Annotated in this window: 191 protein-coding genes and 7 pseudogenes (2 of these 198 running past the window's edge); 96 read left to right on the forward strand and 102 right to left on the reverse strand. The window is 53.1% G+C overall.

The genetic code is table 11. The annotated features are described in order from the left end of the window. The 15 genes from GE278_22430 to tssB (GE278_22500) form a co-directional block, all read right to left on the reverse strand. On the reverse strand, nucleotides 1-432 hold the 5' portion of the coding sequence (locus tag GE278_22430; GenBank protein QLK63547.1) for a hypothetical protein. The gene continues 342 nt to the left of window position 1, outside the view; only the first 432 of its 774 coding nucleotides appear in the window; the start codon lies at nucleotides 430-432; its stop codon lies off the left edge, out of view. Nucleotides 433-456: 24 nt separating this feature from the next. Next, a complete protein-coding gene (locus tag GE278_22435; protein ID QLK63548.1) occupies nucleotides 457-1,230 on the reverse strand; it encodes a hypothetical protein in 774 nt (257 codons plus the stop codon). 24 nt (nucleotides 1,231-1,254) lie between these two features. Further along, the gene (locus GE278_22440; protein QLK63549.1) at nucleotides 1,255-2,037 is read right to left on the reverse strand and encodes a hypothetical protein; all 783 of its coding nucleotides are present in this window, start codon (nucleotides 2,035-2,037) and stop codon (nucleotides 1,255-1,257) included. A gap of 24 nt (nucleotides 2,038-2,061) precedes the next feature. Next, the gene (locus GE278_22445) at nucleotides 2,062-2,844 is read right to left on the reverse strand and encodes a hypothetical protein (GenBank protein QLK63550.1); all 783 of its coding nucleotides are present in this window, start codon (nucleotides 2,842-2,844) and stop codon (nucleotides 2,062-2,064) included. A gap of 24 nt (nucleotides 2,845-2,868) precedes the next feature. Beyond that, complete coding sequence (locus tag GE278_22450; protein ID QLK63551.1) at nucleotides 2,869-3,651, reverse strand: hypothetical protein; 783 nt, start codon at nucleotides 3,649-3,651, stop codon at nucleotides 2,869-2,871. Between the two features lie 20 nt (nucleotides 3,652-3,671). Continuing rightward, the gene (locus GE278_22455; GenBank protein QLK63552.1) at nucleotides 3,672-6,734 is read right to left on the reverse strand and encodes a hypothetical protein; all 3,063 of its coding nucleotides are present in this window, start codon (nucleotides 6,732-6,734) and stop codon (nucleotides 3,672-3,674) included. 24 nt (nucleotides 6,735-6,758) lie between these two features. Next, the gene (locus GE278_22460; GenBank protein ID QLK63553.1) at nucleotides 6,759-7,631 is read right to left on the reverse strand and encodes a hypothetical protein; all 873 of its coding nucleotides are present in this window, start codon (nucleotides 7,629-7,631) and stop codon (nucleotides 6,759-6,761) included. Beyond that, complete coding sequence (vgrG, locus tag GE278_22465; GenBank protein QLK63554.1) at nucleotides 7,631-9,964, reverse strand: type VI secretion system tip protein VgrG; 2,334 nt, start codon at nucleotides 9,962-9,964, stop codon at nucleotides 7,631-7,633. Before vgrG ends, GE278_22460 begins: the two co-directional genes overlap by 1 nt. Continuing rightward, complete coding sequence (gene tssH, locus GE278_22470) at nucleotides 9,961-12,612, reverse strand: type VI secretion system ATPase TssH (GenBank protein QLK63555.1); 2,652 nt, start codon at nucleotides 12,610-12,612, stop codon at nucleotides 9,961-9,963. Before tssH (GE278_22470) ends, vgrG begins: the two co-directional genes overlap by 4 nt. A 162-nt stretch (nucleotides 12,613-12,774) precedes the next feature. Then, the gene (hcp, locus tag GE278_22475; GenBank protein QLK63556.1) at nucleotides 12,775-13,266 is read right to left on the reverse strand and encodes a type VI secretion system tube protein Hcp; all 492 of its coding nucleotides are present in this window, start codon (nucleotides 13,264-13,266) and stop codon (nucleotides 12,775-12,777) included. Nucleotides 13,267-13,299: 33 nt separating this feature from the next. Further along, nucleotides 13,300-14,985, reverse strand: a complete 1,686-nt coding sequence (locus GE278_22480; protein ID QLK63557.1) for an OmpA family protein — start codon at nucleotides 14,983-14,985, stop codon at nucleotides 13,300-13,302. After that, entirely contained in the window at nucleotides 14,985-15,671 is a 687-nt protein-coding gene (locus tag GE278_22485) for a DotU family type IV/VI secretion system protein (protein QLK63558.1), read from the reverse strand. Before GE278_22485 ends, GE278_22480 begins: the two co-directional genes overlap by 1 nt. After that, nucleotides 15,668-17,020: a type VI secretion system baseplate subunit TssK gene (gene tssK / locus GE278_22490; protein ID QLK63559.1), complete on the reverse strand. Its 1,353-nt coding sequence runs from the start codon at nucleotides 17,018-17,020 to the stop codon at nucleotides 15,668-15,670. Before tssK (GE278_22490) ends, GE278_22485 begins: the two co-directional genes overlap by 4 nt. Nucleotides 17,021-17,034: 14 nt before the next feature. Beyond that, nucleotides 17,035-18,582 carry a type VI secretion system contractile sheath large subunit gene (gene tssC, locus GE278_22495; protein QLK63560.1) on the reverse strand — a complete coding sequence of 516 codons (1,548 nt, stop codon included), beginning with the start codon at nucleotides 18,580-18,582 and terminating at the stop codon, nucleotides 17,035-17,037. 29 nt (nucleotides 18,583-18,611) lie between these two features. Then, entirely contained in the window at nucleotides 18,612-19,109 is a 498-nt protein-coding gene (gene tssB / locus GE278_22500; GenBank protein QLK63561.1) for a type VI secretion system contractile sheath small subunit, read from the reverse strand. A gap of 871 nt (nucleotides 19,110-19,980) precedes the next feature. On the opposite strand from tssB (GE278_22500), the gene GE278_22505 reads away from it, so the two are divergent. Beyond that, a complete protein-coding gene (locus GE278_22505) occupies nucleotides 19,981-21,528 on the forward strand; it encodes a HAMP domain-containing protein (protein QLK63562.1) in 1,548 nt (515 codons plus the stop codon). 66 nt (nucleotides 21,529-21,594) lie between these two features. Here the strand turns inward: GE278_22505 and GE278_22510 are convergent, their stop codons facing one another. Beyond that, nucleotides 21,595-22,797 carry an NAD(P)/FAD-dependent oxidoreductase gene (locus tag GE278_22510; GenBank protein QLK63563.1) on the reverse strand — a complete coding sequence of 401 codons (1,203 nt, stop codon included), beginning with the start codon at nucleotides 22,795-22,797 and terminating at the stop codon, nucleotides 21,595-21,597. A 233-nt stretch (nucleotides 22,798-23,030) separates the two neighbouring features. On the opposite strand from GE278_22510, the gene GE278_22515 reads away from it, so the two are divergent. From GE278_22515 to ovoA, 3 genes are all read left to right on the forward strand, one after another. Next, complete coding sequence (locus GE278_22515) at nucleotides 23,031-23,540, forward strand: Rrf2 family transcriptional regulator (protein ID QLK63564.1); 510 nt, start codon at nucleotides 23,031-23,033, stop codon at nucleotides 23,538-23,540. Nucleotides 23,541-23,890: 350 nt separating this feature from the next. After that, nucleotides 23,891-25,009 (forward strand): tyrosine-type recombinase/integrase, encoded by a 1,119-nt coding sequence (locus GE278_22520; GenBank protein ID QLK63565.1) that lies wholly within the window; start codon nucleotides 23,891-23,893, stop codon nucleotides 25,007-25,009. A gap of 156 nt (nucleotides 25,010-25,165) precedes the next feature. After that, a complete protein-coding gene (gene ovoA / locus GE278_22525) occupies nucleotides 25,166-27,307 on the forward strand; it encodes a 5-histidylcysteine sulfoxide synthase (GenBank protein QLK63740.1) in 2,142 nt (713 codons plus the stop codon). A gap of 241 nt (nucleotides 27,308-27,548) precedes the next feature. Here the strand turns inward: ovoA and GE278_22530 are convergent, their stop codons facing one another. Beyond that, the gene (locus tag GE278_22530) at nucleotides 27,549-28,442 is read right to left on the reverse strand and encodes a dihydrodipicolinate synthase family protein (protein ID QLK63566.1); all 894 of its coding nucleotides are present in this window, start codon (nucleotides 28,440-28,442) and stop codon (nucleotides 27,549-27,551) included. Between the two features lie 20 nt (nucleotides 28,443-28,462). Beyond that, nucleotides 28,463-28,767 (reverse strand): annotated as a pseudogene (locus GE278_22535) (hypothetical protein). Between the two features lie 37 nt (nucleotides 28,768-28,804). Between GE278_22535 and GE278_22540 the strand changes: the two are divergent. The 8 genes and pseudogenes from GE278_22540 to GE278_22575 all read left to right on the forward strand — a co-directional run bounded on the left by GE278_22540 (nucleotide 28,805) and on the right by GE278_22575 (nucleotide 41,139). Then, nucleotides 28,805-28,876: pseudogene (locus GE278_22540) on the forward strand (N-acetyltransferase). Between the two features lie 499 nt (nucleotides 28,877-29,375). Continuing rightward, on the forward strand, nucleotides 29,376-35,732 hold the full coding sequence (locus tag GE278_22545; GenBank protein ID QLK63567.1) for an autotransporter outer membrane beta-barrel domain-containing protein: 6,357 nt from the start codon (nucleotides 29,376-29,378) through the stop codon (nucleotides 35,730-35,732). 100 nt (nucleotides 35,733-35,832) lie between these two features. Then, entirely contained in the window at nucleotides 35,833-37,431 is a 1,599-nt protein-coding gene (locus GE278_22550; GenBank protein QLK63568.1) for a tannase/feruloyl esterase family alpha/beta hydrolase, read from the forward strand. A gap of 183 nt (nucleotides 37,432-37,614) precedes the next feature. Then, entirely contained in the window at nucleotides 37,615-38,217 is a 603-nt protein-coding gene (locus GE278_22555) for a TetR family transcriptional regulator (GenBank protein ID QLK63569.1), read from the forward strand. Then, nucleotides 38,210-38,545, forward strand: coding sequence for a QacE family quaternary ammonium compound efflux SMR transporter (locus tag GE278_22560; GenBank protein QLK63570.1), 336 nt, complete (start codon nucleotides 38,210-38,212; stop codon nucleotides 38,543-38,545). Before GE278_22555 ends, GE278_22560 begins: the two co-directional genes overlap by 8 nt. 34 nt (nucleotides 38,546-38,579) lie before the next feature. Further along, on the forward strand, nucleotides 38,580-39,443 hold the full coding sequence (locus tag GE278_22565; GenBank protein QLK63571.1) for a helix-turn-helix domain-containing protein: 864 nt from the start codon (nucleotides 38,580-38,582) through the stop codon (nucleotides 39,441-39,443). 278 nt (nucleotides 39,444-39,721) lie between these two features. Next, nucleotides 39,722-40,399, forward strand: a complete 678-nt coding sequence (locus tag GE278_22570) for a type 1 glutamine amidotransferase domain-containing protein (GenBank protein QLK63572.1) — start codon at nucleotides 39,722-39,724, stop codon at nucleotides 40,397-40,399. A gap of 134 nt (nucleotides 40,400-40,533) precedes the next feature. Beyond that, nucleotides 40,534-41,139 carry a TetR family transcriptional regulator gene (locus GE278_22575; protein QLK63573.1) on the forward strand — a complete coding sequence of 202 codons (606 nt, stop codon included), beginning with the start codon at nucleotides 40,534-40,536 and terminating at the stop codon, nucleotides 41,137-41,139. Nucleotides 41,140-41,214: 75 nt separating this feature from the next. Here GE278_22575 and GE278_22580 read toward each other — a convergent pair whose 3' ends face one another. Continuing rightward, nucleotides 41,215-41,994: a (S)-acetoin forming diacetyl reductase gene (locus tag GE278_22580; protein ID QLK63574.1), complete on the reverse strand. Its 780-nt coding sequence runs from the start codon at nucleotides 41,992-41,994 to the stop codon at nucleotides 41,215-41,217. Nucleotides 41,995-42,234: 240 nt separating this feature from the next. Between GE278_22580 and GE278_22585 the strand changes: the two genes are divergently transcribed. From GE278_22585 to GE278_22600, 4 genes are all read left to right on the forward strand, one after another. Further along, nucleotides 42,235-42,648, forward strand: a complete 414-nt coding sequence (locus GE278_22585) for a hypothetical protein (GenBank protein ID QLK63741.1) — start codon at nucleotides 42,235-42,237, stop codon at nucleotides 42,646-42,648. Between the two features lie 139 nt (nucleotides 42,649-42,787). After that, on the forward strand, nucleotides 42,788-42,970 hold the full coding sequence (locus GE278_22590; GenBank protein QLK63575.1) for a hypothetical protein: 183 nt from the start codon (nucleotides 42,788-42,790) through the stop codon (nucleotides 42,968-42,970). A 633-nt stretch (nucleotides 42,971-43,603) separates the two neighbouring features. After that, nucleotides 43,604-44,734, forward strand: coding sequence for a porin OmpC (gene ompC / locus GE278_22595; protein ID QLK63576.1), 1,131 nt, complete (start codon nucleotides 43,604-43,606; stop codon nucleotides 44,732-44,734). 211 nt (nucleotides 44,735-44,945) lie between these two features. Further along, nucleotides 44,946-45,431: an Rrf2 family transcriptional regulator gene (locus GE278_22600; protein ID QLK63577.1), complete on the forward strand. Its 486-nt coding sequence runs from the start codon at nucleotides 44,946-44,948 to the stop codon at nucleotides 45,429-45,431. 87 nt (nucleotides 45,432-45,518) lie between these two features. On the opposite strand, the gene oqxB is transcribed toward GE278_22600, so the two are convergent. Together oqxB and GE278_22610 are read right to left on the reverse strand one after the other, a co-directional pair. After that, nucleotides 45,519-48,671 (reverse strand): multidrug efflux RND transporter permease subunit OqxB, encoded by a 3,153-nt coding sequence (gene oqxB, locus GE278_22605; GenBank protein QLK63578.1) that lies wholly within the window; start codon nucleotides 48,669-48,671, stop codon nucleotides 45,519-45,521. A gap of 16 nt (nucleotides 48,672-48,687) precedes the next feature. Next, nucleotides 48,688-49,890, reverse strand: coding sequence for an efflux RND transporter periplasmic adaptor subunit (locus tag GE278_22610; protein QLK63742.1), 1,203 nt, complete (start codon nucleotides 49,888-49,890; stop codon nucleotides 48,688-48,690). A gap of 375 nt (nucleotides 49,891-50,265) precedes the next feature. On the opposite strand from GE278_22610, the gene GE278_22615 reads away from it, so the two are divergent. From GE278_22615 to umuC, 5 genes are all read left to right on the forward strand, one after another. Then, a complete protein-coding gene (locus GE278_22615) occupies nucleotides 50,266-50,622 on the forward strand; it encodes a helix-turn-helix domain-containing protein (protein QLK63579.1) in 357 nt (118 codons plus the stop codon). A gap of 371 nt (nucleotides 50,623-50,993) precedes the next feature. Next, nucleotides 50,994-51,755, forward strand: coding sequence for a 2-dehydro-3-deoxy-D-gluconate 5-dehydrogenase KduD (kduD, locus tag GE278_22620; GenBank protein QLK63580.1), 762 nt, complete (start codon nucleotides 50,994-50,996; stop codon nucleotides 51,753-51,755). 72 nt (nucleotides 51,756-51,827) lie between these two features. Further along, entirely contained in the window at nucleotides 51,828-52,466 is a 639-nt protein-coding gene (locus tag GE278_22625; protein ID QLK63581.1) for a hypothetical protein, read from the forward strand. A 534-nt stretch (nucleotides 52,467-53,000) separates the two neighbouring features. Next, a complete protein-coding gene (umuD, locus tag GE278_22630) occupies nucleotides 53,001-53,420 on the forward strand; it encodes a translesion error-prone DNA polymerase V autoproteolytic subunit (GenBank protein ID QLK63582.1) in 420 nt (139 codons plus the stop codon). 2 nt (nucleotides 53,421-53,422) lie between these two features. Further along, nucleotides 53,423-54,688 carry a translesion error-prone DNA polymerase V subunit UmuC gene (gene umuC, locus GE278_22635; protein ID QLK63583.1) on the forward strand — a complete coding sequence of 422 codons (1,266 nt, stop codon included), beginning with the start codon at nucleotides 53,423-53,425 and terminating at the stop codon, nucleotides 54,686-54,688. A 381-nt stretch (nucleotides 54,689-55,069) separates the two neighbouring features. Here the strand turns inward: umuC and GE278_22640 are convergent, their stop codons facing one another. Then, nucleotides 55,070-55,822 (reverse strand): hypothetical protein, encoded by a 753-nt coding sequence (locus GE278_22640; protein ID QLK63584.1) that lies wholly within the window; start codon nucleotides 55,820-55,822, stop codon nucleotides 55,070-55,072. Between the two features lie 116 nt (nucleotides 55,823-55,938). Here GE278_22640 and GE278_22645 point away from each other — a divergent pair, with 116 nt between their 5' ends. The 3 genes and pseudogenes from GE278_22645 (at nucleotide 55,939) to GE278_22655 (ending at nucleotide 57,653) form a co-directional block, all read left to right on the forward strand. Continuing rightward, nucleotides 55,939-56,148: a hypothetical protein gene (locus GE278_22645; protein QLK63585.1), complete on the forward strand. Its 210-nt coding sequence runs from the start codon at nucleotides 55,939-55,941 to the stop codon at nucleotides 56,146-56,148. A 273-nt stretch (nucleotides 56,149-56,421) separates the two neighbouring features. Then, nucleotides 56,422-56,589 (forward strand): annotated as a pseudogene (locus GE278_22650) (aldo/keto reductase). Between the two features lie 74 nt (nucleotides 56,590-56,663). Continuing rightward, the gene (locus tag GE278_22655; GenBank protein QLK63586.1) at nucleotides 56,664-57,653 is read left to right on the forward strand and encodes an aldo/keto reductase; all 990 of its coding nucleotides are present in this window, start codon (nucleotides 56,664-56,666) and stop codon (nucleotides 57,651-57,653) included. A gap of 48 nt (nucleotides 57,654-57,701) precedes the next feature. Here GE278_22655 and GE278_22660 read toward each other — a convergent pair whose 3' ends face one another. Then, a complete protein-coding gene (locus GE278_22660) occupies nucleotides 57,702-58,604 on the reverse strand; it encodes a LysR family transcriptional regulator (GenBank protein ID QLK63587.1) in 903 nt (300 codons plus the stop codon). A gap of 11 nt (nucleotides 58,605-58,615) precedes the next feature. Beyond that, nucleotides 58,616-58,891, reverse strand: coding sequence for a hypothetical protein (locus GE278_22665; protein ID QLK63588.1), 276 nt, complete (start codon nucleotides 58,889-58,891; stop codon nucleotides 58,616-58,618). Nucleotides 58,892-59,139: 248 nt separating this feature from the next. On the opposite strand from GE278_22665, the gene GE278_22670 reads away from it, so the two are divergent. Next, nucleotides 59,140-60,381 carry an EAL domain-containing protein gene (locus GE278_22670; GenBank protein ID QLK63589.1) on the forward strand — a complete coding sequence of 414 codons (1,242 nt, stop codon included), beginning with the start codon at nucleotides 59,140-59,142 and terminating at the stop codon, nucleotides 60,379-60,381. A gap of 87 nt (nucleotides 60,382-60,468) precedes the next feature. Here the strand turns inward: GE278_22670 and GE278_22675 are convergent, their stop codons facing one another. From GE278_22675 to GE278_22690, 4 genes are all read right to left on the reverse strand, one after another. Further along, the gene (locus tag GE278_22675) at nucleotides 60,469-60,723 is read right to left on the reverse strand and encodes a biofilm development protein AriR (GenBank protein QLK63590.1); all 255 of its coding nucleotides are present in this window, start codon (nucleotides 60,721-60,723) and stop codon (nucleotides 60,469-60,471) included. A gap of 110 nt (nucleotides 60,724-60,833) precedes the next feature. After that, nucleotides 60,834-61,205, reverse strand: coding sequence for a biofilm development protein AriR (locus GE278_22680; protein ID QLK63591.1), 372 nt, complete (start codon nucleotides 61,203-61,205; stop codon nucleotides 60,834-60,836). After that, nucleotides 61,150-61,443: a hypothetical protein gene (locus GE278_22685; protein ID QLK63592.1), complete on the reverse strand. Its 294-nt coding sequence runs from the start codon at nucleotides 61,441-61,443 to the stop codon at nucleotides 61,150-61,152. The genes GE278_22680 and GE278_22685 overlap by 56 nt, the downstream gene beginning before the upstream one ends. Before the next feature lie 184 nt (nucleotides 61,444-61,627). After that, on the reverse strand, nucleotides 61,628-61,867 hold the full coding sequence (locus GE278_22690; GenBank protein QLK63593.1) for a hypothetical protein: 240 nt from the start codon (nucleotides 61,865-61,867) through the stop codon (nucleotides 61,628-61,630). A 352-nt stretch (nucleotides 61,868-62,219) separates the two neighbouring features. Between GE278_22690 and GE278_22695 the strand changes: the two genes are divergently transcribed. After that, entirely contained in the window at nucleotides 62,220-63,131 is a 912-nt protein-coding gene (locus GE278_22695; protein ID QLK63594.1) for a LysR family transcriptional regulator, read from the forward strand. On the opposite strand, the gene GE278_22700 is transcribed toward GE278_22695, so the two are convergent. After that, on the reverse strand, nucleotides 63,128-64,306 hold the full coding sequence (locus GE278_22700; GenBank protein ID QLK63595.1) for an MFS transporter: 1,179 nt from the start codon (nucleotides 64,304-64,306) through the stop codon (nucleotides 63,128-63,130). The two genes, GE278_22695 and GE278_22700, sit on opposite strands and share 4 nt — an antisense overlap. 437 nt (nucleotides 64,307-64,743) lie before the next feature. Here GE278_22700 and frmR point away from each other — a divergent pair, with 437 nt between their 5' ends. Both frmR and GE278_22710 read left to right on the forward strand, forming a co-directional pair. Continuing rightward, complete coding sequence (gene frmR / locus GE278_22705) at nucleotides 64,744-65,019, forward strand: formaldehyde-responsive transcriptional repressor FrmR (protein QLK63596.1); 276 nt, start codon at nucleotides 64,744-64,746, stop codon at nucleotides 65,017-65,019. Between the two features lie 64 nt (nucleotides 65,020-65,083). Beyond that, nucleotides 65,084-66,193, forward strand: a complete 1,110-nt coding sequence (locus GE278_22710; protein ID QLK63597.1) for an S-(hydroxymethyl)glutathione dehydrogenase/class III alcohol dehydrogenase — start codon at nucleotides 65,084-65,086, stop codon at nucleotides 66,191-66,193. A gap of 143 nt (nucleotides 66,194-66,336) precedes the next feature. Here GE278_22710 and GE278_22715 read toward each other — a convergent pair whose 3' ends face one another. Next, nucleotides 66,337-66,696, reverse strand: a complete 360-nt coding sequence (locus GE278_22715) for a hypothetical protein (protein QLK63598.1) — start codon at nucleotides 66,694-66,696, stop codon at nucleotides 66,337-66,339. Between the two features lie 134 nt (nucleotides 66,697-66,830). On the opposite strand from GE278_22715, the gene GE278_22720 reads away from it, so the two are divergent. Beyond that, nucleotides 66,831-67,076: a DUF1272 domain-containing protein gene (locus GE278_22720; GenBank protein ID QLK63599.1), complete on the forward strand. Its 246-nt coding sequence runs from the start codon at nucleotides 66,831-66,833 to the stop codon at nucleotides 67,074-67,076. 2 nt (nucleotides 67,077-67,078) lie between these two features. On the opposite strand, the gene GE278_22725 is transcribed toward GE278_22720, so the two are convergent. Continuing rightward, a complete protein-coding gene (locus tag GE278_22725; GenBank protein QLK63600.1) occupies nucleotides 67,079-67,732 on the reverse strand; it encodes a DUF1028 domain-containing protein in 654 nt (217 codons plus the stop codon). A 144-nt stretch (nucleotides 67,733-67,876) separates the two neighbouring features. Here GE278_22725 and GE278_22730 point away from each other — a divergent pair, with 144 nt between their 5' ends. Genes GE278_22730 through GE278_22750 form a run of 5 tightly spaced genes read left to right on the forward strand, consistent with a single transcriptional unit; the run spans nucleotide 67,877 to nucleotide 73,770 of the window. Continuing rightward, on the forward strand, nucleotides 67,877-69,451 hold the full coding sequence (locus GE278_22730; GenBank protein QLK63601.1) for an ABC transporter substrate-binding protein: 1,575 nt from the start codon (nucleotides 67,877-67,879) through the stop codon (nucleotides 69,449-69,451). 12 nt (nucleotides 69,452-69,463) lie between these two features. Continuing rightward, entirely contained in the window at nucleotides 69,464-70,411 is a 948-nt protein-coding gene (locus GE278_22735) for an ABC transporter permease subunit (GenBank protein ID QLK63602.1), read from the forward strand. Next, a complete protein-coding gene (locus tag GE278_22740; protein ID QLK63603.1) occupies nucleotides 70,408-72,204 on the forward strand; it encodes an ABC transporter permease subunit in 1,797 nt (598 codons plus the stop codon). The genes GE278_22735 and GE278_22740 overlap by 4 nt, the downstream gene beginning before the upstream one ends. Then, nucleotides 72,201-72,986: an ATP-binding cassette domain-containing protein gene (locus GE278_22745; GenBank protein QLK63604.1), complete on the forward strand. Its 786-nt coding sequence runs from the start codon at nucleotides 72,201-72,203 to the stop codon at nucleotides 72,984-72,986. Before GE278_22740 ends, GE278_22745 begins: the two co-directional genes overlap by 4 nt. 16 nt (nucleotides 72,987-73,002) lie before the next feature. Then, entirely contained in the window at nucleotides 73,003-73,770 is a 768-nt protein-coding gene (locus GE278_22750; GenBank protein ID QLK63605.1) for an FCD domain-containing protein, read from the forward strand. 117 nt (nucleotides 73,771-73,887) lie between these two features. On the opposite strand, the gene GE278_22755 is transcribed toward GE278_22750, so the two are convergent. From GE278_22755 to GE278_22765, 3 genes are all read right to left on the reverse strand, one after another. After that, complete coding sequence (locus tag GE278_22755) at nucleotides 73,888-75,360, reverse strand: aspartate aminotransferase family protein (GenBank protein QLK63606.1); 1,473 nt, start codon at nucleotides 75,358-75,360, stop codon at nucleotides 73,888-73,890. A gap of 18 nt (nucleotides 75,361-75,378) precedes the next feature. After that, nucleotides 75,379-76,764 (reverse strand): diaminobutyrate--2-oxoglutarate transaminase, encoded by a 1,386-nt coding sequence (locus tag GE278_22760; GenBank protein QLK63607.1) that lies wholly within the window; start codon nucleotides 76,762-76,764, stop codon nucleotides 75,379-75,381. Between the two features lie 420 nt (nucleotides 76,765-77,184). Then, the gene (locus GE278_22765; GenBank protein ID QLK63608.1) at nucleotides 77,185-77,439 is read right to left on the reverse strand and encodes a hypothetical protein; all 255 of its coding nucleotides are present in this window, start codon (nucleotides 77,437-77,439) and stop codon (nucleotides 77,185-77,187) included. A gap of 572 nt (nucleotides 77,440-78,011) precedes the next feature. Here GE278_22765 and GE278_22770 point away from each other — a divergent pair. Next, nucleotides 78,012-78,647, forward strand: coding sequence for a hypothetical protein (locus GE278_22770; protein ID QLK63609.1), 636 nt, complete (start codon nucleotides 78,012-78,014; stop codon nucleotides 78,645-78,647). A gap of 81 nt (nucleotides 78,648-78,728) precedes the next feature. Here GE278_22770 and GE278_22775 read toward each other — a convergent pair whose 3' ends face one another. Further along, on the reverse strand, nucleotides 78,729-78,875 hold the full coding sequence (locus GE278_22775; GenBank protein QLK63610.1) for a hypothetical protein: 147 nt from the start codon (nucleotides 78,873-78,875) through the stop codon (nucleotides 78,729-78,731). A 200-nt stretch (nucleotides 78,876-79,075) separates the two neighbouring features. Here GE278_22775 and GE278_22780 point away from each other — a divergent pair. From GE278_22780 to GE278_22810, 7 genes and pseudogenes are all read left to right on the forward strand, one after another. Then, nucleotides 79,076-79,285: pseudogene (locus tag GE278_22780) on the forward strand (two-component sensor histidine kinase). Nucleotides 79,286-79,332: 47 nt separating this feature from the next. Further along, entirely contained in the window at nucleotides 79,333-80,607 is a 1,275-nt protein-coding gene (locus GE278_22785; GenBank protein QLK63611.1) for a hypothetical protein, read from the forward strand. Beyond that, on the forward strand, nucleotides 80,526-80,855 hold the full coding sequence (locus GE278_22790) for an MMPL family transporter (GenBank protein ID QLK63612.1): 330 nt from the start codon (nucleotides 80,526-80,528) through the stop codon (nucleotides 80,853-80,855). The genes GE278_22785 and GE278_22790 overlap by 82 nt, the downstream gene beginning before the upstream one ends. A 227-nt stretch (nucleotides 80,856-81,082) precedes the next feature. After that, complete coding sequence (locus GE278_22795) at nucleotides 81,083-81,928, forward strand: hypothetical protein (protein ID QLK63743.1); 846 nt, start codon at nucleotides 81,083-81,085, stop codon at nucleotides 81,926-81,928. A gap of 4 nt (nucleotides 81,929-81,932) precedes the next feature. Next, nucleotides 81,933-82,409: a DUF1240 domain-containing protein gene (locus GE278_22800; GenBank protein QLK63613.1), complete on the forward strand. Its 477-nt coding sequence runs from the start codon at nucleotides 81,933-81,935 to the stop codon at nucleotides 82,407-82,409. Between the two features lie 42 nt (nucleotides 82,410-82,451). Next, on the forward strand, nucleotides 82,452-82,943 hold the full coding sequence (locus GE278_22805; protein ID QLK63614.1) for a DUF1240 domain-containing protein: 492 nt from the start codon (nucleotides 82,452-82,454) through the stop codon (nucleotides 82,941-82,943). Then, nucleotides 82,936-83,427: a DUF1240 domain-containing protein gene (locus GE278_22810; GenBank protein ID QLK63615.1), complete on the forward strand. Its 492-nt coding sequence runs from the start codon at nucleotides 82,936-82,938 to the stop codon at nucleotides 83,425-83,427. Before GE278_22805 ends, GE278_22810 begins: the two co-directional genes overlap by 8 nt. Before the next feature lie 406 nt (nucleotides 83,428-83,833). Here the strand turns inward: GE278_22810 and GE278_22815 are convergent, their stop codons facing one another. The 8 genes from GE278_22815 to GE278_22850 form a co-directional block, all read right to left on the reverse strand. Next, on the reverse strand, nucleotides 83,834-84,316 hold the full coding sequence (locus GE278_22815) for a DUF1003 domain-containing protein (protein ID QLK63616.1): 483 nt from the start codon (nucleotides 84,314-84,316) through the stop codon (nucleotides 83,834-83,836). Nucleotides 84,317-84,470: 154 nt separating this feature from the next. Next, nucleotides 84,471-85,163 (reverse strand): ABC transporter permease subunit, encoded by a 693-nt coding sequence (locus GE278_22820; GenBank protein ID QLK63617.1) that lies wholly within the window; start codon nucleotides 85,161-85,163, stop codon nucleotides 84,471-84,473. A 20-nt stretch (nucleotides 85,164-85,183) separates the two neighbouring features. Continuing rightward, complete coding sequence (locus GE278_22825; protein ID QLK63618.1) at nucleotides 85,184-85,891, reverse strand: ABC transporter permease subunit; 708 nt, start codon at nucleotides 85,889-85,891, stop codon at nucleotides 85,184-85,186. A 67-nt stretch (nucleotides 85,892-85,958) separates the two neighbouring features. Continuing rightward, a complete protein-coding gene (locus GE278_22830; protein QLK63619.1) occupies nucleotides 85,959-86,786 on the reverse strand; it encodes a transporter substrate-binding domain-containing protein in 828 nt (275 codons plus the stop codon). An 18-nt stretch (nucleotides 86,787-86,804) separates the two neighbouring features. Continuing rightward, complete coding sequence (locus GE278_22835) at nucleotides 86,805-87,542, reverse strand: ATP-binding cassette domain-containing protein (protein ID QLK63620.1); 738 nt, start codon at nucleotides 87,540-87,542, stop codon at nucleotides 86,805-86,807. A gap of 31 nt (nucleotides 87,543-87,573) precedes the next feature. Then, complete coding sequence (locus tag GE278_22840) at nucleotides 87,574-88,140, reverse strand: peroxidase-related enzyme (GenBank protein QLK63621.1); 567 nt, start codon at nucleotides 88,138-88,140, stop codon at nucleotides 87,574-87,576. After that, nucleotides 88,137-88,619 (reverse strand): hypothetical protein, encoded by a 483-nt coding sequence (locus tag GE278_22845; GenBank protein ID QLK63622.1) that lies wholly within the window; start codon nucleotides 88,617-88,619, stop codon nucleotides 88,137-88,139. Before GE278_22845 ends, GE278_22840 begins: the two co-directional genes overlap by 4 nt. Beyond that, nucleotides 88,616-90,079, reverse strand: a complete 1,464-nt coding sequence (locus tag GE278_22850; GenBank protein ID QLK63623.1) for a SidA/IucD/PvdA family monooxygenase — start codon at nucleotides 90,077-90,079, stop codon at nucleotides 88,616-88,618. The genes GE278_22845 and GE278_22850 overlap by 4 nt, the downstream gene beginning before the upstream one ends. 174 nt (nucleotides 90,080-90,253) lie before the next feature. Between GE278_22850 and GE278_22855 the strand changes: the two genes are divergently transcribed. Continuing rightward, nucleotides 90,254-91,216: a LysR family transcriptional regulator gene (locus GE278_22855; GenBank protein ID QLK63624.1), complete on the forward strand. Its 963-nt coding sequence runs from the start codon at nucleotides 90,254-90,256 to the stop codon at nucleotides 91,214-91,216. Between the two features lie 11 nt (nucleotides 91,217-91,227). On the opposite strand, the gene GE278_22860 is transcribed toward GE278_22855, so the two are convergent. Continuing rightward, nucleotides 91,228-92,097, reverse strand: a complete 870-nt coding sequence (locus GE278_22860; protein ID QLK63625.1) for a LysR family transcriptional regulator — start codon at nucleotides 92,095-92,097, stop codon at nucleotides 91,228-91,230. A gap of 112 nt (nucleotides 92,098-92,209) precedes the next feature. Between GE278_22860 and GE278_22865 the strand changes: the two genes are divergently transcribed. Continuing rightward, complete coding sequence (locus tag GE278_22865) at nucleotides 92,210-93,199, forward strand: acyltransferase (GenBank protein QLK63626.1); 990 nt, start codon at nucleotides 92,210-92,212, stop codon at nucleotides 93,197-93,199. A gap of 232 nt (nucleotides 93,200-93,431) precedes the next feature. Here the strand turns inward: GE278_22865 and GE278_22870 are convergent, their stop codons facing one another. Next, a complete protein-coding gene (locus tag GE278_22870) occupies nucleotides 93,432-94,340 on the reverse strand; it encodes a LysR family transcriptional regulator (GenBank protein ID QLK63627.1) in 909 nt (302 codons plus the stop codon). Between the two features lie 156 nt (nucleotides 94,341-94,496). On the opposite strand from GE278_22870, the gene GE278_22875 reads away from it, so the two are divergent. Beyond that, nucleotides 94,497-95,276, forward strand: coding sequence for an SDR family oxidoreductase (locus GE278_22875; protein ID QLK63628.1), 780 nt, complete (start codon nucleotides 94,497-94,499; stop codon nucleotides 95,274-95,276). 323 nt (nucleotides 95,277-95,599) lie between these two features. Here the strand turns inward: GE278_22875 and GE278_22880 are convergent, their stop codons facing one another. The 14 genes from GE278_22880 to GE278_22945 all read right to left on the reverse strand — a co-directional run bounded on the left by GE278_22880 (nucleotide 95,600) and on the right by GE278_22945 (nucleotide 114,652). After that, entirely contained in the window at nucleotides 95,600-96,007 is a 408-nt protein-coding gene (locus GE278_22880; protein QLK63629.1) for an SgcJ/EcaC family oxidoreductase, read from the reverse strand. Nucleotides 96,008-96,083: 76 nt separating this feature from the next. After that, the gene (gene treF, locus GE278_22885) at nucleotides 96,084-97,739 is read right to left on the reverse strand and encodes an alpha,alpha-trehalase TreF (protein QLK63630.1); all 1,656 of its coding nucleotides are present in this window, start codon (nucleotides 97,737-97,739) and stop codon (nucleotides 96,084-96,086) included. A gap of 80 nt (nucleotides 97,740-97,819) precedes the next feature. Beyond that, the gene (gene otsA, locus GE278_22890; GenBank protein QLK63631.1) at nucleotides 97,820-99,226 is read right to left on the reverse strand and encodes an alpha,alpha-trehalose-phosphate synthase; all 1,407 of its coding nucleotides are present in this window, start codon (nucleotides 99,224-99,226) and stop codon (nucleotides 97,820-97,822) included. Further along, nucleotides 99,223-100,044, reverse strand: a complete 822-nt coding sequence (gene otsB / locus GE278_22895) for a trehalose-phosphatase (protein ID QLK63744.1) — start codon at nucleotides 100,042-100,044, stop codon at nucleotides 99,223-99,225. Before otsB ends, otsA begins: the two co-directional genes overlap by 4 nt. 195 nt (nucleotides 100,045-100,239) lie before the next feature. After that, the gene (locus tag GE278_22900; GenBank protein QLK63632.1) at nucleotides 100,240-100,605 is read right to left on the reverse strand and encodes a DUF2493 domain-containing protein; all 366 of its coding nucleotides are present in this window, start codon (nucleotides 100,603-100,605) and stop codon (nucleotides 100,240-100,242) included. A 30-nt stretch (nucleotides 100,606-100,635) separates the two neighbouring features. Further along, nucleotides 100,636-102,282 (reverse strand): Na/Pi cotransporter family protein, encoded by a 1,647-nt coding sequence (locus GE278_22905; protein QLK63745.1) that lies wholly within the window; start codon nucleotides 102,280-102,282, stop codon nucleotides 100,636-100,638. Between the two features lie 131 nt (nucleotides 102,283-102,413). Continuing rightward, on the reverse strand, nucleotides 102,414-105,128 hold the full coding sequence (gene mgtA / locus GE278_22910) for a magnesium-translocating P-type ATPase (GenBank protein ID QLK63633.1): 2,715 nt from the start codon (nucleotides 105,126-105,128) through the stop codon (nucleotides 102,414-102,416). Nucleotides 105,129-105,441: 313 nt separating this feature from the next. Then, nucleotides 105,442-105,687: a hypothetical protein gene (locus GE278_22915; GenBank protein QLK63746.1), complete on the reverse strand. Its 246-nt coding sequence runs from the start codon at nucleotides 105,685-105,687 to the stop codon at nucleotides 105,442-105,444. A 335-nt stretch (nucleotides 105,688-106,022) separates the two neighbouring features. Then, complete coding sequence (locus GE278_22920) at nucleotides 106,023-107,231, reverse strand: cellulase family glycosylhydrolase (GenBank protein ID QLK63747.1); 1,209 nt, start codon at nucleotides 107,229-107,231, stop codon at nucleotides 106,023-106,025. 194 nt (nucleotides 107,232-107,425) lie between these two features. Then, nucleotides 107,426-108,106, reverse strand: coding sequence for a porin (locus tag GE278_22925; GenBank protein ID QLK63634.1), 681 nt, complete (start codon nucleotides 108,104-108,106; stop codon nucleotides 107,426-107,428). Between the two features lie 75 nt (nucleotides 108,107-108,181). Beyond that, nucleotides 108,182-110,350 (reverse strand): right-handed parallel beta-helix repeat-containing protein, encoded by a 2,169-nt coding sequence (locus GE278_22930; protein QLK63635.1) that lies wholly within the window; start codon nucleotides 110,348-110,350, stop codon nucleotides 108,182-108,184. A gap of 90 nt (nucleotides 110,351-110,440) precedes the next feature. Continuing rightward, complete coding sequence (locus tag GE278_22935; protein ID QLK63636.1) at nucleotides 110,441-112,006, reverse strand: MFS transporter; 1,566 nt, start codon at nucleotides 112,004-112,006, stop codon at nucleotides 110,441-110,443. Nucleotides 112,007-112,416: 410 nt separating this feature from the next. After that, complete coding sequence (locus GE278_22940) at nucleotides 112,417-113,400, reverse strand: DUF535 domain-containing protein (protein ID QLK63637.1); 984 nt, start codon at nucleotides 113,398-113,400, stop codon at nucleotides 112,417-112,419. A 169-nt stretch (nucleotides 113,401-113,569) separates the two neighbouring features. Continuing rightward, nucleotides 113,570-114,652: an oxidoreductase gene (locus tag GE278_22945; GenBank protein QLK63638.1), complete on the reverse strand. Its 1,083-nt coding sequence runs from the start codon at nucleotides 114,650-114,652 to the stop codon at nucleotides 113,570-113,572. Nucleotides 114,653-114,873: 221 nt separating this feature from the next. On the opposite strand from GE278_22945, the gene GE278_22950 reads away from it, so the two are divergent. The 6 genes from GE278_22950 (at nucleotide 114,874) to GE278_22975 (ending at nucleotide 124,590) form a co-directional block, all read left to right on the forward strand. Next, nucleotides 114,874-115,938 (forward strand): substrate-binding domain-containing protein, encoded by a 1,065-nt coding sequence (locus GE278_22950; GenBank protein QLK63639.1) that lies wholly within the window; start codon nucleotides 114,874-114,876, stop codon nucleotides 115,936-115,938. Between the two features lie 11 nt (nucleotides 115,939-115,949). Continuing rightward, the gene (locus GE278_22955; protein ID QLK63640.1) at nucleotides 115,950-117,197 is read left to right on the forward strand and encodes a hypothetical protein; all 1,248 of its coding nucleotides are present in this window, start codon (nucleotides 115,950-115,952) and stop codon (nucleotides 117,195-117,197) included. 285 nt (nucleotides 117,198-117,482) lie between these two features. Beyond that, nucleotides 117,483-119,489, forward strand: a complete 2,007-nt coding sequence (tssI, locus tag GE278_22960) for a type VI secretion system tip protein VgrG (protein QLK63641.1) — start codon at nucleotides 117,483-117,485, stop codon at nucleotides 119,487-119,489. Next, on the forward strand, nucleotides 119,486-119,923 hold the full coding sequence (locus tag GE278_22965; protein QLK63642.1) for a DUF1795 domain-containing protein: 438 nt from the start codon (nucleotides 119,486-119,488) through the stop codon (nucleotides 119,921-119,923). Before tssI (GE278_22960) ends, GE278_22965 begins: the two co-directional genes overlap by 4 nt. A gap of 17 nt (nucleotides 119,924-119,940) precedes the next feature. Further along, nucleotides 119,941-124,302 carry a type IV secretion protein Rhs gene (locus GE278_22970; protein ID QLK63643.1) on the forward strand — a complete coding sequence of 1,454 codons (4,362 nt, stop codon included), beginning with the start codon at nucleotides 119,941-119,943 and terminating at the stop codon, nucleotides 124,300-124,302. Beyond that, complete coding sequence (locus GE278_22975; protein QLK63644.1) at nucleotides 124,303-124,590, forward strand: hypothetical protein; 288 nt, start codon at nucleotides 124,303-124,305, stop codon at nucleotides 124,588-124,590. Between the two features lie 55 nt (nucleotides 124,591-124,645). On the opposite strand, the gene GE278_22980 is transcribed toward GE278_22975, so the two are convergent. Together GE278_22980 and GE278_22985 are read right to left on the reverse strand one after the other, a co-directional pair. Continuing rightward, nucleotides 124,646-124,966, reverse strand: a complete 321-nt coding sequence (locus GE278_22980; GenBank protein QLK63748.1) for a type I addiction module toxin, SymE family — start codon at nucleotides 124,964-124,966, stop codon at nucleotides 124,646-124,648. 130 nt (nucleotides 124,967-125,096) lie between these two features. Further along, nucleotides 125,097-126,008 carry an EamA family transporter gene (locus tag GE278_22985; protein QLK63645.1) on the reverse strand — a complete coding sequence of 304 codons (912 nt, stop codon included), beginning with the start codon at nucleotides 126,006-126,008 and terminating at the stop codon, nucleotides 125,097-125,099. A gap of 303 nt (nucleotides 126,009-126,311) precedes the next feature. On the opposite strand from GE278_22985, the gene GE278_22990 reads away from it, so the two are divergent. The 8 genes from GE278_22990 (at nucleotide 126,312) to GE278_23025 (ending at nucleotide 139,772) form a co-directional block, all read left to right on the forward strand. Next, the gene (locus tag GE278_22990) at nucleotides 126,312-127,757 is read left to right on the forward strand and encodes an MFS transporter (GenBank protein QLK63646.1); all 1,446 of its coding nucleotides are present in this window, start codon (nucleotides 126,312-126,314) and stop codon (nucleotides 127,755-127,757) included. Nucleotides 127,758-128,024: 267 nt separating this feature from the next. Next, complete coding sequence (locus tag GE278_22995; GenBank protein QLK63647.1) at nucleotides 128,025-128,432, forward strand: hypothetical protein; 408 nt, start codon at nucleotides 128,025-128,027, stop codon at nucleotides 128,430-128,432. 205 nt (nucleotides 128,433-128,637) lie between these two features. Next, complete coding sequence (locus GE278_23000; GenBank protein QLK63648.1) at nucleotides 128,638-129,999, forward strand: hypothetical protein; 1,362 nt, start codon at nucleotides 128,638-128,640, stop codon at nucleotides 129,997-129,999. Between the two features lie 3 nt (nucleotides 130,000-130,002). Next, nucleotides 130,003-132,975 (forward strand): virulence factor SrfB, encoded by a 2,973-nt coding sequence (locus GE278_23005; protein QLK63649.1) that lies wholly within the window; start codon nucleotides 130,003-130,005, stop codon nucleotides 132,973-132,975. Further along, nucleotides 132,972-135,347 (forward strand): virulence factor, encoded by a 2,376-nt coding sequence (locus tag GE278_23010; protein QLK63650.1) that lies wholly within the window; start codon nucleotides 132,972-132,974, stop codon nucleotides 135,345-135,347. The genes GE278_23005 and GE278_23010 overlap by 4 nt, the downstream gene beginning before the upstream one ends. 274 nt (nucleotides 135,348-135,621) lie before the next feature. Beyond that, nucleotides 135,622-136,671: a class I fructose-bisphosphate aldolase gene (gene fbaB, locus GE278_23015; protein QLK63651.1), complete on the forward strand. Its 1,050-nt coding sequence runs from the start codon at nucleotides 135,622-135,624 to the stop codon at nucleotides 136,669-136,671. Nucleotides 136,672-136,762: 91 nt separating this feature from the next. Continuing rightward, nucleotides 136,763-138,448, forward strand: a complete 1,686-nt coding sequence (locus GE278_23020; GenBank protein QLK63652.1) for an Hsp70 family protein — start codon at nucleotides 136,763-136,765, stop codon at nucleotides 138,446-138,448. A gap of 4 nt (nucleotides 138,449-138,452) precedes the next feature. Beyond that, nucleotides 138,453-139,772: a hypothetical protein gene (locus GE278_23025; protein ID QLK63653.1), complete on the forward strand. Its 1,320-nt coding sequence runs from the start codon at nucleotides 138,453-138,455 to the stop codon at nucleotides 139,770-139,772. A gap of 41 nt (nucleotides 139,773-139,813) precedes the next feature. On the opposite strand, the gene amyA is transcribed toward GE278_23025, so the two are convergent. Beyond that, nucleotides 139,814-141,295: an alpha-amylase gene (gene amyA / locus GE278_23030; protein QLK63654.1), complete on the reverse strand. Its 1,482-nt coding sequence runs from the start codon at nucleotides 141,293-141,295 to the stop codon at nucleotides 139,814-139,816. Nucleotides 141,296-141,417: 122 nt separating this feature from the next. Further along, nucleotides 141,418-142,923, reverse strand: coding sequence for a glycine betaine/L-proline transporter ProP (gene proP / locus GE278_23035; GenBank protein QLK63749.1), 1,506 nt, complete (start codon nucleotides 142,921-142,923; stop codon nucleotides 141,418-141,420). 284 nt (nucleotides 142,924-143,207) lie between these two features. Between proP and GE278_23040 the strand changes: the two genes are divergently transcribed. Then, nucleotides 143,208-144,389, forward strand: a complete 1,182-nt coding sequence (locus GE278_23040) for an oligogalacturonate lyase (GenBank protein QLK63655.1) — start codon at nucleotides 143,208-143,210, stop codon at nucleotides 144,387-144,389. Nucleotides 144,390-144,392: 3 nt separating this feature from the next. Beyond that, entirely contained in the window at nucleotides 144,393-144,713 is a 321-nt protein-coding gene (locus tag GE278_23045; protein ID QLK63656.1) for a cupin domain-containing protein, read from the forward strand. 78 nt (nucleotides 144,714-144,791) lie between these two features. Here GE278_23045 and GE278_23050 read toward each other — a convergent pair whose 3' ends face one another. After that, complete coding sequence (locus tag GE278_23050; GenBank protein QLK63657.1) at nucleotides 144,792-155,174, reverse strand: autotransporter outer membrane beta-barrel domain-containing protein; 10,383 nt, start codon at nucleotides 155,172-155,174, stop codon at nucleotides 144,792-144,794. A gap of 437 nt (nucleotides 155,175-155,611) precedes the next feature. Beyond that, nucleotides 155,612-156,520 carry an SDR family oxidoreductase gene (locus tag GE278_23055; GenBank protein ID QLK63658.1) on the reverse strand — a complete coding sequence of 303 codons (909 nt, stop codon included), beginning with the start codon at nucleotides 156,518-156,520 and terminating at the stop codon, nucleotides 155,612-155,614. 275 nt (nucleotides 156,521-156,795) lie between these two features. On the opposite strand from GE278_23055, the gene GE278_23060 reads away from it, so the two are divergent. Continuing rightward, a complete protein-coding gene (locus tag GE278_23060; protein ID QLK63659.1) occupies nucleotides 156,796-157,113 on the forward strand; it encodes a nickel/cobalt efflux protein RcnB in 318 nt (105 codons plus the stop codon). Nucleotides 157,114-157,186: 73 nt separating this feature from the next. On the opposite strand, the gene GE278_23065 is transcribed toward GE278_23060, so the two are convergent. The 3 genes and pseudogenes from GE278_23065 to GE278_23075 all read right to left on the reverse strand — a co-directional run bounded on the left by GE278_23065 (nucleotide 157,187) and on the right by GE278_23075 (nucleotide 159,266). After that, complete coding sequence (locus GE278_23065; GenBank protein ID QLK63660.1) at nucleotides 157,187-157,957, reverse strand: DUF3750 domain-containing protein; 771 nt, start codon at nucleotides 157,955-157,957, stop codon at nucleotides 157,187-157,189. Nucleotides 157,958-158,099: 142 nt separating this feature from the next. Beyond that, nucleotides 158,100-158,219, reverse strand: a pseudogene (locus GE278_23070) (NADH:flavin oxidoreductase/NADH oxidase). 72 nt (nucleotides 158,220-158,291) lie between these two features. Next, the gene (locus tag GE278_23075) at nucleotides 158,292-159,266 is read right to left on the reverse strand and encodes a hypothetical protein (GenBank protein QLK63750.1); all 975 of its coding nucleotides are present in this window, start codon (nucleotides 159,264-159,266) and stop codon (nucleotides 158,292-158,294) included. Nucleotides 159,267-159,696: 430 nt separating this feature from the next. Between GE278_23075 and GE278_23080 the strand changes: the two genes are divergently transcribed. From GE278_23080 to GE278_23090, 3 genes are all read left to right on the forward strand, one after another. Continuing rightward, a complete protein-coding gene (locus GE278_23080; protein QLK63661.1) occupies nucleotides 159,697-160,374 on the forward strand; it encodes an SDR family oxidoreductase in 678 nt (225 codons plus the stop codon). A 203-nt stretch (nucleotides 160,375-160,577) separates the two neighbouring features. Continuing rightward, nucleotides 160,578-161,813: an MFS transporter gene (locus GE278_23085; GenBank protein ID QLK63662.1), complete on the forward strand. Its 1,236-nt coding sequence runs from the start codon at nucleotides 160,578-160,580 to the stop codon at nucleotides 161,811-161,813. A gap of 286 nt (nucleotides 161,814-162,099) precedes the next feature. Beyond that, nucleotides 162,100-163,848, forward strand: coding sequence for an ATP-binding cassette domain-containing protein (locus GE278_23090; protein ID QLK63663.1), 1,749 nt, complete (start codon nucleotides 162,100-162,102; stop codon nucleotides 163,846-163,848). Nucleotides 163,849-164,631: 783 nt separating this feature from the next. On the opposite strand, the gene GE278_23095 is transcribed toward GE278_23090, so the two are convergent. Next, the gene (locus tag GE278_23095) at nucleotides 164,632-164,958 is read right to left on the reverse strand and encodes a peptidase inhibitor I78 family protein (GenBank protein QLK63664.1); all 327 of its coding nucleotides are present in this window, start codon (nucleotides 164,956-164,958) and stop codon (nucleotides 164,632-164,634) included. A 270-nt stretch (nucleotides 164,959-165,228) separates the two neighbouring features. On the opposite strand from GE278_23095, the gene GE278_23100 reads away from it, so the two are divergent. Beyond that, nucleotides 165,229-166,473 (forward strand): tryptophan permease, encoded by a 1,245-nt coding sequence (locus tag GE278_23100; protein ID QLK63665.1) that lies wholly within the window; start codon nucleotides 165,229-165,231, stop codon nucleotides 166,471-166,473. Between the two features lie 55 nt (nucleotides 166,474-166,528). Here GE278_23100 and GE278_23105 read toward each other — a convergent pair whose 3' ends face one another. From GE278_23105 to GE278_23120, 4 genes are all read right to left on the reverse strand, one after another. After that, the gene (locus GE278_23105) at nucleotides 166,529-167,551 is read right to left on the reverse strand and encodes a LacI family DNA-binding transcriptional regulator (protein QLK63666.1); all 1,023 of its coding nucleotides are present in this window, start codon (nucleotides 167,549-167,551) and stop codon (nucleotides 166,529-166,531) included. A gap of 30 nt (nucleotides 167,552-167,581) precedes the next feature. Further along, nucleotides 167,582-168,991 carry a sucrose-6-phosphate hydrolase gene (locus GE278_23110; protein ID QLK63667.1) on the reverse strand — a complete coding sequence of 470 codons (1,410 nt, stop codon included), beginning with the start codon at nucleotides 168,989-168,991 and terminating at the stop codon, nucleotides 167,582-167,584. Continuing rightward, nucleotides 168,991-170,361: a PTS sucrose transporter subunit IIBC gene (locus tag GE278_23115; protein QLK63668.1), complete on the reverse strand. Its 1,371-nt coding sequence runs from the start codon at nucleotides 170,359-170,361 to the stop codon at nucleotides 168,991-168,993. The genes GE278_23110 and GE278_23115 overlap by 1 nt, the downstream gene beginning before the upstream one ends. A gap of 74 nt (nucleotides 170,362-170,435) precedes the next feature. Next, the gene (locus GE278_23120; GenBank protein ID QLK63669.1) at nucleotides 170,436-172,022 is read right to left on the reverse strand and encodes a porin; all 1,587 of its coding nucleotides are present in this window, start codon (nucleotides 172,020-172,022) and stop codon (nucleotides 170,436-170,438) included. Between the two features lie 252 nt (nucleotides 172,023-172,274). Here GE278_23120 and GE278_23125 point away from each other — a divergent pair, with 252 nt between their 5' ends. Then, on the forward strand, nucleotides 172,275-173,216 hold the full coding sequence (locus GE278_23125) for an aminoimidazole riboside kinase (GenBank protein QLK63670.1): 942 nt from the start codon (nucleotides 172,275-172,277) through the stop codon (nucleotides 173,214-173,216). A gap of 260 nt (nucleotides 173,217-173,476) precedes the next feature. On the opposite strand, the gene GE278_23130 is transcribed toward GE278_23125, so the two are convergent. Both GE278_23130 and GE278_23135 read right to left on the reverse strand, forming a co-directional pair. Then, nucleotides 173,477-174,799 carry a 6-phospho-alpha-glucosidase gene (locus GE278_23130; GenBank protein ID QLK63751.1) on the reverse strand — a complete coding sequence of 441 codons (1,323 nt, stop codon included), beginning with the start codon at nucleotides 174,797-174,799 and terminating at the stop codon, nucleotides 173,477-173,479. After that, nucleotides 174,799-176,457 (reverse strand): PTS alpha-glucoside transporter subunit IICB, encoded by a 1,659-nt coding sequence (locus tag GE278_23135; GenBank protein QLK63671.1) that lies wholly within the window; start codon nucleotides 176,455-176,457, stop codon nucleotides 174,799-174,801. The genes GE278_23130 and GE278_23135 overlap by 1 nt, the downstream gene beginning before the upstream one ends. A 308-nt stretch (nucleotides 176,458-176,765) precedes the next feature. On the opposite strand from GE278_23135, the gene GE278_23140 reads away from it, so the two are divergent. Next, the gene (locus tag GE278_23140; GenBank protein ID QLK63672.1) at nucleotides 176,766-177,470 is read left to right on the forward strand and encodes a UTRA domain-containing protein; all 705 of its coding nucleotides are present in this window, start codon (nucleotides 176,766-176,768) and stop codon (nucleotides 177,468-177,470) included. A 181-nt stretch (nucleotides 177,471-177,651) separates the two neighbouring features. On the opposite strand, the gene GE278_23145 is transcribed toward GE278_23140, so the two are convergent. From GE278_23145 to GE278_23175, 7 genes are all read right to left on the reverse strand, one after another. Further along, nucleotides 177,652-177,813, reverse strand: coding sequence for a hypothetical protein (locus GE278_23145; protein QLK63673.1), 162 nt, complete (start codon nucleotides 177,811-177,813; stop codon nucleotides 177,652-177,654). Between the two features lie 214 nt (nucleotides 177,814-178,027). Next, nucleotides 178,028-178,207, reverse strand: coding sequence for a hypothetical protein (locus GE278_23150; GenBank protein QLK63674.1), 180 nt, complete (start codon nucleotides 178,205-178,207; stop codon nucleotides 178,028-178,030). Nucleotides 178,208-178,359: 152 nt separating this feature from the next. Further along, a complete protein-coding gene (locus tag GE278_23155) occupies nucleotides 178,360-178,947 on the reverse strand; it encodes a flavin reductase (protein ID QLK63675.1) in 588 nt (195 codons plus the stop codon). 56 nt (nucleotides 178,948-179,003) lie between these two features. Further along, entirely contained in the window at nucleotides 179,004-179,858 is an 855-nt protein-coding gene (locus GE278_23160; protein QLK63676.1) for a metal ABC transporter permease, read from the reverse strand. Beyond that, complete coding sequence (locus tag GE278_23165) at nucleotides 179,855-180,712, reverse strand: iron chelate uptake ABC transporter family permease subunit (protein ID QLK63677.1); 858 nt, start codon at nucleotides 180,710-180,712, stop codon at nucleotides 179,855-179,857. The genes GE278_23160 and GE278_23165 overlap by 4 nt, the downstream gene beginning before the upstream one ends. After that, a complete protein-coding gene (locus tag GE278_23170) occupies nucleotides 180,709-181,509 on the reverse strand; it encodes an ATP-binding cassette domain-containing protein (protein ID QLK63678.1) in 801 nt (266 codons plus the stop codon). Before GE278_23170 ends, GE278_23165 begins: the two co-directional genes overlap by 4 nt. After that, on the reverse strand, nucleotides 181,506-182,447 hold the full coding sequence (locus GE278_23175; protein QLK63679.1) for a metal ABC transporter substrate-binding protein: 942 nt from the start codon (nucleotides 182,445-182,447) through the stop codon (nucleotides 181,506-181,508). Before GE278_23175 ends, GE278_23170 begins: the two co-directional genes overlap by 4 nt. Before the next feature lie 188 nt (nucleotides 182,448-182,635). On the opposite strand from GE278_23175, the gene mntR reads away from it, so the two are divergent. Next, on the forward strand, nucleotides 182,636-183,082 hold the full coding sequence (gene mntR, locus GE278_23180; GenBank protein QLK63680.1) for a manganese-binding transcriptional regulator MntR: 447 nt from the start codon (nucleotides 182,636-182,638) through the stop codon (nucleotides 183,080-183,082). 144 nt (nucleotides 183,083-183,226) lie between these two features. Here mntR and GE278_23185 read toward each other — a convergent pair whose 3' ends face one another. The 3 genes from GE278_23185 to GE278_23195 form a co-directional block, all read right to left on the reverse strand. Further along, a complete protein-coding gene (locus GE278_23185; protein QLK63681.1) occupies nucleotides 183,227-183,532 on the reverse strand; it encodes a response regulator in 306 nt (101 codons plus the stop codon). Nucleotides 183,533-183,786: 254 nt separating this feature from the next. After that, nucleotides 183,787-184,041: a hypothetical protein gene (locus GE278_23190; GenBank protein QLK63752.1), complete on the reverse strand. Its 255-nt coding sequence runs from the start codon at nucleotides 184,039-184,041 to the stop codon at nucleotides 183,787-183,789. A 57-nt stretch (nucleotides 184,042-184,098) separates the two neighbouring features. Next, on the reverse strand, nucleotides 184,099-184,776 hold the full coding sequence (locus GE278_23195) for a hypothetical protein (protein ID QLK63682.1): 678 nt from the start codon (nucleotides 184,774-184,776) through the stop codon (nucleotides 184,099-184,101). 414 nt (nucleotides 184,777-185,190) lie between these two features. Here GE278_23195 and GE278_23200 point away from each other — a divergent pair, with 414 nt between their 5' ends. Continuing rightward, nucleotides 185,191-186,156, forward strand: a complete 966-nt coding sequence (locus GE278_23200) for a LysR family transcriptional regulator (GenBank protein ID QLK63683.1) — start codon at nucleotides 185,191-185,193, stop codon at nucleotides 186,154-186,156. Here the strand turns inward: GE278_23200 and GE278_23205 are convergent. The 5 genes from GE278_23205 to GE278_23225 all read right to left on the reverse strand — a co-directional run bounded on the left by GE278_23205 (nucleotide 186,140) and on the right by GE278_23225 (nucleotide 191,558). Then, a complete protein-coding gene (locus GE278_23205) occupies nucleotides 186,140-187,120 on the reverse strand; it encodes a LysR family transcriptional regulator (protein ID QLK63684.1) in 981 nt (326 codons plus the stop codon). The genes GE278_23200 and GE278_23205 overlap by 17 nt on opposite strands. Nucleotides 187,121-187,428: 308 nt before the next feature. Beyond that, a complete protein-coding gene (locus tag GE278_23210; protein QLK63685.1) occupies nucleotides 187,429-188,247 on the reverse strand; it encodes a Cof-type HAD-IIB family hydrolase in 819 nt (272 codons plus the stop codon). A 103-nt stretch (nucleotides 188,248-188,350) separates the two neighbouring features. Next, complete coding sequence (locus GE278_23215; protein QLK63686.1) at nucleotides 188,351-189,523, reverse strand: MFS transporter; 1,173 nt, start codon at nucleotides 189,521-189,523, stop codon at nucleotides 188,351-188,353. A 95-nt stretch (nucleotides 189,524-189,618) separates the two neighbouring features. Further along, nucleotides 189,619-190,617, reverse strand: coding sequence for an ROK family protein (locus GE278_23220; GenBank protein QLK63687.1), 999 nt, complete (start codon nucleotides 190,615-190,617; stop codon nucleotides 189,619-189,621). Between the two features lie 56 nt (nucleotides 190,618-190,673). Next, nucleotides 190,674-191,558 carry a serine hydrolase gene (locus tag GE278_23225; GenBank protein QLK63688.1) on the reverse strand — a complete coding sequence of 295 codons (885 nt, stop codon included), beginning with the start codon at nucleotides 191,556-191,558 and terminating at the stop codon, nucleotides 190,674-190,676. A gap of 176 nt (nucleotides 191,559-191,734) precedes the next feature. Here GE278_23225 and GE278_23230 point away from each other — a divergent pair, with 176 nt between their 5' ends. Then, on the forward strand, nucleotides 191,735-192,241 hold the full coding sequence (locus GE278_23230) for a hypothetical protein (GenBank protein ID QLK63753.1): 507 nt from the start codon (nucleotides 191,735-191,737) through the stop codon (nucleotides 192,239-192,241). A gap of 117 nt (nucleotides 192,242-192,358) precedes the next feature. Here GE278_23230 and GE278_23235 read toward each other — a convergent pair whose 3' ends face one another. Beyond that, on the reverse strand, nucleotides 192,359-192,730 hold the full coding sequence (locus tag GE278_23235; protein ID QLK63689.1) for a DNA damage-inducible SOS regulon protein: 372 nt from the start codon (nucleotides 192,728-192,730) through the stop codon (nucleotides 192,359-192,361). Between the two features lie 116 nt (nucleotides 192,731-192,846). On the opposite strand from GE278_23235, the gene GE278_23240 reads away from it, so the two are divergent. Then, nucleotides 192,847-193,299 carry a GNAT family N-acetyltransferase gene (locus tag GE278_23240; GenBank protein QLK63690.1) on the forward strand — a complete coding sequence of 151 codons (453 nt, stop codon included), beginning with the start codon at nucleotides 192,847-192,849 and terminating at the stop codon, nucleotides 193,297-193,299. 199 nt (nucleotides 193,300-193,498) lie between these two features. On the opposite strand, the gene GE278_23245 is transcribed toward GE278_23240, so the two are convergent. The 5 genes from GE278_23245 to GE278_23265 form a co-directional block, all read right to left on the reverse strand. Further along, the gene (locus GE278_23245) at nucleotides 193,499-195,109 is read right to left on the reverse strand and encodes a nickel ABC transporter ATP-binding protein NikE (protein ID QLK63691.1); all 1,611 of its coding nucleotides are present in this window, start codon (nucleotides 195,107-195,109) and stop codon (nucleotides 193,499-193,501) included. Further along, on the reverse strand, nucleotides 195,106-195,921 hold the full coding sequence (locus GE278_23250; GenBank protein QLK63692.1) for an ABC transporter permease subunit: 816 nt from the start codon (nucleotides 195,919-195,921) through the stop codon (nucleotides 195,106-195,108). Before GE278_23250 ends, GE278_23245 begins: the two co-directional genes overlap by 4 nt. An 18-nt stretch (nucleotides 195,922-195,939) precedes the next feature. Beyond that, a complete protein-coding gene (locus GE278_23255) occupies nucleotides 195,940-196,878 on the reverse strand; it encodes an ABC transporter permease subunit (protein ID QLK63754.1) in 939 nt (312 codons plus the stop codon). Between the two features lie 91 nt (nucleotides 196,879-196,969). After that, nucleotides 196,970-198,514: an ABC transporter substrate-binding protein gene (locus GE278_23260; GenBank protein ID QLK63693.1), complete on the reverse strand. Its 1,545-nt coding sequence runs from the start codon at nucleotides 198,512-198,514 to the stop codon at nucleotides 196,970-196,972. Nucleotides 198,515-198,583: 69 nt separating this feature from the next. Further along, complete coding sequence (locus tag GE278_23265) at nucleotides 198,584-199,486, reverse strand: homocysteine S-methyltransferase (GenBank protein ID QLK63694.1); 903 nt, start codon at nucleotides 199,484-199,486, stop codon at nucleotides 198,584-198,586. 567 nt (nucleotides 199,487-200,053) lie between these two features. Here GE278_23265 and fhuE point away from each other — a divergent pair. Continuing rightward, complete coding sequence (gene fhuE, locus GE278_23270) at nucleotides 200,054-202,192, forward strand: ferric-rhodotorulic acid/ferric-coprogen receptor FhuE (protein ID QLK63695.1); 2,139 nt, start codon at nucleotides 200,054-200,056, stop codon at nucleotides 202,190-202,192. Between the two features lie 63 nt (nucleotides 202,193-202,255). Here fhuE and GE278_23275 read toward each other — a convergent pair. Continuing rightward, nucleotides 202,256-202,386, reverse strand: a pseudogene (locus GE278_23275) (M20 family peptidase). On the opposite strand from GE278_23275, the gene GE278_23280 reads away from it, so the two are divergent. The 20 genes and pseudogenes from GE278_23280 to GE278_23375 all read left to right on the forward strand — a co-directional run bounded on the left by GE278_23280 (nucleotide 202,386) and on the right by GE278_23375 (nucleotide 224,096). Then, the gene (locus GE278_23280; protein QLK63696.1) at nucleotides 202,386-202,598 is read left to right on the forward strand and encodes a hypothetical protein; all 213 of its coding nucleotides are present in this window, start codon (nucleotides 202,386-202,388) and stop codon (nucleotides 202,596-202,598) included. The pseudogene GE278_23275 and the gene GE278_23280 overlap by 1 nt on opposite strands. 601 nt (nucleotides 202,599-203,199) lie before the next feature. Then, nucleotides 203,200-203,688, forward strand: a complete 489-nt coding sequence (gene tssB / locus GE278_23285; protein QLK63697.1) for a type VI secretion system contractile sheath small subunit — start codon at nucleotides 203,200-203,202, stop codon at nucleotides 203,686-203,688. Continuing rightward, nucleotides 203,685-205,166 (forward strand): type VI secretion system contractile sheath large subunit, encoded by a 1,482-nt coding sequence (gene tssC / locus GE278_23290; protein QLK63698.1) that lies wholly within the window; start codon nucleotides 203,685-203,687, stop codon nucleotides 205,164-205,166. Before tssB (GE278_23285) ends, tssC (GE278_23290) begins: the two co-directional genes overlap by 4 nt. 32 nt (nucleotides 205,167-205,198) lie before the next feature. Then, complete coding sequence (locus GE278_23295) at nucleotides 205,199-205,681, forward strand: hypothetical protein (protein QLK63699.1); 483 nt, start codon at nucleotides 205,199-205,201, stop codon at nucleotides 205,679-205,681. 53 nt (nucleotides 205,682-205,734) lie between these two features. Continuing rightward, nucleotides 205,735-206,154 carry a hypothetical protein gene (locus GE278_23300; GenBank protein ID QLK63700.1) on the forward strand — a complete coding sequence of 140 codons (420 nt, stop codon included), beginning with the start codon at nucleotides 205,735-205,737 and terminating at the stop codon, nucleotides 206,152-206,154. Next, complete coding sequence (gene tssF, locus GE278_23305; protein QLK63701.1) at nucleotides 206,147-207,943, forward strand: type VI secretion system baseplate subunit TssF; 1,797 nt, start codon at nucleotides 206,147-206,149, stop codon at nucleotides 207,941-207,943. Before GE278_23300 ends, tssF begins: the two co-directional genes overlap by 8 nt. Then, nucleotides 207,934-208,872, forward strand: a complete 939-nt coding sequence (gene tssG, locus GE278_23310) for a type VI secretion system baseplate subunit TssG (protein ID QLK63702.1) — start codon at nucleotides 207,934-207,936, stop codon at nucleotides 208,870-208,872. Before tssF ends, tssG begins: the two co-directional genes overlap by 10 nt. Nucleotides 208,873-208,938: 66 nt before the next feature. Further along, on the forward strand, nucleotides 208,939-210,900 hold the full coding sequence (gene tssI / locus GE278_23315) for a type VI secretion system tip protein VgrG (GenBank protein QLK63703.1): 1,962 nt from the start codon (nucleotides 208,939-208,941) through the stop codon (nucleotides 210,898-210,900). Nucleotides 210,901-210,923: 23 nt separating this feature from the next. Beyond that, entirely contained in the window at nucleotides 210,924-211,391 is a 468-nt protein-coding gene (locus GE278_23320) for a hypothetical protein (protein QLK63704.1), read from the forward strand. Continuing rightward, nucleotides 211,391-211,690, forward strand: coding sequence for a type VI secretion protein (locus tag GE278_23325; GenBank protein ID QLK63705.1), 300 nt, complete (start codon nucleotides 211,391-211,393; stop codon nucleotides 211,688-211,690). The genes GE278_23320 and GE278_23325 overlap by 1 nt, the downstream gene beginning before the upstream one ends. Nucleotides 211,691-211,713: 23 nt before the next feature. Beyond that, complete coding sequence (gene tssA, locus GE278_23330) at nucleotides 211,714-212,793, forward strand: type VI secretion system protein TssA (GenBank protein QLK63706.1); 1,080 nt, start codon at nucleotides 211,714-211,716, stop codon at nucleotides 212,791-212,793. Nucleotides 212,794-212,816: 23 nt separating this feature from the next. Next, a complete protein-coding gene (locus GE278_23335; GenBank protein ID QLK63755.1) occupies nucleotides 212,817-213,482 on the forward strand; it encodes a type VI secretion system lipoprotein TssJ in 666 nt (221 codons plus the stop codon). 1 nt (nucleotide 213,483) lies between these two features. Then, nucleotides 213,484-214,863: a type VI secretion system baseplate subunit TssK gene (tssK, locus tag GE278_23340; protein ID QLK63707.1), complete on the forward strand. Its 1,380-nt coding sequence runs from the start codon at nucleotides 213,484-213,486 to the stop codon at nucleotides 214,861-214,863. After that, nucleotides 214,860-215,474, forward strand: a complete 615-nt coding sequence (locus GE278_23345) for a DotU family type IV/VI secretion system protein (GenBank protein QLK63708.1) — start codon at nucleotides 214,860-214,862, stop codon at nucleotides 215,472-215,474. The genes tssK (GE278_23340) and GE278_23345 overlap by 4 nt, the downstream gene beginning before the upstream one ends. A gap of 6 nt (nucleotides 215,475-215,480) precedes the next feature. After that, nucleotides 215,481-218,909, forward strand: a complete 3,429-nt coding sequence (locus tag GE278_23350; GenBank protein ID QLK63709.1) for a hypothetical protein — start codon at nucleotides 215,481-215,483, stop codon at nucleotides 218,907-218,909. Between the two features lie 18 nt (nucleotides 218,910-218,927). Further along, nucleotides 218,928-221,462 carry a type VI secretion system ATPase TssH gene (tssH, locus tag GE278_23355; protein ID QLK63710.1) on the forward strand — a complete coding sequence of 845 codons (2,535 nt, stop codon included), beginning with the start codon at nucleotides 218,928-218,930 and terminating at the stop codon, nucleotides 221,460-221,462. Beyond that, nucleotides 221,449-222,561 carry a hypothetical protein gene (locus GE278_23360; GenBank protein ID QLK63711.1) on the forward strand — a complete coding sequence of 371 codons (1,113 nt, stop codon included), beginning with the start codon at nucleotides 221,449-221,451 and terminating at the stop codon, nucleotides 222,559-222,561. The genes tssH (GE278_23355) and GE278_23360 overlap by 14 nt, the downstream gene beginning before the upstream one ends. A 277-nt stretch (nucleotides 222,562-222,838) precedes the next feature. Further along, nucleotides 222,839-222,970 (forward strand): annotated as a pseudogene (locus tag GE278_23365) (LysR family transcriptional regulator). Between the two features lie 223 nt (nucleotides 222,971-223,193). Beyond that, the gene (locus tag GE278_23370; GenBank protein QLK63712.1) at nucleotides 223,194-223,544 is read left to right on the forward strand and encodes a hypothetical protein; all 351 of its coding nucleotides are present in this window, start codon (nucleotides 223,194-223,196) and stop codon (nucleotides 223,542-223,544) included. A 15-nt stretch (nucleotides 223,545-223,559) separates the two neighbouring features. Beyond that, nucleotides 223,560-224,096 (forward strand): glycine zipper family protein, encoded by a 537-nt coding sequence (locus tag GE278_23375; protein ID QLK63713.1) that lies wholly within the window; start codon nucleotides 223,560-223,562, stop codon nucleotides 224,094-224,096. Here the strand turns inward: GE278_23375 and GE278_23380 are convergent. Next, on the reverse strand, nucleotides 224,084-225,010 hold the full coding sequence (locus GE278_23380; GenBank protein ID QLK63714.1) for a LysR family transcriptional regulator: 927 nt from the start codon (nucleotides 225,008-225,010) through the stop codon (nucleotides 224,084-224,086). The genes GE278_23375 and GE278_23380 overlap by 13 nt on opposite strands. 93 nt (nucleotides 225,011-225,103) lie before the next feature. Here GE278_23380 and GE278_23385 point away from each other — a divergent pair, with 93 nt between their 5' ends. Together GE278_23385 and GE278_23390 are read left to right on the forward strand one after the other, a co-directional pair. Then, nucleotides 225,104-225,964 (forward strand): oxidoreductase, encoded by an 861-nt coding sequence (locus tag GE278_23385; protein ID QLK63715.1) that lies wholly within the window; start codon nucleotides 225,104-225,106, stop codon nucleotides 225,962-225,964. Between the two features lie 253 nt (nucleotides 225,965-226,217). Further along, nucleotides 226,218-227,108: a glycerophosphodiester phosphodiesterase gene (locus tag GE278_23390; GenBank protein ID QLK63716.1), complete on the forward strand. Its 891-nt coding sequence runs from the start codon at nucleotides 226,218-226,220 to the stop codon at nucleotides 227,106-227,108. A gap of 43 nt (nucleotides 227,109-227,151) precedes the next feature. On the opposite strand, the gene GE278_23395 is transcribed toward GE278_23390, so the two are convergent. The 3 genes from GE278_23395 to GE278_23405 are packed head-to-tail and all read right to left on the reverse strand — an operon-like array spanning nucleotide 227,152 to nucleotide 229,436. After that, nucleotides 227,152-227,874 (reverse strand): ATP-binding cassette domain-containing protein, encoded by a 723-nt coding sequence (locus GE278_23395; GenBank protein QLK63756.1) that lies wholly within the window; start codon nucleotides 227,872-227,874, stop codon nucleotides 227,152-227,154. Beyond that, nucleotides 227,861-228,625, reverse strand: coding sequence for an ABC transporter permease subunit (locus tag GE278_23400; GenBank protein QLK63717.1), 765 nt, complete (start codon nucleotides 228,623-228,625; stop codon nucleotides 227,861-227,863). Before GE278_23400 ends, GE278_23395 begins: the two co-directional genes overlap by 14 nt. Nucleotides 228,626-228,668: 43 nt before the next feature. Next, entirely contained in the window at nucleotides 228,669-229,436 is a 768-nt protein-coding gene (locus GE278_23405) for a transporter substrate-binding domain-containing protein (GenBank protein QLK63718.1), read from the reverse strand. 208 nt (nucleotides 229,437-229,644) lie between these two features. Here GE278_23405 and GE278_23410 point away from each other — a divergent pair, with 208 nt between their 5' ends. Next, nucleotides 229,645-230,367 carry a hypothetical protein gene (locus tag GE278_23410; protein ID QLK63719.1) on the forward strand — a complete coding sequence of 241 codons (723 nt, stop codon included), beginning with the start codon at nucleotides 229,645-229,647 and terminating at the stop codon, nucleotides 230,365-230,367. A 44-nt stretch (nucleotides 230,368-230,411) separates the two neighbouring features. On the opposite strand, the gene GE278_23415 is transcribed toward GE278_23410, so the two are convergent. Then, nucleotides 230,412-230,686, reverse strand: partial view of a low affinity potassium transporter Kup gene (locus GE278_23415; GenBank protein QLK63720.1) — the final stretch only. Its footprint extends 1,600 nt past the window's final position; 275 of the gene's 1,875 nt are visible here — the last part of the coding sequence; its start codon lies off the right edge, out of view — the gene reads right to left on this strand; the stop codon is at nucleotides 230,412-230,414.

The raw sequence follows: 230,686 nt of genomic DNA on the forward strand, positions 1-230,686 counted from the left end.
CCAAAAGAAAAACTTACGTTTGAACTCGTAAATATAGATTTTTTGTCGTTTCCGGTTAATGCGGAGGGGCTGATCGCGGGGCTGGGCAAAATACATTTTTAGTCCAGAAAGCGCCATGGCAAAGAATAAAAATGCCCCCCCTAATCCTATAGCAGTCATCACATAATCATCGTACCCATGTTGTATGATAAAACCGAAAGCCCCGACGCCAATACCAAGAGTGAACATTAAAATTGCACTCGCAAGCATTCCCCCCCAGGAAACTTCCGTGCTGTAACGGGGGATTTCCAGAAAGGTATCGTTGAGTGTGGTGAGCCAGTGTAGTTGGGGAGGGACCAACTGCGGTTCGTGGTTCTCCGGCATATCTTCCCGCCAGCAGGAGATTGGAGGGTTGAGCTTTGGCTCCGATTCATTAAATGTAAACAGAGGCATGGTTGTGCAATCCTTGTCAGAGTCTTACTTCTGCGTGTCAGGCGCAGTGGTCGATTCCCGTTCCATCTCCGCAGGCCACTGGTCGGCTTTGCGCGGTCGCCAGTCGTCCGGGCGACCCGGGTTTGCAGGCTCTGCGGTGACCTTATCGTGTTGCATATACACACAGAGATAACTCCATATTTGACACAACTGTTCCCGCGAGCTGCGCTCTTTGGCGATAAGAAAGCGGGTCACGACTTTGTTGGTACCGGGCTCGCAGACGGAACCAAAAAGCCGATATCCCGAATCTACTCGCACATTGGAATAGCCAATTTCCCCGTGCACATCTGCCCAGTTGTATGACCGAATGGTGGTTGGCCATTTGAGCCACGGGAAGAACGTATGTTTGTATTCGTAGATATAGATTTTTTGTCTTTTGCGATTCAAACGGAGGGGCTGGTCACGGGGTTGGACAAAATACATTTTCAGGCAAAAAAGCGCCAGTGGAGAAAACGCACATGCACCTGTTAATCCTAAAAAAATCATCACATAGTCATCGTGCCCTACCTGTAGAACAAAACCAAAAATCCCAAAGACAGCAGCAAAAATAGAAATGAAAATTCCGCATACAAGCATCCCCCCCCATACCACTTCCGTGCTATACCGAGGTATTTCCAGAAAAGTATCGTTGAGTGTAGTAAGCCAACGTAGTTGTGGTGGCACCAACTGCGGTTCGTGGTTCTCCGGCATATCTTCCCGCCAGCAGGAGATTGGAGGGTTGAGCTTTGGCTCCGATTCATTAAATGTAAACAGAGGCATGGTTGTGCAATCCTTGTCAGAGTCTTACTTCTGCGTGTCAGGCGCAGTGGTCGATTCCCGTTCCATCTCCGCAGGCCACTGGTCGGCTTTGCGCGGTCGCCAGTCGTCCGGGCGGCCGGGGCTGTCGGGATCTGCAACAACCTTATCGTGTTGCATATACACACAGAGATAACTCCAGATCTGGCACAACTGTTCACGCGAGCTGCGTTCCCTGGAATCCTTAGCGATAAGAAAGCGGGCTATAACGTTGTGGGTTCCCGGTTCACAGACTGAGCCAAATAGCTGATGCCCCATGTCTAACCGCGCACCGGGGTAGCAAATTTCACCATGCACATCTGCCCAGTTGTATGATCGGATAGTGACCGGCCATTTGAGCCAGGGAAAGCGTGAACGGTTGTAGTCGAAGATATAGATTTTTTGTCGTTTCCGGTTCAGGCGGAGAGGTTGATCGCGGGGCTGAACAAAATACATTTTCAGACAAAAAAGAGAAATACCGAATAAAATAAATGCTCCAAGCAATTGTGGTATCAACATCCAATAATCAGTCACTCCATCCTGCAAAATAAAACCAAACCAACCAACACCAATAGCCATTATGGTAGATAAAATACCAGACATAATCATCCCTCCCCAGGCTACCTCAGTGCTGTAACGGGGTATTTCCAGAAAAGTGTCGTTCAGCGTAGTGAGCCAGTGTAGTTGGGGAGGGACCAACTGCGGCTCATGGTTCTCCGGCATATCTTCGCGCCAGCAGGAGATTGGAGGGTTGAGCTTTGGTTCCGATTCATTAAATGTAAACAGAGGCATGGTTGTGCAATCCTTGTCAGAGTCTTACTTCTGCGTGTCAGGCGCAGTGGTTGATTCCCGTTCCATCTCCGCAGGCCACTGGTCAGCTTTGCGCGGCCGCCAGTCGTCCGGGCGGCCAGGGCTGTCGGGATCTGCAACAACCTTATCGTGTTGCATATACACACAGAGATAACTCCATATTTGGCACAACTGTTCACGCGAGCTGCGTTCCCTGGAATCCTTAGCGATAATAAAGCGGGCAATAACGTTGTGGGTTCCCGGTTCACAGACTGAGCCAAATAGCTGATGCCCCATGTCTAACCGTGCGCCGGGGTAGCAAATTTCCCCATGCACATCTGCCCAGTTGTATGATCGGATGGTGACCGGCCATTTCAGCCACGGGAAGAACCTACGTTTATACTCGTAGATATAGATTTTTTGTCTTTTGCGGTTCAGACGGAGAGGTTGATCGCGGGGCTGGACAAAATACATTTTCAATCCAGAAAGCGTCATGGCAAAGAATATAAATGCCCAGCCTAATCCTATAGCAGTCATCACATAATCATCGTACCCCCCTTGTATGATAAAACCAAAAGCCCCGATGCCAATACCAAGAGTGAACATTAAAATTGCACTCGCAAGTATTCCCCCCCAGGAAACCTCCGTGCTATACCGAGGTATTTCCAGAAAGGTGTCGTTTAGTGTAGTGAGCCAGTGCAGTTGTGGTGGCACCAACTGCGGCTCATGGTTCTCCGGCATATCTTCGCGCCAGCAGGAGATTGGAGGGTTGAGCTTTGGTTCCGATTCATTAAATGTAAACAGAGGCATGGTTGTGCAATCCTTGTCAGAGTCTTACTTCTGCGTGTCAGGTGCAGTGGTTGATTCCCGTTCCATCTCCGCAGGCCACTGGTCGGCTTTGCGCGGTCGCCAGTCGTCCGGGCGGCCGGGGCTGTCGGGCTCTGCAACAACCTTATCGTGTTGCATATACACACAGAGATAACTCCATATTTGACACAACTGTTCCCGCGAGCTGCGCTCCCTGGAATCCTTAGCAATAAGAAAGCGGGCAATAACGTTGTGGGTTCCCGGTTCACATACTGAGCCAAATAGCTGATGCCCCATGTCTAACCGTGCGCCGGGGTAGCAAATTTCCCCATGCACGTCGGCCCAGTTATAGGAGCGGATGGTGACCGGCCATTTGAGCCACGGGAAGAATCTACGTTTATACTCGTAGATATAGATTTTTTGTCTTTTGCGGTTCAGCCGGAGAGGTTGATCGCGGGGTTGGACAAAATACATTTTTAGTCCAAAAGACATCATGGCAAAAAAAATAAATGCCCAGCCTAATCCTATAACTATCATCCCGTAACCCTCGTGCCCCGCTTGTATGACAAAACCAGATATCCCAGTACCTATACTGATAATGAACACTAAAATCGCCCACGCAAGCACCCCTACCCAGGAAACTTCAGTGCTATATCTAGGGATTTCCAGAAAGGTATCGTTAAGTGTAGTAAGCCAGTGCAGTTGTGGCGGCACCAACTGCGGCTCATGGTTCTCCGGCATATCTTCCCGCCAGCAGGAAATTGGAGGGTTGAGCTTTGGTTCCGATTCATTAAATGAGGTAAGTAGCATATTAGTGCAATCCTTTGGGGTTAGCTGTTCAGTTGGGTGGTGAGTTGCAGACTGTCATCCTGCTGGTTTTTGTCCGGCCAGTAGGTGACCGTCAGTTCAGCGCAGGTATAGTGTGCAGTATTGAGCGGAAACTCGCCGTCAAGCTGCAGCCCGTGCGGAGTGTTACTTGTTGTCACGCCCCAGGTTGCAGCCAGAGAACTGGCCGCTTTTATGTCGGTAATGGAGGGTATTGTCCCCATCCTCTCCATCGCAGAACCAGGCGGGATTGGCATCTTTTGGTATATCTGCGGTGTCGGTGGCGTGAGCCCGGCCAGTTTCGCAGGCGAGGCGCTGCGTGCCAGCAATAAGCGACTGCCGCCGCCGGTGGCGGTCAGCTCGACCAGCCAGTCGGAACCCGCCGGGTTACAATCCGCCAGCGTCACCCGTGCCGCCACCATGCGGTTACCCAGCAGACGGGTATTGCTCATCAACTCGGTGGCCCAGTCTCCACTCAGTTGTGCCGACATACCGCTGGCGATGATATGCAACTGCGTCATCGCCTCCTGCATATCGGCAAGGCTCTCCTTGTGCCACATAGGTTTTTTAGTGTCCGATTTATGATCGTCACCAAAACAGGTTTGTGATAGCCAGCGCTCCAACGGCGAACGGACAAAAAGATCACCGACGGCGACCAATGTAACGGCCAAAATCCCCAGAGCTATACACCAGCCAACTGGCCCAAATAAGGCAAAATTACCGGCGGCACCAAACCAAGCCCCCATAATTCCAGAAGCCAGTGTTGCGCCAGCCGCTCCTCCGTAGAACATAGCCGCAGTGGTGTCTTCGACTTGCAGTAAATCATAGGCCTTCACCCCCAGCGCAATACCATCGACGATCGCCGCGATGCCACCAATCACGCCAGCGCCTTTTATCAGCAAATCGCCATTCTTGAATACCCCAACGACAGCCGCGCTCTGCCCGACAATTTCAACCGCCGAGGCCATGATAATCAGTGATTTCGATGCCAGAGACATTTCACTCTGCTTATCACCGGGCATGGCGGTTTTCAGGTCATCAAGGGAGCGGTAGGTGGCATAGAGCATAATCCCGGCCAGTATGACCCCCAGCGAACCACTTTGCAGGTCTGTCGATACCGTCACTGGCTGGCGGGCGACTTTGCGCATATCCATTTCACTCAGCGGAATTTCGCCAGTTTTCAGTGAACGGTCAATAATGTCCGGTGACACGCCGGATGTGCCGGTCAGGGAACCTGAGTTATTTAACGGTGCCGTTAATCTGACCAAAATTTTACGCTTAAGGATGGCCGGGTCGGTAATTTCTGACCAATGGCCGATACGGGAAGAGCGGATGACCCGCCCGTTCTCTTCGGCTTTGATATTCCAGGCCGGTTTCCCGTGGGCGTCGAGCTGCCTGCGCATGACATCCTGATATTCCCGTACGGTGAGCACACCGGAAAATACGGTAGTCACCGGCCCGCCATTTGATGCGAAGGCCACGGCCTCAAGCACGCGCACCATTCCGCTTTTCGCCTGCGCAGAAAGAACATTATTCAGTTTGCTACATGCCCCGGTTATGGAGGTGATCAGGCTGGCGATCATTTGCTGATAGGCTTTGCTGTTTATAAATTTACTGATTTCCTGGCTGTTGAGTACAGCCTTCAGGTTGGCGTAGGTCAGGCTGCCGCCGAAGACTTGCGATGGCAAATCGGACACTCCGGGGTTGCTGCGTAACAGCGCTAAATACGGTGGACTTTTGGCATCTTCCAGCCATTCTGCCCACACGGGTTTATTGCTGTCCTTGCCGGTGTTTGCCATATCAAACCCGGCGACACTGCCCTGCAGACAGCGGGTGATGGTTCTCAGCTGTGCCACCCAACTGACGGCGCTGGTCTGCGGAGCGTAATCGTTTTTGAGCAAAGCCAGCCACAGGGAAGCGCGGTAAGCGGCGTTCAGGTCTTGCCAGATAGCAACAATTTTGCGGTTGTAGCCATCAATGGTGGATTGATAAGTACGTTCAAACTCCGCACGCTGAGTTTCACTGTAATAGTCTTCCATGCGGCTCAGGGCTTTACGGACCTTTATAGCAACCTGGGTTTCGCGGGAGGCTGTGTACGAGCCGTTATAGCCGGGAGTCGTAAACGCCTTTATGGACGGGTCATTTGCAATCTGTTCAGTCGTTGATGTCTTAATCTGCAGGATGGCATCAGAAATCATCTTCTGGTGAATATTATCGGTTTTTGCTGTGAATAGGGCCAGCGCCTGCACGCAATCCATCCGCGCACCGTTGAGTTCCTGAACGACGCCCACCTGATCATCAAGCACCAAGGCGGTAACCGGGGCGTTGTACTTTTGCGAAAGCTGAGCAATGCGGTTTCCCAATGCCGTTTGCTTTTCGGGGGCCATGCATGGTGAGAAGCCGTGTGCCCCATTCGGTGCGCCTTCTTTACCCGTGATACTGGGGAATGACTCGGTGGCAAATTCCAGCACGTGACTTTTAAAAGCAGATAGCGAGGGATCCAGTGTCAGGCTGCGGTTCGCGTCCTGTGCTGTGACCACTCCGCCGGCCAGGGTCAGCTGCGTAAAACGGCTAACGGGGCGCTTCCCGCTCTGGTATTCCTCCAGCACGGTTTTACTCCATGGATCACTGCTGAATGCCACGGCCGCTTTTTTGTATTTCGGGTCGATATTGATGAAACTTGCCAGGATCTCGTGGTTTTGCGTCAGGCATGCAGGACTTAGCGACTCGACCTTCTCCTCTTCCGGCATTTCATCGGCATTGAACTGACGCAGGGCACCTTCCGCCGTCACCTGATAACCCAGCCATACGGTGTTATCCAGCAGAACATAGACGTAGCCTTCCCGAAGCGTACGCAGCGCGTATTTAAACTCGCCGCCTGTTAATTCCGTTTCCTGAGTGGGCACAGCAGGGTGCCAGCCGGTACTGACCAGTGATTTAGGCACCGCAGCCACACGAAGAGGGTAAATCGCTACCCCCTGTCGCTGGCAGGCTTTACAACCTGAAGGCGTGCTCGCTGCCTGTTCGCTCGCCGCGGCGTTCTGAGAGGCTTTTGCTTGTAAACTCATGATCAAAATTCCTTTTCTTTTGCACTATGGCTGGATAAGCCTCTGCCATACGGCATTTGGAAGCGATGGGAACAGCTGAGTAAAATGCAGGTTGGGATCACTGGCTACCTGACGTAACAGTGACTGAACATCAGGCTGTTCGATGATATGCAAAGGGAATGTCAGATAGCTCAGAGCAAGGCATAGTTGATCACCCGTGTGGTGAAATTTTGCCGTGGCGGATCTTGCCAAGGCATCAGCAGCCTGTAACGCGGCATCCGGTGGCAGCGTTTCCTGAGTTTTCTGCCACGCATACACTAACCGCCAGATATTGCGTACCTCGTTCTGGGCCCGCTCTGCACCCCACCTTAGTCGCCATTCCTCGCCCCCTGATTTGCCGGAAAGTGCGGTGAGGTGACCACTGCAGGAAATCCGCCACCATTGGCTAACCGGGCTCAGGAGGGAAGAAAGTTCCTCCGCCTCGCCTAATGTCTGTAACAGTTCAAGCCGCAGCGGCTCATAAAACGGGACGATAGCTTCACGTTTGATTTGTTTACACAGCCCCGCTAACTCTGCGGCGAGTGCATCAGGTGCAAGTGGTGAACTTATCCAGCCGCAGATATAGCGCCTTTCACACAGCCGTTCATCACGTGAAAATGCCTCACTTTCGAGCACTATCGCTTCATCACAACCGGCTCCGGGGGAAGCCAGCAGCAGTAAAACAGGGCAGTGCTCAGGAGAGTAAGCCAGGTCAGGGCGAAGAACTCTCCGTAACGCCTCGTTTCCACATATCTCCGTCAGGTGAGTAAGGTGCAGGAATTTCCACGATGCAACACCTTTCAATGGATCGAGCAACAGGTACCGGTATTCAGAGTGCTTCGCGTTTAACAACTCAGAGAGTGACTTGTCTGTTTGCATCAGCGAGCACTCTCTACACATTTCGCTTCTGGCGGAAGTTCAGGTGGTGATACCTGATAACTTTGCGGCCCGACCTCGCTAAAGCTGGCACTTTTCACCTTCACTTCGCCCGGCGTCAGTACAGTGACGCCGGAGCTTTCGATAATCAGCGCTGTCTGGCCGCAGCTTAAGGTGATTTTTTTGCTTGCCTGAATGATGACCTCATCATCTTTACTGATGATTTTCATATCCTTAAGCGACGTTAACGCCATCGCATCCCCCTGAGCCTGAATGTCGACCTTGCCTTTGTTAGCGTATATCTTGATGCCCAGCGTTTTGGCAAAAAGGCTGATGATTTCGCCTGCGGCCACGGTGAATTTCTTAAAGACGCTGAAATCACTGTTTTCTGCCGAGGTCTGAATAAAATTGTTGCCGGTGCTGATCTGAATACTTTGAGGTGAAACCTGTGCAATCCCCGCTGGCGCACTCATCAGCAATGCTGACTGCTGCAGGTCTTTCATCGCGGATTCCATTAATGTTTTTTGCGCGGCTATCTGCGCTAATTCAGCTTTGGCGGTTTGCACCGCATCACTGAGGGATTTCGCCAGCCCCTGAGCCTGTTGCAGCGAATCTATCGCTGCATTCATCTCCAGCACTTTCCCTTGTGCTTTCGCCTGACCGTCAGCACTGATGAAAATCCCTTTTTCCGCGCGGATGGCACCAAAACTGTCGGTGCGCAGCTCAAAACCTTCCCCGCGCTGCTGTTTCCCGGCATCCACCAGATGCCCCAGGTTCAGCTGGCTTTTGCCGCCGTACTCGGTGCTGACCTTGATGTGCTCCTTACCGCGCTCGTCTTCGAGGCGCAGTTTGTTGTTCGACGGCGTGCGCAGGACGTTGCGCTTGTAGTTTTTGATGGTGACGTGGTCGCCGTGCGCCGAATCGTGCAGTACGTGCGCAATGTAAGGGCGGTCCGGGTTGCCGTTCTCAAACGCAATTGCCACTTCGGTCCCGGCCAGCAGCGGCAGATGCATACCGTAAGTGTCACCGGCATACGGGCGCGCCTGGCGGACCCACAGGCTTTCGTAGCCCTGTTCCCAGGCATCGCGGTCGAACAACATGTTGACGCGGTAACGCCCGTCTTTATCGATATGCCCATAAGTGTCGTTGGCGGTGGTGCTGGTGACGCGGGCGGGCAGCGTCCCGGCCATGACCGGTTTGCTGGCCGGAACGGGGCGGAAGCAGTAATCCTCGGAGTACGGGATGGCGTCGAATTTCACCTCAAAGCTTTTGTCGCGGCGCGCCGAGCAACGGGCATGAACGATAATCACGCCTTTGACGAATGCCGGAGGGGCATCGCTGCCGGTCACTTTTAGCTCCATACCCGGTACTAAGGTGGCGGCGTTGGCGATACCGTTAAAGAGCGCCTGATTATTCAGATACTGCTCGTGGCGCAGGCGGGCGTAGAATGCGCCGCTCTCGGTTTGTGACTCGCTGCCTTCGGCACCGGCGGTCAGGTAGTTATCGGCGTAGTGATAGGCTTCGCCGTAGGTGGTGGCATCACCTCGGGTAATATCGGCACTGCCGGACAGGTCTGACGTCGCGGTACGGTAGTTATAGTCACCGGTGCTGACGGATTTTTGCACCACCTGATAGATACTCGACAGTGCCCACGCGGACTCGACCCCGCTGTCGTGCATGCCGGAAGGCGGCACGGCGTTGAGCGTCAGCCCCTGCTGGTAGAACTGCTGGTCGTCGTAAAACTCGACGACGTCGATGTTGAGTTTCGGGTCAGCGGTGAAGCGGAACCAGATACCGACCTCGGCCAGCAGGCGTGAAATAAAGCGCAGATCATCTTCGCCGTACTGCACCACCTGTTCGCGGCGCGGATACTCTTTGGCGAGCGTGAAAACAAAATCCTGTCCGCGCATGTCGTGGCGGTCGCGCAGGATTTTATCCACGATGTCCGGCACGGACATGTCCTGATAAATACGGTTCTGATGGCTGCGTGAAAGCAGGGCGAGGCGCGGTTGCAGACACAGCGCGTAGCGGCTCTCATCTTTAGACGTGGAAAGATGCGTAAACGCGGTGACCACACCCTGGATAACGCGCAGCGGTTGCTGAACGGAGACGCCAAAGGCTTCGGCGACAGGTGCCTGAAGCGTGAGCGAGGCGTCCTGCATCAGCATGGTTTTCGGGTCGATGTTTTTATCGGTGCTGGTGAACTGAATGTCGTACTTAAACGGTGAACTCAGACACTCTTCGCCCTCAAAACTCAGCACATCCAGCGGTGCACTGTTGCCGCGTACGGCGAGCTTGTGGTGGCTGTGGTCGAAAAATACCGAGGGAATACTCATTCCATTTCCCCTGTGAACGCCAGCGTGATCCCTTCTTCTTCATCCCAGCCAAGCGCCAGAGAGGTGGTGCGCTGTTTTACCGACATGCGGCTCAGCAGTTGCTGGCTCAGCACTGGCAAAATTTGCTGATTGAGCAGGCTGTCGATGTTGCGCGCGCCGGTGTCTGGCAGCAGGCAGGCGGCGACCAGCGTGTCGTACAGGCTCTCTTCGACAGTGCAACTCAGGCCGTAATGTTTGTTCAGACGTTTAGCCACCTGTGCCAGCTTCATTTCGACGATGGTGCGCAGGGCGGTGGCATCCAGCGGGCGGTAGACAAGCATCTGGAAGCGAGCCAGCAGCGCGGGCTGGAAGTGGTCGCGCAATATCGGCCGCAGTAGCTCCTGCAAATCGCCATTAGTTGCTTCCGGCTGTTCGTCCAGCAACTGCATCAGGTGATCGCTGCCCAGATTGGCGGTCATCAGGATCACGGTGTTGCGAAAATCAATTTCGCGGCCTTCGCCGTCGCGCATCATCCCGCGGTCAAATACCTGATAGAACAGGTTAATCACGTCGCGATGGGCTTTTTCGACTTCATCCAGTAACACCACGCTGTACGGGCGCTTGCGCACGGCTTCGGTGAGAATGCCGCCCTGACCGTAACCGACGTAGCCCGGAGGCGAACCCTTGAGCTGGGAAACGGTGTGCGCTTCCTGATACTCGGACATGTTGATGGTGATAAGCGACTTCTCGCCGCCGAACAGGGTATCGGCCAGCGACAGTGCGGTCTCGGTTTTGCCGACGCCGCTCGGGCCGACCAGCAGGAACACGCCCAGAGGACCGTTTTCGGAGGTCAGGCCGGTTTTCGCCGCGCGCAGGCGCTGCGCCATATCCACTAACGCCGCGTCCTGCCCGATCACGCGTTTAGCGAGGTGGTGCTCCAGCTGGAGTAAATCTGTCTGCTCGTCTTTCAGCAGGCTGGAGAGCGGCACGCCGGTCCAGTCGGCAATGACGGTAGCGACGGTGCGGGCATCCACATCCAGAGACAGCAGGGGCGCGTTGCCCTGCACGGCACTCAGCTCTTCCTGCAACGCTGCCAGACGCGCCGCGTCGGCAATTTCCTGACGGGCGTCGACTATCTGCGCGGTCAGATGTTTTTCAATTTCATACTGCTTTTCGAGTTTTTGCTGATCGACGGCCAGCTCATCACGACGTTTTTCAATCTGCTGCAGGCGGTCGGTGCCAACGTCCGGCAGCAGCAGGAGATCCTGCTCGATGGCCTGTTGCTCCATCGTCAGCGCCGCCAGTTCGGCATTAATCGCCATCAGTTGCTCCGGCAGGGTGTCGATGCTCATGCGCACGCGGGCACCGGCGGTGTCGAGCAGATCAACGGCTTTGTCCGGCAGCTGGCGGCCGGTGAGGAAGCGGCGTGAGAGGGTCACGGCGGCGGTGATCGCGGTATCGAGAATATGTACGCCGTGATGCTGAGCGTAGCGGCCTTTGAGACCACGCAGCATCAGACTGGCTTTGGCGTCGTCCGGTTCGTCGACTTTGACCATCTGGAAGCGGCGCTCAAGGGCGGCGTCGCGTTCAAAATACTGTTTGTACTCGGACCAGGTAGTCGCGGCGATGGTGCGTAGTTCACCGCGCGCAAGGGCAGGTTTGAGGAGATTGGCGGCGTCGGCGCCACCGGCCTGATTGCCCGCACCGATAATGGTGTGGGCTTCGTCGATAAACAGCAGCACCGGCGTCGGCGACTGCTGTACGGCGTCGATGACATTTTTCAGGCGCTGTTCGAACTCGCCTTTCACACCGGCTCCGGCTTGTAACAGACCGAGATCTAAGGTACGCAGGCTGACCGTTTTCAGGCTATCCGGCACGTTGCCCTCACTGATGCGCAGTGCCAGACCTTCTACCAGTGCGGTTTTCCCCACGCCCGGCTCACCGACCAAAATTGGGTTGTTTTTGCGACGGCGCGAGAGAATGTCGATCATCTGGCGGATTTCGGTGTCACGCCCAAAAATCGGGTCGATCTGCCCGGCCTTGGCTTTGGCCGTAACGTCGAGGGTGAATTTATCCAGCGCGGCCTGCAGGGCTTCGCTCAGGTTGTGGCCAGAAAGGGTGTCGGCGTTGGCTTTAGGTGCCTCGCCGTTGAGGGAAGAGACCGGGATGCTCAGGCTGGCCTGCTGTTGCAGGTCGGGGCGCTCTTCTGACAGGGCATCCAGCACCGGTTTCAGGCGGCGTATGTGTTCTTCGCTCAGACTGAACAGCGGCCACAGACCTTCGCAGCGCAGCAAGCGCGGCTGCGCCAGCAGGGCTTCCAGCAGGTTGACGCTGCGGATAGTCTGGTTATCGTCCTGCAACGAAGCGGCAAGCCACGCGGATTTCATCAGCGTGTGCAGGTCATCGGCCAGTTGCGGGCGGGTGTGCACGGAGCGCGGCAGGTGGTCGAGGTGCGACAACAGGTTTTGCCACAAGGCGTCCATGTCCCACTCGTAGCGGCGGGCGAGCACGGTAATATCGCCTTCACCCAGCTCCAGCAACTTAAGCAACCAGTGCTCGATGGTGATCTCCGCGTGGGCGCGGGTCTGACAGAGGGTAGCGGCGGCTTCCAGCGCTTTAGCACAATAAGGATTAAGGCGACGAAGTAAAACGGCTGACTGTTGTTCCATGCTGAATTCCTTTTTTAAGTACGCTACCGCCCTTAACCTTTTCCTTTGCAGGAAACCCAGGCCCATAAGGTCGATGTCCGGTTCTGTTTTTGTTTACTCAACCGCCAGTCAGGCGGCTCAGGAAACAAAAACAGCAGACGGCGAACCGTCTGCTGTAGGGACTTACGCGGTAGTACGTTCGTTCCAGGAATCGGAATGAATGATGTTGCCGTCTTTGTAGGTCCAGGTGATTTTTTCGTAACGCAGCTCGATAGCTTCGAGGTGGTTATGTTTTTCCATTGCCGGATCTTTGATGTCGTGCATTTTAGGCGCGACTTTTACCAGTTTTACGTTTTCCAGTTTGGTGTTGAAATACTCCACTTCCTGGCCAGCGTCGTTGATGCGATACCATTTGAATTCGGCAGATTTCAGGGTCTGACCGGTGGTCACCGCTTTGTACAGGTACGGGCTGGAAGAATCGATTTCTTTGGTAAACAGGAACGGGGTGTGAATACGAGTACCCGTCAGTTTGCCGGTGTTGTTATCGGTCGGGATGTACAGGTTGTGATCCTGTGCAACCACTTCGATGCTGCCTTCACGATCTTTAACGTCTACAGAACCTTTAATGTCCGCGCCGCCGTCGTCTTTCAGCCACAGATAAACAGGAATTGCCATGGGTAGTTCTCCATTTCTAATGGTAAACATTCATCAATCATTTGATGAACTTGGGTTTGCTGTTGCCTTGCAGGCGTCTGCCTGTGGCACCAGACTGATTTCGACACGACGGTTAGCCGCACGGCCTTCCGGAGTATCGTTTGTTGCGATCGGGCGCGTTGCGCCATAGCCCTGCACCGCGAAACAGGTTGGGGAAACGTCGCTGGTGGACAGCATCCAGTCGCGCAGTGCTTCGGCGCGTTTTTGGGATAAAATCTGGTTCGCTCGCGCATCGCCGGTGATATCGGTATGGCCCGCGACGACAATCAGCCAGCCCGGTTTGGCCTTGATGTCGATCAGCGCATTGACCAGCAGTTTTGTACTGTTGGGTTTGAGCTGATACTTGCCGGTGTCAAAGAGCGACAGGGCATCGAGACGCACGGTATTCGGCGTCTTTTTCTCCACTTGTGGAGGAGGAGGAGGCGGTGGAACATAGGTTTTAATTGCCGCCATCAACGGTAATCTCAGACGTTCGCCCTGATACAGCCCTAGCCCGAGACGAAGCGGTTCGCCGTTGCGGAACCAGTCATCTAGCTGTGCAGCATCCTGACGCAATATCTCCACGGCCTTCGCTTTCGGTGCATAATCCTTCATCGCGATACTGTCGTAATGGCGGATATCGAAAGCGACGCGATGCAACAGTTGTCGGTTATGCCAGGCGCTACAGCAGAGCGCGATGACAACCGCAAGGGTCAGCAATGTAACGGCATGGCGCAGCATCCGGCGACGGGATGTCACACCGCTGCCCGAAGGCAATTCAGGGAAAATAAACTCAGGGAAGAGCAGGTGGCCGGTGTCGGCCTGCGGATGCCAGCCTGCCACCTGCGTCAGCGCAGTCCGGCCAGCCAGCCAGCGTTGCCAGAGGGAACCCGGCACGATGTGGTTCATTTCGGTCACCATGTGCAAGATCACCTGCTGAACGGAAACGGATGCCACATCTTCATTGCTTTCCTGCAATACCGGCATCACCTGCGCTTTCAGCCAGTCACTGTGCTCATTGAACAACGCCGTCTGCTTAAGGCGTTGAGCTTGCTCGGAATGCCCCTCCTGACGCTGCCAGTTCGCCAGCGTTCCGGGCATGGTCACGGTTGACCACAGCGTCACCGACTGAGATTTTTGCTGTGACAGCCAGACAGGCTTTTGCGCAAGGCTGGTGGCTACGGTGCTGTACAGCAGCAAAGGGATGGCGCGGCGGGTGTCACGCCGCAATTGAATAATCTGCCAGCGCAGTTCATGCAGGGAAGAGGTTAATGCGCGTTCATCGCTATGCTGCTGTGGATTAACCAACTGCATGACCGCCAGTTGGTCGTTCCATTCAGTACGTTGCCAGAGGATCTGCCTCGCCAGTTGGCGAAGTGAACCACTGTCATCGACGCGCACCCAGCAGCCCTGTGCGGTCTGATGCACAACGTTGTCGCCGAAGAGAGAGGTCAGATCATCACCACAAACCAGAACCACCGGCAGACGATAATTTTCTGCAGGAAGATCGTCAGATAAAGTGTTTGTCAGCTCAGCGTCTGGCTGACGACCTGCACGCCACAGGCCGATGACGCAAATAATGACAATCAGCAAAAACGCCAGCCCGCGCCCTGCGGGAGATAAAGGCAGAAATACCAGACACAAAATGCCTGCCAGTAATCCGGCCCACAGCCATAAAACCCGTCGTCTGAGTGGACTCATTACACTGACCCCGGTAATAAGGTCGGTAATAACGCTGAAAGCCAGTGATCAAGCCCCCACCAGAGCAGGGTGACGATGCAGGCAGCCAGACCGAGACGCACCGGCCAGTAACGAAGCCAGACACCAATGCGGCTGCGTGACGCCGCCACGGCAAGCACGGGACTTGCTGGAGAAAAGGCCATTGCGGGTACGAGTGAAGAAAGTTGGTCCACCAGTTGCTCACGCTCAGCAATGTTCGCAGAGCTATAGCCCCCCTGGAAACCCAGCATGAGCACCCGATGGAAACAGATCAGCACGGCAACGTCGGGCGCAGGTTCGCGTATGACATTACGCATGTGCTCATAGAGCTGGTTACCGGCTTCCAGCGTATTAAAGAAATGCGCCTGCAGCGGCGAATTGCACCAGACAAAATACGCGTCATCCTGCACGCCGCGCCCTTTGACGGATTCATCCAGCAACGCGCACTGGGCATAAAGGATGTGTTGGATGCTCTGCTCGCTGATCCCAGCATCTTTCAGGTGCTGGCGGACGTGTTCGACATCAGCCACGCATTTTTTCCAGAATGTACGCCCCTCGCCATCCGGATAACTCACGCCCTGACGCAGGCTGATCACCTGTAACCAGGTGTCCTGAAGCAGGGCATCAATATCCACGGGCTGCATGTTTTCTTTCATGGATTGGCTCATGCGCGTAACACCGCAAACAGTTCAAGCTGGATCTCACCCAGCGTACCCGGAACATAGAACACGCAGGCACCCGCTTCCATCATCTGCCTGGCGGCAGGATGGCTAAGGTCGAGGGAGAAATACTGGTTTTCCAGTCGTAACGGGATTGCTGCAGGCACATGGCTTAGAGGCGTCAGCGGTATCCCGCTCAGCGCCACGTTCACCACGTTACCCACGTCATCCGGCGCACCGACTTTGCACAGCTGCGGGAACTGCGTTTGCAACTGAGCAGAAGAGAGAGTTGAGCGGACGGACAGATAGAAATCTACCCCTTCGCGCAGACGCGGATCGTACAGGTTACCGCGCCATTGGTTGATGCGAGAATCATGCACTAGTTCAATCGCGACAACACGGGAAGGCAGGCTGGCTTCCAGCAAGATATTGAGAAGCGCAAACAGCGGCGGAAAAACGGCTGTCAGACGGTCATGCTGATAGGCAGGAATTGTCGTGACGTCGTGCTCGAGCGAAAACGTCAGCAGGTTACCGGCCAGACGCGCCAGTTCCTGATATAAACGTTCCGGGTGCACCTGCGGATAGCGCTGGAAATTCCCCAGCACGGGTTCTGCGCCGTTAAGGGCGTTCAGCAGCCAGAAGAGTGACACGTCAGCAACGGCAAAGTCGGCCATGCGGGCATTGCTTTCGCGGCGCATTCCCATCAGGCGCTGCAATCGCGCCCGCAATTGCACCATCAGCATTTCCAGTTGCTCACCGCACCAGTGGCTGGCTTGCAGGCTCAGCATCGGAGGAATGAAACGAGTATCCAGCGCCCAGTGACCCTGCGCATCTCTCAATAGACGGGCGACAGGGCAGATCTGATAATCGCCGTTTTCCTGTGAATCCAGTCGCAACGTCAGTTCGTGCGTCATGACGGCGACCTGTTTCTTATCGTCGCCGTAATGGTTTTGGATATCCCGCCACGCCTGACGATAGCGCACCGGACGTTCGGCGCGCTCATCAGGTTGCAGACAGTTGCCACCGTTAGCATACAGCTGAGGCATTGCCAACATCACCGTAGTTTCAACTGCGTCAGCGGGAAGGCTGGCGGCAAGCGTCAGCGTGGGTGGGAGTAAATCGGCACAATCGGTATCGATCAAAACGCCATCCTGAAAACGGACATTCAGGCGTTCTGCTTTCAGACGCCCTTGTGCCAGCGCATCCTGCTCGAACGTAGCATGAAGCACGCCCCACGGATGGAGGACGCCCATTTGCGCGATGCATTCGTTTGTCCAGGCCTCCAGAGAGGCCTGTTGTTGAAACTGCTGCGGTGAAATCAGAATTCCGCGTGTCCACAGGGGACGTTCAATCTTCATTGTGCCTCCCGGCTTTACGCTTTCGCTTTAGGCATCTGAGAAACCAATGACAGGTTCACGTCCATGCCTTCGACCTGGAAGTGCGGTACGGCGTACAGTTTCACGCGGAAGAAGCCTGGGTTGTCTTCAATATCTTCTACGGTCACTTTGGCATCGCGCAGCGGGTGAGAAGCCTGCAGGTCGTCGCCCGGATCGGTCATTTCGGTGACCAGCGTGCGTACCCAGGTGTTCAGTTCCAGCTCCAGCAGACGACGGTCTTTAGTCGTACCGATGTTTTCACGCTGAATGAGTTTCAGGTAATGCGCGATACGCGACAGCAGGAAGATGTACGGCAGGCGTGAGTTGATGCGGCTGTTCGCAGTGGCATCTGCGGTGTCGTACAGGGCCGGTTTCTGCGCGGAGTTAGCGGAGAAGAAGCACGAGTAGTCGCGGTTTTTGTAGTAAGAAAGCGGGATGAAACCCAGGTTTGCAAACTCAAATTCGCGGGTTTCCGGGATCATCACCTCGGACGGAATTTTCACCTGATTGCCGGTACCCAGATCGTACAAGTGGATCGGCAGGTCGGTCACTGCGCCGCCAGCCTGCGGGCCACGGATTTGCACGCACCAGCCGTTCTTGATGAAGCTTTTCACCATGTTGGCGGCGAAAGCGAACGCGGCGTTGGTCCACAGGTATTTCTCGTGATCCGGGCCTTTCACTTCTTCGACGTAGTTGAAGCTGCGCACCGGCACGGTATCCGGGCCGTAAGGCAGACGACCGAGCACGCGTGGCATGGTCAGGCCGATGTAGCGGGAATCATCGGAGTCGCGGAAGGATTTCCACTTGATGTACTCGGCACGGTCAAAGTAGTTACCGATGTCTTTGATGGCGGCGACTTCTTCCATGGAGTCTTTCAGGAAGAATTTAGGACCGACGGAACCGACGAACGGCATGTGTGCCGCCGCAGACACTTTGGAAATGTTACGCAGTAATGCGATGTCCTGCGGGCTGGCGTCGAATTCATAGTTGGAAATCACAGAACCGATGGGCTCGCCGCCCGGTGTGTCATATTCCTGAATATAGGTGTGACGGTACAGGCCGCTCTGGATGATTTCAGGGCAATCTTCGAAGTCCTGACGCAGGTCATCTTTGGAGACGTCAAGCAGCTCGATTTTTACGTTCTGACGAAAATCGGTGCGGTCGACCAGGAATTTCAGACCACGCCAGCCAGATTCCACTCGCTGGAAATCCGGGTGGTGCATCACTTCGTCCAGCTGACGGCTGATTTGATCGTCGAGCATCGCGATGTGCCCGTCCAGCAGCGTTTTATCCAGGCGTTCGACTTTCTGGCCTGACTGTTTCAGGCGCTCGAGGAACACCTGAACTGCCGCGGTGACGCGTTCGTCAGTGGTGACATCAGACATTGCCTGATTGTCCTGAAAGATGTTTACGTCACCCAGTGCAGAAACCGGGGTCAGATTGATTTTTTCAAACAAAGACGCATAAACACTTCCTGCGTCGGGACGGTCCAGCACGGTTGTGCGGTTTTCTTGCGTATTTTCTGTGTTCACAGACATGAGCATGATCTCGAGTTGTTCCGATTCAGGAAGGGTTAAACGTTCTGAGGAGCCAGAGCCGCCAGTTCCGCGCGTAAGTCATCACTCAAATGGTCATCTTTCAGGATGGTTTCGAGCTCTTTACGGAAGGTGGCGTTATCTAAAAGGTTGGATTTGAGGTCGCGTAACAAGTTACGCATCGCCAGCATGGCACGCAGTTGCGGGATCTGACGTGCTACCTGCTCAGGCTCAAAATCTTTCATGTCCTTGAAATTGAGTTTGATACTTTCTTCACTACGATCGCCCGCCAGCGTATTTTCCACGGTCAGGTTCAGCGATGGACTGAATTCAGCTAATACGCTGTCAAAGTTATTTTTGTCGATGTTAACTTTTTCGCGTTCTGACAATGCGCGGGTTTCTTTACCGTTGCTGTAGTCGCCCATTACCATTAATTTCAATGGTAATTCGACTTTCTTTTGCGCACCGCCGGTGTGTAAGTCCAGTTTGATATTAACGCGAGCCTTGGGTATTTCTTCCTGGAAACTGTTAGACATGCCTATCCCTTACTGTGGAGTGATAAAAGCTGCCAATGAATCAGTAAATAAATAAAATGTTGGCAACCCTGCCATGCAACTACATCCGTATACGCACCTGAACGTGCGGTTTAAATCAGGGTCACAAGCGAGACAAAATATTTACAGAGACATTTCGCAGTGTGTTTTAAATTTATCTTGAGAGGAAAATTTAAGATAAGTATCTGTGGGTAGCATTTTAAAAACAATAATGACTTTAATGAAAACTAAAAGATGTAACTAACTGTTACGTTTTGATAAACTTTTGAGGGGGCGCTATATGCTGATAAATAAGAATTTTCTTCATTAACCCCTGTAGGGCGCATGAGATAAGGAATCAGGTGGTATAGTGGGGCCTGACCGGCAGATTAAACACATAGGAATATTCGTAACTTGGTGAGGAAGAACCCGCAAATTTATTTTTATGATTTTATGAAAATAATATCCTCGCCTTTTTTTTATCGCAGATTGCATAAGAATTTTCTATGTGAAGCCGTAAGAATATTCGCAGTGTGAATGTTTTTGCAGGCGTAAGCGATATATAACCACATTCATTAATTATTATTGAGAGCTATATACACTGGAAATGGAAAAATTAATGTGTCTGTCAATGATCTCAATATAAGCGATTAATCATGTTTTTTTGCATGTTAAAGTTAAAAATCATCCAATTTATAAGAATTTTCCTGCATGTAAAATACCCATTTAGTTTGTTCATTTTTTCCTCTATTGTATTTAAACAACGCACTACGACCTTCCTGCCGTAAATTTGTGATAACGCGCACATTACTCTAAACTTTTTGCCGAAAATGCCGATAAACAGACTCCTAGTCCGATGCTTAAGAGTCCATCTATGTCGCTTAAAAAGTCTTCTTTGCTTGTTCTTATTGTCCTTTTTGCTCTTTTTTTCGCCAGTATGATGTCAAGCGTCTGGTTGCTTACGCGCAGTAATCATTCGCTTGATGACGTGAATAAAGAAATCCGCGTAGTGCTTTCTATTATTGATCCGATTAATCACAGCCGTACGTCCCGCGTGCGGGTGATGGAATATATGAAGGAGATCGAGAACAGCAATGGCCAGCAGCTGAAACCGGCGCTGGACTCAGTAATGGAAGCAACCGGCAAAGCCGATGCTGCTTTTCAGGCGTATCTGAATGCGCCGAAGTTGCCGGGAGAGGCACCTCTTGCCGAGGCCTATCGCGCAACCTATCAGGATTATCGCCAGAACGGCATACAGCCTCTGGTCGAGGCAGCGCAGGCAGGGGATCAGGCGCAATTCAAAGCGCGCATTCCGGCGGTGGTGAAACTGGATCGTCAGTATGAAATCGTGCTGGATAAAGTGCTGGCGCTGCATGAGAAGTATGCCAAAAACCTCAACAATGAAGCACAAAGCAACTTCAATTTTGGCATCGGGCTGACGGTCGCGTTCTGTCTGCTCTTCCTGGTTGTCATCCTTGCGGTAATGGTCTTTATGAAGCGTTACGTGCTGAACCCGCTGCTGAGTTCGCGCGATCATTGCCGTCAGATCGCCGAAGGTTATCTGGATACGCCGGTACCGGTAAAAGTGAATTCTCGTAGTGAGATCCAGGAGCTGATGCAATCAATGGAGCATATGCGACTGGCACTGACGCAGATTATCAGTCAGGTGCGGGATACCAGCCACACGGTGGCACATGCGTCGCAGGAAATTTCTGCGGGAAATATTGATCTCGCCTCGCGCACGGAACAGCAGGCGGCGGCGCTGACAGAAACCGCTGCCAGCATGGAAGAGCTGGGCGCTACGGTAAAACAGAATACCGAAAACGTCGTTCTTGCCAGCAGCCTGACTCGTGAGGCGGTGAAGAATGCCCGCGCCGGTGAGAAAGTGGCTCAGGAAGTGATTCAGACGATGGGTCGCATTAACAGCAGTTCTAAAAAAATTGAAGATATTACCGGGGTGATCAACAGCATCGCTTTCCAGACCAATATTCTGGCACTGAACGCTGCCGTGGAAGCAGCCCGCGCGGGTGAACAGGGTCGTGGTTTTGCCGTTGTCGCCAGCGAAGTGCGTAATCTGGCGCAGCGCAGCGCGGTGGCCGCTAAAGAAATCGAGACCCTGATTTCCGAATCGGTCGCCAATATAAAGGAAGGGTCGGAGCAAGTTTCGCGTACCGGTGATTCTATTACGGCGATCATTACGTCGGTGACTCAGGTGGATGTACTGATGGAGCACATTTCGACAGCGTCTGATGAGCAAAGCCGTGGGATCAGTCAGATAGAACAGGCAGTCACTGAAATTGACGGTGTGACGCAGCAAAATGCGGCATTAGTTCAGGAATCGGCGGCAGCAGCTGCGTCGCTGGAAGAGCAAGTGCATCATTTGACGAACTCTGTCTCCGCGTTCCGGCTAGCGGCGGCGTAAAGACCGTCAGGTAAGATGAAGAAATGGCGCTCCCAAAAATAGGGGAGCGCCATAAAGGGTACATAATCAGACAAATTTAGCCAGAGGATCTGCCGCCGCGAAGGCAATTTCGCGGTCTGCTTTTGGGGGATAGATCAGTTCATTAGTGATCTCGATTTTGATTTTCTTAGCTTCTTCACGTATCGATTTCACTTTCTGATCCCAGCCTTCAGTAAAGACTGCACCCCAGTTACCCAGATCAAGGCAGGTCACATAATTGACCTGACGATAAGGAATAGGGGGTAAATCAATGACACTCGCCGCCACATTATTCCCCGCAAATTTACCCAACTGAATGGCGTGCTGACAGGTCATCAGAGCCGTATTCCCTGCATCGTCTGTCGCAGCATTGGCCACGTCACCGGTAGCGAAAACATCAGGCACGCCACGAACCTGCAAATTCTCATCGACATACAGACGTCCCTGATTATCACGCGCTGCCGTCAACTGTTGGGTTAACGCGTTGGCCTCTACGCCCCCTGTCCATACCACGGTTGACGATGCAATGTGGCTGCCGTCTTTCAGGGTGACACCGGTTTGGTCGATCGCGACGATATCGGCATTTAGGCGCCACTCGATACCTAGCGCTTCAGAAGCCTCTTCGATTACGTCGCGCAGCGCTTGGCTATATCGGCCACCGACCACAGCACCCCGTTCGACTACGATAACTTTGGTCTGAGTGTCAGCGCCAAAAATAGCCTGCAGACGTGAGGGTAGTTCAGTCGCCAGTTCGATCCCGGTAAAACCGCCGCCGCATACCACGACGGTATTACGTGCTTCACTCGGTGACTGATGCACAAGGGATGCTAAATGTTTTTCAAAGACCTGTGCGGAGCTCAACTGATCAATATCAAACGTGAATTTATCTGCGCCGGTCACCGGCACCTGCCTGGCGTTACTGCCGGTTGCCAGCACCAGACGGTCATAATGAGCGGAAACCTTTGTGCCGTGTGCATCTGCATACCAGACAGTTTTCTCATTTGTATCAATGCTTTCTACATTTCCCGCGATGAATGTTACACCGGTGGCTGCGAATAATGGCCCCAGTGGAGAGACCAGCGAAGCAACGTTGTTTTCATAGAATCTCGGACGTACTCGCAATTCAGGCTGCGGGGCCAGCACGGAAATTTCAACGTCCTGTCGGTTATTCAGATCGGTCAGACGAGCTGCACTGATCGCTGCCCACATACCGGCAAAGCCGCTGCCGAGAATGAGAATTCGTTTTTTCATGTGTTCTACCTTTTCAATTTTCAGACATTACCCTTGCTTGACTGCAACTATACTTGTCGGAGTTAACTGCGACAACTATTTTCGTAGTTAAAATTGTTCCAGGCAAGGTAAATTAAATAACATGCTGATTAACATAGATATAATATGGCTGGTGGTTATCAGGTTAAAACGCTGCCTTTCCGCAACAGGTATTCCCTGTATAATGACTAAGATAAAGATTAACGGAGTTTACTATGGCGTTTTACAGTTCTGGCGTTGAATATGGCATTCACAGTCTTGTATGCATGGTTGATGTTAAAGGTGACGACCGTGAAATGAATGTCCGCGAAATGGCAGATTTGCAGGGCGTTCCCTATGATTATCTGGCTAAAATATTCACCCGGCTTTCGCGCGGCGGACTGGTGGTCAGTAGTGAGGGAAAGGGGGGCGGTTTTCGACTGGCGCGTTCGGCTGCGCTGATCACCATGCTGGATGTCGTTCAGGCCATTGACGGGGAAAAGGGCATTTTCGAATGCAAAGAAATCCGTCAGCGGCTGGCGGTCTTTGAGGAAAAGCCACCCGCGTGGGTGTGTGAAGGCCCATGCGGGATCCGTGCGGTGATGGACAGCGCGCAGCAGCGAATGGAAGAGGAACTTTCGCGGCATACGATTTTAGATCTGGCGCGCAAAACCTTCCGTAAGGCACCGGATACTTTCGCCATTGAAGTTCAGGAGTGGATTACTGAACGACGGAGTATGCAGTAATCATTTTTCGGCCAGTGCTGATGCATTGGCCTGATATGAAAATTTCGAGAAGTAATGATTGCCGTTGTGTCGGCGATTTTTAACCAGCGCCGTCCAGGGAAATCCTTGTTGTAGCGTCGACCACATATCTTTGAATGCCTGAAGCGGCATGTCGGGATGACGAACAATATTATGCGGCTGGCCCAACAGCCGATGTAGATGTCCATAATGCCTGCGCTAAGTCCCTTATTTCTCGCACTTCGTTGTCATTGTGACTCCAGACTTAATAGGTCTGGAGTCACAAATTTTTTGCCTATGATCTTCAGGCTTGTTATAACTGCCGCCCATGACTTTCCTGTGAAACATCGCTGATGAATGACGCTTTACCTGATACTGATACGGATTTCGCCGCTGAAAATGTGGGGCGCCATGTTCTGGCCTATCTTCAGCAGATAAAAGTCACGCCGTTGGCCAAACTCGATGATTTCGATGAAGAGGGTAATGCGACGGTTGGACAGGTGATCAAAGTGTGGATCAGGCTTTCATTAATCCTGACCCGCCGTCGCCCGGAAATTGCCGTTTCGTCGATCATGAAACATGTTTTGCCGGTGATCGGCGACGTTCCGCTAAACAAAATCACCCGACTGCGGCTGAACCGATTGTTCAACGTGCTGCTGGCCGATGGGAAAATTTCCGAGGCGAAAAGGGTATTTGCGTTGTGTAAGCAATTTTTTAGCTGGGCAGAAACTCAGGGCTATCTGCCGCACTCGCCGCTCGGCGCGATGAAACGTAGGGATGTCGGCGGTCGCAATACACCGCCGCGAGAACGGACATTAACTGATGCTGAAATCTGGATTTTCTGGCATGGATTAGATCTGTGGGATATTTCAGAACAATGTCGCTGGGCACTGCGACTCTGTTTACTTACCGCCCGTCGCCCGGATGAAGTCGTGCGGGCGCGAAAAGATGAGTTTCATTTACGGATTAATGTATGGCGGCAGGGGACACGCAACAAATCTGCCCGTGATCATAGTTTGCCGCTGACTCCGCTGATGCGAATTTGCATCGACAAACTTATCGCCGCCAGCCCGAAAGAGACTCCCTGGCTGGTTCCGTCGCCAAAAGATGTTAATAAACCGTTGTCTCGCGGAGCTATAACTCAGGTAATACGCAGAATGTTGCGCGCTGAACGTGGGCTGGGTATCGCGCCTTTTACCACAAGGGATCTTCGCCGGACCGCGCGCTCAAAACTTTCCGCACTGAACGTTTCCAATGATGTTGCACGTAAAATCATGAACCATACGCTGGAAGGGATTGACCGCGTTTATGATACCCATGACTATTTACCGCAGATGAAACAAGCTCTTGACGCATTTTCTGACAATATTCAGGGCATCATTAATGCGCCAGATTACTTATCATTACGGCATAAGTATGAAGGCGAGTTCTTGCAGATTTCTGAAATATCGCTGCTGTATATGGAAAATTAACGGCTTTTAATGTCATAACGTCATTTCTCACTATATCGAAAGAATGTAGAAAAATAATAACCACACCCGGCAAGAATGCGTAGCGACAGGAAAGCGGATCTGAGCTGCTACACTTGTAGATTGATTTGGCAATGCCAGAAGACTGAGGAATAAATGATGCATCCACAACAACCGCACGCTATCGGGCTGCCAGAAGCGACAAAAACACTCCTCCTGAGCACCGGAACGGTGGAGCAAAAACGTCATGAAATCCGTACCTACTTTATTCAAACCTGGGAATTATACGAAAGCCTCTTTGACTGTCTTGCTGATGAAAGGGCGTATTACAACAAAGCAATTTCCCTGCGCCATCCGCTGATATTCTATTTTGGCCACACCGCCACATTCTTTATTAATAAACTGATGGCCGCGGGGCAATTGCCGCAGCGTATCGATTCACAAATTGAATCGATGCTGGCGATTGGCGTGGACGAAATGAGTTGGGACGATCTCGACGATCAAAACTATAACTGGCCGTCCGTGGCGAACTTGCGTGAATACCGTAAAAGAGTGCGCGAGGAAGTATTAGGCATTATTGACACCATGCCGCTGAGTTTGCCGATCGACTGGAACAGTCCGGCGTGGGTGATTCTGATGGGCATCGAACACGAGCGTATCCATCTGGAAACTTCGAGTGTGCTGATCCGCCAGTTGCCGGTGGAATGGGTAAAAACTCAGCCACACTGGCCCGCGTGCAAAGAAGCAAGAACTGACCGTAAAAGCGTGCCTGAGAACCAGATGGTGGCCGTTAAAGGTGACGTTGTCACACTTGGCAAGCGCGATGATACTTATGGCTGGGATAATGAATACGGCACATCCGAGCATAAAATTCATGGGTTTAGCGGCAGCAAGATGCTGGTGAGTAATGCCGAATTTTATACGTTCTTACTTGCCGGAGGGTATCAGGATACTCAATGGTGGGACGACGAGGGGGCTGGCTGGCGTGACTTTACCCAGGCTGAAATGCCGACGTTTTGGGTCGGTTCGGTACGCGAGCCGGATCAGATGAAACTTCGTTTAATGACCGAAGAAGTGCCGATGCCGTGGGACTGGCCAGCGGAAGTGAACCAGCTGGAAGCTGCGGCGTTTTGTCGCTGGAAAGCGGCGCAAACCGGTGAGTCTGTGCAGTTACCGACAGAAGCCGAATGGATGATTTTGCGTCAACAGGTGCCGGGCGATCAGCCTGAATGGGAAAAGGCGCCAGGCAATATCAATCTTGAATACTGGGCGTCTTCGTGTCCGGTGGATTATTTTGCCCAGGGTGATTTTTACGATGTGGTGGGAAACGTATGGCAGTGGTCATCCACGCCAATCGGTGGCTATAACGGTTTCCGCGTTCATCCTTTATATGATGATTTCTCAACGCCGACCTTCGATGGGAAACACTCGATGATCAAAGGCGGCAGCTGGATTTCGACCGGTAACGAAGCGCTGAAATCTGCGCGTTATGCATTCCGCCGTCACTTCTTCCAGCACGCTGGTTTCCGCTATGTGGTGTCCAGTCATCAGGAGACTCAGGCGGTGAATCCGTATGAAACAGACGGACTGGTCGCGCAGTATCTCGATTTTCAGTACGGCCCGCGCCATTTTGAGGTACCCAACTATGCGACGCGGCTGGTTGATATCGCAGTAAAACATGTTTCGGCACGGGGAAGAGCTCTGGATATTGGCTGCGCTACCGGCCGGGCCAGTTTTGAACTGGCCCGACATTTTGATACTGTCGTCGGAATGGATTACTCCGCTCGCTTTATCGACGTAGCGCTGGCGTTAGCGCGTGGTGAAGCCTGTCGATATGTGATCCCAGAAGAGGGCGAACTGGTGGATTATTGTCAGGCCGTGCTGGCTGATGCAAATATCACCCAGGAGCAAACCGGACGCGTTATTTTCGTGCAGGGCGATGCGTGTAACCTTAAACCTCAGGCTGAATTGTACGACCTTGTTCTGGCCGCTAATCTGCTGGATCGTTTACGCGAGCCGGCGTGCTTCCTTAAAGATATAGCGCCAATGATTCGTTCAGGCGGTTTACTGATGCTGTCATCACCTTATACCTGGCAGGAAGAATACACGCCGAAGCAAAACTGGCTCGGTGGATTCCGTGAAAATGGTGAAGCGGTGACTACGCATCGGGCATTGCGACGTTTACTGGCCGCCGAATTTGAAGAAGTACAGGGACCTCAGAACGTGCCGTTCGTCATCAGGGAAACGGCACGTAAATTCCAGCATACTGTCGCAGAACTGACTCTCTGGCGTAAGCGCTAAATTCTGTAGCAACCAATGTAGTCACTAAAGGGGTCCGCCTGGAAAACGGAAAATACCCTACGTTAAGCCTGTTTTTTGAGCAGACATGACGGACGGCTATGAGCGTAAAGCGGACCTTCAATTCTGTCGTAAAACTCTCCATACAGTCAGGTTAAAGTCATACCCCTCACTGAGGAGGAGTGAAAAGTAATGCCGGATCAGTTTTCATAAGGACCAGCAGACTACCTGTCCAATGGAGAGATTATTTCAGTTCCAGTGCGCTTATCACCCTGGCAATATCCGCGATATTATCCGCCGACAGTGGCTGAAGAGGTCGAGGTAAACAATCCGTATCGGTCAGTCCAAGCACGCCAGCGGCAGCGGCAATAACGCGAATACTTCCGCCATGTTTACGAAACAGCGCCCACAACGGTTCCAGTCGTGTTGTCAGTGCCGTGACACGGGCATGATCCTGTGCAGCGGCTGCCTGCGTGATCTGTTTTGCTGTTTCCGGGAACAAACCTCCGCATACGGAGTACCAGACCTCACAGCCTGCATTTAATCCCAACCCGGCATAAGCATCTCCACTGATACCGATTGTCACTCCCGGACGAAGATGTTTGCGTAGCGCATCCACTCGTTCAGTGGCCGTTGCCGAGCTGTCAGGGATACCCGGGATCTTAACCGAACGAACCCCATCCAATGATGACAGCAGACCATGCAGTTCATCCGTAAAGGTAAAATGCGTGGTGCCCGGATTATCATAGACACAAACCGGAACAGACGCGTACCGTGTCACCGTCTCAAAAAGTGCGAAGACCTCTTCATCACGGAGTGACTGATAGCTGACGGCCGGAAGCAACAGGGCATCCGCGCCAGCTGCCTGCGCATCATCTGCCAGATGCAGGATGGCATCGGTACTGACCGCCCCCACACACACCATCACAGGGATATCGCCGGCAAGTTGTTTTGCCAGAGTAGCGATGCGATTGCGGTGCTCCCGGGTCAGATACGCATAGCTTCCGGTTGAACCCAGAATGCCTATCGAATCAACACGGGCCGCCGTAAGGCGGGCCAGAATCTTACTGAACCCTTGCTCGTCGACGCCGCTGGCGGTGATCGGGGTCAACGGGAAAGAAGACAAACCGGTGAACATTGTGTTTCTCCTGAATGAAATTACTGGCATTGCTCTTCGATGAGAGCCACATCAAACCACAGACCGGGCATTATTTTTTCAAGGCTGCCGGTCAGCATCTTTCCGGCTTCGTGAAGCTTCTCCAGCGGCCGGCATCATCACACCAGATAACCTCGCCTTGCAAAGGATATTCAATGGCGGTCTCACCTTCTTTTACGGTATCAAAAGGCTCAGTGCATTTTGCCACAACCAGACGTGGTGCCCCCTGACAGGCAGCTATGTTTTCGCCACCAACCGGAACGGCGTAGTGGAGACTAACGGCATTAAAAAGAGCAACAATGGGATTTTACCTCATCACAAATAATTGCATCAGCAGTTGTTCAGTGAATAATCCGCATTTAAGTTTTACCAAAGATAAATTTACTGTCACAAACGATCCCGCCTTGTTTCAGTTGGTATGGCCGTTTTTTGCAGCTCATTTGTCCTGATAGACGTAATTAATCACCTTCGTTAAGTTTTACTCGGTCACTTTTTTTAAGGGCTTACAAGAATGTTGTAACTAAAAAATTATTTAAATGAAGACAGAAACAGAAGAGATAACTCATCAGGCACATCTTTACTGTGGAATTAAAAACAGATAAAGAACATCACAGATAGGAAAAGCTCTCATTTACAATGATTAATTTCACTTAATTCGTAGAATTTTTTTGCACAACTTTATTGCTTAATCTATACATAAAATTAACTCAAATTGTACATATAGCACGCTATGTACATTATCTCTGAGGATGGCTTTTGATTTTATCTTTCTGATTAACGGGCTTTAATTGGTATCTGTGGAGAGGGAGTTTCCGACAGCCTGGCCTTTATTCCCCCTCAGAGGTATTTATGCATACCCGATTGCCCTTATCTAAAGTAGCCGTTGCAGTCCTTGCCGTCATCGGTTCTCCAACAATGTCCTTATTTTCCAGTCCGCTTTATGCCGTGACCTTGCAAGCTTTTAATCCTGTCGATAATGACCAGTTAAACGGTAATCTTTTGGTGACGGGGGGGGCGGTCACGGAGCTCACGGGGAATCAGCAATTTGCGCCCGGTATTGATGGCTCGGTGAATACCACACTCGGCGCACTGCAAGGCCTCAACCGAATTGTTAACGATCACGGCGTGCTGGGTGCAAATCGTCTGGATATCGGACCTGCGAATTTTGGTATCACCATTCCAGACCCGACAACTGGCGGCAATACCACTTTTCAGGTTTATAACCCGGCAAGTCTTGTAGCACTCGCACCGATCGATGCGAGTACACCGGTCGCCGACGTAGTTAACGTGCAGGACAATCAATATATCAATACTCGTATTGCTGATGTGAATACCGGCGGTACGTTAAACGTGAATATTGGGAAGACGACTTCAGCGGCAAATGCAACGACCAATGCCTGGACAATGGCGGCCAAGCAAAGCACCTTATTTAATGTCGATGGCACCAGCGGTGCAGATTCTACCCTGAACTGGAATTCCAATAACCGCATTACCTTTACCGGAACCGCTGCCGATCCAACGGTTCCCCGCCAGCTTTCCGTACAAAACCTGATTACTTATAACGGCGCATTCACGGTTCAGACCGTGGATGGCGCAACCAACAACTTTAACGTGACCAATGCGGCAGGCCTGAAAACCTACAATGACTGGCTGATCACGCAACTTAAATCCGGAAATCTGGATAAAAGTACCTATCTGACCAACTTTAACAAAGCATTTATCCGCAGCACTAACACCGTCGATTACCTGATTTCCGCTGATGACCCGACTGACGATGTGGCTCAATCCATCGGCAATCGTATTGTGATTAACGCCACCGGTGCCAACGCAAAAGTAAACGTCGCGGCGGGGAAAACGCTTGAAGTCATCGGCGCAAACGGCGGTGCGATCCGCGGGAGTAATGGTGCACAAGTGACGGTGAATGGCAAAGTCAGCAGCTCAGGCTCGTTGGGTTCAGAGGGCTCTGCCGTTTATCTTGATGCCAGCAGCGCGACAAACAACGGTGTGATCAACGGCGGATTTATTAACCGCGTCGACGGTACCGGCGTCGGTTCAACCGGTTTTGGTTCGAACGGAGTTCAGGTACAAAACGGCAGTACCTTCGATAACAACGGTATCGTCAACTTTGCGACCACCGGCGGCACGACGGCGGCGGTCAATCTTGGTGCAGGTTCAACGGCCACCAACAGCGGTAATATTAACGTTGGGGTCAATGGTTCCAGCGCTAACGGAACCACCAGCGGTGTGCTGGTGGGTGATGCGACCGCATCGTTTATCAATAACGCGGACGGCATGATTTATCTTGGCCGTGGCCCGCAAAACAGCCTGACCGACAGTACCGCAGATACCGCTGTAAACCAGAGCGGGACCACGGCGGGTGTACAGGTCACCAACGGCGGCAGCGCAATCAATAACGGCAGTATCGTGCTGGGTTCGAGAATTCAAAATGGTGCGGGGATGCTGGCCAATAGCGGCACCGGTATCACCATGCTCAATAACGGTAATATCGATGTTACCGGCAAGGCAACGGCCATTCCTCGCGAAAATATTGCTATGTCGGTACTGAATGCCAGCGGGAATATCGATAACGCAGGCATCATCAACCTGACCGGTGTTAACGCCACCGGCGTCAAAGTGGTGGCTACGCAGGGAAATACCGCCTCCGCGACGTCCACCGGCACTATTAATGTCGCAGGCGGTTCGGATCCGGCCAGCGGCACGCGCAATTACGGTGTCTGGGTGGAAGGTCAGGGCACGACTGGCACAGCTTCGGCCAGCGTGGATGGCCCGGTTAATCTTACCGGCAACGGGGCAATTGGCGTTCATGCACGCGGTAACGCCACGGTGGATGTCGCGTCGACCGCCATTCCAACGTTTAGCGAAGGCAGTAATCAGATTGGCTTCTTTGCTTTCGGCCCGAATGCAAAAATCAACAGTATCGGTAATAACGCATTTGATGTGACGACCACCGGTTCGACCATGTTCCGCCTCGAACAGGGCGCTGATTTCGACGGCACCAACCTGACCCTGACGTCATCCGGCGCGAATTCCGTCGGCGTGCTGGGCACCGGCACCGGCGGCACGGTCATTTCCAGTAAGAATGCGACCTTTGAAGTCTCTGGCAACGGCGCAACCGGGATGGTGATCGAAGGCGGTGCTACCGGCAGCATCGACACCGACACAACGTTCAATCTCTCCGGCACCAATGCAGTCGCCGCAATCGCTGACGGTCAGCGGCACACGCTGGCGGGTACCAATACTGGCTCACCGGTGCAAAGCACGGCGCTGACATCGGCCGCGGTTCTCACTTCCGCGCAGAGCGGACTGACCGGCTACATCGCCCGTAATCGCGCCACGCTCACTAATTCCGGCGATATCACCTTTACCGGCGCAGGTGCGACCGGTTTACGGGTCGAAACCGGTGCGACAGGTATCAATACCGGTAACATCAGCGTTAACGACGGCGGCGCAGGAATGGTGGTTAACAGCGGGACCAGCGGCCTGACCACCACGGCAACGACCAGCGGAACAATTGATGCAAACGGGGGCAGTATCGCCAGCCGTACCCGTGGCGTCACGGCCAGCGGTGCAAAAGCTGTAGCGACGCTGAGTAATGGTTCGATGATTAATCTCAATGGCGTTGGCGCGCTGGGCGCGGAAGCCATCGATGGCGCAACGGTCAATATCGCCAGCACCGCTACCCCAACTTTCAACAATACCGATCAGATTGCTTATCGTGCGAGCGGTGCGGGGTCGACCATCAACAGCGCCACCAGCGTTCTGAATGTCGACACCGATCGTTCCACACTGTACCGCATCGCCGACGGCGCCACCCTGACACTTGGAAGCGGCTCTTCATTAACCGCATCCGGCACTGACAGCATGGCGCTGGTCAGCACGGGGTCAAATGCGCGGATAAATACTAACGGGACCCGACTCATTGCCAGCGGGGTCGGTGCGCGGGCAGTGACCGTTGAAGGGGGCGCACAGGGGAATCTGGATACGGCCAGTTCAATAACCCTCAGCGGAGCAAACAGTATTGGCGGCGTCGCCGACGGGCAAAAACATCAGCTTGACGGCACTGCCACCGGCGCTCCGGACGCCAGTACCACGCTGACCAGCGCGGCCTCACTGATTTCCAGTGCATCCGGCACTATAGGTTACATGGCCACCAATCTGGCCAACGTGATTAACAACGGTGTAATCACCCTGAGCGGAGCAGGCAGCAGCGGCATGACCTCTCAACAGGGCGGCACGGTGACCAGTAATAACCAGATCACGCTGACCGGGGCAGACAGCACCGGTTTAAGTGCCACACAAAACGGCGTCGCAACCAATAATTCCGCACTGATCCTCAGCGGGGCTGGCAGTGCGGGCATAAGTTCAGCGCAGAACGGCATCGCGACAAATAACGCCAGCGTTGATTTATCAGGTCCCGGCAGCACTGCCGCCCGCCTGATGTCAGGCAGTACTTTTACCAACAACGGCACGCTGCATGTTTCACAAGGTACGGGGATTGATGCCAGCGGCAGTGGCACGTCGGTAGCTCGCGCCGGTGATATCACCGTCGATGATGGCATCGCCGGTGTGCGTCTCTCTGATGGCACACAGCTGGTGCTTACCGGAACAGGAAATAACATCACCACCAACGGTACCGCCCACGGCGTTTTGCTCGATACCGGCGCGTCCGGGCTTTCTCTCAACAACACCACGCTGAACATTAACGGTACAGGCAGCGGCATTGAGAATCGTACGGAAACCGGCAACGTGACGCTGCAAAATACCACTATCAATGTCACCAATGGTAACGGTATCAGAACAGCTACGTCGTTTGATCCGGCGTCTACATTGCGCGTCAACGTCAACGGGAGTGGGACGGGGTTTAACTTCACCAATGCCGATCTCACCACGACCTCCGGTGCGCTGACGCTGGGCGAAGGCTATGTATTTAATGTCACCGGCGCAGGCGGAACAGGGATCAAGGCGAACACTACCGGTGACATTGTCACGTCCGCGAGGGTAAATGTGACTGATACTGCCGGGGGCCCGGCGCTGGTGGCAGGCACAGCAGGCACGGTGCTCAATACCGGCGTGCTGACTTCCGCCAGCCTCAGCGCGCCGGTGGTTGATCTCAGCAACGGCAGCACCGCACGGTTTGAAAACCGGGGGACCATTACACCTGCTTCTGCCAGTGCGGTGGCGGTTTCTGGCAGCGCAGGCAATGACGAGGTTCTGCTGACCTCCGGCAACGTGTTCGGTGATATCAATACTGGTGCAGGTGATGACACCATCACCTGGAACGGCGGCACGCTCGATGGCAGCCTCTCGCTCGGCGCGGGCAATGCTAACCGGGCGTACATCAATAATGTTGATCTTTCCCAGACACGCCACATTACCAGCGGAATTGGCGAAGATAACGAAGTGAGCTTTTCGCAGATTGTCTCGCGCGGCGGCACCTTTGATACCGATGATCTGACCCGTGGCGTCAACCTCGGTAACGGCTGGAATGTGATCAACTTTGTGGATGGAACGCAGTGGGAGCTGACCGGCGATCTCAAACTCGCGCACAGTAACGTCAATATTGACAGCACTTCGACACTGTTTGCCGGTAACGGCGTGAACCCGACGATTTCCGGCGGCGAAGCAAACTCGGCGATTGTGACCAACGCCGGACTTATCGATCTGACCAACGGCATCGGCTCGCCGGGCAACTCACTGACCATCAATGGTGATCTGGTGTCGGATGGCGGGACAGTGAAAATGATCACTGATCTCAACGAAGGCGGCGTGCTGAGCAATCAGTTCACTGATTCATTGAGAATTACCGGAAACGCCAGCAGCGGGACGACACTTCTCGACGTGACCGTGGCGGACGTCAGCACTGGTAAACTTACCGATCTCAATCACTCTTCGACGATGGATGCTTATGAAGGGATTTCACTGGCGCAGGTCGGCGGAAATGCCAGCGCAGGCAGCTTTGCGCTTAAGGGCGGCTATCTGGCCGCCGGACCGTGGCGCTATGATCTGTACAGCTTCGCGCCGGGTTCCAGTGATGCCAATCAGCGTGATGTCGCAGGCGGGCTCAATAACACGTTCTGGGACTACCGTATCGGCAATGCTTATGTCTGTCAGGGGGAAGAGTGTAATCGCAGCATCCAGCCGGCTGCTGTTACGCCGACCAATCCAGGTACGCCGGAAGATCCTGCCACACCGGTAGATACCGCCAGCACGCCGCTGACGAATCCGGCGGATGACGGTTGCGTGGTGAACGGTATCGATAACTGCGCGCCGGGGCGTCCGGCCGTCACGCCGCAGGTGCCGTCTTATATCTCCGCGCCGGTAGCGCTGGCCTATTACAACGCGTCGATTATCGATGATTTGCATAAACGCCTCGGCGAACTGCGCCACGAGCAAAGCCGCCCGGACGGCACCGGCGGCGAGATGTTCCTGCGCTACATCGGATCAAATATGACTTACAAATCCAACGTAGGCTTTAAGCAGTTTGGCTATGACTTCGACATGGACTACAGCGCCGTACAGGTGGGCGGAAACGTATTGCGGCTCGACGGTGACAAAGACAGTCTGCGCGGCGGCCTGGCTTATACTCACGGTAACAGCCGGATGCGGCCAAAAGCGGCAGACGGATTCAGCAGTACAACCTTCGACAGCGACAGCATCGCGTTGTATCTGACCTGGCAGCGACAGAACGGATTCTACATGGACGGCGTGTTGTCGTTTGATAATCATCGCGGCCAGACCGATATTCCACGTCAACAGGACGTTGGTTCGCCAAAGGCAAAAAGCTGGAGCGCATCACTGGAATCGGGATATCCGTTCTTGTTTGATAATGGCGTGAAGCTCGAGCCTCAGGCACAACTGATGTACACGCGTATCAATATGGATAACTTTACCGATAAAGACAGCACCACGGTGGATTATCAGAATTACAGCCAGACCATTGGCCGTGCAGGGTTGCGCACCGATCGCACATGGATTGATGAAAAAGGCCGGCAATATACGCCTTACGTCCGCGCCAACTATTACCGTGGCTGGGGCGGTGAAGCGAAAACCACCCTCGGTACGCAAAACGCAGACATCAGTCAGACCTTTAGCAGCGGGAAGTTCGGTCAGATGGGCGAACTGGGCGGCGGCGGCACCATCACCTTTAAAAATGATGTGTCGTTGTATGCTGAAGTGGACTACCGCAAACAGATCAACAGCAACGGCGCAAAAGGCTGGGGCTATACCGGCGGGGTACGCTGGACGTTCTGATAATTTAATACGGTGCAGCCCTGTAGAGATACAGGGCTTTTTTCGCACCTCGTTTAGTGACAAACTGCCGCATTAACTTCGATGAAATGAACGCTGTCTGATGAAAGCTTCTCTTTTTACCTGCTTCTTACTGCTGATTTGTAGTGCCGCCACCGCAGCTCCCCCAAAAGTATTCACACAGGCGCAGTGCATCGGTCTAAAAACTGCGCACGTCGGTGCAGCCAGCATTGGTTTGCCAACGCGCGGCGCTGTAATTACCAGCGTAGCGATGGCCGGTCAGCCTAACGAACCGCACTGTAAGCTGGAAGGTCAGATCAAACCCGTTGATCTGAGAGCCCCCAATATTGAGTTTCAACTGTATTTGCCGCTCCTCTGGAATGGTAAAGCATTGCAGCTCGGTGGGGGCGGTTTTGACGGCGCTATCAAAGGCGTTGACACGGCACGGCTGGCTCCTGTGGCAACACCCGGTGCCCTGAAACAGGGCTACGCTACCTTTGGCAGCGATTCCGGCCATCAGGGCGGCGTCTCCGATGCCTCTTTTAGTCTCAATGATGAAGCCTGGGAAAATTTTGCCGGTGCGCAGATCAAGAAAACACACGACGTTGCAATTGCGCTGATTCAGCAAGCTTACGGCCGCAAGCCTTCGCGCATGTATTTTCAGGGTAACTCGCAGGGTGGCCATGAGGCGCTAGCCGCCATTCAACGTTTCCCGCTGGACTACGATGGCGCAATTGCCATCCATCCGGTGTACAACGTCGTCGAGTTACACATGGCAGGGATCCACATCGGGCAGGCAGTTTACAACACGCCTGGCGCGTGGATTTCTCCGGCAAAATCTGCACTCATCGCCAACGCCGTGATGGGGGCATGCGACAAACTTGACGGTCTGAGCGACGGCATCGTGGCGAACGTCAAAGCCTGCGACGCTACCTTTAAACTCGGCCATCTGCGTTGCAAGGACGGGAAAGATGACGGCGCGGGGTGCCTTTCAGATAAGCAAATGTCGCTGGTACAAATGCTCAGCAAACCGGTGCCGTTAGGCGTTAATCTGCCGACCGGCGACCGCTTCGCACCCTGGCCAATTTTACGGGGCGCAGATGCCGCGTCGATAGTCAGCGTGTTTGGTTCAGGGGCGGATAAACCCAATCCGGAAGCATCCAATCTGATCATTTCTTTTCCGTACATGATGGGCGATCAGGCAGTACGGTACGAAGTGATGCGCTCGCCGGATTACGATTCCCTGACCTTCGACCCGGCCGCGCATCAGGCAAGATTAAAGGAACTGGCGGCTCAGGTTGATAACAACGATGCGGATATTCGCGCTTTTGTGCAGCACGGCGGCAAACTGCTCATGATGCACGGCACTGCCGATATGGCCGTACCACCGGGAAATACTGTCGCGTATTACGACAAACTTAAGGCACAGTTTGGAGAAAAAGCGCTACGCCAGTTTGCGCGTTTTTATCTGGCACCGGGGTTTACGCACTACAGCGGGCCGTTCCGTCTGAGCTGGGATTCGCTCGGCACGCTGGATAAGTGGGTTGATCACGGCATCGACCCCGGTCAGCAAGTCATGATCGACACCAATAAAGCCACCGCCGGACGCGAAATGCCGCTGTGCGATTATCCTTTGTTCCCGAAATATAAAGGGCAGGGGGATTCCCGCATGGCGAGTAGTTTCGAATGCGTAACGCAATAATTTACTGTACTTCTCAGGTTACCCGCCGTTTCTGACGGGTACCTTTTCCATCCAAAATGCAAATATATTTACGCTATTTACCTGTATAAATTCATAGGTGAATGAACGTTCTCAAAAAACTTGAACATCAGTTCAACTCTTGGCATTATCGTCCGCTGTCAGTTCTTCATAACGGATTTTTCTTTGGCCTATCTGTGTAAAAAAGATCGTCGCGCTTCATTGCTGGAAGCCGCGGCGCAAATCGCTCGCCGCGAAGGATTGGCTGCCACGACAGTTCGTCGCGTGGCGCAGGAAGCCGGCGTCGCAACGGGACAGGTTCATCATCATTTTTCCAGCGCCGCCGAATTGCGCGCGCAGGCTTATGCGCAGGTGATGAAAATCCTCAAAGCTCAGCTTCAGCAGAAAAGCCTGCGACTCACCGCACGGGAACGCCTGAACCTGCTACTGATCGACCCGCAAGATGAACAATCGATGATGGCCATTCCGCTCTGGCATGAGGCCATGTTGCTGACCGAACAGGAGCCACTGATGAAAACCGCATTCGCGCTGTCTGTGTCTGACTGGCATGCGCTGGTTTCTGACGCCATTGAGGACGGGCGTTCGAACGGTGAGTTTATCGCGGGGGAACCTCCCGAACATATTTCATGGCGGCTCATTGGACTAAGCAGCAGCATGGACGCTATGTCGCGACTTGATACGCTTAATCTCACGGTCAGTTGTGCCGAATACAATCTCAAACGCGCGATCCAAAACGAGCTTTACCCCAAGGAAACTGTAAATGTTTAAAACCTACCTGATTCTCGGACTGGCCATTGTGGCTGAAGTCATCGCCACCAGCAGCCTGAAAAGTTCTGAAGGGTTCACCCGTTTATGGCCAAGCGTCGTCACACTGCTGGGGTACGTCATCGCCATCTTTTTACTGTCCCTGACGCTAAAAACTCTGCCAACGGGCATCGCTTATGCGATCTGGTCAGGCGTTGGGATCGTACTGGTTTCGGCGATTGGCTGGTTTGGTTACGGACAAAAACTCGATACGCCCGCCGTGATTGGCCTGGGGCTGATCATCGCCGGCGTTATCGTGGTGAACGTGTTTTCAAAATCTGTCGCGCACTAAACGCGTGACGTTAAAGCAGCACCGGGAGTTCATCTTGCAGAGCGAACAGAAACCAGATTTTCATGACGACTTGATCAAAGAGTTACTCTATTGGATCGAAGTCAACTTAAGTGATCGTCTGACCATGGAAAAGGCCTCAAAGAAAACCGGCTATTCCCCGTGGTATCTTCAGCGATTATTTAAAAGTAAAACGGGTCATGCGCTGGGTAAATACATCCGCGACCGCCGTCTGACGATGGCGGCGATCGCATTGCGCCTGACCAATATGCCGATCCTCGATATCTCGCTGTATTATTCCTATGATTCGCAGCAGACATTTACCCGTTCCTTCAAAAAGAACTTTGCTGAAACGCCGGGAATGTACCGCCGTAATGCGTCATGGACCATGAACGGCATTACGGCGCCGTTAACGGTGGATGAGTTCCCGCAGCCGGAATTTGAAATTGTTGAATTGCCCGAGATGGCATTTGAGGGTCAGACAACGACGCACACGTACCCGATTGAAGCGCTGTTTAACAGTAAAAACCACGTTCACCGGGCTGAGCTATTGCGTTATCTGACCACGCCGGAATCACTCCTCGCGCCGGTGTGGGGGCTGTCTGACTGTCGTCCGGATACTAACGATGAAGTGGCAAATGCCCTGCAGATGGTTTATACGGTCGCGCACCAGGTCAACATCAGCGACAGTCATGACATCTTTGTGCCCGCCAGCCGCTATCTGAAAATCAATTATCCCTACGATCTCAGCCGCCTGAACGATTTTATTCTCTACATGTATTCGGTATTCCTGCCGACACTGGGTTTGGAATTTATCATGCAACCGGATCTGGAAAAGTATTCCCGTGAGTCTGCGCTGAACGGCGTAACCTGCGAATACTATATTCCGCTGGCGTCGTAATGCGACGCCATCAGAACCAGTTAAAACAGGGTGTGAACAGCAGGAAGAGCAGGGGCTGTACACACCGGTTCTTACTGCTGACATCAACGGGAAAAGATCTCCGCCATAAAGAAAATTAACTTATTTTAAAAAGCCACTAGACGACCGGTCTAATTACTGTTAACTTACCGACATACCTTCTGCAGCCCATCGCATAAGCAAAAATTCAACCACTATTTTGACCCAAGTTTAGACGACTGGTCTAATATAGAAAGCTGTCCTTCACGCGGAGATGTAAAATGAAAATTCTTATGGTTCTGACCTCACACGATCAACTGGGCAACACTGGCCGTAAAACCGGTTTCTGGCTGGAAGAACTGGCTGCACCGTTTTATGTGTTTAAAGATGCCGGAGCAGAAATCACGCTGGCCTCACCGAAAGGCGGCAACCCGCCGTTAGATCCAAAAAGTAATGAGCCTGATTTCCAAACCGAACAGACTCATCGTTTCGAAGCCGATACCGACGCTATGGCCCAACTTGCTGCAACGGTTCGCCTTGACAGTATTTCTCAGTCAGACTTCGATGCAGTTTTCTATCCGGGCGGCCATGGCCCTCTGTGGGATCTGGCGGAAGATAAGAATTCAATTGCGCTGATCGAAGCTTTCCTTGCGGCAGACAAACACGTAGCGTTGGTTTGTCATGCACCGGGCGTGTTGCGCCATGTGAAAACACCAGAAGGGAAACCGCTGGTAGAAGGTAAAAAAGTCACCGGTTTCACGAACACCGAGGAAGAGGCGGTTGGTCTGACTGACGTTGTGCCTTTCTTAGTGGAAGATGAGCTGATCGCTAAAGGCGGCCTTTATTCCAAAGGGGTGGACTGGAGTTCTTATGTGGTCACCGACGGTTTGCTGATCACAGGCCAAAACCCGACCTCTTCCACGGCAACGGCGGAACAACTGATCAAGCAGCTGGTATAAACACGGCAGCAACCCTCGCGGTGACCGTTTTCTTTCGGTCACCGCAGCTTTGACACTCATCAGCACTATTTACATGAAAGGCTTTCACGAATTCGTTACTATACGACTGGTCTTGTATCAGGTGAATCAACTCAATGGCTACTGCAACACAGCTCCATAGCAACGACGTCCGTGATCACATTCTGGCTACCGGCCAGCGCATTATGGCTGCCAAAGGTTTCTCGGCGGTTGGACTGAATGAGATCCTCAAGGACGCGGGTGTACCTAAGGGATCTTTTTATCATTACTTCGGTTCGAAGGAAGCCTTTGGTGCGGATATTCTGGCACGCTATTTTGAGGATTATCTGGCTGAACTCGACAGCACACTTCATCTTCCCGGCTTGAATATGGCGCAGCGACTGATGAAATACTGGCAAGTCTGGCGCGAATCTCAGTCATTCTCTGATTGTCAGGGAAAATGCCTGGCCGTGAAACTGGGCGCGGAAGTCGCCGATCTTTCCGACAGTATGCGCTTAACGTTAAAGTCCGGGACCTCGGGAATTATTGCCCGCCTGACAGATGCTTTAGAAAAGGGGATCGCCGAAGGTTCACTGGCTATCGACGATGAACCTGCCAGAGTCGCTGAAAGTCTTTATCAGCTTTGGGTAGGTGCAAGCGTGATGGTCAAAATCGTACGAAATACCGAACCCTTTGATTCCGCCTTGCGCATGACACAGAAAATCATTCATATCACAGCCTGATGTTCTGGCTCTTTAAAACGCAAACGGCAACACCCTATGCGGTGCTGCCGTCATTCAAATCACTTTGCCTGTTTATCAGTTAAATACCATACCACCGTCAATCAGCAATGATTGACCGGTCATATAATCTGAATCCGGGCCCGCGAGATAAGACACGCAGCCAGCGACATCTTCTGGTTCGGAGAGGCGTTTCAGGGTGATATTTTTCGCAAATTCCTGTGTACCGTATCCCACCGGTTTACCGGCAGCGGCAGAAACCTGACGGTCAATCTCTTCCCACATCGGCGTTTTCACAATCCCCGGACAGTAGGCATTCACGGTGATCCCGAGCGGCGCTAAATCACGCGCGGCGGTCTGAGTCAGGCCGCGAACGGCAAATTTGCTTGAACTGTAAATCGCCAGTTCCGGGTTACCCACGTGCCCGGCCTGAGAACAGGCATTAATAATTTTGCCGCCGTGCCCCTGCGATTTAAACGCTTTGATCGCGGCCTGAATGCCCCAGATCACACCTTTTACGTTGATATTATAGACTTTATCGACAATCTCAGGCGTGATGTCTTCAATCAGCGTCGTTGGTGCGATCCCAGCGTTATTGACGATCACATCAAATCCGCCCAGCTGTTTAGTTGCCGCTTCAACCGCAGCAAAAACCTGGTCACGGTCGGATACGTCAGCAAGCTGCGCAATTGCGCGGCCACCAGCGTGATTAATCTCTTCAGCGACTTTCTTCGCCGTGTCATGATTAAAATCCACCACCGCGACAGCAAAACCGTCTTTGGCAAGACGTAATGCAATTGCGCGGCCGATCCCCTGACCGCCACCTGTCACTAAAGCCACTTTTCCATTTTTAGACATACAACCATCCTCTATGTATTCGGTATCTTCTTCAGGTGCTGCGCGCAACGCACGGGAATTCCTTCCGGGTACTGTTACGTGAGCTACTTACTGGTTTACGCCCCTGAGCCAGTATGTGCAATTGTTAGCCACGGTCATTAACTGTATCGATTCGAATGAGTAGGAAGGTATAGATTGGAATTCCTGAAGCGTTTAACTCAGGTAGAATAGGGGATGGATCATGATAAAAAGGGCATCACAATGACGGATGAAAGCCTCATTCTTTTTCGCGAGCGGCTCACCGCACTGACGCGCTCATTACAAATTTCCCCTCAGGTGGCCGAAAATCAGGTGCTGGATCGGATGGCGTTGACTTTTCGCAAGCTGCTGAATTTTCTTGCCGAAGATGAATTGCTGACACAGCGTGTTTTCCTCCAGCCTCCGCACAGCGCTGAAACCCAAACTTTGCTGTCGAAACTGATTGCGGAAAATCTGGCCTATAGCCAGCAGAACGGCCTGTTCCGCGATGATATTTCCGCAGCCCTGCTCGGTCAGTGCTTTACCGGCATGCTGGTACAGCTGGCGCAAAACTCTGGCGATCCGGCTTCCCGGCATCAAAATAGTATGGCATGTGCGATATTATTCTGCGAAGGCATCTGGACGGGCGCGGCTTAGTCGATTTATCGCTTTGCAAAGCAAAAATGGTTGGTTCAGTTTGCGGTGAAGAAACGGTTAACTGAGTTCATTCCAGCAGCAGTTGAAGATTTCTGCGCTGATCGTTGAACGCACTGACAGTGATTAACCGGAGGGCCGTATGAATGTATCTGCTACTGAGCCTCGCTCATTCTGGCAACGCCTGACTCGCCGCAAGGTGAGCGCATACACCGAAGATAAAACGCAGGATACCACGCGTTTGCTGGAGAGCTTTCTGGCTACAGGCTGCCTCTACGGCATTGATGTGGGGAACAGTGATCCCGCGTGGTTTCGCCGCTCCTGATCGTTACACTCGTTTAATGCGCATCAGCTACTGGAACGAACTGTGCGTTTAGCAAACTCTTCTCCTGAGAGTAGCCGTTGTACCCTGAATAACGGGTGTTGCTGTTGCGTTTCGCGCAGCCTCAGCATCCGGTATGAAGGTTGTTGTGGACACTTTTTTGTTGTGGACGATTAACGTTCTCTCTGACCTCGTCGTATTTCTTAGTTCTCTCTCATTTGTTGAGCCCATAACTTTCGCCGGTTATGGGTTTTTTTATGCAAAAAAAAACCCCGCAGTCAGGCGAGGCAATCTGTCAGGTCGCAGACAGGGGAAACACGACCGGTATGTAAAAAATAATAAAACCAAGGAAGGGTAAAAATGAATTGCAGTGATGATGCCACAATTCGACAATTAAATTACCACAAGATAAAAGCCATAAATAAATACAGTTTTAATATAATTAAATTTTATTCATTCACCGAAAATATTAATTGAGCCAATTGAAATATTTAGCAATAAATAATAAAAATAAACACGATAATTTCCCTACGTAACAATGGAACTACTTGGGTAGTATTACTGCGAGCACTGACTCATGAATAAACCACATATAATAAATTCAAGTATTCATTTAAATGATAAAGGAATGACGTCATGAAATTAAAAGCATTGGCCCTTATTGTTCCAGTATTATTAGTTGCAGGCGCAGCTCACTCAGCTGAAGTTTATAATAAAGACGGCAACAAACTTGACCTGTACGGTAAAGTAGATGGCCTGCACTATTTCTCTGATGACACAGATAAAGACGGCGACCAGACTTATGTCCGTGTCGGCTTTAAAGGTGAAACTCAAATTACTGACCAACTGACCGGTTACGGCCAGTGGGAATACAATATTCAGGCCAACAATACTGAAGGTAACAGCACTTCAGGCAACGCCACGCGTCTGGGCTTCGCAGGTCTGAAATTCGGCGACTACGGTTCATTCGATTACGGCCGTAACTACGGCGTAGTGTACGACGTTGAAGCCTGGACCGATATGCTGCCAGAGTTCGGTGGCGATACTTATACCACCGCTGACAACTTCATGGTGGGCCGTACCAACGGTGTTGCAACTTACCGTAACACTGACTTCTTCGGCGAAGTGAAAGGCCTGAACTTTGCACTCCAATACCAGGGTGCTAATGATGGTGACAATAACAATGAAGGCACGAATAATGGCCGTGACGTTCGTCATCAGAATGGCGACGGTTATGCACTGTCTACCACTTATGATTTCGGCATGGGTATCAGCGCAGGTGCAGCTTATGCATCTTCTGACCGTACAAACGATCAGACAAGCGCAGCTGGCGAGAACTTCGCGGGCGGCGATAAAGCCGACGTCTGGACTGTAGGCGCTAAATTCGATTCAGAAGGCGTTTATCTGGCGACCATGTATTCTGAAACCCGTAATATGACACTTTACGGTGATAACGGCGTTGCAAATAAAACTCAGAACTTCGAAGTGACTGCACAATATCAATTCGATTTTGGTTTGCGTCCGGAAGTGTCTTACCTGCAATCTAAAGGCAAAGACCTGACCGCTGATGGTAGCAACTCTTCCGATAATAACGACAAAGATCTGGTTAAATACGTTTCCGTTGGTACCAGCTATTACTTCAACAAAAATATGTCCACTTACGTTGATTACAAAATCAACCTGCTGGATAGCGACGACAATTTCTACGAAAACAACGGTATCTCTACCGATGATATCGTAGCAGTAGGTCTGGTATATCAGTTCTGATTCCTCTGACCAAAAGTCTGAGCATTAGCGCAATGAAAACCCATCTTCGGATGGGTTTTTTTGTGCCCAAAACGTGACTTTCTGTGCGTTTAGGGCAGGGTCGCCTTCAATAATGCAACAGTCTTTGTTATATTATTGACCAGCTCACGTACAGGGTTATTCCTCTGTGATACGGTGCTTAACCTAAGACTTGGTTTCTCAGGACAATGACATGTTAGATTATCGCTTTCCGACAGCCATGCAGATGGTGTTTTGTATCGCTCAGTCCCAAAAGGCTGAACAGCGCTGCACCAGTGCGATCTTAGCTACGGGTCTGGAAGCCAACTCCAGCTTCATCCGCAAACTGATGGTACCGCTGACTCAGCATGGCATTATCGTTTCCACGCTGGGTCGTACCGGCTCGATCCACCTTGGCCGCCCGGCGGAAGACATCACACTGCGCGATATATACTGCGCGGTGATTGAAGATAAACGACTGTGGGCCGCGCGTCCGGATGTTCCAGCCCGCTGCGTCGTTAGCGCCAATGCCTGTACGTATTTCAAAAATATTGTGAATGAGGCCGAAGAGGCGTCGTTGCAGGTATTGGGCCGTCACACAGTGGCCGATGCGCTGGCAGAGTTCGAACGCGGCGGTAAGTATAAATGCACCAAAGATCTGGCAGCAGAATACGCAGACAATTCGCTCTGCTCTAAATAAGCTTTCTGCTCTGAAGATTTTCCTCATTACACAGACGTAAAAAAGCCGGGATAATATCCCGGCTTTTTGCTTTCTGTCATTCAACAATCAGACAGTCTGGTTTTCCAGCGCAGGTTGTTTACGCGTTACCAGCTTGCGCAGTGCGACATAAAACACCGGCGTCAGGAACAGACCAAACAGCGTTACCCCCAGCATACCGGAGAATACGGTGATCCCGGTTACGCCGCGCACTTCGGCACCCGCACCGTGCCCGAGGATCAGCGGGATGGTCCCGGCGATGAATGCAATCGAAGTCATGACGATAGGGCGCAGACGCAGGCGACAAGCCTCGAGCGCCGACTCAACAATTCCTTTACCCTGCATCTCCAGTTCGCGGGCGAACTCAACAATCAGGATGGCGTTTTTACAGGCCAGTCCCATCAGCACCACCAGTCCGACCTGCACGAAGACGTTGTTATCACCACCGGTTAGCCATACGCCAAACAGCGCGGAAAGCATCGTCATCGGTACAATCAGGATAACCGCCAGTGGCAGCGTCCAGCTCTCGTACAATGCCGCCAGCACCAGAAATGCCAGTAAGACTGACATCGGGAATACGATCAGCGCCGCGTTACCCTGAGTCGATTGCTGATAGCTCAGATCCGTCCATTCGATATTCATGCCGTTTGGCAGCAGGTTTTTCGACATTGCGGTCAGCTCCGTCATGGCTTGCGTCGAAGACAGCACGCGCGGGTCAGCATCACCAATCAAATCCGCCGCCGGATAGCCGTTGTAGCGGATCACCGGATCCGGTCCGTAGGTAGTGGTGATGTTCAGCATACTGCCGATCGGCACCATTTCACCTTTGTCGTTACGGGTACGCAGATTGGCGATATCTTCCACGCTGTCGCGGAACTGGCCGTCCGCCTGCGCCATCACCTTCCAGGTGCGTCCGAACCGGTTGAAGTCATTGATGTACGATGACCCGAGATAGACCTGCAACGTGCTGAATAAATCATCCAGCGACACACCCTGCGCCTTGGCCTTATCACGGTCAATGTGCGCATCGAGCTGCGGCACGTTAGCCTGATAAGAGGAGATAGGGAAGCCCATCCCCGGCGTCTGCATTATGGAACCGGACATAGTATTGATCGCGGTCTGCAACGCACCGTATCCCAACCCTGCACGATCCTGAATATACAGCGAATATCCGGACCCCTGACCCAGGCCGAGGATAGGCGGCGGCATTATTGAGAAGGCAAAACCTTCCTGAATCTGCGAAATTTTGGCGTTGATTTCAGCGTTTATTTCAGCCGCCGTGCGGGTACGTTCACCCAGCGGTTTCAGGGCGAAGAACACCGTGCCGGTATTTGGCGTGTTGGTGAACTGCAATGCGTTCAGGCCGGGGAAGGCCACCGCATCTATCACGCCGTCGGTGCTCAGACCGAGCGCACTGATTTTGCGGATCACCGCATCAGTACGCGACAGTGAAGCGCCTTCCGGCATTTTCACACCGGCAATCAGGTACAGCTTATCCTGCGTCGGAATAAAACCGCCCGGCACCGCTTTGAACATGAATGCTGCACCGCACAGCAGCAGAACGTAGACGACAAACACCGCGCCACGACGTCCGAGCGCTTTCGAGACGGCATTCTGATAGCGATGCGAGCTGGCGCTGAAGAAGCGGTTGAAGGGTCGGAAAATCCAGCCGAACAGGCGGTCAATCAGACGCGACGGCATATCCTTCGGCGCACCGTGCGGTTTCAACAGCAAGGCCGCCAGCGCTGGGGAGAGCGTCAGGGAGTTGATCGCTGAAATCACAGTAGAAATTGCGATGGTCACGGCAAACTGTTTGTAGAACTGACCGGTCACGCCGGAGAGGAACGCCATCGGCACAAACACTGCACACAGCACCAGTGCGATCGCAATAATCGGCCCGGACACTTCCCGCATCGCCTGATGAGCAGCCTCTCTGGGTGCTAATCCTTCCTCGATATTTCGCTCGACGTTTTCCACCACCACTATGGCGTCATCGACCACAATACCTATCGCCAGAACCAATCCGAACAAACTGAGCGTGTTGAGCGAAAAGCCGAGCAGATACAGAATACTGAACGTCCCGATAACCGAAATCGGTACCGCCAGCAGCGGAATGATCGACGCACGCCAGGTTTGCAGGAACAGAATCACCACCAGCACAACCAGCACCACGGCTTCCAGCAACGTATGAACCACGGCGCTGATCGAATCACGCACGAAAACCGTCGGGTCATACGGCGCACGCCAGGTCATGCCTTCAGGGAAGCGGGTTGAGAGTTCGGTCATTTTGGCACGCACGGCGTCTGACAAATCAATCGCGTTCGCCCCTGGGGACTGGAAAATACCGATCCCGACCGCATCTTTGTTATTCAGCTGCGAGCGCAGGGCATAACTGCCTGATCCCATTTCGATGCGCGCAACATCACGCAAACGGACGATTTCGCCGTTATCACCACTTTTCAGGATAATATTGCCGAACTCTTCTTCGTTCTTAAGACGCCCCTGTGCGTTGATGGATAACAGATAGTCGCTGTCTTTGGGCATCGGCTCAGCGCCAAGCTGACCGGCTGAGACCTGAACGTTTTGCTCACGCATTGCAGTGACAACGTCACTTGCCGTCAGCCCACGCGCCGCGACTTTGTTCGGATCGAGCCAGACGCGCATGGCATATTCGCCCGCACCAAAGATCTGAATTTGCCCGACACCCGGCAAACGCGCCAGTTCGTCTTTCACCTTGAGCGTGGCGTAGTTACTCAGATACAACGAATCGTACTTGCCGTTCGGCGACACCAGATGCACCACCAGCGTTAACGTCGGTGATTGTTTCTGCGTGGTAACACCCTGGCGTCGCACATCTTCAGGCAGTCTGGCTTCGGCCTGTGCCACGCGGTTTTGCACCTGAACCTGTGCCTGATCCGGATCGGTGCCCGGACGGAAGGTGACAGTGGTGACCAGCACGCCGTCGGAACCGGCCACAGATTTCATGTACACCATGTTTTCGACGCCGTTGATGGCTTCTTCCAGCGGCGTCGCCACGGTTTCTGCAATCACTTTCGGGTTAGCACCCGGATATTCAGCGCGAACCTGTACGCTTGGCGGCACCACGTTCGGGTATTCGCTGACCGGCAGCAGGGGAATGGCAATCGCCCCTGTGACTAAAATCAAAATCGACAAAACGGCGGCAAAGATTGGCCGGTCGATGAAAAAGCGGGAAAAGTCCATGTGTCAGGATTCTCTTTTATTGAACGGCGGCAGGGGTGGGAGTCACGCTATTGGCCGCCATGCTGACGGTTTTGGCGTTAACGGGCATACCCGGCATAAAGACTTTCTGAACGCCGTCGATAATCACGCGATCGCCAGCTTCTAAGCCTTTCTCAACGATACGTAAGCCGCCGGACATACGGCCCACTTCGACATCACGGCGTTGCGCTTTACCCTCTTTATCCACCACGTAAACAAACTTACGATCCTGATCGGTCAGCACGGCTTTGTCGTCCACCAGCATGGCGTTGAACTGCGCGCTGCCCGGCAGTTGCACGTGGGCAAACAGCCCCGGAGTAAAGGTGCGGTCGCGGTTATCAAGCAGGGCACGCATACGAATTGTGCCGGTACCGGAATTAAGCTGGTTATCGGTGAAATCGACCACGCCCTGATGCGGATAGCCATTTTCCCCCACCAGTCCGACGTGAACCGGCAGGCGGGACTGCGGCGTATCACTGCGCTGGCCGTCACGCGCCATGGCCTGATAACGCAAGAAAGTGCCTTCGTCCACATCGAAATAGACATACACCGTGTCGAGAGAAACGAGCGTGGTCAGCACGCTGGCGGTATCGCCTGCGGTAACCAGATTGCCGGTGGTGATCATTGCACGGCTGGCGCGGCCATCAATTGGCGACGTAACACGGGTAAAATCGAGATTTAGCTGTGCCATGTCCAGCTGCGCCTGAGCGGCCAAAACGTCAGACTGCGCCTGAGAAGCAGCAGAACGACGCTGCTCGGCAATTTCAGTAGAAACAGCCTGCGTGCCGATCAGCTTTTCAGTACGGGAGGATTCGCTGCGCGTCAGGCTGGCCTGATTGCGCGCGCGCACCAGTTCGGCCTGTGCCTGTTCCTGAGCGGCGCGGTAAGTGCGGTCATCAATGGTAAACAACACCTGACCTTTCTTCACTTCCTGACCTTCCTGATAATTCACTTTGTCGATATAGCCGGACACGCGGGGACGAAGCTGAACGCTTTGTACCGCTTCGACGCGCCCGTTAAAGGCGTCCCACTGGCTGATCTGTTTGATCAAAACATCTGCCGCACTGACCTGCGGGGCAGGCGGAGCAGCGTTTTGCGCCACGCTGTTATCACACCCGGCAAGCAGGGCGACCATCAGCGCAACCCCTGAAAGACGCAACGTCAAAGGCGTACCGCGCAGGCGGTCGCGTGCAACAACCAACGGTTTTTGCAGGTTTTTCATTATTTTTATTTCCAGTGAGTAAGTGCTGCCAGGCAATACAACCGGTCTGTCCTCCGGGTAACGTCCTTTGCCTGATCTGACTTTTTTGGGACTTGTGCCGTTCATCAGCACAATTATGTATCAATGTTTGATACAATTGATTCGAGGGGGATTGTAAGGAGGTGACTACTAAAGTGCAAGAAATACTGTTACACTTTCTGTGCTGTTTTACAGAACGTTTACTTCCGGGAACGTGACTATCCCGTAACGATGAATTAAATGCAATAGTAAAACTTGCATTTAATCGCAAACTGAGTCAGTTTAGAAAAAGACGCCCTCGGGGGGCGAAAACTGATAAGAGATAGGAGAGAGTCCATGAGAACCGAGGATTTCATTCACGACCTGATTGACTGGATCGATCACAACCTGGAAGAGCGACTGGATATTAAGACCGTTGCCAAACGCGCAGGGTATTCGCGCTGGTATCTGCAACGGATGTTCAAAGAGCATACCGGTTTGCCAATGGGCGAGTTCATTCGTGAGAAAAAGCTGAAAAAATCGGCAGATATGCTGGCCAGCAGCCGCGAACCTATCGTCAGCGTCGCGATATCGCTGGGTTTTGACTCGCAGCAATCTTTCACCCGCAGCTTCAAACGTCAGTTTGGACAAACGCCGGGGGACTGGCGCCGTGGCCTGACCATGGAAACAGAATGCCAGGGCTCGATGCACTAAGAGACAAATTGCCCGCTGAATTTCAGTACCGCTGGCCCGGCTCCCGTCGGGCAGTGAATCCCTCCCAAATACCTTTCCCCAATCTGCCCGCTCGTTTTGGATGTTCCTTTCAGTCCGGCATACGCACACCTGTCTTCCACACATTGAGAACACAACGTCAGCCATTGGCATGAAAAACGTTCAGGACGTGATCAACACAACAAAAAACGACACCAAAGTTCACCTAAATTGAAATGATGTTTCAATTTCTTGAGTTGCGCTAAAAATCTCGCTAAACTTCCTTCCATCAGTTCGTAGCCGGGCATTGCCCGACTCACTCTTACGTGACGGAACAGCGCATTCGCCTCCGTTTTATGAAAAAAGGAAACATCATGATTCTGGATAATTTTTCACTGAAGGGAAAAGTCGCCGTCGTAACCGGATGCGATACCGGTCTGGGTCAGGGCATGGCAATCGGTCTGGCAGAAGCAGGCTGTGACATTGTGGGTATCAACATCGTTGAACCAACGGAAACCATCGAACGCATTGGTGCAACTGGCCGCCGTTTTCTCAGCCTGACTGCCGATCTCAGCGATACGAAAGTGATTCCGGCGTTGCTGGAACGCGCCGTCGCGGAAATGGGGCATCTGGATATTCTGGTGAACAACGCCGGGATTATCCGTCGCGAAGACGCCATCGATTTCAGTGAAAAGAACTGGGACGACGTAATGAATCTGAACATCAAATCGGTGTTCTTTATGTCTCAGGCAGTCGCGAAACAGTTTATCGCCCAGGGTACCGGCGGCAAAATTATCAATATTGCGTCTATGCTCTCTTATCAGGGCGGGATCCGCGTACCTTCTTATACCGCATCAAAAAGCGCCGTAATGGGCGTGACCCGTCTGCTGGCGAACGAATGGGCGAAGCACGGCATCAACGTGAACGCTATCGCGCCGGGTTATATGGCGACAAATAACACCCAGCAACTGCGCGCTGACGAAGCCCGCAGTGAAGAGATCCTGAGCCGCATTCCGGCGGGTCGCTGGGGTACGCCGTCCGACGTCATGGGGCCGGTCGTGTTCTTGTCTTCACCGGCATCCGACTACATAAATGGTTATACCATCGCCGTCGACGGCGGCTGGTTGGCGCGCTAATCCGCTACCCAAATTATTCATTAGCATTTACAGACAGCAGCAATTCAGATCGCTGCCCAAAGAGGAAATCCCATGAAAATTGCATTAATGATGGAAAACAGTCAGGCCGCGAAAAACGCGATCATTTTGAAAGAACTGAACGCGGTTGCTTCAGAAAAAGAGTATCCGGTGTACAACGTCGGTATGTCCGACGAGCAGGATCATCACCTGACTTATATCCATCTGGGCATCATGGCCAGCATCCTGCTTAACTCCAAAGCGGTTGATTTTGTAGTTGCCGGCTGCGGTACCGGGCAGGGCGCGCTGATGTCCCTGAACATCCATCCGGGCGTGAACTGCGGTTACTGTATCGATCCGGCGGATGCGTTTCTGTTCGCACAGATCAACAACGGTAACGCGCTTTCCCTGCCATTCGCCAAAGGTTTTGGCTGGGGCGCGGAGCTGAACGTGCGTTTCATCTTCGAGAAAGCCTTCACCGGCGTCAAAGGCCAGGGTTATCCGGCTGACCGCAAGGAGCCGCAGGTACGTAACGCAGGTATTCTAAATCAGGTCAAAGCTGCCGTAGTGAAAGAAAATTATCTCGATACGCTGCGCGCTATCGATAAAGAACTGGTGAAAACCGCCGTGAGTGGCGAGCGTTTCCAGAAGTGCTTCTTTGAAAATGGCCAGGATAAAGAGATTGAAAACTTCGTGCGCGAAATTCTCGCGTAAGTTTTCAGTTGATTTGATGTGAAGAAACCGGTGCTGATTAAGCATCGGTTTTTTTCATCAGCCCATAAAGTAAACATAATTCTAAAGCCGGGTATTCAGTGAAAAGCTGAGTAAAGGTGCAGAAGGGGCATATAAGGACAATTGAACGAAATTATTTGATATGCCATTTAACATAATTAACGTTATGCGTACCGACAATGTAGCAGCTAAATTGAAATGTCCTAACGTTAAAAAAATTATTAATTATCTGTGTGTTAGAATGATAACCTGGGTAAGGCTGCCATCATTTATCTGCACTCATCCTGTCCTCGTAAAAAATATGTGAAATAAATATTGCCGAATTTGGCGGGACTCCGTCAAAGCGAGCGCACTGACATCAGATGACCGCGTGACAAGTCGGCATTGCCCTAACCTCCCTCCCACACTAAATTCCCTCCGCCATCAGCCTGATAGGATTTTCTTCTGCTGTCAGGCTTGATCGGTATCCCGCTTACGTTAATACTGTATATAAAACCAGTATCACGAGAATTTCCCATGATTTTGTACACCCCCGCTGAGCATCAGCAAAAAATCGATCTGCCGCTGTTCCTCGATCGCGTGCCGTGCGGCTTTCCGTCACCGGCTCAGGATTACGTAGAGTCGCGCCTTGATCTCAATAAACTGCTGATTGCGCACCCGAGCGCGACGTATTTTGTCCGGGTCTCGGGCCATTCGATGACCGATGCCAATATCAACGAAGGCGATCTGCTGGTGATCGACAGCTCGCTGACCGCCGTGCACGACGACATTGTGGTGGCGGCCATCGACGGCGAGTTCACGGTGAAAAAGTTGCGCACCCGCCCGTCGGTGCAGCTGGTGCCGATGAACCCGCATTATTCGCCGATCACCTTCAACGACGAAGAGTCGCTGGAGATTTTCGGCGTCGTCACGTTCATCATTTACGCCGCGCGCTGATTATGTTTGCCCTCGTGGACGTCAACTCCTTCTACGCCTCGTGCGAGACCGTGTTCAGGCCTGATTTGCAGGGGCGCCCGGTGATTGTGCTCAGTAATAACGACGGCTGCGTGATCGCCCGTAACGCTGAAGCCAAAAAGGCAGGCATCGCTATGGGTGCGCCGTTTTTCAAAATGCGCGAGGCGATCCGCCAGCATAACGTGGTGGTATTCTCCTCGAACTATGCGCTGTACGCCGATATGTCCAACCGCGTGATGGAGACGCTGGAACAGCTGGCACCCGCCGTCGATGTTTACTCGATCGACGAAGCGTTTTTAGATCTCACCAACATTGAAAACTGCATCTCATTGCATGATTTCGGCAAAAAGGTGCAAAAGAAGATCTGGAAAGAGACGCATCTGGCGGTCGGCGTCGGGATCGCACCGACCAAGACGCTGGCCAAACTGGCGAACTTCGCGGCGAAAAAGTGGAAGGATACGGGCGGCGTGGTGGATTTATCCCAGACCGTGCGTCAGAGAAAGCTGATGAACCTGCTGCCGGTAGATGAAGTATGGGGCGTCGGGCGGCGTCTGAGTAAACAACTCAACATGATGGGGATCAAGACCGCATTGCAGCTGGCCGACAGCCCTTCTGCCTTGATCCGCAAACATTTTAGCGTGGTACTGGAGCGCACAGTGCGCGAACTGCGCGGGGAATCCTGCCTGGCACTGGAAGAGTCGGTGCCGGCCAAACAGCAAATCATCTGCTCACGGTCTTTTGGCGAGCGTATCACCGAGTATCAGGACATGCGCGAAGCCATCTGCAATTACGCCGTACGCGCCGCCGAGAAGCTGCGTGGCGAACATCAATATTGCCGTTTCGTCTCGGCGTTCGTGAAAACCAGTCCGCACGACTCCAAAGTCCCCTACTACAGCAACTACGCCGGGATCAAACTCCTCACGCCGACGCAGGACAGCCGCGACATTCTCAACGCCGCCGTGCGTTGCCTCGATCAAATCTGGAAGCCGGGCTATCGCTATCAGAAAGGTGGCGTGATGCTGGGCGATTTTTTCAGTCAGGGCGTGGCGCAGCTGAACCTCTTCGATGAATACCAGCCGAAAAAGAACAGCGAGCAACTGATGGCGACGCTCGATGAGATCCATAAAAAAGGCATGGGCAAAGTATGGTTTGCCGGGCAAGGCATCCAGCGCGGCTGGTCGATGAAACGGGAAATGCTTTCACCGGCCTATACCACACGGGTGAATGAGTTGCTGAAAGTAAAAGTGTAAATGAAGCCTTCCACGGGCGGGAAGGCATTCAAAAGGTCATCCGGTTATGCGGCGGGTTTCCCCTGCGCACGGATGCATGTGCTGGTTACATCACACCGTGTCGATCCCGACCCCTTTGCGACCAATTTCATCAAGAGAACCGGTAACGCCGATTTGCTGGCTGAAGCAAAACTCTTCATGATGATTTTCTCCAGTAAACAGGGATAAGTGACTTGCAAATGAAGATTAATTCACTTTCATTCGAAATAAGTTAACCGAATGTAACAAAACTGATAACACAGAGTTTTGCGGTTGATTACGGATTCGGAATTTCAACAGGCGGCATTGTGAGGCTTTTCTGGTGGGCAAAGGGTTATTCCCCCCTGAGCTCAGGGGGAAACTTTAATCGACGGACGAATAAGTGTGCTTATCTTGATTAAGGCCGTAAACGACGCTGAAATCGGTTTTGCTGTAGCAATTCAATGCTATTTGTGAGGGATTACTCAGGCGCTCAATGTTTTGGTAAATAGCCGTCATGTAAAATCCAAAATCACATTGATGCAGTTGAGGATCAATGACCTGATCCACTTTCCCTGAAGACTTGTTGAGCGCCATCACTTTATTCACTGAAAGGCCATCGTCTTTCATTTCATAGACGCCAATAAAGCTGTGGGCCGCTGTTTGCCCCCAAAATGGGATTTCAATCGTTTTAGCAGGGTTGTCCGAGATTACGGTTTTATCCATGGAAGCCGTCTTATTCAATACAACATCCAGCGTACGTTTGGTGTTCTGCCAGGTACCCTGGAGAACATCACCGCTTGGGGTAAGTTTTAATGGGCACATATTGAGGTCATATTTTTTTCCTTCGGTCAGATAATCATCATATTCCTGATTAGTCTTTACCTCGCAAAGTATGATGGCCTCAGGCGTTATTTTTCCGTAAAGCGGAATGGGAGAGCGATATTTATCATAATAGTAACTTCCTTTGATATTTGTCTCTCCGCCAAAGGAATAACGCTGAAGAGAGACATGAACCGGAGATTTGCCGATCGTGCCTGCGTAATTGTCGATAACATACCAGCTGTCCGAAGCGACTGCGGCTGAACCCGATAAAATCGCACACAGAGTGACTGAAATAATGATTTTTTTTAACATGTTACCCAATGCCTGCACAGATGTTGTCTGATTGTCCCGATACTCGTCATGCTATTCCCCAAAATATTAATGCTCTGCGCTATAATTCACCATACCATTTTCCTCCGGAGAAACAGATGGCATTTGACTGGCACAGCGAGACGTTAACCCGCGCCACTCCCGTAGATAAACACTATAAAAATACCCAAAATGTCCGGCGTTTCATGCTTGAGCAATGCGGTGCACAGTTTAAGTTTGACCGGGATTTTATGGTCTGGATATGCAATGACCAGCCTAAAAATCTGGGTGACATCGCAGATGAATGGACGCGTCGGAACGCGATTTAAATTAACCATGTTTATCACATGGATATAAAGTCAATTACTTGTTATAACCCATAATGTTCAATAACAAAAAGGTAAAGGCTAACAAGGAATGCACAATCAAAGCCGTCAGACAAAGGAAATTATTTCGCTGTAATAAGATCACAAATTACGAATAACTCTGTGAATTGAATTCATTTATGAACCCTGCTAATAAAGCCTATCCGTTTACAGCCTCTAATCTGATAAATCCTTCTGCGTTATGCTTTTCACCTACCCAGGTACAAGGATAACGACATGCCGACAGTCAAACTGAACAACGGTTTTAAAATGCCCCTGCTGGGCCTTGGTGTCTTCCAGATGATCGATGCGGCCGAATGTGAACGTGCGGTGCTCGATGCGCTGGAAACCGGTTATCGCCTGATTGATACCGCGGCGTCCTACAAGAATGAAACTCAGGTCGGCAATGGTTGAATGGCTCACAGGCCGCAAACCTGACGTGTAATCCCCTATTTCACTAAACCATGAGGATCTTACCCATGCAAAAACGTTATCTCGGAAAGTCCGGACTGGAAGTTTCGGCAATCGGCTTAGGTTGTATGGGCCTGAGTCACGGTTACGGTCCGGCAACAGACACCCGTCAGGCGGTAGAACTGATTCGCGCAGCGGTTGAACGCGGCGTAACCTTTTTCGACACCGCCGAAGTGTACGGCCCTTACCTGAACGAAGAAGTGGTGGGGGAAGCCTTAAAACCGTTCCGCGACCGCGTGGTGATTGCCACCAAATTCGGCTTTACCTTTGGTGAAAACAATAAGCAGCAAAATCTCAACAGCCGCCCGGAACATATTCGCGAAGCGGTGGAAGGATCGCTGCGCCGCCTGAAAACAGACGTTATCGATCTTTATTATCAGCACCGTGTCGACCCGGATGTGCCGATCGAAGATGTCGCAGGGGCGGTGAAAGACCTGATTGCTGAGGGCAAAGTCAAACACTTCGGCCTCTCGGAAGCCGGTGCGCAGACTATCCGTCGCGCGCATGCGGTTCAACCGGTGGCGGCACTGCAAAGTGAATATTCAATGTGGTGGCGTGAGCCGGAGCAGGAGATCATGCCGGTGCTCGAAGAACTGGGGATCGGTTTCGTGCCCTTCAGCCCGCTCGGCAAAGGCTTCCTGACCGGCGCGATCAAAGCCGGGGCAACCTTTGGTGCGGACGATTTTCGCAGTCAGGTGCCGCGCTTTGCCGCTGAGGCAATCGAAGCCAATGAAAAGCTGGTGGTCTTGCTGTCTGAACTGGCGGCGGGGAAAGGCGTGACGTCTGCTCAAATTGCCCTGTCCTGGCTGCTGGCGCAAAAACCGTGGATCGTGCCGATTCCAGGCACCACCAAACTGCCTCGTCTGGAAGAAAATATGGACGCTGCGGACGTGCTGCTTTCGCCAGAGGACTTAGGGAAAATCACGCAGGCGCTGGACACGGTGAAAATCACCGGAGAACGGTATCCTGCGGCATTGCAGGCGCGCGTAGGCCGTTAAGAAAAGTGCTGACCGGCGTGATCATACTGATCGCGCCGGTCTTTTTATTCAGATAATTTGCTCAGAATAACGCAGCGCATCAATCATCAGCGCAAAGGCCGGTGGATGTTGTTTCCGGCTCGGGTAGTAAAGGTAATAACCGGGAAACGACGGGGACCATTCGTCAAGGACCTGGATCAGTTCGCCGGACTTCACTGCGTCTTCCACCAGATCCTCCGGGACGCAGGCGAGTCCAAATCCACACTTCACCGCGTCGATCCGCTCAGACAAATGATTGAAAATCAGCTGCCCTTCGACCCGCACGCGCAAAGGCTTGCCCTCTTTCTCAAATTCCCAGTGATACAAGCCTCCGGCAGTCGGTAAACGCATGTTGATGCACCGGTGATTTTGCAACTCATGCGGCGTCAGCGGAATACCGTTCTTGTCAAAATACGCGGGCGACCCCACCACCACCATGCGCATATCCGCGCCCATCTTGACCGCAATCATGTCCTTATCCACGCTTTCACCGAGGCGCACCCCGGCATCGAAACGGCCATCGACGATATCGACAAAGCCGTTATCGACCACCATCTCAACATTGATATCAGGATATTCCTGCAGAAAAGGCTTCAGCTTTGGCCACAGCACGCTTTGCGCCGCGTGTTCGCCCGCTGAAATGCGGATATTGCCGGAGGGCGTGCCGTTGAGCTGAAGCAGAGTTTCGAGTTCTTGTTCAATCTCGGCCAGACGCGGCTCAAGACAAGCGATGATCCGCTCACCGGCTTGCGTCGGCGCCACACTGCGGGTGGTGCGGGTGAGAAGACGGATGTTTAAGCGCTCTTCCAACGCCTTGACAGCGTGGCTTAACGCCGACTGCGAGACGCCCAATTTTCCCGCCGCTTTGGTAAAACTTCTCTCCCGCGCCACCACCAGAAAGATCTGTAACTCGTTGAAGTTTTCTTTAAGCATTGCGAAATTCCTTACATCCATCCGTTAACGGTTAAGACCAGCCAGAACACAACGAGCGTAACGATAAACGCCACGATGCTTTCGCCAATCAGCTGCGTCCTGCCATAACGTTGTAAAAGCGTCATTTTTGATGGAGTCTGTTCACTGACGCGATTAGCTTTTAACCATTCCCGCGTGTGGCGGAAAAGCCTTACCCACAATGTCAACGCAATCAACACTAATACAGGGAGCACGATCCTGCTGTCGAGCTGAAACTGCGTTCCCCAATGCCAGCGGGTATTGTCCATTTTTAGTCGTCCTGTGTTATTCCCGAAGCAACTGATGCCCCGTTCATATCGGTTAAAAATTGCCTTATCTTCTCACAGCTTACCGCGTGCAGACAGAAATCAGCGAATTATCTAAAGCATCTGAATAGGTGCAATTGACCTTGAAATGGGCAAATACGTAAGTAAAACTGATCAATTAAGACTTTTCCATAAAAAAAAGATATCTGATATTGTGTCGGTTATTACAAGACTCCACTCTGGAAGATTCAATGCTTTTAACCCTCGTTTATCGCAGTCATGTCAGCGAACATGTTCAGTCAGCCTCGCTGGAAGAGCTGGTTGCGCAAGCCAGCATTAAGAACGAAACATCCGGCATTACTGGTATCCTGCTGTTTGACGGGACGCATTTCTTCCAGCTGCTGGAAGGCCCGGAAGAGGCCGTCGATAGCCTTTACAGCGCCATTTGTCGCGATCGCCGTCATCATAACGTGGTGGAACTGATGCGTGATTACGCGCCATCCCGCCGGTTCGGCAATGTGGGCATGGAGCTGTTTGATTTGCGCAAACATCATGAAGATGTGGTGCTTCAGGCCGTCCTCGACAAAGGGACGTCAAAGTATCGCCTCACCTATGATGACCGGGCATTGCAATTTTTATGCACCTTTGTGCAGGCCCGCGAAAAAGAAAATTATCTCGAAATCCTGCCGACCGGGTCCTGGTCTTTCATCACCGATGAAACACTAAAACCTGAAGTAGAATTTATCTTTCCCGAAATGCAGGATTACAGCTTCGCTTTCCAGCCGATTGTTGATCCGCTGAGTAAGGAAATTGTCTCCTATGAGGCCACATTGCGCGGTCCGGACGGCGGTTCGCCAATGGGTTATTTCTCTCAGCTGTCCCGCACCACTATTTACGAAGCCGATCTGAAGTCAAAAAAACTGGCCTTTGCGCTCGCCAGCAAGATGGGCATCAGCAACAAAACGCTGTGCATCAAGCTTCTGCCGATGACACTGGTGATGGTGCCGGATGCCGTTGAGTTTCTGGTGCAGGAAATCACCGCTAACGGCCTGGTGCCGGAGCAGATTGTGGTGGCGATCACCGAGAACGGCGTTATTACCCGTGAAGATAAATTCACAGCGGCCATGAAGCAGTTAAAAGCATCGGGAATGCGGCTGGCGATTGATGATTTTGGTGCCGGATCTGCCGGGCTGTTGCTGCTGACGCAGTGCCAGCCGGATAAAATAATGATTGATCGCAATATCATTTGTGATGTGCACACCAGCGGGCCGAAACAGGCCGTGGTACAGGCGATCATCAGATTCTGTTCTTCACTGGAGGTTTCGGTTATTGCCACGGGCGTGGAAAAACCAGAGGAATGGATGTGGCTCGATGCGGCGGGGATTTGTAACTTTCAGGGCGACCTGTTTGCCATGCCAAGGCTTAATGGTGCGCCGGTTGTTGCCTGGCCGGAAGTTAAGCAAGAATATAAGTTAAGGGATCACACCCTCTGACAGACTGAACGCGAGGTCTCAAAAAAAACATAAGCCCGGTAACAACGATATTTACCGGGCTCACTTCGAAATTCCGCCCCGCCGGTATTACTCATTATCATCCGACGTGCGGTAAACCACATATTCCAGCGCTTCTAAGTAAATATCCTGCTTACTCAACTCGCTTTCCTGCTCAATTTTCTGAATCAGACAAAGAATAATATCTTTGTGAGTCACATTATCTTTTTGATTCTTCAAATTGTTATAGATACGGATGACGGTTTCATTTCCCACCAGAAGCTCAGGATCTTCTGTCAGAATATAATCGGCCAATTTCACATGAGTATAAGACACGTCATGCATTTTAATACCCTCCGCGATCTGTTGTTGTTAACGTTTAATGAGACGCTGCGCTCAGATGCTGAAACCTGAGCGCAAAATTATTGAAGATGAAATAGTGAGATCTGTCGAATTCAGAAACCGGAATCATCCGGCGTCATACCCACGACCATTTCGAGGGCATTACGCAGAACATCCAGTTGCACGACATCTGACGTGCATTCCAGCTGATTGATCAGGTGTAAAATGATGGCCTTGTTGGTCACCGTTCCCTTCTCAGCCAGAATCAGGCGAATAGCCGCGCCCAGCACTTCTGTTTCGCTGGAATACAACTCACCCGCTTTAGCAAAATGCTTGTAAATCTCTGTACCGCTTACAGAACCTGTCATTGGCCGGGATTGGTTTGATGACATCGCATCGCTGAAATGAGGCGTGCCAGCGGCGGAGGAATCAGTGTTTTTTCCGGTCATCGGACGGCCCTTGAGCATTGAAAAAGTGTCGTACATTGTCGACGTCCCTAACTTCGTAGCTGATCTGCGCACGCTTTTCAGCCAGATTATGACGGATCTCGTTAATGACCCGTTCGCAGGCGCTTTTTCGATTAATGTTATCCGCGTTTACAGCCATAAACTGTAATTGCGCAATGAGTCTGTCAGTGGATATTGGATTCTTTGATTTCAGCAAGGAAACAACCGCCTCACCAATCAGCTTATCAGTCAATTTTTCTTCGGTACTTCTATACATATTAGCAGCCTCTGAATATACGCCGGCCAAAGGTCTTGGGCAGATTAGCTTCAGGTTCAGAGTTATTATTTTACGCCAAAAGCAGTAAAACGTTGTTAGGCTATGAATTAATCAAGCCCGCATAATATGTCATACTGAAATGCTTTGAAGCCAATCTTTAACTCTATAACTCAGTCACTATGGCTTAGGAATCACGCTCCAGCACCAGACGGATCAGCTTTAAATAATGCCTTTCCTCTTCTTCACTGCCAGCCGCTTCAACACGATTTAACAGCTTAGAACATAAGGCTTTGCGATTGAGGTTCTTGCCTGCTTCCAGAATTTCGACTACAACCCGCCCCATTGTCTCTTCCTCAGAAAATACCTGACTGTACAGTGAAGGAGATGTGTCCGAAGACAATCCGTTGTGTCTATTCTGTCGCATGATTAACCCTTATGTTAATACGTGTGTGAATAATAATTTAGTATGTGACTATAAAGTTATACAAGATATGAGAAGTTGTACAGGTATTTTAGAAAAAAAAAGCTAGCAAGGTTTTAATTCGCAGGGTAATTAAGCGTAACACGATGAATTTTAAGCGTTCAGCGCTGGAAGGTAAAATTGATACAAGGGTGTAAATACGGCGTCAGTCAAGTTGTACAGGAGAGAATATTGGGTTGCCGTTGCTTGAGTTTGATTGTGCTTTGGGAGACATATCTTCTACAATCTAACGTTCTGATCCGCGTTACCCTCGGTTTTTACTCCAATCTTACTTTCAGCCTTTATAAGTGAACCTATGCGCACAACAGATCATCTTGGCGGCATCAATGCCTTTGTCACAACAGCTCGTTTGGGGAGTTTCACCGCGGCAGCCGAACGGCTTGGGCTGACGAAATCGGCGGTAGGTAAAAGCGTAGGTCGCCTTGAAGACCGCCTGGGTCTTAAGCTTTTTCTGCGTTCGACAAGACGCCTGAGCCTGACGCCTGATGGCGAGAAATTTCTGGAGAGCTGTCAGAATGCCATGGAGATTCTGGAGCAGGCTGAAGCGGAACTCACCTCCCACATTGCACATCCTTCCGGCAGATTACGGGTGGATTTGCCTGCGGCATTTGGACGGCAGCGAATTTTACCGCTGCTGCTAAAAATCACCCGCCGTTATCCGGAACTGGCACTGACGATCACCTTCAGTGAACGTTTTGTCGATCTCATCGAAGAAGGCATTGATCTGGTCATCCGCATCGGTGAGCTGGCGGACAGCAGTGGTCTGGTCGCCCGACGCTTAACGACGCAAAAACTGGTGATCTGCGCTTCCCCGGATTATCTTTCAGCCAACGGCGAGCCCGCCGTCCCGGATGAACTGACTTTTCACCGCTGCGTGGTCGGCTTTCGCCGTAATCAGCCGATATCGTGGTTGCTGAAAGATAATACAGGAAGGATAAGCCGCTATATCCCGCCAGCAACGCATGAATTCGCTGACGGCGACGCCATGCTTGCTGCGGTGCTGGCCGGATGCGGTCTGTCGCAACTCCCGGTCTGGCTGGTGGGAAAATATTTGGCCAGCGGCGAGCTTAAAGAGGTCCTTTCCGGTCACTCCGGAGGCGAGATGCCCATAAGTGCCCTCTGGCCGCAAAGCCGGCAACTGCTGCCCAAAATTCGTCACGTCGTGGATGATTTGATTCAGGCAGCACAAGACGGCCTGCTGGATTAACCGAAGGTTTCAATATAAAGCGTATTGGCGCGATCGGTACGGTGCTTGATATAGATACTGACGAAGGCGGCGAGTGTAAAAATAATGCTGCTCAGCACCACGGAGTGAGTCCCGAGATGCGCAATAAACCAGCCGCCTGCCAGTGAACCTATCGTTATCCCCAAATTAGAAAATGACATATAAAGACTGTTGGCAAACTCCGGCGCTTCATTCGCCTCACGCATCAGCCAATTCTGGCTAATGACTAATCCTGATGAGTGGAATGCACCCCAGAATACGGTCAGCATGCACATCGCCAGCGGTGAGAAGCCCAGCCACCAGACGATCACCAGCACCAGCGTAAATAACAGCGGATAAGCATGGGTGGTTCCCACTACATTTTTTTGCAGGAAATGGCTGAAAATAAAGTTGCCGATGAATCCGCACACGCCAAAAAGGATCAACATCGCGCTGATCGCATTATTACTGAGATGGGTGATTTTTGACAAATAATCCGCGATATAGCTAAAACTTGAGAACATCGCGGCAAAAATAAAGGACACCGTAGCGAGAGTCATCCACAGCTTACCGTTGCGTAGCACCTTGATCTGGCTGCCAAAGGAAACTTTATCTTTTGCAGGTAAAGAAGGTACGAAGAACACGATCCCAACAAAAGCAATCAGACAGGCAACCGCGCCAAAGTAAAAGGCGGCAGCGAGCGAAAGATGCTCAGCGATGAGTGAACTCAGCGGCACGCCCAGAACCAGCCCGATCGCTACGCCAGCAAACACCTTCGCCGCCGCGCCCGCGCTCTTTTCTTTTGGTACGGAACTGGCTGCCACGACCAGTGCAACGGCAAAAAATACCGCATGCGCCAGCGCGGGAAGAATTCTGAATACCAGCATGAGATTAAATGCATCCGTGGTGGCATAAATCAGATTCGAAATAACAAAAACCACCAGAATGGTCAGCAATACATATTTTTTATTAAACCCGGACAGCATCAGGGTAATAAATGGGCCTGTCACCGCCACAATAATCGCATAAATACTGACGAGAAAGCCGACCTGCGTGGGAGTGACGTGCAGCTGCGAAACCAGTTGTGGCAATAACCCAATAATCGCAATTTCAGTGGTAATAACGCCGAATACGGCAACAGATAAGGCCAGCAAAAGCAGTGTGCTTTTATTTTGCATAATAATACCCGTACGATGACTTAAATCGCAGATGAACATGAACGTAATCAATAACGGGAATATCCGTTATTCGTTAATTCCGGATCGATTTCCAGAGCAAAGATTCTCACCCATAGTTGTTATTTCTTAAATAGCTGTTCAGGCGGCACTTAGTAGACATAGATTCTACCTATACGCTTCATTATTTTGTTTGCCCGACTCTCCTTTTGAACATCTGCGGGCACAGTCGCCGGAAAAGTATGCTACCGATATCGATATTGCCCCCGGAGAATTGAAATTGCTGAACATTGTAGTTTCGGGAAGTCATGCCAGACTCTATGTGAACGATGAGAAAAGCGGGTGTGAATGGTGGATAAACTCTACTCGTGGCAAAAAACACTATACCCCCCTACAGTATAATTATATACTCCCCCCCACTATACGAGGAGTTGCCATCAATGCCACACACACCCGCAGAGAAGAAAAAGGTTTTAGCGCGCGTCAAACGCGTGCGCGGCCAGCTTGAAGCGCTTGAATTAGCGCTTGAACGTGGGGATGACTGCAGCCCGGTATTACAGCAGATCTCTGCCATTCGCGGAGCCGTCAACGGCCTGATGGCTGGCGTGCTGGAAAGTCATTTGCGCGAAGAACTGAAAAGCGCAGATGCCACAGAAGCATCGCGAGACGCATCTATTGATGATGCTGTTGCCTTAATACGAACTTATCTCCGTTAATCCCTCTCTTTATGGCCATTTGAAAAACTTAAAATTGCCCTATACCTTACCAAAAGGAAAGATCATGAAATCACGTGCAGCAGTCGCATTCGGCCCCGGCAAACCGCTTGAAATTGTCGAAATTGACGTCGAGCCACCCCGCGCCGGAGAAGTACTGGTAAAAATCACGCATACGGGTGTTTGTCATACCGATGCTTTTACCCTGTCAGGAGAAGATCCTGAAGGCGTCTTCCCCGCCGTGCTGGGCCACGAAGGTGCCGGCGTAGTGGTTGAGGTGGGCGAAGGTGTGACCAGCGTCGCGCCTGGCGATCACGTCATCCCGCTTTACACTGCGGAATGTGGCGAATGTCTGTTCTGTAAATCAGGCAAAACCAACCTTTGCGTTGCCGTTCGCGCCACGCAGGGTAAAGGTGTTATGCCGGATGGAACAACGCGTTTTTCCTACAACGGCCAGCCGATTTTCCACTACATGGGCTGTTCAACCTTCAGCGAGTACACCGTGGTGGCTGAAGTGTCATTGGCAAAAATCAACCCTGAAGCAAACCATGAACACGTTTGTCTGCTGGGCTGCGGCGTGACTACCGGCATCGGCGCGGTTCACAACACCGCAAAAGTTCAGGAAGGAGACTCTGTCGCCATCTTTGGGCTGGGCGGTATTGGCCTTGCAGCACTCCAGGGTGCGCGTCAGGCCAAAGCGGGGCGTATTATTGCCATTGATACCAATCCGGCAAAATTTGAGCTGGCTAAAAAATTCGGCGCGACAGAATGTCTTAATCCGAACGATTTTGATAAGCCAATTCAGGAAGTCATTATCGAAATGACCGGATGGGGTGTCGACCATTCCTTTGAATGTATCGGCAACGTCAATGTTATGCGTGCAGCGCTGGAAAGTTCACACCGTGGCTGGGGGCAGTCCGTCATTATCGGCGTTGCCGGTGCAGGGAAAGAAATCTCCACGCGTCCTTTCCAGCTCGTCACAGGCCGTCAATGGAAAGGATCTGCTTTCGGTGGTGTGAAGGGGCGAAGCCAGCTGCCGGGCATGGTGGAAGATGCCATGAAGGGTAAAATTGAGCTCGAACCGTTTGTCACGCACACCATGGAACTGGAAAAGATTAACGACGCTTTCGACCTGATGCACGAAGGCAAATCTATCCGTACAGTTATTCATTTTTAAGCGTACTCAAAATAGCTGTTATTAACGACCTGTAAAAACGAAAAGGTCTGACGTTAAACATCAGACCTTTCATTTCATCCCTCTCAAATACTGAGAGGATGAAAACGACAAAAAGTGGGCGATCGCTTGATCGGCCCGGCGCTTTAGATGTCGTTGATCATACGGGCGCGCTTCGTTATATCTTTAAACACGGCACTTTTAACACGGGCACAAATAAGGGTTTTCTTGTCATTCAACTCCATAACCAGCATCTCTTTGGAGTCTTTGTTCATCATGTCTCCCTCTTTCTTAAAGACAGAATAGCTCTCGTTGAGCTTTTGAAACTGATGTTTATAAATATCAAATTCAGCCGGATTAAGGCTTTTCAACGCAGTGTATTCTTTGAGGCAGGCATCATTGTTGCCGGCGGTATTTTGAACAGCAGCCTCTTTGCCAGGTTGCGCACAAGCACTGAGAAGTACAATTGCGCAAAGCATTGCAGTACAGGAAAGTATTTTAGTCATAGTAGTTTCAATCATCATTATGAATTATGCGGTGAAGTTACATCAGTTTAATCTATATGTGAAAGTAAAAATCGCAAATATTGGCTGTCGTCATACAGAATTTTTCTAAGCTATCCATCAGAGGATAATCAATCATGCTCGAACTCAGACCAGGCTGTGAATGTTGTGATAAAGATCTCCCGCCCGAATCGACTGACGCGAAAATTTGTTCATTCGAATGCACATTCTGCGCAGCGTGCGCGGAAAGTAAACTGGGTGGGATCTGCCCCAACTGCGGCGGGGAGTTGGTCAGCCGCCCTCGCCGTCCGGCCGGTAAGTTAGCCAATAATCCGCCGTCAACGACACGCGTACACAATCCGGCGGGATGCATGGCAGAGTAATTTCACCCGCCTGGGCGTCCTTTCGGCAGCGCGGCGAAAAAGTCAGCGTGAGCTGGCGCGCGGGTCTGTTGCAGGATGTCCGCTAACATTTGCAGCGGTGCATCTGACCAGTCGGCGCGGAGATCGACGCTGGCGTATTGACGATCGTGCCAGATTTTGAGCGCGGCGGATTTCAGCCCCCGCCGGTCGCCTCCGGCCTCTGCCCCGGCGTTCATCGCCGCCAGCAGGCGGTCAGTGAGCGGCAGAGAGTCATACGCGTCATAGGTTTTCAGCATCGCTTCCAGCGTTTCGCCGCCGGTCAGCAGATTTCCGCCCACCACGCACTGCTGCCCCGTCAGACTTCCTGCCCACACGCCACACGCCCCTCCACTCCACTGCGCGGTGTTACCCTGACTGTCTACAATCAGCACCTGCCTTCGGTCTGCGTCTGCATCGTTCTCCAGGATTTTTTTCAGCGTTTCGGCGGCGTCATATCCTTCCTGTAACAGCGCCAGACCTTGTTCGCCATACAGTGGATTGGTCATCGCCTGCGTGGCGATCGCACCGGTTTGCGCCTGGCCGTGAACCACCAGCGCACCCACGGCAGGTCCTGCGGTGGCCGTCGCGACGCCCAGCGCCCCGGAACGGGGATCCCGCGCGACAATTGAAAAGGTCATAAGTACTCCGTGACAGTCTGGTTAAATTTATGCGTATAAATTATTGCAATTACGTTTATTTATACGCATAAATAATAAACAGGACAACGCCTGATTCTTCCCCTGAGGTGTTCATCACAGGTTTTACTTAGCGACGAGGTCGATATGCTGCCAGCTTTGCGAAAGTGTGTTATCCCGCTCTGTCTTTGCTTTGGCGCGCTGTCGTGGCAGCTGCCGGTGCAGGCAAAAACCCCGGCGGATGCGCTGTTAATTGGTCAGGTGGCGGAGCCACAATCGCTGGATCCGCAGGTCGCCACAGCGGCCAACGACTCACGCATTCTGGTGAATATCTTCGACGGACTGGTGCGAAACGGCGAGGGAAAGCTGGATATTGAACCGGCGCTCGCCACGCGCTGGGAAATCAGTCCGGACGGTCTCACTTATCGCTTTCATTTGCGCGAAGGGGTGAAATTTCAGGACGGCACGCCGTTCAATGCCGAAGCGGCTAAGTTCACCTTTGACCGCATGCTGGATGATAAAAATCCGTGGCACAACACCGGTCCGTTCCCGCTGTCGTTCTTCTTCTCGACGATAAAAACTATTGAAACGCCAGATGAAAACACGCTGGTATTTACCCTTAAAGAGCCTTTCTCGCCTTTCCTTTCCAATCTCGCTACACCTACCGGGCTTATTGTCTCGCCCGCCGCCGTGAAAAAACACGGCAAAGACTTTGGACGACATCCGGTTGGTACCGGCGCATTCACGTTTGCCGAATGGACAGCCAATCAGCGCGTGGTGGTGACTGCCAATGACGGTTACTGGGACGGTAAACCGGCGGTGAAAAACGTCGTGTTCAGGCCGATCACCGATGGCAATACACGGGTGGCGGAAATGCTTTCCGGCGGGATTGATGCCATGGTGGAAGTCCCGCCCGATACAGTCAAATTGTTCGCGGAGAAAAGCAATCGCTTCCGTCTCTATCAGACCACCGGCCCGCACGTCTGGTACGTGATGCTCAATACCCAGGTACCGCCGTTCAACGACGTGCGCGTGCGGCAGGCGGTAAACTACGCCGTGAATAAACAGTCGCTGGCCGACAATATTTTGCAGGGATCGGCGGACGTCGCCGACGGACCGATCCCCCGCGCCTTTAACTGGGCGGCTAATAAAGAAGTGACACCTTATCCGTATGATCCTGCCAAAGCCCGCGCGCTGCTGAAAGCCGCCGGTGCCGAAGGCACAACGCTGACCTTTTACGTCACCGAAGGGGGATCCGGGATGCTGGATCCGATTCCGATGGCGACCGCAATTCAGGCGGATCTAAAAGCCGTCGGGCTGAACGTTTCGATCCAAACCTATGAGTGGAATACCTATCTGTCGAAGGTCAACGCGGGTCTGGATAATCACACTCAAATGGCAGAAATGGCGTGGATGACTAACGACCCGGATACCCTGCCGTTCCTGACGCTGCGCACTGACGCCTGGCCGAAAAAAGGCGGCTTTAACTCCGGCTATTACAGTAATCCGCAGGTCGATACTCTGCTGCAAAAAGCACGTATGACCACCGACACCGCCGCCCGCGCCGGTCTTTACAGGCAGGTGCAGCAGTTAGTACATGACGACGCGCCGTGGATATTCGTCGCCAACTGGAAGCAGAACGCCGTGACCTCTACGCGTATTGAGCATTTCGCACTGCAACCTAACTTCAACCTGTTGCTCAACCGGGTGACCAAACAGTAATCGGAGAATTTTATGGGGAGTTACGTGCTTAAAAGACTGCTCTCGACCATTCCGGTGTTTATCGGGTTGTCGCTGATTGTCTTTCTGATTATGGCGATGATCCCGGGAAATCCGGCGCAGGCACTGCTGGGCGCATGGGCGACGCCGGAAAACGTCGCGCGTATTAACCAGGAACTGGGGCTAAACAAACCGCTCTACCAGCAATATCTGATCTGGGCGGGCAATATTTTGCACGGCGATTTGGGTCGCTCTTACGTGCTGAACCGGCCAGTGATTGATGAAGTGATGGAACGCTTTGGCGCAACGCTGCTGCTCGGCGGCTGCGCACTGTTGCTCAGCACCGTGCTGGGGCTGCTGGCGGGGATTTTCTCGGCGGTACGGCAGTTCGGCTGGGGCGATCGGATTATCACGCTGCTGGTATTGCTGGGGATTTCCATGCCGTCATTCTGGATTGGGCTATTGATGATCATGCTGTTCGCCGTCCAGCTGCAATGGTTCCCTGCGTCCGGGATGTACTCCGTCTGGGGCGGCGGAAACTGGCTGGATCTGCTGCACCATCTGACCCTGCCCGCTATCACGCTGGCGATCGTAGCGACTGGCGTAATCGCCCGTCTGACCCGCACCGCAATGCTCGAAGTGCTGCGCCAGGACTTTATCCGCACCGCCCGCGCCAAAGGGCTGTCTGAACGCAAAGTGATTTATAAACACGCCTTTCGCATGGCGCTGGTGTCGGTGATCCCCGTCATTGGCATTCAGGCCGGTTTTGTCCTCGGCGGCGCGGTGTATATCGAGACTGTTTTCCAGTGGCCGGGGCTGGGCGCGATGATGGTGAAAGCCGTTGCCACCCGTGACCTGCTGCTGGTTCAGGGCGGCGTGCTGGTCGCCGCTGCGGCCTACGTATTAATCAACCTGTGCGCGGATATTTTGCAGGCACTTCTCGATCCGAGGTTAAAATCATGAGTCAGGTTATTGCTTCCACGACGTCGCGCCATCGCCAGTCCTTATGGTCGCTGCTGCTGGCTAACCGGCTGGCAACGCTCGGCCTGACACTGCTGGTGCTGGCTTTCGCTGCCGCCCTCGCCGCGCCGCTGCTGCCAATCCCCGATCCGGACGCCACCGATCTGCTTAACCGTTTGCTGCCACCGTTTTCGCCCGGACACTGGCTGGGCACCGATCCACTGGGTCGCGATATGCTTTCCCGCCTGCTATGGGGAACGCGCGTGTCGCTGGCGGTGGGGATCTGCGCCACCCTGCTGGCGGCGTTTTTCGGCACGCTGATAGGCCTTGTCGCCGGATATGCCGGTGGCAAAACCGACAGCCTGCTGATGCGGCTGATCGATATGCTGATGGCTTTCCCTTATATTCTGCTGGCGCTGGTCATCGTCGCGGTGCTGGGGCCCGGCCTGCTCAATGCTCTGTATGCTATCGCGGTGGTCAATATTCCGTTCTTCGCCCGTAATATTCGCGGGCTGACCGTTGGCCTGCGCCAGCGTGATTTTATTCAGGCGGCGCGGTTGTCCGGTAAAAATCATCTGCAAATTTTGCTCACCGAAGTACTGCCTAACGTCATGCCCGTCGTGGTCGTCACCATGTCCACCACCGTCGGCTGGATGATTTTAGAAACTGCCGGACTGTCATTCCTCGGGCTGGGCACGCAGCCGCCAAATGCGGATCTTGGCTCGATGCTCGGTCAGGGGCGCGCGCAAATGTTCAGCGCACCGCATGTTTCCGTTGTGCCGGGACTGATGATTTTCTTACTGGTGATGAGTTTCAACCTGCTCGGCGACGGCATCCGCGATCTGCTGGATCCGCGCCTCAAATCCGGCATTCTACTGCGCGCCCGCGCGGTAACTTCAGTCAACCGCGCCAGCGTTCCGCCTGCCGAGAAAGGCAACGATGCGCTGCTGGAAGTGGTGGATTTGCAGGTCCACTTCCGCTCAGGAAATCAGTCGGTCACAGCCGTCAAAAGCGTCAGTTTTCACGTTGCCAAGGGCGAGTGTCTGGGTCTTATCGGCGAGAGCGGATCGGGGAAAAGCGTCACAGCGCTTTCCGTGATGGGGCTGGTATCATCGCCACCGGGAGAAATCACCGGCGGCGCGATTTACGTCGGCGGAGAAGAAATGCTATCGCTGTCGCAAAACCAGCTACAGCAGAGGCGCGGGGCGCGCGTGGCTTACATTTTTCAGGATCCGCTCACTACCCTGCATCCGCAGTTCAGCATTGGTGCGCAGGTAATCGAAGCCATTCAGGCACATCAGGCCCTTTCCGCCCACGCGGCTAAGGAGAAAGCGCTGGCGCTGCTCGCAAGCGTTGGCATCGAGGATGCCGCTTCGCGTTTCAATGCTTTCCCGCATCAGCTTTCTGGCGGTCAGCGGCAGCGCGTCGGGATTGCTATGGCGCTGGCCAATGATCCTGAAATTATCATTGCCGATGAACCCACCACCGCGCTGGACGTCACCGTGCAGGCGCGCATTCTCGATCTGCTGCAACAACTGCGGCGCGAGCGCGGCCTGACGCTGCTGTTCATCACCCATGATTTTGGCGTTATCGCCCAGATCTGTGACCGCGTGGCGGTGATGCGTCACGGCGAAATCGTCGAAACCGGAGAGACCGGCGCTGTGCTGCGAGATCCGCAACACGACTACACCCGCAGACTGATTGCCAGCGTGCCGAAACTCGGTCAGGGGCGGGGTTTCCTTAAGCAGGTCGGCGAACTTTATGCCACTCAACATACGCAGCCGGAGGCACGATGAGCAATGTGATTGAAGTCAGTGGACTGGTGAAAACCTTCCGCAGTACGTCAGGCTGGTTCTCAGGGAAACAGCATCAGGTCAACGCGGTCAAAGGCGTATCGTTCAACCTTGCGAAAGGCGAGACGCTGGCGGTGGTCGGAGAAAGTGGCTCGGGGAAAAGTACGCTGGCGCGGATGCTGGTCGGGCTGGAACGCCCGACATCCGGCACCGTCACACTGATGGGCGAAGAAATGTCAGCGCACATCCGGCGCGGCGATAAAACGTTCGGCAAGATGATTCAGTACGTGTTTCAGGATCCGGTAGCGTCGCTCAATCCCCGTAAAACGATCGCCGATACCCTCGACGTTCCGCTGCGATATCTGTGCCACTACCCTGCCGCGCGGCGTAAAGCGCGGATGCTGGAGCTGATGGACGCGGTGCAAATGCCCGCCGACGCGCTCACCGGTTATCCCCATGAGTTTTCTGGCGGACAGGCGCAGCGGCTGGCGATTGCCCGCGCACTCGCCGCCGAGGCGCGTATTCTGGTACTCGACGAGCCGGTCAGCGCGCTGGATGTCTCAGTGCAGGCGCAGGTGCTATTGCTACTCGATCAGCTAAAACGTGACTTCGGCCTCTCCTATCTGTTCATCAGCCATGATCTGGCAGTGGTAGAGTCAATTGCCGATCGCGTGGCGGTGATGTATCACGGGGATTTGGTAGAATGCGCCGATAATGACATGCTGTTCAACGCGCCGCAGCACGACTACACGCAACGTCTGTTGGCCAGCGCGCCCAGAGTTTGAGCCGATGAAGGGATTTATGAGCACTGAAACGTCACACCAGCCGGAACCAATACGCCGCAAGCGTACCGACGAAATCGTCGATGCCATTAAAGAAAGCATCATCAGTGAAAATCTGCTGCCGGGCGACCGCCTGCCGCAGGAAAAAGACCTGATCACCCGCTACGCTGCGGGCAAAGGCACGGTGCGGGAAGCGCTGAAATCGCTGGAGGTTCAGGGGCTTATCCGTACAAAAACCGGGCCAGGCGGCGGCGCGTTTATCGATTCCATGACCGAATCCCGCGCCATGAGTTTGCTGTCGAACTATCTGTTCACCCGCCAGCTGTCTATCAGTAATATCTACGCCCTGCGCAAAGCCCTGGAACCGCTGGTCGCGGTAAGCGCCATCGGTAATATCGACGCCAAAGGGTTTGAACAGTTACATCAGCTCATCGCCGTTTACGACCACGAGCCCGCTGACGAAACCGAGCGGTGGGAGCAGCGCATGGCCGAACTGGATTTCCACGGCGTGGTCGCCAGCTACTCCGATAACGTCCTGCTGGCGTTTATCTGCCACTTCCTGCAACGTCTGCTGAAAGACCTGGCCGTCTGCAAAGACATCTACCAGCGCCCCGAACCGGTGGAACGCAGCGCGGGAATTGATTATCAATATAAGCTGATTGACGCCATGCGCCGTCAGGACGCCGCCGCCGTCCGGCAGATCATGACCGAACACATGCAGCACGCCGAAAACGCCATGCTGGGGTTAGAGGCGACGCTCGAGGACAAGTTTTTAAGTGAGCGGTGACAGGAAAGAAGGCGCGTTGTTTCGTTGAGATTCAGACACAAAAAAGCCGGTCACATCTTCATGTCACCGGCTTTTTTAAGGCGTACGGGTTAATGCGAACTCACGCAAAACCCCGTTTTACGCGTTCAGCAGCTGCTGAGCGGTTTTATCCACCAGCGCCAGCAGAACTTTCACATCGTCCAGCGTCACGGTCGGGTTCAGCAAGGTCAGCTTCAGACAGGTCACGCCGTTGTGCTCGGTAACACCCACGTTAGCGCGGCCAGAGTCGAGCAACGCATCGCCGATTTTCTGGTTCAGCAGCGCGATAGCTGCATCGCTGCTGTGAGCCAGTTGCTCAGGACGGTAGCGGAACAGTACGCTGGCCAGCTGTGGCTGCATGACCAGTTCCAGCGACGGCTCAGCGGTGACGAATTTCGCCACGTCTTGTGCCAGCGTTACCCCGTGATCGATAATTTCGGCGTACTGCTTCTGCCCTAACGCTTCCAGACCCATCCACAATTTCAACGCATCGAAACGACGGGTGGTCTGCAACGATTTGGACACCAGATTCGGCACGCCCGCTTCTTCGTCAAACTCGGAGTTCAGGTAAGCCGCCTGATAACGCATCAGCTCATAGTGGCGCGCTTCTTTCAGCAGGAAAGCGCCGCAGCTGATGGTCTGGAAGAACTGCTTGTGGAAGTCCAGGGTGATGGAATCCACTAACTCGATGCCATCCAGATAGTCACGGTATTTTTCAGACAGCAACAGCGCGCCGCCCCAGGCCGCATCCACATGCACCCAAATCTGCTGCTCAGCGGCCAGCAGGGCAATCTCACGCAGCGGATCAATCGCACCTGCATCGGTGGTACCCGCGGTCGCCACAATTGCCAGAATTTGCTCGCCGTTGGCCTGCGCCGCAGCAAGTTTCTCTTTCAGATCGTTAACGTCCATACGGGCAAACTCATCGGTTTTCACCAGAGTGACCGACTGATAACCCAGACCGAGCAATGCCATGTTCTTCTGCACCGAGAAATGAGCATTTTCAGAACAGAATACTTTGATCTTCTTCAGATTACCGACCAGACCGTCTTGCTGAACAGAGTGCCCCTGACGGGCGAAGAAGGCGTCACGCGCCAGCATCAGCCCCATCAGGTTACTCTGGGTGCCACCGCTGGTGAACACACCCGCATCGCCAGCCTGATAACCGACCTGAGTACGCAGCCATTCAATCAGCTTCATCTCAATGATGGTGGCTGACGGGCTTTGGTCCCAGGAGTCCATGCTCTGGTTAGTCGCATTAATCAACACTTCAGCGGCCTGGCTGATCACCAGGCTCGGGCAATGTAAATGCGCGACGCACTGCGGGTGATGCACCGACAGGCTGTCTTTCAAAAAGTACTCAATCGCACGTTCAATGGCGGCCTGATTGCCCAGGCCGTTTGGATTGAAATCAAGCGTAATGCGCTCACGCAGCTCGGCAACGGATTTCCCCTGATACATCTCAGGCTGTTGCAGCCACTGCACGACAGCGGCGCTGCTTTGTGCAATCGCCTGCTGGTACGCTTCAGTGCTTTGCGCTGAAGCCGCCAGAATCGGGTTTAACTCGGACATCGCGGTCATTCACTCCACTCAGACAGGTTTGACGCCAGCCGCTAACAGGGCCTGTTCAAATTTATCCAGGAAAATACCCAGTTCATCATTGGTGATCAGCAGGGATGGCAGCAGGCGCAGAACGCAACCGTTGCGGCCACCGCGTTCGAGGATCAGACCCGCTTCGAAGCATTTTTTCTGCAACAGCGCGGAAAGATCGCCGTCAGCCGGGTAGCAACCCATATGATCCTGCGCTTCGTTTGGTTTCACGATCTCGATACCAATCATTAAGCCCAGACCGCGCACGTTACCGATGACCGGGTAACGTTTCTGCATATCAGCCAGTTTGCCTTTCAGCCACTCGCCCTGTGCCGCCACTTTCTCGGCAATCTTCTCTTCTTTGAGAATTTTCAGCGTGGTCAGGCCGGTCGCCATCGCCAGCTGGTTGCCGCGGAATGTACCGGTATGATGACCCGGAGACCAGGCGTCGAATTGTTTTTTGATACCCAGAACGGCCAGTGGCAAACCGCCGCCGACAGCTTTAGACATCACAATGATATCTGGCTCAATGCCTGCGTGTTCGAAGGCGAACTGTTTGCCGGTACGGCAGAAACCAGCCTGAACTTCGTCGAGGATCAGCAGAATGCCATGTTCCTGAGTCACTTTACGGATACGCTGCAACCACTCGGCAGGTGCCGGGTTCACGCCACCTTCACCCTGAACGGCTTCCAGAATGACCGCCGCAGGCTTACGCACGCCGCTTTCAACGTCGTTGATCAGGTTATCAAAGTAATACGTTAATGCTTTAACGCCCGCGTCACCGCCAATGCCCAGCGGGCAACGGTATTGGTGCGGGTAAGGCATAAACTGCACTTCAGGCATCATGCCGTTAACAGCTTCTTTCGGTGACAGGTTACCTGTGACCGCCAGCGCGCCATGGGTCATGCCGTGATAGCCGCCGGAGAAGCTGATCACGCCGGAACGGCCGGTGTACTTTTTGGCCAGTTTCAACGCAGCTTCCACCGCATCGGCGCCAGATGGGCCGGTGAACTGGAGGCAATACTCTTTGCCCTGTTGCGGCAATAAAGAAAGCAGATATTCAGAGAACTGGTCTTTCAACGGCGTTGTCAGATCCAGTGTATGTAACGGCAAGCCGCTGGTAATGACAGTTTGGATGCTTTGCAGCACGTCAGGATGGTTATGTCCAAGGGCTAACGTTCCTGCGCCCGCCAGGCAGTCAAGATATTGATTATCTTCAACATCTGTGATCCACACGCCGTTTGCTTTAGCAATCGCTAACGGCAATTTACGTGGATAGCTCCTGACGTTCGATTCAAATTCAGCTTGTCTCGCCAAATAGGTTTCATTGTTTCCATGTAATGAATTCGCACCTAAATTATCAATACGGACTTTATCCGTCATCATATCTCTCCTACAACCGAGTGTTATCGCTAACGACTAAGTTGAATAAATGAATTAAAAAGGTAACTACCGTGAAAAAACGCGGCCAATATATGGCTTTTTTGCCCCCGGCTCAATAATTTATTTTGTATAGAATTGTTTATTCTTTTGCATACGAATCAATAAGATGCTGATTTTATGACCGATAATGCTGTCATGGCACGCTTATAGGGGCATTACTAAGGCACAAAATTGCGCTTAAAGGTGCGCGCAGAGGGGCTAAACGAGGGAAATGTGAGGGTGCCACCGGGGGAGGATTGATGGCATTTTGTGGCCAAAAAAGGATCAATGATGAGTGGTCAAACCCTTTATCGTAGTGAGGCTTATCAACCCATCCTCAGCCACCGATCTTCTGATACATAACACACTGATATTTATAAAATCCTAATGCTCATCGGCTAATTTCATTATTTCTATCCAATGTTGTAATTCATTACGAGACATAAATGCAGGAACTTCTGGTTCTAAGGCACTCCTGCCTGACACAATATAAACCAGACAGGGAAACGAATCCGGCATACCCAATTCAAGCTCTCTTTCCGATTCAAGATAATCCAGCGTATCCCATTCACTTTTTATTTTAATAAAGTCATTCATCATCCACTCCCTGAAATCAGATTTATTTCGTAGCAGTTTCATGAGCATGCTCCTTAAATTATATTCTTTACGGGTTTTGTCAATAGCAAAGTGATGAATTACTAACTGCCTGAGGTAATTACACTTTATAGCATGGGAAATGGAGCATGTAATAATAGTCATAAAGTACAATAATGGTACTTTTTAACCGCTGACCTCACAACGAAAAGAATCTATAATTACCAGAAGGGATTAGTTCATTAGATTAACCAGATAAAAATGAAACGTTCATCTCAATATACATACATTTAAAAAATTATGTATTCACAGGCAATTGTACCTTTTGCATTACTTTAAATATCACCTAAATCCAACCAGCGAGGATGTATTTACCGCTGTGTGATAAAACACTTAATTGAGGTTAGTCTTCATTATTCCGGGTCTTTGCAAGGGAATTATCCGACCCTGTTGACTTTTCGCAGATTATCCCACTCCGTTACCGGCGGAGGGTTCATTGAAGTAAAAAATGATCAGGGCATTATCTGTTACCTTATACGAGAAATTGAAAATTACGCATACCTTACCCCTGAGGCTAAGGCTTGAAGATATATGTTTTATGATTTTTAGGTGAGCCAATGAAATCTGTCAATGAGCCCGTCAAAAATGAAGCTGCAATCATTAAATTAATAAACATTTTTAAGCAGGACGCTAAAGATGTGGATATTGAACCTGAGGGCAAAGACTTTGAATTCGTGGAAAATGACGAGTTACTCGTCTTGTTGCTGTTTGAGGGGAAGATTGATATCTATAAATCCTCTGACAATTTACTCTATGCCTCTGCACTGGCGCCATTCATCTTAGGCATTGAGGGATCTCTTTACCGATATAATTACTACCGTTTCCGATTACATCACCATTGTGTTGTAAAAACACTGCCATTAAATCAATGTATAGAGTTGATCAGCACACATAATTTGATAAAAACAGTTCTCGACTACCAGGCTTATCTCAATGATTATACTGCCAGCAGAATTGAGCTATTAGTCAATAGAACTGCCTATGAAATAGTTCGCGGATTATTGTATGAGCTCGAAAAGTTGCCTTATGAAATCAGAATAAAAACCAGCATAATTAATTATATAAAATATCGAAGTCGTCTTTCAAAAAGCGGTATTGTCAGTATTATCTCTGCCCTCAGCAAAGGTGGCTACATCGAGGTCTGCAGAGGGAAACTGATTTCAATTTGTCGTAAACTGCCTAAGAAATACTGAGCTCTGCCCGCGCCGGAAAATGCCACCGGCGCGGAAATTAACAAAAAAAGCAATTTTGTCATGTTGATGAACGAAAAGGCGTCAGAAGGTATATAAAATCGCCGCTGACGCCGTCGCCTGATTACGGCGAAACACGATCGGGCTGTCAGCGGCGTGATCGTCGAGCCACCTATAGCCGCCGGTCATTGCAAAGCAGGTCATGTGCATTATCAATTTTCTGGTTATCATGAATTCCTCGTTACCCGTTATTGTCTGACGTTCCGCAAGGGGTCCAGGGCGCGTCTTAAGCAGGAAGTATGAAGAGGCAGTGTCAATAAACTGCTTGGGAATTATGAAGAAACTGTCAAGGTTACCTAAATGCAGACTAAACGAGTGCTGGTTATTGAAGATGACGCCGATGCGGCTGGCGTTCTGGTGGTGATCGTCATATCGGCCGGTTGCAGGGTATGATCGACGGCGTGTTCAATCCTGAGCCTGATCAGCTAAACATGGTGATGAAGCAGCTTCAGCACCTCAGCCGTCTGACCGACGAACTTCATCTGCTGTCTCTGGCGGATGCCGGTCAGCGTTCCCTGAACAAGAGTGCCATCGATCTGAGAGAACTGTTGCAGGAGCGCGCCATCTGGCTGACTCCTCGCCCCCGCCCGCAGCCGTTGCAGACGTCTGGTATCAGGTACGTAAAAAAATGCAGGATATCAGCCCGACGCGGCCGCAGGGGGTTCAGGGCGTATCGGTTAACGATGAATTTTCCGATACTTTTGGCACGATTTACGGGTTTACTGCCGAAGGGTATAGCGCAAGAGAACTGCGTGAGCAGGTGGAGCAAATCCGCCGTAGCCTCATGTCGCTGCCGGATATCGGCAAAATCAATCTTATCGGCATTCAGGAAGAGCAGATTGTTATCGCGTTCTCGCCCCGTAAACTGGCCGGAATGGGTATCGACCTGCAACAGGTCACCGATGCCCTCAAGGCGCAAAATGCAGTGGTGCCCGCCGGAACGTTACGCACTGACAAAGAAAATATTGCCCTGCGGGCCAGTGGCGCGCTGAATTCTGAAGACAGTCTGCGTGCCGTGACGCTGCACATCGCCGGTCGTTATATTCCGCTGACCGACGTCGCCACGATTGACCGTCAGAGCCAGACGCCGCCCGCCCTCGCGTTTCGCGTTAACGGTCAGCCCGCGATCGGTCTGGCGATTTCAATGGCAGCGACCGGCAATATGACTGACTTTGGTAAAGCTATCAATCAGCAGATGGCCAGCATCGGACAGCGCCTGCCGCATGGGATTGAGATGACCAAAGTGGCCGATCAGTCCGCTGTCGTGCAACAGGCAGTCAGCGGATTTCTTCGGGTACTGCTTGAGGCTGTCGCCATCGTACTGGCAGTCTCTTTCATTTCGCTGGGAATGCGGGCGGGCCTGGTGGTTGCGGCGGCGATCACGCTGGTGCTGGCCATGACCTTCGTGGGCATGATGCTGGCGGGTATCGGGCTGCAACGTATCTCACTCGGCGCGCTGATCATTGCGCTCGGATTGTTGGTTGATGACGCAATGATTACCGTGGAAGCCATGGTGGCGCGGCTCGAAGCCGGTAATACCCGCTGGCACGCCGCAACCTATGCGTTCAAAACGACGGCTTTTCCTATGCTCACCGGCACGCTGGTCATGATCGCCGGATTTATTCCGGTCGGCTTCGCCGTCTCCAGCGCCGGAGAATATTGTTTATCCCTGTTTGCCGTGGTGCTGATTTCCCTACTCAGCTCCTGGGTCGTCGCTGTGCTGTTTTCGCCTCTGATGGGCACATGGCTGCTTTCTGGCAAAAAAATGCATCAGCAGGCTGAACCGGGAAAGCTGGCTGGGGTTTATCAGGCCATCTTGCAATCCGTCCTGCGAAACCGCCTATTCGCAATGCGGTTATTCTCATCAACAAGGTGGATAACAACCGTCGGTCAGGCATGGTGAACGACGAAGCCATTATCACCGCCGCCGCTCACCGTGCTCGCCCTATCGTCCTCACCGCCTGCGCCGCGATCCTCGGGATGCTCCCCATTTCCCATCAGGTATTTTGGGGGCCGATGGCCCTGGCGTTTATCGGCGGACTGTTTGTTGCCACGCTGGTTACGCTGACGGTGCTGCCTGCGGCAATGAGTCTGGTGATGGCTATCGGTGATAAATACAAGAAAAGCGTTAGTGACATTAATAACTGCTAATTAGCGGTTATTAGTTATCTGAATAATACAAATCGATATCATCATTTTAATGATTATATTTAATGCGTTTTAATTTTTAATATTACAACCTGGATCAATGATTAACAGAGATTTAAGAATAATATGAACCTCCTCATTGATAATCAGGATGATATTAAATGAAGAATGAATTAGATGTCCGGGTACCGCCAGATGAACTCCGGCAAACCAGTTCGGCAGCGGGCTATCTGGGCGATTACCTGCGCGGCAATGTACCGGTGAATCAGTTGATACCGCAGCATGAATATATTCTCGATACTTTAGGGCTGGAGGCGGTGTTTGAGAAAAATACCACGCACATTATGCTGCTCACACTTGATGAAGCCGATGCGGTACTCAACCAGCTACTGGTTTCCGGGGATCCGATAGCCACCTACGCAGGAAATATCAATGATACTTATGGGGGTATTAAAAACATTCGGAAACTGACCACGCATTTTAACAGCTCCCAGCAGCTTATTTTTCGATTTAAGAGTTTAGGTATTAAAGCCTTTATCTATAAGTATAAAGGTATCGAGTATGTCAAAATCACGGGCAGAGCCGGGATCCGCCGTATCCTGAAAGGCACCCGCTACGCCATCAATAATCCGCAAGTATTGGAACTGGGCATTGGTACCGCCGGTAAAAATGCCGGGATCATCAGCGGTGCCCGCTTTTGTATCTGGTTCTCTTTAGGCTATCGCGCGATTGAACTCATTTTTAAAAATGAATATACCGTCATTGATTTCGTAGGGGACATTACGATAGATATGGCGAAGATTATTGTGACGATTTTTGTGGCGAAGCTTGCATTTGCATTAATCGCAGGCATAGCAATCATGACTGGCGTGACATTGCCTATTTCAGCAGGTATTTTTATTATAGTCACAATCGGTTTTGTAATCACCTTGGCGCTGGATTCATTGGATAAGAAATTCCATATCTCTGAAGAGGTTAAAATCCTCATAGATAAAGGATTGAAAGAAAGAGTTTTAATTGAAGAATGGAATATAAGGAATCATCCATTCTCTACTTCACCTAAAAGTATTTGGTAACCATATGAGCTCTGGATATAAGAATGTATTATACTTGTCATTGTTGGTAACTGTTTTCCCTATATTGCTTTTCTTTCTTTTTCGTTATTGCATTAATGACTTAATATTGTTGTTTAGTGGTACTGGTGTTGTTTATTATAACTGGAGAGTGATTCCAATCTTATCTTCAGCTCCTTTCATGATTTACCTTGAACTGCTGTTTATAAGTTGTTTCTTTACTGAAGATAAGAAAGCCAGCCCACTGCTGTTGAAATACATGCTACATATGACAATTATTTATTGTTTCGTATTTTTCTCATCTTTAATAGCGTGCCCCTTGATCAACATCGGTTTTGCCTTTTCCTCCTATCATTCCTGCCCCGTCGGCGGTGCATTCTCGGGTGTTTATTATGTGAAAGATAAGAGTAAATGTTTTGAGATAACCGGCGTGGAAGCATGGGGTAAAATAAATGGCCCTAACGCGAATAAGCTTTCAGAATAATTGCGAATTATTATTTCAAAAAAGTTGAGCCAGGTAACTCATATGCGAGACAAAACAAAAGGCATCTGTTGTTTGTATGTACTAGTAATATCCCTGCCGTTCATCATTTATTTTTTTGGCACTGTTTGTAGTACAGACTTCTTAAATTTATTCTCTGGCAGTGATGTTATTTATTTTAACTGGCGTGCACTCCCTATACTGACCAGCATACCCATGATGATCTATTTTGAGATTCTTTTCATCAGTTGTTTCTTTTCAAAGGACTGGAAGGCACATCCGGCTATACTTAAGTACATGCTTCATATTACTGCATTCACTATCTTTACCTTTTTCCCTGCTGTTTTCGCAGGGCCATTAATCAACATCGGTTTTGCCTTTTCCTCCTATCATTCCTGCCCCGTCGGCGGTGCATTCTCGGGTGTTTATTATGTGAAAGATAAGAGTAAATGTTTTGAGATAACCGGCGTGAAAGCATGGGGAGCAGAGAAAATCCATAAAGATAACAAAACTTCTGAGTTAAAACACAATGAATAATTCAAACAAAACAAATGAAACACTAAACTCTAAAAAAAATATCATAGCCAGAATAATCGCTGTTATTATTTTCCCGTTACCTTTGCCTTTTCTTGTTGCTTTGACATTACAAGATATCCTTAAACTCCTGTCATTAGGAGATGTAATCTATTTCAACTGGAGGAGTTTACCCATTTTGACTGTGATGCCATTATATTTAGCCTATGAATTTGTTTTTTTGAGTTCATTTTTCACCAGAAATAAAAAGGTAGATCCAAGCTTAATTAAATATGTAGATAAAATCGGAATGATTACCTGTATAATTTTCTTTATATCGGTATTACTAGGACCTGTCATAAACATCGCTTTTGCCTTTTCATCCTATCATTCCTGCCCCGTCGGCGGTGCATTCTCGGGTGTTTATTATGTGAAAGATAAGAGTAAATGTTTTGAAATAACCGGCGTGAAACCGTGGGGGAAAAGTGACAGTGAAAAACGGAACTGAACAGCAAAATATGCATGTTACTTTCCAAAAACTGGCAGGGAGCATCTTACGCCTGCCAGTATGGATAAATTATTTACATCACTCTGTCATTCCATAAGCTGTAAGCGCTTGTGCCTGTCGAGATATGTTCCCAGGTTATAGTTTCATAGGACAGCGTAACAACTTCCTGAGGTTGTCCCTGGCTGTCATATATTCAGATTTGCAATCACTTAAAAGGTTCATTAAATAAAGCCCATGAAAAGCAAATCAAATACTCACCAACGGTGAATTATTTTTATTTGATATGAATTATCAGATATATCTCTGAGTTTATGACTTTCTAAAAAAACACGAATAAATAATGGATCAGGACGATATTCAGCCGCGTATTCATTCCCTCGCCGCGCAGCTGAAGTATTCCTTGTCCCTACCGGCTCGCCAGCTGATTGGCCAGCGTTTCAATGCGCTCGGCCATTTGTTTGGTCAGCGAGGTGAGTTCGATGTTTTGCTGGATCAGAACCAGCATCTGCGCGGAATTTTGTTCGGCGACGGTCTGGCGCTGCGCCATGGCATCGTCGAGGTCTTCGCGGTGCTGGGCATCTGCCAGCGCATGAGCCTGATCACGTTCGGCCTGGCGGGTCTGGGCGAGGAGGATCAGCGGCGCAGCGTAGGCGGCCTGTAAGCTAAAGGCCAGATTCAGCAGGATAAACGGATAGGGGTCAAATTTAGACATGCCGGAGACGTTGAGATAAATCCACACGGCCACGATCACCGTTTGCCCCACCAGAAACGCCGGGGTCCCGAAAAAACGGGCGAAGGCTTCGGCTTTCAGCGCAAACCATTGTTCTCCGAAAGTATGGGTGATGCCCTTCAGCGGCTTATAAATACGAAACTTTTTAGACGGTTGCATAGCCATACACACCTCTTATCCTGCATAAAAATAGTATGAGAAAGAGGTATCTTACGCCTGATTACGTCAACGTCACCGTAACCGTCAAAGCAATCCGGCCCGCTGGTTTTGACATCAGCAGGCCGGAGATGAAAAACGGTATTGCCTCGTTCTCTCAGGTACGGATCCTGAGCACCGCCTCCAGCTTGTCGGCGATTTTAGTGACCACGTAGGCGATCACCATGTAGAACACCACCGCAACCAAAAATGCCTCGAGATAATAGTAATTCAGCGCGGCGGTCAGCTGCGCCTGCGCGAAGATGTCCACCACTTCAATGGCGAACGCCAGCGACAGCGCCTTCATGATCACCATGAACGAGTTAGCCAGATCGGGGATCGCCGCAATGATCACCTGCGGGAACATAACACGCCGGAACAGCTGGCTGTTTTTATACCCCAGCGAAAGGGCCGCGTCGGCCTGACCGGTATCAAACGAGTTGAGCGCCCCTTTGATCACCTCAGCCTGAAACGCCGCCACACAGGCCGTCAGTGCGACAATCACAATCGTCCAGTTTGGCAGCGAATGCGCGTTGTAGCTGACGCCAAACAGTGAGGCGATAAAGTGCAGTGCCGGTGGCAGGCCGTAGTAAGCGAGGAAAATCATCACTACCATCGGGATGCCTTTGAAGGCAATTTTGTACGCCACCACCAGTTCACGCAGCACCGGGATTCTGCGGTATTCAATCAGCGCAAACAGGCCACCGACCAGCGTTGAAAAGATAAAAATCGTCAGCGCCATGGCCAGTGTGACCGGCACGGCATCCAGAATACTCAGGAAATCCGGCAGCAAAACATCAATATCAAACATAGTTAAAGCCCTTCTCTGCGTCAGATGTTCGCCGTGAGTTTAATTTTCGCCGGTGCCGTTTTGGAATGGTAACGGGCGAAACGCAGCTCAAAGAAACGAATGATCAGCCATGAAATCAGGCACAGCATGGAGTAGATCACCCCCAGCACCAGATAGGTGCCGAACTGATACTGGTTATACGAACGTTCCATGATCAGGTGCGCTGTCGCCATCACATCTGCCGCACCGATGTACATCACCAGCGCCACGTTGTGGATCATATAAATGACCGCATTACCGTAGCCGGGTAATCCGATGTGCAGCGCCTGCGGGCCTGCGATGCGGGTTATTTTCTGACGGAAGGTGTAGCCCAGACTGTCCGCAGCATCATGCTGACCACGCTCCACCGCCAGGTAAGCCGGGCGGATGACTTCTGACAAATATCCGCCGTGATAGAGGCTCAGCCCGACCATCGACGCCAGCGTCGGCGTAATAAAATCCTTCATACCGAAGAGTCCCACAATCACCGGCAGTCCGTAAAATGCGACAAACAGTTGCAACACCACCGGCACGCTTCGGGCATACGAGACGTACAAGTCCGCCAGTTGGCTGAGAACCGGGATCCTGCGAACCCGAAAGACGGTCGCAATCATTGCCAGCACGAAGCCAGCCACAAGCGCCACAAACATAATCGCGAGTGTCAACGGCAAAGCCGAAAGCAGCTCAGGGATCATTGTTGAGAGTTCCACGTTCAATTCTCCTGGTTATAAATTCGGCTGTCACCGTTGACGAAAGCAGGCATAACTCTTACGCGCCTTACTTCATGTATTTCACCACGTCTTCGCCAAACCACTTCTGCGAGAGCTTGTCCATCGTGCCGTCGTCTTTCAGTTCTTTCAGCGCTTTATTCACGTCGTCCGCCAGCGGCTGGTTTTCGTCAGAGCGGTGGATAAGCACGTAGGTATTATTGATGGACACCGGTTCGCTGGCCTGAATGTTCAGTTTCTGGTTATCGATAACGGTCTGCTCCCCGAGATTGGACGGCAGGATCAGCGCATCATATTTGCCGCTCTGCACTTCCTTCAGGCGATCCGGATAAGGCACACCGGCGCTGGAGGCGGTGATGGTCACTTTGTAATCCGGGTTTTCCTGCTGCCACTGGTTCACAAACTTATAGACGCCGCCGCCTGCGGTGACCGGAACTATTTTCTTACCGACCAGCGATTTGATGTCGTTAAGGTTGCTGTCTTTACGGCTATAGATCTTCATCAGGCTGGCGCCCATCGGGGTGGCCGGGATCAGAAACTGCTTGCTGCGCGCCGGTGCGATGTAAAAACCGCCGGTGGCCATGTCGTATTTACCGGTCGCCAGCCCGGTTTCCTGGGCGATATCCGCCGCACCTTCCAGCACGAATTTGTACTGCGGCAGCTTCGCGTTGATGGCACGCAGCAGATCCGGCTCATAACCTTGTGGCTCAACGCCGATAGCGCCCCATGACAGCGGTTTGGATTCCGCCGCAGTGGCGATTTTAATAGTACGAACGGTTTCGGCAGAGACAGGGCTCATGGCGGAAACGGCGATAGCCACGGTGCCCAGTACGGTCAGGCTGAGGCGGCAACGGAAAGTGGTGTTGTTTGCAGGCATGGTTAGGATCCTTTTTTATTAGAGTGAGTGTTCAGAATTCAGGAACTGTGCAAGTCGTGGATTGGAAGGCGTATCGAAAATTTCGGTCGGGCTCCCTTCAGCGGCGACGACACCTTTATCCATAAACACGATGCGATTAGAGACACTTTTCGCAAACTGCATCTCATGAGTGACCAGCAAAGAGGTGATGCCGGATGAGGTAACATCTTTGATAACTTTCAGTACTTCCCCAACGAGCTCCGGATCCAGCGATGAAGTCGGTTCGTCGAAGAGGATGACATCTGGCCGCACCGCCAGCGCGCGGGCGATACCCGTGCGTTGCAACTGGCCGCCAGAAAGTTGGGACGGATAGTGGTCGCGCTTTGCCGAGAGACCGACGCGATCCAGTTCTTCCAGCGCGATTTTACGTGCTTCATCCGCCGACTTGCGTTGCACCACCATCAGCGGATCCATCACGTTCTGAATGACCGTCATATTTTTGAAGACGTTAAATTGCTGGAACACCATCGCCGTGCGCAGGCGAATCGCCTGAACGGCAGCCTTGTTTACAGACTGATAATCCATCCGGATTTGGTCAAACGTGATGCTGCCTGACGCCGGTTTAGCCAGATAATTGATACAGCGCAACAGCGTGGTTTTACCGGTGCCACTCGGCCCGATAATGGACACCACATCCCCGCGTTTTACCGAGAGGTTCACGCCGTTGAGGATGTGTGAGTTGCCGTAAGAGAGCTTTATATTGTCGAGTTCAAGCATTTAGGGTGAATTCCTTCAGGCTGCGTTGACGTTATTTGCCGCTATCGGCGTGGCCGAGAACGTGCATCAGACGGTTGGCCCAGCCAAAGATAGAAATGGCGTGGATAAGGTCGACGATCTCTTTGTCATCCATGCCGGCGGACAGCAAAGCGGCGATATCGTCCTTTGTCGCCTGCGAAGGGACCGCCGAGAGGCGACGGGCAAAGCGGTCGATGGCCGCATCGCGTGGGGCGAGCAGTTCCGGTTTATCGAAATACAGCGCGCTGACCACATCGTCGTTCTGAGTCAGATGGGCGTGCCGCCGCGCATGTACCACTGCACAGAACTTGCAGCCATTGGCGACCGACGCACCCAGCGCACCAAGTTCGCGATCGGCATGTTTAAGGCCACCTTCGACGTACATGATGGCGTTGAACAGCACGGTACGCGCCACGTAACTCTCCGGGTCATGCGCCAGCGTGCGCACATATTCCGAAATTTTCTTATTCGATGGCGTGACTTTCATGGCCTCAATCTGCTCCGGCGTGGCGTCAGTCACCTCGACCGGGGCGATATGCGGATGCCACACCAGCGGCTTGAGTTTTACCGAGGGGATCATGACAACTCCATCAGGCGCAATCCGGCGGCCACTTTGGTCTGGAAATTGACGAAGGCGATCAGTTCGGAAAGCGCAACGATCTGCGGACTGGTCAGCCCGGCGGATTCCAGCCGGCGGATGTCCCCGACGTCGGCACTCGCCGGTGTCAGCGTGATCACATCGACGTGGCGGGCAATTGTCGCCAGCGGTTCGGCAAGATGGGTTTCCCCTGCGGCTAATGCCAGCACCGGTGGCGTCGGCTGACTTTGTGCCAGCTGAGCGGCATAGTCCTGTACCAGCGAGTGGTCGGCATTCAGCGCGGCAATGCGCTGAGCCAGCGCCAGCCGTAAATCAGCGGCCAGCCCCTGATCGTTTGCAGGCTGTAACACCGAGAGGCGGCACAACTCTGCGCCATCCACAAATTCCGGACGAAAGCGCCGCGTGGCATAAAGCGCATCCTCAGGCGAGAGCCCCGCCGCCTTGTCTATTGCATCAGTCACAATGCGTTGTCCTTATTAAGTAAGGGAGTGGAATCAAACCATTCATCTCCCTGAAGTTCGGGAATGTCGTAAGCCATCAGACTGGCGAAATGGGTTTCAGCGTCTTCGGCAAACAGTGAGGCGGTGATACCGCGCACCAGACGGTCGGCACCGGCGCTGACCGCCGGAATATCGCCGGATACTTTGCCGTGTGTCAGCATGGCCGCATCGTTGAAACAGTGGATGTGTGCCAGCATCGGGCACGCGCCGGGGATTTTTTCACGAAACTCAAAGGCAGGGCCAAGATCGGGAGACGCCAGCATTTCCGTACGTGGCGCGCCCATTTCTGGCGTATACCGGCCATCCGACCAGCTGCGGATATGCGGCGCCAGCGCGGCAAACTCAGGACGACCGCTGAAATCATTTTTGAAGCCAGTCGCGGCGATCAAAAAGTCATAACGCATCGGCTGCTGCGTGGTTTCAATCAACAGGTTTTCCGCCTCTTGTGTCACTGTGCGGATACCGCAATCGAGTAAAAAGCGGGCATTCGGATGGAGGGAAACACGCAGGGTTGATGAACGCGGTGGCGGCGTCTGGGAAGCGGCAGTGTAATCCGCAAATTTCCATTTCCACGCATCAGACAGCTGATGCATACCATGCACCACGCCCTGACTGCCAATACCGGTCATTTTGTTTATGCGTGGCATTTCTTTGCGGCGGATCAGCAGGTCAACGCCGGCCGCACCGGATTCCAGCGCCGTAGCGGCGTTATCCATTGAAGACGCGCCTGCGCCGATCACGGCGATACGCTTGCCTTGCAGCGCGGTAAAATCTATGTCGTCAGCCGAGTGCGCCCAGAAGCGGCGGTCGATACCTTCGAGAAAATCGGGAACAGCAAAACCGCCCAGACCTGAGCGGCCGGTTGCCAGCACCAGACGCCGCGTGTATACCCTGCCCGTTTCGGCACCCTCAAGATTGAGCGCAATAAGATCACCGGCAGCTTCAATACCGGTCATGCGGACATTGTTACGCACCGGTAAATGCAGCACCTTGCGATACCAGACCAGATACTCCATCCACTGCTGTTTAGGGATTTTATCCAGCGATTCCCAGGCTTCGCATCCCCACTGCGCGGTAAACCAGGCGCGGAAGGTCAGCTGCGGCAGGCCAAGCGCCGGGCCGTGCAGGGTTTTCGGCGAACGCAGGGTTTCCATACGGGCAAAAGTCACCCACGGTCCTTCGAGACCGGCGGGTGCGGCATCAAAAGCAACGACGTTATTAATCCCGGTCAGGATCAGTTTTGCCGTCGCTGCCAGACCACACATCCCCGCGCCGATCACCACCACGTCCCTTACCACGGCACCATCATGCGTACGTTCCGGCACCCAGGGTTTGGCTGGCAACTCGAGTAAAGACAGATCCTCATACAGGCGCTGTTCCAGTGCGTCTAAACCGGTCTGGCTGTCAACCTGTGCGGACATAATTTCACCCCTGAACGTCGAAGAATTAAGCGAAATAGCGTATAATCGATTATACGAAAAACGCATTATGAATTAATCTGTATGCGTATTCTTAATACTAATTAATAATTAGCTTATTCAAAAAATGCAATTGATAATCGTGGTCGATGAAAAATAGGATCCCGGATGCAGAAAATGACTTCACTCAATGATCTTGATCTTCGCCAGCTGGAGGCCTTCTCCGCGGTGATATCGTCCGGCAGCGTGACTGCGGCAGCGAAGGTATTACAGCGCTCGCAGCCTGCTGTGACCCGGCTGATTCAGGATTTGGAAAACGCGATTGGTTATCCGTTATTTTTACGTAACGGTCCGCGCATTTATCCGACCGAGCAGGCATTGCGGCTGCATGAATATGTCGAAACGGCGCTAAGTTCATTGCAGCAGATACGCCTGCGGGCGAATGAAATCTGGAAAGAGGAAAAAACGCCGCTGCTGATCGCCGCGACACCGTCCATGTCATCCGGGCTGTTGCCGACTGCGCTGGCAAGGCTCAGCCTCGACGACGCGGTGCAAATTCTCAGTGATTCCGCCGAGCAGACGGCGCATGCAATCATTACCGGGCAGGCGGAGCTTGGGATCAGCAGCCTGCCCCTGGAACATCAGGGCGTTCAGATTCATTGGATTGGTCAGTCGCGCTGCGTGCTGGCGCTGAGAGAGGACGATCCGCTGGCGCAAAAAAGTCAGGTTTTGCTGAGCAGTCTGTCGTCCCGCAAGCTGATCACACCGTATAACCCGTATCGCTTACGCAGGCGTTATGAGCAGGTTTTACGCAAAGCGAAGGTCAAACCGGCCGGTGTCATTGAGACCAACTCGTCAGTGAATATTTTGTCGTGTATTCGCTCAGGATTAGGCGTCGCGATTATGGAGCCAGTGACTGCCTACGGTTTGCCGGTGGCGGGCGTGGTGCTCAGGGAACTGGACGTCGACATTCCCTATTATTTTGGCGTGACTACGCCGCAATCGAAGCCGCCGCGCGCGAGCGTCGTGGCGTTAATCGATGCGCTGAAACAGGCGGCCGCCAGCCTGCTGCCGGAATTTGTCTGCCTCGATGCCAGCGAACATGCGCGGGTGATGCAGTCTCTGCATCAGGAAAGTTAGCCGCCCGGCGCTCAGCCGGTTGCGTCACCGTAGCCGGTCACCATCTTCACAAAGTTATCGCGGACTGGGTCTGTCGTCTGCGCATCCCACGCGATGCCTACCTGCCAGCGCGTCGCGCTGCCGGTCAGCGGAATAATTTTCAGCCCCGGCGGCGCGATGTGGGTGACGCTTTGCGGCAACAGCGCCACACCTATTCCGGCGATCACCAGCGCGACGATGGTCTGAATATCTTCCGCCTGTTGGGTGGATGACGCAAAACAGCGGTTCTCCTCCAGAAAGCGATCGGTTTGCGCGTTCAGCCCGCGGCCGCGCTCAGCGTATAAGCGCAACAGTGGCAATTTTTTAAGCCACTCTCTGAGGCTCAACCCATTATCTTCCGGCACGACCAGCACCAGATTATCTTCAAACAACACCTGATAACTGAGCGGTGCGGGCGGCGGCACGCGGACGAATCCCACCTGCAATTCCCCGCTGTGCAACATGTCGTACTGATGCGCAGACGGCATATCTTCAAGCCGGAATTCGACACCGGGATATTCCGCCCTGAACCGCGCAATGCACTGCGGCGCGATGAGAAAACTCGATAAGCCGAACCCGGCAGCAATCACCCCTTCGCCGCCTTTTGCTACCTGCACTGCGTGCTGCAGAAACACCGCGTTTTGTTTCAATACCTTTTTCGCCTCAGGCAATAACAGCTGGCCGCCGGTAGTCAGGCGTGTACCGTGCCGCCCTCGGGCAAACAGTGAAACACTTAGCGTCGATTCCAGCAGGTTAATCTGTTTGGTCAGCGCGGGTTGCGATATCGCCAGCGCGTCAGCGGCGTCGGCATAATTCTCTTTTTCGGCCAGCATCACAAAAGCATGGAGTAAACGCAGGTTCATTTTACATTCCGTATGGTTATCAATTTTGGAAAACTCTTCATTATAAAGTTATCAGCCCGCTTGCTGTAATACCAGCGTCAACAGATACCCTGAAAACGTCCGGAGAACAGCGATGCAAAACAATCAGTCAATCAAAGCGGCAGTGGTTCAGTTCCAGCATCAGGCAGGAGATAAGAAATATAACCTGCTGATGATGGAAAAATTTATCGGGCAGGCCGCCGTTGAAGGCGTGAAGATCCTCGCTTTTCCCGAAATGTGTATCACCGGCTACTGGCATGTGCCAAAGCTCAGCGCGGCGGGCGTTGAAGCGCTGGCTGAAGAGGTGGAAACGGGGCCATCGATAGCGCTTATCCGTGCGCTGGCGATGAAACATCAGATGATGATTGGTGCCGGATTAATTGAACGCGCTCCTGATGGACGGCTCTACAACGCCTACGTGGCCTGCATGCCCGACGGATCACTTCATACTCATCGCAAACTGCACGCCTTTGAGCATCCGGCAATCAGCAGCGGCGAGGGCTTTACGGTATTTGATACACCCTGGGGTGTGAAAGTCGGCATTCTGATCTGCTGGGATAATAATTTGGTGGAAAATGTGCGTGCTACCGCACTGCTCGGCGCGGATATCCTGCTGGCACCGCATCAGACCGGTGGCACGAATTCCCGCAGCCCGCACGGTATGAAACCGATCCCGCTGGAACTCTGGGAGCAACGCGCAGAACGCAAAGCAGAAATCACCGCCGCGTTTAAAGGCTCCAACGGACGCGAATGGCTAATGCGCTGGCTGCCTGCCCGCGCCCACGATAATGGTGTGTTTATTCTTTTCAGCAACGGCGTAGGCGCTGACGATGACGAAGTACGCACCGGCAACGCGATGATCCTTGACCCTTATGGTCGAATCGTCGAAGAAACCTGGGCCGCCGGTGATGCGATGGTGCGCGCCGTGTTGGATCTTTCGTTAATCCCGATGAGTACCGGCCGCCGCTGGATGTCAGGCCGCCGACCGGAGCTTTACCAGATCCTGACTGAACGTCAGGGATATGAACGCGATGCGATTACGGTACGGTTTTCTGAAGAATTGCCGGGCGTGAAAGAGGGCTAAAGAAAAGTGAAACAGGCTCCTGCGGGAGCCTGTAAGACCAGCGGTTACTGCTCAGTCAGCGTTCAGGACTACCTCAGCAACGGTAGCTTTTCTAACATGCTTTAAGATGAATACCGTCCTCAATGATTTTTTTTAATGCATTGCGAATAGCGATATCAGAAGAGATTCGGAAAAGGCCCCTCATCACAAGTTTGTTAAGAGGATCCTGAACATTTAAGGGCTGTAAGGAGCGCTATTTGATTCGCACTTCACTCAACATCCAGTCATGAAACGCTTTCACTTCCGGGCGCTTCAGTGATGAACTCGAACTCACCACATAATATGACCAGCTAATGGGCCAGCGGTTTTCCGGGAACAGCTGCACCAGGCGGCAAATATCCAGATCCTGCTGCACCAGGGCTTTGCGCACCAGCGCAACTCCCCGGCCACTTAGCGCCGCCTGAATCACCGCGGCGGTGGAATTGATGTGAAGACGCGTTTGCTGCACGCTTTCGAGCCCCACTTTTTGCAACACGTTTTCCCATGACGGGAAGTGAGCGCCGGGGTGCGGGGTATCGTCCTGAATCAGCTTTTGCTCAAATAACCATTGCGCATTCGCAGGCTCATTGGCGGGCAATGCGGAAGGGCTGCAAATCATCACCACTTCCTCATCCATCAACCAGTCGGCCACTAAGCCTTTCCAATGACCCGTTCCGCAGCGAATACCAATATCTGCTTCGCCATGGCTGAGATCGATAAGCCGGTCTGCCACATCCAGTCGCACGTCTATTAACTCATTATGTTCTGAAAATTTATTAAGACGCGGCATCAGCCAGTTCATCACCAATACTTGTGATGCAGTGACAACCAGCACCGATCGCGCTTTCCGGCCACGTAGTTTTTTTAGCCCGCTTTCGAGTTTATCCAGACCAACCGTAATGTCGTCGAGTGCATCCTGCGCTTCGTTAATCAACGTCAAACGTTCATTGCCCGAGCGGCTGCGTGTCAAAAGTGGATGCCCAACCCATTCTTCTAATGCCCGCACGAGTTGACCAACTGCCGCAGGCGTCACACCAAGTTCATTCGCAGCACCCGTATAGCTGCCGTGCCGTGAGGTAGCTTCAAAAGCCTGCAACCATTTCAGTCTGTTCAGGATACGCATCGAGTCTCTTTAAGTTAACGAGATAGTTTTTCTATCTCACGAGTGTAGTTCTTATGGGTCGTGGTCGTCGAGCAGAACGGGCATTCTGTTCTCATCGACAGGGAGACAAACTTATTTCCTGTATCAACTAACAAAGAATTTATTCTGGAGATAAACATGAGCAACGTATTCGCAGGTAAAAAACTTCTGGTTGTTGGCGGCACAAGCGGTATGGGGCTGGAAACAGCTCGTGTGGTTCTGGAACAAGGTGGCAACGTGGTGTTGATAGGTAATCGCCAGGAGAAGGCGGAAGAAGCACGTGTAGCGCTGGCACCGCTGGGCCAGGTTTCCACCCTCATCGCTGATTTGATGACGACCGATGGCATGAAGCATGTAATGGACGTAGTCAATGCCGAACACCGTGATATCGACCTGTTGGTGAATGCTGCCGGTGTGTTCTTCCCGAAACCTTTTGCCGAGCATGAAGAAGCTGATTACGACATGTATATGAGCATCAACCGCGCGACGTTCTTTATCACCCGCGATGTGGTGAAAAACATGCTGGCTTCGGGAATCAAAGGTTCCATCGTGAATATCGGTTCAATGTGGGCGCAACAGGCGATTGGTGCCACACCATCATCTGCTTATTCCATGGCCAAAGCCGGGCTGCACGCACTGACCAAAAACATGGCCATTGAGCTTGGCGGCAACGGAATTCGAGTGAATGCAGTGTCGCCAGCGGTAGTGCAGACGCCGATTTACGAAGGCTTTATTCCGAAAGAAGAAGTCCACGGTGTCATGGACAGCTTCAACAGTTTCCACCCAATTAACCGTGTTGGCACGCCGCGTGATATTGCGGAAACTGTGGCTTTCCTGCTGTCCGATAAAGCCGGTTGGGTGACGGGTGCGATTTGGGATATTGATGGCGGCGTGATGGCTGGCCGTAACTCGTATTGATGCCGATAGCGACAACAGGCTGTGAAGCTGCAGTCCTGTTGAGGCTCTGCTCACGCGCGACCACAGTAAAGGCCTGATAGTCATTCACATTTTTCCGGCGCATTGATAATCTGGAAAATAATCAATGCTAAATATACCAACCATTACATTATTACGGCGTTCGATTTAAAAATAACTGCTTCAATATAATGCTAGCCACAGGTGCCTTACGGGCATAACTCCTGCAGGAATCCATGATTTCAGCAGGCTGCGTGACGGCTCAATTCCGTCACGCAGTAACGTCACGCAGGTCATTTAACATCGCGACCAATCGTTTTCATTGCTTAAAGGCTCGCCGGGCTGTCGAGCAGATCCGTCCCGTAAGAGTTATCAATGGTACATACCCAGCGTCCGTCGGCTTCATGGCGAAATACATAAGTGGCGCGGCGTGACGTTGTCACGAAAACACCCTCTCCGTCCGGGTAATGCAATACGGTTTCCATAATGACCAGCGCATTGCCTGCGCCTTCGATGACCTGCATCTCACCCTGTTCAACGACCAGCTGCCCCTGAAAATAATCAGAGATCGCGACGAACGCTTTGCGGATATTTTCTTTGCCGGTAGCAGTCATGCCTGGCTTGACTACCAGCGCCGCGTCTTCGGCGTAGTACGTCATCAGCAGGTCAAAATCGCGCGCGGTGATTGCTTTGTCGCAGGCTTCGATGACCTGCCGTATTGGGTGTGTGGACATCTGAACGGTTCCTGTATGCCTGAGAAAGAAAGCCAGCCCCTGTTTTTATCAGAGGGACCGGCGTACAGACAAGCCGTTATTCATAATTCTCGCCATACAGCCCGATCAGCCTGCGCACGACGCCGTTAGTCCAGCCGAAGCCGTCCTGAAGCGGGTATTCGCCACCACCACCGCCGCGAGAGGCATCGCCGGAGATGTGATATTTCTCGATAAGCTTATGATGCTGCTGATAATACTGGTTCACCGTTCTCAGCCAGCTACAGGCAATCTGGTCGCCCAACGCGTCGTTGCCGTACAGCTTAAAGCCCTGAATCGCCATCCATTGAAGCGGTGCCCAGCCGTTGGGTTTATCCCACTGTTCGCCAGTGTCATATTCCGTCGCCATAATACCGCCTGGCGTGAGCAGGCGGTTTTGCACCGCCACCGCCAGCCGTTCAGCCTGCGCATGCGTAGCCAGTCCGACGTAAAGCGGTACAACGCTGGCGGCAGAGAACAGCGCCATTTGTTGCTGATGCCAGTCGTAATCGCGGAAGCAACCTTGTTCTTCATCCCACAGATATCGGTTGATAGCCTCACGGCGCAGATCGGCTTTTTCCCGGAACTGTGATGCGGTGACGTTGTCACCTTTCAGGCCGGAAATGTTGGAGATAGCGCTTTCCAGCTTGTAGAGGAACGCATTGAGATCCACCGGGATAAACTGCGTGGTGCGGATACTGGCGAGACGGTCGGCGTCACGCAGCCAGCGCGAGGAATAATCCCAGCCGGATTCTGCACCCGCACGTAAATCGCGGTACACCTCGTTGGCTGGACGGCTGGAAAGTTTGGCGGTTTCCACATCTTCACGCCAGGATTCATCGCGCGGTGTGTCACGGTCATCCCAATAACGGTTGAGCAGCGTACCGTCCGGCAGGCAGACCACGTGACGATAGGCCTGATTGGGCGTCAGTGATTCGGCACCGTCCATCCAGAAGTCATATTCCATCAGCAGGTGATCGAGATAGCGTTTTGCGCCGCGCACGCCGTCTTCCTCAAACAGTTCGACCATCAGCGCAAAGATCGGCGGCTGCGAGCGGCTGAGGTAATAGGTACGGTTGCCGTTCGGGATATGCCCGTAGATTTCGATCATCCATGCGAAGTTATCCGCCATGGTGCGCAGAAGATCGTTACGGCCACTTTCCGCCAGACCCAGCATGGTGAAGTAGGAATCCCAGTAGTAGGTCTCGCTGAAACGCCCGCCCGGCACGACATAAGCCTGCGGGAGCGGCAACAGTGAAGACCACGGCACGTGATCTTCCGGCTGGCGGGTCAGGACAGGCCAGAGCTTGTCGATGTGCTCTTTCAGCGAATCGCCCGGATCGGAGACATATTCATCACCGTGATGCGCAGGCAGCGAAAAGTGCGCGTCCACGAAACGTTGTAAATTAAAGCCGGGGTGATTTTTGATGCGGCGGTAACGCAGGAGAATGTCCAGCGGATCCATTTTTGGCGGGCAGTCAGGAAAAGTTTTGCTATCTTCAAACAGATGAGAGGACTGCACGGCTGTAAACAGTTCCAGATAACGGTCGGCGGGCGTTAACGCATCAGAATGCGGCAAGCCTTCGATCATCTCCGGCTCTGGCTCGGCGTCCATCATTCTTTCAAGAATCAGTTCAATGGGTTCAAGTTCAGTCAGGCGATCGTCTTCCACGTCGAACTCAGTCGGATCCTTCATCTGAATTTTTGTGTTTTCCATATGATACAAGCCTCTGTATTGCTGAAAGAGCGCAGCCCGGACTCAGGGCTGCGCCAGAAAGTGGAATGTGACGATGGTATTTACGCCACGGCGTCATGGCCGATGCTGTGGGTGGAGATGGCGTTCAGATCTTTCAGATAGGTATCGCCCCAGTTGGCGATATCGTTTTTATGCAGGACGTTCATCATGTCGTTGTAGCGCTCAATACGCTCTTCAAGCGGCATGGTCAGCGCTTTATCCAGCGCGGCGGCGACGTCATCACGGTCATACGGGTTAACGATAAGTGCCGCGGTCAGCTCATTAGCGGCACCGGCAAACTGAGAAAGTACCAGCACGCCCGGATCTTTCGGATCCTGCGCTGCCACATACTCTTTTGCCACCAGATTCATACCATCGCGCAGCGGCGTGACCAGCCCGACGTCGGTCAGGCGGAACAGTTTCATCAGCAAACTGCGCTGGAAATGCTGATTAAGATAAAACAACGGTGTCTGGTTCAGGCTGCCATATTTACCGTTGATGCGCCCGACTTCGGTTTCAAGCTGATGGCGCAAATCCTGATAAGCCTGGACATCACCGCGCGACGTCGGTGCGATTTGTGAATAACGCACTTTGCCGCGATGTTGCGGGAATTTCTCCAGCAGCGCTTCGAACGCCAGAAAACGCTCCGGCAGACCTTTGGTGTAATCCAGACGTTCACAGGAAATGATGTTCTGTGCTTCGCGCAGTTCCTGTTCCATCGCCGCCAGCTTGGAGGGCAGCGGCCCTTCAGCCATTTCTTTGATACTGTCCGGGGCGATGCTGATCGGGTAAACACCGGTGCTGAAGGTATTACCAAATGCCTGATGCATGTAGGTGCCGGTCGGCTGCAAGGTCGTCAGCTCGCCCAGATTATCCAGAAATGCCAGACGGTCGCCTTCGGTCTGGAAGCCCAGCAAATCGTACTGCGACATCATTTCCAGCAGCTCGTTATGGGGCGGTACGGCGTTGAAAATTTCGGGCGTCGGGAACGGAATATGCAGGAAGAAACCGATGCGGTTGGTTACGCCCAGTTTACGCAGTGACGCGGCAAAAGGCAGCAGATGATAATCGTGGATCCACAGAATATCGTCTGGTTTAAGCAGCGGCAGCAATCTTCTCGCCAGCAGATCATTCACCCGACAGTAGCCCTCCCAGGCCTCACGCTGGTAATCCACCAGATCGATGCGGTAATGAAGCGCTGGCCAGAGGACGGCGTTGGAGAACTGGCAATAATAGAGATCGTAATCATTCTGATTGAGCGGTACCGAGGCATAAGTAATGCCGTCGTCTTCCACCACGCTCATATCATCTTCTTCGCTCTCAGAGATTTCGCTGATTTCACCATTCCATCCAAACCACAGGCCGGAAGTGTTTTTCAGTGCATCAACAATACCCACGGCAAGGCCGCCGGCTGATTTGGTGCCATCAGGGATAGCAATACGGTTAGAGACAACAACGAGGCGACTCATAAACTGGACTCCTTTTCTTCTACATTTTTATTATTTAGGTGACGTTGTAACATCGCTTGTTCAAGCATTTGTTCAATCCAGACGTAAACATCGGTGACTTTCCCGAGCCGGTAGCGCGCATGGCTTGAACCCTCCCCGACTTTCACGGTGATACCGTGCAGAGCGTTGACGGCCTGAAACCCTTTCTCATCAGTCAGGTCATCGCCTACAAACACCGGCGTGCGGCCAGCAAACGGTGCCTGCTGCATAAATTCGGCGATGGCGGCACCTTTATCATTGCCGCGCGGTTTGATTTCGGCCACGCATTTCCCGCGCTGTAACATCAGCTGCGGAAACTTCGCTACGGCGGCTTCGGCCAGCGCTAACACTTGCTGCTGAAAATCTGCTGCCTGACGGTAATGCAATGCAAACGCCATCCCTTTGGCTTCGAGCAGCGTGCCCGGCATGTCGGCCATTTCCTTTTCGAGCATTTGCTGTAAAGGAACCGCTACCTCTTCAGGCAGGCTGACACGATGCAGATTACCTGCGCTGTCGCGCAGTTCCGCGCCGTGAACACCGGCAGCCGGGAAAACAAACGGCGTGGCAAGCTGATCCAGTTGCTCAATCGGGCGACCAGAAATCAGCGCCAGTGCACCGTTGCAGGCTGTTGACAGGGTTTGCAGATTATTACGGACGTTAACGGGGATACTGACGGCGTCCGGCTCGGGACAAATTTCTGCCAGCGTGCCATCGACATCGAAGAAGAAAGCATAATCCCCGCCGTGAATGGCGGGATTCGGGGGTGTTTCTGTCGTAGTATCCTGCGTGCTGTTGGTCAAATTGCTGTTCAAAATGATGCTCCTGTTTGTGAGGCTGAGCACAATCACAGGCTGTGCTTCTTGCTTTTACAATCGATTAACTATAGCCCCTAATAAAGGTCCTAAAGGGATTATCAGATTATTCCAGACAGGAGCGTTGCAGGTTTTCAGGAATGAAAGACAGCTTAACGCCTTTATTTCAGTGTAAAGCGCCCCCTAACGTGAGAAATCCATTTCCATCACTTTTATTCCCGCATGGCGCGCGAGTTTGATGCAATCTGCCGTATCCTCTCCGCCAGAAAATGCCAAAATCACATCCGGCTGGCTGTCTTCTATCATGAAAAGGTTACGGCGGATTTCTGCATATTTGCCGTGCAAAGCCCAGTTGGCGGGATATCTGACTACATGCACATCCGCTTCGCGCGCCCAGCGTTCTATCATCCCGCCAAGCGTCTGATGACCGCCGTGGATCAAAACCCGCAGCGGTTTTTTCTCTGACTGTTCTCTGGCAAATATTTCCAGCACCCGCTCAACTGTGCGGATATCGGCATAATATCGTCCGGCGCAAATGAGTACTCTCATCACTGAACTCCCTGATTTTTATTATTGTAATTACGCTTCAGCCAGCAGGCTGTCATCACTCAGACGGTCAATGACCGGATACGCCACGGCAGCAATGTGATGATGCACACGGCGGTAATCGCGCAGCACACGCTGGAAAATATCGCCGGATTCCGCCCAGGCATTTTTATCTTCACGCAGCTTTTTAAAATGCTCACGGCTGGCGGTGGCTTCAATCTGACGGATCACCTCTTTACGTCCCACCAGCTGATGCGCGGCAGACAGATCCTCACCGAGGAATGCGGTCACCGCCAGACGCAAGCTGGTCAGGATTTCCGCATGCAGCAGGCCAATGTTGTGTAATTCGAATTCGCTGAACAACTCACCCCGTTGCGCACGGCGTGTCGCCAGCTGCGCGAGACTGCTGGAGAGAATGTCTCCGGCGTGCTCAACGTTAATCACGAACATCAGGATCTCCTGCGCGCGGTCGGCGTCGGAATCGCTCAGTCCGTCCTGCCCCAGATCAGCCAGATAAGCGCGTATCGCCGCACTCAGACCATCAAGTGTATGATCCAGCTGACGGATCTCTGCCGCTGAACTCTTTTCAGGCGCGTGGAACAATGCACGCAGCCGGTCGAGCATAGTGTCCAGCATGTCAGCAGCACGCAATGATTCGCGTACTGAATTGGACAGCCCGATGTAGGCAATATCCAGCCCGGCTTCGTCGAGATACATCGGCATTCCGGCGTCACCGGCGCGTTCTTCTTCCGGTAAGATTCGCTCCAGCATGCGGGCCATCGGCGCGGTCAGTCCGATGAAGATTACCGCCAGCACCGCACTGAACGCCGTGTGAAATCCCACCACCAGCTGCGGCATAGTCAGCGTCAGCGGGTCGGCGAGCGAGCTGAGCAGCGGCATCATTGCCAGCGCCAGCACACAGCCTGCACCGCGGATCAGCAGATTACCTACCGGAAGACGTCGTGCTACGGCGGAACCGGCGTTGAGCACCGGCGGCAATGCGCCGCCGATATTCGCGCCCAGCACCAATACCATCGCAGTAACCGGCGTCATCACCCCGGTGGCAGCCAGCGAGGCAATCAGCAAAATCACCGCCACGCTCGAATGGCAAATCAGTGTCAGGACGATCGCCACCAGCAGCGCGATCAGCGTATCGCCTTCGAGCCCCTGCATCACGGCGTGGAAGACCGGCGTGGTTTCGATATGACCGAGCGTCGCCCCGAGCAGGCTGAGCGACATCAGCATCAGACCGAGACCAATCAGCGCACAACCGGCGCTTTCAAAACCGGAATGATCGCGGATTTTAAACACCACGAAGCCGCTCAGCACCAGCAGCGGGACAGCCATTTCGGTGTTGAAACTCATCAGTTGCACGACGAGCGTGGAACCCACGTTTGCACCGAGCATCACCGCCAGCGCGGGTGCGAGGCTCAGCGTACCGGCGGCGGTAAAAGAGGTCGCCATCAGGCTGACCGCCGTACTGCTTTGCAACAGGCCGGTGATGCCGACTCCGGCCAGCAGCGCCATCCAGCGGTTGGTCAGATGCCGCCCCATCCAGTTGCGCAGCGGTGTACCAAAACCGCGTTGCAGCGCGGTCGAAATCATATGGGAACCCCACAGCAGCAGCGCAATCGCGCCAGCCAGATGGATCAGCAGTGTGGTTCCGGATTGGGTGGTCATCGTCATTACAGTCATTGGATTGCTCCCCTTTTTCAGGGTTGTCGTTGTTATTACTTTCAGGCAAAAAGCTAACAGCTTAATAAAGAGTCAAAGCAGGTGCCGCAATAGGCTGCGGCACCTTGTTCAGCGGATCAGAACCACTGTTTGAAGCGACGGATATAGAACGTTTTCATCCCCTGCGCGACGCAGCAATACGCCAGCAGCGTACCGGCCAGCCAAGGGAAGTATTCCCACGGCAGCGCCTGCAGGCCGACAATCGGACCCAGCGGCGAGAACGGCACATAAATCCCGAACGCCATCACCAGCCCCGTCATCATCATCACCGGCCAGGCGGCGGTGCTCTGAATGAACGGAATTTTCTGGGTACGCAGCATATGCACCACCAGCGTCTGCGACAGCAAACCTTCCACGAACCAGCCAGACTGGAACAGCGTCTGCATGTGTTCGCTGTTGGCGCTGAACACGTACCACATCACCGCAAAAGTGGTCATATCGAAAATCGACGAGGTCGGCCCGATCCACACCATGAAACGGCCAATATTTTTGGCATCCCACTTACGCGGTTTTTTCAGGAACTCTTTGTCGATTTTGTCCCACGGCAGTGCCAGCTGGGAGATGTCATACATCAGGTTTTGCAGCAGCAGCTGAATGGCCAGCATCGGCAGGAACGGAATAAACGCACTGGCGACAAGCACCGAGAACACATTGCCGAAGTTAGAACTGGCGGTCATGTTCAGGTACTTCATGATATTGCCAAACGTCTCGCGCCCTTTCAGCACGCCCTCTTCCAGTACCATCAGGCTCTTTTCCAGCAGGATGATATCAGCCGATTCTTTGGCGATATCCGTGCCGCTGTCGACGGAAATCCCGACATCCGCATCACGCAACGCTGGCGCATCGTTGATGCCGTCGCCGAGAAAGCCAACCGTATGGCCGTTAGCCTGCAACGCTTTCAATACCCGCGATTTCTGCAACGGCGTCAGTTTGGCGAACACCGTGCGCTCTTCAACAAGTTGTTGCAGGGCCGCATCGTCCAGCCGTTCGATCTGTGGTCCAAGCACGGGTTCACCCGGCTCCAGTCCAACCTGACGACAAATTCGCATCGTCACTACCGCGTTATCGCCGGTCAGCACTTTTACCGCCACACCGATGTCGCGCAGCGCCGCAATCGCCGGACCGGCGGACTCTTTCGGCGGATCGAGGAAGGTCAGGAATCCGCTGATAATCAGATCGTGTTCATCGTCGGTGCCGTACTGTTTTCTGGCTTCTGTTTTTGGAATGTTGCGCGTCGCCACCACCAGCACGCGGAAACCGTCTTTGTTGTAGTCATTGGCCATCGCCAGCAGTGCTTCACGGCGGGAATCGTTCAGCTCGACCACTTTGCCGTTTTCCTGCATATGAGTGGAAATGCTCAGCATCTCTTCCACCGCGCCTTTACACACCAGCAGGTGATTTTGCTGTTTGTCCTTCACCACAATAGACAGACGACGGCGGATAAAATCGAACGGCATCTCATCCACTTTGCTGTAGCCCTGCGGTTTAACGAAGCCCGGCGTGTTGTCGGAGAAGTAGATAACGGCCTGATCCATCAGGTTTTTGATGCCACTCTGGTGATAGCTGTTCAGCCACGCCAGTTGCAGCACCGAGTCATTCTTCTGCCCGTGCGTGTCGATATGGTGCTCGAGAATAATTTTATCCTGCGTCAGCGTGCCGGTTTTATCGGTACACAGCACGTCCATTGCACCCAGGTTCTGGATAGCATTCAGACGCTTCACCACCACTTTGCGCTTCGCCATCGCCATCGCGCCTTTTGCCATATTGGCGCTGACGATCATCGGCAGCATTTCCGGCGTCAGGCCCACCGCGACCGCGACGGCAAATAACATCGCATCCCACCACTCGCCCTTCATGATGCCGTTGATCACGAACACCACCGGTACCATCACCAGCATGAAACGGATCAGCAGCCAGCTGACGCTGTTCACTCCGCGGTCAAACGCCGTCTGCGCACGTGTGCCTACAATGGCTTTCGCCAGCGAGCCAAAATAAGTCCGCGGGCCGGTGGCAACGACCACCGCCTGCGCCGTGCCGCTCACTACGTTGGTCCCCATGAAGCAGATATTCGGGATATCCAGCAGGTTTTCGTTTTCAGCTGCTACGTCGCTGGCGGATTTCTGCGCCACGTCACCGAGTGTGTCGTATTTCTCCACCGGCAAGGCTTCGCCGGTCAGCACGGCCTGACTGATGAACAGATCGCGTGACTCAATCAGCCGCACGTCCGCCGGGATCATATCCCCGGCATAGAGCTGCACGATGTCGCCGACCACCAGTTCACGCATCGGGATTTCGCGCAACTTGCCCGCTTGCCCGGCCGCATTACGGCGCAGCACGGTGGCGGTAGTGCGCACCATGGCTTTGAGCGCTTCGGCAGATTTCGCCGAGCGATGTTCCTGCCAGAAACGTACCAGTCCGCTGATGGCCACCATCGCACTGATGATGTACACCGACACCAGATCCGTTTCTTCACCTGCACGCAGCGGGAACCAGAAATCAGTGAAGAAGCTGATGACCGCCAATACTGTTAATACATAAATGAACGGGTTGTTGAACGCTTTCAGTAACTGGATCAATGCGTGAGGCGGCTTGTCGTGCGCTACTTCGTTATAACCTTGTTTCTCCAGACGCTGGGCGGCGCTGGATTCCGTAAGCCCTAGCCGGGTGGCGTTAACGTTAATCAGCGTCACGTCCACGCCGTTTTTGGCTTCCATCGCAGCACGCATGGAGAGCGCCTGCTTCTTTTTGTCCGGGTGTTTCGAGTCGAGCGTATTGTTGTTTTGTACAGTCATGGTGGTGCTCCTGTCGCCGGTCACGCGTCCGTTTTCGCTGGTCCGCTTTATTGCAGGCAGCCGAAAACATTCGCGTCAATTAAGCGATCGGTATTTATCAATTTTTTATGCACAGGACTTCCCGCCGTTTATTATTCCCCTTCAAAGAGGGAAAGATAAAATAAACGGTTTGAAATCGATTGTTTGTCTTTTATTTCGGCATGGCTTCGCCGTTCTGTTTATTATTTCAATCAGTGAGAAATAATTAAAAAGATGATGACGGTCCGGCGTCAATAAGGACAGTGTTCAGCGCGGCAAAATGCCACTGGCTGAATCAGGCGGGAGAAAACCGACTATGTGGTTCTTCGCTGTCAGAAACGATACAACGCTGTTCCAGCTGGCCGGTGACAGGACTGACACGCCAGGTGGTCACAGAGTGATTCATTCTGTTGATTTTAGAAGAAAAAATAGATGAGGGATCTTTCTTGCGGGCAGCCAGCGTCCTGTCGCGGGACGGGCGGACACGCAAAGTGGATGTCAGCGCTTTGACATCGGCAAAAAGGGAAAATTTGAACTTCATAACACACCTCAGGACCGTGACATTCAGGTTGAGGTGAGGTAACACAAGAGCATCAGGCTCTGGCGAGGCACACCCAAACGATGAAATGATCACAATCGATTTCATGTTTAATATTCCGGCGCACTATGTCAGCGTCGTCCGGTGAGTTACTAAATACTGTGTCCATTAGTCTCTTATGTATTAGTGGATAAAGGCCGCTACTTCCGGCTCGTGCAATTTACCCATACTGTATATTATTGTCAACCCGCTAAAGCAGTTTAAAATTGTTCGTTTATATTTGAGTGAGGTTTCATTGAAATATAAACGAACGTAAACAACCTTTTTATTTACCTGGACTATTTATTCCCGGCAAGACGACGGCTGATCGGTTCGAACTCCGGCGTTGCGTGGCGCTTCACCGTATCCGGTGTATTTTGCTCAATCGCCTGCCAGTAAGCCCAGGGTACTTTGCCCTTGCCCAGTTCGTAATCCATCGCATCCCAGCTGTCTTCGCGGAAACTGTAGAACGCCCAGTGCGCCTGATGCTTATCCAGCTCCGTTAGCACGTCCTCCAGATACTGGCGGCAATTATCCAGCATTCTCACACAGCCAAACTCACCGGCTACCATACGATTAGCAGGAATACCCTGCTGTTTCGCCCAGTCGAACGGCTGCTGAAGATAAGTGGCAACGCGTTTCGCATTCCACATTTCCGGTTTACCGTTGAAAGGTACATCACCCGGATAAGTGAAGGGTTTGACGCGCTTGATGTTCGGCCCGCTCGTCGCCTCATAAGGTTCATACATATGGAAACTGTAAAGAACGCGCTGATCGTCGAGCGCTTTCGGCCAATAGCTGAAACTGTCGGCGGCCGCATACCAGCCGCTGTCCACCATAATCGGCGTCAGCGGATCGACTTCGCGAATAGCGTTGATCAGCATCTGATAGAACGCAGGCAGGTCCCGCGCGCTGCCCTGGTGTTGCTGATACCAGTTTTGCATATCGGCTGGCGAAGCGTGTTCCTTCAACCCGCCCTTTTTCTCCGGCGCGGGTTCGTTGATCAGGTTATAAGCGGCAACGCCCGGCGTATCCTTCAGCGCTTTCGCCAGATCGCGCCAGAAATCCGCGCTCTCCCGCCAGTATTTTTTATCCTCCCAAAGACGGCCATCGAATTTATCACCGTTATTTTGCGACCAGCGCATACCCGGCAGCGACAGCGGCGTGATCACCACTTTCAGCCCGGCTGCGTGCGCTTTTTCAAGGGTGGCCTTAAGCGTAGCCAGATCTTGAGGCTCCAGCCCCTGATAATGGTCGGCGTCGCCCATCAGGAAATCACGTTTCGCAGGTTGCCATTTGTCATAAGACAGGCGCACCCAGCTCGCACCGTAGCCATGCAGTGCGGCGAAGTAAGCTGAATCTGGCGGCAGGCGGTTAAAACTGTTGCCGCCTTTTTCAGGCGTATTCCAGAAAGCGATTTCATCAGCAGCGCGAACAGCGCTTGTGGTTAATGCGCCCAGCAACAGCGCGGTGAAGGTCAGTTTTGCAGGTGAGATTTTTAGCGTCATAAATTCCGTTTCATCTGTCAGATGGGTGATTGGCATTAACGTCACCACTTATGTGAATGCGTCACACTAGCCAAATCGCGACAAAATAATACCCGGATGCGCCAAAAGTTTGAACGACCGCACGGACATAAACCTAAAAACGCCGGTAAGTGTGAACCGACCGGCGTGTCTGTCAGACAAGGAATACGGTAAAATTAGAAGTTGTACTGCACGCCAATACGGAATCTTGTCTGGCGTTCGTCGGTCGTTTTACGCACTGAAACATCGCCTATCTGCGCATACGGCGTCCATTGCTTATTAATGTTATACGCGACTTTTAAATCCTGTTCGTAATCCCATTTGTCATTATCGTATAACACCTGGTCACTGTGTTTATAAATATAGTTATATTCGAAACGCCAGTCGGCAAGGCGATACCCCAGCCAGATTTCACCACGGTTTGTTTTACGGTCTTCAGTGTTCTCTTTGGTATATCGGGTATATTCATAGCGATAGCGGGCATTAAAATAGATGCCGTTGTCAAAGGTATATCCGGCGGTTAAAAAAGGCTTGTAGATGCTATTATCCGAACTGGATTCCAGTGTAAAGCCCGGTTGCAGGAAGAACGCCGGTGTCACTTTATACTGATAGCTGATGGTGCTTTCAGTGCCGTTATCCACCAGATTATTAAAGGGTTTATTCTGATTGTCGCCGCCGGATTTCCACTTTGCTTCCAGCGAGAAACCAAAGCCGTTGGCAAAGCGGTGCGATACCATCGCCCGGTCTTTATGTTGCTTACTGTCGTCCAGCCATTCATGGCGAAGATCAATAGTGACAGCCTGACTACCGGCGCTGGCCAGCAGCAGACCGCAGAGCAGCAGTCTGTTATTTTTCATGTTGTAATAATCCCAGAGATATTGAATAGTGTTTTTATGTTTGTATTTAAGACTTCAGTCTTATTTTGACTTCATTTATTTCTTTGTAAGAAAATTTTGATAATTAAATGCACCCTCCGCAGTACGCGTGACAGGCTGCGGTAATGTCAGGGAACGATAATCTGATGGCTGTATTTCTTTTCCGGCGGTATTCACGCTTTTATGGCCGGTGTAGAAATAATTACTGGCATCAACATTGCCACTGACCGCGTCGTCATACCGACCTGCTGTGGTGCGCAGCGAAACGTTACCGTTAAACACGCCCTGCTTATCCGCAGTGGTATAAGGCGACGGGCGGAACAAGAAATTGAAGCGTTTGTTGTCCAGCGCGCGGTTGTCCTCAATCACCAGTGCACCCGGATTGAAATTGTCAGTAAAACCGTCCATGCCGTTTTCCACCGCCACGTTATGGCGGACGACGTGCGCGACCGGTAAGCCTTCGCCGCCGAGTTTGAACCCGTTACTCCCGTTGTGAACCGACAAACTGTTTTCGATAGTGACGCTGCCGTTCGGGCCGTCTTCGATCTTATTGAACAGATCGAAACCGTCGTCAACGTTGTCATGGGAATAGCAGTTCACCAGACGGTTGCCTTCGCCGACGCGCATTTTCACCGCAAAGCCGTCGGCGTTTTTGCGCCCCGGATCCTGATTTTCCCAGGATTCAGAATTGCTGATCAGATTATGGCTCGCCCACAGCGCGCGCCCGAGACCGTCCGGCGATGCCACCCAGATGCCGGTATCGTCAGCGTGATGTGCCTTCACGCGGTCAATGTGGTTATAACTTCCCGCAATGTGAAAGCTTTTCTGCGTGACGGTAATGCCCTGTACATTCCAGTAGCTCCCGTCCAGCGTCAGGCCGTTGAACACCACGTTGTCGCCCAGCGCTTTAAGGGTTTTCATCGCGTCTGCCGTGCCGCTGGCAGTGGCCGGGATCACACTGGCCGGATATTCGCCGTCCTCCAGTAAAAGCGTGCCGCCCGGTGCCAGCAGATTGACTGCGCTGGCGAAATCCAGCGGATGCGCACGAGAGCCGTCATTGCCCGCCGCACCCTGTGCTGAGACGTGCAATTCATCCGGATTGTTCACCAGCGCCATGCTGACCGGAAATTCCTGCGTCAGTGGACGGCCGTTTTCCGGCGTAAAGGTTACACGCAGTACTGATGAGGGCCGTTCGATGTGAAACGGCACGGCAACAACTTCTCCGCCGCGAACCGTTTGCTGACGCAGCAGCGGTTTGCCGCCCTGTTCAACCTGCAACTGGCCGTCACCGTTGGTGCGCAACTGGAAAATGCCATCGCGACGGGCGATCACCGGAGAGGACATCACTTCCATTCGCGGTTTAAGTGACGGCGTCACGTAGGGTGCGGAAGGTTGCGTATGCGCTTCGCTGAGCGTCAGTTTGGCGTGATTAACGGTAATGCTGGCATTGCGCGAGGCGAAGAATCCGACGTAATAACCCGTTTTATCGAGCAACGTGATGCGGTCAGCGCCTTCAGCGGTTTTCGTCGTCCACTGTTCGCTGCCCTGAGGCGCATACGCGACGTCAAAACCGCTGTCCGTGCGTGTCAGACGCAGGGAGAAATGGGCCGGGGTCGTCAGCGGATGATAAGTTTCGCGCGCAATGCCAATACCCGTATTTCCCCACGGTTGCTGTACGCCCTGTCTGGCGATCAGCGCAACCACGGGCGGTTTATCACCTGTCGCCATCACGCTGTTCATCACCATATTGGACGCCGCCGGTAATTCCTCGATGCCCGGTTTGGTCACCGGTTCACGCGGCGTACCGAGAATGTCGCGCACCAGCAAACCCGCCCCTTCCTGTCCCGCCGGTTTAGCGCCATTTTCCGGGCCAAACTGATTGAGCGTAATGTCGGCTTCCAGCTGGAAATTCACATCAGCCGGCAGGCGGGTGTAGAAATAGGTTAATCCGTCGTGGCTGTTGCCCACCTTTCCGCCACGGCTTTCCACCGTAAATGGCGTAGTTAGCGGAATGCCAGCGGCGGGAATGGGTTTTCCATCCGCCAGACGGGTTTCGTTCATACCGATTTTTTCCGGCAGCACGTTAGTCGCAAAATTGATATCGGTGGACTGGCCAAAGGTTATGCTGTGCCAGACCAGATTGTCGGTGGCAGGCAATGCGGCGGCCATGCCCTGTGCGTTTGCGCCGAGAGACAGCGCGACAATAAACAGGTGTCGTTCCCACATAGTCGTTCTCATCCTGAATGCGTAAGGCGTCGCTGGCCGGTTCTCCCGGCCAGTCGGTAAAATCATCGTGTGTGAGGTGAAACTCAGGAATTACGGGTGCTGCGTGGTGCTCACCATCGGTTTCGGATCGGTCAGCTCAACGGCGGGCGTGTCGAAGATTTTGCGGCAGACTTCGCTGTTGCCCCAGCATTGTTCGTAAGGGTAGCCAATCAGGTTTTCCATTACCGCCCGCACGTCCGGTTGGATCTGGCTGATTTCGCCGCCAGCTTTGATACGCGCCACTTCTGCGAGTACCACCAGATGGGTTTTGCGGTTCAGCTTCATCTGATTACTGAACACCATCGCCATCAGCGCCAGCGCAATCACCCCGATACAAAACACCATCGCAATTGCAGTCACGGCGCTTTCCGGCTGGGTGTGAGATTTGGACTGGAAGCCATAGAAACTGAGGATAGCGCCCATCACGAAGACGATCACCGAGCGCATCAGCTTGCCGGAGAAAGTCATGGCACCGGCGTAGATACCTTCACGACGACGGCCGGTAAAGGCTTCATCAATGTCGGCGAGGAAGGTGTACACGGTCCACGGAATGTAATACACGCCGCCGGTGCCAATACCGAAGATGACGGTGATGGTGAGCATCGCAACCGTAGCGTACTGCTGCGGCAGATGCAGGAAATGCAGCAGGCTGTAACAGGCGACTGAGAACACCACAATGCCCAGCGCCAGAATGTAAGGTTTGCTGAATCCGTGCTTCACGCAAATCCCGATGAAAATCGCGGTGGAGAACAGTTGCAGAATCGAGTTCAGACTGCTCAGCCCGGCGACCATGGTCGGATCGTATTGCAGAACGAAAATGATGAAATAAGTGAAGACCGAGGCGAACAACCATTCCGCGCCGAATCCGCACAGGTACATGCCCAGATGTTTACGGAACACGCGCAGGTGGAAGGTAGATTTCATGTCACGCAGCAGCGTCAGCATGGTTTTGCCCAGCGTCATTTTCTTCTCATCAACTGGCGTGGTTTCTTCTGTCGGACGTTCCCAGGAAGAGAGATACAGCATGCCAATCGCGACACATAAGATCACACCGTAGGTCAGCGCAGTAAAGAAGAACGGCTCAGCGGAATCTTTTCCGTAGATCAGGATGAACTGACCAGGGATAAACGCGGCGAGGAAATTGGCCACCTTACCGAAGATCGCTTTGTAGCCAGTCAGCTTGGATCGCGCGGAGAAGTCGGTAGTCATTTCGGTGGCGAGGGTTTCATACGGCACCATCACCGAGGTGTAAATCAGTTCAAACACCACGTAAGTGGAAAGGTAATACCAGAAGCCGAAGCCCTCTACCCACAACAGTGGATAGAACATCATCAGCGGAATGCCGAGCAAGATGAAGAAGCGACGGCGACCAAAACGTTTACCGAGACGGGTTTTGCCGAAGTTATCGGAAAGGTAACCCATCAACGGATTGCTGATCGCATCAATGATGCTGGCGACAGAAAAGATCGCCGAAGCCTGCAACAGCGTCAGGCCACAGAAGGTGGTGTAGAAATAGAGTAGCCAGATACCGGCAATCGCCAGCGCCCCGCTACCCAATAGGTTCCCGCCGCCATAGGCAAGCTGGTGTCTGAATAAAATCGGTTTTTCTGCGTTCATTGCGTTTCCCGCCCAGAGAGAGTTTTAATTTATGAACCGGTGTTTCGTTTTTATAGATATTGCGTTTTATATAGGCGTGACGAATGAATAGATGTGAATTAACTCACATTTAGCGCAGCGGGAGGGGTTTTGTCAGGCGGATTTGCGATACGTGTAACATTCTCATCCATAAAAAAAACACATTTGACGAGATTATTCATAATCTATTAGTTATGAAATGAATCATTAACGCACTAATGCTTTACGAAACCGAGACTTAAATCTGACGTATTACTGAGGGAGAAAAGAAGAAAGGTGCTCCGGTCTGCCATACAAGCCAGACAAATGCCGAAAGTAAGGCCAGTCCATGGCCCTGTTGCTTGCTACAGCGAGTCAATCTCAGACGTGGTGAACCACAAAAAACCGCCGGTTCAGGCTTTCAGCAATGACGCTGTGCTTTCGTTTAATTCATCCAGCAAGGTATAGCGTTTACGGTATTCCGAACGTTTTTTGCTCGGCAACTCTTCCATGGTTTTACGCGGCAGCGTCAGCGGCACGTCATATAACGCAGAGGAATACGGCGTAGCGCTGATGGAATCCCAGAATTCGTTATAGCTGGCGACAAACACGTTTTTCTTACGGTGACGGTAACGCAAGCTTCGGAACACATGACCGGTGTCGCTGACCGCCAGAATACGCTGCACGCCGGTCTGCGCGGCGATACGTTGCAGGCTTTCCAGCAGCAGACGTTTGGGGAACAACCCGTGGCAGGCTTTGGTCGCCTGTTTGATCACCTCATGCGAAGTGGAACGATGTGCGCCCTGGAATCCGCCCACGATCATCGTCAGCCCTTCCAGGCGTTGCACGACGCCAAACGTCAGCGCTGCCAGCAGCGTATCTTCCATATACAGGAACATGTTGGCTTCGCCTTCACGTTCGGATTTGCCAATAGAGCCCAGCACGACGTTAAAGGATTCGCCGTCTTTGCCGCTGAACTGGTTCACAGTGCGGCCTTCTGCGCTCAGAAATGCGTGACGCAGCTGCACGTTCTCAAGGTTTTTGACGAACTCATAGTGATCAAGAAGCGCACCGGCGCGACCGGCTGACGGCAACCCGAGGTGCAGATAAGGTTTGTGGATTTTGCTTGGCAGTTTAGTCTGCACGGTGAACGCTTCCTGCCAGACCGGTTCAGACGCCATTTTGTTAAGGATTTTCAGCGTATCCAGCGGGTGCAATAAGGTGCGAACGGCGTATTTCACGCGGAACATTCGGTCACGCCATAGGTTGTCCGGCACGCACGCGCCGCTCAGCAAATCCATAAACAAACTGAATCCGCTGGCTTTTTGACTGTTGGACGTGTCAGCGGACGCTGTGCCGCTGAGGGATTCGATGTCGTTAAGGGATGAGTGTTCCATGAATGATTTCCGCTGCCTGAAATATTCACGGTATCACCCGATTTTTAAACAACTTTACAACGCTCCGTTAAAGAAAACGGCAGACCATCAGTGGATGAATCTTGTTGAACTGCCGTTTACATTTTCCTGACAAAACGGCGGTTTTTTTGATCATCGCGCCGGGTTTACTTCATTTATTCTCGACAAATTCCAGCGCCAGACGCAGCTGTTCCGCGTTTGGATTGCCCGGCAACAGATGGATCGATTCCCCTTTCTGTAGCGTGCGTTCAATGAGGCGCGCAATCTGCTTTTCGTCGTGAATATCGACATTCAATTCTGCCAGACTCACCGGCAGATCCAGCACGCGGTACAGCGCCGTCAGCTGTCTCACGACTTCCGGCTGATTAAGCAGCGCACTTTGCACCAGAATGCCGTACGCCACTTTGGTACCATGCAGGAAGGCATCGGTCTGCGGCAGTGCGGTCAGGCCGTTATGCACCGAATGCGCGGCGGCGATACGCGTGTAGCGATCCCCCAACCCGCCGACCAGACCGCCACCGGCGATAATCGCATCAAGCACGTTGAGGAATGGCTGCGTCAGGTGTTGTTCCGCCAGCGCCTGTAACGCGTCTTCACTTTGATTAAGCAGCACGTCGCGGATCGTCAGCGCGGTATTCAGACCAAGCTGAACGGTCAGCGGCAGCGTTTCCGGCTGCGGGCTAAGTACCACCGCTTCATACCACTTCGCCAGCGTGTCGCCGATCCCGGCCAGCAGATATTCCTTCGGCGCGGCCAGAATAATGCGCGGCTCGACCAGCACCAGATGATTGGCATCGTTAAAGATTTCGTAACGCAGCGCCTGCCCTTCATCGTTGTACCAGACAGACAGCGGCGTCCACGCGGCACAGGTGGCCGCAATGGTCGGGACTGCCACGACCGGTAATCCCAGACGGCGCGCCACCACTTTCGCAGTATCCAGCACTGCGCCGCCACCGATACCGATCACCACCTGACGATCGTGCCCGCCGATGTCGGCTATCCGCTGTACTTCATTTTCGCTGCAATGCGCCCTGAACAGTACGCGCTTTGCCTGCGATGCGCTGAACGCTTCCGGCAGATAATCCTGAGCTGCAACTAACGCCCGCTCACCGTAAATCCACAGTGCCTTATCCAGCTGTTCAGGCGTGTAAAAATCGCGCAGACGATCAATCGCACCAGGGAAAGAAAAATAGTTGGCGGGGCCGGCTACCACACGGATATCAGTATCACTCATCGGGAATTCCTTAATATAGAAGCTGTTACCATCCTACTCACGGACATCCGGATGGCTAATACTCTTTGGCATTAACTTATACGTTTTAGTTCGTTGCCAAGCGTGACGCTGTCATCAAAACTCGGGCAATCAATTCATTAACTCACTAAAAAAGCTTGTTCAAAAGCTCATATGAATTGTTCTCCCGCTTTAATGATGATTAACCACACAGGGTAATAGAAATGAAACTGCTCTCCACCTCACTGCTGGCGTTAAGTTTGTTCTCCGTCTTTCCATCGTTTGCCGCTGATTCAACAGCCGTGCCCAAAGCGATCGCCGATCACAAAGGGCCGATTCGCATTGCCGTGATCCGCAATCTGGGCTCTGATGACAACACCACGCAGTTCGTCTCAGGCGCAATTTCAGAAGGTCGTAAGCTGGGCTTTCAGGTCAGCACTTTCCTCAGTAATGGCGACGATGCCAAATTTCAGGATTTCGTGAATCAGGCCATCAGCCAGAAATACGACGGCATTATTTTGTCTCAGGGCCGTGACCCGTATTCCACCGAACTGGTCAAACGTATTACCGCCAGCGGCATCGCGGTGTCGGTGTTTGATACCGCCGTCAACGGCGAGATCCCAGGCGTGACCGTTACCCAGCAAGATGACGCCTCGCTGACCGACCTTTCCTTCGGCCAGCTGGTGAAAGATTTCAACGGCAAAGCCAACATCGTCAAACTGTGGGTCGCCGGTTTCCCGCCAATGGAACGCCGCCAGACGCAGTACAAAAAACTGTTGCAGGATCAGCCGGGCATTCATGAGCTGGAATCCATCGGCGCGGTATCTTCGGATGTTCAGGGCGATACGGCGAATAAAGTTGGCGCGATCCTGGCGAAATATCCAAAAGGCAAAATCGACGCTATCTGGGGAACCTGGGATGCGTTCAGTCAGGGCGCGTACAAAGCCTTGCAGGAGAATGGACGCACAGAGATCAAACTCTATAGCATTGATATTTCCAATCAGGATCTGGCACTGATGCGCGCACCGCAGAGCCCGTGGAAAGTCAGCGTGGCAGTGGATCCGAAGCTTATTGGCGCTGTAAACCTGCGTCTGGTCGCCAACAAAATTGCCGGTGAAAAAACGCCTGCCACTTATGAATTCAAAGCCGCAGCCATTGCGCAAGCGCTGCTGGCCAGCAATCCGGATGCCGTTAACGTGGCTTCACTGGCTAAAGTCATTCCAGGCTGGGGCAAATCCGATGACTTTATCGCGCCGTGGTTCGCCACGCTCGAAGCCAAAAACAAATAACAGGCCACGCAATGACAAACCAATCTCTTCCCCAACCGGAGTACAGCCGCAATATGCGGCTGATTGGACACAGCGATCAGGGTGGCAAACCTGACGGCGTGCAGGTGATGGTTCATCGCGGCTACGCGTATATCGGTCATATGGTATCGCAGGGATTTTCAATCGTGGATGTGCGCGACCCGAAAAACCCACGCCCTGCTGGCTTCGTCGCCGCCCCGCCGGGCACCTGGAACGTACATTTGCAGGCACATGACGATCTGCTTCTGGTGATCAACGCCCGCGATTTGTTCGCCGACGTGCGTTTCGCGGATGAAAAAGTCTACTACACCCGCCCTGTCAGCGAGACGGTGCACGGCTCACGGGAGCGAAGCTGGAGCGCCGGGGTACGCATTTTTGATATTTCTACGCCCGATCATCCGAAAGAGATCGGCTTTCTCGGGCTTGACGGCATCGGTGTTCACCGCATCTGGTATGTCGGTGGGCGCTGGGCTTATGTTTCAGCGCTGATTGACGGCTACAGTGATTATATTTTCCTGACGATTGATCTGGCCGATCCGCGCAACCCGCAGGTCGCCGGACGCTGGTGGCTGCCAGGCATGCATACCGCAGGAGGTGAAACGCCGGAGTGGCCGGAAGGTAAACGCTACGCGCTGCATCACGCGATCATCAGCGGTGACACCGCCTACGCCAGCTGGCGCGACGGTGGCCTGACGTTGCTGGATATCAAAGACCGCACTGCGCCGCAGCTGATTTCGCACCGCAACTGGAGTCCGCCTTTTGGTGGCGGCACGCACACCGCGCTGCCGTTGCCGGACCGGGATTTGCTGGTGGTGCTGGACGAAGCGGTGCTCGACAATCAGGAAGACGGGGAAAAGCTGATCTGGCTGTTTGACGTGCGGGAGCCATCGAACCCGGTGAGTATTTCCACTTTCCCGCAGCCGGATGAGCGGGATTACGTCAGCAAAGGCGCACACTTCGGCCCGCACAATCTGCACGAAAACCGGCCTGGCAGCTTCGTCAGCTCAACGCTGATTTTCGCCACCTACCAGAATGCCGGCGTGCGAGCCTACGACATCAGCAATCCGTATCAGCCAAAAGAAACCGGTGCGCTGGTGCCCGCCGCGCCAGAAGCAATGGTCGATAAACGCCCCGGCCGCGCGCAGGTGATCCAATCCTGCGACGTGTTTGTCGATGCACAGGGCATTATCTACAGCACCGACTATAACGGCGGTCTGTCAATTATTGAGTATTTGGGATAATGCCTTCGCGCCTGAGATTATTTTATTTCAGGCGCGGTTTATTTTTCTGCACTGTTTCATTCTACCTTTCATCTTTCATTTCCCTCCTCAGATACAACTTTTGACACGCAGCACCTCAATTTTTTTCGTCTGTTTTTTGTGATCAAAGTCATAGCTAACGTTCTTAGTCAGGTCTACTTTTCTCTCTCAATAATTCATTTATCTTATTGATTTATAGCATAAATAAATCACAAGAAAAATCGCTTTCCGATAAATGGATTCAACAGAAGCTTAAGGGAAAAAAGCATGGCGATTAACGGAACACGCTTCACATTCACCGCAGGCAACACCGCAAAAGACACCTTTGCGGTTGTCAGTTTCCAGCTTTCTCAAAGTTACTCCGATCTCTTTACGTTGAATATTGTACTGGTCAGTAGCGATCCGGCTGTCGGGTTCGACAAGGTCCTGGATGAAATAGCGATTCTTACTATCTGGCAGGGAGTGGAGATAAAGCGACGGGTGCGCGGCATTGTGACGATTTGTGAACAGGGCGATACCGGCAAACACCAGACGCAGTACCGCCTGACCATCCGCCCTTATTTCTGGCGAAGCTCCCAGCGACAAAACTGTCGCAGTTTTCAGAATCTGAACATCGTCGCCATCCTCGACCCGCTGCTCAGAGAGATGGGCGTTAACAAATACGACACCCTGCTCCGCGCCAGCCACGGCTCGCGCGAGTTTTGCGTCCAGTTTATGGAAAGCGATTACGATTTTATTTCGCGACTGACTGCCGAAGAGGGCATTTTCTTCTATGAACAAGAGTATCTGGAGGCCAACGATCAAAAGCTGACTTTTGCGGACAACTGCAGCGCATTGCTCAGCATCGGTGCGCTGCCTTACAACCCGAACGCAGCTTCAGAGGCTGATACCCACTGCATCAACAACTTCCGCCGCACCGCGCGGGTGCGCCCTTCAAAAGTGATCACGCAGGACTACACCTTTACCGCGCCGAACTGGCCGGCGCAGTACCAGGAAAAAGCCACAAAGATGGTGCATCAGCACACGGTGTACGACATTTTTGACTACCCGGGGCGGTTCAAAGACGAGCAACACGGCGCCGATTTTGCCCAATATCAGATGGAAGGCTGGCGCAATAACGCCGACGTGGTGATTGGCAGCACCAATTCGCCGCAGTTTTATCCCGGCGTACGCTTTGCCCTGACCGGCCATCCGCGCGAAGACCTGAACGCCAACTGGCAGGTGGTCGCCATTGAAATGCACGGCGAGCAGCCGCAGGCCCGCATCGGCAACGAAGGTCAGGGCACCACGCTGCATACCGAGTTTGAAGTCATCCCTTCCACCCAAACCTGGCGACCTGTGCCAAAGCCCAAGCCGCGCATCGACGGTCCGCAAATCGCCATCGTCACCGGCCCACCGGGAGAGGAAATCTTCTGCGACGAACACGGCCGCGTACGGGTGAAGTTCGCATGGGATCGTTATAACAAAGCCGACAACTACAGCTCCTGCTGGATCCGCGTTTCACAAGCGTGGGCGGGCACCGGTTTCGGCAACATTGCTATCCCGCGCGTCGGGCAGGAAGTGATCGTCGATTTTCTCAACGGTGACCCCGATCAGCCCATCATCACCGGCCGCACCTACCACGCCGGCAACCGCGCACCCGGCAGTCTTCCGGGTACCAAAACCCAAATGGCCATCCGCTCGCAGACCTACAAAGGCAGCGGCTACAACGAACTGATGTTCGAGGACGCGACCGGCCAGGAACTTCTGTCGATGCAGGCACAGAAGGACATGAAAACAACGGTGCTAAATGATCAGGCGCTGACGGTTGAGCGGCACCGGGTAAAAACCATTAAAGGTAACGAATTCAGCATAATAAATGGAAACCGTACAAAAACCGTCACTGGCAATGAAACCCATTCCATTAAGGGATTTCAGGGCTCAACGGTCGAAGTCGGCCAGTCACTGGCGGTGAAAGGCGATGTGGCGCACCTCACCGGCGGAAATCTCACCAGCCTGGCTGTCAAAGTTCTGACCTTCGGTTCAGGGGATCTTATTCGTCTGGAGTGCGGGGACAGTGCACTGGAATTACATGCGAGTGGTGCCATCAATCTCAAGGGAAAAAGCCTGAATATCACCATTGAGGGCAACGGCGTCATCAATACGGTTGGCGGCGTTCTCGGCCTCAATCCCTCTTCTCCAGGTTCCCCCGCCAGTGCACCGGGAGAAGGCTATAAACAATCCATTCAAAGCAGCATAGATGACATTTTCAACAAGGAAAGTGAAAAACAATGAGCCTTTATCATATTGACGAATGCCGCTTCCCGCTGCCGGACAACGGCAACTGGCTGGATTGCAGCCTGAATATTTTTCGCAGTATAAACGATGCATCCTCACTTATTGTCAGCCGGGGAATTATTCCTCCGGAACGGACATTTGAGGAGGAACTGGATCACCAGTGGTCACTCCTGCTGGGCCAGATTGAGCTTCTGTACAGTAAGCCCCGCCGTCCCCGCACTCTGACCCAATCCCCCGGTTATGCCGCGCTTGAAACAGACTGCTGTTTCAGGCGTGGAAAGCATATTCAGCACCAGCGGCAGTTGGCGATCCACCTGCCTGAACGAGAACAAATGCTGATTTTTACCCAGACTGCGTTACAGCCTTTCTCCGATGATCAAGACTCTTACTGGCAAAAACTCTGCCAGTCATTGTCTCTTACTCATTCATAGCCGGAGGCGAGAACATCATGTCTGATGAACACGCTGCCCGGATGGGTGACCCGATAATTCATACCAGCGTTTTGGCAGATATTGCCGCTGTGGCGATTCAGGGGATCGTGGTGGCCGCCGCAGGGGCAATTGTCGCGGGCGTTGCAACTATTGCCGCCCCGGCAGTCGCTGCGGGTAGCCTATTAGGGGCGGTCGTCGCTGCTGCCGGAGGATGTGTCGGTGCGGGAACGATCGCAGGTTTCGTTCTCGAGGCTACCGGCATGATGGATGAGATCGTTATCGAGAGTGAGGGGCTGGGCAACGCCCTTTTTCCTCCTTCCCCTGCGGGTGTTATCTCCAGCGGGGCAACGAATGTACTCACCAATGATATTCCAGCCGCACGTGCCGCCGGACGCTTGTTAAGCACCTCCGAACAAGCTGGACTTCCACCCGAACATGAAGGCGAACGAGATTACGTGGCCATGCTGCTTCGCGGCGGTAAGGCCATGTTAAAAGAATTGGTTAATCCGACAGTAGCGCTACCTTCTGGCCCGGTAGCCCCCTCGAATCAGGACAAGGTTCTCTGCGACAAACATCCCCCCAGCCCTGTGCAATATCTTGCAGAGGGGTCGTCAACCGTTGCCATTAACGATTTGCCGGCCGTGCGTGGCAGTGATCGTACGACCTGCGGAGCGACGGTTTCAACGGCCGTTTCTCCCAATGTTTCCATCGGTGGCGCTGCTGTCGTGGTACGTCCGATCAACAGCGGCAAAGTACCTGGGCTTGAATTATTATTGGTCGCTGCCACTCTGCTGCTCTCCCGCAGTTCGTCAAAAATGTTTAAAAAATTGCCCTGCTTATTGATGATGATGGGTGCTGGGGCGGCTGCAGGTCAGTTGGGTGCCGCTACGCGCGCAGCCTCTATGCCTGTGCATGCGGCTACCGGTGCCAAAGTACTGGCCGGTGAAGAAGACCTTGATTTTCAATTACCGGCGCGCTTTCCCCTTCACTGGCAACGCCTTTATAACAGCCGCAATGCGGCTACCGGTATGTTTGGTAAAGGCTGGCGGACGCCTTTTGAAACGCGACTGGTGCATGAAGGTGAACAAACCTGTTTTCATGATGAAAGCGGGCGTGAACTGCGTTTCACCTCACTGGCTGCGGGTGAACGAAAAATCTATCCTGACACCGGCCTGATAGTAGCCGCCGGTGACGAGGGGCAAATGCTGGTGGCGGATCTGGACGGCAGCGTCTGGCGATTATATCTCCCCGCCCCTGCATCTGTGCAGAACCTGCGACTTTCCTCGTTAAGTGATGAATATGGCAACGGCGTCCTCCTGCACTACGACGAACAGGGAAGACTGGCAGATCTGACGGACACAGAAGAAAGCCTGCGGATCCGCCTGCATTACCAGCTCGCTTCACACCCTCGCTGCGTTACGCAGATCACAGATATCAGTGCTGAAAAATCCCGCACGCTGATGACTTACGGCTACAGCCTCACCGGTCAGCTTGCCACAGTGACCGACGCTGCCAGCGTGACGCTGCGCGAATTCGATTACACCGATGACGGGTTGATGGCCTGGCACATTCTCCCTGCGGGGTTGCGCTGTGACTACGGCTGGCAGCGCTTCGACGATGACTGGCGGGTGATTTCGCATTCGACGCGTGCGGGCAGGCGCTGTCAGATCAGTTACGACCTGGATCAGAGGATCACCCGGGTTGATGAGTCCGACGGGTGCATTCGTGAACATCACTGGAATGATGAGTATCTGGTCGAACGTTATGTCGATGAGGCCGGAAATCACTGGCAATACGAGTGGGATGACAACCAGCAGCTCACGAAAACCATCGCCCCGGACGGCGCAACGCACCAGTATTTCTACGATGACGCAGGTAATCTTATCGAAGAGATCAATCCGCTGGGCGGCAGCAATAAAACAGTCTGGCTGGAGCAACAGGCACTCCCCCGCCATATTATCGATCCGCAGGACGGCGTTTATCAGTTTCAGTATGACGAATGTCACGGCGTCATTGCCGGACAAGATGAACTCGGCAACATCAGCCGCTATGAGCGCGACGAGTTCGGTCAGGTCATCACGTATACCAACGCCCTTGGCGGCATCAGCCGCTTTACGTGGAACTGTCGCGGCCAGCTGCTGACGGCGCAGGACTGCTCCGGCCATCTCACCCGCTACGCCTACGACGAACATTACCGGCAGGCCAGCATCACCGATGCAACCGGTGAGACGCGGCGTTATCAGTACGACAGCGCAGGGCGACTGACCACCCTGCTCTCTGCCGAAGGACGGCAGGAGCAGCTCATGTGGGATACGCAAGGGAGGCTGACCGGCATCCGCGCCGCAGACGGCACCCGGCGCGAATACGGCTATGATCCGATGACCGGGCAGCTGCACTTTAGCCGCGATGCGCGGGGCGGCAAAATCACACGCGGCTACGATGCGCGCGGTCGCCTGACCCGGCTTCAGAATGAGAACGAAGAAAGTTACCTGTTTGTCTGGGGAGATAACGACCGGCTTATTGAGGAGCACGGCCTTGACGGCGTGGTGACCCGCTACGAGTACGACGTTTGCGACCGGAGCATCAGTCTAACATTCGCCGCAGGAACAAATCAGGCACTGACCCACCGTTTCATCCGCGACCTCAGCGGTCAGCTGAAAACCAAAGAGACGCCGGAAGGCCTGACGGCGTTTCAGTACAGCCCCGTCGGGCAGTTAACGTCGGCGATTTTCACTTCACAAAACGGCGGCGAAGCACAGCAGCTCCGGCTTGACTATGACCTCGCCGGTCAGCTGACCGGCGAGTGCGGCATCAACGGCGACGTTAGCTATCAATACGACGCCCTCAGTAACCGCACGGCGGTCACGCTGCCGGACGGCCGCTCGCTCAAAACCTTCTACTACGGCAGCGGTCACGCACTTGAGATGATGCTGGATTCACAGCTCATCACCGGGTTTAGCCGCGATGCCCTGCACCGGGAAACCGGCCGGACCCAGGGCGCGCTGAACAGCGGCTGGCGCTACGACCGGCACGGGAGGATTTGCGAACGCTGGACCGGCCTCACCGCCCACGCCTCTCTGGCTCAGCGCAAAGAGCAGTGGCAGTATGACCTGCGCGATAACCTCACCGTCGTGCGCAGCGCCGTTCCATTCAGCGATGTCCGTTATCAGTATGACGCAGCTGACCGCCTCATCGGCCATGACGACCTTTCCGCTGAACCCCAGTTCTATCGCTACGACCCGGCATCCAACCCGCTGGATACGGCCCTCAACATCGCCTCATGGCCGCACAACCGCGTGGTGCAGCATAACGACGTGGATTATCTGTACGACATCTACGGCAGAACCACCCAAAAAAGTACCCATAACCAGCGCTGGCTGTACCGCTACGACGGCGAGCACCGGCTGGTGGAAGTGCTGCATCAACCCATTAGTGAGACACGTCCGGAATGTGTGGTGAATTTCAGCTACGACCCGCTGGGGCGGCGCGTCAGTAAACGGGTGCGATATCAGAAAATGGAGTACGTAACACCCGATCCGGTGAGATATGCACCAACAGAAACGCGCTTCCTGTGGGAAGGCCCGCGCCTGCTGGCGGAGTTCAGCGGCGGCCAGACCCAAGTCTATGCCTACGGCGACCAGAACAACTTCGCCCCGCTCGCCCGCATCGACGGCACCGGTGACGACTGTAAAATTTACTATTTCCACAACCGGCTAAACGGCCAGCCGGAAGCGATGACCGACAGCGAAGGAAAGGAGTGCTGGCAAGGTCAACCGGACAGCTGGGGAAAAGTGAAATGGGAATCGCATCAGCGGGAAATCAAAACCGGCGGCCCGCAAAACCTGAGAATGCAAGGTCAATACCTCGACAGAGAAACCGGCCTCCATTATAATTTACACCGTTACTATGATCCGGACTCAGGACGATTTACCCAGCCCGACCCGATAGGGTTAAAAGGCGGGTTAAACCTGTATGCTTATGGGCCGAATCCATTAGGTTGGATCGATCCGCTTGGTTTAAGCGCATCTTCAGACTTGCCTCCATTAAAAGGAAAATCTCAAGGCCAGATTGGTGATATTTTAACTGATAAGGGATTTACTTTGGATAAACAAAGCAGCACTGGTAATCAAACATGGAGTCATAGTGATGGTTCTCAAGTTCGTATTGATCCCTACGGTAATCAAAGTATGACAATGAAAAATGGACAACCATTACCTAAATCTGGAGCGAACGCCCATGTCCATAAAAATGAACCGGGAAATATTACGCTCAATGACCGAGGAATCCCGAGCACTAACCCAAATGAAACGCATATAGGAATAAGAAATCCTAGTGATTATCCGACAAAACGAGGGCGAGCGCATGGATGTGGTGTATAAATGAGCTTTGAATATATCGTCCACTTTGTGGAGCATAAAGATGAGGTTTTTTCTATTATTACAAAAAAAATAATGGAACACGTCTCAACGGCTCAATTAACCGATGATCTGAACGCATTGTGGATACCTAGTGAGTATCCTGGATGGATTGATTTTTCTATAGAAAAATCTGATGATGGTTTTTTTATTGTGAGTAATCTGAGTGGAAATATAAGAGATATTATATTTTGTTTCATTGAGTCAGCATTGACTGAATTAAACATTAAGTATTTGATTGAAGAAGCTTAATTAATAGCTCGAAAGATCGGGATATCTTTCGGGCTATTTTTATCCGTTCTGTCTGTTAAACCCTTATCTCCCGGAGCGCTGCTTTAGCGGCGTTCTTAATATTCTGATTAGCCAGCTTAATATCCCGTTGTTGTTGATGAAGAATATCTTTCTCACGCTTCAGTTCGTCCACTTCTTCGCTGTCTTTAATAATCACAATACAGCCGTCAGATATTTTCACGGTGAGATGTGCCCCCGTCTCAAATCCCGCTTCACACAGCCAATTACCTTTTAAATAAATATTCGGTGTAGTGGTATCGCTCGGTTCGGCACATAGCCGACGATATAATGCCTCTGCATTTTGTAAATCCTGGAATCTGATGCGAAGAACAACCATTATCGCCTGGAATACGATGCTTGCCACGGCGTGATTGCCGAACGAGACGAACTCGGCAACATCAGCCGCTTTACGTGGAATGAGCGCGGCCCTCAACATCGCCTGATGGCCGCACAACCGCGTGGTGCAATTACTCCCCTCTGATCGCCTCTACCACAACCTTCTTCCCCGGACTCAGCACCAGCCATACCGCCAGACAGATCAGCACACCCCCGGCAAAAAAGCCCTCCGACAACGTTTCGTTCAGCAGCAGATAACCCCACAAAATACCGAACGGTGGGATGAGAAACGTGACGGTCATGGTGCGCAGCGGGCCGATATCGGCTATTAGCCTGAAATACAAAATGTACGCCCACGCAGTACAGATGAAGCCTACCGCCAGCACGCAGAGCCAGATTATTGGTTGCGACCACATCACCGGGGCTTCGGTCGCCGAGGTATAGAGGAAGAACGGCAGCAGGAACAGCGTCGCACCAAGCTGGCTGCCGGTCGCCACCAGTTTTGGATCCAGACCACCGCGCTCGGTTATCCAGCGGCGGGTCAGGAATCCGGCAATCGCATAACACCCGGTCGCTACCAGACAAGCAATTACACCCGCCAGTAAGTGTGTCAGCGATTCTGCGCTGCCGGTGGTGGTCAGCAGCGTAATCCCCAGCAGCCCGAGCAGGACACCGAGCGCTTTTTTGAGCGTCACAGTTTCATGGAAGAACAGACCGCCGATGACCACACCCATCAGCGGTGTGGTGGCATTGAGGATCGCCGAGTATCCGGCAGGTAACCAGCGCGCCGCCAGACAATACATCAGAAACGGCAAACCGGAGTTGATCACACCAAGCAGCAGCGAACTGCCGAACTTTTGCTGATAATCACGCGGCGTTCTGAGCACGCTCAGAATCACCACCAGGCCAATAAATCCGAAGAGCACCCGCAGAAACGCCGTATTAATCGCCCCGAAAGCCGGTGAAGCGATGCGCATAAATAAAAAACTACCGCCCCAGATCGCCGCCAGTAATAACAAACGGCCATAATCACCACTTTTCATTCTGTTCCCCTGTAAAACATTGGCTGAAGCATTATTTTTTTGATGGCATGCTGGACAGCATTCGCGATTCAAAATCCCGTTGATCAGTGTAGTTAACCCCGCTGATTCAGAACCCTCATTTTCTTGCTTTGTAATTCAGGAAAAGCCCAAAAGCTGAGAAAGCCTGTCCTGCGTCACAAGAAGCAATATTTTGGCGAACCGCTCTTTTTGCCCCTCCCCTGATCTATAACAGGAACAAAGGTGTGTGATAGGTTTATGACTTATCATCTAACTTATCATTTTGCTGTTTTCAGGACAGACACCATGAGCCAGAGTAAAACGGATGTTGAAGATCATCCGTCAAAGGAAAGTGCCGCCAGTTCAGGGATCTCTGTTATTGCTTTACTGGTCGCCGCCGCTTTCTTTATGGAGTTTATTGATGGCACGGTGATCGCCACCGCGTTGCCGCAGATGGCGTTGTCTTTTGGCGTCTCGGCGGTGGATCTCAATGCCGGGATGAGCGCGTATATGCTAACGCTGGCGGTGCTGATCCCAGCCAGCGGCTGGGCGGCGGAGCGGTTCGGCGCGCGCAACGTGTTTACCTTCGCGCTCGGCGTTTTTACGCTGGCCTCTCTGTTTTGTGCGCTGGCATCAAGCGTCAGCGAATTTATCATCTTACGCATTATTCAGGGGATCGGCGGTGCACTGATGGTGCCCGTCGGACGTCTGACCGTGCTGAAAACCACGCCCAAGCCTCAGTTGATCAAAGCCATTGCCACACTCACCTGGCCCGCGCTGGTCGCCCCCATTCTGGGGCCGCCGCTCGGCGGATTTATCACCCACTACGCATCGTGGCACTGGATTTTCTACATCAACGTACCGCTGGGAATTATTGCGATGATCCTCGCGTGGCGGCTTTTTCCGCAGGCACGCTCACCGAAGCCAAAGCATTTTGATAAGCGCGGATTTGTGCTGACCGGCGTAGCCATGCTGTCGATGGTCACCGGCCTCGAGTTATTGAGTCAGGATCACATTCTGTGGATAACGGCCACGCTGTTGCTGGTGTTGGGTGTCGTGGTCTCCGCGCTGGCAATAAGACACTTGTATCGCGCTTCTGCGCCGATGGTGCATCTGGGATCGCTGGTCATTCCGACCTTTCGGGTCAGCATGGGCGGCGGTTCGCTGTTTCGCGTCACCATCAGCGCCGTACCATTTTTACTGCCGCTGATGTTACAGGTGGGGTTCGGAATGGATCCGTTCCACGCCGGGTTGCTGGTGCTGGCGGTCTTCGCCGGGAATCTGGCAATGAAACCGGCGACCACGCCGTTGATTCGGCGTTTTGGATTCCGGCCGGTGCTGGTGGTAAATGGATTGCTGAGCGTATTCTCACTGCTGTTCTGCGCCTTTCTGACACCCGGCACGCCTGACTGGCTGGTGATGCTATTGCTGTTCCTCGGCGGCCTGAGCCGCTCGATGCAGTTTACCGGCATCAGCACGCTGGCCTTCTCTGACGTCCCCGCAAAACAGATGGCCGACGCCAACACTTTGTTCAGCACGGTCCTGCAACTCTCAGTGGGGCTGGGTATTACGGTGGGCGCGTTGGGTACGCGGCTCGGGGAGCAACTGGTGAATTATATGCAATGGCAGGCCGTGCCAGGCATGAGTTTTAAAATCGCGTTTGTGGTGATCGCCCTGCTGACGTTGATCGGCTGGCTGGATATGTTGCGATTAAAACCGGATGCGGGGGCAACCGTGTCGGGTAAATACTAAAAGGGGTAAAGGATGAACCTAATATGAACTGAGGTTGAATTATTGATTAGAGTTATATAAACCTCTAAGATTCATTCTTAGCGAAAATAATTCTATATTTCAATTAGTTAATAATCATAAATATTGTGTGTGCCTTCTCATTTTTTGATTTTTCTTCGCTGCGTAAATTCTTCTGCGATTATCATGGATTGATGTTGAGTCATTTACCTCAACATCAATAAATGTTTTAAATTTGATTTAAAATAATTCTACAAGGAGTGGATGATTATGCCATACGGTGACCAACGTCAGGGACTTCTGCGCAGAGTCGAGCTGGAACAAAAAATACTGCAAAGTAATCGGTTCTCAATTTACGCTCAGGCAGTTTACTGTGTTAATAGAATGTTGCGAGAAGCTAACGTGGGGATCTCTGAGCAAGCCTTTCGGAGTATTTCGCAAAACATTAATGCAGTTGCTGAAGGCAGACTTTTTGAAACCTCGGCATCCCTTTCAGAAGCCAGGGTTTTCTCACGTGATACCGTGAGTGCGATAAAAGCCGGTGATTATAAATCTGCAGCAATCACGGCCAGCGGCGTCGTGGTAAATGCGCTCGGGGGTCCGCTATTTTTCGGCAATTATGATCGTAATAAATTGACCGACATTGAACGCCATCTCTACGATAGTTTTCACTTTTAATATGACGCGCATGCGTTTCTGATACAACTCTGGATGACGGTATTGATTCCGTCATCCTGTATTCCCTTCCCCACGCCACAAACAGCCACCCTTTTAACCGCTTATTCCGCCGTTTGATTTCCCTTAAATCACTCAGAATGCTCGCATCATGCACCTTTTCTATGTGCACTTTTTGCAGACCAAAACCAACAAGGGTTACTCAGGCGTGGCAAAATCATTTTTACGCAGTGGCAGTCTCAACGACATCCTTGCGCTGGGCGAAAACGGGCAACCGGTTTATGCATCGGCCCCGCAATTACGGGAAACCTTACGCCTGCGTAAACAACCGTCGATTGCCGATTGTCTGGCTATTCCACAACTTAATGAGTCGGGCGATCGTCTCGACTGGTACTCCCCCCGCGAAGGCAAAGTGACATCCTGGGCAGCAGCGACGGATGCGGCGCGTGCATCGGCGCTGCGTCATCTGGAAAACTGCCTCGACAGCGTCGCGCAAATCAGCAGCGCGGCCAAAGCTTCAGAAAAATCAGCCTTACAGTTTTTCGGCGCGTTACTGGAAAAAGCCTTTCGCTTCCCGGATCAAAATCATGTCTATCTGGTCGGCGGCCAGCCTGTACTGACGTTCTGGGGCTTTGTCAGCCTGGATAACAGCAGCAATACCGATGCGTTCGCCTGCCTGCGCGAGACCCTGAAAGCCGAAGAACCGCTGCCAGCGTTCACCATGACCGCAGAACCCACGCAGGTGGAAACGCCGGTTACACCACCAGCCGGGCCGGTTCGCGTGGTGAAAACCATCGAAGCCCGCGCCGCTGAGCAGGACATCCCTGAACCGAAACCAGCCGTCGTTCGCCGTAAAGTCTCGCCGCTGCTGTGGGCGTTACCGGTGGTCGCGCTGGTGTTAGCCGGTTCTGCCGCTGCCTGGATGTATTCGCGCACACCTGCGCCGCAACCTGTCATCGCCAAGGTTGAGCCGAAACCTGAGCCTGAAGTCATCGCGCCCAAAGCCATTGCTGAAGAACCTGAAGTCAAAGCACCTGAAACCCTGTCACCGGCAGTGAAAACCCCGGAAACGGCTCCGCTGCCGGTTGCGCCTGCGGCCGTGGTAGTGCCTTCGCCAGAACCGGTCGCCGAAGCCGAAAAAAATCCGGTTGTTGCAGAACCGGCCCCCTCACCCGCACCTGTCAGCAAAAACGCGCTGGTAATGCCACCGGACGCCGTGAAAATCGGCTCGACGAAATTCCTCAACGGTAACTGGAATGTGATTGTGGATATCAAAGATCCGGTGACCGGTAAGCCGCCGGTCTTGCGTTATCAAATTAAAGAAGGTCAGGGTACGGTGAAAATCAGCTATGGCGCAGGGATCACCTGTCGCGCGGCGATCAATGCCGGGCTGATGCAGTCGGGCAATCTGGTGATCAACAGCCGTTACCGCGCGAAATGCAGCGACGGTTCCCGCTATCAGATGCCGGAAATCAGCTGTACCCAGGGCGCGACCGGCGCTGCCGTGTGTCAGGGCCGCTACAACGGCGACACGGTGTATCCCATGACGATAAAGCGCGAAGGTAAATAACCCATGCTGGCATCCATTACTGATTTTAAACAAAAGATTACCCTGATTCAGGACAGCGGGATCCAGTTCCTCGATTTCGCACTAAAACCGGTCTGGGACGACGCGCTGCCCGCGAAGTTCGTGCGCAAAAGCGCCAACGGTCCGCTGCTGCGGCTGGATTACAACGCGCAAAGCGGCCGCCATTTCCTGCCGGGGCTCGACGGCGCGGCGCCTGAAGTGGTACGCCCGGAGTTCAGTTTTTCGCTTGAGCAATCCTTACAGCTGCTCGATCAGATCTGGCTTCCGCTGCCGTTTCTGCGCTTCAACCCGCCGCGCACGTTTATGGCCGGGCCTGACAACTGGGCGCGGGTGCAAATCCGTGCGCTGGATGCGCCGGAAGCCGATGGAAGCACGCACCGCGTGGTGATCGCGTTTGATACCCGTGTGGCGGAAGGCGATGACGAACAAACGCAGCTGGCACCGACGCCGGACGACGTCAAAAACGGCATCAACTTTGCGCTGGCGTGGCATAACGAAGAGCTGCTCGATTTTCTCGATCAGACCTGGGTCGATGGCTGGCTGCGCGAAGTCTTCACCGAGCAGTCGGCGATCCGCGAACTGCGCGAAGTCCGTAACATTAAAGTGGCACTGCGTGAGTTTGAGTATCAGGCGCATTATCTGAACATATTGGGGATGATCGGCAGCCAGCTGGGCATTCCTGAGCTGAAGATCAACGGCGCAACGTTGCAGGAACCGGCGATCAACGTCGATCTGATTCTGGACGTAGGCAATTCGCACACCTGCGGCATTCTGGTGGAAGATCACGTCGGCGAAACCGATGGTCTGAAACAGACCAGCGAGCTGCAACTGCGCGATCTCTCCCGGCCACATTTTCTCTATAACGAGCTGTTCGAAAGTCGCGTGGAATTCTCACAGGCGCGCTTCGGCAAGCCGAACTTCTCGGTAGAAAGTGGCCGTGACGATGCCTTTATCTGGCCGTCAATCCTGCGTGCCGGTCGCGAAGCCAGTCGTCTGGCGCAACTGCGCGAGGGGACGGAAGGATCCACCGGTCTCTCCAGCCCGCGCCGCTATTTGTGGGATGAAGACAGCTACACGCCGGGCTGGCGTTTCAGCCAGGGAGGTCACGGCGCGGTGCAGGAACCCGTCGCCGCCGCGATGCCGCTGACGTTTCTGATTAATGACGAAGGCCAGTCGCTGTCTGATCTGGCACCTGAAGATCGTCTTCCGGTGTTCTCCGCGCACTACAGCCGCAGCTCGGTGATGACGCTAATGTTGTCTGAACTGCTGGCGCAGGCGCTGATGCAAATCAACAGCCCCGCCCAGCGCGCTAAAATGCTGCGCTCTTCCGCGCCGCGCCAGCTGCGTAACATCATTCTGACCCTGCCTTCGGCGATGCCGAAACCGGAGCGCGAGATATTCCGCCGCCGGATGCAGGAAGCGATTGGTCTGGTGTGGAAATCCATGGGCTGGCATCCGTCGGACGATGGTTTCAAAACGCAGGCAGACAAAGCCAAAAGTACTATGCCGGTGCCGGATGTGCAGATGGAGTGGGACGAAGCCACCTGCGGGCAAATGGTATATCTGTACAACGAAACGCAGGTGAATTTCGGCGGGCATACCGGCGAATTCTTTGCCAGTATGGCGCGTCCGGATCGCCAACTGGCCGACGATGAACCGGTTGGCAAAACCCTGCGGATCGCCTCAATTGATATCGGCGGCGGCACTACTGATCTGGCCATCACGCAGTACTGGCTCGACGACGGCATGGGCAATAACGTCAAAATCACCCCGCGCCTGCTGTTCCGCGAAGGCTTTAAAGTCGCGGGTGACGATATTCTGCTCGACGTGATCCAGCTTTACATTTTGCCTGCCCTGCACGCGACGCTGAAAAAAGCCGGTCTGGCTAATCCCGACAGCCTGATGACCCGTCTGTTCGGCAGCGAGGGCCGGATGGACGGTCACGCCACGCTGCGCCAGCAAAGCACTTTGCAAATTTTCATTCCCCTGGCGCACGCCGTGCTGGAAGTGTACGAACGCTTCGATCCGCTCGATACCCACGCGGAAATCGACGCGCCGTTCGGCGAGTTGCTGGAACAACGACCGACGCAGAAAGTCCTCGACTATCTGCACGGCGAGATCCAGCGCGCTCTGCCCGCTGGTTCACCGGTGTTCGACATTCTGCAGGCTCCGCTGGTGCTGAAACTCAGTAAGCTGCACAGCGAGTTTTTATCCAACCGCATGAGCATCACGCAAAATCTGCGTTCGCTGTGCGAAGTGGTTTCGTTGCATGACTGCGACGTGCTGCTGCTGACAGGCCGCCCATCGCGTTTCCCCGGCATTCAGGCATTGTTCCGCCACCTGCAACCGCTGCCGATCAACCGCATGTTATCGCTCGATGGCTATCACACCAGCGGCTGGTATCCGTTCAACAAACTGGGCCGCATTGATAACCCGAAATCTACCGCCGCCGTCGGCGCGATGCTGTGCCTGTTGGCGCTGGATCTCCGCCTGCCGGGTTTCTATTTCAAAGCCGGTGATTTCCAGCCGTATTCCACTGTGCGCTATCTCGGCATGCTCGACGGCAATCAGGCACTGACCGACGACAACGTCTGTTACAGCGATATCGATCTCGATGCACATGACTACAAGCTCGACAGCGCTGCCAACTTCCGTATTCGCGGCGCGATTTGTCTGGGCTTCCGCCAGCTGGAAAATGAACGCTGGCCTGCCTCGCCGCTGTATACCCTGTCAATTGCTGAGCCGGAACTGGCACGCAAAGTTGCAGGAGACAGCGTGCTGCGTGTGAAACTGGCCGTTAAGAAAGGGGAAGAAAACCCGACGCCGGAGTATTTCGACATCGCCAGCGCAGTGCTGGATAACGGCACCAAAGTGCCGTCTCATCACCTGCGACTTCGGCTGAACACACTGGGCGAGAGCCATTACTGGATCGACAGTGGGAGCGTATTCGTCTCATGACTTCAACTAACACAACCTCCAAAAACCTGAATGCCGTTCTGCTGGAACAGCAGTTTACGCAGCTAGATGACACCATCGGCGACTCGCTGGAATGGGTGGAAATGACCCGCGAACAGGCGCCGCGTCTGGATCTGGAAGCCGATCGCCTGAACCTGCAACTTAAGCGCTGCCGCGATAAAGCACGCCGCCTTAAGCAGGCGGCAAAACTGACGCAGACGCTGGGTTTTTACGGTCATTCGCAGGCGGGAAAATCCTATCTGATTTGTGCGCTGGCAGCCGGTAACTATGGCCGTCTTGAAACCCGTCTCGGCGGCGTAACGCTCGATTACCTGACGCAGATTAATCCGGGTAACCGCGCCGCGCGGCTTGCGACCCGTTTCACCCGCCAGACCGAGGTGAAAGACCGTGCGTTTCCGGTGCGCGTTCTGCTGCTCAATGAGGCCGATCTGGCACGTATTATGGTTCGCGCTTTCCGGCCGGATGCGCTTTATCACGTGCCGGATACCCAGCAGATCACCGAGCATCTGAATAAACTGGCGATGCACCGTCAGCCTTTGCCGGTGCCAGGATTCAGTAGTGAAGAGATTATGGGATTATGGGATTCCATGATTCGTCTCGACGCACGACGCTTCCGCCATCTGAATGCGCATTACTGGCCGGTTGCCGTGAAGCTCGCACCCTATCTGAATATCGACGACCGCGCGCGCCTGTTCTCTCTTTTGTGGGGCAATGTCCCCGCACTGACCACCGCCTATCGTCATTACGCCCACACGCTGCAACATCTGGGTGGCGCGCAAAGTTTGCTCGCCCCGCTGAGCGTTCTGGTTGATGACGCTATGCAGCCAGCCGACGGTATTTTCAGCCAGTCTCCGGCCTATGACATTGAAATTTCGGTATGTCCAGAATTTAACGACCAAAGCGTCGCACCGGTGACGTTGTCACTTGAAGAGCTGACGATGCTTGCTGCTGAAGTGCAAATCCCCCTTCTTTCTCCGCCGCGTGAAGCGTTGTTTGAAGAGATAGACTTGCTGGATTTACCCGGCTATGGCGCGGCAGATGAAGAAATTGACAGCGAGGACGACATCACTCCGCTGTTCCGCGCCAAGATTGCTTATTTACCCGAGCGTTATACCGATCGTCATGAGATGAACATGCTGATGGTGTGCACCGCTGCGGATAAACGTGAGGACGTGGTGGCCGTGGGCCGGACGCTGGAGCACTGGGTCAAAGAGATGCACGGCGAGAACACGCAGGTGCGCAGCCGTCGCAAACCAGGTCTGGTGTGGGTGCTGACGCCGTTTGACCGCCGGATGACGGAATCCGTGCATTACGATGAAGCCGTGCAGCGCCACGTGGGTAATCCGGGCGATGCCTGGGGCGCCTTGCTGGCAATGGACGATCGTGGTTTGCAACGCATGGCCGATTACCTGGTGGCAGAAATACGCCCTGAGATCCGGCTCAACCGTCTGGCCGAACAGCGCGACGAACTTCGCCGCGAGCTGGCCGATAATCTGCTGGGCAGCTGGTATCAGGAAGGCGAAACCGCCGATCCGGCGCAGAAGCAGCGCACCGTACAAACGGTGATCAAAGCGCTGCAAACCCGCACCGGCGTTCACGGCGAACTGCTGGAAAAACTGCTACCGAGCCGCGACGAGTTGCACCGCATCTATCACGAACTGGCCGCACAGCCGGACGACGCCCGCGTGCAGGATGACGCAGGTGTCGAAAGTTTCGGGATCGGCATCCATATCGACCTGTTCGCCGAGCAGCAGGACACGCAGGTGTGGCAGGAAAAACCTGATGACGGCACTGCGTTTGCACGTCAGGTACAACGTTACTGGATCAACCATTTGCGCAGTTTGCCGGAAAACGAGCCGCTGATTGCGCTGCTCGGCGTCGCCAAACCGACGATTGAGTTGCTGATGGAGGAGCTTATCACCGCAAGCTTCCGTCTTGAAATGGGCGAATCGCTGGCCCGCTCACTGGGCGGCGCACTTCCTGCGGGAACGCGTGAGCATGAACATCACGCTGACCGTCAGGTCTCGCGCGCGCTGACGGTATTGGGTGATTTCGTAGCGTGGCTGGGCTTTGAGAAACAGAATGAGGCAGACCGACCGGAAAGCCGCATTAACAAGGGTAATAAGATTTTTGCCAAACCGCAGAAAAGCGTCGCCAGCTGGAAATCCACCCAGCGCCTGACCAAACTCTCCGCCACGCCGACCAATTCCACGGCGTTCTACATCTACGACTGGCTGGTCGGTTTGCAGGAAAGCATCATGCGCAACGCCGGTTACGCCGCCGGTGGCGAAATCCCAGGCGCCCAGCGCGAACGGCTGGTGCAGATGCTGCGGGAGCTGAAAGCTCAGGCGTAATTTGTCAGTCCTTTCTGATCAAACCGGGGGTCTGAGGCCCCGGTTTCATTATTTCAGCGCTCTTCTCTCATCTTGCCTGCAGATACCTTACCCGCGTTGTTGCCCATGTTTGTTTTACAAGCTGACCATCTGGTTGTGCTGACTCAGTCAGCCATTCAATGATTTACTGAGCATGTAATGTACAAGTTGGCTGTATTCAAACCGTTAGTCTACTGTAAATCAGGTTCATTCATTGCTCTGCGCCATCCGGCCAGAGACAGAGACGGAGTTCATCATGACTGATATTACGAAATTACTAGGCAAAGAAGCAGATTCGCTGCTTCAACATCAATGCACAACCATTCCCGCTGACCAGCTTTATCTGCCGGGCAGCGATTTTGTTGACCGGGTAATGATCGACAACAACCGCTCCCCGCGCGTGCTGACCGCCATGCAGAATCTGTATAACACCGGCCGCTTAGCGGGCACCGGTTATCTGTCGATTCTGCCTGTCGATCAGGGCGTAGAACATTCCGCTGGCGCGTCATTCGCCGCCAATCCGCTGTATTTCGATCCCAAAAATATTGTTGAACTGGCACTGCAAGCCGGATGTAACTGTGTGGCGTCGACTTACGGCGTATTGGCCTCAGTGTCCCGCCGCTATGCCCATAAAATCCCGTTCCTGGTCAAACTGAACCACAACGAAACGCTGAGCTATCCGACGCAGTACGATCAGACGCTCTATGCCAGCGTGGAACAGGCGTTTAATCTGGGTGCGCAGGCCGTGGGCGCCACGATTTATTTCGGTTCCGAACAGTCGCGCCGCCAGATCGAAGAGATTTCAGCCGCGTTTGAACGCGCACATGAGCTAGGTATGGTGACTGTGCTGTGGGCCTATTTGCGCAACCCGGCGTTCATTAAAGACGGCAAGGATTATCACTCCAGCGCGGATTTAACCGGTCAAGCTAACCATCTGGCCGCCACCATTGGCGCTGACATCGTCAAACAAAAAATGGCGGAAAATAACGGTGGCTATAAAGCCGTGAAATTTGGTTACACCGACGAACGCGTCTATTCAAAACTGACAACAGATCACCCGATCGATCTGGTGCGTTATCAGCTGGCGAACTGCTACATGGGTCGCGCGGGCCTCATTAACTCCGGCGGTGCAGCGGGGGAAAATGACATTCAGGAATCCGTACGCACTGCCGTTATCAATAAACGCGCGGGCGGTATGGGGCTGATTCTGGGACGTAAAGCGTTCAAGAAATCCATGAAGGATGGCGTGGCGCTGATTAATGCGGTGCAGGATGTCTATCTGGATAAGAAAGTAACCATCGCGTAAACGGCTACAAAAAAACCTCAATATTCTGTAACTTTGGCCGATAGAGTTCTCTTTCGGCCATTTTTTCAAGTTTATTTTGGGAGTGATACGGATGTTGATAGGGATCGATTTAGGCACCTCAAATAGTGCGGTATCCATCTGGCAGAACGGTCAGGCCGTGCTGGTACCCAACGCTTACGGGCAGAACCTCACGCCTTCGGTCATCGGGCTTGATGACGACGGACACATACTGACCGGCGCACCCGCTCATGCCCGCCTGTTCACTCACCCCGATTTAACCCTCTCCAGTTTTAAACGGTTTATGGGCACCGACCATCAGTTCAGGCTTGGCAATCAGTATTTTCGCGCCGAGGAGCTTTCCGCCCTGCTGTTACGCAGCCTGAAGGCCGATGTCGAACAACATTGCGGCTGCAACGTGGAGCGCGCCATTATCACCGTTCCCGCCTATTTCAATGACATCCAGCGCAAAGCCGTGAAAACTGCCGGTGAGATGGCAGGTCTGCGCGTCGAGCGGCTGCTGAATGAACCGACCGCGGCCTCGCTGGCCTACGGGCTGGCGAATCAGCAGGAGCAAAAGTTTCTGGTGTTCGATCTGGGCGGCGGCACTTTTGATGTCTCGATCATCGATATGTTCGAAGGCGTGATTGAAGTGCGCGCCAGCAGCGGCGACGTGTTCCTCGGCGGCGATGATTTTACCCGCAGTCTGGTCAGCTGGATGCTGGCGCAGTATCCGCAGCTGAATAAAGAAGAGTCCGGCTTGCAGGGGCGGCTGGTCACACTGGCGGAAAGGGCCAAACGTCAGCTGACTTCGCAGGATTGTGTCAGCGTCAGCTATCAGCACGACGGCGAAACGCTGAGCTGGACAATCACCAATGATATTCTGGCGCAGTGCTGCGAAAGCGCGCTTGAGCGGATGAAAAAACCGGTCATTCAGGCGTTGCGCGATGCCAAATTCTCGCCGGATCAGGTCGATCATATCGTGCTGGTGGGCGGTGCAACGCGGATGCCGCTGGTGCGTCAGGCCGTCGCCCGTTTGTTTGGCCGCTTCCCCCGAACCGATCTTCAGCCCGATGAGGCGGTGGCATTAGGCGCAGGCATTCAGGCCGGGCTGGCGATGCAGGATCAGGCGCTCGACGATATCGTTCTAACCGATGTGATGCCGTTTACGCTGGGGATTGAAATCGCGCGCCGTAAAGGCGAAAGCTATGAAAGCGGGCATTTCCTGCCGCTGATCGAGCGCAACAGCTTTGTGCCGGTAAGCCGCGTGGAATCCATCGTCACAATTACCCCTCAGCAAAAAGTCATTGAGCTCGCCATTTATCAGGGTGAAGCCCGCCGGGTTACCGACAACATTTTGCTCGGTTCGTTATCTGTGGATGTGCCGCCACGCCCTGCGGGAGAAATCACCGCAGATGTGCGTTTTACCTATACGCTCGACGGCATTCTGGAAGTGGAATGCAAAGTCGACAATACCGGCGAGATGCAGAAACTGGTGATTGAAAAATCCCCCGGTTCGCTGACGCCAGAGCAAATTTCGGCCAGCCTGCTAAGGCTGGAGAACATTAAACAGCATCCGCGCGAGCAACTGGTCAATCGCCAGTTAGTCGCCGAAGCGAACGCGTTTTATGAACAAAGTCTCGGCGACCAGCGTCAGTATATTGCCGACCATTTGTACCGCTTCGAAAGCGTGCTCGATACGCAGGATGCAAGAATGATTGCCGAAGCGCGCCAGGAGATTGAAGGATTGATCGCTTATCTGCGCAAAGAATGGGAGTAACCGCATGAGTATCTGGTCCGTTTTAGGCATCGAACCTACTGACGATCTCAGCGATATCAAACGCGCTTATGCCCGCAAACTGAAAACCACGCGGCCTGATCGGGATCCTCAGGGATATCAGCGGCTGAGAGAAGCGTTTGAAGGCGCGAAGCTGGCGGCGGAGATGTCTGCACAGAATGATTTTATCGCGGAATTTGAGGCTACCGAAGACGCCACTTCTTCGCCGTGGAAAATGCAGATTCACGTTGAGCCTCTTACGCAGAAAACGCCGGTTATCGATACGTCGCTGGAGCAGGAAATACGCCTGACGGATACCATAACGGGCATTATTAATAGTCTAATGGATGATGAAATCGAAGGCCTGAAACGCCTGCGGTCCACGCTTTCCGGCGATGTATTGCAAAATCTGCGGCTGCGTGAAGTGTTCAGCCAGGAGCTGGCCGCTCAGCTGTGTGAGCGCGAAGGATTGTATTCGGCGCTGCTGATGAAAGTGTCTGAGGTGATGGGCTGGGAGATTGACCACTATCAGCCTGAAGGGATTTCATCACAACGTCTTGCTGCGCTTCATTATCAGATTGAGAAAACGGGCGCGAACTATTACTGGTCGCAGTTGGCAAAAAAGTATCAGGGCTCGGCACTGGATCGCCAGCGTTTGCGGCTGCTGACCGTTGAAGGTGCAACACTGCCGTGGTGGGCAAAATGGATACCGGATTTCCTCACGCCGCTCAATAAAGAGCTGAGCCACATCCGTATGCATTTCCCATCCCTTTTGCCACGAGTCAATTCTCAGCTGGTGAGCAGTCTGGCAGAAACCCGGCTGGCGCTGACTTGGGGAACCGTGTTTCTGACCGGGTTCTGGCTTTTGCTGATCATGTTGGGCACCCACGACGATCCCAACAGATGGCGTGACCGTATTGCGCTGATTTTACTGGTCGGTATTTTTATACAGGGTTACAGCTTGCTGGAACAGCGGCTGCGCTATCGTCAGGGCATTATGGTGATGATTGAAAGCGGCTTTTCACTGCTGGCGATGGCAGTTCTGGTCAGAATACTGTTGGGATTTTTCGAGACTTTCAAACCAGATGTTAGCAATCTTCAAATGGTGGTGACAAATTACGGCGTGCTGAGTATGGTCGGTTTTTTTGTGCTGTGGATAATGGCCCCGAAAAAATGGAAGTGGTATGCGGTGCCGCTCAACGCGATGATTATGCTGGTCACCTTCCCGTGGTATTTGATGGCAAGAGCGAGCGGTATGGCTGGCGTGGTGGCATTTGTACTGCTGATTGGGATGTATTCACTGCTGATTGCTTTCGGTATCCGCTGATTAAACGGCAGGCTGATATTCCCGTCAGCCTGCCGTTGGTGTCACTCCGCTAAAATCCACACGCTCACACTGCCCGCTTCGCAGAAGAACTGCGCCGTGCCATGCTCGTCGGTTTCGATAATGTCTTCACGATGTTCCAGCAAATCCCGCCATTTTATGTGTGCGAGATTTTCACCCAGTTCAATGGTTTTCTCTCCTGCCTCGCTGTTGGACATCACTACCACGCAGCCAGGATGCTCTTCGGTGCCGCTGCGACTGAACGCAATGCAATTAGGGTGATCAAAATAGTCCGTCTGCACGCCCCATGCGTGGGTCTGTCGCGCTTTGATTAACGTCTCCAGCCCAGGAATAGCAGGCATATCGATGGTGTAATTATTGCCGTCATCGCCTTCATCTTCATAAGTCGCACCGAAGAGATCGGGATAAAAGACAATCGGCACGCCTTGTTCACGCAACAGTATCAGCGCGTAGGCCAGTGGTTTGAACCACGGCTCGATCGGCGCTTCCAGCGACTGTAACGGCTGGGTGTCGTGGTTAGCGACCAGCGTCACGGCGTGCGCCGGATCGGCCGCCACCAGCGTGTTGTCAAAAATCTGCGTGAAGTTGAAATCCGCCCCCTGCTTTGACGCATGGTGGAAGTTAAGCTGCAACGGCGCATCGAACAGCATCGTTTTACCATCGACCTGATCGATATAATTTTGCAGCGTCGGGACATCGTGTGACCAGTATTCGGCGACGATATACATCGGCTGCTCAGCTTCTGCCTGAATATGGTCGATCCAGTCTTTATAGAACCACGCCGGAATGTGCTTGACCGCGTCGAGGCGAAAGCCGGTGCATTGGGTCTGATCCATCAGCCAGCGCGCCCAGTATTTCAGCTCCTCATTGACGGCGTTGTTACGGAAATCGACGTTGGCGCCCATCAGGTAATCGTAATTACCGAACTCGTCATCCACCTGATCGTTCCAGCCACCGGCGGTGTAATCGTTGACGATTTTAAAGATGCCGTTTTCATCGGGGTTTTCGATGTGATCGACGCCGCTGAAGCAGTGGAAATCCCAGATAAATTTGGAATACTGGCCGTTACGCACGGGGAATGTGAAACGCGTCCAGGCATCCGCTTCAATGATGTCATCGCTGATATCTTCGCGGTTATCAATATTGACGCGGTTAACCTGCACGCGTTCTTTTTCGTCAGCACCCATTTTGTGATTGAGCACCACATCAAGGATCACGCCGAGCTGATGTTGTTTCAGCGCAGCAATCGCCGCCAGTAAACCATCTTTGTCGCCATACTTGGTGGCGCGGGATCCTTTTTGCTCGAACTCACCGAGATCAAACAAATCATAGGTGTCGTAACCGACGGAATATCCGCCGGAATCACCCTTATACGCAGGCGGCAGCCATGCCGCAGTGATACCGATTTCTGCCAGCCACGCGGCTTTTTCCGCCACTTCCGGCCACAGCTTGCCGCCGTCCGGGTAATACCAGTGAAAGAACTGAAACAACGTAGGATTCTGCATTCATGCTTTCCATTCAGATGACCGGGAAATGAAGTATGGAGCAGGATTGGGAAAAATGCGGCGCAAGGCAAAAAAAAGGCCGGTCAACAATGCTGACCGGCCTCATTTACTTCATCAAAACATCATCCGTTGATTTCAGGATGCTGGTCGATCAGGTTTTTTCTTTTGGCCTGAAGTTCAGCAATCTGCGTATCAATATCTTCGATTTTCTGTTCGATATTGTCGTGATGTTCTTGCAGGATTTCTTTCGCTTCGGCACGGTCAGAAGCCGCCGGTGTCGCGCCTTTCAGCGGACGATTGGCGGTTTCTTTCATGAAGATACCGGTGACCAGACCAATAACCGCAACCACCATCAGGTAGTAGGCAGGCATATACAAGTTACCGGTCGATTCCACCAGCCACGCGGCGATAGTTGGCGTCAGGCCGGCAATCAGCACAGAAACGTTAAAGGCAATCGCCAGCGCGCTGTAACGGATATGGGTCGGGAACATCGCCGGTAAGGTCGAGGCCATCACGCCGATGAAGCAGTTCAGCAACACCGCGAGGATCAGAAGCCCTGCAAAGATAAGCCCCACTACACCGCTGTTGATCAGAATAAAGCACGGTATCGCCAGAATAAACAGCCCCACGCTGCCGATAAGGATGAATGGCTTACGGCCAAATCGGTCGCTCAGCAAACCCATAAATGGCTGGACGAACAGCATACCGACCATGATAGCGATGATGATCAACACGCCGTGGTCTTCAGAGTAATGCAGGCTGTGGGACAGGTAACTCGGCATATACGTCAACAACATGTAGTAGGTGACGTTGGTGGCAATCACCATACCGACGCAGACGATCAGCGGTTTCCACTGTTTGGTCAGAATTTCGCGGAAAGAGACTCTCGGCGGCTCTGCAATGTCTTTACGGGAATCACTGTCGATTTTATCAACGTGCTGCTGGAACGTCGGGGTCTCTTCCAGCGCATGACGCAGGTAGATACCAATCAGACCCAACGGCGCGGCGATGAAGAACGGAATACGCCAGCCCCACTCGAGGAAGTTTGCTTCGCCGACGATGCTGGAAATCAGAACAACCACGCCCGCACCGAGGATGAAACCGGCGATGGATCCAAAGTCCAGCCAGCTGCCGAGGAAGCCACGTTTTCTGTCCGGAGAGTATTCAGCAACGAAGATCGCGGCACCGGTGTATTCACCGCCCACCGAGAACCCCTGCGCCAGTTTTGCCAGTAACAGCAAAATGGGTGCCCAGATACCGATGGTGGCATAGCCGGGTATCAGACCGATACAGAAGGTACTGACCGACATGATAATAATGGTGACAGATAATACTTTCTGGCGACCAAACTTATCCCCCAGTGCACCGAAGAACAGACCGCCCAGAGGCCTGACGAGGAATGGCACTGAGAACGTTGCCAGTGCGGCAATCATCTGAATACCCGGATCTGCGCCAGGGAAAAACACCTGACCCAGCGCGAAGGCGACAAAACCGTAAACACCAAAGTCAAACCACTCCATCGCATTACCGAGCGCAGCAGCGGTGATCGCCTTCTTGAGCTTGGAATCGTCGATGATAGTGATATCGTTAATTTGCATCGGTTTGACGCGTTTCTTTCTCAATCTAATCATGTACATCCCTTTTCTAAAATAACTCCACTTTGTAAAGCGTGAGGTATTTGTTCAGTACCCTTAATGTATTCTGGGTATCAATTGATATTTACGAAACCATGACATTATAGAATGTTTTTTACAGAAGGGAAAAATGTGATCCAGATGGCATTTTTGGCAGCGCTCGCCTTCAGTCCACAGCAGTAAGTGGTAGTGTGTTTTCAATTTAATGAAATTACATTTCAATTAATAAAAGAAAGCCAATTACCCGGCTGATTTTATTGCCACTTATGAGGTGAATCATGGCGAAAGGTTCTCAGATTCAATTCAGTTTCCACACCATTTCGGACCCGCAAACCGGCGCACGCGTTACCCGGTTGACGCCGCCCGATGTGCTTTGTCATCGCAACTATTTCTATCAAAAATGTTTTACCCGCGATGGGAGTAAGGTCTTGTTTGCAGGGGAATTTGACGGCAATCGCAATTATTACTTGCTGGATCTGAACACTCAAAAAGCAGTGCAACTGACCGAAAGTAAAGGCGATAACACCTTTGGCGGATTCCTTTCCCCGGATGATCAATACCTGTATTACGTTAAAAACGAACGTCGTCTGCAGCGGGTCACACTGGCGGATTTCAGCGAAGCAACGGTATATCAGGTGCCGGAAGAATGGGTCGGTTACGGCACCTGGGTGGCGAACAGCGAATGCACCAGCCTGGTTGGCATTGAGATCAGTCGCGAAGACTGGACGCCGCTCTCAGACTGGAAAATCTTTCAGGCGTTTTACCACAGTAATCCGCGCTGCCGCTTGCTGAAGGTGGATCTTCTGAGCGGAAAATCCACCGTGATTCATGAGAAAAATGAATGGCTCGGCCATCCGATCTATCGCCCGTATGATGATAGCACCGTCGCGTTTTGCCACGAAGGCCCGCACGATCTGGTCGATGCGCGTATGTGGCTGGTCAATGAAGACGGCACTCACGTGCGCAAGGTGAAGGAACATGCACCGGGCGAAAGCTGCACGCATGAATTCTGGGTACCGGACGGCTCGGCCTTAATGTACGTCTCCTACCTGAAAGGCCAGCCCGATCGTCATATCCGCCGTTATGATCCGCAAACCGGCGAAGATATCAGCCTGATGACCATGCCAGCCTGTTCCCATCTGATGAGCAACGAAAATGGCTCACTGCTGGTTGGCGACGGTTCCGGTACGCCGGTGGATGTGCAAGATACTGCCAGCCATACGATTGAAAACGATCCGTGGCTGTACATTTTTGATGCCAAAACGCGTCAGTACGCCCCGCTGGCAGCTCATAACAGTTCATGGCGCGTGCTCGACGGTGACCGTCAGGTCACGCATCCGCACCCCTCTTTTTCGCCAGACGATCGCCACGTGCTGTTCACCACCGACTACGAAGGATTACCGGCGTTGTATCTGGCTGAAATTCCGGATGCCCTGCTCAGCTCATTACGTAAGGACTAACTGATGTTCATCTTTAGAAAAGACATTCCATTGCAGGATCTGGGTGACGGTGTCAGCCGTCGCGTTCTGGCGCACGACGGCACCATGATGGCGGTCGAAGTGTATTTTGAAGAAGGCGCGGTCGGCCCGATGCACAATCATGTGCATGAACAGCTGACGTACGTGCTGTCCGGACGCTTCAAATTCACCATTGGTGAAGAAACGCGGGAAGTGTCGGCGGGCGATACATTGTATAAAAAACCGTACATCATGCACGGCTGCGTTTGTCTGGAGAAAGGCGTGCTGCTCGATACCTTTACGCCACAGAGACAAGATTTCCTCTGATCGCCCCACAATAAAAAAGCCGCAACGAGGGATAATCGCTGCGGCTTTTTCATTTAATCAACTGACAGGGTTATCGTCTTACCACTGGTATTTCACCCCCACCATGCCCTGATAGCCCTGATAGTTGTTATCACCCCAGGTGCTGCTGACTTGTCCCCAGGTCTGCCATTTTTCATTGATGGAACCGGTCACCCCGGCTTTGACCTCGTAACGGTTAACCGACGTGGCGTTTTCAAAACGTACCTTATTGAAGTCCACGCTGTCTGACGCCGGTTTGCCGTTATACCAGTTCACTTCGACGAACGGCTGTGCGCTGTTCAGTTTGACGGTATTCTGGCGGCTCAGACGCACGCCCATGCGGCTTCTGATGCCGTCGTCGCCGTTGGCGTTGACGCGGGTACCGTTTTGCTCGGTATGACCATCGGTTTCATAGTGGCTGTAAATCAGCTGTGCCTGTGGGGTCACTACCCAGCGGACTTCATCGGATTGTTTCATCGCGAAGCCGTAACCGGTTTCGAGCGAAACATCCGTCCCCTGACTGTCGTAAGACTCCTGCGGCAGGCTGTCGCCGTTGACATCGTTTTTATACCAGGCGTGCTGGATCCAACTATCGACGTAGGCACCGGTCACGCGATCTGGCTGCTCATACCATGTGCCGTAGGCCCCGATACTGTAACCGTTCACCTGCCCGCTGGCTTCATAGGTGCTGTTTTTAACGCTGGTATTACTGCTCGAATGCCCGTAGCCCGCCATCACACCGGCGTTGATTTGGTCACCCTTTACACCGTCGAGCTGATACAAATCGCTGCCGAGCTGCACCAGCGTGGTGTGGGTTTTCTCATCGTACAGACCACCGTTACTTTTCTGTTTAGTGTAATCGCCCCCCAGGCGCACCCAGCCTTTCGCCATATCGGTGTCCTGACTGCTGCGCGCCGCCCCGGAACGGTCATAAAGCGTGTGCAGGAACATGTTCTGTGCCGCACGCTGGTTCGCCAGATATGCGCCCGGTTCAGGACGGAAATTGTTCGAAGACGGCGTTGGCGGTTCTGGTGGCTGCGGCGGCACAGGTGTGTCATTGCCCGATTGCAGATACCAGTCGCCGTTGGTGGTGTTCTTCACCAGATGATATTCGTACGCCCCGGCCACTGCACGGCCATTTAGACTGAATACACCGTTCGAAGCCCCACCGACGTCCACCACCTGAATCCCGGTAGTGGTCTGCGCGCCGTTCCCGCCGGCATTTTGCACCGTCACCTGCGTAGTGCCGGAAGTATCACCCGCCACTGCCAGTTTATCGGTCACCGAGTTATCGCCGCCGAGCACCGTGCGCAGCGCCAGCACCCCGCCGCCGACATAGTTGCCGCCGACCGATAAAGTGTTGCCGATCGTTCCACCCGCCAGTTGCAATAAACCGTTGTTGGTCAGATTGCCGCTGAGGTTAAGCACGCTGGCTGCTGCCGAGCCGTAAGCCGAAAGGCTGTTGAGTGCGGCGACGGTGCCGTTGTTGGTCACATCACCGCTGATAGTGCCATTACCGGCAAGCGTTGCGCCGGACGCCACAGTGACCACACCGGCACCGTCTGCCCCCAGTTTCGCTCCTGTTTGTGTGCCGTCGCCGACGATGACTGTCCCGCTGTTGATATCAGTCGTGCCGGAATACGCGGGCTGATAGACAGTCAGCGTGCCCGCGCCGTTTTTCACCAGTCCGCCGGTGCCGGTAACGATGTTGTTCAGCGTCATATCCGCCGCATTATCAATCTGCAACTTACCGTTATCGGTAACGGACGCCGTACCGATGTCCGCATTCTCAGAGACAATCAGTGTGGCATCATTGCCGATAGTGAAGTTACCGCTGAAAGTGCTGTTATCCGCCGCCAGGCTGATGACTTCCGTGCTGTCTAGCTGAACAGAACCTGCACCGAGCAGTTGATTAGCCAATGCACCGCTGGCGGTCTGACCGTTAAAGGTATCAAACGTCAGCAAGTCGTCCGCCGCGTCCATCGTGATGCTGCCGGTGCCAAGCCCCTGCACATTGTTCAGACGCACTTGCGAACCGCCGGTGATAAGCGTCGTCGCCGAAAGAGTGGGGTTCGCGCCATCGATCGTCAGAATACTCGGGTCAACTATCAACTGGCCGCTGCCGGTCAGACGCCCGTTCACGGTGCCGCCATTGGTGTCACCCGCTGCACGCTGGCTGTCGGTGATAGTCAGCGTGCCCCCGTTGAGGTTGACGACCGTGTCCGCCGCGCTGTTCAGTGCACCGATACTTTGCGTTTTACCGTTCAGGTCAACCTGACTGGTGCCCAGCAGATCCAACGAGGAGGTATTACCGAGGGTGTGATCAAAGCCCAGACGCAACGTCCCGTTGGTGACCGTCGTGGATCCGGTGTAATCGTTCAGCGGGTTGTTGAGCGTCACGGAGTTCACCACGTCCAAATTCAGGCCACCCGCGCCGGTTATCAGCGCGTGCATCTCATTACCCCCGACCGGTGCGCTGCCATCCTGTACCAGTGAAAGCTGCTGACCTGCCAGCAAATTCAGTTTGATCAGGCCAGAGTAAAGGAACAGACCGGTTTGATCCTGCAAATTGCTGCCGGTCAGCCCGTAACCGTAGGTGCCCACCCCGACAACTTTGCCAAGCTGGGTGACGTTGGCGGTGGTCGGTGCCAGTACATTGCCTGAACCATCGGTCAGCGTCAGATTGGCCGAAGAGCCGGTATTGCCCTGCGAAAGGATCAGCGGATCGCCGATGATGTCGTCCTGCTGAAGCAGTGGTTCAGTGGCCGCGTTGGCCGGATCCGGTAACGTTCCGAGGCCATTGACCCGCACTTCGCCGCCGTTCAGCGCCAGCTGGTTGGTGGTGATCTGCGAGTGGGTCAGCACATCAAACGTTGTCGTCCCGCCATTCATCGCCAGATTACCGATGTTCTGGTTGCCTGCGCCCACGGTAATGTTGGCCGACTGATTTTGCAACGTGGCATTGGTCAGCGCCAGCGTATCCGTACCGGAAAGCTGGAACGCGCCCTGCCCGAGGCTGACATTACCTGCGAAAGCGTTACCGCTGCCCGCGCCGAAGGAGAAGCGATCTGCCGCCGTGGTCATCGCCACGTTCAGCGCGCCCTGACCGGTTAGCGCATTGGTGAACGCAAAGTTACCGCTGGCCGGAGCGACATTGAGCGTCCCGTTAAGCAGCGCGCTGCCTGTACCGAGATTTTGTGCGCTGGTAATGGTGGAGGAACTGCCGGAAGCCAGATCCCATGCGCCACCGAAGGCGCTGTTATCGCCGGAGATACTCAGGTTAGTGGCTGAAATGCGGTTGATGCCGTTGCCGCTAATCGCCGAGCTCAGCTGGTTACCGTCGCCGCTCAGCGTGAACAGACCGGCGTTATCCAGCGAATTGCTGAAGTTTCCGTTGGTCAGATTCACCGCCAGCGTACCCGGTGCCGAGACAGTGGCCGCGCCGGTGCCGATACCCTGCGCATTGGTGAGCGTCAGGGTGCCTGCGTTTACCGCGGTACCGCCGGTGTAAGTGTTCGCACTGCCCACGGTGATATTGCCGCTGCCCGCTTTTTGCAACGCACCGGCACGGCTCACCACGCTGGAGAATGCCCAGTCGGTGCCACTGTCGAGGTTCAGCACGCCATCATTGCTGACAGAGGCCGTCCCCAGATTTTCCGCTGTGGTCGCCGTCAGGCTGCTGGTGTTGTCGATAGTAAAGCTGCCGCCAAATCCGTTGTTATTGCCGGAGAGCGTCACCGCTGAACCGCCGAGTACGCTGGCCGCACCGGTGCCGCTCAGCGCGTTCACCAGTGTGCCAGTGGCGCCGGTGATCTGTATGCCGGTACCCGCACCGTTGAGGTTTACCGTGCCGGTGCCCAGCGCAGCGACGTCATCAAGCAGCGCCTGCGCGGTGTTATTCAACACCACGGCGGCGCTCAGCCCACTGTTTGCGCCGTTAACGGTCAGGCTGCCGTCGGTGACGGTCAGATTGCCCGCGCCGGTCAGTGAGCCCTCGCTCTGGCCGCCCTGGCTTAGCGTCAGGTTCCCGCCGTTAACGTTCAGCGTCGATCCTGCCGCTCCGCTCAGGCTGCCGATGGTCTGGGTTTTGCCGTTCAGATCGAACCCGGTGCTGCCCTGCAAAATCAGCCCTGACGTTGCGCCAAGCGCATTGTCGGTGCCAGCTACCAGCGTACCACCGCTGACGGTGGTGCTCCCGGTGTAGGTGTTATTGACATTGCTGAGGGTCAGCGTCTGATCGGCGGAGGCACTGCCGTTGAGGTCAAGATTCCCGCCGCCGGAGACCACCGCATTCAGCGCAGCGCTGGTTGTGGTCGCGCCGCTGTCTGGTGCCAGATGCAACGTCTGACCGGTCACCAGGTCCAGCGCCGTCAGGCCATAGCCAAGATACAGCCCGTCGTTGTTGCTGCCGGTTGAGAGCAGGAAGTTATAGCTGCCGTTCGCCACCGTGGTCGTGCCTTCGGTGATCGCCAGCGTTTGCGGATTGCTGACGGCCTGACCGGTGCTGTCCACCAGCCCGAGTGTGGAAGCATCCCCAGTGACCGTACCGCTGGCCGCGATCAGCTGTGCCTGAATTTCCCCGTCGTCCTGTGCCAGAATATTGGCTCCCGGCGAAGGCACCGGGTTCGGCACACCGTCAGATACCGGCACATCCACCTGAACGGTACCGCTGTTTAGCGCGAGATCGGTGACTGTTACTTTGCCCGCTGGCCCCTGCGGAGGGGTTTGTCCACTCCAGGACATGGTGCCGCCGTTGAGGGTCAGGTTGCCGATGTTTTGATCTGCCGCCGCGACAACGGTGGTGTTACCTGCGTCGAGTTGCAGCGTCGCTCCGGTCAGCGCCGTGGTGTTATCTCCGTCCAGCGCAAATTGCCCCTGGCCTAATTCCACCGTACCGGTAAATGCGGCACCGGTACCTGCGCCAAAGGCAAAGACATCGGTCCCCGCCCCCAGACTGGCTTTCAGCGTGCCGCTGCCGCTCAGCGCATTGCCGAAGGTGTAACTGCCACCGTTCGGTGCATCAACAAACAGCGAGCCGGGTGAGGCAATCGCCACCGCGCCGGAACCCAGCGTACCGTCACCGGTCACTCGCAGCCCGCCCAACACGTTGGTGCCACCGGTGTAGGTATTCACGCCGGTCAACGTCGCCGTACCTGTGCCCAGGGCATCCACATGGCCCGTTCCGCTGATCACACCATCAAGGGTAAAATCATTACTGCGCGTCAGCGCCAGCGTACCGTTGTTGGTAATATCGCCGATCACGCTGCCGGTGGTGGTCCTACGGCCCATAGAGAGCGTCGAGTTCGCGCTGATCGTGGTTCCGCCGGTGTAAGTATTATCAGCGGTGACATCGATAATCCCACGGGTGGTCAGTGGACCGCTGCCGCCGATCACGCCGCTCATGGTGATCCCCGACGTGCCGATAATCGTGCCGCCGCCAGTACCCAGCTGGACGTCATAAACAAACTCGCCCGGCACACTTACCGCCAGTTCGGCGTTATTGTTGATGGTCACGTCGCCACTGACATCACCCAGCGAACTTTCGTTAACCAGAGAGACCCTGCCACCATTGATTACCGTGCCACCGGAATAGGTGTTAACTCCGCCAAGAGTCAGTGAGCCCGTCCCCTCTTTCACCAGCCCGCCGGTGCCACTGATCACGCCGTTAAGGCCTTCATTGGTATTGTTTTCCAGCGTCAGCGTGGCGGAACCGAGCGTCACATTGCCTTCACCGCTCAGATTTGCCACTTGCTGATTATAGTTATTGAGATCAAAGGTGGCCCCTGCGTCAACCACCACGGCACTGCTGGTGACCAGCGCGTTTTCAACGCCGGTTTGTAGAACCCCGCCGGTGATCTTTGTACCACCGGTATAGGTGTTAACCGCAGAGAGCATCAGGGTGCCGGTACCGGCTTTAGTCAGTGTGGTGCCGTCCCAGACGGATCCGTTGGCGGTCTGATCAGCCAGTACCACGTCTACATTAAAAGTATCGGCATCGTTGAGGGTAAAGGTGCCGGTTGACAGCGGTGCTGCCGCATTCCATGCCAGCGAGCTGCCGACGGTATAATCGAAGCCATCGGCAGATTTTTTCGCGTCAGTGACAATATAATCCGCATTGCCCGCCCCCACACCTTCCACATCCTGGAAATCACCGGTTATTCCGCCGGTGGTGTGGATAATCACCGTACGGGCACCGTCGAGATCACTGGCTTTCGCCACCGCGCCGCTGGTGTAACCGGAAATATTCAGCGTGGAGCTGGTGGCATTGATGTTCGCCCCGGCGGCGGTCACCAGCGGAGATGCACCGCCCAGCGTGATGTCCAGTGTGCCGTCGAACACCGCCGAGCCAGTGGACACGACCTGTGAATCAGCATCCAGAGTTAACGTCGCGCCATTATCGACGCTCAGGGTTGAGGCATTGAAAACCCCGTCCTGCGTGAGATGCAGCTTACCGGCGCTGATATTCGCCGCGCCGACAGAGTTACCGGTGCTGGAAAGCGTCAGCGTGCCGTTGCCGGTTTTACTCAGGCCGCCGGTGCCGGTTATCGCCCCGTCAAACGCAGTGTTGGTGTTGCTCTGCGCCGTCAGCGTGCCGGTACCCAGCGTGATAATCCCGGCGCCGGACAGATCCTGCACAAGCTGGTTGAAGTTATTCAGCGCCAGCGTCGCGCCATCCGCCACATTCACACTGCTGCTGGTGGCAATCGCGTCAATGACGCCGCCGGTGAGTGTCCCGGCCTGAATGCTGGTCGCACCGGTGTAAGTGTTAGCCGCTGACAGCGTCAGATTGCCCGCACCCAGTTTAGTGAGCGATGTGCCGTCCCAGCCGGAATTGCCCGGCGTCTGATTACCTAGCACTACGTCCACGTCAAACGCATCACCCGCGTTAACCAGTGTGAAGTCACCGGACGAGAGCGTTGGCCCGGCATTCCAGGTCAGCTCACTGCCCACGCTGTAACTGTTCCCGTCGCCGGATTTGCGCGCGTTGTTAGAGATATAATCGTAATCACTCGGGCTGATGCCGGTCACCGAGCTGAAATCGCCGGTGATGCCACCCGTGGTATTAATAACCACCGTACGGGCGGCGTTCAGATCGCTGGCTTTGGTGGCCGCAACAGGGGTAAAGCCGGTGACATTGAGCACGGAGCTTGTGCCGAGGTTTGCGTCAGACGCCGTAATCATCGGCCCGGTGCCGCCGAGTGTGACATCCAGCGTACCGTTCACGGTGGAATTGCCGCTGGTCACCACCTGTGCGGTGCTGTCGAGCTGCGCCGTCGCACCGGTATCTACCAGCAGGCTGGCGGCGTTAAAGGTCCCGTTTTGAGTCAGATGCAGCGTTCCCGCCGAGACGTCCGCCGCACCGACGCTGTTGCCCGCGCCGGAGAGCGTCAGCGTGCCGGTGCCGGTTTTGGTCAACCCGCCTGTGCCGGTGATCGTCCCGTCAAACGCGGTATCGTTGTTGTTTTGCGCCGTCAGGGTACCGGTGCCCAGCGTTATTGCGCCTGCGCCGGTCAGATCCTGCGCCATCTGGCTGAAATTGTTCAGCGAGAGCGTTGCACCGGAGGCAACATTCACCACCGTACTGTCCGCAAACGCATTAGCGATGCCGGTGGTCAGCGTTCCCGCTTCAACGCTGGTGGTGCCGCTGTAGGTATTGGCACTGGAAAGCGTCAGGTTACCCGCGCCCAGTTTGGTCAGTGATTTGCCATCCCATGTCGAGCCATTAGCGGTCTCATCGCCCAGCGCCACGTCGACGTTAAACGTATCCCCCGCGTCCGCAAGGGTGAAATTACCGGTGGCCTGCGAGGTGCCTGATGTCCACGCCAGCTCGCTGCCGAGACTGTAATTTTTACCATCGGTAGAAAGTTTTGCATCGTTGAAATAGTAATCCACGCCGCTGGCCGTGACGCCGTTCACCGTGCCAAAGTTGCCGGTGATCCCGCCAGTGGTTTGCAGGACAACCGTGCGCGTGCCGCTCAGATCGCTAGCTTTCGTCGCTATTACCGGGCTAAAACCGCTGACGTCCAGCGTGGAGCCTGCGCCCAGCGTGGCAGTATCAGAGGTGATTTTTGGCGTCGTGCCGCCGAGCGCAACGTTTAGATCCCCTTCAATGTCCGCCGCGCCTGAAGAGGTGATTTGTGCAGTGCCGTCGAGCTGCGCCGTGGCACCGGTGTTCACCGTCAGACCCGTTGTGGTATAGACGCCGTTTTGAGCGAAGTGCAGATTGCCCGCGTTAACCGTGGTTGCACCGACCGAGTTGGCGTTGCCGGAAAGCGACAGTGCACCGGTGCCGGTTTTAATGACATCGCCGGTGCCGGAAATTTTGCCGCTGAATGCGGTATCAATATTGTTTTGTGCAGTCAGATCGCCGCTGCCCAGGGTGATGGTTCCCGTTCCGTTCAGATTCTGCAACGTCTGGTCGAAATTCTTAAAGCCCAGCGTGGTGTTGGTATCCATTTTTACCGAGCTGCTGGCAGCAATCGCGTTAGCGACACCGAAATTGATCGTGCCGCCGGCGATTTCAGTCGTGCCGGTGTAGGTGTTTACACCATCAAGCGCCAAAATACCGGTACTGGTTTTCGTCAGATTACCCAGCCCGCCAATCACGCCTTTCACCGTCCCGGCACCAACCTGTAAGGTCGTATCCGTATCGGTGATATTCACCACACTGTTGGCGCTGGTGCTAATCGCCGTAGCAGCATGGGTGTTGGCTCCATTAAAGTTCAGCGTCTGTTGGCCGGTAATCGACCAGGACGCCTGCCCGAGCAGAGTATTCACATCCACGGTGTAAGCGTCGCCGTTCAGGCTTAACGTACCGGTGTAATTATTCGCTGCGCCGTTAAACGAGAGGCCGAGGGAATCGGGGGTGTTCTCCGACATATTCACGCTGAACGTGCCGGAACCGGTGAGATTACCGTTCATCGCCAGCGTATGTGCACCTGAGTCCGCAACGTAGTTGAGCGAACTGGTGTTAATAGCGTCGAGATCACCGTTAAAAATAATGTTGGCGCTGGCTGCCTGCTCGAAATCCAGCGTTGAGTTTGAAAGGGAAATCGGTGAAGTCAGATTGTCAAAGTGATAAGTGACATTGCCGCTTATCGCCGTGGCCTGCGAACCATTCATGCGCAAGGTTGAGGCGTCGAGAGAGAGCGCGTTGGCGGAAAAGTAGTAATCCGCAAACGTCGAGGCATCGCCCAGTTGCAGGATCGCGCCGTTGGTTACGCTGACGGCGCCGGTGCCGAGTGCGTTAGTCGCCGCCATCCCGTTCAGCGTGCCAGACGTTACCTGCGTACCGCCGCTCCAGGTGCCGTTTGCCGCCAGATTGGTGACGCCTGCACCTGCCTGAACCACATTGCCGGTGCCCGAAATATCCTGGGAAATCGTCACGTCATCACTGCGGTTAAATGTCAGCGTGCCGTCGTTGACGACCACGCTGTCAAGTGTACCGGTGGTGCCGCCGTTACCTATCTGCAAAGTGCTGCCACTGCCGATCGTCGTTCCATCAGCCGTCGTGCTGCTGAGGTCACCTGTCACCACAACATTACCGGCGATAATATTAATCGCGCCCGCGACCGGTAACGTATTTGTCAGGTCCCATTCCAGTCCGGGAGCGTTGATATTCAGGGTGTTGAGCGAGTTATTGTTTAAATAATTACTGAACGTCCCAACGGATGCACTGCCATCCAAAAGGTTGAGCACATTGCCTGTCTGCCCGGGTACAAGTTGAATATCCCCGGTAATATTAGAACTGGTATTGAGATTAATAGTATTATTACTGCCGTAGAGTTTAATCGCCACGCCGCTGGCGCCGTCATCTGTGGTGATTGAGCCGGCATTGTTGATAGTCGTACCACCACTACTGGAAGCATCGCCTTCGATGGCAGTATGCTTACCGGAAATCGTCGCCCCTTCATTATTCGTCAGGGTCAGTCCGTCGCCGAAATTCGCTAAAGCGTAAAAACTGCCCGTCCCAGTGCTGTCAATAACGCCGTTGTTAATGATGGTGAAATTATTGCCACCATTAAAATTGATCCCATTCCCGCCCTGTATGGTCCCGTTGTTGGTGATGTTGTTGGCGCTACTGCCGGTAAGAAAATTGAAACCGTTGGCACTTGCATTACCGGTGACAGTCAACCCGCTGTCCACCGTGAAAGTGCTGCCTGTGACACTGGAATCAGCGATGATAGCATCGACGGTGCCGGCAGGAGTGATATCAGCGGTGATGTCAAAATCAGTGCCCAGCGCGCTGGTGACAGTACAGGTCGCTGTCCCACCAATGCAACCAGCATCCGCCGAAGGCAGATCGACCGCAAACGCATTCTGCATTCCGATCGTCGAAGAAATTAAAATTATCTTTAGGGCAATATACAGTTTGTTTAAGGGATAATCTTTTAACTCACGTTTAGACTTTCTCGATATTCCATCACTTTGCGTGCTTACCATATTCGCTCACCCTGGTTGTTAACTACTGTTTTCCATGAGGTTTACATTGATTCACGATGTAAAATTAATTACTCCACACCGGCTTTGTACCGGCATGGAAATTCATTAACGACAGCACAAGAGGTCCGGAGGACGAGATGTCGGAATGACATAAAAAAAGGTTGGGTAAAAAGATTATCTTACTAATTTGCCTTAAGAGTTATAGTCAACCTGTGAATATTTGCCAATTTAAAATAACCACTCCTTTCACATTTCGTGCATAAATTAATATCAAAAATATATAATTAGGCCGGGTATTGTTTTTTATATTAATATTATGAATGTCACGTTTATAAAAATTTTATAAAAACATGACGAAAAACTCACAAAAAAAAGCACCTTTAAAAGGCGCTTTCTCAGACTACGTTGAGCGTGGTAAAAAACAGACATTCAGGGCATCAGAGCGTGCCGGTACCGCCATCGGAACACCACACCTGGCCTGAGGTGTAACTGCTTTCATTCGAGGCCAATGCCACATACATCCCTGCAATTTCAGCAGGTTGCCCAGGACGACCCAGCGGGGCCTGCTCACCAAATTTCTCGACTTTCTCCTGCGGCTGGCCGCCGGAGGTTTGTAAAACAGTCCAGTACGGCCCTGGCGCTACCGAGTTCACGCGGATGCCCTCCGGTGCCAGCTGTTTGGCGAGACCTTTGGTAAATGCCACGATGGAGGCTTTGGTTTGCGAGTAATCGAGCAGATTATCACTGGGTAAAAATGCCTGTACTGAAGAAGTATTAATGATTGAACTTCCACGCGGCAAATAATCCAGTGCGGCTTTGGTTATCCAGAACATCGCATAGACGTTGGTTTTAGACGTCGCATCAAAGGCTTCGGTAGTCAGATCTTTGATTGAATTGCAGAACTGCTGACGGCCTGCGTTATTCACCAGCAGATCCAGCCCGCCGAGTTGTTCAGCCGCTTGTTTCACCAGCTTCTGACAAAATTTCTCATCGCGAATATCACCGGGGATCGCCACAATCTTATGGCCTTCTTTGCTCAGAAGATTCACCACATCTTGCGCATCCGGCTCTTCATCCGGCAGGTAGTTGATCGCGACATCTGCCCCTTCGCGGGCAAAGGCAATCGCCACCGCTCTGCCGATACCGGAATCCCCGCCGGTCACCAGCGCCTTACGCCCCTTCAGACGTGAACTCCCTTTATACGACGTTTCGCCGTGATCGGGCACCGGTATCATCTTGCTGACCAGACCGGGGAACGGCTGCTTCTGCTGTTCGAAAGGCGGAGTCGGGAAGGTGTCGACGTGCGGATCATTAAGGGAAACGGGAATTGTTTTTTTGCTGTTCATACACAAGCTCCTTGTCTGAAAACGTATGAAGGAACCCTAAGGGTAGAACAAAATGCGCGGGGGATTTTGCATTAAGGATATTTCTGATTCAGATGCCCCGCCCTGTTGCCACGAGGGAATCTCTTGCACTCATTTGCATTTCGACACAATTAATCGCCACTCACCTCGGGCGGTTTCTCGTTATCATTCTGACCTATCTGAAAAGAACAGGCTTCGTTGCGATGACAAAGGAATGGCAACGGGCGTTATGTTGATGGTGTTGAACGGGAAACATTATGCGTCATTCTAAAATTATTATGTTATCAGCTCTGGTTTTCACCTCCCTGATGACGGTTGCACATACCGCATCAGCGGCCACGTCGTCACATGAGATCAAATCGTTCTTTGACGATTCTACCGAGTATAAAATTGGTGATGCCGTACCGGGTATGTACCGCACCAAGCCGTATGAAATTATCGACTGGCAGCAGCGTCATCTGCCTGCGCCAGACGCGGGAACCCACTGGACCTACATCGGTGGCAACTACGCGATGATTACCGATACTGACGGAAAAATTCTTAAAGCCGAATCTGGCGATATCTACTTCCAGTAATATGATTGCCAGTCATACAAAAAGGGCGTTTTCTGTAAAGAAAGCGCCCTTTTATCAGATTGATATCATCCGGTTAAAGCTCAGCGGCACCGGGGTTATCAAATCCCACGCGGCCAATAAAAGGTAACCGCAGAGCGGGAGATTTTATATCCACACCAAGATTCAGCCCCAGCACATTAACTTCAACTCCCTCTTCTACGCCCAGCGTCACACCCAGCAGCCCAAGTACGGACACCTGCACACCGCGCCCCGACGGGGGTAAACCGATGGGATTCGTTATCCCGCGGTAATCTTTGCCAATGGCGTTCGATGGCAGGTCCAGCTGGAGATCTGGCACTTCGCGGCCAATATGCGCCATAAAGGTGTTACTGTTTGGCCCCGGCCACGCATGGTAGGTCTGCGGGTAAGGGTAACTTTTAATGGCTGCTTCAATCTGCGGGATCATCGCCTGCGCTTGTGTACCGCGGTGATCGACAAGTTTTCGTGGTTTTGAACCAAACCAGTAACCGTCCGGGATTGCATAGTCGCGACGCACAACGTGCGTGCTGCCCCAGCTGATCACGTCGTAACGAGTAAACTGCGTTTCCCCTTCGCGCTTGAAGATAATCCACGGATGTACTGCAACTAACCCGCGCCAGCCGTAGGTCGGCGCTGCATAAATCTGCACAATAGCGGTACTTTTGAATTTCACCGGGTCCGGCGCAATCCCGGCCGAATCACGTCGCGCCGTCGACCAGTTTTGCGCTGGCGCTTCTTTGGTCTGCGTCGCTTTCGCATAGCTGTAGCCAAACGACAGCAGCAAAATACAGACAAACGCGATGCTAAACCATTTAAGGGTGATCATGCTTTATTCACCTAAGGGAGTTGTTCGAAACCACAACATTACGCATTGCACATGGGGGTGGCAATGTGAAAATAGGGGGGGACGATGATAGAAAAATGATGTCGAATGTTCGCCAACCTGCATCTGTTCTTCTTTACCGGTTTTACCCCGCGGTGTTTTGTAACCAGTACGCATAAGGTACCGGCAGTACTGATCCCGGCTGGCTGACGTTCAGCTCGCGTGCGGCCAGGAATGGCCAGTGCGGATGCGTCAGCAGCGTGCGCAAGGAGAAAGCTGAACGCCAAAAAACGGGGAGATATCGCTATCTCCCCTCTATGATTTACTGACTTAATCATTAATGACGCTGATGCGTGAACACCGGTTCAGGTTGAGTACGACGACCCAACATGCCCATGGCACCGGCCAGAACGGCCTCTACGATCAACATAAAGAAGGTGAACCAGCTGGCTTTGGCGGTCGCCGCAGCCGCTTTCTCACCGGCTTCACGGGCTTTCTGCTCAGCCTGCTTTTTCAGTTCTTCATATTTAGCACGGGCCTGCTGATATGTTTGTTCAGCCTGGCTGACAATCTGATCGACTTCCTGATCGCTTTTACCGGTACGTGCTTTGATGATATTTTTCAGTGCATCTCGGTCAGCAGCCTGGAATGTCGCTTCATTGCGCGATATCAGACCTTTAATAAAGTTGGTCAGATCTGCATCGGCGGTTTGAGGATGGTTAGCAGTGTCATTGGCCTGAGCCTGCGCATTATTCGCCTCACCTTCAGCTTTATTTTGCAAATTCTCTGGCTGTAATTCCGGCTTACCGGTCTGACGCAGTGTAGTTTCCAGTTCATTCTGCAAACTGTCGAGATTAATATTATTCTCGCCCAGTTTTTCTTTTACCATTTGAGTCACCGGCGGCGCGGCGGCGGATATTCCGCTACCTAACGTTTGTAACCCGGAACCCACCACGCTCATCGCACCGCTCATGGCATTATTCACAACCACCAGCAGGAACCAGGCGCAGATCAGTGTATTTACCCCGAACATCAGCAGACCGTGCAACGCACCTTCGCGCTGGGCCAGACGTCCGCTGGCATATGCACCGGCAGCAATAGAAATCAACATACTGGCGCCAGTCCAGATTGCGGCGCCCGTGCCCAGACCGTCCAGAGGATTTTGCTCTTTTAGCGGGTCAATCGTACTTGCGCCCACGGCCGTGCCTAATATCGACAGCAGTAAATAGACCACCATCGAAATAATGACACCTGCAAAAATCGCGCTCCACGAAATACGTTTCAGTGGAACATTGTTCACCGACTCGACCACGGTATTATTGTAATGACCCGGTGCAGGGGTTGGGTTTTCAATCATTTTGATTTCTCCATTTATTACCAGACTTTTCGTTAGCAAAATGCAAATCAGGTACGTTAAACTCCTAAGAACCACCGCTAAAGCCAGAATTAAATATAAAACCTGACATCAGCTTAAATAAGGTTAGCCATAAAACAGGAAATTTCCTCTGCGCTTCGGGAAATGACGCAAACGTTTTAGTAAAAAATGCCAAAAACTCATTACAAATCATTATCTATTCGCATTGAAATTATTTCAGAAATTTGTTGTTGAGGTGGGGGGGTTAAGCAATATCCCCGCAGCAATATAAGGGTTTTCTCTGCTACATTTTGCCGCTCAGGGTCTACGCTTAGCTGCTAGGGTAGGAACGATTCTCAGATACATTCCTCATAAAATAAGGACAAATATGACTGACTCATCAAAAGCACTCATCATTGGCGCCTCGCGCGGCATCGGTTTAGGCGTAGTGAACGTACTGGCGAAACGTGGCTGGCAGGTGACGGCGACCACGCGTGATGCGGTACCGGCGGGCAGCCCTGAATCGACTGAGTGGGTAAAACTGGATATCAATAATGCCGACCAACGTAAAGCGGTGAAAGACGCGCTTTCAGAAAGCACATTCGACCTGATTTTTGTCAATGCAGGCGCATTCGGCCCGGCCAGTCAGGACGTGAATCAGGCCAGTGACGACGAGATAGTTAAACTGTTCATGACCAACACCTTCTCGCCGGTGCGCTGCGCGACCGAACTGCTTCCGCTGCTCAAACCGAAAACCGGCGTTCTGGCGCTGATGACCTCCGAACTGGCCAGCCTGAACGAGAATGAAGTCGCCACTTACCCGCTCTACTCCGCCAGCAAAGCGGCACTGAATATGCTGACCCGTCCGCTGAAGGAAGAAACCGATAAGCACGGCCAGACGCTGCTGTCAGTGCATCCGGGCTGGGTGCAGACCGACATGGGCGGTGAAAATGCCACGCTGACTATTGAGCAAAGCACCACCGGCATTGCCGATGTGTTTGAAAAATGGCGCGGCAAAGGTGGCCATCACTTTGTCGAGTATTCCGGGCGTGAGCTGCGCTGGTAAGGGAGTACTGCTCTCCCTGTTATTCAGATGTGTGTTACCTGATAGCCATTTTGCGATGGCTATTTTTTTGATCCCACTTTATGTGATAAACATAACCGTCAGATTGTTTGTTAATTATTTGTATCCACAATAATTGTCGGGCTAGTTTGTAGCACAGTACAAAACAGACCCGGCAGCATAATTCATTCTTTCAGAGATTTACCATGTCATCACCCTCCGTGAATCCGGACTCGCTGTTACAACATCGCTCGTTTGTCGCATTCTGGATAGCCCGTGCGTCGTCCAGTTTTGGATTTCAGATGCTGTCGATTGTCGTCAGCTGGCAGATTTACTCAATAACAGGCCGGGCGTTTGATCTTGGGCTGATCGGGCTGGTGCAGTTTCTGCCCTCCGTCCTGCTGGCGCTGGTCGCCGGTCACGTGGCGGATCAGTTTGACCGCCGCCGCGTGGTGCTGCTCGGGCAAATCGCCGAATGGGTGGCGATTGCCGCGCTGGCATATCTGACCCTGACCCACCACGTTAACGAAGTGGTGATCCTCAGCCTGATATTTATTATTTCGACTGCCAAAGCGATGGAAGCGCCGTCGTTGCAGTCGATGCTGCCTGCGCTGGTGCCGCCGCATTTGCTGGCGCGCGCGATGGCGGCAAACAGCGTGTCAGGTCAGGCAGCGGCGATGGTTGGTCCTGCGCTCGGGGGTTTTTTGTATGTCGCCGGAGCCGGTGTCGCCTACTCGGCCTGTGCGGCGCTGTATCTGCTCTCCATCGTGATGGTCAGCCGGTTGCGCTATGAGCACACTCCGCCGCGCCGCGTGCCCGCGACGTTTAAAACGCTGTTCGCCGGTATCCGGTTTATCCGAAACCGCCCGGACGTGCTGGGCGTGATTTCTCTCGATTTGTTCGCCGTTCTTCTTGGCGGCGCGACCGCCCTGCTGCCGATTTTCGCCCACGATATTCTGCACACCGGTCCGTGGGGGTTGGGTTTATTGCGTGGCGCGCCTGCGGTTGGCGGGTTGATCGTCGGGTTCTGGCTGAGCCACCGTGCGCTGAACCGCAACGTGGGCAAAATCATGTTCGCCTCCGTCGCCGGTTTTGGTGCCGCGACGCTGGTCTTTGCCTTCTCAACGTCCTTATGGCTGTCGATGCTGGCGCTGTTCGCCCTCGGCGGTTTTGACATGGTCAGCATGGTGATCCGCGGTGCGCTGGTGCAGCTCGATACGCCTGACGATATGCGCGGCCGTGTCAGCGCGGTGAACTCGATCTTCATCAACACCTCCAATCAGCTCGGCGAATTCGAATCCGGTCTGATGGCCGCGTGGCTGGGCGCGGTGCCTGCAGCTGCGATCGGCGGCGTCGGGACGCTTATCGTTGTCGGTTTATGGATGACGTGGTTCCCCGGTCTGCGCAAACGGCAGAAGCTGGAGAATGAGGTGGCGATTTAATCCGTGGGGAAATGATCCCACTGGCGAAACCCCAAATTCCCCAATATAATCAGTTCATTCATTCACCAACTTTATATAAGGAGGATTGCCATGCTGACCCGTGAATTGTTTTTAACTTCACTCGTCCTTAGCGATCGTCATTGCTCAAGCGTTACCGGTATCGTGCTGCGATAACCTGCTTGAGCGAAGCTAACTGACAATCTGAGAACTTCCCTCCGGCTTACCGGTTATCGTCGGCTTTTTTGACGAGAGGCATTGCTATGCCTGTAAACCTTGAGTAAGCATCATGACCCTATCTACAAACACATTACTTTCTGCGCAATCTGTCTCTTTCGACACTGCCTTCGGCCCTCTGCTGACTGAGATTTCCTTCGGCCTGAAGAAAGGCGACCGTATCGGGCTTATTGGCCACAACGGCTGTGGTAAAAGTACTTTGCTGAAAATACTCAGCGGCAGTCTGGCGGCCAGCTCTGGTACCATCACCCTTTCCAACCAGTGCCTGATGGCGCGCATCGAGCAACATCTTCCCGCAGAACTTACGGAGTGCTCGCTGATTGACGCCGTGTTCAGCCATTTGCCAGAAAGCCTGGATCAACCAGAACGCTGGCAGGCGGAGGTGTTGCTCACCACCCTCGGTTTTGATGAACCGGCATGGGGGCTTACCGCCGGAACACTCAGCGGCGGACAGCATACGCGCCTGCTGCTGGCGCGGGCGCTGATCCGGCAGCCGGATTTGCTGCTGCTTGATGAGCCGAGCAACCATCTGGATCTGCCAACGTTGCTGTGGCTCGAAGAGTTCCTGAAAAACTGGGGAGGCAGCTTTGTACTGGTCTCCCACGACCGCAGCCTGCTGGACAGCGTGACCAACTGCACCTGGATCCTGCGCGATAAAACGCTGCAATTTATTCGTCTTCCCTGCACGCAGGCGCGGCAGGCGCTGGAGGAAAGGGATACGGCGGATGCGCTGCGCCGCAGATCTGAACAAAAGGAGATCGACCGCGTAGCGAAAAGCGCCAAACGGCTGGCTGTCTGGGGCAGCGTGTATGACAACGAAGGGCTGGCACGTAAAGCCAAACAGATGGAAAAACAGGTCGACCGGCTAAAGCAAGATCAAACCGAGGTCACCGCCGGGAATCTGTGGAAACTACGTTTAAACGGTGAAGCCTTACCGGCAGACCGCGTGCTGGCGTTGTCGAGCCTGCATGTCCGCCCAGCACCGGATGCACCGGTGCTGTTTGAGCTGGAAGAGATGCGGGTGAAAAGTGGCGATCGGATTGCACTGGTGGGTCGCAACGGCAGTGGTAAATCGTCACTTCTGCATACTCTGTGGCGGGCGTTCTGCAATCCTGAAAAGGCGGAACCTGGCGTGGTTTTTCACCCGCGCGTACACACCGGTTATTACGACCAGAGTCTGCAACAACTGCGTGATGACGACAGTCTGAGCGGCGCGTTGGCGCAATTCGCACCATTGACAGAAGAGCAGCGTAAAATGGCGCTGATCGGCGCAGGCTTTCCCTACATCCGTCATCAGCAAAAAGTCAGCACCCTCAGTGGCGGCGAACGTTCGCGACTGCTGTTCATTGGCCTCACGCTGGCGAACTACTCGCTGTTGCTGCTCGATGAACCGACTAACCATCTGGATATGGAGGGGAAAGAAGAGTTGGCGGAAACGCTGAAAACGTTCCGCGGCGCCGTATTGCTGGTCTCGCACGACCGGCGGTTTATCGAGCAGAGCTGTAACCGGTTCTGGCTGATTGACCAACAGCGGCTGGAGGAATGGCATGACCTGAAACCGGTCTATGGGATTTTAGCCGGTGTTCCTCAAGTGACTACTGCCCTGTCCGTGACAGAACCAAAAACGGAAAAGGCGAAAGTGCGGGACACGGAAGAGGAACATCTGCTGTCGATGCTGCTGGAACTGGAAAGCAAACTGGAAGAAGACCGGGCGCGTAAGCCGAAACATCAGAAACCTGAGTTGCAAAACCAGTGGCAGCAACAGATCGCTGAACTCAGCGCCATGCTGGATTTAAACTGATGAGGGGGAACAATATTAATAAACCGTTGTTAATCAGGCGCTAATATGAAGAAAGCCCCAGTAATACATCACCGGGGCTTTCAGGTTACTACCAATTTAATATTTAACATTCATCAACTTAATTACTTAACTCTACTTCTCATGATGCACATATTTTCACAGGATATATCGGTTACTGATTTACTGCTGTCCTCCTAGAGTTTTATGGAATAAGCGTTTCATCCTGCTAATTTCATTAAGACAATTCCTTAAGAGTTGACTTAATGAGTACATCGCCCTCGCGATACATACTCTTTGATGCGTTGCCTTACTCTCTTCGCGACATTCTCGATTTCATACTTACGTACCCAAATCGCGAACATTACTCTTAACAACAAGGCCTTACATCATCGCGTCGTGGTTCACATCATGCGATTGCTGAACTTTACATCGTGGCCTGACATCCTCTTCTCACGTGGCTTAATATTTTAGCCCGGTGTTGAAGAACCCATCCAAAATATGCCGTGGCCTTCATCGCATCTATTTACTTCCGGTTTACTTTGTTACTCACTTCTCGGTAAAACACGCCGGTTAATAAATCTCTTACTCATCTCCTCGCCAGCGTTAAGTTCTAATCTACTCGTTATAAACTGAGTGTCAACACTGTATTTTATTACAGGTTTAAAATTATTTTAGTTATTAGAAAACGTAATGAAATCTGTGATGTAAACCCTATTTTCCGATGAGGATTAGAATAATTTGAGCAGCGACTCCGAAGAGTCGCTTAATAAACAGGCAGATCGGTTATGAACAGTACAGACGGGTGATCACACCTTTCTCGTCAGATTCAATATTGAGACGTTCCGCCCGGTAATCCATGGTCACCGCCGTGTTCGGCGTGATGTGGCGCATCGGTTGGGCGAAACGCATTGTATCGAGGACAGAAGCCTGTTTACCAATCAGAGAACTGAAAGCACCGGCATTGCAGGTGTCCGGCTGCTGCACGGTCGCCGCATTTTTCGCGCTGTGATTTTTCTCATCGGTCTGTTGATTCTGACAACCTGCAAGGGCGATTGCGGCCAGCGCACAGAGGGAAAGCATTTTTTTATTCATCATAGTCGGACTCTTCATTCATAAGTGGGTCAATGTGCGGAGAGGAATGACATGTAACTCATCATCCGCATGGATAGCAAAACCAAGAGTAACAGGTAAGCGAATGTATTGTCTCGATGTACTATCACACTAGTTCATGGTGTACATGTATCGCCATTTGCACTATATTGTCGCGCTTAAGGTCAGAGCCGCAGGATAAACGCGCGTTTTCTGTCTCCATAACCCAACCATTCTTTTACAGCAATTCTTGAAATGAATCGTGATAAAAGCCACGCGAGGAACCGCACTATGGCGACGCTTTCCACAGAAGCCCCACTCCGCTCCGTCTTTGGCGGCGCAATGATTATTGGTGGCACGATTATCGGCGCGGGCATGTTTTCGCTGCCGGTAGTGATGTCCGGGGCCTGGTTTTTCTGGTCGGTCGCCGCGCTGGTGTTTACCTGGTTCTGCATGCTGCATTCCGGACTGATGATTCTTGAAGCCAATCTCAACTACCCGATCGGCTCCAGCTTCAACACCGTTACCCGCGATTTGTTAGGCAAAGGCTGGAACCGCCTGAACGGCATCACTATCGCTTTCGTGTTGTACATTCTGACCTATGCCTATATTTCGGCGAGCGGATCGGTTATTCAGCATACGATGCGCGAGATGTCGGTGAACGTCTCACCGCGTCTCTGCGGGTTGCTGACCGCACTGGCCGTGGCATTTATCGTCTGGCTGAGCACCCGCGCAGTCAGCCGCATGACGGCGATTGTGCTGGGCGCAAAAATCATCGCGTTCTTCCTTACTTTTGGCAGCCTGCTGTGGCATGTGAAACCGGTGAATCTGCTTAACAGCGTGGAGATCAACCCGAGCTATATGCCCTATGTACTGGCAACGCTGCCGTTTTGTCTGGCGTCGTTTGGTTATCACGGCAATGTGCCGAGCCTGATGAAGTATTACGGCAAGAACCCGCAGGTCATCAAAAAATGTCTGCTGTTGGGCACGCTGATGGCTCTCGGGCTGTATATCATCTGGATGCTGGGGACGATGGGCAATATTCCGCGTCCGGCGTTTATCGGCATCGCGGAGCGCGGAGGGAATATTGATGTGCTGGTGCAGTCGCTGAGCCAGATCCTCAACAGTGAAGGGCTCGATTTACTGCTGACGATCTTTTCGAATTTCGCCGTCGCCTGTTCCTTCCTCGGCGTAACGCTGGGCTTGTTCGATTATCTGGCAGACTTGTTCAAATTCGACGACAGCAAAACCGGCCGATTCAAGACCGCACTGGTCACCTTCATCCCGCCAATGATTGGCGGCGTGATTGTTCCCGATGGCTTTATTTATGCCATCGGTTTCGCAGGCCTGGCAGCCACGGTCTGGGCGGTAATTGTGCCTGCGCTGATGGCGCGCAAATCGCGCAAACGTTTTGGCAGCCCTCGCTATCGCGTATGGGGTGGCAATAAGATGATCGCGCTGGTGCTGGTGTTTGGTGTGCTCAATGCCGTGGTGCATATTTTGTCGAGCGTGGATTTGCTGCCGGTTTATCGTTAAAAAGATGGGAAGAGGAAGCCCGTCCTGCCGACGGGCAGAATTCATGCCTCTAAATTCACGCCTCTGAAGACGCCGGATGCCGCCAGTGCAGCTTCGGCGCGAGATAACAGCGTAACTCCTGTGGCTGCTGCTCATTGATAAGACCGATCACCACCTCAAAACAGTGCATGGCCAGTTCCCGGCAATCCTGCGCCACGGTGTCGATTTTCACGGAAAGGGAATCATAGAGGTAGTGATCATCGAAGCTGCACAGATGGATATCACTTTCCAATAGCTTGTGCTGGCTCATGTAACGCAGCACCCCTTCCATCAACCCACAAGACGCCACGTACAGTGCTTTTGGCGGCCTTCCAAGACGGGCACAGAGATTGGCAAACATTTCGTAGCCGGAACTCGGATGGTAGTTGCCGTACATAATCCACTCGGGTTTTAGCGTTACGCCGGCGCGTTCTAAGCCAAGCTGATAGCCCGCCAGCCGGTCACGCGTCGGGGAAATGCGCGGCTGGCCGCCGAGGAAATAGAACTCATCCGCATGATTTTTTGCCACACGGGCAACCAGTTCGGCGGAAGATTCTATGGCTTCACAAACGACCAGCGGCAGTTCGGTGTCCTGCATATGTCGGTCGAAGAGAACGACCGGAAGTTGCTGGCTGATTTTGACGTATTCCGCATCATTGAGCATGCTCGAGGCGACGATCAGCCCATCGACCTGGCGCTGAATCAGGTTATTCACCACCATCGTTTCCTGACTGGTATTTTCATCCGTACAGGCGATCAGCAGCTGCATTCCATTTTCACGACACAACGTTTCCAGCTCGTTGGAACAGGCGGCGAAACCGTAGTTGGTCATTTCCGGCACCACCAGCCCCAGCGTATAACTGCGCGCCGCATTGAGAGAACGTGCGTGAATACTCGGCTGATAATGCTGCTCCGCCGCCACCGCGAGCACGCGATCGCGGGTGGTATCGGAGATGCGAAACTTTTTGCTATGCCCGTTGAGCACCTGGCTGGCAGTCGATTTCGACACGCCAGCCAGTTCGGCTATGCCACTGATAGTGATGCGTTTGGTCTTTTTCACTGCGCCATATTCTATTGTCCGGAAAGGCTTTTATTCTAACACGCAATCCGTTAACGACCAGTGGCGTAGCGTAATCTGCCCCTTCCCGCTGAAGGTTAGCCGCGCCGGCAGTGCAGGAAAATAGCGCGAAGACATCACCGCATCGCCATCATTAATGAAGATCTCCACGCTGGAACTGTCGCACAACAGGGTGAGATGGCGTAACGCGCCGCGCCAGACGCGCTGCTCCTGTTCGCCACTGCGGCGATTTTGGCGGCTCAGCCGCAGCCATTCGCCGTCCCACGCCAGCGTCATGTTGCCGCCAAGATCGGCGCTGAACGGCTGTTCAGTTCCGATGGCGACTTCCGCACGCGTAATGCCCCACACCGGCGCATCCTGCGCGAGACCCTGCCACGACTGCTCTTCACCGCGCAGCTGCTGAAGCTCACGCACCGGGCGCTGAATAATTCTGCCATTTTCCAGCGTCAGTTCACGCAGACAGGTCATGGTGTGCAGCCAGCCATATCCGATCGTCGGCTGATAAAACTCATCGCCGTCCGGAATACCCATCCAGCCAATCAACAGGCGGCGGCCATCGTCGGTCTGTGTGGTTTGCGGCGCATAGAATTCGAACCCGTGATCCAGCTCGTGGAAATCGCCGTGCGGAAACTTCCCGGTGGCGTAATCCAGTTGACCGACGAAATAGCCCGACTGGAAGGTGTTCAGGTAGCGGTCCGATTGCGCCGCTAACCCCTGCGGGCAGCAGATCAGCACATCGCTACCGGCGATGCTAAACAGATCCGGGCATTCCCACATATAGCCGAATTCGCCCAGCCCGTTCAGGCCGGAACCGGCGATTTCACCGAGAGATTCCCACGCCAGCAAATCGTCGGATCGCAACAACAGCACCTTTCCTTGCAGGTTGAGATCCTGCGCGCCGAGCACCATATACCACTGACCATCGTGCTGCCAGACTTTCGGGTCACGCACGTGACCGGTATAACCGGCGGGTAAATCCAGCACCGGCCCGGTTTTATCAAATTCACCGCGTTCGTTTTCACGCGCCAGACACTGAAACGCCGTGCGGCTGCCGTCCGGGTATTTTACGTTACCGGTATAAACCAGCGTCAGCTGGCCGTTGTCCACCACCGCCGAACCTGAATAGCAGCCGTGCGATTCATACTCCTGCGCCGGTGCCAGCGCCAGCGGCTCATGACGCCAGTGCAGTAAATCTGCCGAACTCCAGTGTCCCCAGAACTTCGCGCCGTGCGCGCAGGCCAGAGGATTCCACTGATAGAACAGATGATAGCGGCCCTTATGCTGCCCAAATCCGTTCGGATCATTGAGCAAACCGACCGGCGGCGCGAGATGCCAGCCTGGGCGGTACGGGTCGGCGGCGGCTTTAACCTGCCCCGCCACCACGCTGCGCAACGCCTGTTTCAGCAAACTGACTTCCGACATTATTCACTCTCCGTTTTGTATTTGAGCAACAGGGAAAGCAGGAATGCGCTGCCAAAGGCAATCACTAAGCCGATGAGATAGCTGAGCATCGAACTGGCCTGCACAATCGCCAGACCCGGGATACCGGTCAGGCCGACGGCAGTCATGTTGACGTGCATCGCCACTACCCACGCACCACCCAGCGCACCACCGGCTAAGGCGGCGATGAACGGTTTCATAAAGCGCAGGTTGATCCCGAATATCGCCGCCTCGGTAATACCTAACATGGCAGAGAAGGCAGACGGTACGGCAATCGCTTTAATTTTTGCATCGCGGGTTTTGAAGTATACCGCCAGGCAGGCCCCCCCCTGTGCCACGTTCGCCATCGACCAGATCGGCAGCAGGAAATTCACGCCGATATTCGGGTTGCCCAGCAGCCCGGCTTCAATCGCATGGAAGCTGTGGTGAATACCGGTGATGACGATCACCGAATACAATCCGCCGAAGACAAGCCCCGCCACCCAGCCCGCGTGAGTGATTAAGGTGCTGAGGATAAAGGAGATGCCATCACCCAGCGCGCGACCGGCAGGACCGATAATCAGGAAAGCGATAAAGCCGGAGATGATCACGGTGAGAAACGGCGTCAGGATCAAATCCAGCGCGTCAGGAATGATTTTGCGCAGACGTTTTTCAATGAAGCTCATAAACCAGACCGCCAGCAGCACAGGGAACACCGTGCCCTGATAGCCAATCATCGCAATCTCCATCCCGAAGAAATTCATGGTGTGGAAACCGCTGGCGACGCCCCAGGCGTTGGTCAGCGCGGGGTGCGTCAGGATGCCGCCGAGCGTCGCGCCGAGGAACGGGTTACCGCCAAATTCGCGCGCGGCGGTGAAACCGATCAGGATCGGCAAAATGATAAACGCCGCCGAACTGAACATGTCGAGCATAATAAAAATCGCGCTCTCCGGGTTTGCCCAGCCATAGGTTTTCACCATGCCGAGCAGCCCCATCAGCAGACCGGATGCCACGATTGCCGGAATGATTGGCACGAAGATGTTCGACAGCACGCGCGCAATGCGCTGGAACGGATTCAGTTTTTGCGCCGCAATGTTAGCCGCTTCTGATTTACTCGACTCACCGATGCCTGCCACTTTGATGAACTCGGCGTGAACTTTGTTCACCAGCCCGGTACCAAAAATAATCTGGATCTGTCCGGCGTTGCTGAAGCAACCCTTTACGCCTTCCACTTTCCCGATAGCGTTTTTGTTGATCAGGCTGTCATCTACCAGCACCAGCCGCAGACGCGTCGCGCAGTGTGCGGCGCTGGCGATATTGTCTTTACCGCCCAGCAAAGGGAGCAGTTCTGTCGCGATTGCATTGATATTCATAATGTTCCTTGTCTTACCCTGTGTGACAGCGCCCAGGCAACTCAGGCGCGTCATGGTGATTCAAACCCTGTTTATCAGAACCAGGTTTCCATCTGGATCCCGAAGTTCCACTGTCCGCCGGAGGTGAAACCGTCCGTGCCAAACGAATCGCTGGAAGAGTAGCTGTCGAGCTTGTGGCTCCAGTCCATATAGCTTGCGAAGAAGCGGATTTCCGGACGGCTCAGCATGTCGCTGATATCGCCGACCTTTAACGTCGGCGCGAACGTCAGTTTGTAGAATCCGCCTTTCACGTTGTTGTTATCTTTATAGCCCTGCGGATCGAGATCCATGTACTGATAGCTGCCTTCATAGGCCAGCTCAAAGTTTTCGGTGATCTGCTGGATCAGACGGGTGTTGAAGGTCAGCCACTGATAATCATCGCCGGAAACATAGCGGTCTTTACTCTGCTGGGCGAGGATGGCCGGAGCAATACTCCAGTTTTTACTCAGTGGCGTGATGCCATAGGTGGCCAGTCGCACGGTGCTGGCGTCGTCGGTCAGATGACCATCCGAGCCGAGGGCTTTCACTTCTGCCCCTAAACCGTGGCCGTAAAGCAACGCGGTGGTCGATGTCCCTTCACGCAGGCCGTAGAAGCTCTCGCCGTGGTACGCCAGCATCGTGTGGAAGCCGGTATCCGCCGCATTAGTGACGCCCTGTGTGCCGGTGTTTTCACGATCCTGATTATTTTTGGCGCGCAGCCCGCTGACCATCCACTGGAACGGTCCGGCGTAGTTATTCGCCGTGACAATGTAGTTCTCAATACGCGTGTCGTCATTGCTGTTGTTGTTATCGTCGAGATCGTCGAAGTTACGCCCGTAAAGCGAGAAGTTACTTTTCAGATTCTCACTCCACTTCACGTCATAAATCCCGCCACCGGTACCGGCGAGGAAAATGATGTCGGAATCGAGGAAATGAATATCGAAGTTGTCGCGGTCGAAGCGTTTACCCGCCCACAGCGTTGAGTCTTTCCACGGGCCGGTGAAAGTCGGCAGCGAGCCAAGCTCGACAAACGCCTGACGAATATTCAGATCGCTGGTCGCGCCGGTCCAGTCGTTGTAGCTGCGCTGCCCGTCCGCCAGCATCACTTTATAACGGGAAGTCGCACCGCTGGCCATCGTCTGGTTGTGTTCCAGATTAACCTCAACGTAGGTGTTATTTTCGTTACCCAGACGCCCGACTGCACCGCCAGTTTGTCCGGCTGGCGTGACATACGGGCCGCTTTCGGTCGAGGTGCCGGAATCATTCATGATGACGCCAGAACGTGCGTAACCGGTGAATTTAAATCCGCTGTTGTCGCTGTCGCTGCTTTTGGTATTGCTGGCTAATGTTTCGGTACGTTTAGCCACGTCGGCGGTTTGCTGCTGGGTAATTTCAGCCGTTTTTGCCACCTGACGGGTTTGCTGTTCATTACTGGCAGTGCGTGTTTCGAGTTGTTTAACCTGTTGTTCAGCCTGGGTCGCACGGGCTTCGGCTTTTGCTGCGCGACTTTCCGCCTGCTGCAAACGTTTTTCCATGGCATTGAAGCGGGCTTCAATAGCACTGGCGGAAATGTCCGCCCCCTGAGCCGCAGAAGAAAGAATAAGTCCAACAGCAACAGCCAGATAGCGAGGTTTCATCATCATTTTTATCCTTCAGAGGAAGCTTTATTATTATGAGTAAAACCGTTTAGCTAAATTGCTAAACTGGTTTTCCTGAGCACAATAATCACCTCGCCCCGCTTTAGGCAATGAAGTTCTCTGGTCTTAACGTGGAATTGTGATCTTGCTGGCAATTCATCACTAAATCTTAAAAATTCGTTTGTGCTTGATTAGCTAAACCGGTTCTTCTACTTTATCGGCAAGCAATTTTTCAGGAATCTAAAAAAGGGAATGAAGATGAAGAACCGGGTTTGGGTGTTGGGCGATGCAGTAGTGGATTTAATCCCCGAAGATGGCGATCTTTTACTGAAGTGTCCGGGCGGCGCACCGGCGAACGTCGCAGTGGGCATCAGCCGTCTTGGCGGCGAAAGCGCGTTTATTGGCCGCGTGGGCGATGATCCTTTCGGCGCATTTTTGCGAAAAACGCTGGATGATGAAGCCGTCAATACTGATTTCATGCACCGCGATCCCCACCACCGCACCTCCACCGTCGTGGTGGAAAACGACGCCGACGGCGAGCGTTCGTTCACGTTTATGGTGCGGCCAAGTGCCGATCTGTTCCTGCAATCCACCGATATTCCGGGGTTCAAAGCGGGTCAGTTTTTGCACCTGTGTTCGATTTCGCTTTCCGCCGAACCTTCCCGTTCGTCGGCGTTTTTAGCCATGGCACAGATGAAAGCTGCCGGTGGCCATGTGTGTTTTGACCCGAATATCCGCCATGACCTGTGGCCGGACGAAAATCAGTTACGCGTATGTCTCGAGCAGGCGCTGTCGCTGGCGGATGTAATCAAGGTATCAGAGGATGAACTGGAATATCTCACCGGGGAATCGCTGCTTTCCGAAGGAATTTTGCGACTTTGCCAGCGTCACGATCCGCAACTGCTGCTGGTCACGCAGGGAAAAGATGGGGTATCGGTATACCGGAAACAGGATGCCTCACTGATGCAGTATCCGGCACCAAAAGTAAAAGCGTTGGATACCACCGGTGCGGGCGATGCGTTTGTCGCGGGTTTACTGGCCGGGCTGGCGAACAACTGGCCGTTGGCGTCGGACGACGCGTGGCGCGACATTATCCGTCAGGCACTGGCCTGCGGCGCACTGGCGACGACAGCGCGTGGCGCGATGACCACCCTGCCGGATGCCAAAGAACTGGCAGCGTTTTGTGGTCAGGCATTTTAGATATTTCACTCAGCGAGTGAATACAGCCACACCATAATCCCGCCAACATCCACATTTCGTTAAACACCGAAGCATCACTGCTGTCAGTCTTCATAATCGGCGCCTGAAATATACAAACAGGAGCCATTTTTATGATTGCCGTTCTTTTTGAAGCAGATCGCGGCGGTGATGGCAAAAAGGCCTTTCACCGCTTATTTGACTCAGTTAAAAAAAACGGCGCCACCTCTAAGGCTGCGCCGTTCTTCTCATTACATCCTGCGTTATTTCAATTCTGGCCAGTAGTCTTTATTGGCTTCGATCAGGTCATCCAGAATCGCTTTGGCGACGGACGCGCTCGGCACGGTTTTCGAGAGCGTGATTGCCTGCCACAGTTTCAGGTAGGATTTCTCCACCCAGGCTTCGACCACCAGTTTTTCCACCGCCACCTGCTGGCTCATCAGCCCGTGTTGGAACAGCGGGATCTTACCGACTGTCAGCGGTTCTGGCCCGCGGCTGCCCACCAGACATGGAATTTCCACCATCGCTTCCGGGTCGAAATTGCTGATAGCGCCCTCGTTCGGCACAATCAGCAGCATTCTTGCCTGCGTATTGAATGCGATGGCGGTTGCCAGATCGACGATATAAGACGCGTGCTCGTCAATTTCCAGTTCACCGGCAGAAGATTTCCCGGCCTCAATAATGGCGGCGCAGGAACTGAACACGTGTTTTTCGCGGTGCTCCATCACCTCATTGGCGCGGGTATGTTCCGGATTGGCATGAGCGACCACGTAGTCCGGGTACAAGTAATATTTCAGATATGTGTTCGGGAAAGTGGACGGGTCCAGCGCCCAGACATCTTTGGCTTTGGCGAACGTATCATTCCAGCTGGCTTCCACCCCTTGCTCACCGGTGTGTGGCACATAGCCGTATTTGGCGACATGTTCGCGAATTTTTGGCATCAGATCGTTGCCCTGTGCATCTTCAATCGACGTCCACCAGCCGAAGTGATTCAGACCGTAATATCGGACGCGCATTTCCTTGCGTGATTTCAGTCCGGCAATCTCGGCCATGCGCCCTTCAATGCCGATCGGCATATCGCAAATATTAAGGATCTTCGAGTGCGGGCGCAGACGGCGGGTTGCTTCTGCCACGATAGCAGCCGGATTCGAATAATTTAGCATCCAGGCGTTCGGCGAATATTTTTCCATGTAATCGACAATTTCCAGCACGCCGCCGATTGAGCGCATGCCGTAGGCGATCCCGCCCGGTCCGCAGGTTTCCTGCCCGACCACGCCGTGACGCAATGGGATTTTTTCGTCTTTTTCACGCATCGGGTATTTGCCGACGCGGATGTGTGCCATCACAAAATCTACATCCGTGAACGCCGCTTGCGGATCCGTGGTGTAACTAAATTCGATATCCGGTGCCTGCTCTTTGAGGATCACCTTGCACGCTTGTGCAACAATTTCCTGACGTGCGCCGTCGTTGTCATAAAACTTGATGGCCCGCAGCGGAAATCTTTCCTGATTCGCCAGTAACATCAGAACGATACCGGGTGTAAATGTGCTGCCACCACCTGCCACGACTACTGAAAATTTCTTCATCATACTGCCTCCGTAAGGGATGTTTCTGTCGGGGAACGCGCCCCGGATGTGGATGATTGTGTGAAAGCGTCTTGCTTCATGAGTGTTTCAATCTGGTCCCGCACCTGAGGTACGTGCAGACCCACGATGACCTGAATGGCATTGCCGCGCCGCACCACGCCGTGTGCGCCGAGGGTTTTGAAGATGTCGTCACTTTGAGTCAGCGCCATGTCGCCGAGCGTGATGCGCAGCCGCGTCGCGCAGTTGTTAAGGTCGAGAATGTTGCCGTGGCCGCCGAGCGCCTGCAGATAACCTGCTGCCTGACCCTGTGCGGAGGACGGCGCCGGGCTGCCGGGCGCACGCCCTGTGGCATTTTTCTGTGCCTGATAATCGGCTTTGCTGTAGAGCCTGATCTCGCTGTTTTCACGCCCCGGTGTTTTCAGGTTGAGACGCAGGATCAACGTGCGGAACACCAGGAACCAGACGCCGGTGAACACCAGCCCGATCCCGATTTGGATGTACATCATTGAGGCATGATTGTGATACATCGGGATCCAGTTTTGCGGCAGAAACTGGTCGAGCAGGCCGCCGCCCATGTTGCCGACCACGCCTGCCATGTACATCAGCGTTGCTACCGTGGCGGCCAGCAGCGCATGGACAGCAAACAACAGCGGTGAGATGAACAGGAAGGTGAATTCCAGCGGTTCAGTAATACCGACCAGCACGGCAGTAAGCGTGGCCGGGATCAACAGACCCGCCACTTTTACGCGGTTTTCCGGTGCCGCTGTGGCGTAAATCGCCATCGCAATACCAACCGAGCCGAAGACTTTCGAATTACCGTGCAACGCGAATCCACCTTGCGGGAATAACGCTTTCAGCGGCTCAGTACTCTGGCTGAAGGCCTGTAAGTGCTCAGCCCAGTAAACCTGGATGCCGCCTTCGACTGCCGCCGGGCCAAAGACAAAGGGACCATAAACGAAGTGATGCAAGCCGGTAGGGATCAGAATGCGTTCGAGGAAGGTGTATACCCAGACGCCGAGCGAGCCGGACACCAGCATAAAATGCTGCATCGAGAGGATGCCGGTCTGCACCTTCGGCCATAACAGCAGCGTCAGCCAGGCGCAGGGGATCATCAGCAAGAAAGCGATAATCACCACGAAGGAGCTGCCCTGAAAAATACCAAGGAAGACCGGAAGTTGTTTATCAAAAAAATGATTATGTATTGAGGTGACAAGACCAGAAATAATAATCGCACCAATAATACTGGTATCGAGCGTTTTAATTCCGGCGATCATCGCCAGACCACTTTGTCCGCCGGGTTCGACATTAAAATTAACGCCGAAATAATCCCCCCAGGTTAATCCCATCGCATTAATTAAATAATTCCAGGTCATAAAACTGACCAGTGCTGCCAGACAGGCACGTCCTTGCGCCTGTTTCGCCAGCCCGATTGGCAGGCCGACGGCGAAGATCAGCGGCATATTACGAAATACTGTCCAGCCGCCTTCTTCAATAATATGAACGATTTGAGCAAATAGATTATCAGGTGAGGTGAGCGTTTCTCCCATAAACATGGGATTTTGCAGCATAATCGCGATGCCCACCACCATTCCGGCAAACGGAAACAATAATACCGGCGTAAACATCGCACCGCCAAAACGTTGAATTTGACTGAGCATATATAATCCTCATTGTACTTCGGGGGTCAGAGTTTTTTATTAAGATGTTTTTGATAACGTTTTTTATTTTCTGATCAGAGAGTAGGAATAATAATAAATAAGGTCGCAAAATGATTAATGGTTTCGTGATCGCATTCATGCTTTTTCTGCGAGTGAAGTGATCTACTTTTCGGGCTTTTTCTATACACTGAAATTGGCGGGTCAGAAAAACCCGCACGACAAAGACGAGTTATTGAGGATTTACAGAGGCGTAACCGGCTTTCAGGGCGCGGTTACGGGAATTCGCTCATGGAGAAAGAGGTCTGCCGGTGATCTACAAAACGCTTGCTGAACGCTTAAGAATTCGCATTAACTCTGCCGATTTTGGCATCGGTGACGCGCTGCCCAGTGAAAAAAAACTGGCCGCTGAGTTTGGCGTCTCTCGTATGACGCTGCGAAAGGCGGTGGATTTGCTGATCGAATGGGGGCTGGTACGTCGCTGCCACGGCAGCGGAACCTTCGTCGCGCAGAAAGATGTCCAGCATGAAACGCGCGGGCTGATGGGCTTTTGTGAACTGATGAAACAACTGGGGCGCCCGACGGTGAGCGAAGTGCTGGAGTTTAAGATAATGGGGGCACCCCCGGCCATCGCCAGCCAGTTACGGATCAAAACCGACGAACGCATCTACTATTCCCGCCGCCTTCGGTCGGTCGAAGGCAAACCGCTGGTGCTGGAAGACAGCTACATGCCTGGCCGGTTATTCAGCAATCTTTCCGTGAAGCATCTGGAAGGCTCGAAGTTTTCTTACATCGAAGACGAATGCCACATCTGCATTGCCGGGAACTACGAGAGCTTCAGCCCGATACTCGCCGACAGCACGGTCGCAGCCCTGTTCCACATCGCTGAAGGCACGCCTCTGCTACGCCTGGCGTCGTTGTCTTACAGCGACACCGGCGATTACATCAACTACTCGGTGATGATCCGCAACGCCAACGAATACCACGTGGATTACCATTTGCAGCGCAATAAATAGCATTCAGGGCGAAGGCTGCGAAACGCAATGATCTTCATGAAAAAAGGCTTCTGATTTCCATCTGAAGCCCTTTGCATAACCGTTAACGCGGCGGCTTAGAAAGCGTATTTTATCCCCAGAGTCAGGCGGCTGTGAACCGCGTCGTTACCGGCGGATTCAATCTGTGTGCCGCTTTCATCTTTCACGCTATCCGCTTTCTGCCCGTCCCTTTTATTTTCGCACGCCCTAATTCAGACGTGACTACCAAACGGCATAACTGACTATTCCAGACAATACGGTAAATTTTATTCATGACGCATCCTTTCAGTTCAAAATTAATATTCCTACCTGTTAGCAAGAACATTTATTGGAATCATTTAATAAAAGATATTCACCGAATTAAACGCAGTAAAAAATAGGAGAGTGCATGAAACCCCCGGTGATATAATGAAATGAGTTCGAAGATTAACAAATAATAAAACAAAGAAAATTATGGAATAAAGAAAGACTCACACCGTCACGCAGCCTGCTCTGCGTTTGGAGACAACAGGCCGCGATCTTCGGTAAGGTCGTTAACGTTACGCTTTTTGCACTGAAACAATTTCTTTGATGAAAGTGAAGTTTGAATTGCCGTGATCAGTTTTGATCGTCGGGTAAATTCTTTCGCCTTTCTTCACAAAGCCAGTGATTTCGTGGGTTGAGCCGTTCTTGACGGTAAAGCTGTCGCCAATACTCATCGAACTTTCAACTTCGCTCATAACAATCCTTAACTCTTCTTGCATGGAACTTCAAAAAACCAGGGTCGTTCTAAACAGGTCGTTAAAAACCTGTTGCCCAAAGATGGTAGGCCTTTATGGGTCAGGTAGCCAGCGGCGTGGTACTAAAGCCGCTGAATAAATGAAAGAAGGCGTTATTTCAGCTCAGTATCGGCGTTGAGCGCTTCACCGGTGGCGTAGAACTGGCCCCCCGCGATGTAGTGCAGGCTGCGCAGGGACGGATCGGCTTCTTCGAAATGCCAGTGTCCGTCCTTGAAAACGCGCGTATCGGCCCATGCGCCGACAATCTCGCCAATAAACAAATCATGTGCCTCCTGGTTGTGCGGCTCGGGGATTAGCTTACACGCCAGCCATGCGGTACAGCCAGCAACGAACGGTAAATCGCCCTGACCTTCCATGCGGAACAATTCTGTACCGCACTTCGCCAGTTTATCGGCATCGTCACGCAACGTGCGGTTACCGAGATCGTAGGTCATTTGCAGCTGTGCCACGGCAGGCACCTGAATCACAAAGGCTTCGCTCTGCTCGATAAGCTCACGGGTTATGGCGATTTTATCCAGCACCACGGTCAGTTTTGCCGGTTTGAAATCCAGTCCACATACCCACGAAGCGGACATCACGTTGTCCACGCCCGCATGATGGGCAGAAACCAGCGCGGTCGCCCCGTGGTTAATCAGCCGATAGGCTTTTGCAAGTTCGACAGGAGCAAATTGTTGGGTCATTGGCGTCTCTCAGAAAGTTGTCCGGCGTACAGAATCGCAAAACTCTGCCCGCAACACTAAGCATTCGGTGCGGACTGACGCGGTTTAACGGGTTTGCGCAACAGATGAACGGTCAGCGCCAGCAGGAAAATCGCCGCCTGAATCAACACAATCGTCGGGCCGGTGGCGGCATCAATATAAAAGCTGATAAACGTGCCGGTAACGGCGGCGGTGAGTGACGCCGTCACGGAGACCACGATCATCTTCGGCAGCGTTTTACACAACAGAAAGGCGGTAATACCGGGTGTGATCAGCATCGCCACCACCAGCACCACGCCGACCGCCTGAAGTGCCGCGACGATGGTCAGCGCCAGCATACACAATAGCGCGTAGTGGTAGAAACGCACCGGCAGGCCGATGACTTTCGCCTGCACCGGGTCGAAGCAAAACAGCATCAGATCTTTGAATTTAATGACGATCGCCAGCGTAACAACACCAGCAATGATCAGCGTTTGCAGCATTTCGCTGTCGGTCACGCCGAGCACATTGCCAAACAGAATATGGCTCAGATGCTGCTCGGTATTGACCCGCGAAAACAGTACCAGACCGGCGGCGAACATGCCGGAGAAGACAATGCCCATCACCGAATCTTCTTTTACGCGGCAATGCTCTTTGATGAAACCGGTAGCCACCGCGCAAAACAGGCCGGAGCCGAACGCGCCGATGACCAGCGGGATCCCCGCCAGATACGCCAGCACCACACCGGGCAGCACGGCGTGAGAGATAGCATCGCCCATCAGCGACCAGCCTTTGAGCACCAAAAAACAGGAGAAAATGGCGCAGACGATGCTGGTGGCGGCGGCCGTCAGCAGTGCGCGCTGCATAAAGTCGAAGCTCATTGGCTCCATCAGGATATCCATCCAGCTCATCATGCGCGGCTCCCTGCCCGTTTAATGCGGAAATGATTCACCAGCCAGCCGTGTTTCGGCGCGAACAGAAACGCCAGCAGGAAGACCGTGGTTTGCAGGCAGACGATTACCCCACCGGTTGCGCCATCGAGGTAATAACTGAGCCATGCGCCGACCGCGCTGGTTACAGCACCGATGGCAACGGAAATAATCAGTAAATGGGAGAAACGATCTGAGAGCAGATACGCCGTTGCGCCGGGGGTGATCACCATCGCGATGACCAGGATCGCGCCGACGGTTTGTAACGCCGCCACGCTGCATGCACTGAAAATAGTGAAGAAGATGACCTTCAGCCACAGCGGCGACAGGCCCACCGAGCGCGCGTGCGCTTCATCAAAAAATACCGCCAGCAAGTCGCGCCAGATGACGCACAGTACCAGCAGGGAAACGCCGACGATGATTTGCACCTGCAAAATATCCGCGTCATCGATGCCCAAAATGTTGCCGAACAGGATCGACTGGACGTTTACCGACGTCGGATTGAGCGACACCAGCAGCAAACCGAGTGCGAAGAAGGTGGAGAATACGAAGCCGATGATCGCGTCTTCGCGCAACTTAGTAAAATGGCGCAGCAGCGTCATGGAAAGCGCCGCCAGAATGCCGGTGCCGAATGCGCCGATGGCGTACGGGAAACCCAGCGCATACGCGCCCGCCACGCCCGGAACAACAGAATGCGACAGCGCATCGCCCATCAGCGACCAGCCTTTGAGCATCAGATACGCCGATAAAAACGCACACACCGCGCCGACGCCCGCGCTGACCCAGATGGCTTTCACCATGTAGTTGTAGTGAAAAGGCTCCAGCAGCAGGTCGATCATTTCACCCGCCTTACCGGTGAAACGGTTTCAGGCATGGCGTCTTTTTCAATCAGATAGCTGATGTTGCGCAGTGCTCCGCCAAAGGTATTTTCGAGATTACGATGGGTGAACGTGGTTTCGAGCGAACCGGCGGCGATGACCGTGCGGTTTATCAGCACCACACGGTCGCAGAAATCCGGCACGCTGGCGATGTTGTGCGTGGAGACCAGAATCAGGTGGCCTTCTTCACGCAACTGGCGCAGCAGCTCGATAATGGCATTTTCGGTTTTGATATCGACACCGGTGAAAGGCTCGTCGAGCAGCATGACCCGCCCCTGCTGGGCCAGTGCCCGCGCCAGAAACACGCGTTTTTTCTGGCCGCCGGAAAGCTCGCCAATCTGACGCTGCGCCAGTTCAGTCAGGCCGACACGCGCCAGCGCCGACGCCACCTGTTTTTTATCCTCCTGCGAGGGAATACGTAAAAACGACATTTTGCCGTAGCGCCCCATCATCACGACATCCCGCACCAGTACCGGGAAATTCCAGTCCACTTCCTCGGACTGCGGCACGTAAGCGATCAGGTTTTGCTTTAGCGCTTTGGCAACGTTCAGGCCGTCAAGCGTCACGCTGCCCTGCGTCGGGCGGATAATGCCCATGATGGTTTTAAACAGGGTCGATTTGCCGCTGCCGTTGACGCCGAGCAGCGCACAAATCGACCCGCCACGAAGGCGGAAGGACGCCTCTTCAATGGCGGTGTGACCGTTGTTATAGGTCACCGAAATGTTGTCAACGTCGAGATGCAGCGCGCTGTCATTCATTGGTCAAACCCTTCGGCGATGGTACCCACTGTCACTTTCAGCAAATCGATGTAAGTCGGCACCGGGCCGTCGGCAGTGGAAAGCGAATCGACGTAAAGCACGCCGCCGTATTTAGCGCCGGTTTCCTTACTGACCTGTTTCGCCGGCTTATCCGAAATGGTGCTTTCACTGAACACCACCGGAATATTTTGCTGACGCACCAGATCGATAAGTTTTTTCACCTGCTGCGGCGTGCCCTGCTCTTCAGCATTAATCGGCCACAGATAAGCTTCTTTCAAATCATAATCTTTCGCCAGATAACTGAACGCACCTTCGCTGGTCACTAACCAACGCTGCTGCGCAGGAATTTTAGAAAGACGTTCGCGCAGCGGTGCATCCAGCTGCGTAATTTTTTCGGCGTAACTTTTGGCATTGCGGTCGTAAGTCGAGGCGTTTTCAGGATCGTATTTCACCAGCGCGGCACGGATGTTCTCGACGTACACCAGCGCGTTTTTCGCTGACATCCACGCGTGCGGATTCGGGTTACCGAGGTATGGCCCTTCCTGGATCGGCAGTGGTGCGATGCCGTCGGTGACCGTCACGGACGGCACATTCTTGATATTGGCAAAGAAACGCCCGAACCAGCGTTCGAGGTTAAAACCGTTCCACAGGATCAGATCGGCGGACTGCGTTTTGACGATGTCGCGCGGCGTCGGCTGATAATCATGGATTTCAGCACCAGGCTTGGTGATCGACTCAACGGTGGCGGCATCACCGGCGACGTTCTGCGCGATGTCCTGGATCACCGTGAAGGTCGTCACCACTTTGAACTTTTTTTTGTCTTTTTCCGCCGCCGTTGCGTTACCGGTGATCAGCGCGACAATCATGCCAATCAGCATAAGGCGCAAACGAAACGGCGAATGACTCAGGTGTTTCGCGATGTAGTGTCCATTTCCCATGAATTCTCTCCTGTCACTCTGTGTATCAATAGGCGCTTTATTATTCAGATATAGCATAGGCTATACTCCATAGCCAAGGCAAAGTTTGCAGAAATTGGTAGATATGTGGAGTTGGTTTACAATGCGGTTCGTTGTCGCGGCTTAGCGACGGCGGTAAGAAACCGTTGAGCAAGAAAGAGGCAGGCGTTGTGAAAGAGAAAAAATTAAATCCGTTGCTGGATGTTGAAGAACACGCTCAGGGTTTTTTACAGGTGCGCGAGGCGCATCGCCGGGAATTAATGGATGATTACGTGGAGCTGATTTCGGATCTGATCCACGAATTCGGTGAGGCTCGTCAGGTCGATTTGGCTGCGCGCTTAGGCGTTTCGCAGCCGACCGTGGCGAAAACGCTGAAACGGCTGGCGAACGCCGGGCTAGTTCATCAGCTGCCCTACCGCGGCACATTTCTGACGCCGGAAGGCGAGAAGCTGGCGGCGGAAAACCGCGAACGTCATAACGTGGTGGAAGCGTTCTTTATCGCGCTTGGGATAAGTGCAGAGACCGCCCGTCTGGACGCCGAGGGCGTCGAACATCACGTCAGCGATGAAACGCTGGAAGTCTTCCGCCGCTTTACCGCGCAAAAACAGTCGCAATAAACCCCGCCTTATTTTTTCGTTATGCCACATGAACGTCGCCGAAATGATCCGGCGGCGTTCGGTGGTTGAGTAACGTGCGGGAAATAGCTGTAACCGGCGCGAATAGCCTTGATGGCATCCAGCAAATCGCTGAGTTCTTCCGTTTTAGTAATAAAGCCTGGCGCCGGCCTGACGGCAACGAGCGGAGAAGGAAGAGGCCGACTGGGACGTCAGCACCAGCACTTTCACCGGTACCTCCAGCAGGCGTAAACGGCCGATGACCTCAAGGCCGTCAAGTTTCGGGATCGAAATATCGAGGATCACAATATTCGGTTGCAGGCTTTTCGCCAGCTGCACGGCTTCCAGTCCGTTGCCCGTTTCGCCGACCACCTCGATATCGCCGCGTTGAAGCAACATGCCCACCGCCAGACGGACTACCGGATAATCATCAACCACGATTGCTCTGTACATCCGACCCCTTACTTTTGAGGTTAGTTTTTAAGAAAAATATTTTCTAAAAAATAATACTAATGGGCTGATTTTGCAGGAATTTTTTCGCGATGAACAGACAGTTGCGTACTGCAAATATGTAGGAGGCGTCTGAACTATTCACACTGAGGAAAGTTTCTGAAGTATTGACGACTGATATGCTGGATTATCCGTGGACAGAACTAGACATACGTTTCCCCAGCACGCGTCAAAACTAAAAAGTAGCAGACGATTTTTTAATCGCTTGGGAATTTCTTTAACACGCTAATGAGTTTGCCTCGTTGAATATCGACAAACTCCCCTACCCGCAGTGCGGCGAGGATCTTCATCACTCCACTTCGGGCCAGATTACTGCGATCCAAAATATAATTGGCAACGCTTATTTTGATGCGTTTCTCGAACGGATATTGATTCAGCTCCAGCCGCAAGCGGGGGCGCTTAGAACTCAGGGTTTCAGTCAGAAGTCTATTGGGCAGAGGTGATCTGGAAATTACTGCTGATTAATTTAAGACTGATATAAGCCTCGGATTTATCATCAGAATGAAGAATCAATACACGGTAGGGAAACGCTTATTGACGCAGATGAGCTTTCCATAAGTAATATCGATATAGCCACCCGTGCGCAGATCAGATAATATCTTCATCACCCCACTGCGCGCCAGATTACTGCGATCAAGAATATAATTCGCCACGCTTATCTTTAGTCGTTTTGCTTCCTGCACATCGGCAAGCTCCAGTAACAATGCGCATACAATTTCATAGGCACTCCTGTTTATTAAAAGATTACCACCCTTTGACTGAATGTCGGCGATAAAAGAATGGTAGGTCAGCACTTCGCGAATAAGCGTGTTTTTTACAATGATGTCAATGGCCTCCTGTCTGGGCAGAATATAGATCTCACTGTCTTTCGAAGGAATAAATTTGTAGGTATTAAAACGAAAAGATGAACCCAGCAAGCCAAATATATTATGTCCACACGCGGTGGCAAATAACAGATTATTCGATGCCGTTCTGTGCAACTCAATCTCACCAGAAATAAGCAGGATAACAAAAAATTCAGTGTTGTTTTTACCCTGTTTCATCAGGTTTATCGCCCCCCCTTTACGGGTATCTACCTGTGTTGCAGCCGGTAGCAGGCATTCAATAAGACGCTGGATTTCTGCCAGCGGTTTTTCTAAAAGGCCGCGCTGACTGTGTGCAGAATGAGTATTCTTAGGAGCATTCATTATTTTAGGCCGTTAATGTGGGGGATAAACATCGCATAGCCACCGGCTCTACGCCTTTTACTTATCAGCGTCTGGGGGGTATGCAGAAATATATAAAGCTTGTGAATATAATGAGATGTACCATCCAATAATGGTAACTTATCATTAAATGATACCGAAATGAAAATTTAAAAACCGTCCATTAATGGAGTGTTGTTTTTATATTTATTGTGCTCAGAGAAAAGCTATCCAAAGATAGATGGTTATAAACCTTATCAATGTATTACTGGGCGTTTATCATGTACTCATCGGAAACATGACTATAGCGATATGATTGAAATCAATAAATCAGTGGGAGTTTTAATTGACAACAGTGAAACAATTTATTCGCTAAGATAAAAAACCCGGAACCTATGCTAAACAGGTGTAATCAACATGCGTGTCGATAAGAATGATTCTTTGCGAAGTATTCTCGGTTTGGAACGGTCAACTTCCCGTGCCAGAAAAAAATTAGATCTGAATCTTTTGCCAATATTTATTGAAATATACAGGCATAAAAGCGTGAGTAAAGCGGCGTTGATATTAAATATGACGCAATCATCGGTCTCTCTGGCATTGGGAAAATTACGCGATTATTTTGACGACCCGTTATTTTTTCGTGAGGGTCAGCACTTTACGCCGACACAGGAAGCGGCTCAATTTTATGCCTCCATTAGTGTGAGTTTTGACAGTGTGCATCGTGAAGTTGCTAAAGTGGCCGTAGATAAAGTAAAAAGCAAAATCATTATCCATGCGTCCCCGTATCTTTCAATGCGACTTCTGCCCTCTTTATCCGAATTTATCTGGCTAATGCAAAAGGGGTGCGAAATTTTGCACAAATCAGCCACCCCGGCCAATGATTATAAAGAAACATGGGCAACGGATGTTATGCCGGATATCACTTTCGAGTTCGCTCGCAGTATTAATCCTCAGATGGTCAGCCAGAAGATGATGAGCGAACCGCTGTGTTTTGTTTGTTCTGTACATCACCCGCGGTTAACCTATGAACTGACCAGTGCAAACTCCAAGTGTGAGACATTTGTCACCTTTGAAAGGCTCTGTAATATGTTCTTGCAAAGCAGAGCCGAGGCAGACACTGTAGTTCAGGAACGTATATCTTCGATGAAGAGCGATTCATTATTTGCACTACTTTCAGTAATAGGTTCATCTGATAAAATTGGCGTTATACCGGTTTGGTTATTTGAAAAATTCAACGCCACATTTCATCTTAAAACGCTCGCGAATGAAATACCGCTCAACCCGTTGCCTGTTTATATGATTTATTCGTGTACAGCAATCAATACGCCGGTTGTAGGTGATATTATCAGCCAGTGGGCTGGGAATATCAGCCCCCATAAATAAGGGAACTTGCACCCGTTATTTGAGACTCTGTGGAGATGAAAACGTCTTTTTCGATAAGATTAATTAGATTGATGAAATGCTCGTTCGTCAGTGCGCTTTTCTTATAACTCATGTAAACGTTGCAGGGTTCAATCTGGAAGTCACATTCAAGGCGTTTCAGATCAAGACTTTCGCCAAACTTATCCATGAATCCTTCAGGTACAAAACTGATGCTGTTCGATTTTTCAGAAATAGCAGAATTCAGCAAAATCGAATCGCTGGTGAAAGAAAAGGTCCGCTCACCGAGATTATTCCTGATGGACTGCTGAATGCGCTGCAAACTTTCGCTCTTCACATTTAACCCTGTAAATGTTTCATGTTCCATCTGTTCCCGTGTGAGCAATTTATCCAAACGAGGATGGTCTTTACGGCACACAGCGACAACATTTTCCTGCATAAATAATGACGTGACAGTTGAAAAGTTATAGTGAGGCACCGTATCCAACACGATATCTGCCTTACGAAAAGATAACACTTGTTCACCCGAATTAAGTGCACTATCCGCGCTAATATGTTGAATCTCACAGGCAATGTCACTGTTTTCAATTGCGGCATACAAATCAGGCAAAAGACGCAGTGCCAGGTAAGGACTTGAATAAAGTACGAATTTCATTCTCGTCGTCGTGGTGGAAGAGAGGTTCATTACACTATTGACCAGTGTACTAAATATGCCGCCTAATTTTTCATGCAAGTTTATCGCCACTGTCGTTGGGACAAGTCCCATACCCTGACGGATAAACAAGGGATCAGAAAACTCCTCACGTAATTTATTCAGCGACTGACTCACCGTCGGGGAACTGGTATTCAGCTTTTCAGCGACAATTTTGACACTGTTATAAATAAACATTGTTTCGAAAATTAATAACAAGTTGAGATCGAAGTTTTTGATACGGTTTAGATTGGCAAGGATTAAATTATTGCTCATGATATTTATTCTCTTGAGTTGAATGCGAGTCTGTCAGGAAAAGCAAACCAGTGCATGTGATTAACATGCTGTGCATTTTCCCTGATTGAATCCGCATTGCCTATCGTTAAATACATCCATTGTTGGATACATTTAGTCCCATCTTGAATAAAAATCCATAAATAGATTTATTTTAACATTTACTTTCTTAAAGCATTGCAATGACAATGTGAAAAATAAGCACTCCTCTGAGTGAGTTGCCTTTTAATACTTCTTCAATAAAAAAGGCTGCCCAACGTGGCAGCCTTTCATTTTAACAGCGTCAGATTTCAGTCCTTAACGAATGGCGCTCGACCATTCAGCCAGTCATCAATCACCTTCATCACTCCTTCTTCACGATTGGACGGCGCGCGGTACTTCGCGGCAGCTTTCGCGGGCTCTGACGCATTCTCCATCGCGAAACTGTAACCGGCGTAGCTCAGCATTTCCAGATCGTTGCCGCTGTCTCCAAAGGTCATCACTTCTTCATCGCGGATGTCATAACGCTGCTGGATCTTCTTCAGGCCGTTTGCTTTGTGATTACCGGTAATAATCAGATCGATTGAACCGTGGCCACTGGTGACAGGCGCAACAATGTTACCAAGCTGCGCGGTAATTTCGCTCATCAGCGGATACACGTCGTCTTCGACGTAGCTCAGTGCGAATTTAAAGAGGGTGTCGTCGATGTGGGCGTAGGTTGGGATTTTATTCAGGCGATGATAGTAGTGGCTCATGCGCTTGATGAACTCTTCATCGGTTCCCTCAAGTACATACGCCCCTTTTCTGCCGCAAACAACGGTGTTGATGCCCGGCGTGCGCCCAATCCACTGCAACACGCTGGTGACCTGCTCCCGCTCCAGTTTAGCGCAGTACAGCTCCTGTTTTTTATCGACTACGTACGCGCCGCCTTCGGCAACGTAGGCGATCTGATCGTCGAGTTCATCGAAGAAAGCTTTCAGTTGGTAATACTGGTTGCCACTGGCGACAACAAATTTAATGCGACGCCGCAGTAATTCCTGATACTGCTCGCTAAAACGCGCCTGATTATATTCACTATATTCATTCAGGAACGTGCCATCCATGTCGACGGCGATAAGTTTTACGGCCATTGCAGCTCCTACAGGGTCAGATTTTAAGAAGTTATAATTAGATAAAATGCTGGCGGTCATCCTCGCGCCAGCGCTTCAGTGTGACTCAGTTAGGCGAAAAGCATTAATATTTTAATTTGTATGCACCAAACGTAATGATCAGGAACGCCGCCGCCACGCCGGAAAATGCAACGTAAAGGCTGGAAAGGTGCGCGATAAAACCGATCAGCGCCGGACCACCCAGCACGCCGAGATAACCGAGCGTCGCCACCATTGCCACCGACATATTCACTGGCATGACTTTTTCCTGACCAGCCAATGTAATCAATACCGGCACGATGTTCGCCGCGCCAATTCCCACCAGCGCAAATCCGCACAGTGGCAGGATCCAGCCTGGTAACAGCACCACCATCAGGTAACCCGCAATTCCCAGAACCCCGCCCACCACCAGAACACGTTTTCGCCCCAGCATACTGACAATCGCGTCACCGGTCATACGCATCAGCGACATCGCCACCGCAAACACTGCAAAGCCCCAGCCCGCATGTTCCAGCGCCAGACCACGTTCACGCGTCAGGAACACGCCGCCCCAGTCGAGTACTGCGCCCTCGGCCATAAAGCAGATCATCGCCATGATCGCCATTAACACCAGACGGAAGTTTGGCCGCGGTTTGGCTTTCCCTTCAACATGTTCTTCTTCATGGGCGCCAAACGGTAACAACCCACGGAAAGACCAGGCAGTGACAAGGATCACCATCACGATGGCGTAGAATGTACTGCCGAGCGGCGTAATACCTGCACTCAGCAATAATGAACCACCGCCCGCGCCAGCGATACAGCCCACACTCCACAAGCAGTGGAAACCGGACATCAGCGGCTTCTCCGCTGCCTGCTCCACCAGCGTTCCCTGCACGTTGACCGCCACATCGGCCAGACCGATGCCCATGCCAAAGATAAAGAGGCTCAGCGCCAGCAGCCAGATATCATTCAACGTCGCCAGCATCGGCAGCATCAGGCAATACAACACGACAGAGGCAATGATTACGCCGCGGCAACCAAACCGGCCGATAAGCTTGCCGGAGCCCAGCATGGAAAGCAGCGAACCCGCACCGAGACACAGTAATAGCAGGCCGAGATCCCCTGCTTCTGAATGCGTTCGCAGTTGCGCATAAGGTACGAGCGCCGCCCACAACCCCATCGCCATGCCGGTTACAAAAAAGATTGCCCGCGTGGCAACCCGTTTAACCGGGCTCCCGACGTGCGCTGTGGTATTAGGTAGTTCAGATGACAGTGACAATAGTGTTTCCCCGCTAGTCTGATGAGTTATTAAAAGTCTTTTAATAAGTGCTGAGTATATTGGCGATAAAGAAAGAAAGTCAATGCGTGCGCCGGTCAGATACTGAAAGCGACGTGACGATTATAGTTGTTCAATGTGAGTTCAGTGATGCCTTGCAGGTAATCCTGACGCAGTGACGGCCGGTAAACCAGTTCAGGCATATGTTGCGTCGGGATATGAAGATGGCAACGTTCGAGCAGGTCTGGGATCAACGCTTCGCTGATTTTCGGCCCGGAAAGCGCGATGGTAGCCGGGTTAACGATCGCAGCAAGCGAGACGATCACTTTAGCTATTTCGTCTGCCACCGGCATCTTATCCATATCAGTAAACGGCAGATTAGAAACCTCTCCAGCAAACTGGCTCGCTCCCTGCAAAACCTGTCCATTGATCACCATTCCGCAGCCAAGACAGGGCACTTCCGGCTTGAAGATATATGCCACTGGCGCAGTAACGTCCGTGCAGCTGCTGCGGTAAAATCCGTACGCGGTATAGTTCATGTCGTTATCCGCTTGCACGTAGATCCCGAACCGTTCCCGCATCTGTTGCTCCACCGGCACACTGGCGAAAACGCTGATATCACAGGTCGCGACGGTACCTTTAACGACCACGCCCGGTAGCCCGATCCCTGACGCTTTGATGTTCGGGAACTCCGCCATAATACGTTGAATAAGTTGATAAAATGTCTCCAGCTGCAGCGGTAAAAATCGCTCTTCGCCCTGCGCCAGACAGCCTCCGGTTGCCGAGTTTACCGTCCAGATGATCTGCGCTGCCGCATCACTGCCCTGCGCATAAATGCTCAGCACCGAGAAGTAATCCGGATTGTAGGCATACCGCTGCGCTGGCCGTCCGCCACGCGATACTTCGCGCTCCAGCGCCAGCACTTCGTTATTGCTACTGAGTTCATTAAGCACCGTTCCGCAGGTGGCAATGCTAAGGCCGGTGGCGACCGCCAACTCCGCTTTGGTTGCCGACCTCAATGATTTCAAGGCATGGGTAACCAGCACCACATTGTTGATTTTCATTTCACGGGTTGTACGATTTAAGGGAGTAATCATGGTGCCTCAAACGCAACGTAAATAAGGGTGGCTAATTTAGCATAAAGTGGCGGAATTCATCCTTTCCCCGCGAGCCTGACGGCTTCAGCTTCAGGAACACCTTCATGTGAGCCTGAGGTGAAGCATGCCACGGTCAGCGAATCTTTCACATCAGGAAAATGATAGACCGCATTGACGCAGGAAGGTCCGCCGCCCGAGTGGCCGGCAGCACGACCCGCCTGTGCCATTGCACCCATCATCAATCCGATGCCATAGCCGCATTCCGTCCACGGCCGCCCTTCAATCGCACCGCCGAGCGGATAACGCACCTGCATTTCTGTTAGTGCCTTTGCACCGATCAGTCTTCCCGAGAAGAGACCCTGCAAAAGCTTTGCAGCTTCTGGCACGTTTCCTGTGAGACATCCGTGATACACCCAGCCCGGATGATAATGTCCGGCAGCGTCGCAATGAAGTGGTGAGAATTGCTCAGGCGTAGTCGCCAGCGCGATACTTTTCAGTCCAAGCGGCTGGCAAATTAGCTCATCCACCAGACGTGAGAAACTCAAACCCGATGCAGCTTCGATATGCTCGCGCGCCAGCATGTAACCCACATTGGAATATGCCCAGCCTTCTCCCGGATTGAAAAGTGTCCCCTTTGCCATCACCGCGCTAAGCAACTTATCCCGTGACCATGGGACCTCACCCGCAGCGACGGCATCGTGATAGGATTTTAGGATTCCGTAATCTTGTAATCCGGCAGTGTGTGCCAATAATTGTCTAAGCGTGAAGTGTACTCCAGGCAGTTTCGAATCCAGACCCAGCTCGCCGCTCTCGCACAGTTTGAATGCGCAAATCGCAATCGCGGTTTTGGTAAAACTCCAGTAGGGAAAAAGCGCAGTGCCGCTTCCCTGCCCCCATTCCTCGCCTGAAGCCGAAATACAGTAACTGTGAAAAGTGGTCATTGGCCGGTCTCCTTCACCAGATAAATTTATGTCTTCATTGCAGGGGCTTTTTGGACAAATTTCAATCATCTCTTAAAATAGTAAATGTGAACTTTTTGTGCCTATTAACGCGGCCCTGCGCTTTACCTGGCGTTGTGCGCGTCGAATCAAAGAGATTATTCGACATGCTAAAAAAGATTAGCCAGATTTTATGCTTGTTTTTGCTGGTCGCAACCATCGGTATTCACGCGGGAGAAATCAATTTATATTCGTTTAATACTGGCTCGTTCGTCTACCACCTGACGGGTAACTATGGGCAATATAGCGAATTTTTCGACAACAAATTTATGTCTGTGGAGCGAAAATTCTCTGAGGATTCCAAATATAGCGCCCTGCTTGGCACGATGGACAATAGCTTCGGCGACCGCTGTATTGCAATGGGATTAAGAAGAGACTGGGCCTCCGGGGATTCGGGATGGGTTTTTAAAGGCATCTACGGCTACACGGGTGAATTTTTTTTTAATGCATTTAAATACTGCGGTGATCACGGGTCGTATAACGATTTCAAGAAAGTTACCGGGATCGGTTTTTCCCCTTATATCTATCACGCGATTCAGTACAACTTTACCGACTACTTTGGGGTGGAGAGCGGGATCATCATCCCTTCTGTTTTCGTCATCAGCGTACAGTGGAGCTTTAGATAAACCTGTTAACGCAAAAAGCCCCTGCAGCATTGACATCCACAGGGGCTTTCTCATGACATCCGTCTGCCGGGTCTGAAAAAGGAAATTGAAGGGTTTAAAAGGAGCTCTGTTATTTCATCAGGCCGCTTTAATTGCACGCACCTTCTTTGTTTTTACTGCGTCATCAGTGTGTTCAGTCACTTCCGCGTCTTCAACGGGTGTCTCTTCAGCTGTTTGAGCGTCGGCCTTGACATCGGCCACTGCGATTTCAGTTTCCGGCAGTTTACTGGTGCGCAGGATATGCTGAACAGTGTCTTTTTGCTCGGCAAGGTGCAGTGCGATATTTTCCGCAAGTGCCTCATCGAGCTCAATTTCGCTCTGTAATAGCCAGTCAGTAAAAGCATCCGCCATGTCGAGCATTTTGTCGTAAGCGTCCGCTTCTTTCTTATTGGCAAATGTCATTTTTTCTTCACCTTTTCTGACGACAACAAATTTTGTTTCAACAGCCATGATTCTCACTCCTTACACTGTAATTATATACAGCATATCAACAATGGATGACGTTGACATCCTACATTTTAATTTCTACGTTAGTCTTTTAACGCGCTCATTATAAGGTGATATCAATGAAAGATGTGCAATGCTGGGTAAAAGACGGTTACCTCATCACCACAGACGCTGAAAAGATGGATATTTCAGCCATCCAGCATTACCTGACCCGTTCTACCTGGGCGGCGGGAATTGATGAGCAGACAGTGCGCGATGCCATCGCTAACAGCCTGAACTTCGGATTGTTCGATGCAGATAAGCAAATTGGGTTCGCCAGATTTATCACCGATTACGCCACCTTTGCTTACCTTTGCGATGTGTATGTCCTGGAGGAATATCAGGGCAAAAATCTGGGGGGATGGCTGGTGGAGTGCTGTCAGTCGCACCCGGTCACCGCAAGATTGCGCCGTATGATGCTGTTCACGACTACCGCTCCCTGGTTGTACAAGAAATTTGGTTATGAACCGGTGAACAGACCGGATTATGCGTGGGCGATTGCCCGCCCTGACATCTATCTCAACAAACTATAGACATTACACTTTAAGGCCGCCGGTCATCTGCGGATATGCAGTACACACGAATTGCAGTTTGCTGACGGGTTCAAAGCCCTTTTCATCCATACATTTTTGCACCTGTGCAGCGCGACCAATGGAAGGTAAAACGGAGTTCGATCCCAGCGGATTCGGGTAGCCACACTGGTGCATCACCGGTATTGACTCCTTTTGATTTTCAGCGACATGCTCGAAATGTTGAGATGCACCCTGTAAGGGTTTCTTCCAGCCAGCCGACGCGCATTTCTGGCACCGAACGCAGCAGTTCGCGGGTGTAATCATCCAGCGGCTCAATCAATGTAGAAGCAACCGGCCCCTGACGCACGATCCTGCCCGCTTTCAGTACCGCGACTTCGTCCGCTATTTCGCGCACCACCTGCAAATCATGAGTGATAAACAGATAGGAAATGCCGGTGTCCTGCTGAATTTTACGCAGCAAGGCCAGCACGTCGCGCGCGACCAGCGGATCGAGTGCCGATGTCGGTTCATCGCACACAATCAGTTTAGGCTGCGCCGCCAGTGCCCTTGCGATACAGACACGCTGCTTCTGGCCGCCTGAAAGCGCCGAAGGGAAACGCGCCGCCAGTTCGCCGTGCAGCCCGACCTGCGCCAGCAATTCCCTGACGCGGGCATCGCGCTGGCCGCGGTTGAGTTCAAAAAAACAGGCCAGCACGCGGGCGATCTGGCTGCCCACGCGCTCTTTCGGGTTCAGTGCGGTATCTGGGATCTGATGGATCAGCTGCACGTCGCGAAGTTGCGTACGACTGCGCTGCCGCAAACTGGCCGGCAGTGTTTGCCTTTCCAGACTCACTTCTCCGTCTGCCGGGCTGAGCAGCCCGCAGATGACTTTGCCGAGTGTCGATTTTCCCGAGCCGGATTCACCGATCACCGCCAGCGTGCGGCCACGCGGCAGGGTCAGCGAGACATTTTGCAACACGGGCTGAGCGTGATAGCGGGCGCTGATGTTATCGATAAACAGCGCGACCGGCGACTCGCCGGTTTGCGGCATTTTCACCTCGCCCTGCGCATGCAGGAGACGGCGGGTGTAATCCTGCTGCGGCTGTGTCAGAAGCTGTTCAACCGGTGCCTGTTCCACGGTTTTGCCCTGCTGCAAGACCATAATGTGATTGCTGATTTGCGCGACAACCGCCAGATCATGACTGATATAAATCGCCGCCACGCCGGAAATACGGATTACATCGCTGATGGCTTTCAGCACGCCGAGCTGCGTGGTGACATCCAGCGCGGTGGTCGGTTCATCGAAAATCAACAGTTCCGGTCCCGCACACAGCGCCATGGCGATCATCGCGCGCTGTAACTGACCACCGGAAACCTGATGCGGATAACGCTGATAAAACTGCTGTGGCTGCGGCAAACCGAGTAGTTCGAACAGCTCAATGGCCTTCGCCTGCGCTTGCTGGCGGTCATACACTTTATGCCTGAGCGCCGCTTCAATGACCTGTTCGCCGAGTGTGATCGCCGGATTAAAGGCCGCGCCAGCGGACTGCGCCACGTAGGCGATATGCCGCCCGCGCACCTGCCGTAAACGGCGGTCGGAGAGCGTGGTCAGTTCCTGTCCGTTGAACTGGATGCTGCCGGACTCAATGCGCATTCCCTGACGGCAATGCCCGAGGATCGCCAGCCCGATGGTGGATTTCCCCGCACCGGATTCACCAATCAGCCCCAGCACTTCGCCGCGTTTGACGGTGAAAGAGACATTATCGACCAGCGTGCGCGGATTTTTCCCGGCGGAAACGACACGCAGATTGTGCACTTTTAACAGGCTCATGCTTTTCTCCCCCAGGCACGAGTGGTGCCGCTCATCAGCCAGTCCGCCACGGCGTTCACCGCCAGCGCCAGCACGGCAATCGCGCCTCCTGGCACCAACGCCGCCCAGACGCCAAACAGAATGCCGTCTTTATTATCACGTGCCAGCCCGCCCCAGTCGGCGGTCGGCGGCTGAATGCCTAATCCGAGGAAAGACAGCGCTGAAAGGAACAGCAGAATAAAGATAAAACGCAGGCCGAATTCGGCGATAAGCGTCTGTAACGCGTTGGGTAAAATGACATGCCAGAGGATCCAGCCGAGGCTTTCGCCGCGCAGCCGTGCCACATCGACAAACTCCATCACGCCGATATCCACCGCCAGCGAACGCGCCACGCGCAGCACGCGGGTGGATTCCAGCAGACCGAGTACCAGCGTCAGCACCGGGATAGTTTTCGGCAGCACCGCCAGGACGATCAGTGCCAGAATCAGCGTCGGAATGGCCATCACGATATCATTGCAGCGCGAAATCACCTGATCAAGCCAGCCGCCGCGCAGCCCCGCGATAAAGCCCAGCGTGCAGCCGACCGCAAACGCCACCAGCGATGCAAGCGCGGTGACACCGAGCGAGACACGCGTGCCCCAAATCAGCCTTGAGAGCAGGTCACGACCAAGATTATCGGTGCCTAACATGGCGTTCGGACCCGGCAGATCCCAGGACATGCCGAGCGTCTGATCCGGCGCGTGCGGTGCCAGCCACGGCGCGAAAATCGCGATAAGAATAAAGAGACTCAGCACCAGCAGGCCGAGTATCGAGGAAATTTTTAAAGCAGGCATTGCAGCAATTCCTAAAAGTCAGCGGTTGTGGCGTAAACGCGGATTGGCGACCAGCGCCATCACATCTGCCAGCAAATTCAGCAGGATATAAATCCCGGCCAGCAACAGCGCGCAGTCCTGCATCACCGGAATGTCACGTTTACTGATGCTGTCGACCATGTATTGCCCGAGCCCCGGATACACAAAGACGTTCTCTACAATCACCACGCCGACCATCAGATAGGCCAGATTGATCGCCACGACGTTGATAATCGGGCCGATGGCGTTCGGCAATACGTGACGCCAGAGAATGCGCGACGGCGAAAGCCCTTTCAGCAGCGCGGTGTCCACGTAGGCCGAGCTTTGCGCGGCAATCAACGCAGCGCGGGTCATGTTGCTCATGTGTCCGAGAATAGCCAGCACCAGCGTGGCGCACGGCAGGGAAATCGCGGAGAGCTTAGCGGCCAGCGGCATGTCTGCGGTAATACTGCTGTTGCTCGGCGCCCACGCCAGCGTGATAGCAAAAATCAGAATCAGCAGATAACCGGAGAAAAATTCCGGCAGCGCCACGGTCGCACGGGTGATGACGTTCAGTAGGGTATCGATCCAGCTACCGTGATAGCGCACGGAAATAAAGCCGATTAAAAGCGCCAGCGGAACCGCAATGGCGGCGGTGTATCCGGCCAGAAACAGCGTGTTGCCGAGGCGGGTAAACAGCGGGCCGCTGATGGCTTCACGGGTGGAGAAACTGGTGCCGAAATCGCCGTGCAAAATGCCAAACAGCCAGCTCAGATAGCGGCTGACCGCTGGTTTATCCAGACCGAGTTGCAGGTTCAGTTCACGGATAGCGTCCGGCGTGGCGCTCTGGCCAAGGATCGCCGTGGCGGCATTGCCGGGTAACAGTTGCACCCCGGCGAAAATCAGCACGGAGACTGCCAGCACAATCAGCATGCCGTAAAACAGGCGTGTCAGCACCATACCCACAAGCGATGAAGGAAGTAGCGAAAAACGGCCCGCAGGCCGTTGTGTTGTTTTTGGTGAAGATATTTCAGACATTATGTTACCCGGCTCAGCCTTCGATCCAGACTTTCTCAGCCGCGCGGTTACCACTCAGCGGCATTCCCGGAACGGAGGTAAACCCTTTGATTTTTGTTGAACAGCCGTCGAGTGCATCGGCGTACAGCGGAATGATTTCACTGCCCTGATCGACCAGCATCACCTGAATGTCATGATAAATTTGCTTACGGCGCGCTTCGTCCGGCTCACCGCGCGCTGCTTTCACCATCGCATCGAAAGCAGGAACGTGCCAGGCGGATTCATTCCACGAAGACTGACTGGTGAACACCAGGGAGAGCAACGCATCAGCGGTCGGCCTGTTCGCCCAGTTCGACGACACAAAGGCTTTCTTCTGCCAGATGTCATTCCAGAACGCATCGTCCGGCACGCGAACCACATTGAGGTTGATACCGGCTTTGGCAGCAGATTGCTGATAAAGCTGTCCGGCATCAACCGCGCCCGGAAAACCGGCATCGGCGACGTTAAGCGTCAGCGGGCCACTGAAACCCGATTTCTTCCAGTGGAACTGCGCTTTTTCAGGGTCATAAGGACGCTGCGGAATGTCTTTCGCAAAGTAACGGTTCGAAGGGAAGATCGGGTTGTCGTTCGCCACGCTGGCGTAACCGCCAAGCACGGTATCAATAATTTGCTGACGGTCGATGGCATATTTCAGGGCCAGGCGACCATCGATATTATCGAACGGAGCCAGATTCGAGAGCCCAGGGAAGGTATAAATCATGCTGTCTTTGGCACGCACCAGCTTCAGGTTTGGCATACGTTCGATACGGCTGACAATGCGCGGGTTCACGCGGTTGATAAGCTGCGCAGAGCCGCTGACCAGCGCCGCAACGCGTGCGGTGGAATCGTTCATTGCCAGTGTTTCAACTGAATCGACATGCCCGCGTTCGCTGTTCCAGTAATTCGGATTGCGTTTAGTCAGCGTGGTCACGCCCGGCTGGAATTTTTCCAGAATAAACGCGCCGGTGCCGATACCTTTATCGAAGCTTTCGTTTTCGGCAGTGATCGCAAAATGAACGGCGCTCAGCAGCCAGACGAATTCGACGTCAGGCGCGGTCAGTTTGATAGTAACTTCATGTTCACCGGTCGCTTCAATGGAGCTGGCGGTGTCCAGATAGCCCTTCACCGGCGACGTGGATTTCTCGCCACGGTGGTGATTCAGGGAGTACACCACGTCTTTTGCGCCGAGTGAACGGCCATCGTGGAACTGCACGCCCTGACGAATCTTCAGCACCCAGGTTTTGCTGCCATCGGTCGATGCCCAGGATTCGGCCAAGGAAGGCGCAAGTTTGGCGTTCTCGTCGATTTCTACCAGATTGTTGAACAGCTGCGAGCCGACAAAGTACATGTAGGTTTCGAACCAAAAAGCCGGATCCAGACGGTCGGTGCTGGAGGCGTTATCGACGCCCACCACCAGGTGACCGCCCTTCTTTGGTTTTTCCGCTTCGGCGGCAAATGCTTTACCCAGCCAGGTCGAACTGGTCGCAGCGGCGATGGAAAGTGCACCCGCACTTTTAATAAACGAACGACGATCGATCATGTTTTATCCCCTGTCACTGAGGGCATCCGCCCTCAAGCTCTAATTCAATATTTTTTATTTTTGATGATGCTATTTACTGAACGCCTGTTTCAGCGCGGCAATATGTTCCGGCCCGATGCCGCAGCAGCCGCCGACCAGTGTCGCGCCCTGCGCCACCCAGTCCTGTGCAAAATCCAGATAACCGGCAGGATCGGTGTCCTGACGCATTTTGCTCAGCCCTTCGTTGGCACCGCGTTGGTTATCGGAAGGCTCGAAAGCATTGGCGTATACGCCGATATCCAGTGAAGAATTTTCTGCGTTGAGCGCAGCGCGTGCTGCCTGCACCGCAGCGGCCATCACTTCCGGGCGGCTACAGTTGAATAAAATCGCGCTGCCGGATAAACGCAGTACAGCAGCGACTGCGTCTTCAATGGATTCACCGGAGCGCAGATGCGCGCGGCCCTGCTCATCCAACTGGTCCTGCAAAGTAAACGAGAACCACAGCGGACGCGGGTCATCGCCTAGCACCTCGCGCACGGCTTCCACTTCCGCCACCGAACTCTGGGTTTCTGCCAGCCAGATATCCACACTGCTGGTCAGATTCTCCACCAGCACCTTCAGTAATTTTTTCGCCGCCACCGGCTCGAACAGATCCGGGCGATAGGAGCCGAGCACAGGAGGAAGAGAACCGGCGACTTTCACCGACGTCGGCGCAGCATCGGCGGCTTCACGCGCCAGCTTGCCGGAAAGCGCAATCAGCGCCGCACCCTGCTCAGCAAAGACGGCGTCGCTGATATGAAAAGGCACCACGGCGTAGCTGTTGGTAGTGATCACCTGAGAACCGGCTGCGATGAAGGCATCATGCGCGGCACGAACAAACTGCGGGGCCTCAATCAGCGCCAGCGCCGACCACTCAGGCTGACGAAACGGTGCGCCCATACGGGCCAGTTCGCGACCCATGCCGCCATCGAGGATTTGAATGTTATTGATCATTGTGTCGTCACCTGGTGTTTTTCGTAAGCGAATCAACGTCCGCCTCGGTGTTTCCCGAAAGTTGGCTTCACTCTACAAAACGAACGTTTAGATGTCTAGATTTCTTAATGGCTAAACTATGCGAAATTCATTCATTGTGTTTATCGGATGCGATAAATACATAAATAAATACGACACCAGAAACGCATTCCACGGGCTTTTATGACAATTATTTTGCTTAAGTCTCGCTAATATAAAACCGCGATCTTTTCTACGACCTTCCCAAATTCCGCCATGAAATTTACCTTTGTTATATTTATTTACACCTGAAAGCTCAATGCGTATTATTCTCATTCGCTTTATTGTCAATGTCCTCTCATCCCGCTTCCGGCCTGTGTTTTTGCGGGTCTGGCGGATGTTTTAAGCTGGGCAATCACGCGAAAAAACATAAAGACAGTGGCGAAGTAAAAACAGTATCCAAAAAATAAAATAATCGTTTGGAGAATCACAATGTTGTCCGTTTCAGGGATCCATCCAGTTCAGTCAGCTCAGAAGAGAAAAAATGCAGGCCGGAAACTTTCACTTTCCATGATCGCTCTCTTTGTCTCCTCTTCTCTTCATTCCGTCCATGCAGCAGAAACCACGGCACCCAAAGCCGCCGACGATACGGTGGTTGTGACCGGCCAGACCGGCGGCAACGACACCGGCAGCACCGCGCAAGATTACAGCGTGCCGGTTACCGCCGCAGGCACCAAAATGCTATTGACCCAGCGCGATATTCCTCAGTCCGTAACCATTATCAGCAAACAGCGTATGCAGGATCAGCAACTGCTGTCCCTCGGTGACGTGCTCAATAACACCACCGGTATCTCACAAAGCGTGGCCGACATAGACCGCCGCACCTATTACTCGCGCGGATTCCTGATCGACAACTACATGACCGACGGCATTCCGACGGTCTTCGAACCGCGCTGGAATCTGGGCGACGCCGAATCGGATACCGCGTTGTATGAACGAATTGAAGTGGTGCGCGGCGCAACCGGCCTGATGACCGGCCCCGGTAACCCTTCCGCCTCGGTAAACATGGTGCGTAAACACGCCGACAGCAAAGAATTCACCGGCAATGTTTCCGCCACTTACGGCAGCTGGAACAAACAGCGTTATGTCGCCGATCTCTCTACGCCGTTGAGCGAATCCGGCAACGTCCGTGGTCGTCTGGTCACCGGCTATGAAGATAAAAACAGTTACGTCGAACGCTACGGCGCAACGAAGAAATTCGTCTACGCCGCCGTTGATGCGGATTTGACCGATTCGACCCTGCTCTCCGCCGGCTACGAATTCCAGCAAAATGACACCGACAGCCCGACCTGGGGCGGGATGCCGCGCTGGTACATCGACGGCAGTAAAACCAATTACCGCCGCGGTTTCAACTCCGCGCCGGACTGGGCGTACAGCAATAAAGAGACTAAAAAACTCTTCACCACAATCAAACAGTCGTTCGATAACGGCTGGACGCTGACCCTGAACGGCACGCATAACGAAACGATGATCGACAGTAAAATGCTGTACATCGACGGTTACTTCGATAAAACCACCGGCGCGGGCGTCTCTTCTTATGCCGGTTATCCGGTCGTCGGGGGCACTGGCTACAACACAGGTAAGCGCAAAGTGGATTCCGTCGATACTTTCGCCAGCGGACCTTTTGAACTGTTTGGCCGCGAACATGAGCTGATGACCGGTCTCAGCTACAGCAAACAGCAAAATACTTACTACAGTGCCTTCGCCAATATCTCCTCCGAAGAGCTGGGTAACTTTAACAATTACAACAGCCAGTTCCCTGAAACCGACTGGGGCCCGCGCTCGCTGGCGCAGGAAGACGTGATCCGCCAGAAATCCGGCTATATTGCCACCCGTCTTTCTCTGGCTGATCCGCTGCATATGATTCTGGGCGCGCGTTATACCAACTGGAATTCACACACGCTGACGGATCAGATTGAAAAGAACAACATCACGCCATACGCCGGTCTGGTGTTTGATATCAACGATAACTGGTCAACGTATGCCAGCTACACCTCGGTGTTCCAGCCACAGACCTACCGCGACATCAACGGTGCTTACCTGTCGCCGGTAATTGGCAAAAACTACGAAGCGGGGGTGAAATCCGACTGGTTCAACAGCCGACTGACCACGTCGGTATCGGTTTTCCGCGCAGAGCTGGATAACGTCGCACAGTCCACCGGCCGTGTTATTCCGGGCACACAGGATTATGCGTATGAGGGCAAAAGCGGCACTGTAAGCCGTGGCGTTGAGTTTGAAGTGAATGGTGCAGTAACCGATAACTGGCAAATGACCTTCGGCGGCACGCGTTACGTTGCTGAAGATGAAGATGGCGATGCGGTAAATCCGGAACAACCGCGTACTCAGTTGCGCCTGTTCACCAGCTACCGTTTACCGCAGTTGCAGGATCTGACCGTCGGTGGCGGCGTGAACTGGCAGACACATGTGTGGAGTGATGTCGCAGGTCCTGATGGCGACGGAACCCGTCATGCCGAACAGGGCAGCTACGCGCTGGTTAACCTGTTCAGCCGTTATCAGGTCACTAAACAGCTTTCCGTGCAGGCGAACGTCAACAACCTGTTCGATAAGGAATACGACACCAGCGTGAACCAGTATGTGGTGTACGGCGAACCGCGTAACGTCTCGGTGACGGCAAACTACAGCTTCTGATTTTTTCTTTATATAAAGACTGCGGCCGGCATGATTATTCTGCCGGTCACAACTTTTCCCGCCCTACTGTTCCTGCCAGTCCACAATCAGCTCACCATACAGATGTTCCGCTTCCGCCAGAAGGCTCAGCAGACAATATTCATCCATACCCGACTCCCCCCGAGAATAGTGCACGGCGAATGATTCAACGCCGGTGAGTGAAGAAAAACAGCGCGACAAAGACATACGCCGATGGAAAGAAATGCACGCAGAAGAGGAATTATATCAGCAGGCGTGTTGGCCGAAAGCGGAACTGGACAGCTGTGCAGATGAACTGACTCCGGAAAAGCAAACCTCGTTGTCAGTGCTTTACGGCCATGTACTCCAATGGGAAATTAATTTTCACAGTGCAGCCTATGCGACGTAAAAAAATCGGGTGAGTTTGGGCCATAAGCGATACTAAAAGTCGCAGGAATGTGGCTTTTTTATTTTCAACACCGCAGCGAATTTTGTGATGTGAATTAATATATTTATTTATTCAATATTCCCTCCCTCTCCGCTTCATAATTTCAGGCCGTTAAAAAATCAATTCATTATTGAGTTGCTTAAATAAAAAAAATCAATAGTGAGGATGTATCCAACACATCAATGCATGATGACTGAGCCAGCAATCACAATTAGTCATAAACCCGACAATAACAGTCCAACAATGGACACAATAAAAACCAAAAAAACCTAGATTGAAAATCATTTTATGGTAGCCTTTGCACCTCACTGAGCACTCCCGATAACTCAATCATCTTACTTTGGTGATAAGTTTTCATTATCGACGAGTGGATAAATCGCGTACTACCCTTAAGGCCAACGACAAAAAATAAAATGTTATATTTTATTTAGCGAAATTAAAAAATATTATCATCTAAAGTTTTTTGTGAAATTCACGGCTTTTAAGATAGTAAATTTATTCGCTCGTAAATTACGCTTAACAATTAACTCATCATACTAGCCAATTAATGCCGGATAAATCTATGAGTAATACACAGCATAAATTAGATAAAGCCAGACCTCCCCGCGTACAAATCACTTATGACGTGGAAATTGGGGATGCTCAAACGGTAAAAGAATTACCTCTTGTTATCGGTGTCATGGGCGATTTCACCCAAAGTGAAGATAGCCTGCGTGAGCGAAAATTCCTCAACATCGATAAAGACAATTTCAGCGGGATCATGTCTTCTATGAAGCCAGAGGCTGAGTTTCTGGTTGAAAGCACATTACCGGAACATGCCGGAAATCTGGCAATTTCACTGACCTTCAACACGATGGAAGATTTCTCACCGGACAATATTGCCCTTCAGGTGAAACCTCTGCGCAAGCTGATTGAGCTGCGCGAGCAACTTTGCGATCTGCGTAACCGTGCCGCCAGCAACGAACGTCTGAAAGAACAGCTTTCAGAACTGTTGCAACAGCAAAACTTTGCGTCTTCCGGCGTGACCAAAAACCAGGGAGACGAAGAATGAGTGCTGAAAACATCCTGAATGCTCCAGCCGGGCAAGCGCTGAGCGAAGATTTTCTCGATAAAATCATTGATAACACTCAGGCAATTCGTCGGGAATCCGATCGTGGCCGTATGAAATCGCAGCTGAATAACTTCCTTGCGGAAGTTGTTTCGGGTGCAGTGGTCGTATCAAGCGATCTGATCGGCAGTATCGAGAATCGCATTACTGCCATTGACGAACTGCTCTCCAGTCAGATTAGCCTGATCATGCATGCACCTGAATTCCAAAAAAGGGAATCATCGTGGCGTGGTCTGCATAAGCTGGTTGCATCAAGTGTGACTGAAAATACTCAGATCCGTTTACTACAATGTACCAAACAGGATTTAATCAAAGACTTTAAATCCGCGTCGGATTTCGACCAGTCGATGCTTTTTAAAACCGTTTACGAAAGTGAATACGGTACTTTTGGTGGCGTGCCATTCTCAGTCTTTGTCGGTGATTTCCAGTTTGATAATACCCCTCAGGACATTGATTTACTTGAGCAAATTTCCCACGTGGCGGCCGCAGCCCACGCACCGTTCCTGAGTGCTATCGCACCAGGCATGCTGTCGATGAATGATTTTGCCGACCTGCCGCGCCCGCGCGATATGGCGAAAATGTTCGAGACTACCGATTACGCCCGCTGGCGCTCATTCCGCCAGACGGAAGACAGCCGCTATATCGGTCTGACCTTGCCAAAAGTCCTTGGCCGTATGCCTTACGGTGCCAAAACCATTGCGGTTGAAACCTTCGGTTTCGAAGAACAGATTCAGGAAAATGAAGCCGGTTCTGACTACCTGTGGGTCAATTCTGCCTTTGAAATGGCGGGGCGTATTGTTGATTCCTTTGAAGAGTATGGCTGGTGTGCATCGATTCGTGGTGTAGAGGGTGGTGGCCTGGTGAAAGCCCTGCCAGCCTATAACTACGTCTCCGAAAGCGGTGAGCGCGTGATGCAATGCCCAACACAGGTCGCTATTTCCGATCGCCGTGAAAAAGAGCTTTCTGACCTCGGTTTTATTCCGCTGGTTCACTGTAAGGGCACGGATTATGCCGCCTTCTTCGCCGTGCAATCTGTCAATAAACCACGTGTTTATAAGTCGGATCAGGCCAATGCCAACGCACGTCTTTCCAGCCAGTTACAGTATCTCCTCGCGACCTCGCGCTTTGCGCACTACCTGAAATCTATCGTACGTGACAAGGTCGGTAGCTTTATGTCACGCACCGACTGCGAAAACTATTTACAAAAATGGATCATGCAATACGTGGTGGCTTCAGATAACGCAGGCCCTGAAACCAAAGCCCGTTACCCACTGCGGGAAGCAAGTGTTGAAGTCGTCGAAGTACCTGGTCGCCCTGGTATGTATCGTGCGATTGCCTATTTAAAGCCTCACTTCCAATTGGAAGGATTGAGCATGTCGTTACGGCTAGTCGCGGATTTACCAGGCGCGGCTAGTGCTTAACTGTTATCAGCAAAAAAATAAGGAAATAAATAATGGCAAAGCTTCAAGAGTGTCAGTTCATACAAATCAGTATCGACGGTAAACCTGTCAAAGGGTCATCTGAAGAGGCAACGTATAAAGAATGGATGGAAGGTTTTGCTCCTTCTGGTTTATCGACTTATTCAGGTCAGGACGGCGCGATGTTTGACAGCTGTCATGTCTCTCTTCAGGTAACGAAAGAAACCAGCAACCTGTTCGAGAAATATTTACAACGTGGCTATAAAGATCTCACCATCACAATCGTTCATCGTAGTTCTGACCACTACAAACAAGATTATGAAGCTCAACGCACTGTTTACCATAACTGCAAAATCAGCTCGATGAACTTTGAAAAACGTGATCTGCTTTTCCTGAATATATCCTTTAATTTTGAAGGCGCGGTTGAAGTCACCTTCACAGCACCAAATGCAGATGAAACTGCTCTGGATAAAATCGGACCCATCAAATACGACATTCCTAAAAAAGCGCTCGTATAACCTTAGAAAAAATAAAGCAGTGCGTTTGCACTGCTTTACTAAAAAGAGATTTCATCATGCCATCCTTATTACTTCGCCTGAGTGATAATACGCCTTACGTTGAAGAGGATAATTACCGGAATGAAGAAAAAAGCACCTGGTTGCTCGATGAACTTAAGATGCTTTTTTCTTCACGTTCGAGTTTTGCTTATCTTGAAACTATGCCGTTAGTGAATGCGTCGGTTTTAAATTACGGCATCAATGAATCGGTTTCACAAATTCATGACACAGACAGACGAAAAATAATCATCGAAGAACGTATTAAAAATACATTTCAGCGCTTCGAGCCACGTTTAACCGGCGTGACGATCATCACCAAAACAAATAATCCCGCTCATGTTATTTTTGAAATAAATGCTTTGCACAACACATTGCCGGTGAAATTTGAACTGGTGTGGGATGACTGTACAGGTAAGTTTTATTTCGATGAATAGGCTGCTGTCGTATTACCAGAAAGAGCTGGCCTTTTTAAAACAGCATGGAAAAGCCTTTGCCAGCCGTTTCCCTAAGATTGCCCGCCGTCTGGGCATGATCGAGGGCGAATCCGAAGACCCGCACGTTGAACGCATCATTGAATCTTTTGCGCTATTAACATCGCGTATTCATCAGCGCCTGGATGACGATATGCCGGAGCTCACTGAAGCGCTGCTCACCACCATTGCCCCGCAATTTTTACGGGTGATGCCGTCAACGTGCATCGTCTCCATTGAACCCCATCGGATGACCAGCGGCATTACCGATAAAAACACCATCGCCGCCGGTGCCTCGTTGTTTACCCGGCATATCAAAGATGCGGTGTGCCAGTTTCAGACCGTCTACCCCGTGGTTCTATTGCCACTGTCGGTGGATCAGACCCGTTTGCGCTTTGACGAGGAAGATCTTAACTGGCATCTGCACCTCAGTTTTCAGGTCTGGTCCGGTGCGGCGGTGACGGGCGAATCCCTGCGGCTGTTTTTGCACGGCCCAAGCAACGCGGTCAACATTCTCTACACCCTGCTGTGCTCCGAGATTAACCAACTGAGCGTCCATCAGGGCGACGCATTTTATCCGTTGAAAAGCACGGCAGTAAGCCCGGCAGGGTTTAGTCAAGAAGAGGGCCTGCTGGCGCAGGATCCGCGCGTGGCGCCGATTCATGCGCTGCTACAAGATTATTTTTTCTTCCCGCAGAAATTCTATTTTCTCGATATCCGCCTGCCGGAGACTTTTCACGCTGCCGCCAATTCTGTGTTCAGTTTTGAAGTGATATTTAACCACACCCACCTGAATCATCATCTGGAAAAGCTGGCGAAGATTATCGACACTTCCTTTTTCCGTCTTAACTGCACGCCTGCCATTAATCTGTTCGCCCAGCGGGCAGAACCGATCACGCTGACGGAAAACACCGCTGAATATCCGGTCATTCCTGATATCCGTCGCCAGCAGCAGATTGACGTCTGGGCAATTAACCATGTTTTTATTCAGGGCAGAGAAGATAAGGAACGGACGATGGTACCCGTCCAGCCGTTGTTTGGTATCGACCACTCGCGCATTGAGGGTGACACTGGCATTTACTGGCAGACTTTTCAGCGCGAAACCCTGAGCGTTACGGGGGCTGAACGTAAAGTGTTTATCGCTTTTGCCAATCGCAATAGCCAGTCCGCTGCGCCGCCAGCCGAGATGGTCACTCTGAGCTTAACCTGTACCAATCAGGCAATCCCGTGTGAAATGAAAAACGGTCATCCGGACGGTGATTTTGATTCAGACTTGCCGCTGGCAGACTTAAAAATCAGCGCGCTCAACCGCCCTACGCGGCCTGTCCTGCCGCCCGATAAAAGTGCTGTCCGTTGGCGTCTGATTTCCCAGCTTTCCCTCAATCACATGCTGCTCAGCGGCACTCAGGGCGTACAGGTATTGCGGGAAACGCTGATGCTGTACAACTTTCACGATCTTCCGGCGATCACACGCATCATCAACATGATCCTGCATCTTGATGTGCAGCCGATCACCACCCGTCTGGTGGCCAGCGATCCGCAGACGCTGGCACGCGGTATCGCGCTGACGCTGACCTTTACCCATGACGCACTGAACGAACCCGAATACTTTCTGCTGTGTTGTTTTCTGGATCACTTTCTCGGGCTGTATGCGCCGGTCAATAGCTTCACCCGCGTCACGACATTGATTGAAAATGAAGAACACACACGCCGTATCTGGCCGGTGCGGGCGGGGAAACTGTCATGGATTTAACGCGCATCACCAGCCGGTTCAATTTCTTCCAACAAGTGCGCACATTGTTGTACAAGCTGCGTGGCGACAACGCCGCCACAGCAGACACGCTGGATGCAAAACTGCGGCTGGTCTCGCCCCTTTCTCTTGAAGCTCCCGCCGGTCAGATTGCCGGTATCGAGCAGGAAAATCCTGACGATCCGCTGCGTGTCACTGTGTGGCAGAACGGGCTGACCGGTGCGCTGGGCGCATTACCGACTGCCTACACGGAATGGATGATCGGACGCCAGTATCGTTATGGCGACCGCAGCGCCAAAGCCTTTCTGGATATGTTTGGCCACCGACTTTACTGCCTGGATTATCTTGCATGGCAGAAAACCCATCTTTATGCCCTGGCCGAATCCCAAACTCAGTTGCCTTTACACCAGGCAACGCTGGCGCTGACCGGTTTACTGACATCACAGTCAGTCTCGGGCGGCGAAAATTACGCCCATTTGTTCTCATCGCCGGTCCGGTCACTGGTCAATCTGGAAGTGTGGCTTAGTCATTACTACGGCGTGCCGGTGCATATAACGCCATTCACCGGCGGCTGGAAAACCGTAGAAGAATCAGAATATTGCCAGTTGGGAAACCTGACACAAACCCTGGAAACCGCGCCAATGATTGGTCGTGTGCGCTGGGAAGTTCAGTCGCACTTTGATGTCACCTTTGGGCCGATGGATCAGACGCGTTCGCAACACTTCACGCCGCAGGGCAGGTTTTATCAGGAAATCTGGGGACATATTGGCGAATACGTCGGACCGGGGCTGGATTTCTCAGTCCATCTCACTATCAGCAGCGGCAACAGCCCGCCCGTACCGCTGGGTGGCGGTCAGCTGGGTCTGGATATTTGTATCGGCCAGCGCGACCCCGCCGCCCTGCGCCACGTTTGTCTGCCGCTGCCTGCCTAAGCCAGCAATATTGCCCGATGTCGCGACTGTTCCGCCATCACGCAGCACTTCAAAAGGAAGATGAGAATGTTATTAACCGCAGGACTGAAAGAGATGCAGGAAAATCACTTCCTGCACTGGAACGGCCCCGTTGCTTCGGATTTCTTACTGCTGTCACTTAGCGGTCGTGAGACGGTTTCCACGCCTTTTTTCTATGAACTGCGCTCGGAGACGGCGCTTGATGAGAAAGGAATTGCGGCCTTACATGGTAAAGCGGTGTCCTGCCAGATTGGCGACGGATTACATAGTTTGCCACAACGCTATCTGCACGGAATTGTGACCCGCATCCAGCGCAAACGGGGGGCTAATAATCAGACGGTATGCCTTTTCAGGCTGGAGCCCGCCTTTGCACTGTTGCAGTCAGGGCGCTCGACGCGTGTCTGGCAAAACATGACCGTGCCGGACCTGGTTAGCAAACTGCTCAGTGAGCACAACATCAGCCAGGTGGATCTCCAGCTGAGAAATACCTATCAGAAACGGGAATATTGTATTCAGTATCGCGAATCCGATTTCGATTTCATCTGCCGCCTTCTGGAAGAAGAAGGTATCTATTACTTCTTTAAACATCAGGAAAATCAGCACCAAATGGTACTGGCGGATCAACCCGGCGGGCACCCGACGGCCAAAGCGGGCACATTGCCATGGCACCATCAGGGGCAAATTCTCACCCCCGGCAACATCGAAATCTGGTCGATCAGTTCGTCACTTATTCCCGGTGAAGTCGCGCTGTCTGGCTACAACATGCAGAAAGCGGCGGCGGTGGCCGACAGCCATAATTCAACGTCGAAAACGCAAAGCGTCGATCATCTGACGTTTACTGACATCACACCGCTCGCCGAACGTGCACAGATCACCAGCAAAGCTAAAAATTCCATGGAGGCGTTCGAAACCAACACTCAGATGTACGACGCCACCGTTAACGCCCACTGGCTCAGCTGTGGCGAGGTGTTCAGCCTGACTGACCACCCGACTGACAACGACAGTTACCGTATTCAGGCGCTCAGCCTTGAGGCCACCAACAATGTCGAAAATAGCACCGGCGGCTATCACTGTGAGATTCAGTCACTGCGTAACAGTGTGAAATGGCGTCCGGTTTGTACCCGGACCCCGCCGGACATTGCGGGCGTACTGATCGCCAAAGTGGTCGGCCCATCTTCGGAAGAAATTCATACCGACGAATATGGCCGAATCAAAATCCAGTTTCCCTGGGACACCGAAAACAAAAATGACGACAACAGCTCCTGCTGGGTGCGCGTCTCACAACCCTGGACCGGCAGCAAATTCGGTTTCCAGTTTATCCCCCGCGTCGGCAGTGAAGTGCTGGTCAGCTTTATTCAGGGAAACCCAGACTTTCCGCTGGTCACCGGCTCGGTCTACAACGGCCAAAACAAACTGCCCTTCACTTTGCCCGACGAGAAAACCGAATCCGGCTTCGCCACGCGCAGCACCAGCAAAGGCGGGATGGAAGAGGGCCACCGGCTGAGTTTTAACGATAAAAAAGGCGAAGAGAAGCTGACGATCATCGCACAAAAAGACCTGTTGCTGACCGTAAAAAACGACGTCACCAGCGAGGTCACACACGAAGTAAAAAGCAAAATAGGGGCTAACCGCGAGACGGAAATCACCAAAGGTAACGACACGCTGGTGCTCAAACAAGGCTCCCTGCACATCACCCTCGATAAAGGCGATATAGAGCAGAAAGTCACCGGAAACGTCACTACCAGCCTGAACAACGGCAATTACTCCCTCACGGCGACCGGTGGCAGCGGCAAGATTAAAACCGACAAAACCTGTGTGATCGAATCCACGCAGTCCATCGAGTTGAAGGTCGGCTCCAACAAAATCGCGATTTCGCCCAGCGGCATCACCATCAGCGGCACGATGATCAAAATAGAAGGCTCAGGCACCGCCGAACTGAAAGGTGCGATGACTACGGTCCAGGGTAGCGGGATGACGCAGATTAAAGGCGGCATCATCAATATTGGCTAAGGAATGCGGTTTAAGGAGACAGCATGTCTGATTACGGTTTTCCCCCCGCGACGAACGAGCACAGCAGTACGCAGCAAAGTGCCGACGGTCAGTGGGAAGAGGCGCTAACCCTGTGGGTGAAGCAGGCCGACCCGCGCGCGCTTAGCCTCTGGTTGCTCGGCTGCCTGCGCCACATCGCACACCCGGCCAGCGCACAGGTGCTGGACGAAATGCAGCGTTGGTATGCAGAACCAGATGAAAAATTACGCTGGCAGATTTTCCACCACGCCGAAATCCTGGGTTTCGACACCCCGGCAGGTGCGCTTGCGCTGTCGCTGTTCTGGTCACAGGGCAGCATGAGCCCGGAAGGGCTGGAACCTGTGTATCCCGAACCGCACCTCAGCGCCGAGATGCGCCGCTGCGTATTGCTGATGCTGGCGACGCGCAACACCGACAATCCGGCTGACGGCACCCGCCGCCTGCTGGCGCAATGGACTCAGGAGAAAACCTGATGGGACAACCCGCAGCTCGCGTTTCAGATATGCACGTTTGCCCGATGGTCACGCCTGGCCTGCCGCCGATCCCTCACGTGGGTGGCCCGATCCTGCCGCCCGGCGTGCCTACGGTGCTGATTGGGGGTATGCCCGCCGCCACCGTCGGCTCGATGGCTGTCTGCGTGGGCCCTCCGGACAGTATTGTCATGGGCAGCGTCAAAGTATTGATCGGCAAAAAACCTGCCGCCCGCATGGGCGACAACTGTGCCCACGGCGGCACTATCGTCATGGGCTGTCCGAAAGTTCTTATTGGATAGTTCTGTTTTAATTGGAAAAAGATATGTCAGCAACGCAACCAGAAATAGCCGCTCTGTTGATGCCCATCAGTCCGGAAAATCCGGCAGGGCTCAATCTGGAATACGAGCAAATTTATGATGATATCCGTCAGTCTCGCGAGAGCGATCCGGACTATCTTCCGCAGGATGAATGGATAATCGCTGAGCCCCGCAGCGCTGACTGGCATAAAGTGCGCACGCTCTGCACTGCCGTGCTCTCGCAGCAAAGCAAAGATTTGCAGATCGGCTGCTGGCTGGTTGAAGCCCTGACTCATTTACAGGGCATTGAGGGTGCGGAAACCGGCTTTCAATTTCTGAGCGAATTCATCACGCACTTCTGGTTTCAGTGCTGGCCCACACTGGATGACGACGGCACGACGTTCCGGTACAGCAAACTCAGCCGCCTCGATCGCGATATCAGTCAGGTGCTGTACACCCGGCCGCTGATCCGCCAGCCGGAATCCTCTTTGGCGCACTGGCACAGGGTGCTCGCCTTCGAACATAAAATTTGTACGTGGCCGGATTCACGCGACGACATGATAGCCAAAGAGGGCGATCTGAGCATGGAGACGTTCGATGTGCTCGCTGCGGCGTTTTCCTCCATCGAAATCAGCCAGCAGGCCGGTAACCTTGAGCGCCTGAAAATTCAGCTCGACCGGCTGGAAGCCTGTTATTTCTCGCTGAGTCAGGAAGAGCCTCACGTCTTGTTTGCTCAAACCCGCCAAAGCCTGTCAGACAGTACGGATTTTCTGCAACGTCTGGCACAGCGGGCGATTCCAGTAGGCTGTGAAACGCTGAACCTGAATTTCACCGATCTCACCGACCAATCCATCGCCTTTGAGACGGGGGATGCTTATCAGGCGCCGGCTCGCAATCAGCCGCTTTCACGTGATCTGGCCATCAGCCAGATGCTGACTATCGCCCACTTTTTCCGCCAGACCGAACCCTCCAGTCCGGTGCCATTCCTGATGGAGCGCGCGGCGCGCTGGGCGAACATGACTCTCACCGAATGGCTGGAAGAAATGCTGACTGACAGCGGAAGCATGCGTGAAATCAACAACGTACTAAAAGGACAGAAAGAGTGAAAGTCCTGAGCACAACATTATTAATGTTCATCATCAGCACTCTTCTTAGCGGTTGTGCGGGCGAACAGGCCGATAATAAAGTCACTGCCGAACAGCAAGCCGTTGAACAGGTGGCCGCACCCTTTGCTCAGGGCGCGATCGCCCTCACCATCACGGCAGAGCCAGGCCTGAACAGCTGGAATGAGATCGCTAACAGCTGCACATTGCTGGTCATTCAGGCGCAAAAAGCCAGTTCGTTGAATAAGATCATGTCAAATCCTGCGCAGCTGAAAAACCTGTTTAACGGCGCAGGTGCCGAGGACGACATTCTTAAAGTGGATCGTTACGCCGCGATGCCCGGTCAGCAAACCACGCTGCACATTGATCGCAGCGAGAATACCCGCGTGGTCGCAATCGTCGCCGGGTATTACCCGTTCCCGAAAAAGCAGCATATGGCCATGGTCAGCATCCCGGTCACCCTCACCAGTACCGGCTGGTGGACCCCAAAATGGTCCGCACAACTCTCTCCACTGATCCTCAACGTCAGGCTCGGCAGCCAGAGCATTACAGAGCTGACGAAAAATGCATCGTCGCAAGACGTTCCGCCATCAGCGGTCGCTCCGTCATCGCCGCAGAAAACTCAGTCGCCAGCAGACTTTCAGGCAGTGCAGAAATCGCTTGTAGACGCCCTGACGCAGGGAGAGAAGTAGCATGTACACAGAACAACAGCAGATTTACTGGTACTCCGGTTTATATTTGCAACCTCAACATTTTCAGTCAGTTGATCTCCACCATAGCTATATGCTGGCGCAACAGCGTCAGCTGGCACAGCCGTGGAATGTGGGCGTGATCCAGTGCGATATCCATCACGAAACGCTGGTGGATTTTTCGCTCAAAATTGACCATCTGCGCCTGATCCTGCCCTCAGGCTATTATCTCGAATATCCGGGCAACTGCCTGATTGAGCCACGCCAATTTCGTGACGCCTGGAAACAGCGTGAGAAGCCTTTCACATTGTGGCTGGCGCTGCGCCGTTTCGACCCCGACCATCCGAACGTTGGTACTGGCACCAGCAGTCGCTGGATCAACCACGCCGACGACGGGGTGATGAAAGACGTTTATCACAACGGTCCGGAAAGTGAGGTGCCGCGGATTGCCTACAACATCCGCATCCTGAGCGAGGCAGAGAAAGAAACTGCCGTCGATTGCGAATGCCTGCCGCTGCTGCAACTACGTTATGACAACGATCGCGTGATTTTCGATCCGCGTTTCAGCCCGCCAGCGGTGACACTTACCGGATCGCCAGCGCTGAAAACGCTGTTAGAAGGACTGCGCGCTGAACTCAACAGCCGCGCCCACAAACTCGAAGAATATAAACGCCCCGATCAACTGAGCAACGGCAGTAAAAGCGCCGGTGACATCACGCAGTTGCTGGCGATGCGTTCCCTCAACCGCACGTTGCCGCTGCTTGAACATTACTGTCGTGCGCCGACCATTCATCCGTGGCAAATCTATGGCCTGCTAGTGCAGCTGGTGGGGGAAATATCGTCCTTTAATGACATGTGCTCATTCACAGGCGAATGGCTCGACGGAGGCCCGTCACTGCTGCCTTACGATCACTTCAACCTGATTGACTGTTTTAGTAGTGTCAGGAAAACGCTGATCACCCTTCTCAATGGGCTGGCGCTGGAAGACAACACCTACATCACTCTGAAATCCGACGAACAAAGGATTTATCGCGGCGAACTGATGCCCGGAAAAATACCACCGGCCAGTCAGGTGCTGTTGTTGCTGCGGTCGGAAAAACTGGCGTCGTGGCATTCAAGCTTTGCGGCGGGTGGGGAATTTAAAATCGCACCGCAGAACGCCATTAGCGCGCTTATCCAGCACGCCCTGCCGGGTATCTCCTCTGCGTGGGCGACCCCTTCACCGCGAGGTGTGCCTGACCGCAAAGACTCCTGCTATTTTGTGCTTAACCGGCATGAAGATGCATGGAAAAGCGTCGAACAATATAAAAACATCGCTTTTTACTGGGCCGATGCACCTGACGACCTGCAGGTGCAACTGGTCTTTATGGTGCCCTCACAATGAAACTCCTCGATTGCTATCTGCCCGTATTCAAACTGGCCGCCGAATTCGCGCATCAGCCTGCACTTTTTGCCGATTACGACACCTTTCGCGCGCTCTGCCTCACCCGGCTCGAAGCTGCAGTGCAGGAGGCCGAGTATCAGGACGTTACCGATTTCGAGCGGGATCAGGCGTTCTTCGCCGTGGTGGTCTGGCTCGATGAAACCGTTCTGTGTTCGGCACAGCCCTTTGCACAAAGCTGGCGCTACGATTTACTGCAACGCAAATACTTCCAGACCTCCATCGGCGGTGAGATGTTCTTTGTCCGGCTGAATGACCTGAAAGAAGAGCATCTACAGGCGCGGCGTGTGTTCCTGTTTTGTCTGCAAAATGGATTCCACGGGAAATATAGCGCTGCGCAGGACACTCATGCTCTGGCCGTTCTCATCGGACAACAGCGCCAGCACTGCCTGCCGCAGGCCTGGCAACAGTGGCCAAACGACGCGCAGCTCACGCCGGTCAGTGTCAGAAAACGATCGCTCGCGTCCTCAAAGTGCAACGTTGTGCTTGCCGTTCTGGGGCTGGCGGTGCTTTACGCTACCCTGGTGCTTCTTCAGACCCTTTATTTTTCATAAGAACGTATGCTGAAAAAATTATTCATTTTTGCCGGATGGCTGCTGTTGTTGTGTCTGGTATTTCTCTTCTGCTGCACCCTCGGGCTTTGGCGCGAGTGGAGTACGGTCACGATTTTTGCTGTCTGGATAAGTGTGCTGATCGCGGCCATGCTGCTGTGGAGCGCCCTGCTCTGGCTGACACAGTTGGTTAAAGAGAAGAAAGCGCACCGTTTTTTCCAGAAATTCCGCCTTTCACGCCGGGAATACGTACTGTTTGAGCTTTGGAAATCTGGCGCAGCGGTAGTGAAACGTATTCAGCGTAAACGTCCACCGATCCCCTGGTATTTGCTGCTCGGCGACCGCTGCGGCAAAACATCATTACTCGCCGGATCGGGCCTGCCGATGTTCTCAAGCGATGCACATGACAATACCGTGGTGCCGACGCACACTCTGCGATGGTGGTTCTTCCGCAACGTCTGCTTCCTCGACCTTTCCGGTAACTTCCTCAACGGGACACCCACTTTCCACCGGGCCTGGGGGAAAATGGTCGGTTGGATAGCCCGTGCGCCCGCGCCAGCTGGCATTCTGATTGGCCTGTCGGTCACTGATCTCATCAATGAAGACGTCAGCGTGCTGCATGAGAAGGCGCGAAAAATCCGCGCCCAAATAGAACCCCTGACGCGTAAGCTTATGCGCCAGCTGCCACTCTACATAATGGTGACACAGTGCGATAAATTCCCTGCTTTCAGCCTCTGGACGAAGCAGCTTTCCCCGGCTCAGCAACAGCAGGCGCTGGGATATTACTGGCCGACGCCGCCGGAAATCGACGGCAAAGACATCTCAACGCTGCTTCCGCTTTTTACTGCACTGAAAAATGGGTTCGATCTTGCCCGCATTAGCATGGCTGGCGCGCCCGTCTCGGCAGAGGTACACGCCGCGCTGCTCGCATTCCCGGAATCTTTCGCCCAACAGGAAGAGCCGCTGCGGGTTTTCCTCGCATCGTTATGCGAACCCAACGCGTACTTCACTCCGGCTACGCTCGGTGGCGTGTGGTTTACGGCCAGTGAGCAACAGGATATGAACAAAAGTCGCCGCACCACATCCTTTGTTCACGATTTACTGACGCACCATCTTCCGGCGTTCAGCGCCACCCGCGACGTGCAGTGGAATCACAATAAAAGACTGCGCGTGGTTCTGGGGCGTTTATTGCTGCTCGGTTGCGTCGTTGCGCTGGGTTACAGCGCACTGAAAAGCACGGAGTTGATGCAGCACGACACGGCTTCGCTGTCCCCGACGGAGCTGGCAGAATTGCTAATGAAAAACGAAACGCATCGCGATACACCGCTGGTGTATCTGCCTTTTGCGCACGTACTTAACCATCAACATCAGTGGATTGAACAGCGTTTACGCACCAGACTTCCGTCTCAACCGATGAACACTGGCCAGCAGCTCGCCGCGTATGAACAGCAATTTTTGACTGCGCCGTTGCAAACCCGGCGCCAGATGGTGATCCGTCTGGCTCAAACCCTGCTTACCCGTCAGGCGATGCGTGACGGTGCCTCGCTGACGGCGCTCAGCCTGCGACCAGTTATCCCCGATACCCTGCGCCTTGACGCCCTCGATCCTTCCGCATCGCCGTTCGCGCGGTTGGCAATGGAACGCTGGGAAATGCAACAACCCGCTGGCGAAAACCATCTGGCAGCTCTGCATCGCCTGCTGTCAGTGCTCATCAATGATGACCGTACGCTGGCGTGGCTGACCGCGCCGGATGACAGCCTGCCTGCCGTTCAGGTCAGCGATTTCTGGCCGCAGGTGCCAGCAACGCTTTCCGGTATCTGGACACGTCAGGGCGAAGCGCAGCTCAACGAATGGGTGGATCTGATTACGCAGGCAGGGAGCGAAACACAGCCGGAGGTGGCGCTGCAACAGTTTAAGCAGTCGTTGCCCGCTCTGCGCCAGAACGCCTGGCGTAATTTGCTGCTTACCGTGGCCCCGTTGGTTCAAAATCAGACAGCTCACTCCCTGTCGCAAAACCAACTGATTGCCATCGGCCAGGGGCAAAGTCCCGCGATGCTGTTTGCCCGGCGAATCGCTCTCGAACTCGACGATATTTCGGCGCAAAGTGCCCAGACCTGGCTGTCAGAGCTGCAAAATTTACAGAACCTTCCGTTGCAGGCGGCAGAAAATCCAACCCTGAAGAAAGTGCAGCGGATTGACGCCACATTGCGTGGCGGGCTGACCAAATGGTTACGCGGCGGAAAATTACCGGCGACCGCCCCTTCCGCCACGCCACAAACCAGTGCATGGAAGAAGTGGCAGGCGTCGCTGAATGCGGCAACGGGTGAGGCGCTGAATCAGGCTGCCCTTAGCCCGGCACTCACCAACGGGCTTTTCTCACCGCAGGCGGATGCTAAAAATATTAATCCGCTGGTCACCCTGTTCGCCAGTTTTGAACAGTTACGCAAAATGCCTGAACCGCGCAGTCAGGAGATTGGCGTGGAGGCAGTCTGGTCACTGTACCAAAGCGACGCCAGCGCGCTGCTTGGCCATGCGCTGTCCCGCTCCGGCTGCTGGCTCAATGAGCAGTGGCAAAGCAAGGTGCTGTGGCCGATGCGTAAAAATGCCCAGGGGCAGGATTACGACGCCCAGCAGGCGCTGACATGGCAGTATCTGGCTGACTTCGTCCGTGGTCCGGCCAAAGGTTTGCTGGTGGTCAGCGATCAGGGGCCACACGCCGGTGAATTCCAGGGCCAGATACTCCCACTGACCGACGAGTTTGTGAGCATTGCCCGTCATCTGCTGAACCCGGAAGACGTACTTGATGTCCCGCAGCGCCAGAACACACAGAATGCCGACCGGATTTCGGTCCTTAACGATCAGATTGTGCAACTGACCCAGCAGCAAAAAGCGCTGGAAACCAAGCCCTACAGCATCAGTATCGTCAGCCAGCCGGCGACTGTGCCGGAAGGCGCACGCCTGATCCCCATTGGTTCCCGCCTTACGTTGGAATGCCAAAGCGGCGTCAAAGTGCTCGACAGCATGAATTTTGCCGAAGAAGCACAGTTCACCTGGATGCCGGGACAATGCCAGAGCGTGAAACTTGACGTCAAATTCCCCAGTTTCACCGCCACCTACCGCTATGCCGGTAGCGGCGCATGGCCTGATTTCCTTGACGTATTTGCCCATGGCGAAGCGCTGATCGACGCCCATGATTTTGATGATAACGCGGAGGCCATGACAGCGTTGAACATCCAACATGTGTTGCTGCGCTTTAAGATTTCCGACCAGAAGACGCTGCAAACAGCGTGGATGAACTGGTCAAAGCTGGACGACCAGCTAGCAGATCTCAAAGAACAAAAACAGGTGCTGGAAGGAAAACAGCAAAGCCAGGAACCCTCTGCCGCGCTGCGCGGACAACTCTCCGGCTTGCCGGAAAATGCGGCGGACTGCCGGTAATTTACGTAAAGGATTTTTATGAGCAGCTATTTAAAACGCATCGTAGACAAACTGACTCCGGAAAGCCGGAACTGTCTGGATGCTGCCGTCAGTCAGGCCATTTCGCGCACCCATCACGAGGTGGACGTTGAGCATCTCTTACTGGCCATCATTATTCGCCACAGCACCCTGATGGAAACCCTCAGTCTGGGCGCGGGATTGCCCTCCGACGTCCTGCTCAGCGCCACGCAGCAAACGCTGAGCACTTTACGCAGTGGCAACAGCCGCGCACCGGTTTTCTCCTCCGGGCTGGTTCAGTGGCTGGAAAAAGCCTGGCTCCACGCCAGTGCCGGATGGGATCACACGCAGCTGGCACCGGCGGCGCTGCTGGCGTGCCTGCTGGATGAAAACGCCGCGCCGGAACTGGCGGACAGTGTACGTAAAGCACTGAACTGCAAGCGGGATGCGGCAGAAGAACTGCTGCTTAAGGACTGCCAGCCCGCAGAGGGCAGCGCGCAGTCTTCCGAACACAATCCCCACACCGCGCTCGGCAAATTTACCCGCAACTTGAGTGCACAGGCGCGCAACGGCCAGTTGGATCCGGTTCTCGGGCGCGAAGCGGAAATTCGTCAGATGATCGACATTCTTCTGCGTCGTCGTCAGAACAACCCGATCCTGACAGGTGAACCGGGCGTCGGTAAAACCGCACTGGTGGAAGGTCTGGCGCTACGCATCGCCGCCGGAAATGTGCCGGACGTGCTGAAATCGATGGAAGTTCTGACACTGGATCTCGGCCTGTTACAAGCAGGCGCCAGTGTAAAAGGAGAGTTTGAGAACCGCCTGCAGGCGCTGATGAAAGAAATCGCCAGCGCCCCGACGCCTGTCATTCTGTTTATCGATGAAGCCCATACTCTGATTGGGGCAGGCGGTCAGGCCGGACAAAACGATGCGGCCAACCTGCTGAAACCGGCGCTGGCGCGCGGTGAGCTGCGCGTCGTCGCGGCCACCACCTGGGCGGAATACAAGAAATATTTTGAGAAAGATGCCGCGCTCACCCGCCGCTTCCAGCTGGTGCAGGTCACGGAACCCGGTATCGACACCGCCACCGCTATGTTGCGTGCCATTGCCCCGGCGATGTCCCGCCACCACGGCGTGCTGATCCTCGAAAGCGCGATCCATGCTGCGGTCTCGCTTTCCAGCCGCTACATCGCAGGAAGGCAACTGCCGGATAAATCCGTCAGTCTGCTCGATACCGCCTGCGCCCGCGTGGCGGTTTCCCGATCACATCATCCGAAAGAAATTGAGGATATCAACGCGCTGCTTGGCAATCTGCGTACCGAACGTGACGCGCTGCAAAAAGAAGGTCAGCACGACAAACGGCTGGCTGCACTGGCGCTGCGGGAAGGTGAACTGCTGGCCGATCTGGCCTTTATCCAGCCGCTGTGGCAGCAACAAAAAACGCTGGTGCAACAATTGCAAGAAAGCCGTGATGAAAGTGCGATTGCGCAGTGGCGCAGTGAGCTGGCGTTGTTGCACGAAACCCACGCGCTGGTGTTTGAGTGCGTTGACGCAGCCTGTATCGCTGACGTTGTCTCCGGCTGGACGGGCGTTCCGCTCGGACGCATGGTGGAAAAAGAGCATCAGCAGCTGAGCGAATTGCTTCACCGGCTGGAACAGCGCGTCATCGGCCAGCGTCACGCCCTGTCGACCATCGCCACGCAAATACGCATCAGCCGCGCCAACCTCAACGATCCGCTGAAACCGACCGGCGTTTACATGCTGGCGGGCTCCTCCGGCATCGGCAAAACTGAAACGGCGCTGGTGCTGGCGGAGTTGCTGTATGGCGGCGAGCAAAGTCTGGTGACCATCAATATGTCGGAATATCAGGAAGCGCACAGCGTCTCCGGCCTGAAAGGCTCCCCGCCGGGCTATGTCGGTTACGGTCAGGGCGGGGTGCTGACCGAGGCGGTGAAACGCAATCCGTACAGCGTTGTCCTGCTCGACGAAGTAGAAAAAGCCCATCCGGATGTAATGGAACTGTTTTATCAGGTGTTCGATAAAGGCGTACTCGAAGATGCCGAAGGTCAGCTGATTAACTTCCGTAACACGCTGATTATCATGACCTCCAATCTGGCTAGCGCGAAGATAACCACGGCCTGCGCCGCAGGCGATGTCTCGCCAGAAGCACTTTGCGAGCTAATACGCCCCGAGTTCGAACACGTCTTCCGCCCGGCGCTAATGGGTCGCGTCACGCTGATCCCTTATCTGCCGCTGGAGCCAAAAACGCTGGCGCAAATCATCAGACTTAAGCTGAACAAAATCTGCCAGCGTTACCACGCCGCCAGCAACGGCGAAGTCCAACTGAGTTACAGCGAGAGCGTGGTGACCTGGGTCGCCGGACTGTGTCAGGTGAACCAAAGCGGTGCCCGCGATATTGATCAGGTTCTCAACCAGCATACGTTGCCGCTGCTGGCCGACCAGCTTTTGCAGGAAGAAAAGGCCATCAAAGGCGGCCTGAAACTTGGCATCTGTAAAAACAAGCTTGTGACCTGGAAAAACCATGAAAAAGAGTAATCCTTCCGTGACACCGGCCGATGTAAAAATCAGCTGCCACGATCCCCGCCATCATCAGGAATTTTTGCTGCTCAGCAACAACGTTAACGGCTGGAAAGGTCACCTTCACGACCGTTCATGGTGGCTGACGCAGGAAAACCAGTGTCTGGAAATCTTTCAGCGCCACGGCTATGACCTGCAAAGCGGTGTCTGGTTTTGCCTGATCAGCTGCCAGCGCCACGGCTGGGCCGGTATGGCCAACGCTACGTTGTTGCTGGCCGAAGCCTTTGGCAGAAAACAGCGTCAGTGCTGGCCACCTTTAGCGGCCACCGATCTGCGCCAACAGATTATCGAGTGGTATTCCACCCACGCTGCAACCAGTGTGTATGGATTGCCGTTGAACAGCGCAGAAATCGATACTCTGACGCAGCTTGAAGGCGCCGTGTCGATGATGCTCGAACATGCACTGAGCCTGCAATCGCGCAGTCAGGCCGCTCTGCGCAACCTGCTCGATTACCTTCAGTCGAGCCGGCAATCGCTGCAAAAACGGGCGCTGACGGTAAAACCCTCAGTTCCCGTCCCTGCGCCGTTACCTTTCGTGTCCGCTCCACAACCTCTTCCCGCGCTGACGCTGCTGCCCCCACCGCGTCCGTGGAGAGCCTGGATAACCGGCAGCATGGCCGGTATTGCCCTGACGCTGTGTGGGGTAAGCGTGACTCACTGGCTGGAACAACCTTCGACGGCTGTCCGCTTAAACGCGCTGTGGCCGGGCAATCCGATATCTGTACGCTGGCAAAGCCGCTTCGCCGAACAAAACGCCAGCCTGCCGAAGATCAACAGTTGGGCGTTGGTGAACAAACAGCTAAACGACCTCGAAGAGCGCCTGCTGGATGCCGAGCAAAAGCGCAAATCCTATATGACGATTTCGGAGCTGAAAACGGCCATCTATCGGATGCGGCAGACCCTCCAGCAAGGCGGTCAACCTGTTCTGGCGCAGCTTGATGACCTGCAAAGAAAACTTGATAACAAACAGCCGGTGAGCGACGCAGAAATCAATGCGATCTCTCTGCGTCTGGAAGCGTTAAACAGCAGGCTGACTCAGCTGACGAACGGGCAGTAGAGAGAATATTTTTATCGGACTCTTTGAAGCATTCTTTAAACGGGCAACGTATCGGAATGTATCAGACGACGTTGCCCCGAATCTTTTCAGTCGGCATTGATGAACGGATTACCTCAATTTGATTTCCTCACCAGGGAATTCTGCGTAACGTTGTTCAGCAGCTTCGGCAATAATTCGCTTGCGCTGTTCCAGCGTTAATGAATTATTAAGCGCGTAACGGTTCGCCCGTGTAAAAATACGTGCGCCGTCAGTGTGCCCGGCGCGAAGTAATAAAAGTCAGGAAAGACACCTGATCCGGGTTCTCGATGCGTGGTGCATTCCCTTCCCTGGCTATTACCTGTATTACCCCAGCAGAAAACAACACTCTCCGGCATTTTCACTGGTGATGGAGGCGCTGAAGCTGGCGTGACCAGCCTTAGGCATGCAGCAGTTCGACACCCTGCAATCCCCTGTTTCCTTACGAACGTCAGCAAACCTATACCCCTGAATTCTTTGCACACATTTGCTGCCACTCCCTTGTCATATTCACCCTAATCCCCCGCCAACCTTTTATGTGGCACCGGCGTATCTTTACTCTCAGGAGTGCTGGTTTTCGTACTCCACTTATCCGGTCATTTTTCTTAGAGGTGGTTATGAAAAGGCTGCTGTTGTTGATACTGACGGCGGGTGCACTGATGTCCGCCAGTTCAGCGTCCTTTGCCTATGGTTATTATGGTCATGGCTATTACGGCCATGGATATTACGGCCACGGCTATTACGGTCGCGGGTGGTATGGTCCAAACGTCGTCATTGGTGTACCGCCGCCTGTGTATTACGGGCCGCCACCTGTGGTCTACGTTGCGCCTGCGCAACCGCAGACCTACGTCGAGAAAACCCCTAATTATGCGTATTACTGTCAGAATCCGGCGGGCTATTACCCGCGCGTGCCCGCCTGCCCGCGCGGCTGGATGAAGGTCGTAGTTGGCGATTCGGCTCCCCGTTAACAGGTGATGAAAGTCATGAAGAGATTGACTCCGGTGGCAGTACTTATCGTGGCCGCGGCCCTTTCTGGCTGCGTTTCACCTCCTACCCGGCCAGATGTGATGGTGCTGCCGGGCACCGGTAAAAGTTATCAGTCGTTTCAGATGGATGAAATGGCCTGTCGCAACGCGGCTTATGGCAATGTGAATGGAGGCGCTCAGGTGGCCAGCAATAATGCAGCGGGTACCGCCGCAGCCGGGACGATGATCGGTGCCGCGGCAGGTGCGCTCATTGGCGCGGCCTCTCATCAGGCAGGGCCGGGAGCCCTGATCGGGGCAGGCAGCGGATTGCTGGTTGGCAGCGCGATGGGCAGTAATAATGCCGGAGCAAGCAGCGGTGATTTGCAGGATCAGTACGATACCGTGTATACCCAGTGCATGTATGCCAGAGGCAACAAAGTACCGGTGGATGCAAGCTACGGCAATAATCAGGACTATGCACCACAGCCCGACGTACCACCGGATTATTATCCACAGACGGGTGGCAACGGCGTTCCTCCAGATTATGTGCCCTGATAAGGCGATGGCTTCTGGTTAGCCTCGCGCACAAAATCAATAAACGCCTGTAAGGGCGCGGGGATCAGGCGGCGATCATTGTAATAAAGGTACGGCCCGGAAAAAGACAGCCACCACGGCTGCAATATCGCCTCGAGCTGGCCGCTGGCGATAAAGGGCTGTAACCACTCTTCAAAGAGATAGATGATACCGACACCGGCAATCGCCGAGCTGACCGCCAGATCCACCGCGCTACCGACGCTGACCACCAGCGGCCCCTTAACCTCGACGCAGAGGCTCTCGCCTTCGCGCTCAAACTCCCACGGGGGCATTACGCCGCTGGCATAGCGACCGCGTAAACACCGGTGTTCCATCAGCTCGCGCGGATGCGCCGGTCGCCCATGCACATCGAGATACACCGGGGACGCGGCAGCAGCAAAACGCTGAATACGCGGCCCGATGGGAATGGCGACCACATCCTGCTCCAGCCGTTCGTCATAACGGATCCCGGCATCACAGCCGTCTCGAAACACATCCTGCACGTTACTTTCGGCGACGATTTCCAGCTGAATATCGGGATAACGCCGCAAAAACTCAGGCACCAGCGCGGGTAAGACCAGCCGCGCAGCGCTGACCGGCACATTGAGCCGCAGCGTGCCGCCGGGAGTGTTGCGATAACGATTAAGGGCGTCCAGCGCCGCATCCACCTCGTTCATCGCCGGTAACAGACGATCGATTAACGTCCTGCCCGCTTCGGTCAACACCACGGTGCGCGTCGTACGGTGAAACAGCCGGATGCCAAGTTGCTGTTCCGCGCGGCGCACCGCGTCACTTAACCGCGACGCATTGCTGCCGGTCACCCGCGCCGCCTCCCGAAAACCACCGGCTTTCGCCACTTCCACCACCGCGTGCAACAGTGCGATATCCATCGACATTGTGCGTCACTCCGTACAGTTTGTCCTGATTTCACCGGATAGTTGCACAGCCAGTTCCCCGATACAATCAATGCACACTCACAGGAGAATCCCATGTCAAAACCTACAATGACTTACCGCCTCGGCGATCGTGAAGTTGGACGCTTAGGCTACGGCGCGATGCAGCTCGCTGGCCCCGGCGTGTTCGGTCCAGTGAAAGATGAAGCGCGGGCGATTCAGGTACTGCGTGACGCCATCGCCTCCGGTATTAATCACATCGATACCAGCGACTTTTACGGCCCGCACTACACTAACCAGCTGATCAAAAAGGCGTTGCATCCCTACCCGGACGATCTGTGCATCGTCACCAAAGTCAGCGCCCGGCGCGATGAAAAAGGCGGTTGGATCCCGGCGTTCAGCCCGCAAGAGCTGACCAGCGCGGTGGAAGATAACCTGCGCAATCTTGGGCTGGACAGCATGGAAGTGGTGAACCTGCGCAGTATGCTCGATATCCATAAACCAAAAGAAGGTTCATTGGAACCGCAGCTGGAAACGTTGATTAAGCTGAAAGAGCGCGGCCTGATTCGCCATATCGGCCTGAGCAACGTGACGCCCCAACAGGTGGCCGATGCCCGGAAAATGACGCCGGTTGCTTGCGTGCAGAACATGTACAACCTCGCCAATCGTCACGATGATGCGCTGGTCGATCAGCTGGCAGAACAGGACATCGCCTACGTGCCTTTCTTCCCGCTCGGAGGCTTCTCACCGTTGCAGTCTACTCAGCTCAATGAAGTGGCCGCTGAACTTAATGCGACGCCTATGCAGGTCGCGCTCGCCTGGCTACTCAAACGCTCACCTAATATTCTGCTGATCCCCGGCACGTCATCCCCGCAGCATTTGCAAGAGAATCTGGCCAGCGGTCAGCTGACGCTGTCAGATGACGTGATGGAAAAACTGAATGGGATGGGAAGTTAAGGGAAAACAAAGGATTGGGGGAGGAGTAAAACATCAACTCCGCCATCTTCCGTGTTGAGCGTGGACACATAATCTCACGGACTCAGTATGCAGTTATCTCTTTCAGAGCCAAAATTATGAATTGTTACCATAAATTGTCATCAAACAATGTCATCTTTCAAACGTGGTTTATTTCACGGACTTATTTCCTCTGATGAAATATATTATCTACATAACAAATAGTTATGGGTAAGTTACTTTAAAGGAATATGTAATGTATCTTCATAAAAAAATAATTTTGGCTCTGACGCTGTCATCCCTGTCTGCCATGACCTTCGCAACATCTCTCCCACTCTCTCCGCAAATCATCGCTCACCGTGGGGGAACCGCTGATGCCCCTGAAAATACGGTCCCGGCAATCAAACTCGCGCTTGAGAACAAAGCCGATGCTGTGTGGATCACCGTACAGCTTTCCAAAGACGGCATTCCGGTACTGTACAGGCCTTCAGACCTGAAGAGTTTAACGAATCAGAAAGGCGCGGTTTCTCAATATACCGCCAAAGAGCTGTCACAGATGGATGCTGGCTGGGCTTTTGGATCCGAAACCAGTCATCCTTACCGCGACAAAAATATCGGCATTCCACAACTGGATACCGTTCTGAAGACTTTCCCGACGACGACATTTTATATCGACATCAAAACACCGGATGCTGACCCTCAGCGAATGGCCGCGGCGCTCGGTAAGGTGCTGCAGGAGACTCACAGCCTGCAAAGAACACGCATTTATTCCACCGATGCTCGCTATCTCAGCGCGCTTCCCGCCACATTACCGGCGTTTGAAAGTCGCGATATGACGCGCACTGCGCTGGCGAATATCACAATGGCGCATCAGTGCCAAATCAAGGCCGACAAAGCACCGCGCTGGTATGCGCTTGAAATGAAAAGGGACGTGGAAGTTGTCGAAAAATACACATTAGGTGAAGCACGCTCAAAAGCTACGCTGGAGTGGGATAAGGAGGCGATGGATTGTTTCCGTTCGCAAGGCGAGGCGCATATCATTTTGATCGGCATAAATAATGAGGCGGATTATAAACAAGCGAAATCGCTGGGCGCGGATGGTGTGCTGGTAAACTCTCCGGCGTTGTTTAAAACGATTCCTCGTTGATAAAAAAGCCGGAAGTTCCCCCACGAAACTTCCGGCTCTTACATCACAACACTTTGCTTAAGAACTCTTTGGTCCGCGGATTGGTCGGCGCGGTAAACAATTGTGCCGGTGGCCCCTGCTCCTGAATCACACCCTGATCGATAAATACCACCCGGTCTGCCACTTCACGGGCAAAACCCATTTCGTGGGTGACGATCACCATGGTCATACCTTCGAGCGCCAGCTGTTTCATCACAGCCAGTACTTCGCCCACCAGTTCCGGATCGAGCGCTGAGGTCGGTTCATCGAATAAAATGATCGACGGTTCCATCGCCAGTGCACGGGCAATCGCCACGCGCTGCTGCTGGCCGCCGGAAAGACTGGAAGGCCAGGCGTCGATTTTGTCAATCAGCCCGACTTTTTGTAGCAGCATTTCGGCGCGCGAAATCGCTTGTGTTTTAGACAACCCTTTCAGTGACATGGGTGCCATGATCAGGTTTTCCAGCACGGTTATGTGCGGGAAAAGATTGAAACGCTGAAACACCATCCCGACGCCGGAACGCAGCGTGTTCAGGTTGGTTTTCGGATCGTGAACCGCATAACCATTAACCACCACTTCGCCGCCGTTGGGCTTTTCCAGCGCGTTCAGGCAGCGCAGGAAAGTGCTTTTCCCCGAGCCGGACGGGCCGATGATGCACACCACTTCTTTCTCTGCGATATCACACGAGATGCCGCGCAAAACGTGGGTTTCACCGAACTGTTTTTGTAAATCCTTAACGTGAATCACTTTTGCCAAACCTCTTTTCCATGTGTTGAACAAGCAGCGAGAGCAGGAAAGTCAGAACCCAGTACACCAGTGAAATGGTCAGGTACGGTTCCCAGTAGGTGGCGTAAGCGCCCGAAACGGTACGCGCGGCGTAGGCCAGATCGGCCAGACCGATTGCCGAGGCCAGCGAGGAATCTTTCACAATCGCGATGGCATTATTGCCCAGCGGCGGCAAAATGCGGCGGAACGCCTGCGGCAAAATCACTTTGCGCATGGTTTTGCCCCAGCCCATACCCAGCGCACGCGAGGCTTCCATCTGTCCGTTATCGATCGACTGAATACCTGCGCGGAAAATCTCCGACACGTAAGCTCCGGCATTCAGGGTGATCGCCACCACGCATGATAAAAATGCGCCGTAGTCAGATCGCAGCATACGGGCGAAATCCGAAGACATCAGGCCATTGGCGACCAGAATTCCGTCGCGCGGGTTGATAAACAGCGGCACCAGCGCGAAGTGGACTACCATAATCTGCACAAACAGCGGGGTGCCGCGAAAGGCGCTGACGTAAACCCGCACAGGCCACTGCACGGCAAAACGCAGAATGTGTTTCCACGGGCCGTCGTCGGCGCGCGCCATACGACCCAGGCCGAGCAGCAGCCCCCACGACGTCCCTAAAATCACGCAAATGATGGTGCACTGAATGGTCATGATCGCGCCCTGCACAAACAACGGCGCATATTCTGAGATTATCTCCCAGCGAAATCCGGTCATACCTGTCCTTGTTCAGGGGCTTTAAAGCCCCTTGTCATGATGATTATTGCGCTGGAAGCGTTGGAACGTTGTTATCGAACCAGGTAGCGTAGATTTTTGCGTAAGTACCGTCAGCTACGATTTTCTTCAGACCGGCGTTGATTTTGCCCAGCAACTCGGTGTTGTCTTTCGCGACCGCGATGCCGAAGTACTGACGCTCGAACTTGCTGTCCGGCACCAATTTCAGGGCTTTCTCAGGATGGGATTTGATGTAGTACTTCACTACGCCAACGTCGCCAACAGCCGCGCCGATGCCGTCTTCCGCCAGCTCCTGCAACATCAGCGGAGTGTTATCAAAACGTTTGATGTCTGTGCTGTTTTTGCCAAGGGTATCAGAAACTACGATATCGCCGGTGCTGGAGTTTACTACGCCGACTTTCAGACCTTTCAGCGCTGCAACGGAATCCACTTTAGACTCTGCAGGCACCACGATGGATTGCTCAGCCGGGAAATAAGGCGCGGAGAAATCGACCATCGCTTTACGCTTATCGGTAATGGTGATACCGGAAATGATGATATCGCGGTCGCCAGAATTCAGCGTGGCAAAGATGCCTTCCCACGGTGTATTGACCAGTTTGATGTCAAAATTTTCCGCTTTAGCAATGGCCTTGATAATGTCGATATCAAAACCTTCCAGCTGTTTCTGGCTGTTTTCATATTCGAAAGGACGGTAAGTACCGCCGGAGCCGACCACATAAGTGGTCTGTGCCGCAAAAGCTGTTGTGATTAAAGAAGAAAGCAGACACCCGGTGAGAATTAAGGACTTAAGCATGGTCACTCCTGTTTAATTGTGTTTTTATGCATATTATCTGCATAAAAATACACAAATTGACGAAGCGCTTCAACTTAAAGTTGTGTGCAGTGTTACAGACGGCAAAGAAGATTGTTCCGAGTTCCCCGCCGCCTCATTCATCTCACCGGCCAGATCGGGTATATTGGTACGCAGATCACAAAAATCCCTCAAAGGAAGATACCGAACTATGCGTTATCGTTTTACCCTTGCTGCCCTTGCAGCCGTTTTTGCACTAACAGGATGTGCAAAACCGAAAACCGCAGACCAGGCATCGGCTTTCGATTTCGGTTCGACGCGCGTGACCGTAACGCATATCCCGACGAAAACCGATGATGGCACCAAACTGTACGTCACAGTCGATGGCAAAGATGCCGGTGCGCTGGGGATCGGCGAAAGTCTGGAAGTGCGTGTACCGGAAGGCTCGCATAAAGTCGGCGGTTATGCTCGTTCACTGATTGGCCGCGTGACCATTACGCCAGTCGACGTCACCACCTCGAACAACGCCATCAGCCACGTGACCTATTCAGTCGCCGACCTCAAACCGACATTCCTGGTTCGCGCGCAAACCCCAATCCCGAAACCTAAGGCAGAAAGCATCCCACTCGACCCTATTCCCGACCTGCCAAAGATTGAAATGGAAACACCGGCAGCGGCTGAGCAGACGCAAACTGCGCCAGCTGCGGCACCGGAAGCTACTCAGCAGACGCAGGCGCCAACACCTGCGGCGCCGACAACAACACAGCAGACACAGACAGCAGCACCAGTGACTACTCCGCAGAAGGCGACTGAAACCTCCGCGACGCCGAAAGTCACTGAAGTGACGCCGACGACTCAATCGGAAACCACGCAAACCACCCCAGCATCGACAACGCCTGAAGTCACTGAGCTGACACAATCCCCTCAGAGCTAATTGCACATCACCGCGGATTCACACTGAATCCGCGGTAACACCTCTTAAAACTTCACCACCGCCCCCAGTTCAATCACCCTATTCGGTGGGATATGGAACTGTTCGGGCGCGCGCAGTGAGTTACGTTGTAACACCTGGAACAACTTGCCGCGGGCTTTTAAATACCACGGACGGGGTTCGCCAAGGGTGAACGTATCGCGCGACATAAAGAATGACGTCTCATTCATCGTGCATTTCAGCCCTTCCAGCCCGCAGCGGTAAAGAATATCTTCCACATTCGGTTTTTCGCGCCAGCCATAACTTGCGACTACGCGCCAGA

This window comes from Enterobacteriaceae bacterium Kacie_13, assembly GCA_013457415.1.
Lineage (GTDB): Bacteria > Pseudomonadota > Gammaproteobacteria > Enterobacterales > Enterobacteriaceae > Rahnella.

Bases quoted from the DNA above. Each gene is read 5' to 3' on its own strand.
- GE278_22435 (QLK63548.1), bottom strand. From the start codon at position 1,230: ATGCCTCTGTTTACATTTAATGAATCGGAGCCAAAGCTCAACCCTCCA.
- GE278_22440 (QLK63549.1), bottom strand. From the start codon at position 2,037: ATGCCTCTGTTTACATTTAATGAATCGGAACCAAAGCTCAACCCTCCA.
- GE278_22445 (QLK63550.1), bottom strand. From the start codon at position 2,844: ATGCCTCTGTTTACATTTAATGAATCGGAACCAAAGCTCAACCCTCCA.
- GE278_22450 (QLK63551.1), bottom strand. From the start codon at position 3,651: ATGCTACTTACCTCATTTAATGAATCGGAACCAAAGCTCAACCCTCCA.
- GE278_22455 (QLK63552.1), bottom strand. From the start codon at position 6,734: ATGAGTTTACAAGCAAAAGCCTCTCAGAACGCCGCGGCGAGCGAACAG.
- GE278_22460 (QLK63553.1), bottom strand. From the start codon at position 7,631: ATGCAAACAGACAAGTCACTCTCTGAGTTGTTAAACGCGAAGCACTCT.
- vgrG (QLK63554.1), bottom strand. From the start codon at position 9,964: ATGAGTATTCCCTCGGTATTTTTCGACCACAGCCACCACAAGCTCGCC.
- tssH (QLK63555.1), bottom strand. From the start codon at position 12,612: ATGGAACAACAGTCAGCCGTTTTACTTCGTCGCCTTAATCCTTATTGT.
- hcp (QLK63556.1), bottom strand. From the start codon at position 13,266: ATGGCAATTCCTGTTTATCTGTGGCTGAAAGACGACGGCGGCGCGGAC.
- GE278_22480 (QLK63557.1), bottom strand. From the start codon at position 14,985: ATGAGTCCACTCAGACGACGGGTTTTATGGCTGTGGGCCGGATTACTG.
- GE278_22485 (QLK63558.1), bottom strand. From the start codon at position 15,671: ATGAGCCAATCCATGAAAGAAAACATGCAGCCCGTGGATATTGATGCC.
- tssK (QLK63559.1), bottom strand. From the start codon at position 17,020: ATGAAGATTGAACGTCCCCTGTGGACACGCGGAATTCTGATTTCACCG.
- tssC (QLK63560.1), bottom strand. From the start codon at position 18,582: ATGCTCATGTCTGTGAACACAGAAAATACGCAAGAAAACCGCACAACC.
- tssB (QLK63561.1), bottom strand. From the start codon at position 19,109: ATGTCTAACAGTTTCCAGGAAGAAATACCCAAGGCTCGCGTTAATATC.
- GE278_22505 (QLK63562.1), top strand. From the start codon at position 19,981: ATGTCGCTTAAAAAGTCTTCTTTGCTTGTTCTTATTGTCCTTTTTGCT.
- GE278_22510 (QLK63563.1), bottom strand. From the start codon at position 22,797: ATGAAAAAACGAATTCTCATTCTCGGCAGCGGCTTTGCCGGTATGTGG.
- GE278_22515 (QLK63564.1), top strand. From the start codon at position 23,031: ATGGCGTTTTACAGTTCTGGCGTTGAATATGGCATTCACAGTCTTGTA.
- GE278_22520 (QLK63565.1), top strand. From the start codon at position 23,891: ATGAATGACGCTTTACCTGATACTGATACGGATTTCGCCGCTGAAAAT.
- ovoA (QLK63740.1), top strand. From the start codon at position 25,166: ATGCATCCACAACAACCGCACGCTATCGGGCTGCCAGAAGCGACAAAA.
- GE278_22530 (QLK63566.1), bottom strand. From the start codon at position 28,442: ATGTTCACCGGTTTGTCTTCTTTCCCGTTGACCCCGATCACCGCCAGC.
- GE278_22545 (QLK63567.1), top strand. From the start codon at position 29,376: ATGTCCTTATTTTCCAGTCCGCTTTATGCCGTGACCTTGCAAGCTTTT.
- GE278_22550 (QLK63568.1), top strand. From the start codon at position 35,833: ATGAAAGCTTCTCTTTTTACCTGCTTCTTACTGCTGATTTGTAGTGCC.
- GE278_22560 (QLK63570.1), top strand. From the start codon at position 38,210: ATGTTTAAAACCTACCTGATTCTCGGACTGGCCATTGTGGCTGAAGTC.
- GE278_22570 (QLK63572.1), top strand. From the start codon at position 39,722: ATGAAAATTCTTATGGTTCTGACCTCACACGATCAACTGGGCAACACT.
- GE278_22575 (QLK63573.1), top strand. From the start codon at position 40,534: ATGGCTACTGCAACACAGCTCCATAGCAACGACGTCCGTGATCACATT.
- GE278_22580 (QLK63574.1), bottom strand. From the start codon at position 41,994: ATGTCTAAAAATGGAAAAGTGGCTTTAGTGACAGGTGGCGGTCAGGGG.
- GE278_22585 (QLK63741.1), top strand. From the start codon at position 42,235: ATGACGGATGAAAGCCTCATTCTTTTTCGCGAGCGGCTCACCGCACTG.
- GE278_22590 (QLK63575.1), top strand. From the start codon at position 42,788: ATGAATGTATCTGCTACTGAGCCTCGCTCATTCTGGCAACGCCTGACT.
- ompC (QLK63576.1), top strand. From the start codon at position 43,604: ATGAAATTAAAAGCATTGGCCCTTATTGTTCCAGTATTATTAGTTGCA.
- GE278_22600 (QLK63577.1), top strand. From the start codon at position 44,946: ATGTTAGATTATCGCTTTCCGACAGCCATGCAGATGGTGTTTTGTATC.
- oqxB (QLK63578.1), bottom strand. From the start codon at position 48,671: ATGGACTTTTCCCGCTTTTTCATCGACCGGCCAATCTTTGCCGCCGTT.
- GE278_22615 (QLK63579.1), top strand. From the start codon at position 50,266: ATGAGAACCGAGGATTTCATTCACGACCTGATTGACTGGATCGATCAC.
- kduD (QLK63580.1), top strand. From the start codon at position 50,994: ATGATTCTGGATAATTTTTCACTGAAGGGAAAAGTCGCCGTCGTAACC.
- GE278_22625 (QLK63581.1), top strand. From the start codon at position 51,828: ATGAAAATTGCATTAATGATGGAAAACAGTCAGGCCGCGAAAAACGCG.
- umuD (QLK63582.1), top strand. From the start codon at position 53,001: ATGATTTTGTACACCCCCGCTGAGCATCAGCAAAAAATCGATCTGCCG.
- umuC (QLK63583.1), top strand. From the start codon at position 53,423: ATGTTTGCCCTCGTGGACGTCAACTCCTTCTACGCCTCGTGCGAGACC.
- GE278_22640 (QLK63584.1), bottom strand. From the start codon at position 55,822: ATGTTAAAAAAAATCATTATTTCAGTCACTCTGTGTGCGATTTTATCG.
- GE278_22645 (QLK63585.1), top strand. From the start codon at position 55,939: ATGGCATTTGACTGGCACAGCGAGACGTTAACCCGCGCCACTCCCGTA.
- GE278_22655 (QLK63586.1), top strand. From the start codon at position 56,664: ATGCAAAAACGTTATCTCGGAAAGTCCGGACTGGAAGTTTCGGCAATC.
- GE278_22660 (QLK63587.1), bottom strand. From the start codon at position 58,604: ATGCTTAAAGAAAACTTCAACGAGTTACAGATCTTTCTGGTGGTGGCG.
- GE278_22665 (QLK63588.1), bottom strand. From the start codon at position 58,891: ATGGACAATACCCGCTGGCATTGGGGAACGCAGTTTCAGCTCGACAGC.
- GE278_22670 (QLK63589.1), top strand. From the start codon at position 59,140: ATGCTTTTAACCCTCGTTTATCGCAGTCATGTCAGCGAACATGTTCAG.
- GE278_22675 (QLK63590.1), bottom strand. From the start codon at position 60,723: ATGCATGACGTGTCTTATACTCATGTGAAATTGGCCGATTATATTCTG.
- GE278_22680 (QLK63591.1), bottom strand. From the start codon at position 61,205: ATGTACGACACTTTTTCAATGCTCAAGGGCCGTCCGATGACCGGAAAA.
- GE278_22685 (QLK63592.1), bottom strand. From the start codon at position 61,443: ATGTATAGAAGTACCGAAGAAAAATTGACTGATAAGCTGATTGGTGAG.
- GE278_22690 (QLK63593.1), bottom strand. From the start codon at position 61,867: ATGCGACAGAATAGACACAACGGATTGTCTTCGGACACATCTCCTTCA.
- GE278_22695 (QLK63594.1), top strand. From the start codon at position 62,220: ATGCGCACAACAGATCATCTTGGCGGCATCAATGCCTTTGTCACAACA.
- GE278_22700 (QLK63595.1), bottom strand. From the start codon at position 64,306: ATGCAAAATAAAAGCACACTGCTTTTGCTGGCCTTATCTGTTGCCGTA.
- frmR (QLK63596.1), top strand. From the start codon at position 64,744: ATGCCACACACACCCGCAGAGAAGAAAAAGGTTTTAGCGCGCGTCAAA.
- GE278_22710 (QLK63597.1), top strand. From the start codon at position 65,084: ATGAAATCACGTGCAGCAGTCGCATTCGGCCCCGGCAAACCGCTTGAA.
- GE278_22715 (QLK63598.1), bottom strand. From the start codon at position 66,696: ATGACTAAAATACTTTCCTGTACTGCAATGCTTTGCGCAATTGTACTT.
- GE278_22720 (QLK63599.1), top strand. From the start codon at position 66,831: ATGCTCGAACTCAGACCAGGCTGTGAATGTTGTGATAAAGATCTCCCG.
- GE278_22725 (QLK63600.1), bottom strand. From the start codon at position 67,732: ATGACCTTTTCAATTGTCGCGCGGGATCCCCGTTCCGGGGCGCTGGGC.
- GE278_22730 (QLK63601.1), top strand. From the start codon at position 67,877: ATGCTGCCAGCTTTGCGAAAGTGTGTTATCCCGCTCTGTCTTTGCTTT.
- GE278_22735 (QLK63602.1), top strand. From the start codon at position 69,464: ATGGGGAGTTACGTGCTTAAAAGACTGCTCTCGACCATTCCGGTGTTT.
- GE278_22740 (QLK63603.1), top strand. From the start codon at position 70,408: ATGAGTCAGGTTATTGCTTCCACGACGTCGCGCCATCGCCAGTCCTTA.
- GE278_22745 (QLK63604.1), top strand. From the start codon at position 72,201: ATGAGCAATGTGATTGAAGTCAGTGGACTGGTGAAAACCTTCCGCAGT.
- GE278_22750 (QLK63605.1), top strand. From the start codon at position 73,003: ATGAGCACTGAAACGTCACACCAGCCGGAACCAATACGCCGCAAGCGT.
- GE278_22755 (QLK63606.1), bottom strand. From the start codon at position 75,360: ATGTCCGAGTTAAACCCGATTCTGGCGGCTTCAGCGCAAAGCACTGAA.
- GE278_22760 (QLK63607.1), bottom strand. From the start codon at position 76,764: ATGATGACGGATAAAGTCCGTATTGATAATTTAGGTGCGAATTCATTA.
- GE278_22765 (QLK63608.1), bottom strand. From the start codon at position 77,439: ATGAAACTGCTACGAAATAAATCTGATTTCAGGGAGTGGATGATGAAT.
- GE278_22770 (QLK63609.1), top strand. From the start codon at position 78,012: ATGAAATCTGTCAATGAGCCCGTCAAAAATGAAGCTGCAATCATTAAA.
- GE278_22775 (QLK63610.1), bottom strand. From the start codon at position 78,875: ATGATAACCAGAAAATTGATAATGCACATGACCTGCTTTGCAATGACC.
- GE278_22785 (QLK63611.1), top strand. From the start codon at position 79,333: ATGCAGGATATCAGCCCGACGCGGCCGCAGGGGGTTCAGGGCGTATCG.
- GE278_22800 (QLK63613.1), top strand. From the start codon at position 81,933: ATGAGCTCTGGATATAAGAATGTATTATACTTGTCATTGTTGGTAACT.
- GE278_22805 (QLK63614.1), top strand. From the start codon at position 82,452: ATGCGAGACAAAACAAAAGGCATCTGTTGTTTGTATGTACTAGTAATA.
- GE278_22810 (QLK63615.1), top strand. From the start codon at position 82,936: ATGAATAATTCAAACAAAACAAATGAAACACTAAACTCTAAAAAAAAT.
- GE278_22815 (QLK63616.1), bottom strand. From the start codon at position 84,316: ATGCAACCGTCTAAAAAGTTTCGTATTTATAAGCCGCTGAAGGGCATC.
- GE278_22820 (QLK63617.1), bottom strand. From the start codon at position 85,163: ATGTTTGATATTGATGTTTTGCTGCCGGATTTCCTGAGTATTCTGGAT.
- GE278_22830 (QLK63619.1), bottom strand. From the start codon at position 86,786: ATGCCTGCAAACAACACCACTTTCCGTTGCCGCCTCAGCCTGACCGTA.
- GE278_22835 (QLK63620.1), bottom strand. From the start codon at position 87,542: ATGCTTGAACTCGACAATATAAAGCTCTCTTACGGCAACTCACACATC.
- GE278_22840 (QLK63621.1), bottom strand. From the start codon at position 88,140: ATGATCCCCTCGGTAAAACTCAAGCCGCTGGTGTGGCATCCGCATATC.
- GE278_22850 (QLK63623.1), bottom strand. From the start codon at position 90,079: ATGTCCGCACAGGTTGACAGCCAGACCGGTTTAGACGCACTGGAACAG.
- GE278_22855 (QLK63624.1), top strand. From the start codon at position 90,254: ATGACTTCACTCAATGATCTTGATCTTCGCCAGCTGGAGGCCTTCTCC.
- GE278_22860 (QLK63625.1), bottom strand. From the start codon at position 92,097: ATGAACCTGCGTTTACTCCATGCTTTTGTGATGCTGGCCGAAAAAGAG.
- GE278_22865 (QLK63626.1), top strand. From the start codon at position 92,210: ATGCAAAACAATCAGTCAATCAAAGCGGCAGTGGTTCAGTTCCAGCAT.
- GE278_22870 (QLK63627.1), bottom strand. From the start codon at position 94,340: ATGCGTATCCTGAACAGACTGAAATGGTTGCAGGCTTTTGAAGCTACC.
- GE278_22875 (QLK63628.1), top strand. From the start codon at position 94,497: ATGAGCAACGTATTCGCAGGTAAAAAACTTCTGGTTGTTGGCGGCACA.
- GE278_22880 (QLK63629.1), bottom strand. From the start codon at position 96,007: ATGTCCACACACCCAATACGGCAGGTCATCGAAGCCTGCGACAAAGCA.
- treF (QLK63630.1), bottom strand. From the start codon at position 97,739: ATGGAAAACACAAAAATTCAGATGAAGGATCCGACTGAGTTCGACGTG.
- otsA (QLK63631.1), bottom strand. From the start codon at position 99,226: ATGAGTCGCCTCGTTGTTGTCTCTAACCGTATTGCTATCCCTGATGGC.
- GE278_22900 (QLK63632.1), bottom strand. From the start codon at position 100,605: ATGAGAGTACTCATTTGCGCCGGACGATATTATGCCGATATCCGCACA.
- GE278_22905 (QLK63745.1), bottom strand. From the start codon at position 102,282: ATGACCACCCAATCCGGAACCACACTGCTGATCCATCTGGCTGGCGCG.
- mgtA (QLK63633.1), bottom strand. From the start codon at position 105,128: ATGACTGTACAAAACAACAATACGCTCGACTCGAAACACCCGGACAAA.
- GE278_22915 (QLK63746.1), bottom strand. From the start codon at position 105,687: ATGAAGTTCAAATTTTCCCTTTTTGCCGATGTCAAAGCGCTGACATCC.
- GE278_22920 (QLK63747.1), bottom strand. From the start codon at position 107,231: ATGACGCTAAAAATCTCACCTGCAAAACTGACCTTCACCGCGCTGTTG.
- GE278_22925 (QLK63634.1), bottom strand. From the start codon at position 108,106: ATGAAAAATAACAGACTGCTGCTCTGCGGTCTGCTGCTGGCCAGCGCC.
- GE278_22930 (QLK63635.1), bottom strand. From the start codon at position 110,350: ATGTGGGAACGACACCTGTTTATTGTCGCGCTGTCTCTCGGCGCAAAC.
- GE278_22935 (QLK63636.1), bottom strand. From the start codon at position 112,006: ATGAACGCAGAAAAACCGATTTTATTCAGACACCAGCTTGCCTATGGC.
- GE278_22940 (QLK63637.1), bottom strand. From the start codon at position 113,400: ATGGAACACTCATCCCTTAACGACATCGAATCCCTCAGCGGCACAGCG.
- GE278_22945 (QLK63638.1), bottom strand. From the start codon at position 114,652: ATGAGTGATACTGATATCCGTGTGGTAGCCGGCCCCGCCAACTATTTT.
- GE278_22950 (QLK63639.1), top strand. From the start codon at position 114,874: ATGAAACTGCTCTCCACCTCACTGCTGGCGTTAAGTTTGTTCTCCGTC.
- GE278_22955 (QLK63640.1), top strand. From the start codon at position 115,950: ATGACAAACCAATCTCTTCCCCAACCGGAGTACAGCCGCAATATGCGG.
- tssI (QLK63641.1), top strand. From the start codon at position 117,483: ATGGCGATTAACGGAACACGCTTCACATTCACCGCAGGCAACACCGCA.
- GE278_22965 (QLK63642.1), top strand. From the start codon at position 119,486: ATGAGCCTTTATCATATTGACGAATGCCGCTTCCCGCTGCCGGACAAC.
- GE278_22970 (QLK63643.1), top strand. From the start codon at position 119,941: ATGTCTGATGAACACGCTGCCCGGATGGGTGACCCGATAATTCATACC.
- GE278_22975 (QLK63644.1), top strand. From the start codon at position 124,303: ATGAGCTTTGAATATATCGTCCACTTTGTGGAGCATAAAGATGAGGTT.
- GE278_22980 (QLK63748.1), bottom strand. From the start codon at position 124,966: ATGGTTGTTCTTCGCATCAGATTCCAGGATTTACAAAATGCAGAGGCA.
- GE278_22985 (QLK63645.1), bottom strand. From the start codon at position 126,008: ATGAAAAGTGGTGATTATGGCCGTTTGTTATTACTGGCGGCGATCTGG.
- GE278_22990 (QLK63646.1), top strand. From the start codon at position 126,312: ATGAGCCAGAGTAAAACGGATGTTGAAGATCATCCGTCAAAGGAAAGT.
- GE278_22995 (QLK63647.1), top strand. From the start codon at position 128,025: ATGCCATACGGTGACCAACGTCAGGGACTTCTGCGCAGAGTCGAGCTG.
- GE278_23005 (QLK63649.1), top strand. From the start codon at position 130,003: ATGCTGGCATCCATTACTGATTTTAAACAAAAGATTACCCTGATTCAG.
- GE278_23010 (QLK63650.1), top strand. From the start codon at position 132,972: ATGACTTCAACTAACACAACCTCCAAAAACCTGAATGCCGTTCTGCTG.
- fbaB (QLK63651.1), top strand. From the start codon at position 135,622: ATGACTGATATTACGAAATTACTAGGCAAAGAAGCAGATTCGCTGCTT.
- GE278_23020 (QLK63652.1), top strand. From the start codon at position 136,763: ATGTTGATAGGGATCGATTTAGGCACCTCAAATAGTGCGGTATCCATC.
- GE278_23025 (QLK63653.1), top strand. From the start codon at position 138,453: ATGAGTATCTGGTCCGTTTTAGGCATCGAACCTACTGACGATCTCAGC.
- amyA (QLK63654.1), bottom strand. From the start codon at position 141,295: ATGCAGAATCCTACGTTGTTTCAGTTCTTTCACTGGTATTACCCGGAC.
- GE278_23040 (QLK63655.1), top strand. From the start codon at position 143,208: ATGGCGAAAGGTTCTCAGATTCAATTCAGTTTCCACACCATTTCGGAC.
- GE278_23045 (QLK63656.1), top strand. From the start codon at position 144,393: ATGTTCATCTTTAGAAAAGACATTCCATTGCAGGATCTGGGTGACGGT.
- GE278_23050 (QLK63657.1), bottom strand. From the start codon at position 155,174: ATGGTAAGCACGCAAAGTGATGGAATATCGAGAAAGTCTAAACGTGAG.
- GE278_23055 (QLK63658.1), bottom strand. From the start codon at position 156,520: ATGAACAGCAAAAAAACAATTCCCGTTTCCCTTAATGATCCGCACGTC.
- GE278_23060 (QLK63659.1), top strand. From the start codon at position 156,796: ATGCGTCATTCTAAAATTATTATGTTATCAGCTCTGGTTTTCACCTCC.
- GE278_23065 (QLK63660.1), bottom strand. From the start codon at position 157,957: ATGATCACCCTTAAATGGTTTAGCATCGCGTTTGTCTGTATTTTGCTG.
- GE278_23080 (QLK63661.1), top strand. From the start codon at position 159,697: ATGACTGACTCATCAAAAGCACTCATCATTGGCGCCTCGCGCGGCATC.
- GE278_23085 (QLK63662.1), top strand. From the start codon at position 160,578: ATGTCATCACCCTCCGTGAATCCGGACTCGCTGTTACAACATCGCTCG.
- GE278_23090 (QLK63663.1), top strand. From the start codon at position 162,100: ATGACCCTATCTACAAACACATTACTTTCTGCGCAATCTGTCTCTTTC.
- GE278_23095 (QLK63664.1), bottom strand. From the start codon at position 164,958: ATGAAGAGTCCGACTATGATGAATAAAAAAATGCTTTCCCTCTGTGCG.
- GE278_23100 (QLK63665.1), top strand. From the start codon at position 165,229: ATGGCGACGCTTTCCACAGAAGCCCCACTCCGCTCCGTCTTTGGCGGC.
- GE278_23110 (QLK63667.1), bottom strand. From the start codon at position 168,991: ATGTCGGAAGTCAGTTTGCTGAAACAGGCGTTGCGCAGCGTGGTGGCG.
- GE278_23115 (QLK63668.1), bottom strand. From the start codon at position 170,361: ATGAATATCAATGCAATCGCGACAGAACTGCTCCCTTTGCTGGGCGGT.
- GE278_23120 (QLK63669.1), bottom strand. From the start codon at position 172,022: ATGATGATGAAACCTCGCTATCTGGCTGTTGCTGTTGGACTTATTCTT.
- GE278_23125 (QLK63670.1), top strand. From the start codon at position 172,275: ATGAAGAACCGGGTTTGGGTGTTGGGCGATGCAGTAGTGGATTTAATC.
- GE278_23130 (QLK63751.1), bottom strand. From the start codon at position 174,799: ATGAAGAAATTTTCAGTAGTCGTGGCAGGTGGTGGCAGCACATTTACA.
- GE278_23135 (QLK63671.1), bottom strand. From the start codon at position 176,457: ATGCTCAGTCAAATTCAACGTTTTGGCGGTGCGATGTTTACGCCGGTA.
- GE278_23145 (QLK63673.1), bottom strand. From the start codon at position 177,813: ATGTTCTTGCTAACAGGTAGGAATATTAATTTTGAACTGAAAGGATGC.
- GE278_23150 (QLK63674.1), bottom strand. From the start codon at position 178,207: ATGAGCGAAGTTGAAAGTTCGATGAGTATTGGCGACAGCTTTACCGTC.
- GE278_23155 (QLK63675.1), bottom strand. From the start codon at position 178,947: ATGACCCAACAATTTGCTCCTGTCGAACTTGCAAAAGCCTATCGGCTG.
- GE278_23160 (QLK63676.1), bottom strand. From the start codon at position 179,858: ATGATGAGCTGGATGGATATCCTGATGGAGCCAATGAGCTTCGACTTT.
- GE278_23165 (QLK63677.1), bottom strand. From the start codon at position 180,712: ATGATCGACCTGCTGCTGGAGCCTTTTCACTACAACTACATGGTGAAA.
- GE278_23170 (QLK63678.1), bottom strand. From the start codon at position 181,509: ATGAATGACAGCGCGCTGCATCTCGACGTTGACAACATTTCGGTGACC.
- GE278_23175 (QLK63679.1), bottom strand. From the start codon at position 182,447: ATGGGAAATGGACACTACATCGCGAAACACCTGAGTCATTCGCCGTTT.
- GE278_23185 (QLK63681.1), bottom strand. From the start codon at position 183,532: ATGTACAGAGCAATCGTGGTTGATGATTATCCGGTAGTCCGTCTGGCG.
- GE278_23195 (QLK63682.1), bottom strand. From the start codon at position 184,776: ATGAATGCTCCTAAGAATACTCATTCTGCACACAGTCAGCGCGGCCTT.
- GE278_23200 (QLK63683.1), top strand. From the start codon at position 185,191: ATGCGTGTCGATAAGAATGATTCTTTGCGAAGTATTCTCGGTTTGGAA.
- GE278_23205 (QLK63684.1), bottom strand. From the start codon at position 187,120: ATGAGCAATAATTTAATCCTTGCCAATCTAAACCGTATCAAAAACTTC.
- GE278_23210 (QLK63685.1), bottom strand. From the start codon at position 188,247: ATGGCCGTAAAACTTATCGCCGTCGACATGGATGGCACGTTCCTGAAT.
- GE278_23220 (QLK63687.1), bottom strand. From the start codon at position 190,617: ATGATTACTCCCTTAAATCGTACAACCCGTGAAATGAAAATCAACAAT.
- GE278_23225 (QLK63688.1), bottom strand. From the start codon at position 191,558: ATGACCACTTTTCACAGTTACTGTATTTCGGCTTCAGGCGAGGAATGG.
- GE278_23235 (QLK63689.1), bottom strand. From the start codon at position 192,730: ATGGCTGTTGAAACAAAATTTGTTGTCGTCAGAAAAGGTGAAGAAAAA.
- GE278_23240 (QLK63690.1), top strand. From the start codon at position 192,847: ATGAAAGATGTGCAATGCTGGGTAAAAGACGGTTACCTCATCACCACA.
- GE278_23245 (QLK63691.1), bottom strand. From the start codon at position 195,109: ATGAGCCTGTTAAAAGTGCACAATCTGCGTGTCGTTTCCGCCGGGAAA.
- GE278_23250 (QLK63692.1), bottom strand. From the start codon at position 195,921: ATGCCTGCTTTAAAAATTTCCTCGATACTCGGCCTGCTGGTGCTGAGT.
- GE278_23255 (QLK63754.1), bottom strand. From the start codon at position 196,878: ATGGTGCTGACACGCCTGTTTTACGGCATGCTGATTGTGCTGGCAGTC.
- GE278_23260 (QLK63693.1), bottom strand. From the start codon at position 198,514: ATGATCGATCGTCGTTCGTTTATTAAAAGTGCGGGTGCACTTTCCATC.
- GE278_23265 (QLK63694.1), bottom strand. From the start codon at position 199,486: ATGATCAATAACATTCAAATCCTCGATGGCGGCATGGGTCGCGAACTG.
- fhuE (QLK63695.1), top strand. From the start codon at position 200,054: ATGATCGCTCTCTTTGTCTCCTCTTCTCTTCATTCCGTCCATGCAGCA.
- tssB (QLK63697.1), top strand. From the start codon at position 203,200: ATGAGTAATACACAGCATAAATTAGATAAAGCCAGACCTCCCCGCGTA.
- tssC (QLK63698.1), top strand. From the start codon at position 203,685: ATGAGTGCTGAAAACATCCTGAATGCTCCAGCCGGGCAAGCGCTGAGC.
- GE278_23295 (QLK63699.1), top strand. From the start codon at position 205,199: ATGGCAAAGCTTCAAGAGTGTCAGTTCATACAAATCAGTATCGACGGT.
- tssF (QLK63701.1), top strand. From the start codon at position 206,147: ATGAATAGGCTGCTGTCGTATTACCAGAAAGAGCTGGCCTTTTTAAAA.
- tssG (QLK63702.1), top strand. From the start codon at position 207,934: ATGGATTTAACGCGCATCACCAGCCGGTTCAATTTCTTCCAACAAGTG.
- tssI (QLK63703.1), top strand. From the start codon at position 208,939: ATGTTATTAACCGCAGGACTGAAAGAGATGCAGGAAAATCACTTCCTG.
- GE278_23320 (QLK63704.1), top strand. From the start codon at position 210,924: ATGTCTGATTACGGTTTTCCCCCCGCGACGAACGAGCACAGCAGTACG.
- GE278_23325 (QLK63705.1), top strand. From the start codon at position 211,391: ATGGGACAACCCGCAGCTCGCGTTTCAGATATGCACGTTTGCCCGATG.
- tssA (QLK63706.1), top strand. From the start codon at position 211,714: ATGTCAGCAACGCAACCAGAAATAGCCGCTCTGTTGATGCCCATCAGT.
- GE278_23335 (QLK63755.1), top strand. From the start codon at position 212,817: ATGTTCATCATCAGCACTCTTCTTAGCGGTTGTGCGGGCGAACAGGCC.
- tssK (QLK63707.1), top strand. From the start codon at position 213,484: ATGTACACAGAACAACAGCAGATTTACTGGTACTCCGGTTTATATTTG.
- GE278_23345 (QLK63708.1), top strand. From the start codon at position 214,860: ATGAAACTCCTCGATTGCTATCTGCCCGTATTCAAACTGGCCGCCGAA.
- GE278_23350 (QLK63709.1), top strand. From the start codon at position 215,481: ATGCTGAAAAAATTATTCATTTTTGCCGGATGGCTGCTGTTGTTGTGT.
- tssH (QLK63710.1), top strand. From the start codon at position 218,928: ATGAGCAGCTATTTAAAACGCATCGTAGACAAACTGACTCCGGAAAGC.
- GE278_23360 (QLK63711.1), top strand. From the start codon at position 221,449: ATGAAAAAGAGTAATCCTTCCGTGACACCGGCCGATGTAAAAATCAGC.
- GE278_23370 (QLK63712.1), top strand. From the start codon at position 223,194: ATGAAAAGGCTGCTGTTGTTGATACTGACGGCGGGTGCACTGATGTCC.
- GE278_23375 (QLK63713.1), top strand. From the start codon at position 223,560: ATGAAGAGATTGACTCCGGTGGCAGTACTTATCGTGGCCGCGGCCCTT.
- GE278_23380 (QLK63714.1), bottom strand. From the start codon at position 225,010: ATGTCGATGGATATCGCACTGTTGCACGCGGTGGTGGAAGTGGCGAAA.
- GE278_23385 (QLK63715.1), top strand. From the start codon at position 225,104: ATGTCAAAACCTACAATGACTTACCGCCTCGGCGATCGTGAAGTTGGA.
- GE278_23390 (QLK63716.1), top strand. From the start codon at position 226,218: ATGTATCTTCATAAAAAAATAATTTTGGCTCTGACGCTGTCATCCCTG.
- GE278_23400 (QLK63717.1), bottom strand. From the start codon at position 228,625: ATGACCGGATTTCGCTGGGAGATAATCTCAGAATATGCGCCGTTGTTT.
- GE278_23405 (QLK63718.1), bottom strand. From the start codon at position 229,436: ATGCTTAAGTCCTTAATTCTCACCGGGTGTCTGCTTTCTTCTTTAATC.
- GE278_23410 (QLK63719.1), top strand. From the start codon at position 229,645: ATGCGTTATCGTTTTACCCTTGCTGCCCTTGCAGCCGTTTTTGCACTA.